Source organism: Bacillus sp. FSL L8-0199 (assembly GCF_038005705.1).
Classification (GTDB): domain Bacteria; phylum Bacillota; class Bacilli; order Bacillales; family Bacillaceae_G; genus Bacillus_A; species Bacillus_A cereus.
Genome location: NZ_JBBOTS010000001.1, coordinates 1,639,241 through 1,869,926 on the forward strand (window position 1 = coordinate 1,639,241; position 230,686 = coordinate 1,869,926).

Consider the following 230,686-nt stretch of genomic DNA (forward strand, 5'->3'; position numbering starts at 1 on the left):
ATCGCCTCTATGAAACTTAAATTCTTTCTCAACAAGGCAAATACGCAGGTGGAAGTTTTCATACCAGTGCTCACGACCTCTTTTTTTCGCTTCTTTATGTAAGGTGTTCTTTTTCCAATTTTCAATTGCATCAAGTGATTCCCAATAAGAAATTGTTATTCCGAGCCCAGAATTACCTCGTGCACTTTCTACACCTAAAAATCCAGGTTGTTGCTTTGCGAGTTTTTCCATTTCTTCGGCAACGGTATTATAGTCAGTTGTATCATTTGATAAATTAGAAGTGAATATAACTGCATAATAAGGCTTGTTTTTTTCTAAATTAGATGCCATTATTTTTCCCCCTTAATGTATAGTACGAATAATTAATCCATAGTTTGTATTTTAGCAGGTCACAAAAAGAAAAGAAGTAGAAAATTCTTATTTTTTCAGCTCATGTAAAATAAAGGATAGAAGAAATTTATAATAAGTAATCTGAAAGAAGAAAAATGCCACTTCAAAAGAGAAGTGGCATTTCTTATATTTCCTCTAAGCTATTAACTGGAACAGTTAATTCGCGTCCTGGGTTTTTTACTTCATATATGCGGGCGGTTTCATTGCTTTCATCGACGTGTTGAATCATAACAGGCATGCCTTGAAAATTGACATTGGCTTGTTCTGCTGACATAGAAAGCTCTATTGCACGTTGTATATTCATTTATATTCCTCCCATCATTATTATCTTTGCTAAAAAAGAGGAATAATATACCATTTAGAGACATTCTTAAAGTTTTTGTATTATTTGTAATGTTTCTTTAATAAATGCAGAGAAAATAGAATCTGGATAAGATTGTATCATTTCATTTGCTTTTGTTGCTTCTTCAAGAGCTCTTGTTTTATCATTTAGTTTGACGTAACAAAGTGCACGATATGCACCTGCTGTTGTAAGCCACGCTTGATCCAGTGGATGGTTCATATAATCCGGTATAATACCACGTTGCAATGCTTGTAAAGCTTCTTCGTAACGTTTTAATCCGTACAAAGCCTTTCCTTTTTCAAGATAGTACAGTCCATCGTCTTGAAAAATTGGCTCATCTTTTAGTTTTTCTCGAAATTGTTCTAGATGTTTTAATGCGATTGTATATTCATTAGTAATTGTGTTGTAATAGTAAGCTTTTAAAATATCAATAATTGCGATGGATAGAATATCTTCTGTAAAAATGGCAAATTGCTCAGATTTTTTTATGTAATATAAATATTGTTCTTTATCAGCTGTAATGACTTTTTGGTAAGATAAAATCCGGTAAAATTCATCTGTTTTATAATACACTTGATGCTTTTTTGAAAATGCGAGTGCTTCTAATATCGTTTCTTCACATTTTTCATAATCGCCACATGCTAGTAAGATGATGGCTTCATATAAACATAACTCGATATGTATAATGAGATCCATTTCTAAATGTTTTTCCTCATAATCATTTCTAATATAATATATAAGTTGTAAACATTCAGCATACTTTTTACGCGTGAATATCGCAAAAGATAATTTTAATTTTGTTTCTGTACTGTCGCGATATAACTTATATTTTTCAAAAATAGAAACAGCTTTTTCTACGTAAGATTCAATGTTGTAATCTTTCATAATCGTCGCAGCAGTTACAAATTGTTTGTATAAGCGAGCTGTATTTAAAGTAGAAGGTAGCTCTGTTTGAACGATAGGTAGTAAAGTCTTGTATACTTCATCGCATTTATTTGCTTTTATTAATGGCTCCATTTTTTGAATGAGTTCCACAATTTCTCCTTCATCTTCTTCTAATAAAAAGCTCATTTCACATTCAAGTTTTTCCGCAATATATTGTAATGTTTTCATAGAAGGTGTAGCTTTTCCATTTTCAATTTGACTAAGCATACTTTTTGTCAGTTCCAAACCTGCCAGCTCTGTTTGTGTAAGCTTTTTTTCTTTTCTTAATGCTTTAATTTTTTCGCCGAGAGTTGCCATATTATTGCTCCTTTATATTTAAAAAGTTAAATTATATTTAACTTTATGTTGTGAAAATCGGAAAGTTGATTATATAATAAGTTTAACACAATTTAACTTTTAAGGGGAGAGAGTCAAAAATGGGAGATATAAGTATAGGACAACATGATTCAAGAATGAAGATTGCAACGAGAAACATCATTTTAATGATGATTGGAAAAATGACGTCTTTATTAGGCGCAGGTATTTATACGTTCGCAATGGGGTTATACGTATTAAAGACTACTGGTTCAGGGATGGGGTTTGCAACTACGCTCGTTTGCGGATCACTTCCAAGGATGATCTGTGGTCCAATTGCTGGTGCTGTAGCAGATCGCGTCAATCGAAAATGGCTTGTCATTGGTACTGATTTATTAAGTAGTTTAACGATGCTTAGTATGTTTATTCTTGCTACTATATTTGGACCATCACTTCTTTTTATTTATATTTCAGCAGCATTATTATCAATTTGTGCAAGTTTTTATTCCGTTGCATTAACTTCGTCTATTCCGAGTTTAGTAGATGAAGGACGTATTCAAAAAGCGAGTGCTTTAAATCAAACGGCGGCTTCTTTATCAAATATTTTAGGGCCGATTATTGGCGGAGTTGTATTTGGTTTCTTTTCAATTCAGTCGTTCTTTTTGTTGAATAGCATTACATTCTTTTTAGCGGTTATTTTGCAATTATTTATTGTATTTGATTTATATAAAAAAGAAGTGGCTGAGAGTAAAGAGCATTTCTTGACGAGTATAAAAGAAGGTTTTTCATATATAAAACGAAAACATGAAATATATGGTTTAATGAAAATAGCATTGTGGGTAAACTTTTTTGCGTGTGGTCTAACCGTTGCACTTCCATACATTATCGTACATACATTGCATTTATCTTCAAAGCAACTTGGTACTGTAGAGGGAATGTTAGCAGTCGGGATGTTAATTGGTGCGATTGCTTTATCGGTGCGTAAAGAAGTGAATAATCCGTTTCGTTCAATTTATACTGGACTGTTTTTGTTTGCAGGTTTAAGTTTATGTACAGTCTTTCCGTTGTTAGTTATCATTCCAAAAGTAGCAAGTTTTATTTACTATATTGCTTTTATGATGTTAACTGGTATAGCAATTATGATTGTAAACATTCCAATGCAAGTACATATGCAAAAAACGACAGATCCGAGCTACCTAGGGCGTGTGTTTGGCCTACTTGAAACAATTGCGACTGCAATCGCACCACTTGGTATGATTGTATATGGACTACTATTAGATATGTTGCCAACTAGCATTGTTATGATGACAATAGGCGGGGGTTTATTGTTAGTTGTATTAGTTGGAGTAAAGCAACATATGGCGAAAAAACAACTAGATGTGTCCGCTTAAAAATAAGAAAATAATAAAAATTTGACTTATCATTATAAAAATGACTAAATTAGTATTTTAGTTTTTGAAACTCTTTTTCATGTGTGTTAAAGTAAAGTGAGCTTGCAAAGAAAAGGAGACAACAGCATGAAAAAATTAAGTTTTGTTATGCTTTTTCTATTAGTTGTAATGGTTGGATGTAGCAATTATGACACATATATTGAAACAGGTATGCAATCATTGAAAGATGAAAAGTATAGTGATGCAACAATGTGGTTCGAAAAAGCAGAAAAAGAGAAATCAGGAAATGAAGCCAAATCATATAAAGAAGTTGCTGAGAAAATGGATCACGGAGCAACAGCATTAAAAGACGGTAAGTATTTAGAAGCGAAAGACATTGCAAATGAAGTGTTACAAATGAAAAAAGACGATGCACTTGAAAAAGCTGTAACATCAAATGCAGAGAATATGCTTCAAAAAGCAAAAGATGTGGAAGAGAAAGTAAATGAAAGAGTGGCAAAGCGTAGAAAGGTAGAAGAAGAAGGAATCGATAAAATTATTAAAGCTGTCGATAGTATAGATGAAGTGAAAGAAAAAGAGAAGAAAGTATCAGAAGCATTAGATAAGGCTGAAGAGGCGCAAGCAAAAATTGAGGCAAAGAAAAATAAATAGATTTATAGTTTAAAAGGCTGTCGTGCATAACGACAGCCTTTTAATTTTTTGTTGCAAATGAAGTGATGCTCTGTAGTAAAAAAGAAATGATTTTAGAATTCCATCTGTCCTCATGATGAATCGTATAAATATTACGCTGAAATTCAAATTCAGGGATTGGTATATAGCATAGCTCATTTCGTTGTATTTCTTGTTCGATAGCAAGTTTAGAAATCAAGGCAATTCCATTACCATATTTTAAAATTTGTTTCATCGTTTCTAATGAGTCTAATTCAATTTCTGATTGGAATGTAATGTTATGCGCTAACGTCCATTGTGTAAGTAAATCTCTTGTTGTAGATGGGTTACGATGCAATAGTATGCGTTCCTTTTCTATATTTTGTAACGATACATTGTCTTTCTTTGAAAAATGATGTTCTTTGGAAAAGGCAAGAACAAGTGTATCGGGCATTATATTCGTTTGTTTTAAAAGTGGTTCATCAAATGGAGCAGCGGAAATTATCCCAAGATCGATTTCGTGATTTTGTAGCATCATTCGAATTTCAGGGGCTGTTTTCACTAGTAGCGTTATTTTTATATTGGGAAATTCACATTGAAATTGATGAACGACTGCTGGCAAAAGATAAGTCGCTGGTACATAACTAGCGCCGATTGTTATAGCACCTTTATGAAAATCTTTAAACTCTTGCGTGACACGTCTAGCTTCTTTCATAAGTGCATCTATTTTACAAGCATAATGGTGCAAAGCCTCACCAGCCTCTGTTAAGAAATACCTTCCAGAACGTAATTCAAATAAAGACACACCGAGTTCTTCTTCTAAGCTTTTTATATGAAAAGTAATAGTTGGTTGTTTAACGCCAAGTTTTTCTGCAACGATTGTAAGCTTTTTGTATTTCTTAATAAGTACTACAATTTCTAATTTTAAGAGATTCATTATGATGCCGCCTTTTTTATTTTAACTATAGAAAAAATCTATAGAAATAAATAGTTTATTAGAAGTTTTTTAATTTAATCTTTACAGTACATTAACATTCAGTATAAATCTTCCATATAGAATGAAAGCAGGTTAAGAATGAGGGGAGAGAGGTGAGACGATGGATATTAAAATTAATGGATTAGAAAAAACATTTGGTAAAACACAAGCGTTAAAGCCGTTGCAGATTGTAATGAAACAAGGGGAATTCACTACACTTTTAGGACCTTCGGGATGTGGGAAAACGACTTTACTTAGAATGATAGCAGGACTTGAAGAACCGGATAAGGGAGAAATATATTTTGGAGACCAGTGCATGTATTCTGCTACAAAAAAGATAAAGACATCTCCTCATGAACGGAATATCGGTATGGTATTTCAAGATTTTGCTTTATGGCCGCACATGACTGTTTTTGAAAATGTTGCATTTGGTTTAAGAGCTACAAAGCAAATGAATCATTTACGAGAAAAAGTAGAGGATGCGATAAAGCGAGTTCGTCTGCAAGGTATGGAGAAAAGGTATCCGCACGAACTTTCTGGTGGACAGCAACAACGTGTCGCATTCGCTAGAGCAATTGTAACAAAACCTCATTTTATTTTGTTTGATGAACCGCTAAGTGCACTCGATGCAATTTTGCGAGAAGAAATGAGAATAGAGCTTATGGATATTGTTCATTCCATTGGTTTAACTGCACTGTATGTTACTCACGATCAAACAGAAGCAATGTCAATGTCAGACCAAATTATTGTCATGAAACAAGGAGAAGTATTACAAAAAGGAACACCGGAAGATATTTATGTGAAACCGTCTCATGAATTTGTTGCCAAATTTGTTGGTAAGGCGAATTGGTTTGTAGAGGGGAAAAGAATGATTCGTCCAGAGCATGTGAGTTGGACAAAAAATGATGTGTGCGAAATGTATACAGGTGAAATTCAGCATGTTACATATGTAGGAGAACGTTATGAAGTGAAAGTAAATATGGGGACTTTAGGCATCTGGACAGCCTATCACAATAGTAAGCTAAGCATCGGGAAACCAGTATCGTTATATGTACCAAAAAAATGTATTCATCATATAGGGGGAGAATCGTATGAAGAAATTCAGTTCGCTTAAGTCTTTATTTGTATGTACTTTACTATTTTCTACTGTAGTAACAGGTTGTAGTTCAAAGACAGGTAATGCAGATGCAAAAAGTAAAAATATGAATGAAAAGAAAATTGTTGTATATAGTGCAGGGCCAAAAGGGTTAGCAGAAAAAATTCAAAAAGACTTTGAAAAGAAAACTGGTATAAAGGTGGAAATGTTTCAAGGGACAACTGGTAAAATTTTAGCGAGAATGGAAGCTGAAAAGAAAAATCCAGTCGTTGACGTTGTCGTACTCGCTTCCTTACCAGCGATGGAAGGATTAAAGAAAGAGGGTCAAACGTTAGCTTATAAAGAGGCGAAACAAGCTGATAAGCTGCGTTCTGAATGGTCAGATGATAAAGGCCATTATTTCGGGTATAGTGCTTCAGCATTAGGGATTGTGTACAATACAAAAAATGTGAAGACGGCGCCTGAAGATTGGAGCGATATAACGAAAGGAGAATGGAAAGGGAAAGTGAATCTTCCAGATCCAGCACTTTCAGGTTCAGCTTTAGACTTTGTAACAGGATACGTGAAAAAGAATGGACAAGATGGATGGAATTTATTTGAGCAGCTTAAGAAAAATGAAGTTACAGTAGCAGGAGCAAACCAGGAAGCGTTAGACCCAGTTGTAACAGGTGCGAAAGATATGGTCATTGCGGGTGTTGATTATATGACGTATAGCGCAAAAGCAAAGGGTGAACCTGTTGATATCGTATATCCAAAAAGCGGAACAGTTATTAGCCCACGTGCAGCGGGGATTATGAAGGATAGTAAAAATGTTGAAGGTGCAAAAGAGTTTATTGATTATTTATTATCCGATGATGTACAAAAACAAGTTTCTAAAGCGTATTTATTGCCTGGTAGAACAGATATAAAAGCTGAAAATAGACCAAATGTAGAAGAGATTCCAGTATTAAATATTGATTGGAAAACAGTTGAGAAAGAGCAAGATGAAATAGGGAAACAATTTAAGAAAGTATTTCAATAAGATGGTGATTCCATGGTAAATCGATTCGTATCAGTAAGACAAGTTGGAATGACGGTAGCGTTATTACTTGTGGGGATGTTAATCGTCATTCCACTTTTTCTTATTTTATTTTCTAGTGTATATGAAAATAGCAGTTGGAATTTTTTAAAGCCTTTTGAAGTGATGCAGAGTGGTGGATTAGCGGGGATTTTTCTAAATTCGATGCTTCTAGGTGTACTCGTTGTAATAGGTGCTACAATATTTGCATTTCCATTGGCATTTATTATGAGCAAAACAGATGTAGGAAAGTATAGTAAGTTAGATATTGTTTTTATGATTCCATTTATGACACCGCCGTATATTGGATCGATGGGCTGGATTTTGTTCATGCAACCTAACGGCTATTTTGAACAATTTTTCCCGATGCTAAAGACAGTTTCATCATCGTTTTTTAGTTTAGGAGGTATGGTATTAATTATGAGTCTGCATTTATTCCCATTTCTTTATTTCATGCTGAAAAACACGTTACTTCAGATTGGGAGTAGTAAAGAAGAAGCTGCAGCAGTTCATGGCGGAAGTTTTTTCTATCGCTTAAGAAAAATAATATTGCCGTTATTAGTATCAAGTTATGTAATGGGTGCTTTACTCATTTTCGTAAAGACGATTGCTGAATTTGGAACACCGGCTACATTCGGACGTAGAATAGGATTCCACGTGTTAACATCAGAAATTCATAAATTTATTTCGAGTTGGCCAATTGATTTCAGTAGTGCAACAGCATTATCTTCTTTATTACTTAGTGCTTGTATGCTCATTTGGTATATGCAAAATGTATTGAATCGAAAGTATTCATATGCAATGGTTAGTGGAAAAGGTGTGAAATCTAAAAGATATACTTTGTCTATATTTACGCGCGTTGTAGCATGGATGTATGTAATTGGTTTATTAATCGTATCAATTGGAATTCCATACTTTTCTATACTTATTGCTTCTTTTTCAAAATTAAGAGGCGGCGGTTTACATGTAAATAACTTTACAACAAGTCATTATGAGGCATTGTTTACAATAGGGTCTCCGGGATTAGAGGCTTTATGGAATAGTTTTCTTTTTTCACTCGTAACAGCGATTATTGCGGTAATTATTGGAGTCTTTTTGGCACTTATGATTCGAAAGGGGAAAAAAAACTCTGAAAAATGGCTTGATATGTGCGGTATGTTACCGAATATGGTACCAGGAATCGTTATGGTTGTAGGTCTTATTCTATTTTGGAATTCACCATATATGCCTATGTCAATTTATAATACACCAATTATGGTTATCATAACGTATGTTGTTCTGTTTTTACCTTACACGGTGCAATATGTAAAATCATCACTCGGACAAATTGATGATTCTCTCGTACAGGCAGGAAGTATTTTTTCGGGAAATTATATTTATATTTTTAGAAAAATAATATTGCCTCTTATTATCCCAGGCATTCTTGCCGGATGGGCGATGACATTTACAATTTCAATAAGAGAGTTAGTAGCATCACTTCTCGTATTACCTCCATCAGTAGAAACGTCAGCAACGTTTATTTTTGCTCAATTTGAACAGGGTGAAGTATCTATAGGAATGGCGATGGCCGTTGTTTCTGTTGGACTTACAACAATGTGCTTATTACTGCTGCAACATATGGAGCAAAAACGAAAAGGGGTAGCATGATGAGAATGGAAGTATGGGGAGGAGCAGGGGAGTACGGTCGCTCCTGCTATTTTGTAAAAAATAAAGAGACGAAAATATTATTTGATTGTGGTATTAATCGATCTTATGAGGATGGTTATCCAAAAATAGGGAGAGAAGCTGTTCCATTTTTAGATGCGGTATTTTTATCACATATTCATGAAGATCATACGATGGGTTTACCTTTATTGGCGAAGTATGGATATAAGAAAAAAATTTGGACGACTCGTTATACGAAGGAGCAACTGCCGTTATATTATGAAAAATGGAGAAACTATAATGTGATGCAAGGGTGGAAGTTACCTTATAGCGACCAACATATAAAAGATTTAAATTATGTATGTATTGATGAGATTAGTAATCCAAATGAATGGATACAAATTACTCCTACATTGCGGTTTCAGTGGGGGTATAGTGGGCATGTATTAGGAGCTGTTTGGTTTTTAGTTGATATGTGTAATACATACGTATTTTATTCAGGCGACTATTCAGCAGAGTCTAATATACTACGAGCTAATTTACCTGAGAAATTGGGCCACAATATAAAAGTTGCAATTGTAGATGCCGCTTATCACACAGATGATGTTTCGCAAAATGAAAGATTAGACGATCTATGTGCAGAAATTGAACGAGTTATGCAAAATAAAGGAATAGCATTATTACCGCTGCCACAACTTGGTAGGGCGCAAGATATAGTATTGTATTTATATGAACGATATAAAGAATTTCCGCTTATAGTAGATAAAGAAATTTTGGCTGGATTTGAAGAGATGTTCATATATAAAGATTGGATAAAAAATAATGAAGAACTTAAACGGATTATGGAGAGTTTAAAAAGAAGCATAATAGTGATGGATAATGACATTAGTATGCAAAATAGTTACGGAATAGTTGTAATGAGCGATGCGAATATGCAAACGAAACGAGCACAGTTATACTATGAACAGCTTCGGAATGAAAAACGGAATGCCATTATTTTTACTGGGCATATTGCGAAAGGGAGTTTTGCAGAAAGAGTTATGAAAGAACATGTAAGGAGTACATGTAGGGTGAAGCGAGTTCCGTATAAAGTTCACCAAAGTATAAGAGACGTTAAAGAGATGTTAAATACATTATTACCAGAACATACGGTGCTAGTGCACGCTTTGAAAGAGGATACGGATCGATTACAACAAAAGCTAAGTACAGCAGGATATGAAAATGTATATTCACTTGCAATGGAACGTATAGAAGTCATTTGAAATGTAAAGGGGATAGGTATATGAAAAAAGTATTTGTATTCGTAAGCATTTTCTTTTGTTGTTTCCTTTATAACGTTAAGGAAGGGTTTGCAGCTAGTCCAATGAAACCTAGTTTTGAAGTAAAGTTATTATTGAAGCCAGAACAAGTATTAGGTGATAACAAAGAGATGAAGCAAGAGGTGCTAGAACATTTCCAGGCTGGTACAAAATATGAAAGAATACAAGTGCAATTTTTAGATACTGCGAATAAAAGTTTAAGTGAGGAAGGTTGGTTTGCTAGAATTCGAAAGAAAGAATTTAGTAAAGATTTTGAACTAACATATAAAAAAAGATATCCTATTCCAAATGGTGTAATTCAAGATGCACTAGAAGTAGCTAAAAAAGAAGGATTCGATAGTAATACGGATAGTTATGAGGCGGAAATAGATTGGGGATTTGAGAAGAAAACATTAAGCATTTCAAATAAGAAAAGTTACAGCGCTAAAGGATATGGGATACTTGATTTACCAAATGAACAAGCTGCTCAAAACATGTTAATAGAAAAATTACCAGGGAAAATGAACAAATGGTTGTATACAAATTGGGGAGAGGAAATGTTAAAGAATTCCCGTATTTACGGTCCTGTATTAATGAAACGATATACAGGAGAGTTTGAAAACATAAAAGCAAATATTGAAATTTGGCCATTAAGTAATACCGGAAAATTAGAAGATGACTTCGTAATAGAAGTGTCATTTAAAACAAATGAAGAAAGTATTGCGACAAAACAAAGGGAATTATTAATGGCGAGTTTAGAGAAAAAAGGCTGGTTGTTACCGAAAGATAGTTTGAAGACAGAGCTTATTTTTCAGTAAATGAGAAAAAAGGAATCCATATTTCGTGGATTCCTTTTTCCAATATATGAGTATTAAGCTAAGTCAGCTGACACGAACATATCACTATTTTGAAGGTTTTTAGAGCGTAAACTATAAGCAACTACCTTCTTTTTATATTGTTTTACAACATCAACATGCTCTTCATGACTGTAAATATAAAATGTGAAATCTTTTTTACCCCGTTTTGCATTGATAATTAAAGGAGTGCCCTCATTATGGGGTGGTGCATAATAGCGATCTAAAAATAAACCTTCGTTAAAATCATGAATAATTTTTGATTTCTGTTCGCCTTCTACGTTATTTCCGTGAATTGTAATAGTCACATTCTCTTCTTCAAGTTGTGGATGTGTTTCGTACTTGCTAATAATGGATTCAATAACAGTGTTAGGAAGGCTAGAAACGATAATTTTAAATGCTCCAAATACAACTAACATTACAATAAACCAAGTCGTCATAGTATATCATCCCCTTTATTCTATTTAATAATATAACTCATATGGTAATAGTACATATGGTGAAGTTTTGTATAATTTGTGAAAAATATGCCATTTTCACGTACGAAATGTTAGAAAAAACAATTTTGTTACAAAAAGTTGAAATCGAAGTATTTTAAAAGAAAAAGGTTTATAATAAAAATATAACTAATAACCACATTACTAATTATAAGGAAGTGTAACTATGAGTACTGTAGCAATCGTATATGGTATTATTCTTTCCACAATTATTGTTTTGTTTTTCGTTGGGGTTTCACGTTATATTCATAAATGGAAAGAAGGCGTTGCGAAATTAAATCACATTGAAGAAGAACTTAGTGATTTAATGTTACATCATGGTAAGTAAACATTTATTTTTTAACTAAACAATGTGAAGAATATCACAAAACGTGCTTTCCTAATGAAGGCATGTTTTTTTGTTGTTTAAGAAAAGAAGTATTTTTGTATAAATAATCTAATTATTACTTAAAAAGGGAAATTTATTTAGTATAATATATAATATGTTTATTTTAGGGGGAGTATCATGAGGGGATTAAAAGTTGTTGGAATTATAGCTGGAATTACTATAGTAGGCTGTATAGCTTTCTTTTCAGTGAAGGAATATGTCAATTCCAAAGAAGACTCTAATTATGTGCTAAATTACATAAAAGAACATAAGGATGATAAAACAACTTCTTTAATTGTTAAAAGAAATGGTGAAACATTGACATCAATAAATGAAAAAGAAAAATTACCGCTAGCAAGTATGTCGAAAATCGTTATAGCAATTGAATATGCTAAGCAAGTAGCTGAAGGGAAAATAAGAAAAGACGAGAAAATTTCATTGAAAGAATTAGAAAAATACTATGTGAAAAATACTGATGGTGGTGCACACCCTGCATGGCTAAATGATGTAAAAGGTAAAGAGTTAGTGAAGGGTGGTCAAACTTCTTTAGAAGAAGTAGTGAAAGGAATGATCCATTATAGTTCGAATGCGAATGCATCATATTTATTGGACAAGCTTGGAGCAGCGCGGATAAATGAAAGTTTGAAAGAGTTAGGCTTAAATAGTCACGATGAATTTTATCCAACGTATACAGGGGCATTATATATGAGGGGCTATGTTGAAAAAGAACTGCATATTCCTCAAAATAAAGCATTGGACAAGCTACGTAATATGTCTAATGATGAATATGTTAAGCATGTATGGCAAATACATGAATGGATGAAAGACGAGAAAGAATGGACAAAACGCGAGATATCGTTAAAAGCCGATATGGATTTTCAGCGTATTTGGTCAGATCGGTTTATAGGTGCAAATGCGAAGGATTACATGAGTTTATTGGAAAAGATAAATAGCAGAAATTATTTTACACCACAAATGCAAGGTGAGGTTGAGAATATATTTAAAGGAACCGTAGGAGAGGGTATATTCGAATTTGCTGGACAGAAAGGTGGTTCTACGGCATTTGTATTAACAAATAGTTTCTATGGTACTGATAAAAAAGGGAATAAGATTGAGATTGTCTTTATGATGAACAATTTGAGTGAAAAAGCATTTGAAAAACTTCTAAGTAATATGGATTACTTTATTCGAGATATTGTCATAAGTGAGGAATTCAGAAATAAATTATAATGAAATAATTTTATTATGTAAACAAAGGGGCACTTATGAAAAGTGCTCTTTTGTAATACAGGATTTTCCAATCTTATTATTGAATATAGATGGAAAATAAGAAAGGAGGTTGAAAAATGACAACAATATATTTCGTTCGCCATGCCCATTCTACATATACAAAAGAAGAACGGGAACGACCTTTATCTGAAAAAGGGCACTGTGATGCAGAAAATGTAACGCATTTATTAAAAGATAAACATATTGATGTTGTTATTTCTAGTCCTTACAAAAGAGCAATCCAAACTGTACAAGGAATTGCGAATACATATAAATTATCAATACAAACTGAAGAAGATTTGCGTGAAAGATTATTGGGCACAGAGCCAGTATCAAATTTTAATGATGCTATGCAGAATGTGTGGAAAGATTGGAGTTTTGCATACGAAGGCGGAGAATCAAATACTGTAGCACAAAAGCGCGCTGTAATATGTATACAAAATATATTAAAAAAATATGAAGGTAAGAATATTGTAATAGGTACGCATGGGAATATTATGGTATTACTAATGAATTATTTTAATTCGAAATATGATTTGGAGTTTTGGAAAACACTTCATATGCCTGATGTGTATAAATTAAATTTTGATAAAAATCGTTTCATTTCTGCTGAAAGAATAGAGAAAACAGGTCATCGGTTAAATATTTTGTAAAAGTTTATCAAAAAAAGAGGAAAGAGAGAAGTTATTGTAGAAGTATGACTTTGTAACATAAAAAATATATGTTAAAGGAGGCTGTTTACATGTTTGAGAAAGAGAAAGAAGGGCTTATTGAAGTTCACAACGTATATGAAATTGCACCAGCAGATGGAACAATTATTGGTATGGCAACAGAAGAAGAAATGGAAATTGCTGCTGAACTAGAGCTGCAGTACTATGCCCATTCTCGTTTGCTAGAAGCAAATATTCAGTTAGACGGTTCCTCCTATAAAGAGTTACTTCAGGAGTTCCAGGAGTACGAAAGAAAATCAATGAGCTTTTGGCGAGCAATACATAAGCGTTTAGCTGTGCCATGGGCATGGGTATTACGTATTGATGTTGCGAATGGCCCTATTTATGTAAGTAATGGGAATGCGTATTACGAAGAAATCGATGATGAAGAAGATTATGAATAGATAAGTAAGGAAGCAACTTTAGTTGCTTCCTTTTTTTATTTATAGAGATTGAACAGCCTCAATAATAATATCAGGCCGATCAATTTCGATTCCGTGACCAGCATGTTTGGCAAGTATATATTGGCTATGTATGGAGAGTTGTAATTGTTCATGGATCAGTTCTTGCCACATTGATTCAAGTTGTGTCGCTTCCTCTTTTGGCATGCCACCCTCAGTCAACTGAGTAATAGAATAATGAGGATCTCTACCGATAACGATTAATGGTATTTCTAATGTTTTATATAGCTCTTTTATTGAGCGAGCACAATTTTTCCACTCATATAGTTCAGAAGCTGTTGCTTTATATAACAGAGGAGAGGTAGAAAATTCAATGTACTGTCTTGATTGGTTAGCGAGTATAGATTTTAGTTTATTAGAAAGCATGTCTACATCCATTTTGGAGTATGTATTATATTTTTCAAGCCACATATTATCCGAGTCAGTTTGATCAGAAATTGGTAAATGAAGTTCATCTAAACGGTGTAAGTTCATCGAAGTAGAATCAACTAAAATAAGTGCTTGCAGCTTATCTTCATGTAACATCGCAAAATGTTGTGCACATAATCCTCCATAGGAATGACCGATTAGAATAAATGGCTCTTGAATAGCTAGTTTGTTTAGTAACATATGTAGCTCTTTTGTAACTTGCCTTATTGTACGTGGCTGATTTCCTAGCTCACTTTTCCCGTAACCTGGGCGATGGTATGAAACGACTGTAAAGTGCTGTGAAAGCTTTTTTATAATAGGAAGCCAATCATAAAATGAGCAACTCATTCCGGTTTGAATGACTACAGTTTGTTTACCACCTCCTTTTATATGTACTTCTATATTTTGCCCCATTATTTCTACAAATTTATGAATGTTAATTCCCCCTAAGCTTGAAATAATTTTTGAAAAGCAAAAACGATACACCAAACACCTATACCGAGTAGGACAGATGTACTAAGTGTAAATGAATTTTTTAAACCAATATAGACAATAAATAATAGTAGTGCTGATGCGGGGAATCCATATAATACCCCTAAAGCAAATTGACTCAATTCTTGTTTATTCCCGCCTTCAAATGAAATCCAAAATAGACTAAGTAAACTTACGAGAGGAAGAGCAGCAATAAAGCCACCTATCGTACTATAATGTTTGGCGACTTCAGTGATAACGCCGATAATAAGTGCCGAAACGATTACTTTAACGAGGAAATGCATATTTTGCCTCCTTCGCTAATAACGAAAATGCTTTTTCAATTAATTGTAGTTCTTCTTTTGATAACTGTGATTCTAATATTTTTATCTTTTCTTTATCTAGTAAAGTATGTTTTTCTAATACTTCAATTCCTTCAATTGTTAATGTAAGGTTTACCACTCTTTCATCTTTTTTATTTCTCTCTTTAACGATGAAACCCTTTTGAATAAGGCGCTTTATATGTTCAGATGCTGTGTTATGAGAAAGGCTAAGCTCAGTAGCGACTTTTCCAATTGTTATATCTTTCTCACGAGAAACGATTTGTAAAATACGAATTGCTTGGTGGGAAAGATTGTCCTCGTATTCGTATCGTAAGTGATAATAAATGCTCTCCCAATGTTGATTAATGTTGTTCATAATAATAAATCCCCTTTTTTATATCGTATAGTAAGATATATTCGTTGTTTTAGAAATAAAATCCTTTTATTTGGATAAAAAATGTTGAAAAAGTTTATTTTTATTGAAATATAAGGTAATCTATGTGTAAAGGTATACATTTAGCAAGAGAGAGGATGATAGTTGTGAATACATTCAAATGGATGAGTCATGAACAGATGTATGTAGATGAAATACATGTTGAAAAATGTGGTCCTCTTTCAGTCGGCGTATATGGGGGAAATCAAGAAAGTGATGCATATGAACGAGGAGATGCGGTACTTGCTTGGTGGGACCCTGAATTACAATTTGAATTTGTTATGATTTTTGATACACACCACAAAACAAAAAATATTGATTATATAATAGAAGCGATTTCAGAAAGAAAAGAGAAATTAAAAGAGTTATTTTCCTATCCAATACATTTAGCTTTTCATCATACACATATGTACTTATTAGCGTTATTTACAGATGAGTTATTTATTAAAAAGTGTGATCAAGATGATGAGGAACTCGCTTGCTTAATTTGTTTACGAAAAGGCGAATTTTTATATTGGTTATCAGTTGGTGATTGTTTCGCGTATTTATTCCATTCTGAGAAAACGAAAAATGGAAAAGGACGATTAAATAAACGGAAAAATTACGAATATATTGGCAGGAAAAATATTTTTGCAGCAAATACACCTTGCTTTACGTCAGGTGTAAGAGGATTAGAAAAAGGAATGAATCACATTGTAATGGCAACGGACGGTATTTTAGAGTGTGACAAACGAAGGTTTGATGATGATCAATCTTTAGTAGAAATATTACACGACGGAAATAGCTTGCAGATTGAGCCCGTATTAACAAATGTACTACAGTGGAAAGGTAGAGACTGTGCCACGATTATTGGATGGTCTATTGATACTGATAATAAACAATGTGCTAATTAATATAAAAGGAGTTCAAGGTTTTTATCCTTGAACTCCTTTTTGTTAAGCAATATGGATGTGATATGTTTTCAACCATTCATTTACTTGTAGCATATACTCCATGGCACTTCTTGCTTCAAAATTGTTAATCACTTTATTACTTTGATCAGCAATTGAAAGTAAGATGGAATGGTTAATAAGTGAGAAAATAGGATTGTTTTTATTGTTACACATATCAAGTGTTAAATTACGGATTGTTTGTAAGTAGTGTGGATCTTGTGAAGTTGGATAAGCGCTTTTTCTTCTATTGCGTACATCGTCAGGTAAAGCTGGTTGTAGTGCTCTACGTAAAATGCCTTTTTCAATATTATCAATACTTTTTATGTTGAAAGGAACATTCCATAAATATTCAACTAATCTATAATCGCAAAACGGTACACGAACTTCAAATCCAACAGCCATACTCATACGATCTTTACGGTCAAGTAAGAAAGGAAGGAATCTTGTTAAAAATAAATAAAACATTTGACGTTGTTTCGCGGATTTTTTACTTTCGCCTTCAAGAGTAGGTACTTCAAGTATCGCTTCTTGGAATCGTGTATCAATATAGTCTTCTAGATTACATTGGTTACTTACTTCATTTAGTAGAAGAGGAGATGTGTTTTTCCAATTTGTTAGCCAAGGAAACTTATCTACATATAGTAGTTCTTCTTGATGAAACCAAGGATATCCACCGAATACTTCATCAGCCGATTCGCCGGATAAAGCTACGGTCGCATCTTTTTTCATTTCGCAAAATAGTAAATATAGTGAAGTTTCCATTTCACCAGCACTCGGTAAATCTTTTGCATGAAGGGGAACGAATAAGTGATTTGCTAATTCTTCAGCATTCACAATAATATCATGATGCGCTGTCCCGACATGTTCAGAAACGCGTTTTACCCAAGGAGCGTCTAAACCAGTGCGAGCAAATGTCAGTTCGAAATCTTTTGCGCTATTTACAAAGTCAACAGAATACGTATGAAGTGTTTTATTTTCAGCAGCAAATTCTTTACCCGCAAGTGCAGTAATACCGCTAGAGTCTAATCCGCCTGATAACATACAAACGAGAGGAACATCGGCAATTAATTGTCTTTTTACTGTATCTTGTAAAATAGACAAAATATGCGAAGATGTATCTTCTATAGAGTCTGTATGGAACTTACTTTCTAAATTCCAATACTTAGTAACTACTTTTTTATGACGTGTAAATGTTATAGAATGTCCAGCACGTACTTCTTGAATATGTTTAAAGACGCCACATCCTGGAGTGCGAAATATGCCTAATCCAAATATTTCATTTATTCCATTCGCATCAATTTCAGCAGGGACAGATGGATGCGCTAATAATGCTTTAATTTCAGAGCCGAAAATAATACTGCCATTTCTTTCTGTAAAAAAGAGTGGTTTTACACCTAAATGATCGCGTGCTAAAAACAATTGTTGCTTCTGATCATCCCATAAGGCAAAAGCGAAAATTCCGTTTAAATGTCGTACGCAGTCTTCTTTCCATTCTAAATAAGCATGTAGTAATACTTCTGTATCTGAATGGGTTTCAAATGCATGCCCACATTTTTGAAGCTGCTCTCTCAGTTCACGGAAATTATAAATTTCTCCATTATAAGTAAGAGCATACGTATAATCACCAGCACGAAATGTCTTAGGCTGTGTCCCGCCTTCTGGATCAATTACAATTAAACGCCGGTGTGCAAAGGCCGCATGAGGTGAAAACCAAAATCCTTCAGCATCCGGACCACGATGCTGAATACTATTTGCCATCTTTTTTAAAATAACATGTTGATTTGAAAGGTCTTCCTTCCAATCTACCCAACCTGTAATTCCACACATACACATCTCATCTCCTAATTTTTAAAATAGATTAATGAAATAAAATGTACACTAAATTAAAGAGTGACTATATAAATAGTGTACTACATGAATTAAATTACAGACTTGAGAAAGTTTTCTTTGAATGCATAGTTATGTGAGAAAATGGCTAAGGGAAAGTATTGCATTACATACAAAAAATAAAAAAGATGAGAGAAAAAATTTTCTCAGACGTTATATAGGGTGTAAAAGCTTTTACAAAACAATAAGGGGAATCGCTACATGAAATCAAATGAGAAAAATTTTATAAAAAGATTACAGCGGCAAAAAGAAGACGCGTTAGAATTCGTTGTCGATACATACTTACCACTCATAAAGGGGATCACGCATAAAGTTCTACTTCCCATTCAAAATGATGGACTCATAGAGGAATGTATAAACGATATATTTCTTTCCATTTGGAATAACGCAAATAAATTTCATGGAGAGCCGAGTGATTTTAAAAAGTGGATTGCAGCGATTGCGAAGTTTAAAGCAATTGATTATTACCGGAAATCGACTAAAACAGTAGAAATCATTTCAGATGAGTTTCATATCAGTACAGAAAAATCAGCAGAAGACGAATTAATCGTTATGGAAGATAGGGAAGAATTATTGAAGCTCATTAATCAATTAGAACCGCTAGATCAAAAGGTGTTCATTATGAAATATTTACTTGGTATGAAGACAGAGGAAATAGGTGACAAGTTAGGATTAACTCGGGCAGCAATTGATAATCGAGTGTACCGGGGGAAAAAGAAACTACAACAAAATGCTACGAATATTAGTTTTGGAGGTAGTGCAATATGAAAGACATTTATGAACTATTAAATGATATTGATATAGATGAAAAAGAACTAGAAGAAATTGAGGCTTCTGAAATTGAAAAGGAAAAAGTAAAACGAAATGTAAAACAATCGATACGTACGAAGAAAAAGATGAAAAGTTGGAAAAAAGGTGTCGCTGCTGCATCAATTTTAGTAGGGTTATCGGTTGCAACTCTTGGTATCGGTTTTCCTACATATGCTGGAGGATTGCCAATTGTAGGTGACATATTCCGATTTTTAGATAATGGTAGAACGGGGTTATATGAAAATTATAAGGAATTTTCGACTGAGTTGAATATGACAAAAGAGAGTAATGGGGTTAAGGTTACAATTAATGATGCTGTATTCGATGGTAGAACAATTACAATTACATATTCTATTGAGAGCGAAAAAGATTTAGGAGAGAAACCGTTCCCATTTGGAAGTCCGCAAGTTATGGGCTTTGATGGCGGAGGAGGTAGTTCGAACGTTACAAAAGTTGGAGAGGGAAAATATGTAGGTATGACTACGATGAGTGGTCATGGTAGTGAAAGGTTAGATGTCGCAAATGTTTGGTGGGATATAGAGGCAATTGAGTTGGATTATGAAGGTAATGTAATAAAGGGAAACTGGAATTTCGCACTTAGTTTAAAAGCAATGGATAGTAAGGAAGTAAAAGTTAATGGGGTTTCTGAAAATGAATTAATAAAAGTAAATATAGACAAAATGGAAGTAACCCCGATGTCATTTATCGTTTTTTTCAATCAGGAAGAATCTAAGGTATTAAGAAGTATATGGGATAGTGCGGATGTTGAGTTAGAAATAAAAGATGATTTAGGAAATCATTATGCTGGTGAAGGAAATGGCGGAAGTAGTACAGTAGCAGAGCCACATAAAAGTAGTTGGAGTGCCACCTTCCAAAAACTAAACGAAAATGCAACAAAGCTTATCGTTACACCTCGCGTGCACTTGCGAGTACATACACCTGAAAATCATGGTGGAGTAGAGTATGTGAATGGGAAAGAGAAGAAAATAGAAGTGCCGAAAAAAGAAGCGGAGAGTAAAGATATTGTGTTAGATGATATTGTCATTGATTTAAAGAAATAAAAGAGAGACTGCCTAAAATCATTTAGGCAGTCTTTTTTTTGTTAAGAACTAGTAACGAGCAATGCATGCGGATGCTGCGTTTTATATTCATCTTTCCACGAAATATTTAGTTGTTCCCACGATTCGCCGCTATCATTGGATTGAAAGACGCCATTGTTATTTAACGTGTAGAACGTATGTGGTTCGGCTTCGTTTGTCGCAAACATCGAAATGACTGTACCGATTGCAGATGGTAATCCTTGTTGTACTTGCTGGAACGGAGTATCTTTCGTTTTTCGATAAATATAAGATTCATAAGGGATACGATGATGAGCGAGATCAGCACTTGGCGCAGCAGAAACGAGAATCGTATCACAATCAGCTGGATCGATAGCCATGCTGTATAAATAATGATGTTCAAGTCCTGCACTACATGAGATCCAACTGTTTCCATTGTTATAACTCTCAAGATAAGCACGATCAGGTCCGCCCATAAATCCGTCACCACATGATGCATAAAGGCGATTTGGTGCTTCAGGGTGCATAAGTAATTGATGAGCATCGATAGGAGCACCGAACTTTTTATCAATCCATGTATGCCCTTTATCGTTACTTTGAATAACAGCACCAGCTTCGATTGAAACGTGTATTGTATTAGGGTTATTTGGGTCAACTGTAATCCAGCGTACGTGATGGGTAAAAGGTCTAGGCGGAAATGCCCACGTATAAGAAGATAATAATGATTTCATATTTTTAAGTTCAGTCCACGTTTCACCACCATTTTCAGAGCGAAATAAAGCGCTCGGTTCTGTGCCGACATAAACGACACCATATCCGTTAACTTGTTCATTTGAGCTTATTGTTATGGAAGTGATAGAGGAGTGCAAAATACCATCTTCTTTAGGGAAATCAAAGTAACGATAGGAATCCCCAATTGGTCGCCAAGAATCCCCACTATCGTCACTTAACCAGAGACCTCGTCCAAATGTTCCGCAATATACACGATTCTTTTGAAATGGATCAACAGCGATACAGGTAGGTTGCATATTTTGTAAGTGATAAGTCGTTTCATAGTTATCATTGTGTTCTTTCACTACAACAAGTTCACGTTCCATACAGAGAAATAAACGTTTCATTTAAGTAACCTCCTTAAAAATTCTTTCATTAGTAAACAATATGAAAATAAAAAAGAAGTAGTCTTGTTTTATTTGAGAAAAAGGGATTGTTTAAAAAATAGCGAAGTGTGTATACAGAGGAAGCGGGCGTTTACAATCAGTCAATTCGGGATAAACACGGGGAGTTTGTTTCATACTAACATACAGATATTGTACTTAAAGGAGTATTCGTATGGGACATTCACATGATCACGGTCATTCTAACAATAAAAAGGCGTTACTAATTGCCTTCCTACTAACAACAAGTTTTATGATTGCAGAAGTTGTTGGTGGATTTGTAACAAATAGCTTAGCACTACTATCTGACGCGGGGCATATGCTAAGTGATGCAGTATCTTTAGCTTTAAGTTTACTTGCGTTTAAGCTCGGAGAAAAAACAGCAACAACTGCGAAAACATACGGGTATAAGCGAGTCGAAATGTTAGCAGCATTATGTAACGGTGTCGTTCTTATTGTCATTTCGGTATATATTTTTATTGAAGCAATCCGTCGTTTTAAAGAACCAGTTGAGATTGCTAGTAATGGGATGCTCATTATTGCAGTCCTTGGTCTGCTTATTAATATTTTATCAGCTTGGATATTAATGAGAGGCGGAGATGTGAAAGGTAATTTGAATTTAAGAAGTGCTTTCCTGCACGTACTAGGCGATCTATTGGGTTCCGTCGGAGCGATTATTGCTGCGTTACTTATTAAATTTTTCGGATGGACTGCTGCAGATGCGATTGCTAGTATTCTTGTGTCTATTTTAGTCATTATTAGTGGATGGCGTGTAACACGTGATACGGTTCATATATTAATGGAAGGTGCACCACAGCACATAAATGTTGAAGAGGTAAAAAGTACGTTATTAAATATTCCGATTGTCAAAGAAGTTCATGATTTGCACATATGGTCTGTCACATCAGATTTTCAAGTATTAACATGTCATCTTATTATTAAAGGGAATGAAACGCAAAGTGTATTAAAAGAGGCTACGTATGTATTAAAGGAGAAATTTCATGTAGAACATGTCACCATTCAAGTAGAAATAGATGGTGAATTTAATCATGATGACACAACTTGCAAAGTATGAAAGAAAAAGGATAAGAAAAAGTGTCATAACATTTTTCGCACGGCATACATATATATAATGTGGCCACAAGTACTTTGCAAGGTAAATATTTCATGAAATTACTTTACTTATAAAGAGTCATCTTTTATAATCAAAAGTGGTAATTGATAGAGATTATCATTTTCAATGATTGTAGAAAGGAGTTTTTTAAAAGATGAGTAGTCAACTCCGTTTTGCTGTTGAAAATCGTAAGAGGCATTTAATTGATGAGTTAATTGGAGCAGGTGTGTTTAAGATTCGCGACCGACAATTATACGAGCTGTCTTTAGAGGAATTGGAAAAAGAGTACGAAGATATGGAAGATTATGCAAATATTCAGGCGTAGCTATATAGATTAGTAAAAGGAGAGCTGGTTACGATTTTGTGTAACCAGCTCTCTTTTTATTTCGTAGAAATTATTTTTTGTATTTCTTTCATGGGACGGAGCCAGTTTTGGGTCATTATTTGTTCTATTTGTTTTTCGTCCTGCTTCTGTAATGCTTGAATGATAGAGTGATGTTCTTCAATAGATTGACTTGCTGGAACAAAGTTTTGGAAAAACAAATATTCAAGACGTAAAACGTGAAGTTGCATATTTTCTAGAAAGGGTTCAATATATTGGTTTTTAGCAATAGAAGAAATTGTATTGTGGAATTGTATATCTAATTCTAAAGCTTGTTTTGCGTTTTTTTTCTCTATAGATTGCTGAAAATGCTCATTTATTTCAGAAAGTAGTTGAATATCAGCGTCTGTAATGTTTTGAAGAGCTTGCTTTCCTATAATAGAGTGAAGACCAGCCATCGTTTCATAAATGATAGATACGTCGTCTAACTTAATAGGAGCAATTTTCGTTTTTTGCCCTGGTACCATTTCCACTAATCCAGAAAGCTCTAATATTTGAAGTGCTTCTCTTACAGGTGTTCTGCTTACTCCTAGTGCCTCAGCCAATTCCCCATCATTAATTTTTTCATTGGGCTTCAGTACACCTTCAATAATCCAATTTTGTAGTTGATTTAAAACGAGTGATTTTGCTGAAACTCTTCCTGGTTTTTTATAATTTTGAGGGACAGGCATAGTGAATTCAATCCTTTCATTGTATATTTTCCTTTTTTGCATGAACAAGCTTTAATTTTTGTTTCCCTTCATCCGGCTTTTGGCTTAAGATGAGCACCATTACAATGACACAAAAAGCGCCTAATAACTGAAAAGATTGAAATGGCACTTGCAATATAAGTACAGAAGAAATAATAGCTGCGAGTGGTTCTGTGCAACCAAATAATGTTGTTTCTTTCGGAGTCAGGTATCGTATGCTGTCTAAGTATAAATAAAAGGCAATAAGTGTCCCGAAAATGACGACAAATGTGATGAGCGGTAGGGTACTTAGTTTTACATATTTCATAGTTGATAATAAAATGAATTCGTTTGTAGAAATAAAGTGTACAATCGTTACACCAATACCCCCAATAATCATGCCCCATCCAACGATAACGGAGGAAGACCATTTTTCTAACAATTCCTTTGAATATAAACTATAAAAAGCGAGAGATAATCCAGATAAAATCCCCCAAATAATAGCTGGTGTAGAAACAGCCAAGTTATGAACAGACCCGTTTGTTAGTAAGAGAAAAGTGCCTACTAATGAAAGGGTAATTGAAATGAAATCAATTTTTGATGGACGAACGTTCCATTTGAAAAGTAAGTATACAGTGATGAATATAGGAGCTAAATATTGTAATAATGTTGCCACGGCAGCATTTCCTTCTTTAATTGAAGCGAAATACGTATACTGTACAGCAAGCATACCGAATAGACCAAACAAAATCATTTTAATAGCATCAGATTTTTGTTTCCAAATGCTAAATATCTCTTTTTTTCTCGTTCCGAATGAGGAAATAATGAGCAAAATAATTCCAGATATAAGTAAACGGATCGTAACTAACCATTCGGTTGAAACATTGTCATATTGAAAAAGTTGTTGTGCAGCTGTACCAGACAAGCCCCATAAACAAGCACCGATTATGACCATTATAATTCCTTTTAATCGATTTGAATCCATATGATCTAAAATTCTCCTTTCTAAAAATACAAATTGAATACAATATGCAATATATCACAGAATGACGTGTTAATAAACTGAAATTTCTAATTTGTTTTTTATGTATAGTAAAATATTGTAGAGGAGGGGGAGTATATGTTAGCTGGGTTTTTAGTTTGTTTATTTGTTGGGTTACTTATCATTTTTTTAGGGTATCAAATACATGTGAAAAAGAGGTTGTTTTTGTTAGCAGGATATCAAGAAGAAACGTTTGTTGGAGATAAAAATAAATTAGCGAAGCTTTCAGGAGCATTTTCTTATATAGTTGGAGTTGCTACTATAATATTACCGCTTGGCTTAGAAAAAATAGGTAATGTAGTTGGTATCGTATATGCTATATTAATTGTTTTAGGTACAATTGTATTCATAATTAAAGCAAACCTATTAAATAAGAGTGCTATAAAGTAAAAAGGCTTCATTCTACTGAAGCCTTTTATTAATTGTTATGAAGTATAAGTAAAAGCCGGGATAGGATCAATAAATGTATTCCAGTTTTGTTGCATTTCTTTTTCTGTTAATAAACAATCATCTAATGATTGTTCAATTAAAGAACAGTTCATATCAATTCCGATAAATACGAGTTCGGTTATTCGATCTCCATATTGTTTATCCCAGTTTTTCAATACTTCTGGTTCTTCTGTAATCATTTGATTTTTTTCAGTTTCAGGTAATGCCGCTATCCATTCACCGGCTCCTTGAATTGTAATAGAGGAGCCTGCTTGAGATAGAAGCCCTATCATATTATTACGAGATGCCAACCAGAAGAATCCTTTCGCTCTTACAACATCTAAAGGCCATTTTTCTAGCCAATTCATAAGGCGCTCGGGATGGAAAGGATATTTGCGGCGGTAAACAAAAGAAGTGATACCATATTCTTCTGTTTCCGGTGTATGATGATCACTGTTTAATTCTTGTATCCAGCCGGCCGATTGACTAGCTTCTTCATAATTAAATAGATTTGTGTTTAAAATTTCTTGTAATGGTACTTTGCTAAACGAAGATTCAAGAACTTTTGCATTAGGATTTAATTTTTTTAGTAAATGATGAAGCTCTATCACATCTTCTTTTTCTAGCAAATCTATCTTATTAAGAATAATTACGTTTGCAAACTCAATTTGATCTATTAATAAATCAATAACTTCTCGGGTATCATTCTCATCGATTGCTTGTTTTCGGTCTAATAAACTTTCTCCATCTGCAAAATCATCCCAAAATCTATTTGCATCTACAACTGTAACCATCGTATCGAGGCGACAATTTTTCGTTAAATCAATGGTAAGAACTTCGTCTGTATAAGTAAACGTTTGAGCAACTGGAATAGGCTCACTTATACCAGAAGATTCAATAATAATATAGTCAATATCACCATTTTCCACAAGACGATTCACTTCTATCATTAAATCTTCTCGTAGTGTACAACAAATACAGCCATTTTGAATTTCTACTAGTTTTTCCTCCGTACGTGAAAAACCACCCTTTTTTATAAGAGATGCATCAATGTTTACTTCGCTCATATCATTAACGATAACAGCTACTTTTAAGTTATTCTTATTAGTCAAAATGTGATGTAGTAAGGTAGTTTTTCCAGATCCTAAAAAACCACTTAATACAGTGATAGGTACTTTTTTCATGAAATGATCTCTCCTTTAAATCGTAATGATTACGTTTTATATTAAACGATAGGAAAAGAAAAATCAATAATAAATCATAATGATTACGATTTAAGAATAGAAATAGACTATAAAATTTGTGCTGTAGTATGAAGGATTTGGACAAGCACATGTTTACATATAAATAAAATGGAGGCGAGAAGCTTGGTCTTTAATAGAGTTTCAAAAGAATTAGTAGGCATAGCTCTTATCGCTATGTTTCTCTTTTTATTATTTTTTGTAGATTTTACAAGTCTAGTAAATTTGCACAAAAATATACCGCAGGAATGGCTGAATGTGAATACGGTATTTTTAAGTATCATTTTTGAAGCAATACCTTTTATTTTATTAGGGGTAATTGTTTCTTCATTTATTCAAGTGTTTGTGACGGAAGATATGATTCAAAAAGTAATGCCGAAATCTCCAATTGTTGCAATGATTCCAGCAGTATTTGTGGGAGTTCTTTTTCCAATGTGTGAATGTGTCATTATACCAATTGTAAGAAGGCTCATTCAAAAGGGGTTACCACTTCATGTAGGCATTGTTATTTTACTGAGTGCACCCATTATGAATCCAGTCGTTTTTTTATCTACTGTATATGCGTTTCAAAAAAATGATTACGTTGTATATGCACGCTTTGGGATAACAATTCTAGTTGCTCTATTCATAGGTCTAATTGTGTATTATTGCTATCGCGAAAGAAATGTTTTAAAAGACGTAGAGGTTTCAGTTCAAACAAGCAAAAAAAAGAGTTGGAAAGATGTTATGAATCACACTGTAGATGAGTTTTTTGATACTGGTAAGTATTTATTGATTGGTGCTTTTTTAGCAAGTGTATTTCAAACGTTTTTTGATCGGAATGTACTGGATGCAGTAGCACATAACGAAGTAATTGCTCCCGTTATTATGATGGGGTTTGGTTATGTTTTATCAATTTGCTCTGCAGCCGATGCTTTTATAGCTGCGTCTTTTGGACATGTTTTCTCGATAAAGGCACTTCTCGCATTTCTTGTGTTTGGGCCTATGCTTGATATGAAAAATACGTTAATGCTATTTGCGTATTTTCAAAAGAGATTTGTATTCTTTTTGATGGGAATTGTCATTGTATCTGTGTATACCATCGTGCAAATCATAATGTTATAGGAGGTGAGAAAGAATGGAGAAAGAGGAGCAGAAGGCATATCATCGCTATATTCGTGGCATTATTTTAATTGGTTTAGCAATGCTCTTATTTAAACTACTTGTAACAGGGAATATTTATAATTTTATCGCTCCAAAAATGATCAAATTTACGTATATAGCTTTTGTAGTAATTTTAATTTTTGGTATTGTACAAGTTTGGGGGGATGGAAGAGAAAAACAGCATGATTATAATTGTTGTAAACATCATACAACATCAAAATCAGGGATAAAAAGTTTCTTTGTATATGTTTTATTTGTTGTTCCGATAGTTAGTGCTTTTCTCTTTGGAAGTGTAACAATTGATGGAAGTTTAGCAGGAAAAAGGGGTATGAATCAAAGTGTACAGGCGAGAAGTCTGGAAAGAAACGAAAAAGAGGGGAAACAGGTTAAGTTTGATGAGCGAGAAGTATTAGTTGATTCAGAAGAAACATCAAATTTAGCAACGACTTATAAAACGGAAGAGCAAGTAGTAAAAAGTATGTTAGGACAGCGTAAACTACAAGTAAAGGATAAGGATTATGTTCAAACAATGAATGTAATTGGTCAAAATGTTAATTGGTTTAAAGGGAAAGAAATTACATTCTTAGGGTTTATATATAAGGATAAAGATGTGACGGGTAATAAAGCAGTAGTGGCTCGATATGGCATAACTTGTTGTATTGCGGATGCATCAGTCTGGGGGATGATTGTTACCGGGAAAAATATTGAAAAAATTCCAGAAGAAACATGGGTGAAAATAACAGGATTATTAGATGAAACGACATATAAAGGAACAGTTTTTCCACTTGTAAAAGTAAACAAAATCGAGAAAATTAATAAGCCAACTGACCCATATGTATATGATGCTTTACCTCAATAGAAAAGAATAAATTCTTCATATTTTCATGAAATAGAATCATAATCAAGGCGATAAAAAAATAAAGATAAGAGTAATTTGGTTTGTTAAAAATATGTGCAGAAGGAGTTATGCGATGAACTGGGTTACTCATAAACCATCATTTGAATTTGAAACATTTAGTCCTATTATTCGGTCACAATCTGCGTGGAGTGGACATTTAGATTTTGCATATGACTTAGTACGATTTGAAAAACCAGAAACTTTAGTTGAGTTAGGTACACATTTAGGAGCTTCCTTTTTTAGTTTTTGTCAGGGAGTAAAAGATGGAGGGTTATCGACTAAATGCTTTGCAGTAGATACTTGGGCTGGAGATGGGCATACAGGTCCATATGGAGAAGGGGTTTTTCAAATAGTAGAAAAAGTAGTGAGCGATAACTACCTTAATATAGGAAATTTAATTCGATCTACTTTTGATGATGCTGTAGACCGGTTTCAAGATGAAACGATAAATCTTTTGCATATTGATGGCTATCATACGTATGAAGCTGTTTCTCACGATTATAATACATGGCTACCGAAAGTCGCGAAAAACGGTATTGTATTATTTCATGATATTGAAGTTAGAAGTAGTGATTTCGGCGTATATAAGTTTTGGGATGAGGTAAAAGCGAAGTACCCTCATTTTCAATTTGCGCATTCATATGGACTGGGAGTGTTATTTCCGAAGGGTTGTAGTGATAAGTTTGAGGAAATACTTAAAAATAAAGAAGAAATACAAAATATGTATAAATAAAGATAGGGCATGCATCATTTTAATGATGTGTGTCCTATTTTTGTGTGGAAAATAATAGTGTGAATTAAAAAGTGAAGATAGTTGTAAAAAGTTTTATTGCAGCAAATATTAAAAAAGTTAGTATGGGATTTTTCTTTGTAAATAAAGTGAAGCTTTAATACGTTCATATCAATTCGGAATTTTACAGTAGTTAATTTCTTACCTAAGTGCTTTGCACTTACTGAATTTTGAGACGGGGGTCTTATTGGCCGAAAATATCGGGATAAATAAAAATACAACATTTTTTATATTTTTCATTGCGAAAAACGTAATCTACTTTTACAATAGAAAGGGTTGTGAATATATTATACTGGAAAAATAAATCGAAATAATATGAAAATTTTGTTTTGTCTTCGCTAATTGTATATTACATACATGTAAGACGACATACGTCATGTTATCGACTTGTAAGGAGAGAAAAAAATGAAAAGTGTAAGATTACCATCGATGCTAGAAATCATAGTTCTTTTATTACTATTTCTTGCTGTTGTCTTTTCCTTCCAAACGATTTTTGATCTCCCAATTCAATTAGCGCTATTTATTTCATGGTTTTTAGTAATTGCGCTTGGATTAAGATTAGGATTTCGTTATCAAGAATTGCAAGATGCAATTACGAAAGGGATTTCTAACGGATTAGAAGCGATACTGATTTTAGTTGCAGTAGGTGCTTTAATTGGAACATGGATTGCTGGTGGGGTAGTACCAACATTAATCTATTATGGATTAGAATTTATTCACCCTAGCATATTCCTATTAGCAACATTAATTATTTGTTCTATAACTTCTATCGCAACAGGAACGTCTTGGGGAACAGTGGGAACAGCAGGTATTGCTATGATGGCGATTGGTGAAGGCCTTGGTTTACCACTTCCGCTTGTTGCTGGTGCAGTTCTTTCAGGAGCTTATTTCGGCGACAAATTATCACCACTTTCTGATAGCACAGTTCTTGCAGCTTCTATGGCGAAAGTAGATGTTATTGCTCACGTTCGAGCTATGCTCGTATTAGATGTTCCAGCTTATATTATTACTAGTATTATGTTTACTGTAGCTGGTTGGATGTATGGCGGCGATAATGTAGATTTGAATCGAGTAGAATTTTTAAAAGAAGCTTTATTAAAGCAATTTGATATTAAAATATGGATGCTTGTTCCGGCGGTCATTGTTATCGTTCTATTAGCGATGAAGAAACCGTCTATGCCAACAATTGCAATGGGAGCTTTAATTGGTGCAATTTGGGCAACCCTTTTCCAAGGGATGAACTTTGGAGAGGCGATTGGAACAGCTTATAACGGATTCTCAATTCAATCTGGTGTTGAGTTTGTTGACAAGTTATTAAACCGTGGTGGAATTAACGGCATGCTTGGCTCAGTAGCCGTTATTATTTTCGGTTTAGGATTTGGTGGATTACTTGAAAAACTAGGTGTTTTAAAAGTAATCGTATCAAAATTTGAGAAGAAATTAAATTCTGCAGGTAATGTAACATTGTCTACATTAATCGTGGCATTCTTAGCTAATATATTTGGTTGTGCGATGTATGTATCACTAATTTTAACACCAAAAATTATGGAAGATAGCTATGATAAATTAAAAATAGACCGTCGTGTATTAGCGCGTAACTCAGAAGTAGGTGGAACGTTAACTTCAGGTATGGTTCCATGGTCTGATAATGGTATTTTTATGGCTGGTATTTTAGGTGTAGCAACGTTCTCATACGTTCCGTTTATGTGGTTAAGCTTCGTATCGTTAATTTTAGCAGTTATTTACGGATATACAGGCAAATTCATCTGGTATGTGGATGATGCAGATAAAGGAAAGCAAGCATCATAAAATAAAAATCACCTTCTACAATATGTAGAAGGTGATTTTTTTATTTTTTAATAGCATTTGCTGAAGTTATTTCATTCTCATATTTAGCAATTTTTTGTTGTATCTTTTTTAAGTTTTTTTCAGTGTCTTGAATGAGCTGTAAGACATTGGTCTCCTGTTGTTTCATTAATTCTAACCTTTGAAGGATGGTAGATTCTCCTTCCATAGACCAGTCGATAAATTGTTTTATTTTTTGAATTGGCATACCAGTGTTTTTTAAACACAAAATCATCTCTAAATATTTCAGTGCTTCTTCATCAAAAACTCGATCTCCTTTTTCGTTTCTTTGCAGAAAAGGGAACAGTCCTTGTTTATCGTAATAACGTATTTGAGAAATTGTTAAGTGTTGCATCTTGGCGACTTGTCCAATTGTATAATACATATCATTCATCCTTTTATTACCAAGGTATAATGCCATCTTTATTTAGTATTTTGCCATTATAGTTTGTTTCACTTAATGCATATTTAATAATAATTTTAGCACTTTCAGTGGTTGTATGGCCACCGGGGGAATTTCCATTAAGATCCGTAGTTGTAAAACCAGGAGTTACCCCAAATACTTCTGGACCGTTAGTAGCAAATTCTTTACTAAAAGCTAATGTTAAAGCATTAATAGCTGTTTTTGAAGAATTATATCCTAGTGTATTAATTGGATGTGTTTCACCATTAGAAAACATTGTTAGTGAGGCCATATCAGTTGTTACATTTATTATTTTACTGTTGCTTGAATTCTTTAATAATGGTAAAAAGGCTTGCATCATTTGGAAAGTTCCAAAAAAATTAACTTCAAATCCTTGGCGTAAAGTTTCAATATTTAATTCACTAGGTAGCATATTGAAGTCTAGCGCTATGCCTGCATTATTAATTAATAAATGTAAGTGATCAGTCGTTTCGTAAATTTTCTTTGTTGCTTCTTGAATGGATTGTGAATTTGAAATATCTACTTGAATATAGGAAACGTTTGAAACATTTAAAGATTCTACGGCTTGTTGTCCAAGTTGTTCATTACGAGCACCTAAAAATACGTGATAATCTTTTTCTGCTAATTGACGAACAAGTTCATATCCAATTCCTTTATTCGCACCTGTTATAAAAGCATATTTTTTCATATTGAATTCCTCCAGTAATGTTATAGTAGGTTACAATGGAAAGGATACAGCCTAAACTTAAGTTTAGGTCAAGAGGAATTTTTTTAAATAAATATAGAATATCTATATTTAAGAGTGAGAATTCTTATCATTTAAGAGGAAGTCTGTTATTATAAGAGATGTAGGTATTATATTTTCAAGGGGATGAAAACATGGAGTACAGAATTGAAAGAGATACATTAGGAGAAATAAAAGTTCCAGCTGATAAATTATGGGCAGCACAAACACAACGTAGTAAAGAAAACTTTCCAATTGGAACAGAGCAAATGCCGCTTGAAATTGTAAAAGCATTTGCAATTTTAAAGAAGAGTGCAGCGCTTAGCAATCAAAAATTAGGAAAGCTATCAGAAGAAAAAGCAGAAGCAATTGTAGAAGCTGCTGACGAAGTGATTGCAGGGAAATGGAATGAACATTTTCCGCTTGTCGTATGGCAAACAGGTAGTGGTACACAGTCAAATATGAATGTGAATGAAGTAATTGCAAATCGTGGGAATCAAATTTTGAAAGAGAAGGGATCTGACGTACATATTCATCCGAATGATGATGTGAACATGTCACAAAGTTCAAATGATACATTTCCAACGGCGCTTCATGTAGCTTGTGTAATCGCAGTAGAAAATCGCGTATTACCAGCGATTACGAAATTAAAAGAAACTTTAGCAGAAAAAGTAACTGCATTTGAACATATTATAAAAATTGGTCGTACACATTTACAAGATGCAACGCCGTTAACTTTAGGGCAAGAAATTAGCGGATGGCACCGTATGCTTGAAAAAACAGAGCGTATGATTGCAGAGAGCAATACATATATGAAAGAGTTAGCAATTGGTGGAACTGCGGTTGGAACAGGTATTAATGCTCATCCTAAATTTGGTGAGATGGTATCAGAGGAAATTAGTCAATTTACAGGTAAACAATTTGTTTCTGCACCAAATAAGTTCCATGCATTAACGAGCCATGATGAAGTTGTATATACTCACGGTGCATTAAAAGCATTAGCTGCGGATCTAATGAAGATCGCTAACGATGTACGTTGGCTTGCAAGTGGTCCACGTAGTGGTCTTGGAGAAATTATTATTCCAGCAAATGAACCGGGAAGCTCTATTATGCCAGGTAAAGTAAATCCAACGCAAAGTGAAGCGTTAACGATGGTTGTAGCGCAAGTAATGGGGAATGATGCAACAATCGGATTTGCTGCGAGCCAAGGTAACTTTGAGTTAAATGTATTTAAACCTGTTATTGCTTATAACTTCTTACAATCAGCTCACTTATTAGCGGATGCAATTGTTTCGTTTAATGACAATTGTGCAGTTGGTATTGAAGCAGATGAAGAAGTAATTAATGAAAATGTGAATCGCTCACTAATGCTTGTAACAGCGCTAAACCCACATATCGGATATGAAAATGCAGCGAAAATTGCGAAGCATGCTCATAAAGAAGGATTAACTTTAAAAGAAGCAGCATTGCAATCTGGGCTACTAACAGAAGAGCAATTTGATGAAATTGTAGATCCAAAGAAAATGATTGCTCCAAAAGAGTAATAGAAAAAGCCAGGGTTCTGAGTATAGAATCTTGGCTTTTTTGATGTTCATTTTTAAGTTTCATCTACTTGCAATAATGCAAGCTTCAAAATATATTATTTGTTAGCAGGCGTATTCATTACTTTCATCTGTGGGCAGTTCTCTTTTAAGAGTGAAATGAATTTTTCTTCTTCTAGTGGTACGAAAGAGGTCACTGAGTCAAATAAATTGTAATGTATTTCTAATTGTTGCCTAGTCCATTTTTTTGAACGAAGTTTTTTGCCAGAGTGCTTAATATGGCGAATGTCTTTAAATGGGATTTCAGTACGAAGTATGAAACCGTGTTTTACAACAAGAGATGATTCCGTTACGTTGTAGTGAGAGAAATAGAATGAAGAAAGATTCACGATATTTAGCAGCATCATGAGAGTGAAAAAAATAGAATTTTCATTTTGAAAGAATAACGAAACGAAAAAAATAATTATAAATAATGTAATGAAAATGACGTGGAATGGATTTTTTTTCGCTTTAAATTTCAAGTTAGTCACCTCGGTATACTTGTTCTGTAACTAAATTAAATCATAACATTGTGATAAAACGTGTGAATATGCAGAATTGCATATTCACACGTTTTATTATTCATGTAAAATTTCTTGATGGGATAAATTCAAAAGAAGTTTTGTAATAGTGGAGTGGCATAAAGTGACTTACAAGAATAGAAAGATAGCGTTAGTCATAATTAGTTGTATGATGATTATGAGTAGTTGTGCTAATAAATTTGTTGAAGATAGAAATCGAAAGCATACATTTGTACAAGCAAGTAAGGTTTTAGTAGAGACTGTAAATAGAATATATAAAGTGAAACGTTAATTAGTGGGAGGCTTACTGCCCGGTAAATAGCGGGATAAAAAGTAAAAGGTGTTTTCTTATACGGAAACATCTTTTTTGTAGTTAAAATTGAATACTGAAGTTTTGGAATGAGTGAATACCGGTTCCATATTCACTAATCGCATATGGGTTCTGTGCAATTTGCTTAACGGTAAACCAAGGGTCTTGAAGAATATTCATGTTCTATTTCACATCCTATAAAATGAATTTGCATAAACATATTCGCTTTTCGTTGTATTAACCCCTTTTGATAGATGTTTTTATAAAAGTTTATAAAATGGGCAAACGAAACGTTGAAATGTTTGTTTGTGTTGTGATAAGATGATGAAGTGATAATAAACGATATAGTGATTTGTTTGGTTTTTAAATAAACATTTTGAAGGAGTGTTTAGTATGAGCGATATTTCAGAGAAGTTTTGGGATGCGTCAATAGAGGAATTAAAGAAAGGGTATGTGTTTGATGAAGAAAAAGAGGGGTACATATGCTTAGCTTGTGGTGAAACATTTATTAAAGGTGTTATTTATCAAGATAATCAAGTTTTGTATGAAGCAGAGAAGTTCGTCCAATTGCATATTCAAAATGAGCATACGTCTATGTTTGATTATTTGCTAAATATGGATAAGAAATTTACTGGATTAACAGATTTACAAAAGAAAATGGTTCAGTTTTTCTATATGGGACTGAATGATAAAGAAATTGTAAAAGAGTTGGATGGCGGAAGTACATCAACAATTCGTAATCATCGATTTACACTGCGAGAGAAAATGAAGCAAGCAAAAGTATTTTTAGCGCTAATGGAATTATCAGAAGAAAAATCAAAACTACAAACGAAATTTGTACCAATTCATAGAACAGCAACGATGGTGGATGAACGATACAATATTACGGAAGAAGAAAATAATGAAATATTAAAAGCTCACTTTACAGAAGGATTAGATGGACCTCTCTCCAAATTTCCGAAGAAACAAAAGCGTAAATTAATTATATTGCGTCATTTAGTGAAGAAGTTTGATAGTAATAAAAAGTATACTGAAAAAGAAGTAAATACAGTGATAGAAAATGTATACTCTGATTTCGTAACTTTAAGAAGATATTTAATTGAATATGGATTTTTAGATCGAACAGCCGATGGAAGTCAATATTGGGTGAAGTTATAATCATATGAAAAGAAAATGAATAGAAGCACAGTATTATAACAACTATACAAAGAGATAGAGATTGAAAATAGATGTTTAATAAAAGGAGAAATGAAATTTGAAACCACCTGCAGATAACAATAAAGAAGGTGCGGAGTCACATAAGTTGGAAAGTGAGAGTAAACCGATTTGGAAATCGATGTCGATGTTTTTAGTACCGTTATTATTAAGTAATGTACTACAATCAGTTGGACAATTATTTGGTATGGTAGTAGTAGGAAGATGGCTTGGAGTTAATGATTTAGCGGCTATATCAGCATTCTTCCCATTATTTTTCTTGCTCGTTTCATTTGTAATTGGTATCGGTTCAGGAAGCTCTATTTTAATTGGTCAGGCGTTTGGTGCTAAAAACGAAGATCGTTTAAAAGCTATCGTTGGTACGACGCTGACATTTACCTTTATTATTGGAGTTGTGTTGGCGATAATAGGAAGTATTTTTGCGATGGATATTATGCGTCTAATGGGAACGCCAGAAAATATTATTGAAATAAGTGTACATTATGCACGGATTTTATTTATATCGATGCCAGTATTATTTTTATATTTCGCATATACAACATTTATGAGAGGTACAGGAGATTCTAAAACGCCATTTTACTTTTTAATTGTAAGTACAGTACTAAATATGATTTTATTACCAGTTCTTATTTTTGGATGGTTAGGAGCTCCGAAATTAGATGTGTATGGAGCAGCCTATTCATCTGTTATATCTACAGTTATTACGTTTATTGTCATGCTTGTGTATTTAAAGAAGAAAAATCACCCATTACAACTAGATGGAACGGTTAGAAAATACCTTCGAATGGATGGGGAGTTATTAAAGCTATTGCTAAGGCTCGGTATACCGGCAAGTATAAATATGATATTAGTTTCATTATCTGAGATTGCCGTAATCGCATTTGTAAATCGTTACGGTTCGGATGCAACAGCTGCTTACGGCGTTGTGAATCAAGTTGCAAGTTATGTACAAATGCCAGCAGTTAGCCTTGGTATTACAGTTTCTATTTTTGCAGCACAATCAATTGGGGCGAATCAATTTGATCGATTGCAGAAAGTTGTGAAGGCCGGAATTATTATGAACTACGTCATCGGTGGTGTGTTAATATCTCTTATTTATTTATTCTCAAGAGACATTTTATCACTATTTTTAACGAGTCAAACTACAATTGAAATTGCTCATAGCTTAGTTATGATTACGTTATGGAGTTATTTAATTTTCGGTCATGCACAAATTATTAGTGCGACAATGCGAGCGAGCGGTACAGTACTTTGGCCAACTGTTATTGGAGTTGTTTCAATTTGGCTTGTAGAAGTACCCGTAGCATATTATCTTTCTTACCATACAAGTCTTGGAATAGAAGGTATCTGGATCGGGTATCCAGCAGCATTTATTGTCAGCTTAATATTGCAGTATGCATATTATAAGCTTTCATGGCAAAAGAAACGAATTACACGATTAGTTAGTTAAATAGAAAAAATGTCCCTAAGTTATTAGACTTAGGGACATTTTTTCTTAAGTGCAGGTTTACAAATAGCTTTTTAAAGTTATATCAAAATGTTGTCTAATGAGTGTTTTATCACTCATATAAAACTCCCATGCTTTTTCCGATTCACCGATAATCTCAAAGGATTCCTCTGTAATATATAAAGCGCAATTATCCTCCAGTGCAATTCCTTCTATATTCCCTTGATGATTTTGTAAAAAGGAATGGAAGGCGTTCATTCTGTTTAATTGATTATAATGTGGACAAAATCTTTTATTAACAATCCCCCATCCATTACTCTCTATATAACCAGAACCTTCATAATCTGATCGGATACTAGACGTGAACCAACACATAGCACCAGCGCTATAGCCAGCAATAAGTGTCCCTTGTTGCAGAGCCAATAATAATTTTTCATCAAGTCTATGTTCTTTCCATTGCGTAAGCATGTGAATATAGTTTCCGCCACCTAGATAAATTAAATCGGCTGAATGAATCATCTCGTCTATTTCATACTTAGAAGGTGAATCTGTTGTAATGCGTAAAATTTGTACTTCACAATGTAATTGTTTTTCAAACGTGTCTAAAAATAATTTTATATAGCTTTCATCATCATGACTAGCCGTTGGAATAAACAATACTTTTGGATACTGTTTATTTGTTAATTCTATAAGGCGTTCATTAATAGGCAAGTGATTTGAATCTTGTAAATCACCGCCACCAATGACAGCTAATTTCATAGTAAAGCACCACCTAATTATTTTTGTTATATAAAAATTCGATAGAAGAGAGTTACATTCCTTCTCTATATGTAATGAATAAGTAGAAAATGTAGTTTAAGTATATCGGGATAGTAAAGAAACTACTGACTATATATACCAATGAATTAGAAACCATTCATTGATATATAATATTTCATACTAATGTTTCAAAAAATGGAAAAAATATGTTTAAATAGATGTAATGAAGCATTCATTCATATTGAATTTATACTTATATTTTAAAAGGGTATCGGAAATAATAGCGATTTTCTAAAACAGTTTTTACTTTTAATAGGAAGTTGTATTACAATATGGTAAAATTATTTCAATATATTTATTTAATATGAAATACAAAGAAGGAGCGTGAAAAAAGTGGATTTTCGATTTGAATTTACAACGAAGCTGAAAGAATACTTAGACGATGAGAAGGATGAAAAAATAATAAAAGATGGACATAGAGATGTAATTTTTCACTATTTATATGCGTTAGAGACTGAAATTGGCGTTGTTAAAAATCCTAATTTTACTTTTTTTGCATCAGGAAGACGTTCACATATAGTGTTAGAAAACGTTGAATTTAAAACAGAAGTAAATGTAAAAAGTAATATAATTGAAATTACAAAAATAGTGGATAATGTAGTTATTCCGTTAGATACTATCGTAGCGAAGGATCGGGAATTATTTGCCCTTGGGCGTAATGAGAAGTTTAGTGTACAAATATTAGAGCAGTATCTCTTTGATACATTTGGAGATAAGTTAGGCTTATAATGAATAGAATGAGGTACGTATTTATAGGTAGTGAATTTTAGTTTGTATTACTTGCGTTTGACCTCTCATTTAATTTGTACTACAATTCGTAGTGTGAAAGGAGTCATACGATGTTTACGCAAAACTATAGGTTAAATGAGCAAGGATTAAATCATTTCTTTGGACCGCTTGAAGCGAAGATTATGGAGATTATTTGGTCTACTGAAGGTATTACTATTAAAGAAGTCCAGCGGAAATTAAGTGAAGAATCGCCTGTGAATTTTAATACTGTTATGACAGTTATGAACAGGTTAGTAGAGAAATTACACTTAGAAAAACAGACTGTGAAAAGAAGTGGCATATATCGTGCTATACAAACGAAAGAAGAATTCTTATCCAATCAAACGAAGAAAATGACACAGGAATTAGTGGGGGAATTTGGAGATTTAGTTATAACACATATGATAGATGAGTTAGAGCAGGCTGATCCGAATTTAATAAAAAAATTAGAAGACAAATTGAATCAGTTAAAAAAAGAGGATCGATGAAATGAAAGGGCAAATGCGTAAAATCGTATTGTTAGCGCTCATTGTTAGTACCCTCTTTTTCAGCTTGTTATTGTATTATGTTACATATCCATTTCTCTTTCAAAATAAGGCATTCTTCCTTTCAAAGTTTTGCTTGTTTCAGTTAGAAAAACATATGAAAGAACTATCAATGGTTCGTATTATAATAGCGGGGTTATTATTAATTACTGTATTGATTGTTTGTAAAAGAATTTGGCGGCAATTTTTCTATAGTAAAAAAGTACAAAAAGTACTTATCCCATTTATTAGAAAAGGGAAACAAATATATATACTGCCGACTGCGGAAGTTGCAGCGTTTACAATTGGATTATTCCGTCCGAAAGTTGTCATGTCGGAAGGTTTGCTTCAGACGTTTTCAGATGAAGAGATTGATGCGATTATTTTCCATGAAGAATATCATCAAAATAATTGGGATCCGCTAAAATTATTTTGTTTTACGTTATTAGCAGAAGGAATGATGTACATCCCGATATTAAAAGAATTGTTACAACGATATCATACGTATCAAGAGTTAGCAGCAGATAAATATGCGATGAAAAAAATGGAATCTTCATTTGAGTTAGGTAGCGCGTTATTAAAATTAATTAAAATAAAGACAATGGAAAATCGATGTGTTACAGCTTCATTTGCAAAAACAGCAATAAATTTACGAATCGAGCAAGTGTTAAATGAAAAGGTTGCTAAGCTTACTATTCCGTTACATACGAACTCGGTATATGTAACAGTAGGGTTATTCTGTGTGTCAATTGTACTTATTGTCGGAGAGTGCATATAGCCTCTTTTTTTAAGAATAAACACTACCATATGTAGTGTGGATAGAGGTGTTGTCATTTATATCATTATACTTTTTATCGCTATATATATCTTATTTATCATATATTACAGGTATTTTATTGTATACAAATCAAATGACGAAAATGACAGCATTCTTTATTCGTCTATTTGGTGGATTTACAGGTTTTTAAAAATGAGGAGGAAGAAAAGTGAAGAAACTAATTGCTATTATACTAGTAGGTGCTCTCGTTTGGGCGGGGGTTAACTTTTATAATTCAAAGAAAGAAGAAAAGGAAAGAAAAGCGAAACAAGCAGAGTTACAAGAGAAAGAAGTATTACCACAAGTAGGTTTTAAAGCACCTGGCATCACATTAAAAGGATTGGACGGAAAGTTGCAGTCGTTAAATGATGCCAAGGGAAAACCATATATTATTAATTTTTGGGCATCATGGTGTGGGCCGTGTGAAATGGAGGCACCTGACTTAGTTCATATGTATGATAAATATAAAAAGGATGTTGAAATTTTTGCGGTGAATGCAACTGTTAGTGACCCAGTACAAGAAGCAAGCGCATTTGCTAATCGCTATGGATTTGAGTTTCCGGTTCTACTAGATATGGACGGAGTAGCTGGACTAGATTATAAAGTATTCTCTTTACCGACGACATTTTTTGTTAATAAAGATGGAATTATAGTAGATCATGTACGAGGTGTATTACCACCAGATCAATTAGAAAAGAAATTTAAGAAATTGATTGAGAGCTAAAAGGGGATTTCGTGATGATGGAGTGGATCGTGAGATTACAACCCGTATCTCTTATAATTGGAAGTCTATTTGGATTTATGTTGATGAAACGAAAGATGAGGCATCAAAATGCATCATATGAAAAAATGATGGATGCCGTAACAAATGCGTTTCTTATCATCGTATTTGTATGGAAGTTTGCACCAGCAATTTTAAATCCTGTATGGGCTTTTGGGGCGCCAGTGCAAGCAATATTAGCTATTGGAAGTATGCAACATATTGTAGTAGGATGCGTAATTGCTAGTGTATACATTGTTTGGAAAAGTAAAAAGGAACAATTTTCGCTTCGTATTTTACTTGATGTACTCCCTTTTGGATTGTGTGTGTGCACTATCTTTTATTTTCTATTACATCATGAAGTAGGTGCACCAACGACACTACCATGGGGAATGAAAATATATGAATCTAAACTTTTATATCACCCTATATTCGTATACGAGATCATCCTTGCTCTTTGTATAATGGGCTTGTTATGGATGAAAAATGAAAGGCTCGGAAATGGAAAGAATATAAGTGTTTTTCTAATTATTGAGGGTTTTGCTCAAATCATTATTTCGCTTGTTAGTGAACAAAATTCGGTTCTGTTTGGTCTATCAGCACAGCAAATAATGAGCTCTTGTATTATTAGTTTAGGGATTTTGTTGGTGCCGAAAAAATAAAAGATAGCCATGTACAGAGAGTATCTGTGTATGGCTATCTTTTATAAGCGTATTATTATATTGTAGAAACCTAAAAACCCCTTTATTAGGGGTTTTTAGGTTTCTATAGGTCTGCATGTGTTTCTTGTTTATCTGTATCCCATTTTGGAAGTTGTTTTGCTTGTTGATTTTCAGTGAAATTATTAAAGCCAAAAGCAAGTATGCATGTAAAGGTTAAAATAGCTAAACTAATCTTTTTCATTATCTTAGTGCCTCCTTAGTTAATAATTTTTGTTTTGCTTCGTAAGTTTTGAAAAAATATTTTTGAGATTTCTCTATTTTATTCACTTTATGAAATTCTACTGCTAATAATTCGTAATATTCTTGTGCATAATCGTATAATTCTTTACTGTTAAAATATGTAGTGCCTGCAATGATTGCGTTTTCTAAGTCGTCTAGAATACCAGTGTGTTGTGTTTTTAAGATAGTGAAATGGTGTTTATATTCTTGATTATTTAATTCATTACAAATTTCTAAGCCTTTTTGAACCCAATCGTTTGCAAGTTCTTTTTCATTTAAACTAAAATGTTCTTTGGCTTGTAGAAAATTGGCTTTTAGGTGTTTAGGTAATTTGTTTGTAACTATTGTAAGATGTCTAATAGCAAGGGTTGATAGATTTTGAGAAGAGTAGAGCCAACCTAAGTTATTTCGAACTTTTAAGATTAGTGTATCGTCTTTCAGCTTTTGTAAAATATTGATTGCTGAATTATAGTTCTCTTCGGCTTGTTCGAATTGTTTTAAATAAACAGAACATGAGCCTAAAATGTTTTCGCATAGAGCTATTTTAATTTCATAACGTGGATATTTTGAGAAAATCTCTTTCGCTTGATTTGCATAATTGATTGCTGTAAGTGGTTTGTTTGTATGGTGATTAAATATAGCAAATCTATATTTATATTCAGCTTCTTCTAGTTCGCCTGGTACATGTTTTAAAAGGGATTCAGCTTTTTCGTATTCTTTTTTTGCTTCATCATAATTTCCAATAATGGTAGCATGTTCAGCTTTAAAAAAGTGATAATAATAAGTAATAAAGTCTTCAGTTATTGGATTGTCTAAACGAACAATTTGACTAAAAGTATCATACTTAATGTTTGTCCAATCGGTTAGGACCTTATATTTAAAGTTTAGTAGGGAGTAGTAAAGCGATAGATTTTGATCAGCTTCAATTTTATTAATCTGTTTCTCTATTTTTTCTTTTAATTGTTTCGCTTCAATTAATTGCTCCGCTACCATTACTTGATATAAAATGTTTAATTCGTTGACAATCTGTTCATGCCCTTTTAATAACACACTCATTATATATTCCCCCATCCGATAAAAGTATCCTAATTTAATTATTTCTATAATAGCAAAATAGAAGAAGTATAAGAGTAATTTTACCATATTTTTCAACAAAATTCTGAAAAAATAATTAATTTTTACGTATTTCTTATTTTTATGTGAATATTACAAGTGCCTCTGGTAGTGGTGGGATGAATCTGACTCATGATACGTTAGCATCAATGGGAGGGATAGCTTCACTTGTAAAAATGTTTTTAGGAGGATTGTTCGGATTGGGTCCAACTGTTAAGTTTTTAACAAAAATTTCACTTTCTTATTTAATAAAAACAGGATAATCCGCATTTTATAAGAATCATCCTGTTTTTATTGATACATTAAAAAATCGGCGGAGTAACAGAAAACAAAACAATGGCATTTTTTTCAAAATTATTCACCCATTTATGCTTTAAATAAGCAGGTATCTTTACACTGTCGCCAGTTTCTAATACGTATTCTTCCTCATTTAAATATAATGTGATTTTCCCATCTAAGACAAATGCTAATTCTTCTCCTTTATGTTCTAGCACATTTTCTGATGAAGCTGTATTAGGCGGGACGGTCATAATTGCTGTTGCTAAATTTCCAGTGAAATCAGGTGAAAGCATTTCATATGATAAATTATCAATAATCATTTTCTTTCGTTTATGGGAACGTACAATTAAATCGTCTGTATTTGTATCTTCAAGTAAAAAGCTAAATGTTGGCACATCAAGAGCTTTAGCAAGCACTTTTAATGTTTGAATAGAAGGGTTAGCAGACCCACGCTCAATTTGACTTAACATAGATGGTGTAATATCGGCCATCTTTGCTAGTTCTTTACTAGTTAAACCTTTTTCTTTTCTTTGTTTTTCAATTTTTTTACCAATATCTATATTTTCCATAATGAAAATCTCCTTAAGGGTTATTAAATTATATTTAAATAAATTAAATTAAAATTAACTAAAGTTAACGATTTGTGTTAAACTATATTAAAATTAATTTAATTATAATTTATTATATGGTGAGCTACAAGGATATAAGGAGGAAACAAAATGAAAGAAATAGGGGCATTACAAGCAGAATACCCATTAGTGAATAAACTTATTGCAACAGAAGAAGTATTTTGGATAAATCCAAACATAGAAAAGTATGAAAGGGCAATAAAAGATTCACCACTTAATGAAGAGAATGTAAAAGATGCGGAAGAGAGATTAAAGCGTTTTGCACCATATATTGCGAAAGTTTTTCCTGAAACGAAAGGGACGAATGGCATAATCGAATCACCTTTAGTGAAAATATCTTCTATGAAAGAAGCTTTAGAGACAAATTACAAGCAACCTATTTTAGGAGAATTATTATTAAAATGTGATAGTCATCTTCCGATATCAGGATCAATTAAAGCTAGGGGTGGCATTTATGAAGTGTTAAAATATGCTGAACAATTAGCTTTGCAACATGGTATGTTAACAGAAGAAGATGATTATTCCATTTTGGATAGTGATACATGTAGAGAGTTTTTTGCCAAATATTCAATTGCGGTCGGTTCAACAGGAAATTTAGGGCTAAGCATTGGGATTATGAGTGCCAAACTAGGTTTTAACGTAACGGTTCATATGTCAGCAGACGCAAAAGAATGGAAGAAAGATTTATTAAGAAGTAAAGGTGTAAACGTTATTGAGTATGAAGCTGATTATAGTAAAGCAGTAGAAGAGGGGCGTCAGCAAGCAGATGCCGATCCTAGCTGTTATTTTGTAGACGATGAAAACTCACATGATTTATTTTTAGGATACGCAGTAGCAGCATCACGATTACAAAAGCAATTAGAAGAGTTAGAGATTGTAGTAGATGAAGAGCATCCTTTATTCGTTTACCTTCCGTGCGGAGTAGGAGGCGGACCTGGCGGCGTCGCATTTGGTTTAAAGTTATTGTATAAAGACAACGTTCATTGTTTCTTTGCAGAGCCAACACATTCTCCTTGTATGTTACTCGGTTTAATGACAGGCCTTCATGATAAAATTGCTGTTCAAGATATCGGGATTGATAATGTAACAGACGCGGACGGACTAGCGGTAGGAAGACCGTCTGGATTTGTCGGTAAAACGATGGAACCATTTTTGAGTGGAAATTACACAGTAAGTGATGAAGAGTTATATAGATTGTTAAAAAAACTAGCTGATACGGAGAATATTTATTTAGAGCCTTCTGCACTAGCAGGTATGATTGGGCCAGTGAAAGTATGTAAAGAAGATGAGTATTTACAAAAGCAACAGTTAACAGAGAAGGTGAAAAAAGGTACTCATATTGTGTGGGGAACGGGTGGAAGTATGGTTCCAAAAGATGTAATGAATGAATATTATAGGAAAGGTTTGGAGTTAACGGTATAAGAAAAATGAGGCTAGTTGTAGCCTCATTTTTTCATGTACATAAAAATCTTTGTTATTTTCACAATAGTTCTTTATAGTATATATAAAGGATAACTAATATTGAATAAATACAACAAAAAAGCTTTATTTTACATAATAAGAGGATGTGTATACGATGTCATTACAGACTAAATATATAGCGGGTATTTCGCTTGGGGTTATGGGGATAGGCTTTGCGGCTTCTATCCCTTTTCAAGGAACGATAGCTGGAGAGATTATACAAGGGGGATTTGAAGCTGGGTTAGTTGGCGGGCTTGCAGATTGGTTCGCAGTTACAGCATTATTCCGTCACCCGATGGGAATTCCAATTCCGCATACAGCTTTGTTACCTAAAAACCGTAAACGAGTAACGAAAGGGCTCATCAATACGTTAGAAAATGAATGGCTAACGAAAGAAAGTATTACGAATAAAGTAAAAGAAATGCAGCTAGCACAAATGGTGCTACAAATTGCTGAGAGAGAAATGCAGTCTGATGCTGTGAAAAAGGGGATTGTAACGATTGCTGAGAAGGCGATTGTTTCAATCGATACAGAAAAATTAGCGGTTATTATTGAAAAAGAATTAAAGACGTATTTACATACAATTAATACAAATAACATTTTACAAGTGCTTGTTGATCAATTAGTTGTGCAAGAATATGATGAGAAGACACTTGATTACATATTAGTGAAGGTAAAAGATTGGACAGCGCAAGATGAAGCTCGTTACCAGCTCGGTAGCTTAGGTATGAAGGCGATGGAAAATATAAAAGTAGATGGATTCTTGCAGTTTACTTTGAAATCATTTATGAATATTGTAGATGAAGATAAAATTGGCGGCATTTTGCAGAAGTTTATCATTAGTAATATTAACAGCCTACAAGAGGCTGATAATAGCACAAGACAACTTATATTAGCGAAGATTCGTCAAGAAATTATCAATGTAAAAGAAAATGAAGCCTTATTAAAGGAATTAGAAAATTGGAAAGAAAAGTGGATTGCGAATTGGGATGCTACTGACAAAATAAAAGAGATGCTAGAGCAAGTACAACAAAGAGCAGTTGCTTTTGTAAATAATGAAGAATTTGCTGATAAATATGTTATTCCATTTTTACAAAAACAAATGAATAAAATAAAAGAAGATGAACAGACAGTTCAAAAAATAGAAGATTGGTTACAAAAACAAGTTGTAAGTCTTGTTGAGAAGAACCATTCGAAAATTGGTAAGCTTGTACAAGAAAACCTTGATAAGTTAGATGATAAAACGTTGATCGAAATGATTGAAAATAATGTCGGTAAAGATTTGCAGTGGATCCGAGTGAACGGGGCGGTTTGCGGATTTATGATTGGATTAGTGTTAGAAGGAATTAAAGCGATTATATGAGAAAAACCTTCCGCAATTGCGGAAGGTTTTTCTCATTTTTCGATAACGCTCATATTCAAATTATAAGTTTTCTCAATATTTAACTTGTACGTCCCATTTCCAGTTTTAATCGAATTTTTATACCAATGTTCTTGGTTGTTTAATTCTGGATGTTCTTCTGAAGAAGTATTTTCGTTTTTCGTTAAATCTTCTACTTGTTCCCAAGGTGTACTTCCATGTGTTTCTTTTTGATTCGTTACTGCTGTTAAAGATACATCACTTTCTTTTGCAAGATGGACAGACACTCTTGAGCTTTCCTGTACAAACCAATTATTTTGTAATTGACCTGGATAAAGAGATAGTTCGTTATTTGAAGCACGGATTTCCACATTTTTATTTTGCGGAAGAACAAGCGTTGGTTTCACCTGTGGTGCTGAATTAAATAACGTATGCTGAACAGGTAATGATTTTAAAGTGATATACATCGTTTCTCCAGCCGTTTGAACTGAAAGGAAATCATCTCGTTTTAAATTGAGTTTTTCATTTGCTTTCGTTGTCATTTCATAAGTTCCCAAAAGATGAATTTGATTTGTATTATTTCCCTCTATCGTTAGAGGTTGATGTCCTGCATCTACTACGATTTTTTTGATAGATTCAGGTATATCAAATTGTCCGTCTGGAATATTACTCGTTTGCCTCGTTGTGTTAATAGAGTGACGAACTTCTTCTAGTAATCCAGTTGATAATAAACAGTAGAAAGCAATTCCGACGCTTCCTAAAACGCCGATAAAGAAAATACTAAAAATATCATATTTAATAAATGATTGTTCCTTCTTAGAAAATAGAAGGTATAGTAAAACTTCGGCTCCAAGTATGATGAGTAAAACTGGCCACCATGCAGTTAGTGTATCTAATACTTGAATTCCTTTTACGACTGAAAATAGTAAAAAGCATCCTAACGATATAATAGAAAGCCCCATTGAGAATGTTCCAACACGCCAAGTCCTCATTCGCTTGTCCCACCTTTGTTTTCTTTATTTCCAAGTAACAATTTAAAGCCGCCGCCAATTAAAAGGAGCGCAACGATAGATGTTTGGAAATAGCGATAATATAGTTCACTAAGATGAATATTAAATATAGTTACAAAATAATCATTCAAAATAGGAAGGACTGTTTGATTTAATAAATAATAACCACCGAGTGTAATTAATCCGATACCGATCCATCTTTGATGATTTATAAAATAATCGATAATGGGTTCGTCTTGAACTCGTTCTTTTCCGTATTTTGCTGTTTGCTGTAACGCATCAAAAAAGCTATAGAACCAAATGATTGGTACTAAAAATAAAAACGCAGAAAGTCTTAATAAGTCGAGTAAATAAATAGATAGTAAGAAGGCTGCCATAAGCTGAAGACCACGGCGTTGTAAGCCTAAATACATATGACCTGCTCCAGGGAACATCGCTAAAATAGAAGCAAATGTTTTACTTTTCTTTCCCTGCTCGCGGTGCTCTTCAAAATCTTCGAAAATAGTACGGTCAATTAATTGCTCGCCACGTTCTTTTTTCTGTAGTTGCTGAACAACGTCAAAGAAATTATAAATCCATAAAACAGGTAACGTAATAAGGAAGATAAGAAAACTTTCTTGCGATGTTAAAAGTGCAACGAAAATGATCATACTTCCGATTCCTGTGCAAGCTACTAAAAATGTAAGTCCGCGTTGCATAAGTCCTAATTGGAAATGGCCAAGTCCAGGGATGATGGATAAGAGAATGATATAAAATCGTTCGCTCTCTTTAGAGGAATTTATCACTTCTCCAGCTTCTTGCTTTTTCGTTTGGTTTATAATGGTGATAACTAAATCTAGTAAGTTAATTACCCATAGAACAGCTAGTAAAAATAGAGAAAGAAAAGCAATATCACGTTCTCTTACTACTATGGTACAAAATACTGCAAAGGAGAATAGAAATAGTGATCCTCCGCTATATAAAATAAACCGTCCTAGCTTTTTTAAGTATAAATGTCCAAGCCCAGGAATTAGCCCTAATACAAGTGCTAAAAAGGGATTTTTATTCATGCTTTGAACCTCCGTCCTTTTTCGATGTGTCTACCGATTTGTTTACAATTTGTTGTGAAATAGAAGACTCGTTATGTTTTGAAGATTTCTCTAAATTTGATGTCGCTGTAAAAATATACTGAAATAAACCACTTACCATAAAAATAATTGTAGCCGCAGTCGCAATTATGTAATGAATGATCGTGCGCTTTAGTGAGGTTGTTTTTATATTTTCATTAGACTGTAGTGTTTCAAAATTAATTTGCGTCATAACTTCGTTCGTAAATGAATCATCATTTATCATTGGAAGGTTTTCATGTTGTTCATCAATACTTTCCATATAAAGTGCTAAACAATGATCACATTCATAAAGATGTTCTTCCATAGATTCACGTTCATTGCTTTCTATAAAATCTAATGTATAATTGCGCCAATCTTCTTTTGAATAATGCATCATAGAAACTCTTCCTCCTTCCAATGTTTTTTAATCCATTTTCGTGCTCGATACAGTTTCATTTCGACTGTTTTTACTTCGATGTTTTCCTGTAAAGCAATTTCTTGATAGCTCTTTTCTTCTAAGTAATGTGCGAGAACGACGTCACGGTAATTTTCGGGAAGTTCTCTCAGTTTTTGAGCAATGAGTAATTTTTGCTCTTTCGTCAATAATAAAGCCTCAATATTATGAGAGGACTGTATATTTTCCTCAGCTTCTTTACATAAGGAGAGTTCTTCACTTTCTCTAGCTTTCTTTCTCTTATAATCAATAGCGTGATTGGTGGCAATACGTGCCATCCACGTTTTTAATCCGCGAAATTGATAATTTGGGAGAGAGGTGTGAATTTTTACGAATACTTCTTGTGTAACATCTTTCGCATCTTCTTCATGTCTTAAAATAGAAAAGATAACTTGAAAAATATAATGACGATATGTTTGTACAAGGATACGAAAAGCATGCTCGCTTCCTTGCTGTGCTTTTTCAATTAATTGTTTTTCCTCAATCGGTCTCTCCCTCCTTTTTGACGCATTCTATTATATAGACGTAAAGAATGATAAGTCACCCTACACATTTTGTAAAAAAAGAATAATATATTTTTTGCGGGAGAGCTAGATGAAAAAAGGTGTGAAAAAATGGTAAAGAGAAGTATATAATGAGCAAGTAGGAAATGTTATACGGAGAAAGGATGTGAATGTTAGTAGGGAAAGGTTCATACTAACAAACATGAAAATTAAAATATTAATAGCAGATGATAACTCTTTTATTAGAGAGGGCATGAAAATTATTTTAAATACATACGAAGAGTTTGAAGTAGTAGATACTGTAAATGATGGGGAAGATGCTGTAGCGTATTGTAAAAAGCATGAAGTTGATATTGCTCTTTTAGATGTTCGTATGCCAAATATGAACGGTGTAGAGGCGACGAAGTTCATTTGTGAAGAGACGAAAACAAAACCGCTTATTTTAACGACGTTTGATGATGATGAGTATATTTTGGATGCAGTAAAAAACGGAGCGAAAGGTTATTTATTAAAAAATAACGATCCGGAGCGTATTCGTGATGCGATAAAAGGAGTATATAACGGTCAAACTGTTATGCAAGATGTTGTCCTCGATAAAATTAAGTCTAATTTAATGGAAAGTAAAGAGGAAGAATGTAAAATTGATAAGAGCCTTTTCACAGAAAGGGAGCTTAGTATTATCGCATTAATTGCAAAAGGTTTCTCAAATAAAGAAATTTCGAAACAGCTTTTTATATCTGAGGGAACAATTGCAAATTATATTACATCAGTTTTAGGGAAAACTGGACTTGAACATCGCACACAAATTGCGATTTATTACTTAACAGGGAAAGTAGATTAATGATATGGAATTTTGGTTAACTGTAAGTAAATTAATTGTCTTTTTATATATTGTGTTCAGTTATATTTACGCAAATGTAGCAAATTTACCGTGGGTTATATTTACTTTACTTATTTACCTTTCTGTAAACGTAATGATTTCTATATTTAAAAAAGATACGTATAAAAAAATATTAATCTGTATATCCATTGGCGTAGTTATGTTATTTACATGGAGGGTTCATCCATTTTTTATTTTGTTTTTACCTTTGAACTTATACGAAATTACATTCTATTACATAGAAAAGAATTGGCCACGCTTTGTCGTTATGATGCTCCCAATTACGATTGCAGATGAAAGTATTCGAATGACTTATGGATTAATTGTTGCATTTTCTTTTCTCGTTTTAACTATTGCAGATCGATATATATCGCGTGTAGTAAAGCTTGAATCGCAAAATGATAAGATGCGAAAAGATATGCAACGACTTACGAAAAGCTTACATGAAAATAAAGAGTACATAAGACAATCTGAATACACATTTAAGCTAGAAGAGAGAAATCGGTTATCGCAAGAAATTCATGATAAAATTGGTCACTCGATGACGGGTGCGCTTATTCAAATGGAAGCAGCAAAAAGGTTAATGGAAATAGATAAAGAAAAATCTGCGGAGTTATTACAAAATGCAATTCACATTTCAAAAGATGGAATTGAAAGTATTCGCATTACATTGAAAAATATGAAGCCACCAACTGAGCAAATTGGTATTCATCGTATGAAATTATTCATAGAGGAATTTGCCGGTAAGAATGATGTGAATATTCCTTTTGTATATAAAGGGAACTTAGATATGATTTCTCCCATTCAGTGGAAAATTATCGGTGAGAATGTTACAGAAGCACTAACAAATGCAATGAAATATGCTGATGCTACAGTTATTTCTATAGATATTCATGTGCTTAACAAGATGGTTAAGGTGCAAGTGAAGGATAACGGAAAAGGGGCAGCTCTTGTTAAAAAAGGTCTCGGTATTATGGGGATGGAGGAGCGAACAGCTTCAGTAAACGGAAAAATTATTGTAGATGGAACAAGTGGCTTTTCAGTGACGATGTTGTTGCCGATATAAGAGAATGGGACGAAGATGAACCATCTCATATGAAAAAAGTGAATATTCTCATGTGAAAAGAATGAACTTCTGCACTGAGCAGGTTCATTCTTTTTGTTTATACTAAAAGCAGAGAAACCGAAATAGGGGTGAAAATGATGAATACATTAGAAATTAAAAATTTAACGAAAAAATTTGGTGATTTCATCGCAGTTGATAATATGTCTTTATCTATTAAAGAAGGAGAAATATTTGGCTTTTTAGGATCAAATGGTGCTGGTAAGAGTACAACGATAAATATGATTGCTGGCTTGTTAAGAAGTAATGAAGGTGAAATTAGCATACTAGGAAAAAATATAAAGAAACATAATCGATTTGCAAAGATGAATATTGGTATTGTTCCGCAAGATATTGCGATTTATGAAGAGTTAACTGCCTATGAAAATGTGAAATTCTTTGCTGGGTTGTACGGATTACGAGGAGCCGAATTAAAAGCTAGGGTAGAGGAAGCTCTTCAATTTGTAGGACTTAGCGATAAACATAAAAGTTATCCGAAAAACTTTTCTGGCGGGATGAAACGAAGACTGAATATCGCTTGTGCAATTGCTCATAGACCGAAGTTAATTATTATGGATGAGCCGACAGTTGGAATTGATCCACAGTCAAGAAACTACATTTTGCAGTCAGTACGTAAATTAAATGAAATGGGAAGTACGATTATTTACACGAGCCACTACATGGAAGAAGTAGAAGAGATTTGTACGAAAATCGCAATTGTCGACCACGGTAAAGTGATTGCAGAAGGTACGAAAGAACAGTTAAAAGCGATTATTACAGATACGAAAGATATTTGGATTGAAGTGAAGTCAGTAGAAAATTTAGATGTAGAAAAGTTAAAAGAGATAAACGGTGTGAAAGCTGTTCAAATTGAAGAGAACGTAATCAAGGTAAACTCGGATGCAGGATTAAATAATTTAAATCAAATTATTCAGCATTTCATTAATCATGACATTGAAATTCGTTCATTAGAGGAGCAGGCTCCAAACTTAGAAACAGTATTTCTTACGTTAACCGGAAGAAACTTACGAGATAAATAAAAGGTAAATGAAGAAAAGGTAAAGGGAGGTTCATCAATTGAACATCTTCAATATTGCAATTATGCATATTAAAAGAGATTTCAGAGACGTAAGAACTTTAGTTTTTATGTTAGCATTTCCGATTGTACTTATGCTTGTGTTAGGAACAGCGTTAACCAACGCATTTAATAGTGATAGTCATTCGATTAAAGATATACAAGTGCTATATAAAGATGAAGCGAGTAGCACGTTTTCTCAATCATTTGCAGCATTTACGAAAGAAGTGGATAAATCAGGTATTCATTTTAAAAAAGCTTCCGGCAGTATAGATGGGAAAGAAGAAGTGAAGAAAAATAAATATGCTGCTTATGTAGAGTTAAATAAAGATGGTGCAAAATTTTACGGAAGTGACAAAAGTAGTATTGAGGGGAGTATTGTGGAAGGAATGCTTACAACATTTGTTGATAAGTACAATGTAGCGGTCGAAGTTGCAAAAGTAGATCCTACTAAGGTGAGCACAGTTATTTCAAACGGAAATCATAATGATTATATAAAAGAAACATCCTTACAAGCTGCGAAAAAACCAGGTTCTATGGATTACTATGCGGTTGTAATGACAACGATGATTGCACTATATGCTGCGATGGGAGCGAGTTCTTTAATTCGAGGAGAACGAATACGTAAAACAGGAGATCGTCTCATTGCTGCACCTATAAGTAAAGCTGAAATATTCATTGGAAAAGTACTTGGTAGCCTAGTAGCAAATGCCCTGTGCATATTACTCGTCATGTTATTTAGTAAATTTGTTTTTCAAGCGAATTGGGGCGACCATCTTGGAATCATATTTCTTATTTTATTAACACAAGTCTTTCTAGCAATTAGCTTCGGTTTAGGAATCGGATATATCACGAAAACAGCTGAAGCGTCTAGGGCAATTATTATGGTTGTTGTGCAATTAGCTTCTATTTTTGGAGGTGCATATTTCGTAGTAGAAGAAAATTTCGTTACGAATTTATCGCCATTAACTTGGGCAAATACAGCTGTTATGAAAATTATTTATGCAAATGATGTAGGGGCAGCACTACCAGTCATTTCTTTAAACCTTGGAATATCAGCACTCTTTTTATTAATTGCAATTATTGCATTACGTAGACGGGAGGGGCTATAGTATGAAGGATATTTTATGGCTCATACAAAAAACGTTATCTGTACTTTTGAAAAATAAAAAAGGGTTATTCATTATTATTAGTTTGCCGATAATAGGGACGCTCATTTCCTTCTCGATATACGGAAATGCAGGGCAAGGAACGTTAAATATCGGGATTGTAAATAAAGAAAATGAGCCGATAGCAAATGATACGATAAAGTTTTTAGAAGGATTAAATCATGTGAATGTGAGTAAGGTTAAGGAGTCTCAAATAGAAGATAAACTCACTTCCAAAAAACTTGATGGAGTTATTACATTAGATTCTGGTTTTTCAAAAAGTGTTCGAGAAGGGAAACCAGAGCATATTGAAATTTCATCGATTAAAGGTGATCAAGTAACAGGATTTATAAAATCATATTTATATAATTATATTGATAATATAGCAGCTATTAGTAAAGTGGCAGGAACAGATCAAAGTGCGTTTGATAATATGTACGCAGGGTATCAAAAAGGTTCATTTAAAATGAAAACTGAGACGCTAGAAGATACTTCGAAAAATAAAGATATGACAAATCAAACGATGGGTTACCTTATTATGTTTATGCTGTTTTCAGCAGCGAACTTATCAGGTCATATTTTAAAAGAAAAAGAGAATAGAACGTACTTTAGACTATTATCAACGCCGATAGATGGGAAGAAGTTTATATTATCTAATGTCGGAGTAAATATGATAATACTAACAGTACAAATTTTGATTACAATCCTATTCCTAACGAATGTTTTTCATACGAATATCAATATGCCTTTCATAGTGATGATGGGCGTACTAATGCTATTTGCATTAATCGCAATTGGAATATCATTAGTCCTTGTAGCTTTTTCGAAAAACTCAGCATCGGCAAATGCGATGCAAAATATGATCATTGTACCAACATGCTTACTTGCTGGATGTTATTTCCCATATGACATTATGCCAAGTGCAGTACAAAAAGTAGCTAATTTTCTTCCGCAGCGCTGGTTGTTAGATACGATATCAAAACTACAGCAGGGAATACCATTCTCGGAGTTGTATTTAAACATTTTAATTTTATTAGCTTTCGCAATTGCATTCTTCTTAATTGCTATTTATAAGTTTGGAAGAAATAATGATGCGAGAAATTTTGTTTAATGTGAAAAGGTGTGGCTTAATGCCATACCTTTTTTGTTTGAAATTTAGAGTATCTTTTGTAGTATAGGAATGCTTTTGTAGAGCACTTCGTTATGTGAAGCATGCAAAACATATTTATGTCCCTTTAGAAGAAAAACGCTATGTAGAACAGCGTTACCGTCACCATGTTTTGTAAGTAAATCACTGACGACTTTGCCGTCTGTCCATTTCAGTTTGGAATGTGAAGGGACGACTTGTAAATATTGAGTTGTTTCCTCTCCATCTCCGGCAATGAGTGTCGTTTCAATATTTCTTTTTTGTATAATAAATCTATTTTTATTTAATGTATCGAGGAAAGGGTTTTTCGTTTCCATCTTACTATAAGGAAGAAATGTAATAGAAGAGTTGGATTTTATAAATAAATAATTTCCGTAATCTTTACAAGGAATAACATCTTGTAATCCTGGAAAGTAAATGTGTATCGCCTCAACTTTATTCATTTTATGTAAGATGCTTAAGTAACAAATATATTGTTCCATATAAAAATGAACGATATTTATTTTAGAAGAGGCATGGATAGGGAGACTGCCTCCAGTCCAATAACTATAATTTGGTGGAGATCCAGCGTTTGGTGTGCAGAGTATTATAAGTTGATTCACATCATTTTTATATTCGTCACTTTGAACGTAAGAACGTCCAAGAAGGCCGCCCATACTATGACAAATTAAATTTAGTTTATCGCAACCTGTAATCTTTTTAGCATAAGCAATCGTTTGTAATAAATATTTTTGTGTAGAAAAAACAATACGCTGCCGCCAGTCATAAAAACAGATGAACAAGTCTTTATTTCGTTCGTACCCCATACTTTCTAGCATCATGATGAATGGTTCGTAAACAAATGCAGAAAGTCCAAAACTCCAATTACCAGTGCCGGGAATAATAATATTGCTCATTGAACCGAAAAGACCTGGGATAAAAACAATAGGAGTTTTTCCTTTTCTCATATTCGTATCTCCTTTAACTGTTTAGTATCAATAAAAATAAGAAATACATTTCGTATGAAAACATATTTAAATGAAACACTACGAAATAGTAAGGAATATGATTGGAAGGAAACCAAAATGATTAAAAAAATATTAAGAGTTACTTCTATTATTATTGCTATTTTCGTTTTTATTGTAATTTGTATGCATATCGATGTTACCTTAGGTAGGAAAATGGAAGCTGGAAAAAACATGCCGACAGAGTATGCGCCTCATTATAGTGACTTTCAATTATATGTAGAAGGGAAGTCTTTTTATAAACAATTATTTACTGATATAAGAGAAGCCAAAAGCTCCATCTACACTTATTTCTTCATTTTGTCGGATGATAAAAGTAGTCATACTTTTTTAAACTTATTAAAAGAGAAGGCAAAAGAAGGAGTAAACGTCTATTTATCAGTTGATCGCATTAATGATTTATCATTTGAAAGAAAGATGATAAATGAATTGCGGGAAAGTGGTGTGCATTTTACATATAGTAGAAAACCTGCATTGCCATTCGGATTTTATTCACTTCACCATCGTAATCATCGCCGTATTACGACGATTGATGGGGATATTGGCTATACAGGCGGATTTAATATAGGAGATGAGTACTTAGGGAAAGATAAGCGATTTGGATATTGGCGTGATTATCATGTACGGCTTAAAGGAGAAGGAGCAAAAGATTTAGAAGAGCAGTTTGCTTTAGATTGGAAACGAGATACGAAAGAAGAGATAAAGAGGAGTACGAATAAAGCTAGTAAAGGGAATACATTACATACTATGACTAGTTACAATGGGCATTACGTTGCTGAAAAATATATAGAGCTCATAAAACAAGCTCAGCACTCCATTGTAATTGCAACGCCGTATTTTATAGCAAAAAATAAAGAATCCATGAATGCTTTAATCGCAGCACAAAAGCGTGGTGTTACAGTAAAAATACTTTGGTCATATAAACCAGATCTACCTCTTATAAAAGAAGCGGCGTATCCATACATACGTCAAGCTGTTAATAATGGGATTACTGTATATGGGTATAAAAAAGGAATGTTCCATGGCAAATTAATGCTTATTGATAATGAATTAACTGTTATTGGTACAACAAACTTTACTTCGCGTAGCTTCAATATAAATGATGAAATGAATTTTTATATTTATGGCGGTCCTATTGTAGGACAAGTTAATAAGGCGTTAACAGAGGATTTTCATGATTCGAAAGAAATGACGAAAGAGTTTTTTGAGAAGTTATCTTTTTGGGAGCGTTGTAAGGAGAAAGTGGCGGGATTGGTTGAGTTCTATTTGTGATGATGGATTAGGAAAGGGTGCCTACAAAAGGCACCCTTTTTGGTGGGAAATCATTATTTTTCATGCACCAGCATCGTAACATCATCATTAATCAACGTCCCCACATGTTCACCTAAACATATTTTTTTCATGACTCCAGGCTCATCAAAGTTAAAGACATGCGTTGGTAAATTGTAGTCCCGGGCAAGCAGTAATGCCGCTTGATCCATGACTTGTATATTTTGTCTAACGACATCATTATAGTTTAGTTTGCTGTACATTTTTGCTGATTTGTTATGCTTCGGATCACTTGTAAAAACGCCATCGACACCCTGTTTTGCGACTAATATGGCATCGCTATTCATTTCAATAGCTCTTTGTACGCTTGGATAATCTGTCGTCACGAACGGTTGCCCGTTTCCGCCTCCAAAGATAACGATATAGCCGTTATCTAAATGGTGGACTGCACGCAAGCGAATGTATGGTTCAGCTACTGCATTAAATGGAATGGAAGTCATAACGCGTACTTCTCTATTTGTTTTACTTGTTAAAACACCGCGAAGCATTAAGCTGTTAATGATTGTACCTAACGTACCGATATTATCAGCTTCTACGCGATCGATTCCCCATTCTTCAGCTAGATGCCCCCTAAAAATGTTACCGCCACCGATGACGATGGATACTTCGATACCTAAATCAACAATGGATAAAATTTCGTTTGCGATATGTTCTAATCGTTTGGAGTTAAAGCTATTTCCAGTTTGATCGGCAAGTGCACCGCCGCTTAATTTAATTAAGACACGTTTATATGGTCTCATAACAATTCCCCCTATATAGATCGCAATAAAAAAGGAACAAAGGCGAATGCCTTTGTTCCCTTTTAAGAAAATGAAAAAGAAAAGAAGAAGATAGGACGAATTGCTTTGTATAGTTTTTCATAACATCCACTCCTTTTCATTTTGATTTGTTTTAAGTATATATCTTTTTGATTATACGAAACAATCTGATTACTTATCAAGTTTATTTTATCGTTTTTTAACAAAATGGTGTCAATGAAAAAAAGAAGAAAAATATTTGAATTTTTTGTGACGAACTTGTAGGTTTTTGTATGATTTTGTAGGTTCGCTTATAAGATGTGTGAGTAGCTTTTATAAATTCAAATTGAAAGCGTTCGCATGAAGGGGATGAACATAAATGAAAAAATTCGGATTGGCAACACAAATTTTTGTCGCGCTTGTTTTAGGGATTGTAGTAGGGGCAGTCTTTTATGGCAATAAAACGGCGATTTCTTATATCACACCAATTGGGGATATATTTATTCACTTAATTAAGATGATTGTAGTACCAATTGTTATTTCAGCATTAATTGTTGCAGTAGCTGGTGTAGGAGATATGAAGAAGCTTGGGAAACTGGGTGGTAAGACAATTCTTTATTTCGAAATTATTACGACGATTGCTATTTTAATGGGATTACTTGCAGCGAATATATTCCAACCAGGTACTGGTGTTGATATGAGTAATTTACAGCAAAGTGATATTTCTTCTTATAAACAAACTGCAGATGCAACAGAGAAGAAAGGTTTTGCTGAGACAATTGTTCACATTGTACCGAAAAACGTATTTGAATCGATTGCACAAGGTGACCTATTACCGATTATATTCTTCTCAGTATTATTCGGCTTAGGAGTTGCGGCAATTGGGGAAAAAGGAAAGCCTGTCTTTAACTTTTTTGAAGGCGTACTCGAAGCCATGTTTTGGGTTACAAATCAAGTTATGAAATTTGCACCATTTGGTGTATTCGCATTAATTGCCGTTACGGTTGCAAAATTTGGTGTAGCAACACTACTTCCGCTAGGAAAACTAGTGCTAGCTGTATACGTAACTGTTATACTATTCGTTGTGATTGTATTAGGTATTAATGCACGAATGGTTGGAGTAAACATTTTTACATTAATAAAAATTTTAAAAGAAGAATTGATTCTTTCATTTACGACAGCAAGTTCAGAAGCTGTTTTACCTAATATAATGAGAAAAATGGAAGAGTTCGGTTGTCCAAAGGCAGTTGCCTCTTTCGTAATTCCGACAGGTTATACATTTAACTTGACTGGATCGGCTATTTATCAAGCGTTAGCGGCATTGTTTGTTGCACAAATGTACGGTGTGCACATGTCACTAACGGAGCAAATAACGTTATTATTCGTTCTCATGTTAACATCCAAAGGTATGGCGGGAGTTCCAGGTGCATCGTTCGTTGTTGTATTAGCAACGTTAGGTTCAATGGGGTTACCACTAGAAGGTATCGCATTAATTGCGGGAATTGACCGCATTTTAGATATGATTCGCTCATCTGTCAATGTATTAGGAAATGCATTAGCGGCCATTGTTATGTCGAAGTGGGAAGGCGAATTCGATAATGAGAAAGCAAAACAATATGTAGAAACAGTCAAAGAAACAAAAGCAGCATAAGAAATCGTTAAGGAGTGAATAATCATGGCAACATTAACTGAAGTTAAAAATGGTGTTCGAATTGAAAAAGATTTTTTAGGTGAAAAAGAAGTACCAAACTATGCATACTACGGCGTACAAACAATGCGTGCAGTTGAAAACTTCCCAATTACAGGATACAAAATCCATGAAGGTTTAATTAAAGCGTTCGCAGTTGTAAAAAAAGCTGCAGCGCTTGCGAATACAGATGTAGGAAGATTGGAATTAAACAAGGGCGGTGCGATCGCAGAAGCTGCTCAAGAAATTCTTGATGGAAAATGGCATGATCATTTCATCGTAGATCCAATCCAAGGCGGAGCGGGTACTTCAATGAACATGAATGCAAATGAAGTCATTGCCAATCGTGCTCTTGAATTATTAGGAATGGAAAAGGGAGACTATCATTATATTAGTCCAAATAGTCATGTAAATATGGCCCAATCAACAAATGATGCATTCCCAACGGCGATTCATATCGCAACGTTAAATGCATTAGAAGGCTTATTACAAACGATGGGTTATATGCATGATGTATTTGAATTAAAAGCAGAACAGTTCGATCATGTGATTAAAATGGGACGTACACACTTACAAGACGCTGTGCCAATTCGCCTTGGACAAGAATTTAAAGCGTACTCTCGTGTACTTGAACGTGATATGAAACGCATTCAGCAATCACGTCAACACTTATATGAAGTGAACATGGGAGCAACTGCAGTTGGTACAGGCTTAAATGCAGATCCAGAATATATTGAAGCAGTTGTAAAACATTTAGCTGCAATTAGTGAACTGCCACTTGTCGGTGCAGAAGATTTAGTAGATGCGACGCAAAATACAGATGCTTATACTGAAGTATCTGCAGCACTTAAAGTATGTATGATGAATATGTCTAAAATCGCGAATGACCTTCGCTTAATGGCATCAGGTCCACGGGTTGGCTTAGCGGAAATTATGCTGCCTGCTCGTCAACCAGGTTCATCTATTATGCCAGGGAAAGTAAACCCTGTTATGCCAGAAGTAATTAATCAAATTGCGTTCCAAGTAATTGGTAATGACCATACAATTTGCCTTGCTTCAGAAGCAGGACAGTTAGAATTAAACGTTATGGAACCAGTACTTGTTTTCAACTTACTTCAATCGATTAGCATTATGAATAACGGTTTCCGTGCCTTTACAGATAATTGCTTAAAAGGAATTGAAGCGAATGAAGATCGCTTAAAAGAGTATGTTGAGAAAAGTGTAGGAATTATTACAGCCGTGAACCCTCATATCGGTTATGAAGCAGCAGCTCGCGTTGCGAAAGAAGCAATTGCAACAGGCCAATCCGTTCGAGAACTTTGTGTGAAAAATGGTGTATTGTCACAAGAAGACTTAGAGTTAATTCTAGATCCATTCGAAATGACACACCCAGGGATTGCAGGAGCAACTCTTTTAAAGAAAAATTAAAAGAAGAGGGGGACAATCCCCTCTTTTTTGTTTACAATATAGAAATGCTATATATGAATAGAGGTAGGGATGTTATGAGCAAGTTTACAGTAGCTTCTAATGGTGCATTAGAAACAACATTAAGAGGAGCAGAAGTATTATCAACACCACTTTTAAATAAAGGGGTAGCTTTCACACAAAATGAAAGAGAAGAGTTAGGTTTAAAAGGGTTATTACCGCCAGCGGTTTTAACGTTAGAAGAACAGGCACGCCGAGCATACGAACAATTTAGTTCTCAGCCGGATGATTTATTAAAGAATGTATACTTAACTGCGTTACATGATCGAAATGAAGTATTATTTTATCGTATATTAACAGATCATTTACGTGAAATGTTACCGATTGTATATACACCAACTGTCGGTGTAGCAATTCAAAGATATAGTCATGAATATCGTAAACCACGTGGTGTTTATTTATCAATTAACGATCCATCAGGTATCGAAGAAGCATTCACGAATATCGGTGCAACAGCTGAGAACATTGATTTAGTCGTTGTAACAGATGGAGAAGGCATATTAGGAATTGGTGACTGGGGCGTTGGTGGTATTAACATCGCAATCGGAAAATTAGCTGTTTACACTGCTGCAGTTGGAATCGATCCTAGTCGTGTATTACCGGTAATTTTAGATGTAGGTACAAACCGTGAGGAGCTATTAAACAATCCATTTTATATTGGAAATCGTCACCCTCGTATAACAGGTGAAGCTTACGATGAATTTATTGATACGTTTGTACAAGCGGTAAACAAACAATTCCCGAAAGCACTTTTACATTGGGAAGACTTTAGCTCTCGTAATGCACGAAAAATTTTAGATAAATATCGTCATGATGTTTGTACGTTTAATGATGATATTCAAGGTACAGGTGCAGTTTCACTTGCGGCAGTATTATCGGCAGTGAAAGCTTCTGGTGTACCGCTAAGTGAACACCGCGTTGTTGTATTTGGTGCTGGTACGGCTGGAATCGGTATCGCAGATCAAGTTAGAGATGCGATGGTCCGCGTAGGCGTATCTGAAGAAGAATCATATAAGCGTTTCTGGTGTATTGATCGTAACGGGTTAGTTACAGATAATATGGAAGATCTTCTTGATTTCCAAATTCCGTACGCAAGAAAAGAAGCAGAAGTAAGTGAGTGGAAGCAAAATGATGTGATCGGACTTGCTGAAGTTGTGAAACATGTAAAACCGACAATTTTAATTGGTACATCTACTGTTGCAGGTGCATTTAAAGAAGAGATTATTAAAGAAATGGCTTCTCACGTAGAAAGACCAATTATTTTACCAATGTCGAATCCGACGCCACTTGCTGAAGCAAAACCAGCAGATTTAATCGAGTGGACAGAAGGAAGAGCGTTAGTTGCAACAGGAAGTCCATTTGAACCAGTTACATATAACGGTGTAACGTATGTGATTGGACAATCAAATAATGCACTTATTTTCCCAGGTCTTGGTCTTGGAACAATTGTAGTACGAGCAAGTGTCATGACGGATGGAATGTTCGCAGCAGCTGCTGAAGCAGTTGCAAGTATGGTAGATACAAGTCAGCCAGGAGCACCTATTTTACCAGAGGTCGAAGAATTACGTAATATCTCAGAAATGGTTGCAATTGAAGTAGCTAAAGTTGCAGTTGCAGAAGGTGTTGCAAGAGTGAACTTAAGTGATAACGATATCAAGATGGCAGTGAAAGAAGCAATGTGGAAGCCAGAGTATCGCCAAATAAAAGCGGTAGAAAAGGTTAGAATATAGAAAAAAAGCCCGTTTATAACAATAAGCGGGCTTTCGCTTTTACTACTGAAAAAAAGTATAGGAAGTGTCACCTTTGAATTGGAATCAATTATGGAAGAAAGATATGTCCCTTTTAATTATATTAATGGTCGTTGTTCCGATTGCTGGGGAGCTGAACTTTCATCCCTTTAATGATACGTTTCGAGTTAGCTTCGGTACACCGCTATTCTTCTTTTTATTATTATTTTTAAGAAGAGTACCAGCAGGAGTTGCAGGTATTCTTGTTGGTATATCTGTAGTCTTATTCCGAGTATGTCTTGACTGGATCATGCAAGGTTCATTTCATATGACAGAATCATTTTATTTGCGTTATCCTGTGTTCTTCTATTATTTTATTTATGGCAGTTTTTTTTCGCTTTGCAGGGTAAATAAGTTCCATCAGAAACCAATCATTATTGGATGCCTTGGAATTTCAATTGAAATTGTTGCAAGTATGTCAGAACTTGCGTTTTATCATATGTTAGTACTAGGTACAACAATAACGATTTCTGAAGTAAATAAACTCATCATTATTGCTATTTTTCGTAGTTTCTTTGCACTTGGTTTTTTAAATATGATGAATTTATATGAAACGAAATTAAAAGAATCGCAAGTTCGAAAAGAAAATGAAAATATGTTAATGCATCTTTCTAATTTATATGTGGAATCTGTTCATTTGAAAAAGACGTTACAAAATGCGGAGTTAATTACACAAGAAGCATATCAACTATATCGAAATTTACAAGTAAGCGCTGATTCAAGTAGTAAAACAGCATTGAAAATAGCGGGGGAAGTGCATGAAATAAAAAAGGATAATCAAAGGATATTTGCAGGATTATCTAAACTGTTATTAGATAAAAATGTGGCTGAATATGTAGAAGGACATGAGTTAGCAGAAATGATTGTTAGAATAAACGAGAAGTATGCTGAAATGCTAGAAAAGGATATACGTTTTTCTAAACATATAGAAGGTGAGCATGCTGCATACCACGTGTATACAGTTCTATCAATTTTTAATAACCTCGCTGCAAATGCAGTTGAAGCAATTGAAGATAAAGGTGTCGTTATTATTAAGCTATATAAAAGAGATCAACATATATTTTTTGAAGTAATTGACGATGGACCTGGTATTGCACAAAAGTATAAGAAATTAGTATTTAAGCCAGGGTTTACTTCCAAGTATGATCAAACGGGAACACCGTCAACTGGTATTGGGCTTTCTTACATAAATGAAATGGTAACAGAGCTAGGCGGAGAAGTGAGATTAGAAGGCCGAGAAAATAAAAGAGGATGTAAGTTTATCGTTTGTTTACCAGAGGGTAGTTTAAAGCGGGAAGGGGAATAGATTTGTTTTATTATATCGTAGACGATGATGAAGTTTTCCGTTCGATGCTTTCGCAAATTATTGAAGATGGAGATCTTGGAGAAGTAATTGGTGAGGCGGATGACGGAGCTTTTATTGAGGCGGATCAACTAAATTTTAAAAAAGTAGATATTTTATTTATTGATTTGTTGATGCCGATGAGGGACGGAATTGAAACAGTTCGTCACATTGCGTCAACTTTCACGGGGAAAATCATTATGATTTCTCAAGTGGAATCGAAGCAGCTTATAGGTGAGGCATATACACTTGGTGTAGAATATTATATTACAAAACCATTAAATAAAATCGAAGTTGTATCTGTTGTACGCAAAGTGATGGAGCGTATTAGATTGGAGCGTTCTATACACGATATTCAAAAATCATTGAATAACGTGTTTCAGTGGGAAAAACCGCAATTGCGTACTGAACCAGTGCAAGAAGGAAAAAAGATAGGGGATTTAGGGCGCTTTTTACTATCAGAACTCGGTATTGCGGGAGAGAATGGAAGTAAAGATTTACTTAGTATGCTGGAATATTTATATGGTCAAGAAAAGGCACAGACATTTGAGTTTGGCTTTCCTGCGTTAAAAGAAATTTTCCATCATATTACGATAAGAAAATTAGGGGATTTAGCTTTAGAGGCGGATATTGATAAAGAGAAAAAAGCTTCTGAACAAAGAGTACGTCGAGCTATTTATCAGTCGTTAAATCATTTGGCTTCTTTAGGATTAACAGACTTTTCAAATCCAAAATTTGAAAGCTATGCTCCAAAATTTTTCGATTTTACCGTAGTTAGAAAACGGATGACAGAAATGACGAAAGATGAACTCGCATCTTCTGGTCATACGCGAATTAATACGAAAAAGTTTATTCAAGTGTTGTATTTTGAGGCGAAGAGGTTGATGGAGATAGAGTGAAGAAGATGCTTATAAATAAGCATCTTCTTTTGTTAAATCAACATTTTATATTTTCTCGTGGAGCATGTAAAATGTTAAGTAAGAGAAAATGGTTTTATATTAAGGAAGTGTCAAAGCAATGAGTTTCACATTGAATAAATCGATTATTAAAGAAGTGTGCGGAGAGACCTCATATAAAAGAGGTGAAGCCTATTATAAATCAAATAAAGTGATAATAGATCAGTACGATGAAAATAAAGAAATTTGTGAGGCGACAGTAAAAGGGAACGAGGATTTCCATGTTACAGTAGCAAAAGCCAAAAAGGGTGATGTTGTTGCAAAATGTAGTTGTCCTTCATTAGCGTCTTTTCAAACGTACTGTCAACATGTTGCAGCAGTATTAATACAAATAAACTATAATCAACAAACAGGTGGAATGAGCTCCACTAGTAGCAGAAATGATCAATTGACAAGTGGTATGTTTCAGCTGTTTGCAGATAAACCACTGAGGCCAAAAAGTAAACAACACCGTTTTGATACACGTGAAATATTAGATATTGAGTTTATATGTACACCAGTTGCTACGAGAAGTGGTGGGGCTCTTCTTGGAATTCAATTGAAACTTGCCAAAGTGTATGTCATAAATCATATTAGAGAATTTCTTTCTAAGGTGGAGAAAAGAGAGTCTTTTCATTGTTCAAATGAATTTACATATACACCAGATGTACATAGTTTTAAACAAGAAACGGATGCAATTATTCAGCAGCTCATTAAAATGTATCATAACGAAAAAATGTATGAAGATACGCTAGAAGTACATGCGAAACAAGATGAAAGTATGATATTTATACCACCAGCTTCATGGAAAGATATGCTCTTTTCGCTTTCTAAAGTTGAATATGTACAGCTGAAACAAAATGAACAACTGTTTCAGAGATTACAAGTTTCAAAAGGGTTGTTGCCGTTACACTTTGAATTTACGAAGGGAAATAATGGCGGATTTACACTTCATATAGATGGTTTAAATCGTGTACAAGTTATGGATATGTATAACAATGCACTTTACGATGGGAAATTATATCACTTACACATTGAAGATTGTATGCGACTTATTGAATTACAAAAGATGATGAGTCGCTCAAATAGTAATCAGTTTTATATTCCAGAAAGTAAGATGGAACATTTCGTCACGAAAGTTGTACCAGGATTAATGAAGCTCGGAACTGTACACATTGATGAAGTAATATCGGATCGTGTTGAAACACCTTCGCTAAAAGCGAAATTGTATTTAGACCGCGTGAAAAATCGCTTATTAGCAGGTCTTGAATTTCACTATGGGAACGTCATGATTAATCCGCTAGAAGAGGATGGACAGCCGTCTGTTTTTAATCGTGATGAGAAAAAGGAAAAAGAGATTTTAGACATTATGAGTGAAAGTGCTTTTGCAAAAACAGAAGGCGGTTACTTTATGCATAATGAAGAAGCTGAGTATAATTTTTTATATCACGTCGTGCCAACATTAAAAGGTTTAGTTGATATTTATGCGACGACAGCAATCAAATTGCGAATTAGTAAAGGGGATGCAGTTCCTCTTATTAGAGTGAGAAGAAAAGAAAGAATTGATTGGTTGTCATTTCGTTTTGATATAAAAGGAATACCAGAAGCAGAAATTAAAGGTGTATTAGCGGCCCTTGAAGAGAAACGTAAATATTATCGATTGGCGAATGGTTCGTTTTTATCGCTAGAGAGTAAAGAGTTTAATGAAATTAATCAGTTTATAAAAGAATCAGGTATTCGGAAAGAATTTTTACATGGAGAAGAGGTAAATGTTCCACTTATTCGGAGTGTAAAATGGATGAACGGACTTCATGAAGGCAATGTTTTAAGTTTAGATGATTCTGTTCAAGAGTTAGTAGAAAACATTCAAAACCCGAAAAAATTAAAGTTTGCTGTGCCAAATACTTTAAATGCAGAAATGAGAAAGTATCAAGTATATGGGTTCGAATGGATGAAAACACTTGCTCATTACCGTTTTGGCGGTATTTTAGCAGATGATATGGGACTTGGAAAAACGTTGCAAAGCATTGCTTTTATAGATTCTGTTTTGCCTGAGATTCGAGAAAAGAAACTACCTATATTAGTCGTTTCACCATCATCTCTTGTTTATAATTGGTTTAGTGAATTGAAAAAATTCGCCCCGCATATTAGAGCAGTTATTGCAGATGGAAACCAAGCAGAGCGCCGGAAAATTTTGAAAGATATAACGGAATTTGATGTCGTAATTACGTCATATCCATTACTGAGAAGAGATATAAGATTGTATGCAAGACCATTTCATACACTATTCCTTGATGAAGCGCAGGCGTTTAAAAACCCTACAACGCAAACGGCAAGAGCTGTGAAAACAATTCAAGCTGAATACCGTTTTGGGCTAACGGGTACACCTGTAGAAAATTCATTAGAAGAGCTATGGTCTATCTTCCATGTCGTCTTCCCAGAATTATTACCAGGAAGAAAAGAGTTCGGTGATTTAAGGCGTGAAGATATAGCGAAGCGAGTGAAACCATTCGTATTAAGACGATTAAAAGGGGACGTATTAAATGAGTTGCCAGAGAAAATAGAGCATTTACAATCATCGGAGTTATTACCCGATCAAAAGAGTCTCTATGCTGCTTATTTAGCGAAGCTAAGGGAAGAAACGTTAAAGCATTTAGACAAAGATACGTTACGTAAAAATAAAATTAGAATTTTAGCTGGTTTAACGAGATTGCGACAAATTTGTTGTCATCCTGCTTTATTTGTTGATGATTACAAAGGAAGTTCAGCTAAATTTGAACAACTGTTAGAGATTTTAGAGGAATGTAGAAGTACAGGGAAGAGAATATTAATTTTTTCTCAATTTACGAAGATGCTTTCCATTATTGGTCGTGAGTTAAATCGACAAGCAATTCCATACTTTTATTTAGACGGAAGTACACCAGCGCAGGAACGTGTAGAGCTGTGCGATCGGTTTAACGAAGGAGAAGGAGATCTATTTCTCATTTCTTTAAAAGCTGGTGGTACCGGACTTAATTTAACTGGTGCAGATACAGTAATATTATACGATTTATGGTGGAATCCAGCTGTTGAACAACAAGCGGCCGATAGAGCGTATCGAATGGGACAAAAAAATACAGTGCAAGTTATAAAGCTAGTAGCCCACGGAACAATTGAGGAGAAAATGCATGAACTGCAAGAAAGTAAGAAAAATTTAATTGCTGAAGTGATTGAGCCGGGAGAAGGGAAATTGTCCTCAATCACAGAGGAAGAAATTCGAGATATTTTAATGATTTAATATAAAAAAGCTATGCCTTCAAATTTATGAGGGCATAGCTTTTTTGTTGTAATAATTATATTTTGTTTTGTACAAAGTAAAGAAATCAAATGTTATTTAAATTACTTCTTTGTACCTTTACTTTTGTATGGTTTGGCAGCTGCCTTTTTCTTTGCACTTGATTGCCAACGGTTCCATCCTTTACTTCCTGTACCTTGTCCTACACCTTTTTTCGGTTTTGCTTTCGTTTTACTCATATGATCACTCCGTTATATAAAAATCTTATTTGATAATAGTCAATGATTTAGAAAATACTCTTTATAAATGACTATGATTGCTTTAAGTAAAAATAAACTGCTTGAATGCTATAGTATATCATGAAATTGGAAGTAAACTGAAAGGAATTATAAAGAAAATGAAAATAATAAGAAATACTGCGGATTCTATATTCCGAACGATCACATTAATTATTGTGTATACGTTAGTTTCGGTCAGTGAAACATTTTTTGGATTGACGAGGCAGAAAAAGTAAAGATGTTAAATTAACAACAATCAATAAAGCCGTAAAATAAAGAATTGAAAAATATTTTAAAACTTTTTGTTGACTTTCTTTATTTTTTGTATAGAATAATCATTAATAAAATGTTTCAGAGATGTGACAACAAAACGACTATGAAAGGACGAGTAGTAGTAGGACGTAGTTTAAGCGAGTCAGGGGTGGTGTGAGCCTGATACGAAGCCTATTATGAAGAACCTCCTGGAGTTGCTAACCGAAATCCTTTATAGGAAAGTAGACTTAGCCGGGAACTTCGCCGTTACAAGAAGAACAGTATCGAGATATTTCATCTCCGTATTGTATAAGTGAGCAACCTCTGTTGCTAATTTGGGTGGTACCGCGGAACCAAAGCCTTTCGTCCCAGTTTTTTGGGAAAGAAGGGCTTTTTTTGTTGGCTTCTTTTCACAACATCCAAACATTTTAGGAGGAAACCACCATGTATCAATCATTAATGACAGTAAGAGAGACTCAAATTGCAATTAAGGAAGTTAAAACATTTTTCGAGGACCAATTAGCAAAACGCCTTGAACTATTCCGCGTATCTGCACCATTATTCGTAACGAAAAAATCAGGATTAAACGATCACCTAAACGGTGTAGAACGTCCAATTGAATTTGATATGTTACATTCAGGAGAAGAATTAGAAATTGTTCATTCACTAGCGAAATGGAAACGATTTGCATTACATGAATATGGATATGAAGCTGGTGAAGGTTTATATACAAACATGAACGCGATTCGTCGTGATGAAGAACTTGATGCAACGCATTCCATTTACGTTGACCAATGGGATTGGGAAAAAATCGTTCAAAAAGAATGGCGTACTGTCGATTACTTACAAAAAACAGTACAAACAATTTATGGAATATTCAAAGATTTAGAAGATCACTTATTTGAAAAATATCCGTTCCTTGGAAAGTATTTACCGGAAGAAATTGTTTTCGTTACTTCTCAAGAATTAGAAGATAAATATCCAGAATTAACACCGAAAGATCGTGAACATGCAATTGCGAAAGAACATGGTGCAGTCTTCATTATCGGAATTGGTGATGCACTTCGTTCAGGTGAAAAGCACGACGGACGCGCAGCTGATTATGACGATTGGAAATTAAACGGTGACATTTTATTCTGGCACCCAGTACTACAATCTTCATTTGAATTATCATCAATGGGAATTCGTGTTGATAGTAAATCACTTGATGAGCAGTTAACGAAAACTGGTGAAGACTTCAAACGTGAGTATGATTTCCATAAAGGTATACTAGAAGACGTACTACCATTAACAATCGGCGGTGGCATTGGACAATCAAGAATGTGCATGTACTTCTTACGTAAAGCTCATATCGGTGAAGTTCAATCTTCTGTATGGCCTGACGATTTACGTGCAGCTTGTAAAAAAGAAAACATTCATCTGTTTTAATAGAAGTGAGGGAATAGCTTAAATATAGAGCTATTCCCTCTTTTTTTATAAAACATTACTTATTTATTACCGAGTTCTTCCGCTAAACCGATTAAAATTCCTTCGACTCCACGAATGTAGCAGAGACGATACGAGTTCTCGTACTGAACTACTTCGCCAACGAGCTCTGCACCATGCTTAGTGAGTCTCGATACCATTTCGTCAATGTCTTCAACGGTGAACATGACGCGTAGATAACCGAGGGCGTTTACAGGAGCTGTTCGGTGATCTGCTATAGTAGGAGGGGTGAGAAATCGCGAAAGTTCAATTCGGCTGTGGCCATCTGGAGTGGCCATCATAGCGATCTCTACGCACTGAGAACCGAGTCCAGTTACGCGACCAGCCCATTCACCTTCGACATTGGCTCGACCTTCGAGATTCAAGCCAATCTCCTCAAAGAAAGAGATTGCGTTATCAAGGGATTCTACAACGATGCTGACATTGTCCATTCGTAGTAATTTGTTTTTTGCCATAGTCTTATCTCCTTATGTATAAAAGTCTATTATTTAATTATCCCCGTAATTATACTACTAAGTAGTTACAAATTCCTTTCAGTCAAAAACACCTTGTCACAGTATAGGAAAATGTGACAAGGTGTTTTTTAATATGTCATATAGCATCGTGTTAACGAACAGCTTTTTATTTAATAGGAATGTAATACATTAATCAGATTTTTTTAGTATTACTAAATATATCAGATTAGCTCATTTGCACGAAAGGCTCAATTTTCGCCATAAATGATTGATGCAGCGCCTCAACGCCTGTTACTAAATGAAGGCGGTCAATAACGACAGACACTTTAATTTCTGATGTACTTACCATTTTAATATGAATATCTTCTTCTTTTAAAGTAGTGAACATATTTGCAGCGACACCTGGGTTAGATACCATGCCAGATCCTACGATTGATACTTTTGCTAAGTGATTTTCATGTTCTACAGATTCATAGTGAAGAGTTTCTTGATTTTGTTCCAAAACTTCTAAAGTTTCTCTTAAATCATTCGAATGAATGGAGAAGGAGAGGTGTACAGTTCCTTCATTTGTAATACTTTGAATGATGATATCTACATTAATGTGTGCTGCTGCTAATGTAGAGAAAACTGTTGAAAGCGAGCCTTGTTCTAATCCTTTAATTGTGACACGTGTAATGTTATCCTCAAATGCAATACCTTTAACGATTGATTGTTGTTCCATGTTACATTCTCCTTTTACAATTGTTCCGTTTTCTTGTTCCATACTTGAGCGAACTTCTAAAACTACGTTATGATTTTTAGCAAACTCAACAGCGCGCGGGTGTAATACGCCGGCACCGAGATTAGCAAGCTCTAACATTTCGTCATAAGAAATTTCGTCTAATTTGTAAGCATCTTTTACAACTCGTGGGTCCGTCGTATATACACCTGTCACATCCGTATAAATATCACATTTTTTTGCTTTAAGTGCAGCGGCTAGTGCGACAGCAGTTGTATCAGAACCACCACGGCCAAGCGTGGTAATTTCATTTTCTACACTTATACCTTGGAAACCAGCTACGATAACAATCGTGCCTTCAGCAAGATAAGATTGAATACGATCTGTATGAATGTCAGTAATCCGTGCACTACTATGTACAGATTCTGTCGTAATACCTGCTTGCCACCCTGTTAATGAAATTGCATGATAGCCTTTTGCTTGCAGTGCCATTGTTAATAATGAAATAGTTACTTGTTCTCCTGTAGATAGAAGCATATCCATTTCACGTTTACTTGGATTTTCTGTGATAGCGTTAGCGAGTGCGACAAGTTCATCTGTGCTTTTTCCCATTGCTGAAACGACAGAGACAATGCTATGACCTCGTTCATATTCTTCAATAATTAAATTTGCTACATGTTGAATGCGTTCGACGCTTCCGACAGAAGTGCCACCAAATTTTTGAACAATTGTTTCCATTACAAATTCCTTCTTTCGTCTATTTTTAAGAATAGATTAGGAAATATATAAATCCCAATACTCCTGTAGTTACCAGAAAGACAAACAAAAAACACCATCTCAAATAAGTGAGGATGGTGCTGTTACAGGAAAAGGGAAACAGAAAACGGAGCTAATAAAAAAACCGCCAAAAAAGGAATATCATAAAAAAATGATATCTCTTTTTTGTAGATAGCTCTTCATACGTACACGTCTGTACATATGACAGTTCTGTTTCTATTCGAAAACAGCCCCAATTGATAAATGCAGAGAAATTTATCAATTTCGGCAATACTTCCTTTCATCTAAGTTCATAGACATCTCTGTGTCTCCATTAGAATACTCATAAGTATCGCAACCTCTATCTCACGTTTTAGGCGAGAGTGTTTGATTTATGAAGTTGTTGGTAACATTTGTTTTATAATAATTTAAATTTTTCGGGGAATCAAGTGTTTTATATATATTTTAAAAATTCTTTCTTTTTTGAGGAAGTTTGTGAAAAATGTAGCAAAATAAATTCATTGCATGTACATTAAACTTATAGTGCATAGGAGGTGGGGAGAATGAAAAGGAAACAGTCTATTTATGTTGCGACAAAAATGAACACGACGATGGAAAAATTATGGGAATATACGCAAGAACCAGATATACATACAGAGTGGGATGCTCGCTTTACTGAAATTTCTTATTTAGAGAAAAAAGAAGGAGAACCACAGAAGTTTTTGTATAAAACAAAGATTGGATTTGGGCTTGAAATAGTTGGAGAAGGGGAATCAATAGGTGAAATAAGAAAAGAAACTGGTGAAAGAATTTCTTCTTTAAAATTTTGGACGGATAATACATTATCTCTTATTCAAATAGGACGTGGTTATTGGAAGTATACGCCCAATAAAGAATACATCCATTTTGAGACACAATATGATTATGATACAAGATTTGGTCGTATAGGAAATGTGATAGATTTCTATATTTTTCGTCCGTTATTAGGTTGGGCGACTGCTTGGAGTTTTGATGCCTTAAAATTATGGTTAGAAAAGGGGCTTCATCCTAGGTTACTAATTAGAAGAACAATGACGTATTGGCTCGTATGTTCTTTATTTGCTTTTGTATGGATATATCAAGGGATAGTGCCAAAACTACTGTTTACTCATTCAGAAGAAGTAAAGATGCTTTCTTTATTAATCGGTTCAAATGAAAGTAGTGTATGTATACTTAAAATAATTGGGGGGTTAGAAATAATTTTCGGTGTCGTATGGCTGTTGCCACTAACAAAACGAAAATTATTTATACTGCATATTATTGTATTACTAGTTTTAACGTTAGCGGCAGGATTTACGAATATCGCAAGCTTTACAGGACCGTTTAATCCGATTACATTAAATGTTCTTTTAATGGGGTTATCAATTGTCGGTTATATAAATAGTTTCGATTTACCAAGCGCGAAAAATTGCAAGAGGGCGAGAAAGGGATAAGTATATGGCTAATATGTATGAACGATTATTAGGGGATACCTATAAAAATCTTCATCCTGAATTGCAGAAGCGTTATGCGATTACAGAAGAGAATAGTTTTACAGGGGAAGGAAAGATGGATGAAATTTACGGTGGCTCTTTTTTCGTGAAATTTATATTGAAAATTGCATCGAAGTTTCGAATGTTTTTCTCGGAACGAGGAGAGGAAATTCCATTTACGATACAAAACATAGCTGAGCGAGATGAATATGGACAAGAATTAGTAAGGTGGAACCGTACTTTTTATTTTCATAATAAGAAAAGATATTTTAATGCAGTTATGCAATTGGATGAAAACGAAAATGAAATTGTAGATTATTTTGGTGAACCACATTTACTCGTTTCTACACTGCATTTTCATATCGATGAGTTAGGGGCAATGCATATTTCTTCAAAGAAACAATGGTTTTATATGTTTGGAAGAAAAATGCCGTTACCAAAATTTTTGTATGGTGAGGCAAAAATTGTTGAAAGTTATGATGAAACACTTCAGTGTTTTCGAATTCATGTACAAGTACGAAACCCGTTAATTGGTTCACTTTTTTCATATAAGGGAACATTTGGGGAAAGGGAATAAACGATATGAAAAATATAATATTTGGGCTTGCTTGCTATGTTGTTTTTCTAATATGTGAGTGGTCGAATATAAATCCTGTTGAAGCAATTATATTATTATCTGTTTTATTATTTATACCAATGTCATTTTGTATTATTGATAAAAGAACAAGAGATGGATCGCAATTATTATTTTATAAATCCGTATCATTTTTATATCCAATCGCAGCAATTTGCGCAATGCTAGCTTTCGTCACAAATCACTATTTATTTGCGCTAGTTTGGTTTGTATATACAGGAATTGTTGCATTATTTGGTGTAAGTAGATTGCTAGAAAGAGGATGGAAGCCGTTAGAAGAGATCGCCATAGATAGTGCGTTTATTTATTTGTTTTTAGGTGGTTTTTGGTTTTCTGCTTCAGTAGCAAAACTTTCAATTATGCATTTTAGCTCTGACATTGTTTTACTCACAGCTGCACATTTTCATTATTCGGCGTTTCTATTGCCATTATCAGCTGGTTTAATAGGGAGAAAAAGAGAAAAGAGAAGTAAAGTGTATGATGCTATTATGTTTATCATCATGATTTCACCTATGACAGTTGCAATAGGAATTACATACTCAAGAATATTTGAATTTTTTGCAGTGTTCCTATATTTATGTGCAATTTATGGGTATGGATTTTACGTTTGGAGAGCAAAATTTAATGCTATCAGTGCAAAGATTCTTCTAATCGTTTCGTCTAGTACACTCATGGTTACAATTATGTTCTCACTCATATATTCATACGGAAATTTGAAGCATGTCTTGACGATTACAATTGCTCAAATGGTTTGGATTCATGGTGTTGTCAATGGAATTGGAGTAGCGTTACCGGCATTTATCGGCTGGGTGATTGAAAAGAGTGTTCCGAATTATAAATACTATGGGAAACCAATGAGTAAGTTAAGAGGAAATGTGGCAATTGGTGAGGCTTATTTATATAGCAGCAATTTAGTAGACAGTAAGGAATACAACGGTTTAGTTGATAAAGTAAATGACTTTCATAGTGAGGCATTTGATGTGACGAAGGTTCCTTTAAGTATTATTCATTTTTATGAAAATACAGCAGAGTATGAATTGCAATCGAATATTAAATGGGCTCGTTGGTTCCGTCCGTTCGCACTTTGCTATGAGAAAATGAGTAAGCGTGTAGAACAAATACATTTAGGAATGGGCGGCAATTGGGAAACGATGCATGGCTCTATCATTAGTGTCATAGATGAGAAAGATGGAAGAGAGAATGTAAGGGCTTGGCTAAGAAAAAATGAAGCAGGTGAATCTATTTTTGTAGCTCTTTATTCAAAGCATACAAATAAGAATGAGACATATATGAATATCGCCTTACCTTTACCTTATTCGAATATGACTGGTATTTTGAAACTATATAATGATAGTCATGATTTAATTATTACTAGTAAGTTAAGAGAAAATGGTCAGGGAGATGAGGGGATTTATTTACATACTCGGTTCTTGACAATCCGTTTACCGTTAGCAGAGACTTTTATTATAAAAGAGCGCACGGATTACATACTAGAAGCTAATCATAGAATGTGGATATTTGGAGTTAAGTTTTTAGAAATTGATTATAAGATTAAGAAAGTAGAGGAGAAGTAAGAAAAGCTTGGAGAGATTCCAAGCTTTTTTACGTATGTGTAATTGTTATAGCAACTTGTTTATCTAGCTCATTATCCCAAACACGTTGAATTTCAAAGGTGCCTTTTTCAAAAAATAATGGGAATCTTTCTTTAAACCAATCTTGCATAGGAAGCTTTAGTGCTGTATCGATTGGTATCCATAATAATTTGCCCTCAGGTGGGTTTAAAAGAAGTTCACCTTCAAATGAGTCTGTCCAGTAGTTAAATACCATGTACCGAACATTCCCTTTCGGATTTACATATTCATCTAATCCCTTAAAATTTAAATCCGAAACAAGTAATCCGGTTTCTTCTTTTACTTCCCTTATAGCGGCTTGAACGATACTTTCGGGAAAATCTACTTTGCCGCCAGGAGCTATGTAGCCAGGGAAACCTCGATGATTGGGTCGTTTTACGAGTAAAACTTCATTGTTGCGCTGGATCATACACATTGTATAGATTTGGTGTTCGATATTATGTGAATTTGGAGGCATAATGATGCATTCTCCTTTATATTTTTTTGATAATTTTACCATAACATAATGGTTTCTTATATAATTAGAAATATAATATTATAAATTTTCAGTCATATATTATGTATTCTATAGTCATTTGAAAAGAGGGGAGAGACATGCAAGGGGAAATACAAAAGGAGAAAAGTTTAGGTTATATTGGAAAATTATTATTACCAGTTAAAGTATCGACGCACTTTAAGTTTTTATGGATTGGACAATTACTCTCGGCCTTAGGTAGTTCGATAACTATGGTCATACTTCCAGTTGTTGTGTATTCATTAACTGGTTCAACAGTTGTAATGGGGATGACGATGGCAATGTGCATGCTACCTAATATTCTTGCTTTACCATTTGCAGGTTTAGTTGTAGACCGAATTGATCGGGTTAAATTAATGTTATTTACGGATATAATCCGCTGTATAGTAATGCTATTACTTGCATCGCTTATATTTATGGATTTATTAACAATTACGATTTTATATATTCTCGTTGCCATATATGGACTTATGGAAGGGATATTCCAACCAGCATATTCTGCTGTAAGGGCAAAAGTATTCGTCCCTGAAATTCGTAATGCAGCTAACGCACTCACTCAAATGAGTAATCAAGGTATACGATTAATTGGGCCAGCACTTGGTGGGTTAATCGTATCGGTTGCATCTGCAGGGATAGGTTTCGGACTAGATGCAGCAACGTACTTATTATCATTTTTATGTTTATTATTTTTAAAAGAAATTAAGTTTAAAAAAGTAAAGCCCATTGAAAAGAGTAAGCTTACTTACAAACAAGAGTTTATGGAAGGTGTTTTAGTTTTAAAAAGTCATCCGTGGCTGTGGATTACAATTTTAGTTTTTTCTTTTATAAATATTTGTTATGCCGGCATTATCGTCGTATTAATTCCATGGTTATTTAATGTTCATCATCATTTTGAAGCTTACGTGTATGGACTTGGCATGGCCTTTTCTGGTGGTGGGGCTGTAATTGCCGCATTAATATTTGGTGGGAAAGAGCGGTGGCATAAGAGAGGATTACTGGCTTATGGAGGTGTTTTAATGAGTGGCATTGCTTTATTAATTATGCCATTCATTTCTTGGGCACCCGCTTTAATATTCTTAATGGCAATTGAAGGATTTGGCATGATGATATTTGGACTCATTTGGGAAACGAGTTTACAGGAGCTTGTACCAGAAGAAGCATTCGGAAGAGTGGCAAGCCTTGATATGTTGGGTTCTTTTGCTTTATTGCCATTAGGGTATGTAGTTGTAGGCTGGTTAGCTACTGTCATAGGTGGCGAAATAACTATTATAACACTAGCTAGTTTAGTAATTTTAACAATTGGAATAGCATTGTCTGTACCGAGTATTCGTCGATTTAATTGATTATATGGGAAAAGAGGGCTAGACCTATATAGAAAATAACTTAGCATATAATCAACTAGTATTAATAAAACACCTTTGTAATGAAAAACTGTCCGTACATATTTGGCACAACAAAATTAGAAATCACAAAAGAAGTGACGGAAGCGATACAAGCAGGTTTCAAAAAAGAAGACTAAGCCCTAAAGAAATTAGGACTTAGTCTTCATTAAATACAAATGTTTGTTTCATTTTTTTACCTTCATTTACCGGATGGCCATTGTAAGAGAAATTCTTTTCTTCCCAAGTGATTACAACTTTAAAATTATGACTATTAAAGTCTAATGGGAATACCATGTAGTCAAAGCTTGTATGACTTTTAGAAATGTTTCCATTAGGTGTAGTAGGTTTAAAGGTAGCTTTAGAGGTAGGGTTGTTATCAAGTATTTCCACAGATACGTTTGATACATCATGACCGATGTTTTTTACGAGTAAACTATACGTATCAAATACACCTTGCTTTGGCTGGATTGCTTGCTTGTTTGAGTTATGAGATTTATCGATTTCGACATACCATTGTTTAGACTTTGACGCAATCGGTAGTGACTGAAATGTGTAAGCACTAGCTTGTATTGGTAGTGCTAAGCATAAAAGTGTAAAGAGAGTTAATATTTTTCGTTTCATTTTTTGAGTGCTCCCATTCTTTAATGGATTTACTTGTTATTATCTTCTTTTCACGAGTAAATATACCATATAATGTAAAGAGGCTATTGTGAGTAGTGGATCAATATCTTATTCACTACTCTTATAGCCGGCATAATTAAGTATGTAGTAAAAAAGAATAAATTTGTTTTTCTATACTTAGATTGCTGCCCTTTTTAAAAGGGCTATTTTTACGTTTTAATAAAAAGAATATACTAAGAGTTCAGTATAAATTATTTATTTTAATGTAGTTAAATGTGCTTGTATATGTGAAATTAGAGAAGGAAGCTGTGTAGAGGTGTTTCTACACAGTTTTTTAGGATATGAAAAAATTACCAAAAATATGTTAAAATAACATTGTCATACAACAAGGGGGATTTGTTTTATGGAAAATGGACATCTTGCTAAAGTAGACTTAACGAAAAAAATTGAATCAAAATCTAAGTACAATAAGAAATTAGAAAAATATCAAAGGCGCTTATTAGCATTACAGCAAATTTTGAAAGAAGAAAAAATCGCGGTTATGCTTGTTATGGAAGGATGGGATGCGGCTGGTAAAGGTGGGGCAATTAAGCGGGTGACGGAACACCTTGACCCGCGTGGGTTCCAAGTAAATCCAATTGGAGCGCCTGCACCTCATGAAAAACGTTACCATTATTTGCAACGTTTCTGGCGCAAAATTCCACAGTACGGGCAAATCACCATTTTTGATCGCTCATGGTACGGTCGTGTGTTAGTTGAGCGTGTTGAAGGATTTGCTACAAAGGAAGAGTGGATGAGAGCATATGATGAGATTAATGATTTTGAAAAACTACTAACAGATGACCATTACATAATAGGGAAGTTCTTCTACCATATAAGTAAAGAGGAACAGTTAAAGAGATTTAAAGATAGAGAGAAAAATCCTTTGAAAAGATGGAAAATTACAGACGAAGATTGGCGTAATCGTGAAAAATGGGATGAGTATGTTGAAGTAATGGAAGACATGTTTGAAAAAACAAGTAAGCCAAATGCAAAGTGGCATATTATTGAAAGTAACGATAAATTGTATGCTCGTGTGAAAACGTTAAAAATCATTATTTCATTCATTGAGGATTATTTCTTAGAACATGGTATAGAATTTCCTTCTTATTATTATGAAATGAAAGAGGATATTGAAGGTTTGCAAGATGTAGGTGTGAAAGAGTAAATAAGAAAATGGCCCTGTGAATTGGTGAAACCAAATTATGGGGCTTTTTTATTTAGAAATATTTTACAATTAACAGAATAAGGTATATAATCAATAATCATATTAATATTGTTAATATGATTATTGATTATATACTATGTGGGGGTTTTACTTTGAAGGGAAGAGATGTTGTTTTAGGTTTATTAATGGAAAAGGAATTGTCTGGTTACGATATTAAAATTGTGTTTGAAGACGTATTTACTCATTTTTTTGATGGAAGTTTTGGAATGATTTATCCAACGTTACGGCAATTGGAGAATGAAGGGAAAATAAAAAAAGAGGTTGTCATGCAAGAGGGAAAACCGAATAAGAAAATGTACTTTATTACAGGTGAGGGGCGTGAAGAATTTTATCAATACATGCAGACGCCTGTAGAGAAGGATGTTTTACGTTCGGATTTTTTAATGAGAATGTATTTTGGCAACTATAGTGATGATGTAACAATAAAAAAATGGATTAAAGATGAAATTGAAAGAAAAGAAGCGTACATTGCAGATCTTCGATTGAAATATGAAAAGTGGAGAGTAGGTATTACTTTCGTCGAAGAAATTTCACTAGATGTAGGTATTGCATCGTATAGTGCACAAGTGGAGACTTTGAAGAAAAAATTAGAAGAGTTAGAGGCGAAAGAAAACAATAAAACAGAAGAATGAAAAACGCATTCACAATAAATAAAGGGGTATATAAAGATGGAGCAATCAAAGGGTATTAAGATTGTCTTTTTAATGTGTCTAGGTATCTTTCTTTGTATGATTGATACGACAATTATGAATATAGCTTTACCGGCAATACAATCGAGTGTAAATACTTCATTAGAAAAGATGTCTTGGGTATTAAATGTTTATACAATGACGATTGCAGTACTTGCCATTCCGTTAGGGCGGATAGCTGATATCTTTGGAAAAGCAAAGATGTATATTCTTGGTCTGGTGATTTTTGGTGGTGGATCGGTACTTTGCGCTTTTGCTAATACAGGTGATTTTCTTATTTTTTCTCGTTTTATACAAAGTATTGGGGCAGCAATTTTATTTCCAACAAGTATGGTAATTGGTGTATCAGCTATGCCGTTAGCTAAAAGGCATGTTGCACTTGCAATTTTAGGAGTAACACAAGGATTGTCAGCTGCTATGGGGCCAGTAATAGGTGGAATTATTACGCAAAATTTAGGATGGAGATGGGTGTTCTTCGTTAATGTTCCGGTTTGTATAATAGGAATCGTGTTATGTTGCATCATGCTACAAATAAAAAATGAAGAACGTATTATCTCAAAAATAGATTGGATAGGACTACTATTAAGTAGCACAGCAATTTTTTCATTTACTCTCATATTAGTAAAAGGTAATACATGGGGATGGCAAAGTAATATTGCTTTGTCTTGTTATGCAATTAGCACTATTTCTCTTATTCTATTTATTTTAGTAGAACGAAAGATTCATAACCCAATGGTGAATTTAAAGTTATTTCAAGATCGAATGTTTGTCGGAGCGTCGATCGTTGTTATATTAAGTAATTTATTTTTAATTGGAGTTACTGTATTGCTTCCAACGTTCTTGACGAAACTACAAGGTCGAACGGAAATTGAAGCGGCTTTTTTAGTGACACCTATTTCAGCAATGATATTTTTTGTCTCACCAGTAGCAGCAACTTTAATTAAAAAACTCGGAAAAGTAACTATTATTTTGTCAGGATTTCTTGTTATGGGGCTTTCCTACTATTGGTTGCAAATGATTGATGTTCATTCAACAAATATAGAAATTATTATTCCATGTATGATATTAGGTGTCGGATATGGCTTAGTAGTGGGGCCAATTACAGTTTTAAGTGCGTCTTCGTTTGAAGGAGAATTATTAACTGCTTCTCAAAGTGTTGTATCAATGTTACGACAGGTTGGAATTGTATTGGCGGTCGCAATATTTGTCTCTAACTTAACTCATAATTTAAATGTAAATAAAGAAAAAGTATATCGTTATGCAGAAGAAAAGGTGCGGAATATTCATGTGAATAGTACTGAGCAAACTGAAATTTTACAAATGACTAAAGAAAAAATAGAGAATCAAAGTTTAGAGTCGAATATAAATAAGAAACAAAATACAATGACAATGGGATTAAGTAAAGAGAAAAAGGAAGAATTGATTCGCGACAAGACGGATGAAATATTAAGAAAAGTTCCAGTAGAATATAGGGATGTAAAAAGAGAAGAAGTTATGAGGCAAGTAACAAAAGAAGTTGAAAAACAAGAGGAAAGTATAAAGAAAGAGGTACTCACATTCTCGAATGATGTGAATCATTATGCCAAGAATCAGATGGCAATGAGTTTTACAGATTTATATAAAGCAAGTGTGCCAATTATTTTAATTTGTGCTTTCGTAAGTTTGTTGTTTTGGGAAGGAAGAGCTTTGAGTAAAAAGAGAAGGGGAAGGATAGTAGAAGAAGTGTAAAGGGAAACAGGCTGCTATTAGCCTGTTTTTTCATTGTTTTCTCCTTGCATATTGTGAATAGTAGTATTTTTAATATAGCATGGGATAAGTCGAGTATGATTAGAAAGTTTTTTAGAATGAAAGGGATGAATGGAAAATGCCATTGAATATGTAACGTTATACATAGTACATTAACAAGAGGGATTAATTTTAAAAGGAGGATGGGGAATTGCTAGATAAGGCAGGGGCTTTAATAGATAATCATGTGTACACAGACGAAGAGCAACAAAAACTATACAAACGAACGTTAATAATCGTCAGCATTTCACAAATGTTTGGCGGTGCAGGACTAGCTGCTGGTATTACAGTGGGAGCACTTCTTGCGCAGCAAATGCTTGGAACAGATGCATTTGCAGGATTACCAACTGCTATGTTTACATTGGGATCAGCATTAGCAGCTTTCATAGTAGGGAAGCTTTCGCAACGATATGGACGCCGGATAGGTCTTGCAACAGGGTTTATAGTAGGTGGATTTGGAGCAATTGGTGTTGTAATGGCAGCTTTAACGAATAGCATTATTCTTTTACTTATTTCTTTACTCATATATGGTGCCGGTACAGCCACGAATCTACAAGCTCGTTATGCAGGTACAGATTTAGCAGATAAGAAGCAGAGAGCAACGGCTGTTAGTATTACGATGGTAATGACGACTTTCGGTGCAGTTGCAGGACCAAATTTAGTAGGAGTAATGGGTAGTTTTGCGCATTCAATTGGAGTTCCTAAACTTGCAGGTCCGTTCATACTATCGGCAGCAGCATTTATACTGGCGGGTCTAGTTCTTTTTGTTATGCTTCGTCCAGATCCGTTAATTATTGCTAACATAATAGAAAGATATAAACAGGAACATACATATAAAGGGCAACCAATAACAGAAGAAGTGAAAGAAAATAAACGAGGTATTACAGTTGGAGCAATCGTAATGATACTTACGCAAATCGTGATGGTTGCGATTATGACGATGACGCCAGTTCATATGGGACACCACGGTCACGGTTTAAGTGCAGTAGGACTTGTGATAGGTTTTCATGTAGGTGCAATGTATCTTCCATCTCTCGTTACAGGAATGTTAATTGATAAAATTGGCCGAACTACAATGAGCATAGCTGGTGGAGTGATTTTACTTGCAGCGGGTGTCATAGCTGCGATAGCGCCAAGTGATTCTTTATTACTATTAATCGTTGCTCTGTCTTTACTTGGGCTAGGATGGAACCTCGGATTGATTAGTGGTACAGCACAAATCGTTGATTCCACAACACCGTCTACACGTGCTAAAACACAAGGAAAAATAGATGTTTTTATTGCGCTAGCTGGAGCTTCTGGTGGAGCGATGTCAGGTATGGTAGTAGCGAATTCAAGTTATGCGGCATTGTCATTGGCTGGAGGCGTGTTAGCGTTATTACTTATTCCTGTTGTGATATGGTCTCGAAAAGGGGCAAGAAATTAAATGAAAAAGAGGTTCTAGTTACTGACTAGAGCCTCTTTTTATACACTTAAATTAAATTCCACTCTACAATAAGTCCTAAATGTGTAAGACCACCACCGAATCCGTATAGTAAAAGTGTGTCTCCATTATTTAACTTCCCTTCTTTTATAGCTAAATCTAGAGCGAGTGGAATGGTGACTGAAGAGGTATTCCCCATATATTCCACGCTCGTTAATGTTTTTTGTATTGGAATTTGAGATTTTTCGCAAATAGATTCAATCATTCGTAAGTTAGCGCTGTGGGGTATGAACCAGTCTATATCATCTACTTGCATATTTGCGGTATGTATTAAATCTTTTATGCCTTTTGGCACTGTACGTGTTGCCCATTTATATACTTCTCTTCCATTTTGAACGATTTTTTCATTTGTTTGCAGTGGTGTGCCATTCATAGTAGTAGATAAGTTTGTTCTATATAGATGAATGCCGCCATCACCGTTTGTTCCCATGTGAGAAGCGATAAAGCTTGGGGTGTCTTCATCTCTTTCTAATAAAATAGCTCCAGCACCATCACCGAATAAAATACAGGTCGTTCTATCGGTATAATCAGTAACTTTAGATAATGTCTCTGTCGCTACGACAAGTATTTTTTCATGTGATCCAGAAGTGATTAAGCTATTACCGACGTGTAGTCCATATGTAAAACCAGCACAAGTTGCATTTAAATCAAAAGCTAGTGTATGAGGTATGTTGAAGTATTGTTGTATTTGGCAAGCAACACTAGGGAAAACGTAATCAGCAGTAGTAGTAGCGACAATGATACAGTCGACATCTTCTAAGTTTTTCTTATATGTTGTACATAAATTTTTAATTGCTTTAATGGCTAAGTTTGAGGAATATTCTTCTTCGCTAGCGATTCTTCTTTCCTTCATTCCTGTTCTTTGTACAATCCATTCATCATTCGTATGGACCATCTTTTCTAAATCGTTATTAGACAATATTTGATCTGGAACATAAGTACCAATTGCAGTAATACGAGATTTAGAATGCATAGGAACATCTCCTAATTTTTATTTTTACAACCTGATACTGATATCAGACTATGAAAATGTCAATATAGATTTTTGTTGTATTAAAACGATAATACTTAACTTACTATGAAGGAATTTGGCGAGTGCTGTAAAAATAATATACGAGAAGTTTCTAAAATTGATAATTGCTTTTGTTATTTTTATTGTGAGAAAAACTCGCAAAAAATGACGATTTTCTTTAGTGTGATATAGGTTGTTAAACCTTGTGAAAGCGAATTACTTATGCTACACTTTATGTAACTTAAAATGAACGGAGGGGCTTCCTTTGATCTTAATCAGATTACGTCTCAATACTTTGTGCCAATAATTGAATAGCGCTCAAAGGCTCTGTCTGTGTACAGAGTGAACGGGATTGGTCTGCCTATTTTAAAGGAACCCTTTATTAAGCTTATATGTGACAAAGAGGGAGGGACGAATACGCCCTCTTTTTGTTTTGCCTTTATAAATAGAATGGGATTGTATAGGTGAACGCTTATTGTGGATACGTATATGATCTTGGGACTTTTTGACTATAAAATAGGATGAAAGCATAGCTTTCTTCTATTTCTTTGGTGAACCCTTATCCGTTTACGAAAACACAGGCAGCGACCTGTGTTTTTTATTTTACGTAATCGAAATGGAGGAATAAATATATGGAAGAAGTATTACAAAGAGCAGTTTTAGTTGGAGTAAATGTAGGTAATGAAGATGATTTTGCATATTCGATGGAAGAGTTAACAAATCTTGCGGAAGCCTGTGATGTAGAGGTAATTGGGCAAGTAACGCAAAATTTACAACGAGTAAATCCATCGCATTATATCGGAAAAGGAAAGATTGAAGAAGTAGCAGCGTATGTACAAGAAATAGATGCGAATATGGTCATCTTTAATGATGAATTATCTCCTTCACAAATTCGAAATTTAGAAGAGGATTTAGATTGTAAGGTAATTGATCGTACCATTTTAATTTTAGATATTTTTGCGCAACGTGCGAAAACGAAAGAAGCACAGCTACAAGTAGAAGTAGCACACCTTCAGTACATGATGCCTCGTTTAATCGGTCTTCGTGAATCGTTAGGGAGACAGAGTGGCGGCGTTGGTACGAAAAATAAAGGTGTCGGTGAGAAGAAGTTAGAGTTAGACCGTCGTAAAATTGAAGAACAAATTTCAGTTTTGAATAAAGATTTAGAAGCGCTCGTTGCCCAGCGTCAAACGCAGCGAAAGCAACGTAAGAAAAATGAAATACCTGTTGTAGCATTAGTAGGTTATACGAATGCAGGAAAGTCAACGACGATGAATGCAATGCTTGAAATTTATAATGGTACAGAAGAAAAACAAGTATTTGAAAAAGATATGTTATTTGCGACGTTAGAAACATCTGTACGAAATATTGATTTGCCAGATAATAAATCATTTTTATTAACAGATACAGTTGGATTTGTAAGTAAATTACCACATCATCTTGTGAAGGCGTTCCGTTCAACGTTAGAAGAAGTAGCGGAAGCAGATTTACTTATTCACGTCGTAGATTACGCAAATCCAAATTATGAACAATTAATTGATATTACAAATGAAACGTTAAAGAAAATTGGAGTAGAAAATATTCCAACGATTTATGCTTATAACAAATCAGATATGGTGGATGTTGAAATTCCGAAAGTACAAGAAGACCGCGTGTATTTATCTGCGAAGAAACATGTTGGAATTGAAGAGCTTGTAGAAATGATTCGTTCCCATATTTATAAAGAATATACGAAATGTGAAATGTTAATTCCGTATGATCAAGGACAGGTAGTTTCGTATTTCAATAATCATGCGCACGTTTTATCAACGAGTTATGAAAATGAAGGTACGAAACTAGAAGTGGAATGTAAGACGAGCGATTACGAGAAGTATAAGCGTTTTGCAATTTAATGTAAGAGGCAACCCAGTTTGTGATTGGGTTGCCTTTTTCTATAATGTTTTACTGCTGAAAGTTACAAGGATGCAAGTCAATGATGGGAGTTAAGTTATATTTCTGGAAAAAGAAATGAAAGCAGTATAGAATAGAAATGTTTCAAAAGTCAGAATTTATTACACCTACTGTAATAAATATATATTTTGTACAGAAAGGAGCGATTCACATATGCAGGCAGTTTCACAAAAAAACACAGTAGAAACACCGACAATATATCGAATATTATTTGCGATTAGTTTCGGACATTTTTTAAATGATTCGATGCAAGCAGTTGTGCCGGCGTTGTTTCCTATTTTGGAAAAAACGATGAATTTATCCTATATGCAAGTAGGGTGGATTGCGTTTGCGTTAAATATGACGTCATCGATTATGCAACCGGTGTTTGGTATGTATTCAGATAAGAAGCCGTCACCATTTTTATTACCACTCGGTATGTTTTCAAGTATGCTTGGAATGATTGGACTCGCGTTTGCACCAAACTTTATTATTGTTATTATTTCTGTTTTATTTATTGGCTTAGGTTCCGCAGTCTTTCATCCAGAAGGCGCTCGTGTTGCGTATATGGCGGCAGGTGCAAAACGAGGGTTAGCGCAAGCGATTTATCAAGTTGGGGGAAACACGGGGAATTCTTTAGCTCCTATTTTTACAGCGCTAATTTTCGTTCCACTCGGTCAAATTGGTTCATTAGGTTTTACAGCATTTGCAGCAGTAGGAATTGCATTATTAATTTTCGTATCGAATTGGTACAAAAATGAATTAGCAACCGGCGCTGTAAGAAGGAAGAAGAGAGCTGCGCTTGAGGCGGAAAATGCAATTGTAAGTACACACATTAAATTTGTTATTATACTTCTTGTTTTTCTTACTTTTGTGCGCTCTTGGTACGGTGCCGGTATCGGGAATTTCTATCAATTTTACTTAATTGAGCATTATGGTTTATCTATAAAAAATGCCCAGTATTTCGTATTCGCATTTATGATTGCTGGTGTGTTAGGCACTTTCTTCGGGGGACCGTTAGCAGATCGATTTGGTAAGAAAAACATCATCGTATTTTCAATGTTAGGTTCAGCGCCACTTGCGCTGTTATTACCACATGTCTCACTTGTGTGGGTCGTACCTTTATTTTTATGTATCGGTTTTATTAGTTCAAGTAGTTTTAGTGTAATTGTTGTATACGCGCAAGAGCTTGTTCCGGGAAAAGTAGGGATGGTATCAGGTCTAATTGTAGGTCTTGCGTTCGGCCTTGGTGCTCTAGGCGCTGTAGTACTAGGAAAGTTAGCTGATATATATAGCCTTCAGTTCATTATGATATTATGTAGTTGTTTACCGTTAATTGGACTTACTTCATGGTTATTACCAAGTGATAAGAAAACGATAGAATAGGGGATGCACTATGAAATTATGTGAAAACGTAACAGAATTAATAGGAGATACACCTGTCGTCCGATTATCTAAATTTATTCCGGAAGACGCAGCGGACGTGTATGTGAAACTAGAAATGTTTAATCCATCACGTAGTGTGAAAGACCGTGCTGCTTATAATTTACTTCACGTTGCAGAAGAAAATGGTCTCATTAAACCAGGGGATACAATTATTGAACCGACAAGTGGGAATACAGGAATTGGTTTAGCGATGAACGCAGCAGCTAAAGGGTATAAAGCGATTTTAATTATGCCAGACAATATGTCAAAAGAGCGTATTAATTTATTGAAAGCATACGGGGCAGAAGTAGTTTTAACACCAGCAGAACAAAGAATGCCAGGAGCAATTGCGAAGGCATTAGAACTGCAAAAACAAATACCGAATAGTTTTATCCCGCAACAATTTGAAAATCCAGCTAATCCGAATATTCACCGTTATACGACTGCACTTGAAATTTACGAACAAATGGATGGAGAGCTTGATGCTTTTGTTGCAACGGCAGGAACAGGCGGAACGATTACAGGGACTGGTGAAACGTTAAAAGAGAAATTACCAAACTTATATATTGCAGTAGTGGAACCGAAAGGATCTCCCGTTTTATCAGGTGGTGTACCAGGTCCTCATAAACTAGTAGGAACAAGCCCAGGATTTATTCCGAAAAACTTAAATACAGAAGTGTATAACGAAATTATTCAAATTGCAGACGAAGAGGCTTTAACGACAATGAGAAATTTAGCTAGACAAGAAGGATTATTAGTTGGGCCATCTTCTGGAGCATCTGTTTACGCTGCAATTATGATAGCGAAACGTCTAGGCGTTGGTAAAAAAGTTTTATGTATTGCGCCTGATACAGGTGAACGTTATTTGAGTATGGGGTTATTTGAATAAAAAGGATAGAAACACCTTAATAGTGAATAGCTGCTATTAAGGTGTTTGTTTTATGGAATGAAGAGGGGGAGAAGAACAATGAAACTATTAAAACCAATACATGAATATAGTGAGCATATTACGGCGTATAGACAAGCGTTTTTACACTCAGGGGAACAACCACATGGAAGTAGTTCTTTACAAAACTTTGATTCTCTTGATAAATGGTTTGAAAAAGTGAGTAAACAAGAACTAGGAGAAAATTTACTAGCTAATCGAGTGCCATCTAGTCAGTTTTTAAGTTTTGAAAAAGGAGAACTTATAGGTTTTGTGAATATTAGACATAGATTAAATCCAGAATTATTACGGGAAAGCGGTCATATTGGATATAGTGTCCATCCAAATAAACGTCGCCACGGTTACGCTACGAAACAACTAAAGCTTGCATTAGCTGAAGCGCAAAAGTTAGGATTGCAGAAAGTATTAATAACTTGCGATAAATCCAATGTTGGTTCCGCTAAAACGATTCAAAAGGTTGGAGGTATGTTAGAAAATGAAGTAGTTTCTTCTCGTACTGGTGAAGTTATTCAGCGCTATTGGATAGAAATATGATTAAGTAGGAATTTGAAAAGGTAATGCAAGCTGTAATATCGAAATAGATAAATGAAATATAGGGGATTACTGCAATTTTAGGGGGAAATGAAATGGGATTAAAAGAGAAAGCGATAGAGATGTCAGAGATTTATAGGCAAAATCCAAAAGTAGAAGCCATTATTTTAGCGGGTTCAGTAGCTAGAAAGCTTGAAGATGAACATTCAGATATAGAATTACATATTTTATGGTCAACACCGCCGGAAGATGAGGATCGTAGGGCCCCTATTTATCATATTGATGGGAAAATATTATCGTATCATCCGTATGAGGAAGAAGAATGGTCGGAAACGTATTTAACGAAAGAGGGAATTAAATTAGAGATTAGTAACTTTTTAACAGAGACAGTAGAGAAAGTGATTTCGGATGTGGTGAATCAATATGATATAAGTTATGAAAAACAATGTATTGTATCATCCGTTCATGATGGTGTTAGTTTGTATGGAGAAGGGAAAGTGAATGAATTAAAAGAAAAAGTAGCGGCATATCCAGATGAACTAGTAAAACGGATGATTTCAGAAAATCTATGGTTAAGTAATCGTTGGCACAATCGAAAGGCGCTTTTAAAACGGAAAGATTGGCTTATGCTTTATGACGTTATTTGCGAAGTACAAAGGAACGTATTCGGTGTTTTATTTGGTTTGAATAAAATGTACGTACATCATCCAGCGTTTAAATGGATGCCTAATAATGTGGAACGAATGACTATTAAACCTGAAAAATTATATGAACGTATGGCGGACACATTAATAGGGAATCCAGAAAAAAGTGTGCAGGAGTTAGAGTTGCTAATAGAAGAAGTGTTGCAACAAGTTCATACATACGCGCCAGGAGTAAATGTGGATGAGCAAGAAAAATCTATTTTTTGTTTTGTGAAATAGAAAATAGTGATAAGGGGGAAGTTATGGGTTTTTTTAATAGGTTTTTTAAAAAAGTTGAAAAAGTAAATGAGCAAGAAGCTACTCTTCATGAATTAAGTGAAGAATTGTATGTTGAATCACCGGTAGAGGAAGCGACTAGTTACTGGGTATCAATGGCACAAAATATAATTGTTAATGCTGTAAAGGCGGCTGACAATGATGTGGAACGTGCCTTCGTATTATTGAACTTGAAGAAAGGTGAGGCCTCATTTGATATTTTTTATCAAATAAATGGGCAATTGTATTTCTGGGATCAGCTCGAAAATGAGACGATAAGAAATACAATTCAGAACGAGTTGTTACCGCAAGCTCCAGAAGTTTCAAATGCAGTAAATGAGCAATTTCGTGAAGCTGATCACCCTATAATTTCGTTCGCACAATTGCAGTTTGAATGGGAAACGAAAGCCTGGTTCTCACATATAATTTGGGAAGATAACCTTGCTGCTCAATTGCCCAAAACTCAAATTCTAAATGAATGGTTTCGTGTAATTAAAGAAGAAACGAAAAATAGACCACTGGATAGTGATGTGAAATTTTCTTGGTATCCATCAAACTCTTAAAAAATGAATACAGAGAGACAGGTTATGTTTCTAGATGATTTGTATTATTGAATAAGTATCAATAATACGTAATTCTTTTTCTATTGCCTATTAGAATTCGTTATGTACTAATCCACCTGTTTTCTAAACTAAAACTTACATTTTGAATTTTTAAATAGATTGTAATACATAAAAATTCAAAATATAAGTTGACACTATTTTTAATGTGTGATAAAAATGATAGTAATCAATTCGGAAAATAATATTTGGGCAATGAAAGGGTATAGTAGTGAATATCTCCCTATTTCAGAGAGCTGATGGTTGGTGTGAATCAGTATATAGATTATTCATGAAGTTCGTCCTGGAGCATCTTTCATAAATCTCACATTATGAGGAAATGAAAGACGGTAGTTTATACCGTTATCAAATAAAGTGGTGAAGATTTTTCACAACTAGGGTGGTACCGCGATATTTATCGTCCCTACGTATTTACGTAGGGACGTTTTTTATTTAGGGCCTAACTTTGGTGTGGCTTCATAACTAGGGTGGTACCGCGATATTTTATCGTCCCTACGTTTTTGCGTAGGGGCGTTTTTATTTAGGTGGTTTCTTAGTATTCTTCACAACTAGGGTGGTACCGCGATATTTTTGTCGTCCCTACGTATATTACGTAGGGACGTTTTTTATTATTAGGGAGGAAGTGAACGTATTAGAAAAGAGTATTGATAGAACAATATAAATACCGAATTGTAACAAAGAAAAAGAGACAGAGAGGAGATTAACAAATGAATTCACAGCAATGGACATCGAAATTAGGTTTCGTATTAGCTGCAGCAGGTTCAGCGATTGGTCTAGGGGCGATTTGGAAGTTCCCGTACATGGCCGGAATTGGAGGGGGCGGCGCGTTCTTCCTTATTTTCATCGGTTTCACATTATTAATTGGTTTACCACTATTATTAGCTGAATTCGTTATCGGAAGAAGTACACAAAAAGAGGCCGTTGATGCATATAGAGAAATCGCACCAAAAACATTATGGCCATGGTTAGGGAAATTAGGAATTGTAACTTGTTTCATACTACTTTCTTTCTACAGTGTTGTAGGAGGCTGGATTTTATTATACTTATGGAATGCAATTACAGGTAGACTATGGGAAGGAAATGGGGCATACGAAGCTACGTTTGGTGAAATCATTTCCAATCCATATTTAGCAGTTGGGTCACAGCTATTATTCATCCTAATTACTATTTTCATCGTAAGTAAAGGTGTACAAAATGGTGTTGAAAAAGTAAATAAATATTTCATGCCAGCATTATTCGTTTTATTCTTTGTTTTAATCGTTCGTGCACTTACGTTAGATGGTGCTGGAGAAGGAGTTCGTTTCTTCTTACAACCTGACTTCTCACATGTAACATCAGAAGTTATATTATACGCAATGGGGCAATCGTTCTTCTCATTATCTGTCGGGGTAGCCGTTATGGTAACGTATAGCTCATACTTACCGAAAGAAGAAAGCTTACCACGTTCAGCATTTTCTATCGTAGCCTTAACTCTTGTTATTACATTACTTGCAGGACTTGCAATTTTCCCAGTAGTGTTCGCATTTGGAATGGAACCATCTCAAGGACCTGGGCTATTATTTATCGTACTGCCAGCTATTTTCAGTAAAATGGCATTCGGAAAATTATTCTTCATCGTTTTCTTATTACTATTCTTCTTTGCTACTATTACATCAGCAATTTCGATGTTAGAAATTAGTGTTGCATCGTTAACATCAAAAGGTAAAGGGAAACGTGAAAAAATGGCCTTAATCGTAGGGTTATTAATCTTCGTTGTTGGGGTACCATCAGCATTATCATTCGGTATATTAAGTGATCTGAAGATTTTCGGGAAGACAGTCTTTGATTTAGCGGACTATGCAGTAAGTAACGTATTAATGCCACTTGGTGTATTATTAGTTTCTATCTTTGTTCCTTTAAAAATGAAGAAAGATGTATTAATGAAAGAGCTAGGTGTAAGTAAAAATAAAGGATACAAACTATTTGTGTTATGGTTATTCTTACTTCGCTTTATCGCACCAATTGCGATTATTATCGTATTCTTAAATGTACTTGGCATTATATAAATAGAAAGGTAGCGTATCATACAAAGATACGCTACCTTTTTATTTTGCTCTTTTTTGCAGTTCGTTTACCGTTACGAACTGATATCCCTTCTTAGATAAAGAATCTAAAATACCTTCAATCGTTTGTAAATTTTCATTAGACTCATCATACATAGAATGCAATAAAATGATAGAACCTGGTTTTACATTTTTATTAACATATTTAATTTTATCAGCCGCAGATTTATAAAAAGTATCGGGCTCAAGATCCCATATAATCGTTTCGATATTATTTTTATTTAAATAATAGGGTAGTCCAATTAATTTTTTTCCGTTAGGGGGCCTAAAATCAATTGCGTCTGTAAATCCTGTTTGGCGGATTAATGAATTCGTTTTTTCTATTTCATCTTTAATAAAAGAAGGTGTTTTGAAAACCATTCTATTATGAGAATATGTATGGTTTCCAAGTTGGTGCCCAGATTGCGCGATAGCTTCTCCTAACGATAGATTTTTCTCTAATTCATTTCCAATTAAAAAGAAAGTAGCTTTAGCGTTGTATTTATCTAGTAGCGGTAATATTTGTTTTACATTGTTAGTAGGGCCATCATCAAAAGTTAAAGCGATCACTTTTTCATTTGTTTCTACGCGTTGTGTTAAATCTCCAAATAATTGAAAGCTTCTTGCGTTCATCAATTTGTATGTTCCGAATAATGCCGTGATAATAAAGAATAGTGTAACGATCGTAATGATAATTTTTTTCTTCATAACGTAACCTCACAATGATTTTTGATTCAATTAAAAAGTATTATATCAAACTAAGTAATTTCGTGCTTTAAGAAGGGTGTGGATGCAAGGAGAAGGAATTTATCATATAATAAAATGCAAAAGGTATATTAGGAGGTGTTTATATGGCGATTATAATTCAATTGCCAGACACTGCAACGTCTCATGCAAAGCCAAGTATGGAAATGGCGATACTTTGCGTGAGGTAGACAAGTAATATACAATCGCCTATATGAGCTCGTATCATTTTTTATATTTGGCTTTGCACCTTATTGAAATGAATCATAAAAAATAAGGGGCGAGCAGAAATGAAATACGTAAAAGCTAATGCTGTTTTACCAGAGAGTTTAATTACTGAAATTCAAAAGTATATACAAGGTGAAACAATTTATATTCCGAAACAAGAAACGAAACATTATAAATGGGGTACACGATCTGGCGGAAGAAAACAATTAGATGAAAGAAATAAAGCAATTAAAAAAGCGTTTAAAAGTGGGATTGCTATTCATCAACTTGCAGAAGAATATTTTCTTTCTGGGGAAACGATTAAAAAGATTGTGTATTCTAAATAAGAGGAAAAGAGTCTGATTCATATATTACTTTGAATCAGACTCTTTTTGTTTTATATGTATTGGATATATGAAGTGTGAACGGGCATGATAATAGAAAAAATGTGCCGTTTTTTATTAAATGCTATACAGAACATTTGAAGAGTAGAAAGGTGAACATATATGAATCATATTGGACAAATAACGATAGAGCTTTTAATTGGTTTTTTTGTTCTATTAATTGCTACAAAAATATTAGGGAAAACACAAATATCTCAGCTAACGCCCTTTGATTTTATTTCTGCAATCGTCCTAGGTGAGCTCGTTGGAAATTCAATATATGATCCTAAAATTAAAGTATGGTCTATTTTATATTCAGTATTTGTTTGGGTAATTTTAATTTATACTATTGAAGTGATAACACAAAAAGTAAGAGGGACAAGAAGGTTTTTTGAAGGATATCCTTCAATTATTATTCGTAATGGAAAGATTGATCGTGAACAATTAAGCGTAAATCATTTGGATATAAACCAATTACAACAAATGCTTAGGCAACAAAAAGATATATTTTCAATCCGAGAAGTTGAATATATGATATTGGAACCTAACGGAAACATAAGCGTTTTGAAAAAAAGTAAATACGAATCTCCTACTGTAAATGATTTAAGTTTAAAACATAAGCCTGTATACTTACCAATTTCATTAATTAGTGATGGAAAAGTAGTTAAGGATAATTTGAGGGAAGCGGGATTTGATGAAGGGTGGCTTTATAAACAAATAAAGCAAAAAGGAATTACTAAATTTGAAGACGTATTATATGCGGAATGGAAAACAGATGATGGCTTCTTTTGTCAGGAAATGCAGCGGTAGAGAATAAGTGATATATGTAATGTTTGTTTCTAAGTTATCTTTTACATATCAAAAAACGTAATCATTGTATACAATAAAACTAGATCAACAATTTGTATGGAGTGATAAAGATGGAAGCGTTTATTAGAAGTGATCAATATAATTTTATAAAATCACAAGCTTATATTTTAGCAAACGGGCATGCAACGGCAAATGATAGAGGTGTAATTCAAGCGTTAAAATCGCTTGCGATTGAAAAGATAATACATGTATTTGAGAATTTAACGGATGAACAGAAAGAGTTAATTGATACGGTATTAACAGTTCAAAATAGAGAAGATGCAGAATCATTTTTAATGAAAATAAATCCGTATGTAATTCCGTTTCAAGAAGTTACAGCACAAACATTAAAAAAGTTATTTCCTAAGGCGAAAAAGTTAAAACTTCCTGATATGGAAGAAATGGATATGAAAGAAATATCTTATTTAAGCTGGATTGATAAGGGATCAAGCAGGAAATTTATTATAGCGAAAAATGATAAAAATAAATTTGTTGGTCTGCAAGGAACGTTCCAAAGTTTAAATAAAAAAAGCATTTGTTCATTATGTCATGGGCATGAAGAAGTAGGAATGTTTTTAGTTGAAATTAAAGGCGATGTACCAGGAACTTTCGTTAAAAAGGGAAACTACATTTGCAAAGATGGTGTAGCTTGCAATCAGAATATGAAATCGCTAGATAAATTGAACGATTTTATTGACCGCTTGAAGAAATAAAGAGAAAACCTCTAGTATTTAAACTGGAGGTTTTTATTTTTTGAAGAAGTAAAATAAGCTTTCTTTGTAAATGTAGATTTATAATGAAATTTGATAAAAATATCTATTATGATACAGTTGCTTATATGCAAGGAGGTAAAACATGGATTACCTTTTATCGAAAGAAAAAGTGAAGCGATGGCCCAAAGATATGATAGCGGCGGGGCGTTGTCATACTGTTGGCCTTAAATCGGATGGCACGGTAGTAGCGGTGGGCCGGAATAAAGAAGGGGCATGTAATGTAAGTGGCTGGCGAGATATTGAAGCAGTCGCAGTGGGCAATGTTCATATGGCAACGAACACGGGTAATGCTCATACAATCGGTCTTACATGTGACAGTACTACGGTAGCAGTGGGTTGGAATAAGCATGAACAATGTGATGTAAACGATTGGCATAATATTGTAGCGGTTGCGGCGGGGCGTTGTCATACTGTTGGCCTTAAATCGGATGGCACGGTAGTAGCGGTGGGCCGGAATAAAGAAGGGGCATGTAATGTAAGTGGCTGGCGAGATATTGAAGCAGTCGCAGTGGGCAATGTTCATATGGCAACGAACACGGGTAATGCTCATACAATCGGTCTTACATGTGACAGTACTACGGTAGCAGTGGGTTGGAATAAGCATGAACAATGTGATGTAAACGATTGGCATAATATTGTAGCGGTTGCGGCAGGGTGGCGTCGTACTATTGGCCTTAAATCGGATGGCACGGTAGTAGCGGTGGGCCGAAATAAAGAAGGAGAATGCAATGTAAGCAGTTGGCAAGGTATTGTGGCAGTCACAGCGGGTGACTGGCATACAGTCGGTCTCAAATTGGACGGAACATTGACGACTGTGGGGAATAATCGATATGGTCAATGCAATGTAAGTAGCTGGCGAGGTATTGTAGCGGTCAAGGCTGGGTATCTTCATACTGTTGGTCTTAAACGAGACGGTACGGTGACAGCAGTGGGGAATGATAAACATAACCAGTGTGATGTAAGTGGCTGGATAGATATTGTAGCAATAGCGGCTGGTACGAATCATACAATCGGACTAAAATCAGACGGTACCGTGCTGGCAGTGGGCTGGAATGAGTATGGTCAATGTAACGTAAGCGATTGGCGCGATATTGTAGCGATAGCGGCTGGTTGTGCACATACAGTCGGACTAAAATCAGACGGCACGGTGGTCGCGGTAGGTAATAATGAATTTGGCCAATGCGATGTAGGTAGCTGGCGCGACATTCGGTTGCCTGGCAAATAGTCAATTTACAATCAATGATTAGTAATATTATTCTATTTTAGGAGTAATTATGGAATAGGATATGTAGAAAATAATTAAACTTAAATCTACTGAATAAGAATCTCTTTTGAAAAGGGATTCTTATTATTTTTCATAAAATGAGGGTCTAAATGGAATTTTTGAACAAACTATATTTCAAAATTACAGTAGAAGATATAAATAAAGTATAGAGGAGATAAAGGAATGCTTAAAAGGTTTTTACTTTCTTTACCGGATGTTTTACTTATATGTATCGTTCTTTACATAACGTACACAAATTCTTTTAGCTTTGGACAAATGTTAGTAATTTCGATTGCAATCGGAATCATTGGTGGTCTTGTTATAAGGATTGGTAAGGATGTATTTATGTATATAAGGTGGACAATGAAACAGAGGAAATCTTGAATACGTTGTATTGCTGTTAGGAGGAGATGAAATGACTAAGAAAAAGAGTAGAGTGAAAAATGAAGTAGCGCTTTGGGCATTAACAGCGGTTGTTCTCATCATTGTATGGTACTTTTATCAAAAATAAAAACGCATCGTATTAAAAAAGCACGATGCGTTTTTATTATTTTTTTTGCCAATTTTTTTTAATAAAGTCTTCACGACCAGATTCCTTTTGCTCAATAGCATATTTCTCTGGATTCTTTTTATAGAAATGTTGGTGGTATTCCTCTGCTGCGTAAAAAGGTGCAGCAGGACGAATTTCAGTCACGATTGGATCTTTAAACATACCGCTTTCTGTAAGAGCTTGTTTTGATTTTTCGGCAAGCCCTTTTTGTGTTTCGTTATGATAAAAAATAGCGGTACGATAAGATGGACCACGGTCAAAAAATTGTCCGCCATCATCAGTTGGATCGATTTGTGGCCAATATAAGTCTAGTAATTTCTGATAAGGAAAAATAGAAGGATCGAATGTAATTTGAACAACTTCTAAATGTCCAGATGTTCCAGCTTTTACTTGTTCATATGTTGGGTTTTCTACATGACCTCCTGCATAGCCAGAAAGTACTTTATGAATACCAGGAAGTTCATCAAATGGTTTTACCATGCACCAAAAGCAACCGCCTGCGAAGGTTGCGAGTTCGTATGTTTTTTCGGACATTGCTGTAATCCTCCTAAATGTATATGTTTTATATAGTATTATATAAATTGTTTTATTGCGCAATAAAAAAGATTTGAAAATATATGTTTTTTATAAACAAGATCCTCCGCTCACATCAATTAATTGTCCAGTTACCCAGCGGCTGTCTGGAGAAGCAAGGAATGCAGCAGTATCGGCAATGTCTTCTACTTCACCTAAGCGATTGAAAGCGGAAATAGTAGTAGCGTACTGCTTCATCATCGGGTCACTCAAGAGTTCTGCATTCATATCTGTTTTAATAAATCCTGGAAGTATTGCATTCACCGTTATTCCTCGTGCTCCAAGCTGTTTTGCTAGCGTAAAAGTCATTGTATTAATAGCGCCTTTCGTCATACTATATGCAACAAAATCAGGTAAAGAAATGCGGGTGGCAGCGGATGAAATATTAATAATTCGGCTATTGTCACGTAAACGTGGCAGTGCTTGTTGAATGATAAAGAATGGTGCTTTTGCATTTACTGAAAACATTCTATCAAAAAATTGTTCAGTCGTTTCTTCAATAAAAGCACCAGGACCAATGCCAGCATTGTTTATTAAAATATCAAATTGTGTTTCACCAGTGCGCTTTTGTAATTCAGTATCTAAAGCTTTATAAAGGTTTTCTACACCGTGTAAGGATTCTAAATTTGCGCCGATAGAAAAAGCTTGGCCACCATCTGATCGAATTTCCTGAACAGTTTCTTCAGCGTCATCTTTTCGATTACCGTAATGAACAGCAACCAATGCACCGTCATTTGCTAAACGTTTAGCGATCGCTCGTCCAATTCCTCGGCTTGCTCCTGTAACTAACGCTACTTTCCCTTTTAACATAGTTTCCTCATCTCCTCATAAACTTTATAAGTGTTTCTTTATGTAGTAATACAAACATACTTAAGTAATATATGAGTGTATGTAAGTAATGCATTCCAATTTTGATTTGAGAAAAAATAAATAGAATGAATTTTGATTTTTTTTTGAAAAAACATGTTGACAACAAAAAGAACAACGTCCTATAATACGTGTAACAAATAAAAGTTAATTAAGAATTTTCTAACTTTATATGTTGTATATGCAAAGAAGAGGAAAGTAGATGATTATGATCGTTTCAGAGAGCTACTCCAAGGCTGTGAGGGTAGTAACAATCGAATCATTGAAGATCACCTCGGAGCATCGCTTGCGAAAGGGAAACTGAGTAGAGGGCGGCGGCATCGTCTCCGGTAAAAGGACGGAGGTCTGATTGGACCTACAAAGCTTATATTTCGTGAGAAGTATAAGGAAGCTGAGTGGTAACGCGAAACTCTCGCCTCAGCAATCAAAGCTACTAAATTGTAGTAGTTGATTGCTGAGGCGAGAGTTTTTATTTTTAAAAATAGAAGAAGAGAATGCGTAGAAGAGGAGAGTAAATGATAAAGATTGTTTCAGAGAGCTGCCCCGAGGCTGTGAGGGTGGTAACAATTCAATCATTGAAAATCACCTTGGAGCACTACTTTTGAAAACTAGTAAAAAGTAGCGGGGTTGTTCCCGATAGAAAAACAAAAGTCTAATTGGACTTGCAGAGCTTATGTTTCGTGAGAAGTATAAGGAAGCTGAGTGGTACCACGATTCCCTCGTCTCAGCAATGGATTGCTACAAGTATGTAAGTAATCGATTGTTGAGACGAGTATATTTTTAAGGGTTATATACTGAATATTCTGTTAAAAATACTCATCTCAGCAATCGATGTAGAAATAGATTGCAAAAATAGAGAAAAAAGAGGAGCGATGTGAGATGGGAAACCAGTACATTTACATGAATGGGGAATTTGTAGAAAAAGAAAAGGCAGTTGTTTCAGTGTATGATCACGGTTTTTTATACGGAGACGGTGTATTTGAAGGGATTCGTAGTTACGGAGGAAATGTATTTTGTTTAAAAGAACATGTGAAACGATTGTATGAATCAGCGAAATCTATTTTACTAACAATTCCAATGACGGTAGAAGAAATGGAAGAAGCAGTTTTACATACACTCCAAAAAAATGAATACGCTGATGCTTATATTCGCTTAATTGTCTCAAGAGGAAAAGGTGACTTAGGACTTGATCCGAGAAGTTGTGTGAAGCCGAGCGTAATTATCATTGCAGAACAATTAAAGTTATTCCCACAAGAATTTTATGATAATGGGCTAAGCGTTGTATCTGTTGCATCAAGACGTAATACGCCAGACGCGTTAGATCCACGTATTAAGTCAATGAATTATTTAAATAACGTACTTGTAAAAATTGAGGCGGCACAAGCAGGAGTGTTAGAGGCTCTTATGTTAAATCAACAAGGATATGTTTGTGAAGGTTCTGGCGATAATGTTTTCGTTGTGAAAGATGGAAAAGTATTAACCCCGCCATCCTATTTAGGGGCATTAGAAGGTATTACGAGAAATAGTGTTATCGAGCTATGTGAACGACTGAGTATTCCGTGTGAGGAAAGACCATTCACTCGCCATGACGTATATGTAGCGGATGAAGTATTTTTAACAGGAACAGCAGCGGAGTTAATTCCAGTTGTAAAAGTTGATTCGAGAGAAATTGGAGATGGGAAACCAGGAAGTGTAACGAAACAATTGACCGAAGAATTTAAAAAATTAACGAGAGAAAGAGGAGTACGTGTTCCCGGGCTGACGGAAAGCTTAGCATAAATAAGGAGAGGAGTTAATTGAAATGAAGCAGCAGTATACAGCGTATGAGAAGTTACAGTGTGAAGAAATGACAGGCGCTGGGCACGTGATTCAAGGTTTGAAGAAATTGGGTGTAACGACCGTTTTCGGCTATCCAGGCGGAGCGATTTTACCAGTATACGATGCGTTATACGAAAGTGGTTTGAAACATGTTTTAACTCGTCATGAACAAGCTGCCATTCATGCGGCTGAAGGATATGCGAGAGCTTCTGGGAAGGTCGGAGTAGTCTTTGCTACCTCTGGCCCAGGGGCGACAAATTTAGTTACGGGCTTAGCAGACGCTTATATGGATTCGATTCCTTTAGTTGTCATTACCGGCCAAGTTGCAACGCCTTTAATTGGTAAAGATGGATTTCAAGAAGCGGATGTTGTCGGAATTACAGTACCTGTTACGAAGCATAATTACCAAGTTCGTGATGTAAATCATGTATCACGAATTGTGCAAGAAGCTTTTTACATCGCCAAAAGCGGACGACCGGGACCAGTATTAATCGATATTCCAAAAGATGTTCAAAATGCAAAAGTCACCAGTTTCTTTAATGAAGAAGTTGATATTCCGGGGTACAAACCAGAACTTGTACCAGACAGCATGAAACTTAGAGAGGTGGCTAAAGCAATTTCAAAATCAAAGCGTCCACTTCTTTATATTGGAGGAGGTGTCATTCATTCAGGTGGATCCGATGAACTCTTCGAATTCGCAAGGGAGAACCGTATTCCAGTCGTTTCAACTTTAATGGGACTTGGTGCATATCCACCAGGAGATCCATTGTTTCTAGGGATGCTTGGTATGCATGGGACATACGCTGCTAATATGGCGGTAACAGCATGTGATTTACTACTTGCATTAGGTGTTCGCTTCGATGATCGTGTAACAGGAAAATTAGAACTTTTTTCTCCGCACTCGAAAAAAGTACATATTGATATTGATCCTTCTGAGTTTCATAAAAATGTAACTGTAGAGCATCCGATTGTTGGTGATGTAAAAAAAGCGTTACACATGTTGTTACATATGTCTATTTATACACAAACAGATGAATGGCTTCAGAAAGTAAAGGCATGGAAAGAAGAATATCCACTTTCTTATAAGCAAAAAGAATCTGAGTTAAAACCACAGCATGTGATCAACTTAGTAAGTGAATTAACGAATGGTGAAGCGATTGTCACAACAGAAGTAGGACAGCATCAAATGTGGGCTGCTCACTTCTATAAAGCAAGAAAACCTCGGACGTTCCTTACCTCTGGAGGATTAGGAACAATGGGGTTTGGGTTCCCAGCGGCAATTGGTGCTCAGCTTGCAAAAGAAGAAGAACTTGTCATTTGTATTGCAGGTGATGCTTCTTTTCAAATGAACATTCAAGAACTACAAACAATTGCTGAAAATAATATCCCTGTAAAAGTATTTATTATAAATAACAAATTTTTAGGGATGGTAAGGCAATGGCAAGAAATGTTTTATGAAAATCGTTTATCAGAGTCAAAAATTGGCTCACCAGATTTTGTGAAAGTGGCAGAAGCTTATGGAGTGAAGGGATTAAGGGCGACAAATTCAACAGAGGCGAAACAAGTGGTGTTAGAAGCATTTGCTCACGAAGGTCCTGTCGTAGTTGATTTTTGTGTAGAAGAAGGTGAAAACGTATTTCCGATGGTTCCGCCAAACAAAGGGAATAACGAAATGATTATGAAGAGGTGGGAAGAATGAGTCATACTTTTTCACTCGTTATTCATAACGAGCCAAGTGTCTTATTACGTATAAGTGGAATTTTTGCTCGGCGTGGCTATTATATTTCTTCTTTACATTTAAACGAAAGAGATACGAGTGGCGTTTCTGAAATGAAACTCACAGCAGTTTGTACTGAAAATGAAGCGACATTACTTGTTAGTCAGTTGAAAAAATTAATTGATGTACTGCAAGTAAATAAATTATAAGGGGTGTATGGAGTATGAAAACGTATTATGAGAAAGATGCAAATGTAGAGTTATTACAAGGGAAAACAGTTGCGGTAATTGGTTATGGATCTCAAGGGCATGCGCAGGCACAAAATTTACGTGATTCAGGTGTGGAAGTTGTAGTTGGTGTTAGACCTGGTAAATCGTATGAAGTAGCAAAAGCAGATGGATTTGAAGTAATGTCTGTTTCAGAAGCGGTTCGAACCGCACAAGTTGTACAAATATTATTGCCAGATGAACAGCAAGCACATGTATATAAAACAGAAGTAGAAGAGAATCTCCGTGAAGGACAAATGTTACTTTTCTCACATGGATTTAACATTCACTTCGGCCAAATTAATCCGCCAAGTTACGTAGATGTAGCAATGGTTGCGCCAAAAAGTCCAGGTCATCTCGTTCGCCGTGTATATCAAGAAGGAAATGGTGTTCCGGCATTAGTCGCAGTGCATCAAGATGCGACGGGAACAGCGCTACATGTAGCATTAGCGTATGCAAAAGGTGTAGGTTGTACACGGGCGGGTGTAATTGAAACGACATTCCAAGAAGAAACCGAAACGGATTTATTCGGTGAGCAAGCTGTACTTTGCGGCGGGGTAACTGCACTTGTGAAGGCCGGGTTCGAAACGTTAACGGAAGGTGGATATCGTCCTGAAATTGCATACTTTGAATGTTTGCATGAATTAAAGCTAATTGTTGACTTAATGTACGAAGGTGGATTAACGAATATGCGCCATTCTATTTCAGATACGGCAGAGTTTGGAGATTATGTAACAGGATCGAGAATTGTTACAGATGAAACGAAGAAGGAAATGAAGCGTGTTCTGACAGAAATTCAGCAAGGTGAATTTGCGAAGAAATGGATTTTAGAAAATCAAGCAGGGCGTCCGACGTATAACGCAATGAAAAAAGCAGAACAAAATCATCAATTAGAAAAAGTGGGAGCAGAGCTTCGTGAAATGATGAGTTGGATTCATGCACCGAAAGAATTAGTAAAGAAATAGAGTAAGAGAGTATAAATGAAAAATATGTAAGAGGGGATTTGACAAGATGAGAAGTGACATGATTAAAAAAGGTTTTGATAAAGCGCCGCACCGTAGTTTATTAAAAGCAACTGGTTTGAAAGATGAAGATTTTGATAAACCTTTCATAGCGATTTGTAATTCTTTTATTGAAATTATTCCAGGGCATAAACACTTGAACGAGTTTGGGAAACTTGTAAAAGAGGCAGTTCGTGCGGCAGGTATGGTACCATTCGAATTCAATACAATTGGAGTTGACGATGGTATTGCGATGGGACATATCGGTATGCGTTATTCTCTTCCGAGTCGTGAAATAATTGCAGATTCAGTAGAAACGGTTGTAAATGCACACTGGTTTGACGGCATGATTTGTATCCCAAACTGTGACAAAATTACACCAGGTATGATGATGGCTGCACTACGTATTAATATTCCGACTGTGTTTGTTTCAGGCGGCCCGATGGCAGCAGGAAAAACATCTAAAGGAGAAGTTGTTGATCTGAGTTCCGTTTTTGAAGGAGTAGGAGCTTATCAATCTGGGAAAATTTCAGAAGAAGAATTAAAAGATATTGAAGATCATGGCTGTCCATCTTGTGGCTCTTGTTCGGGTATGTTTACCGCGAACTCTATGAATTGTTTATGTGAAGTGTTAGGTTTAGCTCTTCCTGGTAACGGGAGTATTTTAGCAATTGATCCAAGACGTGAAGAGTTAATTAAACAAGCAGCAGAGAAATTGAAAATTTTAATTGAAAGAGATATTAAACCAAGAGACATTGTAACGGAAGAAGCAATTGATGATGCGTTTGCGCTTGATATGGCGATGGGCGGTTCAACAAATACAGTGTTGCATACATTGGCGCTCGCGCAAGAGGCTGGATTAGATTACGATATGAACCGTATTGATGCCGTTTCAAGACGTGTACCACATTTATGTAAAGTAAGCCCTGCTTCCAATTGGCATATGGAAGATATTGATCGTGCGGGCGGGATTAGTGCAATTTTGAAAGAGATGAGCCGGAAAGAAGGAGTACTTCATCTTGATCGAATAACTGCTACGGGGCAAACATTAAGAGAAAATATTGCTGAGGCAGAGATTAAAGATAAGGAAGTTATTCACTCTCTTGAAAACCCTCATAGTGAGGAAGGAGGATTGCGTATATTAAAAGGCAACCTTGCGAAAGATGGAGCGGTTATTAAAAGCGGTGCAACAGAGGTAAAGCGTTTTGAAGGACCTTGCGTTATTTTTAATTCACAAGATGAGGCACTTGCTGGCATTATGCTTGGGAAAGTGAAAAAAGGAGATGTAGTTGTCATTCGTTATGAAGGACCAAGAGGTGGCCCTGGTATGCCAGAAATGTTAGCACCAACATCAGCAATTGCTGGAATGGGATTAGGTGCTGAGGTTGCATTATTAACGGATGGACGTTTCTCTGGAGCTTCACGTGGAATTTCAGTAGGACATATTTCACCAGAAGCAGCAGCTGGTGGAACAATCGCACTTCTTGAACAAGGGGATATTGTATGTATTGATGTTGAAGAACGCTTGCTAGAAGTAAGAGTGAGTAATGAAGAATTAGATAAGCGTAAAAAAGAATGGAAACGACCAGAACCGAAAGTGAAAACTGGCTGGCTTGGACGTTATGCACAAATGGTAACATCGGCGAATACAGGGGCTGTTCTGAAAATCCCACATTTTGATTGAGCCAATTTAAAAGAGATAAGGATGATATATAATGGTGCAAAAGGTAAAGGAGAGAGTGAAAATTGAAGATATCTTAATGGCTCATAATTGCATGAAAGATATCGTTATTAAAACACCGTTACAACGTGATACAGTTTTATCTGAGAAATATGATTGTGACGTTTATGTAAAACGAGAAGATTTACAATTAATTCGCTCTTTCAAAATTCGTGGTGCATACAATTTGATTCAAAGTTTACCGAAAGAAAAGTTACAAAACGGTGTTGTTTGTGCAAGTGCTGGTAATCATGCGCAAGGAGTTGCTTATACATGTAATTTATTGAAGATTCCGTCGAAAATATTTATGCCCACAACAACACCGAAACAAAAAGTATCACAAGTACAATTTTTCGGTGGTGATTTCGCAGAGATTGTATTAGTTGGTGATACATTCGATAGCTCTTTCCAAGAAGCACAGTGTTATTGTGAAGAAAATAGAATGACATTTGTTCATCCGTTTGATGATCCGTATGTAGTTGCTGGTCAAGGGACAGTGGCAGTTGAAATTATGCATGATATGGAGAAACCGGTTGATTATATCTTTGCGGCAATCGGCGGTGGTGGATTAGCATCAGGTGTTGGTACATATGTAAAAGGTGTTAGTCCTACTACAAAGGTTATTGGTGTAGAACCGATGGGAGCTGCATCTATGAAAGAGGCTTTTCTTCAAAATGATAATGTCGCATTAGAGAAAATAGATAGTTTTGTTGATGGGGCAGCTGTTAAAAAGGTAGGAAAGTTAACTTTTGAAACTTGTAAAGATGTAATTGATGACATCGTTTTAGTACCAGAGGGGAAAGTTTGTACGACGATTTTAGAACTGTATAAGAAAAATGCGATTGTAGCTGAACCGGCTGGTGCACTCTCTATTGCAGCACTTGATTTATACAGAGATGAAATTAAAGATAAAACAGTTGTATGTACGCTAAGTGGTGGAAATAATGACATTGATAGAATGCAAGAAATGAAAGAACGATCTCTCATTTATGAAGGGTTAAAGCATTATTTCATCATTGAATTCCCGCAGCGTTCAGGCGCGTTAAGAGAATTTCTTGATAAAGGATTGGGGCCAGAAGATGATATTACTCGTTTTGAGTATATTAAGAAACATAATAAGGAAAATGGTCCAGCATTAGTCGGAGTAGAGTTAAAACATAAAGAAGATTATGAGCAATTAATTACTCGCTTTAAAGAAAATAATATTCAATTTATGGAGCTTAATAAAAACCCTGTTTTGTTTGATTTGCTTATTTAATAGAAGGGAAGAGTAAGCATCTAAATAAAAAAGATAGATACAAGCGAGGAAATATAGTGCTTGTTCTATCTTTTTTATAGTTAAACTAGATACTCATTAAATTCAAGAAGAATAAAGCTAGTTAACCAAAAAAATATCGCAATGCGAATAATTACATACATAGTAAATTCAAAGGTAGTAAGTTTTCGTTCACGTTTTATTTTTTTAGAAATCTAACAGAAAAAACTGAACATAAAAGTAGAACGGCTATAGACATTTTATAAATATTTTCTAACAAACTTATATTTTCTAATAAGTTTTTCAGCATGTTTATCACCTATTCTGTAAAGTAGATTACAGAGAAATAGATCTTGAGCTGTCTAGTTTCGTTTATTTTTTATTTTCCCTGTATCATCAATTTCTACATCAGTTGAAATTGTTTGTAAATATTGAAGAGCTTTTTTCTTTTCTTCCTCATTTACAGGGGAAACTTGGTTGTTGCGAATGATATAAGGATTGAATGACATTTGGACATCCTTTCCTTTAAAAGTTAAAGTTAATACGCCAGTTTCGGCGCTTTTTCCATTCACATAACTTGGGAATAAAAAGTTACCTAATGAGTAAGCGATAGGAACTTTATTATAATACTCAAACCCTTGTAACCAATGTGGATGGCTTCCGACAATCGCGTTAGCTCCTGCTTCAACCATTTTAGGTACATATTGCTTTTGGTATTCTACCGGACGGTTTGATTTTTCAACGCCCCAATGCATATAGACGATTAAATAGTCTGCATCTTGTTTTTGTTCTTTAATTGTTTTTGTTACAAGATTTAAATCATAGCCATTCGCAACGCCAGGTTTATTCTCACCAGCTACCCAATTAGAATCAGGCATAAATCGAACGAAGGAAAGAAATTTAAACTTTTTCCCTTTTACGGTCATTTCTCGTGCTGTATATGCGTCTTTCGCATTTTTTCCGGCTCCAATGTAAGGGAACTTTAATTTTTCTACGTGAGAAATCGTATCCAATAATCCATCTTGCCCATAATCAAGTGTGTGGTTATTCCCAATGTTTACGATGTCATATCCAGTGTTTTTAATAGCTTGTAGTGTAGATGGATCACTTTTAATCCAAAACAATTGCCCAGGTGCTTTCTTTTCTTTCGTTGTAAATGCCGATTCTAAATTCACAAAAGAAATATCAGCTTTTTTTATTTCTTCTTTTACATGTTGGAATGGGTAATCAGCCCCATTCTTTTCAATTATAGGACGTAATTGCCAATCAAACATTGTATCACCAGAGAAGGTGAGTGTGATTTCTTGGTCTTCTATTTTCTTTTCGCTTTTTGAAGCGGTTTTACTAGATTTGTTTTGCAAATCGGGTTTGTCTTTTGCTTTTGAAATAAAAGAGTAATTGATTAATAAAACAATCGGTGTAATGAAAAAGGCTATTAACAAAAATCGTTTTAGTAAAGTTTTCATATATACCTTCCCTTTTAATATTATCCCGCATTTAAATTAACACTGAATCTATTAAAGGTAATTAAAGTTACAAAAAAACAGCGGGTTATGTAGTGGAAAACATTTGTTAATATTCTCAATATTAAGTTAACATATAGATAACCTGTAAATCAATGTATAAACCAAAATATAGAAATAAAGAATTCGAAGGGTGAAGAATGAGAAATGGTTATATTAGGAGCAGTTGTAAATGGGATTTGTATTATATTTGGTACTTTACTTGGTAAATTATTTAGTAGGATTCCAGAAAGTATGAAAGGGACGATAATGCACGCAATCGGTTTAGCGGTTACTGTGCTTGGGCTTCAAATGGCATTAAAAAGTGAAAACTTTCTTGTTGTCATACTGAGTTTAGTGATTGGTACGGTAATTGGAGAATGGTTACAATTAGAAGAAAAGTTAAAACATTTAGGGGATTGGCTAGAAAATAAAGTTGGATCGAAGGGGAAAGGAAGCATATCAGAAGGTTTTGTAACAGCTACTTTAATTTTTGCAATTGGTGCGATGGGGATACTTGGTGCACTTGACAGTGGGATTCGCGGAAATCATAATATTTTATTTACCAAGGCAATTATCGATGGATTTATTTCTATTATATTAACGACAACTCTAGGAATTGGCGTAGTATTTTCGGCGATTCCAGTTGTTTTATATGAAGGTGGTATTGCAGTTTTTGCAACACAAATTAATAGTTTTGTCCCGGAAGAATTAATGAACCAATTTATAGTGGAGATGACGGCTGCGGGCGGCATTATGATATCTGCTATTGGATTGAACTTGCTTAGTATTATTAAAATCAAGGTGGCAAATTTACTTCCAGGTATATTGGTAGTGGGTGTAATTGTTTCAATTATTTATGGTTACGGTTTTTTAGTAAATTAGTAGAGGATGGAAACACATATGGAGGAATTTCAATTTACAAAACGTGTGCATAAAATATTGGAGATTGCAGCAGAAGAGAGTGAGTGTAGCATAATTCACCCGGTCCATCTGTTTATAGGTATGTGTAAAGAAGGTACAGGAGTTTGCGCTGAGTTATTTATGTATTTGTTTCATAAAGTCGGTCCAGATTTTTTAGAAAAACTTTCGTTACGAAAACGATTCGATTTACATAATCAAGAGTATAAAAAAATAGAGCAATATAAACTATCTTATAATGCGATAGAAATTTTACAAATAGCGAAGAAACGTATGGAACGCTTTCAGCAAGTAGTAATCAATGAAGGACATATTATGTATGCATTATTTCGTGTAGATACAGATATTGGTGAATTTATACATACACAAATGCAAGAAGATATATTACGTATTACAGCTGCACCGAGAGACTTAGCGGTTGATTTAAATAGTTTTAAATCTATTTATAATACATTATTTTGTCATGTAAGAAGAGCTAGTCCTTCTGATTTTGATAAGTTATCACGATTTGTGGCGGATGAATTTGGTGAACGGTGGTTACAGTCGGTTGATTATGGATTTCGGACATATAATGAAAAGTTACCTATCTATATTGCACAGCAGGAGGAAGTGATAATTGGTTTCGCCTGTTACGATGTAGTGAGAGGAAAGAAAGGATTGTTTGGTCCAATGGGCATAGCGAAACAAAATCGTGTGAAAGGTGTAGGAAAAGAATTATTGCATCATTGTTTATATAATATGAAGCAAGATGGATATGAATATGCGATTATTGGACAAGCAGGTCCCATTGAGTTTTACGAGAGAAATTGTAATGCTCGTTTAATATCGATAGATAATAAGTAACCAACTTCATCTAAAGGAGTTGGTTTTATTATGAAAATGATGTAGAGATGTAGTGGTTTTTACTAGAAAATAGCGGGTTTTGTAGTAAATCTTGCATATAAAGCAAATTACTAAACTTTTTACAAGAAAGGGTGTAGAATGGGTATCTAAAGAAAGAAGGTGTGAAAATGGCCAGCTGGAAACGAAATTTAATGATTTGTTGGCTAGGTTGTTTTACCACTGCAGCCGGTATGAGTTTAGTAATTCCTTTCTTATCTTTTTATATTGAGGAATTGGGAGTAACTGGCACTTCAAGCATTGCACAGTGGTCGGGACTTGCATTTGGTGTAACATTTTTAATGGGTGCGATCGTATCACCAATATGGGGAAAGCTTGGTGATATACATGGACGGAAATTGATGCTAATTCGTGCTAGCCTCGGTATGGCGATTATTATGACGCTTATGGGGTTTGTAACGGATGTATATCAATTAGTCGCACTAAGATTTTTAATGGGAGCAGTATCTGGTTTCCTTTCAACCGCAATGACATTTATTGCAGCAGAAACTCCGAAAGAACATTCAGGTTGGGCAATTTCCACAATTTCAACTGGTGGTGTAAGCGGTTCGTTACTTGGCCCGTTACTTGGAGGTTATTTATCTGAATTAATTGGAATGCGTCATGTCTTTCTTGTTACAGGAGCTTTTTTATTCCTTTCCTTTCTCATCGTTTTTTTCTTCTTGCATGAAGAAAATCACTCTGCTCAAGCAAAAAAAACACAGCCGAAAAAAGTATGGACGATGGTCCCAGCGAAGCATTTAATTATTAGTTTGTTTGTTACAACATTTATTATTCAACTTGCTAATATGTCAGTTCAACCAATTGTTACATTGTACGTGAAAAATTTAGTAGGCCCTCATACTGCACATATTGAAACAATTGCGGGAGCAGTTATGTCAGCGACAGGATTAGCCGTTATTTTGGCAGCACCAAGACTAGGAAGATTATCAGATCATATCGGTCCTCAAAAAACGTTAGTTGTAGCGTTATTTGCTGCAGGAATTATTTTTATCCCGCAAGCATTTGTAACCTCAGCTTGGCAACTATTAATTCTTCGATTTTTATTAGGTATCGCACAAGCAGGATTATTACCTTCCGTACAAACTCTACTAAAACAACATACACCAACCCATGTTACGGGAAGAATATTTGGATATAATCAATCATTTCAGTTTTTAGGAAATATGATTGGTCCAGTACTCGGGGGACAAATTGCAGCGCATGCAGGTTTCCAATATGTTTTCCTCTCTACATCATCACTATTATTTATTGCGTGTATCTGGGTTTATTTTCATAATAAGAACGAAGAGGTATCAGAGAAACGACATTTGGAAGTTAGTTAACTAAGTGAATAAAAAAAGGATGAAGCAATCATTGCTTCATCCTTTTCTTTAAAATTTAAGACATAGATAGCTTAATGTGCCAAGCTCATAACTACGGTGAATGACTTCACCGCTATTTTCACCACTTCCCATAGCGATAAATAAAGGAACAAAATGTTCTGCTCTTGGTACTGCTAATTGTGCATGAGGAGCATTTTTTTCCCAATTAAACAATGCATCTTTATCGTTATTCTGCATATGTTTAATAATCCAATCATCAAATTCAATTGCCCATTTTTCAGGTGTAGTTTGATTCCATTTCAGTGCTCGTAAGTTATGGACGGTAACACCACTCCCGATTACTAAAATATCTTCTTGTCCGAGTCCTTTAAGTGCTTCTCCAATTTTAAATTGTTCTTTTGCAGAAAGGAATGGATTTACTGATATTTGCACGACAGGAATATTTGCTTCTGGATACATGCGGTGCAGGAGTGTCCATGAACCATGATCTAAACCTCTCGTCATATTATGATGGACTGAAATACCTTTGTTCTTAAATTTTGTTTCTAACATAGATGCAATGCTAGAAGAGCCTTTCGCACGATATTTGATTTCGTATAACTCAGGGGGAAAACCTCCAAAATCATAAATTGTTTCATACTCGTTATCTGATGAGGAAATCGTTAATACTTCACTTTCCCAGTGAGCAGTGAAAATAACAATTGCTTTCGGTTTATATGTTTCTCCAAGTGTTTTTAAAAATCGTGTATAGTCTGTATCTTGAATAGCGAGCATAGGCGAACCATGTGCTAAAAATAATGATGGCATCATAATAGTAGAAACCTCCTAAAAATTATATAGTTACTTTATGTAAGTAACTATATAATTTTATTTCAGGTTCGTCAAGAGATCAGTTTGAAAGCAAGTCTGAAAAATACATCATTTGTCATAATGAAAGCAATTACATATAATATAAAATAAGAAAAGTGAATGGATATTCATTTCTCTTAAAGGTATACATAATAGAGTTGGGAGCTGACGAAATGAATGTACAGGAAAGTTTCGTTACGGCATTGGATGGATCGGAAATTTATTTGCGTAAGTGGTTACCAGAAGGAGATCCGAGAGGAATTATTCAAATTGCACATGGCATGACAGAGCATGCAGGGGTGTATACAGAATTTGTGGATGCTTTATTGGAAGCAGGGTATGGTGTTTATGCGCATGATCATAAAGGACATGGGAAAACAGTAAAAAAAGAAGAAGATTATGGTCATTTTGAACCAAATATAGGGTGGAATCAAGTTGTATCGGATGTTATCTTTGTTTCAGAAAGGATAAAAGAAGAGCAGTCAAGTCCTTTGTTTTTACTTGGACATAGTATGGGTTCTTTTTTATCAAGACGTGCTGTACAACTTAGGGGTGAACTATATGATGGATTTCTGATTTCAGGAACAGGTGGAAATCCAGGGCTTTTAGGAGTTATTGGTCATAAAGTAGCAACAATCGAAATGAAGTTGCGCGGGGCAAAAACGAAAAGTCCAATGTTAAACTTTTTATCTTTCGGAAACTTCAATTCGAACTTTAAGCCAAATCGTACAAAATTTGATTGGTTATCTTCAGATAATAATCAAGTTGATAAATATATTGCGGATCCGTTATGTGGTTTCATTTGTACGACGAGTTTTTACCGAGAATTATTTTCTGGTGTATTAGAAGTAAATAAACTAGAAGAATACAAGAAGACGCCAAAGAATCTTCCAATACATATATTCTCTGGTGATCGTGATCCTGTTGGCGATATGGGGAAAGGTGTAAAAGAAGTATATGAAAACTATAAAAAATGTGGTGTGAAAGACGTGACACTACGTTTATATGAAAATGGTAGACATGAAATGTTTCATGAAGTAAATAAGGATGAAGTATTTAAAGATTTAATTTCGTGGTTAGATGCGCATAATAAATGAGAAAGATAATCCCAAACTGTTTGTAGTTTGGGATTATTTATTTTACAGAAATACGGGCAATAAATTCTTAAATTTACTTTACTTAATAAAAAATAAATCTTATTCTAGAGTCGTTAAAAAAATAAAGAAATATTGTATGAGAGGAAACCTCACTTTTCTGAAGTGAGGTTTTTTGTAGTAACGAAGTAATAGTGAATAAAACTAATTTTAAAAATAATTTAAAATCAAACTATTTATAAAGAAACAGATGCCTGTTCATAATAGTAGTATAATAGTGAATGAGGTGTTAATAGAATGGAAGATAGAACATTAGGTTTATTACTAGATGTTGTTGGTGAATTATTTTCAGATGAAATATCAATCGCCGTTTCGAATACGAAAGAATATATTTACTATCGGCCAAGTAAACGAATTGATTTAAAGATTAGCGCCGGGAATCCTATTAAGGAAGGAACGATTGCACATAAAGCAATGGTAACGAAGCAAAAAGCCTCTGAGTTTATTAACCGAGATGTTTTCGGTATTCCTTATCATGGAATGGCCGTACCATTTTCAAATAATGGAAAGATTGAAGGTTGCGTGACGGCAATTTATCCCGCTTTAACGGATGGTAAGTCAGTCGTTACTTTAAAAACAACAGACGGATGGGTTCCAGTTCCTTTTGCAAAGGTCATGTATTTAGAGGCTAAAGATAAAAAGACATATGTGAATTCAGAAGAGTTAACAGGAACACATAAATACTCTCTACAAGAATTCGAATACTTGCTTCCGAAAGATTCGTTTATTAGATGCCACCGTTCCTTTATTGTAAATGTTAATCATATTAAAGCAATTTATCCTGATACCCATTCTACTTTTTTACTTTCGATGGATAACGGAGAGAGGGTACCAGTAAGTCAATCATACGCCAGTTATTTTCGTAAGCTTCTAGGATTCTAAAATTTTCTGCTTTAGAACCTAGATTCGCTGTTTTGTCTGAATTTTCGGCATTGTGTAAGAAAATCCCTATTTTGATGGTGTTAATGTGTAAAATAATTATGAATATTCATTGGGAGAGGGATTACATATGGAGAATAATTTAGATAGAATTAGGGATCAACGATTAAAAGATCGAGTAGTTACACCTGAAGAAGCAGCTTCATGGATTGAAAGTGGAATGACTTTAGGATTAAGTGGATTTACACGTGCTGGTGATGTAAAAGCAGTCCCATTTGCACTTGTAAACCGAGTTAAGAATGATAAATCTTTTAAAGTAAATGTTTATACAGGGGCTTCCTTAGGTTCGGATGTAGATAAATTATTTGCTGAGGCAGGAATTTTAGGGAAAAGATTGCCTTTCCAAGCAGATGCAACTATGCGAAAAGGAATTAATAACGGGGACTTTTTATTTGTGGATCAGCACTTATCTCATACAGCAGAGTTACTTCGTGCTGACGTTATGGATATAGATTTCGCTATCTTGGAAGCGGTTGCGATTACTGAAGATGGAATGATTATTCCAACCACTTCAATTGGAAATTCTTTAGCATTCTCCTTAAATGCTAAGTCCATTATTATTGAAATGAATATGGCTCAATCTACGCAATTAGAGGGGCTGCATGATTTATATGAACCAGGTAAACAAGGGGAAAGACTCCCAATTCCGCTCGTAAAAACGGATGATCGAATTGGAACAATCGGTATCCCAATTGATGCTGAAAAAGTGAAGGGAATTGTGTTTACGAATCAACTGGATTCGCCATCGACAATTGTTCCTCCAGATGAAGAAACTGTTATTATGGCACAGCATTTAATAGAGTTCCTTCGAGAAGAGGTTAAAGTAGGTCGATTAACAAATCGTTTAGCACCGTTACAATCGGGAATTGGTTCAGTTGCTAATGCAGTATTGCACGGCATGCTAGATTCGGAGTTTGAAGATTTAGAAGTATATTCTGAAGTTTTACAAGATGCGGTCTTTGATCTAATGGATGCTGGGAAAGTCAATTTTGCTTCCTGCTGCTCCATCACGCTTTCTGAAGAGAAAATGCAACAAGTATTTTCTAACTTTGAAAAATATCGTGACAAATTAATGATGCGCCCGCAAGAGATTTCCAATCATCCTGAAATCATTCGTCGTCTTGGATTAATCTCAATTAATACTGCATTAGAATTAGATATATACGGAAATGTTAACTCTACTCACGTTTTAGGTACAAAAATGATGAATGGAATTGGTGGGTCTGGTGATTTTGCAAGAAATGCACGCCTAGCTATTTTTGTTACTAAATCGATTGCGAAAGGTGGTAACATTTCAAGTATTGTTCCTTTCGTTTCTCATGTAGACCATACTGAACATGATGTAGATGTTATCGTCACTGAACAGGGGTATGCCGACTTAAGGGGACTTGCGCCAAGAGAAAGAGTGGAACTTATTATTGAGAATTGCGCACATCCAATGTATCGTGAACAGCTACGAGCTTATTACGAAGAAGCAAAAACAAGAGGTGGACAAACTCCTCATATTTTAGAAAAAGCTTTTTCTTGGCATACGAATTATGCTAAAAATGGAACAATGCTTGAAGCGATAGTAGAAACTGTATAGGTTTGTATCGTACGAAATAGTAAAATGAATGAGTGAGTTTGAAGATTAAATTTTAGAAAAAGAGAACGCCAACTTTTAGGGATGGCGTTCTTTTTCTTTAAAAAAATTGTTAAAAATTGTACTGGTTATAATAAAGATTTATAAAAATAATCTCTAATTTATGAAAAAAAGGTTTTTTGAAGTGCTTTCCGAATCAATTTAGTAGTTTACATATCGAAGGTGAGGAAAAAGAATCATGAAGATAAGAGAAGCGTTACTAAGTGAAGCAAATGAATTAAGTGAATTCGCACTACAATCAAAAGCAACGTGGGATTATAGTGAAGAATTCATACTTGCTTGTAAGGAAGATTTAACAATTACAGAAGAATACATAAAAAATAATTTTGTATATGTTTTAGAAAACGATAATGCGAAGGTTGGTTTTTTCTCATTTTTACGTAATGATAAAGCTCTTGATTTCTTGTACATTCATCCTGATTACAAAGGAAAAGGTTACGGGAAAATACTTTGGGAGTATGTAATAGAAAAAGCCAATGAACTAGGATTAAAAAGTTTTACAATTGATAGTGATCCGAATGCAAAAGGATATTACTTGAAAATGGGAGCACAGTTAATAGGAGAGACACCATCAACTGTCTTTAAGGGGCGTTTACTGCCTCTTTTGAAATATGATGTGTAAAACTATTAATAGTAGGGGAAGGTTAGAATGGATGATGTAAAGGAAAAAAGAATATATGGAGCACTAATAAAATCGTGGTCGATTGAAACAAGTTCAAAGTGGACAATTGAAAATCCAGCAAAGGGACAGTGTGGTGTAACGGCTCTAGTCGTTCAAGATATATGTGGAGGGAAAATTATAAAGACAAAAATAGGGGGCGTGTGGCATTTTTATAACTTTATAGATGGGCAGAGGTTTGATTTTACAGAGTCTCAATTCAATGAAAACCTGAATTACTTGGGTGTGGAATCAAATCGGGAAGAAGCATTTGCAGATACAAATGAAAAGCAATATAGCATTTTGAAGGGAAAAATAACGAAAGAATTAAAATTATCTTTTGACTCTTAATCTTTAATAAGTTACTATAATGGTGGTAACTTATTAAAGGGAACTTCATAGAGTTGAAAGGGGAAATACTTTTGAAAACAACTTATGTAAACGCTACAATTGTAACGATGAATGAACAAAACGAAGTGATAGAAAATGGATATATCATTGTAGAAAATGATCAAATTATAGATGTAAAGAGCGGAGAATTCGCTAATGATTTTGAAGTAGATGAAGTAATTGACATGAAAGGAAAGTGGGTTTTACCAGGGCTTGTAAATACACATACACATGTTGTAATGAGTCTTTTAAGAGGTATTGGAGATGATATGTTATTACAGCCATGGCTTGAGACGAGAATTTGGCCACTGGAAAGTCAATTTACTCCCCAAATTGCGGTCGCTAGTACGGAATTAGGATTACTTGAGATGGTGAAAAGTGGTACAACATCATTCTCTGACATGTTTAATCCAATTGGAGTAGATCAAGACGCAATTATGGAAACGGTATCAAGGAGCGGGATGCGAGCTGCTGTTTCAAGGACTTTATTTAGCTTCGGAACGAAAGACGATGAAAAGAAAGCGATTGAAGAAGCTGAGAAATATGTGAAGCGTTACTATAACGAAAGTGGCATGTTAACTACGATGGTTGCACCACATAGTCCATATACATGTAGTACAGAATTGTTAGAAGAGTGCGCACGGATTGCAGTAGAGAATCAAACGATGGTTCATATCCACCTTTCTGAAACAGAGCGTGAAGTACGTGATATTGAAGCACAATATGGAAAACGTCCAGTAGAATATGCAGCGAGCTGCGGATTGTTTAAACGCCCAACAGTTATTGCACACGGTGTAGTATTAAATGACGATGAGCGTGCATTTTTAGCAGAACATGACGTTCGAGTAGCTCATAATCCGAATAGTAATTTAAAACTAGGTTCTGGTATAGCGAATGTAAAAGCGATGCTAGAAGCAGGAATAAAAGTAGGAATTGCAACAGATAGTGTTGCATCTAACAATAATTTAGACATGTTTGAAGAAATGCGCATAGCGACTTTACTACAAAAAGGTATTCACCAAGATGCAACAGCTTTACCAGTTGAAACAGCTCTTACACTTGCGACTAAAGGGGCTGCTGAAGTAATCGGGATGAAACAAACAGGATCACTTGAGGTTGGAAAATGTGCTGATTTTATTACGATTGATCCATCTAATAAGCCGCATTTACAACCAGCAGATGAAGTGTTATCACATCTTGTGTATGCTGCTAGTGGAAAAGATATAAGCGATGTAATTATTAACGGAAAACGTGTCGTTTGGAATGGCGAATGTAAAATGTTAGATGAAGAGCGTATTATATTTGAAGCAAGTCGTTATAAACGAGGTTTGCAAAGATAACTAATTATGTGGCAGTTGAAAAAGCTATCCTTTTAAAAGGATAGCTTTTTTCTTGAACGAATAAATATTCAAAAGAATGTCGCATCTTTCTGTTCATATTTCTGCTATAATATATAACGCTTTATAATATTTTATACTTAAGGAGAACAACTCATGAAGCGAAAAAAGAGCCATTTAATGGTAATGGCACTTGTTACATCTTTATTATTAACAGCTTGTAATAATAAAGCGAATAAAAGTGATACAGAGGTTAAAAAACAAGTGTTAAATGTAACAGTATCAGAAGAAATTCCTTCTCTGGACACTGTGAAAACGATGGATGGTACATCAGCACACGTTATGCAAAACATATTTGAAGGGTTATATGTATTAAATGATCAAGATCAGCCTACTCCAGCAGTAGCAAAATCGTTTAAAAGAAGTGAAGATGGTAAGAAATATACATTTAACTTGCGTAAAGATGCAAAATGGTCAAATGGAGATAATGTAACAGCAAATGATTTTATATTTGCGTGGAAACGTGCAATTAACCCTGAAACGGCATCTCAATATGCATACATGCTCTTTTATGTGAAAAATGCGAAAGAGATTAATAAGGGAACAATGCCTCTTGATGCACTTGGGGTTAAAGCAATAAATAATTATACGTTAGAAGTTGAACTCGAACAGCCGGTTCCGTATTTTTTACAGTTGTTAGCACTACCTATATACTTACCACAGCATGAATCATTTTTGAAAGAACAAGGAAACAATTATGCATTGGAACCTAGTAATCTCATATATAACGGGCCATTTGTATTAGAAAAATGGAAGCATGAACAAGAGTTTCAATTAAAGAAGAATGCTGCATATTGGGATCGAAAGAAAGTGAAATTAGACGAAATAAACTTTCATATCGTAAAGGATACAATGACAGCTGTAAATTTATATGAAGCCGGAGATTTGGATCGAGTACCTATTAATTCGCAAGTTGTAGACAAGTATAAAGGGAATAAGGAATTACATATGTCGAGTGATCCTGGAATTGCTATGCTTCGTTTTAATGAAAAAAATACCGCGTTAGCAAATAAAAAGGTGCGTCAATCTATTTCATTAGCGTTAAATAAGGATGATTTCGTTGCTCACTTTATTAATAACGGAGCAAAACCTGCAAGCGGGCTTGTACCAGTTGGTCATGTAAATGAAGTGACCGGTAAAGATTTTAGAAAAGAAAACGGAGATCTTTCTTCATATGATTTGCAAAATGCGCAAAAGATTTGGAAAGAAGCGAAAAAAGAGCTTGAAGTAGAGCAAGTAAACCTCGAGTTTTTAACGTTTGAACAAGATAATGCAAAACGGATGGCAGAATATATAAAAGGTGATTTAGAAAAGAATTTGCAAGGAATCGCGATACAAATTAAACAACAGCCATTTAAGCAAAAATTACAGTTAGAACAAGCAGGTGATTACGATATAACTATGGCAAACTGGGGACCTGACTATAAAGACCCAATTAGTTATTTAGAGTTATTTACGACAGGGAATCCGAATAATAAAATGAATTATTCTAATGTTCATTACGATGAATTAATAAAGAAAGCGAAAACGGATTTTGTACTAGATACGGAAAACCGATGGGAAGCGTTGCGAGAAGCCGAGCAGGTATTATTAGAAGATGCTGCGGTAGCGCCGCTTTATCATATTGGCTCAGCATATGTACAAAAGGATTATGTAAAAGGAATTGAAAAGCATCAATTTGGTGGTATTTATACTTATAAGAATGCTTATATTGCTAATGAATAAATACAAAAAACCTTACTTTTTAAAAGTAAGGTTTTTTACACATGAATTCTATTAAATCGATTTTAATAAAGCGTAAAAATTCGTATCATATGGGACATCATCTTGATACATATAATTTTTTAGAACGCCTTCTTTTTCAAAGCCTAATTTTAATAGTACTTTATTGGAAGCTTCATTTTCAAGAAATACAATTGCTCCAATCCGCTTTAAATGAATCGTATGGAAACCGTATGATATAACCTCAGAAACAGCTTCAGTCGCATATCCTTTTCCCCAGTGTTCAGGCAAAAAGGCATAACTTATATTGGCTCGTTTATGCTCAGAAGACCAATCATGAAAACCAATGGTACCGATGAGTTCTTTCGTGTCTTTTAATTCGATTCCCCATTTTATACCGCTTCTTGCATTGTAACTCAACTTAAAGTTATGAATGATTTGTTTCACTTGATCAACATCTTGTAACGGTTTTTGGCCATAATAGCGCAGTACATTAGTATTAGAAAAGCATTGTAGTATACGCGGTGCATCTTCTTCGGTAAGTTCTCTTAAAATGAGTCGGTCTGTTTTCAATATAGGAAACATGCTTTCACTCCATTTCTTTTGAAACTAGAATGTGTTGTTATTATATAATCTAGTCTGAAAATAAAGATTATTCAAGAGGGGAGTATGGTTTTAATTTATGATAAAATTGATTGTGGAATATATTTCAAAAAGAGGTTTGTATATGGAGAAAAATTCAATTTTAATTGTAGATGATGATCAAGATATTGTTCAATTTATAAAAGTGAATCTAATGCAAGAAGGTTTTAAAGTTTTTAGTGCTCATAACGGAGAAGAGGCTTTAGAAATAATAAATAATAACAGTATTCAACTTGCTATTTTGGATATTATGATGCCACAAATGGATGGGATAGAATTGTGTAGAAGGATTAGAGAGAAACATAGTTTACCAATTATGTTTTTAAGCGCAAAATCATCGGATGTCGATAAGGTAATTGGATTTAGTACTGGGGCAGATGATTATATTGTGAAGCCGTTCAGTACAATTGAATTTATCGCAAGAGTGAAAGCTCAATTAAGAAGGTATACATATTTCAACCAAAATGCTGTCCAAGTAATGGAAAAGAAAATAAATATTAGAGGTTTAGAAATAGATGAAGTGTCGAGAACTGTAATGTTATATGGAGAAACAATGAATCTTACGAAAACTGAATATGATATTTTACACTTAATGGCAGCCGCAAGGAATCGTGTGTTTACAATTGAAGAAATATATGAGAGCGTTTGGAACGAAAGAGCCTATGAAAGTAATAATACAGTAATGGTTCATATTGCAAGATTGAGAAATAAAATTGAAGAGAATCCAAAAGAACCGAAGTTTATACAAAATGTTTGGGGAGTCGGATATAAAATTGAAGATTAGATCTTTACAGGGTATTAGGGCGAAATTTTTTTTAGCTTTCATATGTAGCATCTTGTTAGCGACTGTAAGTATAATAGTGCTTCAAATTTTAGTTGGAAATATATATAGTCATGTTAATGCGTTAGAGGAAAAATATTCATTTTTATACTTTATAGTTTTTTTGATTTTTACTACGACATACTTTGCATGTATGACAAAAACAATGATGAAAAGATTGTCTGAAATTAATAAGAACGTGAAGGAAATAAGTAATGGTAATTTTGAAGTACATATACCTATTTCAAAAAATGACGAGATTGGTGAATTAGCGACGAATGTAAATAGAATGGTCAAAAGTTTAAAAGAGTCTATCGAGAATGAAAAAAAATCACAGGAAATGAAAAATGAAATGATTAGTAATATTTCTCATGATTTACGAACGCCAGTAACATCTTTAATCGGTTATGCGGACCTGTTAGGAAATAAACTCCATTCGAATGGAGAAGAATGTGAACAGTATGTAAGTATATTAAAGCGAAAAAGTTATGAATTAAAACATCAAGTAGATGATTTATTAGAATACTGTCAAATAAATTATAGAGAGATTGAATTACATAAAGATGAAGTAGATATGAAAGCATTAATTGAACAAATCATGATTGGCTTTGTACCACAATTAGATGATGCTAATATGAGCTTTTATATTAAAAGTGATGAAGTGCTGTATGTAGAAGTTGATGTGGCACTTATAGTGAGACTATTTGAAAATATAATAGGTAATAGTATTATGTATGGAAAAGATGGAAAGGAAATTGCAATTGGAATTTCCAATAAAACAATGAATGTTGAAGTAGAAATTAAAAATTTTGGACAATGTATTCCGGAAGAGGACCTTCCTTACGTTTTTGAGAAATTTTATCGTAGTGAAAAATCACGTAGTTCTTATACTGGTGGGAAAGGAATGGGGCTTGCAATTTCAAAAAGTATAGCCGAGCTCCATCAAGGGGATCTAACTGTACGTAGTAACGATAAAGAAACAGTTTTCACTGTGAAATTACCGCAGTATAAAAAAGTAAGAAAGTCGTAAGTATTTCTTTTATATGTCGTAATTTTTACTTTATATCATTGAGAAAAAGGATATGAGAGTAGGGATGCGACATGTGGAAGAAATTTTTATTAGTGATTATAGTTTCTTTTTTAATTATAAGTTGGATCTTAGTTTATGTAGCTAATGGTGTTACATCAGTTTTTGTTTGGTGGAGTATTCAGGCTTTTAGTTTTATTTCAGTTTTCCTCTTGATAGGATCAGTAATAATATTTTTTTGGAAAGGCATTTTTAGAAAGCGGATAGATAGAACGCTATTTTTAATCATTCTGTTTTCTATCATTGGAGCTTGGCCTGTCGGTTGGTTTGCTAATATAGGTAGAATTGCTTACCCAGCAGATATACAATCTATGAGTCCTAAAGCAGTAGTTCGTGTTCCTTTGAATGAACGAGCATTAATAGGCTGGGGCGGTGATCAGTTAGAAACGAACTATCATGTTATAAAGCCAAATGAAAGGTGGGCATATGATATCCTCATTCCACCTGCTGAAGTGAAAAGTAGTAAGTTAGAGGATTACGGAATATATGGAGCGAAAGTAATGGCACCAGCTTCTGGGACGGTTGTATCAATCAATAATGATGAAAAAGATTTAATTCCCGGATTGGATGATTTTCAGTCAATGGCAGGGAATTACATATATTTACGGATAGATGAAACAGAGACATTTTTGATTCTTGCCCACTTAAAGAAAGGGTCCATTAAAGTTAGAGAAGGACAACGTGTAAATGAAGGAGAATTTCTTGCTCAAGTCGGTAACTCAGGAAGTTCAAGTGAGCCACATTTACATATTCATCATCAAAGGCAAGATCCGTCCAAGGTAAGTATGTTTTTTGCGGAAGGATTGCCACTTTACTTTCGAACTGAAAATGGTGTCATGATGCCGGAAAGAGGGACATACATAAGTGGTAACTAGAAGAAAATCATTTCATCCAAAAAGGGTATTCCAAATTAAAATTGGAATACCCTTTTTCATTATCCTACAAATGTTTGATACAGTAAGAAGATATTTAAAATGATAACGAGTGCTGCAATTATCCAAGCGATAAATGTTGTTATACGGTGGTTAACGAGTGCACCCATAATCTTTTTGTTACTTGTAAACATAATAAGTGGTACTAGCGCAAATGCAATACCGAATGATAAGACGACTTGGCTCATGACTAGAGCGTAAGTTGGATTTACACCTAAAGCGATAATAACTAATGGTGGAATCATTGTAATAAATCGGCGTAAGTATAACGGAATATGCATGCGAATGAAACCTTGCATAATAATATCACCCGACATTGTACCGACAGAAGAGCTAGATAGTCCTGCTGATAAAAGTCCAATCCCAAATAATGCAGCCGATACAGGACCTACTAAATTGGTAAATTGAGTGTAAGCAACATCTAAATCTTCAACGTGCAAGCCGTTTTTAAAGAATAGTGCAGCAGCAACAATTAACATACTTGCATTAATTGCTCCAGCAATAACCATTGCAATAATAATATCGATAAATTCGAAACGAAAAATCTTTTTCTTTTGTTCGTCAGTTGTTCCGACCACGCGGCGTTGTGTTAATGCAGAATGCAAGTATATTGCATGTGGCATAACTGTTGCACCTAAAATCCCTGCTGCAAGTAATATACTGTCTACACCTTGGAATTTTGGAATAAATAGTCCTGAAAGAAGGGGACTTAATTCTGGTTTTGCATAAAAAACTTGAATCCCAAAAGCAATTACTACAATGAAAATCATTCCTGTAATAATAGCTTCTAGTGGACGAAATCCTCTACGTTGAAACTCAAGAATAATAAATGATCCGGCTGCAGTAATTAAAGCGGCAGGTAGCATCGGGATTCCAAATAGTAAGTAAAGCCCCAAAGCAGCTCCAATAAATTCCGCTAAATCTGTAGCCATAATAACTAGTTCACCTTGTATCCATAAGCCGATAGACACAGGCTTTGGAAAGTTTTCACGAGCTATTTCGGGTAAATTGTTTCCTGTAGCAATTCCTAATTTAGCTGATAACGTTTGGATTAATACAGCCATTAAGTTAGAAGCGAGTATAACCCATAATAGTAAATATCCATATTGTGAACCAGCTGCGATATTTGTGGCAAAGTTGCCAGGATCAATATAAGCAACGGACGCGATAAAAGCGGGTCCTAAAAATGGTAACAGTCTTTTCCAGCCTTTTGTTTCTCCACTTAAAGCTAAATGAGCTGATTGTACAGTTGTACTTTCAGAAGGGAGATGTTCATCTTTTGTTATATCTTTATTCATAGTAGTTTTCCCCTTTAAAATGTTAACTTGATGAAATTATTGTATTTATTCTTACTCATTATTTCAATACATTTAAATATGTTATGTGATAATTTCATTTGAACACGAAAGTTTCCTTAATGCAAATTATATGCCTTTACGCAATGGATGGTGTGATAACGTAAAATAAATTGGGAGTTTATGGTGTGATGACGTGGGGAAACATAATAAATTAAAGGGTCAATTTTGAAATTTATGTGAACATAAAGCCGATAATCCAGCATATTAATTGATGGAATTGCATTTGTATGATATATAATATATTGGGATTACAACATAACCATAGTGTTTTGATGTGTAATCTTGTTTTTTATTTTTGTTAACTGATAGAAAATAGTATAAAGAAAAGAAAATGGGATTCATTTTCTTATTATATATGTTTTGATATGAACGTTAACTTATACATGATTTAAAAAATTAGATAGGTGGTAGAAATACATTGGCAACTACAAAAACATACAGAGTATTACTATATTACATGTACACAACAATTGAAAACCCAGAAGAATTCGCGGCAGAGCATTTAGCATTTTGTAATTCACTTGAATTAAAAGGAAGAATTCTTGTAGCAAAAGAAGGTATTAACGGAACTTGTTCTGGAACTGTAGAACAAACAGAGAAATACATGGAAGCAATGAACAATGATCCACGTTTTGATGGCATCGTATTTAAAATAGATGAAGCTGATGGTCATGCATTCAAGAAGATGCACGTGCGTCCTCGTCCAGAGTTAGTTACACTTCGTCTAGAAGATGACATTAACCCACACGAAATAACTGGGAAGTATTTAGAGCCAAAAGATTTTTATGAAGCAATGAAACAAGAAGATACAGTTATCATTGATGCACGAAATGATTATGAATTTGATTTAGGTCACTTCAAAGGTGCGATTAAACCTGATATCGAATCATTCCGTGAATTACCAGATTGGATTCGTGAAAATAAAGAAGTACTTGAAGGTAAAAAGATTTTAACGTATTGTACAGGCGGAATTCGTTGTGAGAAGTTTTCTGGTTGGTTAGTTCGTGAAGGCTATGAAGATGTAAGTCAGCTTCACGGCGGAATTGTAACGTACGGAAAAGACCCAGAAGTACAAGGTGAGCTTTGGGATGGACAATGTTACGTGTTCGATGAGCGTATCGCTGTACCAGTAAACCAAAAAGAACATGTTATTGTTGGTAAAGACCACTTTACAGGTGAACCTTGTGAGCGCTATGTAAACTGTTCAAATCCAGAATGTAATAAGAAAATTTTATGTTCTGAAGAAAACGAAGCGAAATATTTACGTGCATGTTCTCATGAATGTCGTGTAAGTCCACGTAACCGCTACGTAATACAACATGAATTAACGGAAGAGCAAGTAGCTGCTGCATTAGAGCAAATCGAAGCAGGGAAGTAAACAGAATTCGTATAATAAAAGGGGTACTCCAAGTTTAATTTTGGAGCACCCTTTTTTTATTATCCGGTTCTGTCATTTGTCGGCAAGTCGATATATTAAAAAAATCGCTGATATATTTCGAGTTGCGCCGATATAATCGGAAAATCGCTGATGAAAATTTCACTTACTGCAGCGCGCCAAGAATTTGAAAATAACCTTCTTTAATTTTTATCTTCTTTCTCTTTAACGGCAGAAAGTACAGTTTGTTTTACCCAAGCTTTTCTTCGTTTATGTTGTAGACCCCATTGGTATAAACTTTGGGCTCCTAAAATAAGTGAAATGACAATGCCGCTAATTGCAATTAATAGAGCGAAAAATTCAAGAGGTGACGATATTTTGTTTGAATCGGTGTTTCTTAAAAGGTCAATCATAGTAAACCCTAACATTTGGCCCACTACAGAGTAGAGCGTTAAAATTAATAATAAAAGGCTATCTTTTTTAGAGGCGACATTTTCTTGATATTTAAACAAACTATCAAGATTTTGTTTCGCGTTCGAGTATAGAACCTCAATATTAAAAAGTTTTCTTAAGCGGAAGAAAATATCTTCACTTTGTGATTGGGATACTAATTCTAAAGAAAAATAATTAGCAGTGAACGAATTGATCGAATAAATTAATTTCTCTATTTCATTAGTATCTTGTTCAATGTTTAGCTCAGCATAGGCGTTTGCCATTTTTAATAAAACAATTTTATGGAATAGGTTTAATAATAAAGCGTAATAAAATTCCCCGTACATTTGACTAGCAAGTTTAGCGATTTCGCGTTCTCCTTCATTTGTTACACATGTAAAAATATGTTCTTCCATTATGAAATAACGATTTGGAGCCCATCTCTGGTAAGCGTGTTTTTTTAAATAGTCATGAATGTAAGGAAGGTTATTTGCACTCACATATGGCTTACCATCACTTGTTAATCCGGAAAGACTAGAAGTACGATAAACATCCACTTCATTAAGTTCCAAACTTTCTTTTAGTGACAATAAAGTTTGGACGTACATTCTTTGGTCTTCGAAGAAAGGGAAGGTTTGAAAGTATGAACTTCTTAATCTCTTCTTTTCAAAGAAATCAGTTACGCCATGAAATAAATAACCAAAAATGAATTTTTCAACTTGGGAATACTTTTTTCCGTTACATTCAATACAAATAGTCTCATTTGTATCATTTTTAGTTTCAAGTACACGGAAGCGAGCAGCAAATTCGATTGCTTCAGATAAAGTCATGTTTAGAGTAGTGTTTACTTCTGTTCGAATTGTTAAGAAGCCAAGTTCATAAGGACAAAGTGTTACATCAATAGAGTGTATCTTGAATGGAATTGAAATAAGGTTTGTTGTTAAATGTCCAGTTAAGTTAAGGTCCTTTGAATAACGTTGCAAGCCCTTTTGATGCTCTGAGTGAGGAAAGAGAATTTTATTTGTAAATGAAAGATAGTATGCTTCCATATTTTGATGTGAAACTTTAAACTCCCCATAATATGTATTTTCATCATCGAGATGATCGAGCCGAAAAGGACGGAAATCGTTTTTTTGTAAGAATGGGAACATATTTTGTTCATATCCAGCTTTAAACGAAAACGGGAATATAAATTGAAATATAGCTGTTGCTACATCTTTTTCCTCAATTGCTTGTATTGCCTCCATCTACATTGTTTCCTTTCCATATATGCTATAGAAACAACATGCCCAAATTTATTTGAAAATAACCACTGTTTTATACTCGATTGAGAGTGAAAATTCAGCTTATTTAGCAGAGGACATGTATAATGTTATGTATACTAAAAGTTATGAAATTGTATTTTGAAAAGGGGGATGCTGTATGCGGATTTTAGTATTAGGCGCTGGTGGAGTCGGAGGATTTTTTGGTGGCAGATTAGTCGAAAAGGGAGAAGATGTTACATTTCTTGTTCGTAGTAAACGGAAAAAACAATTAGAGGAAAGAGGACTTGTAATCCGAAGTGTTAACGGGGATTTTTCCTTTCAACCGAAATTAATAACGAAGGAAGAGAGAACTTCTCCATTTGATGTCATTTTATTTTCAACAAAAGCGTATCACTTAAACGAGGCAATTCAAGATTTGAAGCCGTTTGTTGGCGAAGGTACTGTAATCATTCCATTGTTAAATGGTATCGCTCATTTATCACTATTACAAAAAGAATTCGGCGAAGAAAAAGTAATTGGCGGTTTATGCTTTATCGAGACGACGTTAAACGATCAAGGAGAAATTGTACAAACTAGTGCTGCCAACAGACTTGTGTTTGGAGAAATTAAGTCTCAAAATTCAGAGAGAGTAAAGCATATTTCTAAAGCATTTGCAGGTACGAAATCTAGTTTTGTTTTAAGTGAAAATATTACGCAAGATATGTGGCATAAATATTTATTTATTACTGTAATGTCCGGTGTGACAACGTTAATGCGTGCACCAATTGGACCAATCCGTGAAAGTGAAGGCGGCCGTGATTTTATCCGTAATGTGTTTGAGGAATCTGTACAAATCATGAGAGTATTAGGAGCTCCAATAAAGCTTAATATTGCCCAGGAACATATGAAAACGATTGATAAAATTTCGTATGATATGAAGTCATCGATGCAACGTGATATGGAGAAGGGTTCGTTTATTGAAGGGAAGCACTTGCAAGGATATTTACTGGATGTAGCAGAGCAATTTTCTATAACGGCACCATTATTAAGCACTATATATCAAAATTTAAAGGTGTATGAAGAGATGACCTTTAACAGATCTGTAATAGAATTAGATGTATGAAAAAATAAAAAAGATAGCAATATATAAGTGTATTGCTATCTTTTTTATTTTTTTGTATGACAAATTATTTATTTCTTTTCGTTCTATCTGTCAAATTTATTTCCTGTTCACGTTTACCATATAACTGATTAATTTCATTTGCTACTGCATCTAAATATGAATCGGAAAAAATAGGCTTCTTTTCTTTAGACATATGGGTCTCCTTTGTGGATTTTTTAGTATTCATTATGTATATTTCTCAGTGGATTATGCACAATCATTTTAATTTTTTTCTTATTAAAAATTTTTGTTTACTTTTTGAAAATAAAGGAGTATTATAATCCACAGTTTCAATTTTCTAAATCGCTGAAACCGCATGGTACGGGGGACCCGTTTTTACGGATTAGTACATAATCCGATGGGGTGAATCCTTGAAAAAGGTAGGGCTACTCATAGGCCCGAATCCGACAGCTAACCTCGTAAGCGTTATATTGAGAAGGAAGGTGGAGCTTGTGCGACAAAAAAAATAATGTCTACAAGTCTATTTCGCTATGGCTTGTAGACATTTTTTGTTTTCTGAAGAAATAGTTTACTGGCTGTAACAAGCAGAAAAGTTCGTACAAAATTATTGGAGAGTGGACAGCATTGGTTTCATCTATTAAAAGATTTTTAATTGGAAGACCGTTAAAATCAACAGAGCTTGGAGAACAAAAGCTTAATAAAACGAAAGCTTTAGCTATTTTATCTTCTGACGCATTATCATCAGTTGCTTACGGTCCAGAGCAAATTTTAATTGCTTTAGCAGGTGTTGGAGCGATCGCTTATTGGTATTCCATTCCGATCGCTGTTGGAGTATTAGTATTATTGACAGCCCTTATTTTATCTTATCGACAAATTATTTTTGCTTATCCGCATGGCGGGGGAGCGTATGTTGTATCAAAAGAAAATTTAGGGATGAATCCAGGCTTAATTGCTGGAGGATCTTTATTAGTTGACTATATTTTAACTGTAGCCGTTAGTGTGTCCGCTGGTACAGATGCAATTACGTCTGCGTTTCCTAGCTTACATGCACATAACGTAATTATTGCGGTTATATTTGTTATATTAATTACGATATTAAATTTAAGAGGAGTAACGGAATCAGCTTCCGTTTTAGCATATCCTGTTTATTTATTCGTTTTAGCACTATTTATATTAATTGGTGTGGGTATATATAATATTTTAACTGGTCATGTTTCACCTACTTTACATGCGCCGATTGGTACACCAGTTGCAGGGATTAGTTTATTTTTATTACTAAGAGCATTTGCATCAGGTAGTTCTGCTTTAACAGGTGTTGAAGCAATTTCAAATGCAATTCCGAACTTTAAAGATCCTGCGCCAAACAATGCTGCAAAAACATTGCTTGCAATGGGTGCATTACTTGCTGTGTTATTTTCAGGAATTGTATTTTTAGCTTATTATTACGGAGTGACTCCGAGTAAAGAAGTAACAGTTGTTTCTCAAATTGCTGAACAAACATTTGGACGTAATTTCATGTACTATTTCATACAAGGTACAACAGCTTTAATATTAATTCTCGCTGCTAATACAGGTTATTCTGCATTTCCTTTATTAGCGGTTAACCTTGCAAAAGATAAATTCATACCGAGAATGTTTACGATTAGAGGAGACCGTCTAGGTTACTCAAACGGTATTATTATACTTGGAGTTGCTTCGATTATTTTAATTGTAGCTTTCCAAGGACAAACAGAACATTTAATTCCACTATATGCAGTAGGTGTATTTATTCCATTTACACTTTCTCAAACAGGGATGGTATTAAAATGGCTTCGCGAAAAGCCTGAAGGATGGGCTTTAAGATTAACGATTAATTTAATTGGTGCAGTTATTAGTTTTATCGTAATGAGCATGTTCTTCTTAACTAAATTTGCACAAGTTTGGTCGATTCTTATTTTCTTACCAGTTATTATCTTCTTATTCCATCGAATTAAGAAGCATTATGATGCAGTGGGTGATCAATTAAGTTTAAAAACTTGCGAACCTCTTATTCCAATTGAGGGGAATGTAATTGTCGTTCCTGTAGCAGGTATGACGCATGTAGTAGAAAATTCGTTGAACTATGCAAAATCTCTTTCAGCAGATCAAGTTATCGCAGTATATGTTGCTTTTGACAGAGAAGAGGAAAAGAAATTTGAAGAGAAATGGAAGAAGTGGCAACCTGAAGTAAGGCTTGTTACATTACATTCTCATTATAGAAGTATTATTCAGCCGCTAACAAAGTTTATTGATACAGTGCAATATAAGGCAAGTGAATTGAATTACCGCGTTACGGTCGTTATACCACAGTTCATTCCGAAAAAAGGTTGGCATAACATTCTTCATAATCAATCCAGTTTACTCATACGTGCGTATTTACTTTATAAAAGAAATGTTGTTATTACGACAGTTCCATATCATTTGAAAAAATAAGAAGATTTTTTAAGGATAGTTTCGTGAAAATGAAGCTATCCTTTTTGTGTATATGCTATGCATAATTGCATACGGGGTTAAAAATTATATCAATATAATTTTATCAGTTATTTGCAAGTGGTGTTTTCTGTTGTGATATGTAGATATTTCAATCGATAAAGTGAATCGGATTATATTTTGAAATAAGGACATGAAAGCTTGAAAATAAAGGGAATGAAAATACTTCTTTACGTTATATAAACAGCTGTGTTTAAATGACCTTACAGTACAAAACTTATATGAAAACAAAACGAAATTTCATATTTATGTATGTTGTTTAGTTTAAAATGAATAATATTTTTAAGTAATATATTCACTGTGTGAATGTGAGAATTTCGATGGAATAGAAAATTTATACAATATTATTCATACTAAACACATATGAAAAATAATAAAATGTTTTGTGACGATAAGTAAGTGCTGTAGCAATACGAGAGAGGTGGTTCATACATGGATCACGGTGAGAACGTTCTCTATTTTAACCATCTCAAATTATGGGCAAGAAAATAGAATAATAAAATGCGATAGTAATAGTTGCTAATACATAGGAGGAGTTAAAGTGAAAAAGACTTTAATTACAGGGTTATTGGTTACAGCAGTATCTACGAGTTGCTTCATTCCTGTAAGCGCTTACGCTAAGGAGGGGCAAACAGAAGTGAAAACAGTATATGCGCAAAATGTAATTGCTCCAAATACATTATCCAACTCAATTAGAATGTTAGGATCACAATCACCGCTTATTCAAGCATACGGATTAATTATTTTGCAACAGCCAGACATTAAGGTAAATGCGATGAGTAGCTTAACGAATCATCAAAAGTTTGCAAAGGCGAATGTACGAGAGTGGATTGATGAATATAATCCGAAGCTAATTGACTTAAATCAAGAGATGATGAGATACAGCAATAGATTTAATAGCTATTATAGTAAGCTCTATGAACTAGCAGGAAACGTAAATGAAGATCAGCAAGCAAAAGCAGATTTTATGAGTGCATATGGAAAATTACAATTGCAAGTACAGAGCATCCAAGAGAGTATGGAGCAAGATTTATTAGAGTTAAATCGATTTAAAACAGTATTAGACAAAGATAGTAACAACTTATCAATTAAAGCCGATGAAGCAATAAAAACACTGCAAGGATCAAGTGGAGATATTGTGAAATTAAGAGAAGATATTAAAAGAATTCAAGGGGAAATTCAAGCTGAACTAACTACTATTTTGAATAGACCTCAAGAAATCATTAAAGGTTCTATTAATATCGGTAAACAAGTATTTACAATCACAAATCAAACTGCACAAACGAAAACAATCGATTTTGTTTCTATCGGTACTTTAAGTAATGAAATTGTAAATGCTGCAGATAGTCAAACGAGAGAAGCAGCTCTTCGCATTCAGCAAAAGCAAAAAGAGTTATTGCCACTTATTCAAAAGTTATCACAAACTGAAGCAGAGGCGACTCAAATTACATTCGTTGAAGATCAAGTAAATAGCTTTACAGAATTAATTGATCGTCAAATTACAACTTTAGAAACGTTATTAACCGATTGGAAAGTTTTAAATAATAATATGATTCAAATTCAAACAAATGTTGAAGAAGGCACGTATACAGACAGTAGTTTACTTCAAAAACATTTTAATCAAATTAAAAAAGTAAGTGATGAAATGAATAAGCAAACAAATCAATTTGAAGATTACGTTACAAACGTTGAAGTACATTAAATAGAAAAATAATTAGCGATATAGGGAGAGAAGAAAAATGACAAAAAAACCATATAAAGTAATGGCTCTATCAGCACTTATGGCAGTATTTGCAGCAGGAAATATTATGCCGGCTCATACGTATGCAGCTGAAAGTACAGTGAAACAAGCTCCAGTTCATGCGGTAGCAAAAGCTTATAATGACTATGAAGAATATTCATTAGGACCAGAAGGCTTGAAAGATGCAATGGAAAGAACAGGTTCAAATGCTTTAGTAATGGATCTGTATGCTTTAACAATTATTAAACAAGGTAATGTTAACTTTGGAAATGTATCGACTGTTGATGCAGCTTTAAAAGGAAAAGTGATTCAGCACCAAGATACAGCTAGAGGAAATGCGAAGCAATGGTTAGATGTATTAAAGCCACAGCTTATTTCAACGAATCAAAACATCATTAACTACAATACTAAATTCCAAAACTATTATGATACTTTAGTTGCTGCGGTAGATGCAAAAGATAAAACGACTCTTACGAAAGGCCTAACTAGATTATCAAGTAGTATTAATGAAAATAAAGCGCAAGTGGATCAGTTAGTAGAAGACTTGAAAAAATTCCGAAATAAAATGACGTCGGATACGCAAAACTTCAAGGGTGATGCAAATCAAATTACATCTATATTAGCTAGTCAAGATGCAGGAATTCCGCTTCTGCAAAATCAAATTACAACGTACAATGAGGCAATTAGTAAATATAATGCAATTATTATCGGTTCATCTGTTGCGACAGCTCTAGGACCAATTGCAATTATTGGTGGTGCAGTAGTTATTGCTACGGGCGCAGGAACACCGCTAGGAGTCGCATTAATTGCAGGTGGTGCAGCAGCTGTAGGCGGTGGTACAGCTGGTATCGTATTAGCGAAGAAAGAACTTGACAATGCACAAGCTGAAATTCAAAAAATAACTGGACAAATTACAACTGCTCAATTAGAAGTAGCTGGGTTAACGAACATTAAAACACAAACTGAGTATTTAACAAATACGATTGATACTGCAATTACAGCGTTGCAAAACATTTCAAACCAATGGTATACAATGGGATCAAAATACAATTCTTTACTTCAAAATGTGGATTCAATTAGTCCAAACGATCTTGTTTTCATTAAAGAAGATTTAAACATTGCGAAAGATAGCTGGAAAAACATTAAAGACTATGCAGAAAAGATTTATGCTGAAGATATTAAAGTAGTAGACACGAAAAAAGCATAATTGAATACGAATCGTTAGAGCGTTAAGTGTTGATGAATGATTTGAAGCTCCTGTTCAGTTGTGAGCAGGAGCTTTTGATATCCTTATAAAGAGAATAGGTGAAAAATATGCAGAAACGATTTTATAAAAAATGTCTTTTAGCGGTAATGATTGCTGGGGTGGCAACGAGTAACGCATTTCCTTTACATCCTTTTGCAGCAGAACAAAATGCAAAGGTGCTACAAGAAAATGTGAAAAACTATTCTCTTGGACCAGCAGGATTCCAAGATGTAATGGCACAAACGACATCAAGCATATTTGCAATGGATTCATATGCAAAATTAATTCAAAATCAACAAGAGACGGATTTAAGTAAAATAAGTTCGATTAATAGTGAATTTAAAGGGAATATGATTCAGCATCAAAGAGATGCAAAAATTAATGCAGCATATTGGTTAAATAATATGAAGCCTCAAATTATGAAAACGGATCAAAATATTATAAATTACAATAATACTTTTCAATCGTATTATAATGACATGTTAATAGCGATTGATCAAAAGGATAGCGGAAAATTAAAAGCGGATTTAGAAAAGTTGTATGCGGATATTGTAAAGAATCAAAATGAGGTAGATGGATTATTAGGAAATTTGAAAGCTTTTCGCGATAGAATGGCGAAAGATACAAATAGTTTCAAAGAGGATACAAATCAGTTAACAGCGATATTGGCAAGTACGAATGCTGGTATTCCAGCTCTAGAGCAACAAATAAATACATATAACGATTCGATTAAAAAGAGTAATGATATGGTCATTGCTGGTGGCGTACTTTGCGTAGCTCTAATAACATGTCTTGCTGGCGGGCCGATGATTGCGGTTGCGAAAAAAGATATCGCAAATGCAGAAAGAGAAATCGCCAATTTAAAAGATAGAATTTCAGGAGCACAAGCAGAAGTCGTAATTTTGACTGATGTAAAAAATAAAACAACAAACATGACAGAAACAATCGATGCAGCAATTACAGCACTACAAAACATATCAAATCAATGGTATACAGTAGGTGCAAAATATAATAATTTACTACAAAACGTAAAAGGGATTAGTCCGGAAGAGTTTACGTTTATAAAAGAAGATTTACATACAGCGAAAGATAGCTGGAAAGATGTAAAGGATTATACAGAAAAATTACATGAAGGTGTGGCAAAGTAAACAGTGGACTAGTTCTGCTGTTTATTTTTTTATCCTGTTTTTTTGTGAGAGTTGAACTTGTAATTATATATAAGTTTGTCATATGTTTTATCAATGTGGCTATTGGGTAATATTTAATCAAATTGATACGAATAACCTAAATAAATTTCTGATCAAGTCTTTTATATGTAATGTTTTAATGAAAAAAGCTATACTGTAAGCAAAACTAAAAATTGGAGAGGAAATACTACAACATGGAAAATTATCTATTATTTATCCTTACAGCAATGCTAATCATAATGATGCCTGGTCCTGGTTTTGCACTAGTTACAAAAAATACTATCTCGCATGGTAAAAATGGCGGGATAAAGACTGTTTTAGGAACGATATCTGGAATGATGATTCATACAATAATGGCTACGTTAGGACTTTCTGCTATCTTAATGAAATTTGCTATCTTAATGAAATTTGCTATCTTAATGAAATTTGCTATGTTATTTACATTTATAAAATATGCTGGGGCTGTTTATTTAATTTATTTAGCTGTAAAGTCAATTAAAAGTGCCTTACATAAAAAAGAAGATATGTCAGGTTCAGCAGAAATGGACTCTAAGGATATTGGGGCAATTAAAAGCTTTAGACAAGGATTTACTACGGCAATTTTAAATCCAAAAACCGCTGTATTTTTCCTTAGTTTTTTACCCCAATTTATTGTGAGTAATCAAAATCATTTCCTCCAATTTCTTTTATTAGGAGTCACATTTACGACTTTGACAGCAATATGGTATTTACTTTACATCTCACTCATACGTCAATTAAGAACTTTTTTAAGAAAAGAAAGAGTGAACCGTACAATGGAGGGTATTACGGGCATAGTATTGTTAGTATTTGGAGTTAGGTTATTTTTCCAAAAATAAATATGTAGATAAAACGAGAAATAAAAAAGTTGATTATTTCTCGTTTTATTCTTTAAAATCTGCAACAGAACCAGGATCTCCCATCAAAGTATAAATTCCAAGGGAGGAACCGTTTTTTTATTTACTTATATACGCACAGCTGTACCACTGACAGCAACCATTAACATTCCATCACGAACAACTTCGTAATCTACGTCAATACCAACGATAGCGTTCGCACCTTTTTCTTTTGCAAGTTCTTTCATTTCGCCCATTGCAATATCACGAGCGTCTTTTAGTTTACTTTCATAAGCACCAACACGGCCACCGACAACATCACGAACGGAAGCGAATACATCGCGGACAATATTTGCACCCATAATAGCTTCACCATTTACAATATCAATATACTCAATAATCTCTTTACCTTGAATTCCAGAAGTTGTTGTTACAATCATGACTGACACTCTCCTAATATTTTATAATTTTTGATTAGCTTTCTTATGTCATAGAAAAAGTATTTTTGGCACCAGAAACAAGTCTAGTTTCTTACAGAATGAAACCAAGACAATTGTTTAACATATGTATCGCTATAACATATGCAATGGATCTTTTAGAAATAAGATAAGCCGCAGTAAGTATCAACGATCCAGGTAAATAAATAGCAATATCCGAAAGTTGGTTCGTATGAAGAAGTGTAAAAATCATAATCGAAATGATAGATGCAATAGCGGTACCAATATGGTAAGAAAAACGATTTATTAATATGTGGCGAAACACAATTTCTTCAAGTATTGGACCCAGAATACCAAATACAAGCAATGTAAATACAAGAGGTACCTCTGCACCCGTTTCAAGGAGCTGCTCTTGGTTCTCTGGTTGACCAGTTGCTAGAAAATACATAACACACTGTTCCACAATTAACGTAAATAAAACTACCATAGGAATACTTACTATTTTCAAAATTGTCTTCTCTTTAAAATAAGTAAAACTTTCAATAATTTCTTTCCTAAAGCAAATGATTCCTACAATAGCAGGTACAGTAAAACCGATGGCACTCAGAACAAATTCTGATTCAACTAAATTGACATTAGCTAAAAGTGATATGCCAAATAGTATGTACAAGCCAATTTGAAATGGTACAAACAGTGTAAAGATTATTAGCATAATGATTTCTTTTTTATTCATTTTTATAAAGTTCACTGTATTGCCCCCATAATTAAATTACCTATAATTTTTGATTTTTCTTTCTGCATAACGCTCTCCTTCTAAATATATTTATATAGGATTCTAAACCGGACGGTTCGGTCCGAATCGAAATCTAATGATACTACAAGTTTCTAGTTTTTTAAACCCTTTTTATAAAGTATTAACAAAATCAAAATGGAAAAAAGCAAATATATTTATATTTCAGTTGCTTTGTTACAATTTAATTCCAGTAATCATTAATGGTTAATCTTTTATAGAATGAAGTGAAAGTGGGAGTAGTTCAAACACTTTAGCTAAACATATTGATAAAAATTATATATAATAATCATATGTCTATACGTTAAAATTAACTATATATTTTTACACCTCTACGATTTTAGATGAAATTAGTTGTATAATATGACTGAATTAAACAATTGGTCATGTTGTTTTGACAGAAAATTCACTTAAGTTATGTAGGTAATACAATTTGATTAACTTCTTTTCAAACTGTATTGTTTGAGGTTTCCATAAGATAGGGATTGATAAGATATTTCTGTTCCAAACTTATTTATACTTACAAAAAAATTAAGAAAATAGAGGGTAAACATTACCTAGAATATTAGGATCGTTTTCATTAGGAGGATTACAAAGCATGACTAAAGTTGATAAGGTTAAAGAAAAAATTATTGAAACATCTTTATATTTATTTAATACTAATGGGATAACTCGCACATCCATCCAGGATATAATGACAGCTACTGAACTACCTAAAGGATCTATTTATCGTAGATTCAAAAGTAAAGAAGAAATTGTCCTTGCTGCCTACGACAAAAGTGGTGAGATTATGTGGAGTCATTTTCATAAAGCAATGGAAAATAAAAAGACAGCAATTGATAAAATCCTTGCAATTTTCCTTGTATATCAAGATGCAGCTAATAATCCTCCTATTGCTGGAGGCTGTCCATTACTTAATAGTGCCATTGAAAGTACTGGAGTATTTCCAGAATTACAAAAAGCAGCAGCAAAAGGTTATGATGATACAGTAATGTTAATGGCTTCTCTCATAAAAGAAGGAATAGAGAAACAAGAATTTAAAGAAGATATAGAGGTTATATCACTCGCTTCCTTTCTTGCCTCTTCAATGGAGGGGGCTATTATGGCAAGTCGAGTATCTAACGATAATATACACCATCATTATTTTATTGAACAAATAAAACATCATCTTTTCACTTATTCTAAATAAGTGAGAACTTGCATTGTTTCCATCCAATTTTTATAAAATTAAATTGAATAAATACCCCTTATAAATAGTATCTTCTGTTTATAAGGGGTATTTGAATAGTTTTTAGATGATGTTTCATGTTTCTTATTGAACGGCTTTGTTATCGTTACTACAGAAAAAATGTGAATTAAATGTTAATCGATTTACATGTTTCAAGCGTATCTATATTGAGTTTGTAAATCTACACAATAAGTTTTCATTATATATTAAGTGTAGTAGAAGTTCAGATAGATAAAATTCGGTAGTCGAATTTTTTTGCATAAAGCTGTATAATGCTTGTAACGAAAGGGAAATACAGGAAGGGATTTGTAATGAGTTACTATGGAAAAAGATAAACAACAATTAAGCGTTGAAGTTGCAAGATTATATTATCAATCAGATTATAGTCAGCAAGAAATTGCTAACAAATTAAATATTTCAAGACCAACAATTTCTAGATTGTTAAAGTATGCGAAAGAAAAAGGGTTTGTTCAAATTAGCATCGCTGATCCATTTGCGGATTTAGATAACGTTGGGAATTTACTGAAAGAAAAATACAACTTGTTAGAGGCACATGTTGTATTTTCTCCAGTACCGGAATATGCAACGATTACAGAGTATATAAGTAAATATGCAGCTGAGTATATGGAAAAGACAGTTAAAAACGGTGATATTGTTGGTGTAAGCTGGGGAATGACGATGTATGAAATCGCTAGAAAAATCGTACCGCAACATGTAAAAGGGGTAGAGGTTGTCCAGCTAAAAGGTGGTATTAGTCATTCAAGTGTAAATACATATGCGAATGAAACGATAGCTTTATTTGCAGATGCTTTTCAAACGACGCCAAGAAATCTACCTCTTCCAGTTATATTTGATAATGCAGTGACAAAAGAATTAGTAGAGCAGGATCGACATATTCATCATATTATCGAAATGGGGAAGCAAGCGAATATTGCAATTTTCACTGTAGGAACAGTGCGAGACGAAGCGCTATTATTCCGATTAGGTTATTTCGATAAGGGTGAAACGAGTTTACTCAAAAAACAATCGGTCGGTGACATTTGTTCACGATTCTTTGATGGGGACGGAAATATTAGTAGTGAAGAAATTAATAAGCGGACCATTGGAATTGAGTTAGAAGAACTGAAATTAAAGAAACGTTCTATTTTAGTTGCAGGTGGTAATAGAAAAATCAAAGCAATTGATGGTGCGTTACGTGGCGGGTATGCAAATGTATTAATTATCGATCAGCATACAGCAAAAGAATTGTTACATTATCAAAAAGATTAGAAATAAAAGGCGTTCTCAAGATGTTAATTTTGAGAACGCCTTTTATTTTGTTATGTATGAATGATAGGAGTTTTTTGAACACAAGTTGCCTTTTTAAAAATAATTATGGATATGGAGATACATACTACCATTGTTAACATAAAAATTTTGATTATATATTTGAAATGTTCTTTGTTAGAATGCGCTTTATTTACTACAAGAAAATTCCTTTTTAAAAATAATGAACAAAATTTCAAAAGTGTATTTACATTTGTTCAACTAAGAGTTAGAATGAAGTTGTTAAAAGATATGAGGAGTGAAGATAATGAACATTGCAAAGTTAATTGACCATACAATTTTAAAAGCTAATACTACTAAAGAAGATGTTATGAAAGTAATTGAAGAAGCAAAGGAATATAAATTCGCTTCTGTTTGTATTAACCCAACATGGGTAAAATTAGCGGCTGATGAACTAGCTGGACATGATGTAGACGTTTGTACTGTAATCGGTTTCCCATTAGGAGCAAGCACTACTGAAACAAAAGCATTTGAAACAAAAGATGCTATCGCAAAAGGTGCAACTGAAGTTGATATGGTAATCAACGTAGGCGCTTTAAAAGATGGCGACAACGAACTTGTTGAAAAAGATATTTATGAAGTAGTACAAGCAGCAAAAGGAAAAGCTCTTGTAAAAGTAATCATTGAAACTTGCCTATTAACAGATGAAGAAAAAGTACGCGCTTGTGAATTATCAGTAAAAGCTGGTGCTGACTTCGTAAAAACTTCAACTGGATTCTCAACTGGCGGAGCAACTGCTGAAGATATCGCATTAATGCGTAAAACAGTAGGACCAAACGTTGGTGTAAAAGCATCTGGTGGCGTTCGTACACGTGAAGATGCAGACAAAATGGTAGCTGCTGGAGCTTCTCGCGTTGGAGCAAGTGCTAGTGTTGCAATCGTATTAAATGATGCAAAAGGTGCTACAGATAACTACTAATCATTAATGAAGTCAAAAGCGATAGATACACAAAGTAAAGTGTATCTATTGCTTTAATAATTGAAAAAAATGTAAGCGGATACGAATGGGAGGAGACGGCTTATGAAATACTTAATCGGTGTTTTAGGCCTCGTATTGATTTTAGGTATCGCTTGGCTTGCTAGTAATGATAGAAAAAAAGTCAAATATCGCCCAATCATAACGATGGTTATATTACAATTCATTTTGGGATTTTTATTATTAAATACAAGTGTAGGGAATATATTAATTAGCGGAATAGCAGATGGTTTTGGAGAGTTATTAAAATATGCTGCTGACGGTGTGAATTTTGTATTTGGTGGACTAGTAAATCAAAAAGAGTTTTCGTTCTTTTTAAGTGTATTAATGCCAATCGTATTTATATCAGCCTTAATAGGTATTTTGCAACATATTAAAGTATTACCTATTATTGTGAAATCTATCGGTCTAGCATTAAGTAAAGTAAATGGAATGGGGAAACTAGAATCATATAATGCTGTTGCTTCTGCGATTTTAGGACAATCTGAAGTATTTATATCAGTTAAGAAACAACTAGGGTTATTGCCAGAGAAAAGAATGTATACATTATGTGCATCAGCAATGTCTACAGTTTCTATGTCTATCGTTGGATCATATATGGTGTTATTAAAACCACAATATGTTGTAACCGCTTTAGTGCTTAACTTATTCGGTGGCTTCATCATCGCTTCTATCATTAACCCGTATGAAGTTACTGAGGAAGAAGATATGTTAGAAGTACAAGAAGAAGAGAAAAAGACCTTCTTTGAAGTATTAGGGGAATATATTATTGATGGATTTAAAGTTGCGATTACAGTAGCAGCTATGTTAGTCGGTTTCGTTGCTCTTATCGCATTCATTAATGCAGTATTTAAAGGTGTAATCGGTATTTCATTCCAAGAAATTCTTGGTTATGCATTTGCACCATTTGCATTTATTATGGGTGTACCTTGGCATGAAGCAGTTAATGCCGGAAATATTATGGCAACAAAATTAGTATCGAATGAATTTGTCGCTATGACAGATTTAGCACAAGGAAACTTTAATTTCTCAGATAGAACGACAGCGATTATATCTGTATTCTTAGTTTCATTTGCAAACTTCTCTTCAATTGGGATTATTGCAGGGGCGGTTAAGAGCTTAAATGAAAAGCAAGGGAATGTAGTCGCAAGATTTGGTTTGAAATTACTATTCGGTGCAACATTAGTAAGTTTCTTATCAGCAACAATCGTTGGCTTATTATTTTAATAGATTCGTATCATATAAAAAGGAATGGTGATTGTAATGAGAATGGTAGATATTATTGCAAAAAAACGTGACGGCAAAGAATTAACGACTGAAGAAATCAAATTCTTTATTAATGGATATACAGACGGAAGTATTCCTGATTATCAAGTGAGTGCGCTTGCAATGGCAATCTTCTTTAAAGATATGACAGATCGCGAACGTGCAGATTTAACAATGGCGATGGTTGAGTCTGGAGAAACGATCGACTTATCAGCAATTGAAGGAATTAAAGTAGACAAACATTCAACTGGCGGTGTTGGTGATACAACAACTTTAGTATTAGGACCATTAGTTGCTGCTTTAGATGTACCAGTAGCAAAAATGTCTGGTCGTGGTTTAGGACATACAGGCGGAACAATTGATAAATTAGAAGCGGTAGAAGGATTCCACGTTGAAATTACAAAAGAACAATTTATTGATATTGTAAACCGTGACAAAGTAGCTGTTATTGGACAAACAGGAAACTTAACACCTGCAGATAAAAAGATTTATGCATTGCGCGACGTAACAGGAACTGTTAACTCAATTCCTTTAATCGCAAGTTCAATTATGAGTAAAAAAATTGCAGCTGGTGCTGACGCAATCGTACTTGATGTAAAAACAGGTGCTGGTGCATTTATGAAAACAGAAGAAGATGCAAAAGAATTAGCACATGCAATGGTACGTATCGGAAATAATGTAGGACGTCAAACTATGGCTGTTATTTCGGACATGTCACAACCGCTTGGTTTTGCGATTGGTAACGCTCTAGAAGTAAAAGAAGCGATTGATACGTTAAAAGGTGAAGGTCCAGAAGATTTAACAGAATTAGTACTTGTATTAGGTAGCCAAATGGTCGTACTTGCGAAAAAAGCAAATACGTTAGAAGAAGCTCGTGAAATGCTAATTGAAGTGATGAAAAACGGAAAAGCAACTGAGAAATTTAAAGAGTTCTTAAGCAATCAAGGCGGAGATAGCTCAATTGTAGACAATCCAGAAAAAATGCCACAAGCTAAGTATGTAATTGATGTACCTGCAAAAACTTCAGGTGTTATTTCTAACATTGTTGCAGATGAGATTGGTATTGCAGCTATGTTACTTGGTGCAGGTCGTGCAACGAAGGAAGATGAAATCGATTTAGCAGTAGGATTAATGTTACGTAAAAAAGTTGGCGATGCAGTAAAAGAAGGCGAGCCATTCGTAACAATCTACGCAAATCGTGAAAATGTAGAAGATGTAAAAGCAAAAATTTATGAGAACATCTCTATCGCTGAAACAGCAATGGCTCCTAAATTAGTTCATACAGTTATTACTGACTAATCATCATTTCATTTACTTTGAGGGGGAAATAATATGGATAAGAAAAAATATATTGAAGAAGCAAACAAGATGTTATCGAAAGCGTATATTCCGTATTCTAAATTTCCTGTTGGCGCAGCGTTAGTTACGAAAGAAGGGAAAATCTATACTGGTTGTAATATAGAAAATGCTTCTTACGGTTTATGTAACTGTGCAGAAAGAACAGCAATATTTAAAGCAGTATCAGAAGGTGAGCGCGATTTTAGTTACTTAGTTATTACAGGAGAAACTGATGGACCGATTTCACCATGTGGTGCGTGTAGACAAGTAATTGCTGAATTCTGTGATCCGAAAATGCCTGTATTATTAACGAATGTAAAAGGTGATGAAAAAGAAGTGACTGTTGAGCAATTACTTCCAGGTGCTTTCACAATAGACGATTTAAAATAAGTTAAAAAGCCATTCTGCAATTATTAATTGCAGAATGGCTTTTTTGTTCATATTCCGTTCATAAACTTTGCGTAAAATGATTGCAGCAAATATGGAAAGTTTACAGCAGGAGGAATATAATGAAGAAATCCTATAATGCGGCATGTAGTTACTTATTGGTTTATGATTTTGCTAAAAAAGTCATTTAAATAGATAGGAGTGGAAAGTATGATAGCACTTTTATCAAGTGTCGTAGCAGTTTGTATGGCTGTTGGAGTAATGTTTCTACGTTTTAAAGCAGCGAAAAAGCCGGTAACGAAAAAGAAAATTATATTACCACCAATTTTTATGAGTACAGGCGCGATGATGTACTTTTTACCAGAGTTTCGATTAACATCGTTAGAAATAGTCGAGGCAATTAGTATAGGGCTTATTTTCTCTATTTTTCTTATTAAAACAACTAAGTTCGAAATAAAAGGCGAACATATATTTATGAAACCGTCAAAAGCATTCATATTTATTTTAGTAGGCTTATTAGCTGTACGCGTGGCATTAAAGTCATATTTAAGCCAATCAATTGATTTGGCAGAGTTAAGCGGAATGTTTTTCTTACTTGCATTTGCGATGATTGTGTCGTGGAGAATTGCGATGTATCGCTCGTTTACTAAATTAGAAAAGGCAATAAACAGAGCGGGAATTTCTATATAGGAAATCCAGCTCTGTTTATGTTTTATTGAAATTCTTTAGCGCGGAACTCATTTGCTTAATTTTAAACGTATTTGAGCATCTTGTAATGCAACTGGTGTAACGTTAAGACCATTAGGATCAACAATTTTTGTATTTAATAAAATGGAATCTAGGCTTCCACGAAATGTTTCTGTATAGTTTTGACGCAACATTTGTTGTTCTTGTTTTTCATCAACTGTTAATCCAGACGTTCTTTCTTTTTTTGATAATTCATTAATACGGAATAAAATGTTTTGCATTTTGTTCACCTCTTATTTAAATTCAAATTAGTAACTTACTAATTTATAGTTATTTTAACTTGTTTAGTTGTCTGTGTCAATACTATCTAAAATTTAGTTAAAAATTGACGAAAAATTATAACAATAATAGAATGAAGTGTATTGAATAATTAGTTTCACAATTATACATAAAACGCTAGGGGGATTATTATGAAATCAACATTTTTTGCTCAAAATAGAGAACGATTAGCAAACACATTACCAGAGGGATCTATTACGATTTTATTTGCGGGACAAGCACCGCATATGTCAGCTGATGCACATTATAAATTTGTACCGAATCGTAATTTTTACTACTTAACGGGAATCGATGAACCAAATGTTATTTTTATGCTGAAAAAGGTTGGGAATAGTGTAGAAGAGACACTTTTCATTGAAAAGTCAGATCCAGTAATGGAAAAATGGGTTGGGAAAACAGTTTCTAGCGAAGAAGCAGAGGGAATTTCAGGTATAAAGAAAGTTGTATATTTAGATAGCTTTGAAAAGACAATGTCAAATATACTCTTTACAGAAAATGCGAAGCATTTATATTTAGATATAGAAAGTCGTGAGTGGAATGGTACGGAGACAAAAACATTAGCATTTGCTAAACATGTAAGAGAAAAATACCCACACGTAACAATTGGTAATGTATATCCGAACATTTGTGAATTACGAGTATTTAAAACAGAAGAAGAAATTGAAATTATTAAAGAAGCGATTGCTATAACGAAAGACGGTATTTACAACGTACTTAAGCATGCAAAAGCAGGCATGATGGAGTATGAATTAGAAGCCCAATTTGATTTTACACTGAAATCATCTGGCATTAAGTACCATGCGTTCAATACAATTTTGGCGAGTGGAAAAAATGCTACAGTTCTTCATTATGAAGATAATGATGCACAAATTCAAAATGGTGACTTAGTATTACTAGATTTAGGTGCTCAAAAAGACTACTATAACGCTGATATTAGTTATACATTCCCGGCAAATGGAACATTCTCTAGTCGCCAAAAACAAATTTATAATATTGTATTAAAAGCATTAAAAGAAACAACAGAGATTATTAAGCCAGGATTAAAGTTCGCTACATTAAATGAGCATACAAAAAAGGTACTGGCAGAAGAGTGTAAAGCAATTGGCTTAATTCAAGAAGATGAAGAGTTATCAAAATACTATTATCATGGTGTCAGCCATTTCCTTGGTTTAGATACACATGATGTAGGAACATATAAAGATAGAGTGTTAGAAGAAGGTATGGTTATAACAATTGAACCTGGTCTTTATATTGAAGGAGAATCAATTGGAATTCGTATTGAAGATGACATTCTTGTAACGAAAGACGGGTATGAAAACTTGTCAAAAGATATCATTAGGGAAGTTGAAGAAATTGAAGAATTTATGAGTGTAAATAATGAACATGTAAAAGGAAACCAAGCTGTAGTTAAATAATAAAAGAGTCATCACTAATTTATTTGAACTTTATCTCGAATCGTGGACAATTAAAAAATCCATGATTCGGGATAGGGTTCTTTTCTTCGAAATACTAATCTTTAATTATTAATCCTAATAAAGTAGCAAACTGAACAGCTTGATATGTCGATACTTTACATCCTCTTAAATCGTTCACTGAAACTGTAAGTGTATCAAAGGTAGAAGAACTAATATCTATCCCCTTCAGTGATGTCTGATCAAAATTAGCTTCATCAAGACTACATAATTGGAATTCAACTTTTTTAAGTTTACAGTCAAAAAAATCTGCATTATTTAATGAAATTTCATTGAAGATGATTTTTTCTAGTTTAGAATTTCCAAATGCCGCTAAATTCAAAATTGAATTCTCAAATTTAACATTTCCTAAGCTAGATCCTGTGAAATTTACTCCGATTAATTTACTGTTTTTAAATTCGACTCTGTGAACAGAAGAATTGCTTAAATTAGCATTTGATAAATCACAGTTTTCAAAACAAACATCTGTAATATCAATATTGCTAAAGTCTGTATTAGTAAACTTACAGTTTTTTATCACCGCATCATATAACCGCACTCTATCTACAGATTCATTTTCGAAAGTGGAGTCTATAATTTCACACACTTCCAATGTTGGATCTTCTTCATAAAAAATATCTTGAAAATTCTTTGAAGATAACTCTGGTGAAATTTTTGGTCTATCAATTTTCATCGTATATCAATCCTCTTCTATTTGATATATTTGTGTAATTTGAGTCCATTGTCTGTGAGGAACATTAGTTCTTATTATACAAAAATCTAAGTTCTTTTGTGAAGAGCATTTTAGCTACATTTTTCTTATTTAATAATAGTAGTGTTATTGTTTCTTAAGAAATAACGTCAAAACAAATACGAGAACGGCTAATATAGTCGCTACAAGGAAAGCATTTTGTATTACTAAAATATTCGTCTCTTGTAATGTCTCCGCTTTTAGTAATTTTCCAATTAGCTTACGTAAGATCTAATTACATCTCCTTATTTTCTTGAAAATCAACTTCTATAATGATTTTGAAAAAGAAAAAGGAGGGATTTTCCATGAAGCGATTTGTATTAGCAGCCGTTACAGTCTCTGTAATATTTTTAATTGCTGCATGTTCTTTGGCCACAAATACAACAAATGATCATAAAAATATGAAAGATAAAAAAACAATACAGACTGAAACAGCTACAAAACCATTGAAGGTTGAAAAAGGACCAGAAGTTACTTTAATAGCGAAAGAAGAAAAGCAAAGGTTAAGTAACGGTGTTATTGTTCCAGTCTGGACATTTAATGGCTCATCTCCTGGTCCAGAAATTCGGGTGAAAAAAGGTGAAAAGGTGAAAGTGACATTAAAAAATGAATTATCTGCACCAGTATCTATTCATTGGCATGGATATCCTGTCCCAAATAACATGGATGGAATTCCGGGCGTGACACAAGATGCAGTTGAACCAGGAAAAAGTTTCACTTACGAATTTGAAGCGAACGTACCAGGAACGTACTGGTATCACTCGCATCAAGATTCTGTAAATCAATTAGATAGAGGTTTGTATGGAGCGCTCATTGTAGAGGATACAAAAGAAAAATATGATAAAGATTACACATTAATGTTGGATGAATGGGTTACAGATAAAGAAGAAATGAATAAGCAGTTAAAAGAAATGACAAAAGGGCAAATAGGTAATAAATCTAAAGGTAATGAAAATGAGGAAAAGAATGATGATAAGAACGGCATGGATCATTCTGGTATGGACATGGGCAGTGATCAAAAAGACTCTGGCAATATGGCAGGAATGGACCATGGAAATATGAAGATGGAAGGTCATGATATGAGTATGTATGATTTATTCACAATCAATGGAAAAAGCGGTGATTTAGTAGTGCCATTGAAAGTGAATAAGGGAGATAAAGTTCGTTTTCGACTCGTTAATGCTGGTTATCTATCACATGATATACATGTTCACGGTCATGATATAAAAGTAATTGCGACAGATGGTCAACCAATAAACGATCCAAAAGTTATAAAGGATAAAGTAATTTCAATCGCACCGGGCGAACGTTATGATATTGAATTTACTGCTAATAAAACTGGGAAATGGTATGTTGAAGACCATTCGAAAAATAAAGGTGCAAAAGGAATGAAAGCTGTTATTGAATATGATGGCAGTAAAGAGATGAAAGATAAAGCAGACGAAAAAGAAAAATTACCGAAAGTAGATATAATGAAATATAGTACTAAAAAATTAGGTAGTTTCACGTTAAATCAAGAGTATACTGCCACATATAATATGGACTTAAATACGCAAATGAATGGAAATGAAATGGTATATACAATTAACGGAAAGGTATTTCCGGATATTGACCCAATTCAAGTAAAAAAGGGTGATTTAGTAAAAGTGAAGTTGGTAAATCGTTCTAAAATGGATGATCACCCAATGCATTTACACGGGCACTTCTTTCAGGTGTTGAGTAAAGATGGAAAACCGATAGAAGGTTCTCCAATTGTAAAAGATACATTGAACTTAAAACCAGGAGAAGAATATGAAGTAGCCTTTGTAGCAGACAATCCCGGTGAGTGGATGCTCCACTGTCACGACCTACATCATGCTTCAGCAGGGATGGTAACGGAAGTGAACTATACAGATTATAAATCTGACTATGTTCCAAACCAAAATATTCCTAATAAGCCAGAATAATAGGAAGCAGTTATCCTATGGATAGCTGCTTATTCATTTTTGTTGCAAGTACTAATGTATATGTTGATTATGCCCAGGTGAAGGTGCAGGAGTATGATCTGGGAATGTCGCGAATACGGCAACGATAATTACTACACTAATTGAAAGGAATAACAAAAAACGCTGTTGGATAAAAGTAGAAAAGTTCTCCGATAACAATTGAATCACACAGGACATAGTAATCGTTATAGTAAGTAAAAGGCTAATGAACAATATACTATGAGCTTGTTGAGCGTTTAACATTTCTGTAATCATTGCTCCCATCATACTTGCCATTAATCCAGAGAACATTCCTTCTAAAGCAGTATATAGGTGAAAACGTAGACCCACTAAAAAACCGATAAAACCACTAATTAAAATAGCAAGTAAAGTAGAATATAGTAATTCCCCCTTAAAGAGAATGAATGCCTAAGTAAAAACCAATACTTAAACCGATACTCATACTAAAAGACATAATAAATACCATATACTCCATTAGGGTACCCTTACGTTTAGAAATATTGGATGCAATAAGAATTGAGGTACAGCAAAGTGTTAGGGCAGTTAACGTATAAGCAAACATTATGATACCTCCTTGTCCTATCGTTCATTTCATCATATGTGTACTTATGATAATTTATATCTGCACAATTTCATAGATGTAAGCAAAGGAACGCTTGATTTTTTAGGGCGTCTTTTTTAATTGTAAGCATGTGAAAGAAATTTTTATATTATGAGTTTCTATTGTGAAGCCATAAAGAATAAGCGTATAATATTATAGGTCTCCCATTTGCGAGACAAACCGCGAATGATAAATAAGATTGTTGTTTTATCATCGCTTCTAAACATATAGACAATGAAAGTAACACTGGAATACAGATAGGGAGTTATAAAATGAAATTAATTATTGCCGAGAAACCAGATCAAGGGTTGGCTCTTGTTTCACAGTTTAAATATCGCCGGAAAGATGGATATTTAGAGGTAGAAGCGAATGAGTTATTTCCAAATGGAGCGTACTGTACATGGGCAATTGGTCATTTGACGCAGTTATGTAATCCAGAGCATTATCACGCAGAGTGGAAAAAATGGTCACTTAATACATTACCGATGATTCCAGAGCGTTTTCAATTTGAAGTAACAAAGTCAAAGTATAAGCAATTTAACGTTGTGAAACAGCTGTTACATAATCCACAGGTAACAGAAATTATTCACGCAGGCGATGCTGGGCGTGAAGGGGAACTAATCGTACGAAATATTATTAATCTTTGTAACGTGCAAAAGCCGATGAAGCGTCTATGGATTTCGTCTTTAACGAAGCAAGCTATTTATCAAGGGTTTAAAAATTTACTTGACGAATCAGATACAATTAATACGTATTACGAAGCATACACAAGATCTTGTGCTGACTGGGTTGTTGGTATGAATGCATCACGTGTGTTTAGTATTTTGCTAAAGAAAAAAGGAATGAATGATGTATTTTCTGCTGGTCGTGTCCAAACACCAACGTTAGCATTGATTGTAAAGCGTGAGAAAGAAATTGAAAACTTTAAGTCAGAGCCTTTCTGGGAAGTGTTTGCAACCTTTAATATAGAAGGAAAGAAATATGACGGGAAATGGGAGAAGGATAATGAATCCCGCTTAAAAGACCCTGATATGGCGAATAAAATTGCGGCATTTTGCCAAGGGAAACCGGCTGTTGTGAAGGAAATGAAAACGGAGCGTAAAGAGTTTCAGCCGCCGCTTTTATTCAACTTATCATCACTGCAAGCAACGGCAAATAAAGCCTTTAAGTTTTCACCGAAAAAGACGCTTGATATAACGCAAGCACTCTATCAAAAAGGGATTGTTTCTTATCCACGTTCAGATTCTAACTATGTTACTCAAGGAGAAGCAGCGACGTTCCCTGATATTTTACAGAAGTTAAGTCAGTTTGATGAATATAAAGGTTTATTACCGGCTCCGGTTGAATCCATTATGAACAATAAGCGTTATGTAAATGAAAAGAAAGTAACAGATCACTACGCGATTATTCCGACAGAGCAAGTTACAAACCCAAGCAGACTATCAGGTGATGAAAAGAAAATATACGATATGATCGTAAGAAGGCTTATTGCAGCTCATTATGAAGTTGCAATCTTTGACTATACAACGATTGTAACGCTTGTAGATGAACGTGCTGAATTCATTTCAAAAGGAAAACAGCAAATTCAAGAAGGTTGGCGTAAAGTTATTTTCCAAGACGATAAAGATGACGAAACCATTCTTCCAATTGTAGCTGAAGGTGAAGAAGGAAAAGTTGTAAAGGTGAAAGTGAAAGAAGGAAAAACACAGCCACCGAAGCGTTATACAGAAGGACAACTTATTACGTTAATGAAAACAGCTGGTAAGTATTTAGAGAATGAAGAGCTAGAGAAGGTATTGAAGAAAACAGAAGGTTTAGGTACGGAAGCGACCCGCGCAGGGATTATTACGATGCTGAAAGACCGTAAATATATAGATGTAAAGAAAAACCAAGTGTATGCGACTGATAAAGGAAAAGTATTAATTACCGCAATTGGTGACAAAATACTAGCTTCACCGGAAATGACTGCGAAATGGGAACAACGTCTTGCGGAAATTGGTGAAGGTACAGCTTCACCAGCAACTTTTATGGAACAGACGAAAAAGCTATCAGCTAAAATTATTGAAGACGCAGTGGAAATGTCTGAGAAGTGGGATTTCACGGGACTACATGTTGAATCGATTGAACGAAAAGGATCGAAATTTACAACGGGTAAAAAGGTTGGTAGCTGTAAAAAATGTGATGGCGATGTAATTGATAAGTCAACGTTTTACGGTTGTTCTAACTATAATACAACGCAATGTGATTTCACCATTTCAAAGAAGATATTAAGTAAAACAATTTCGCAAAAGAATATGACAAAGCTCTTAAAAGGTGAAAAGACTGATTTAATTAAAGGCTTTAAAAAGGGCGAGAAAACGTTTGATGCGAAATTAGAGTGGAAAGATAATAAGATTAATTTTGTATTTGAGAATTAATTTGTTAAAAGAGCATGACATAAAATTGTCATGCTCTTTTGTTTTTCTTTGATATAAAATTTAACGATAAAAAAAATCCTTTAAATAATAATTTTTTATTGTAAAACGATAAATTTTGTATTAAAATCAAAATCATAATAAATGAGTGAGGTGCTTTTGTTAAAAGGTAACAACCTTATTTTAAAATTAGAGGAGGTATAACTATGAACAGTAACAATTTGATTGTTAAAAATATGGATAACCCCCATGAGTTGGAGAAGATGTATAGAAAAGATCCGAAAGCTTTTAAAAAAGCATTCTCACAAGCATGGGACCAAAACCCTGATTCTCAAATTCTAGGTGCTTGGTATGAAAGGTTGCATTTCAAGGAGAAAGTAAATAAAGAAAAAACATCTTTGTTTCAAAAAGGTTTCTTATTCATGGGCCTTTTAGCTATTCTGGCCGGCATAAGCACCAGGATCATTTTCCACTTTGTTGAGCAGGAAGCAATTGCTCCAATAAACTTGGCTTTTGGTGTAATTCCCTTTATTGCTGCTTATTTTGTTTACAATAATAAGCCGAAAAAAAGTATTATTTATTCCCTTATAGCGTTATTCCTAGTTTCCGGGGTGTATCTTAATACGTTGCCAATAAATTATAAAGACAGTACCATACTTGCTTATTTACATCTTCCTATATTTTTATGGGTCTTAGTAGGGCTTGCGTTTACAGGAAATGAATATTCAAAAGGCAGTACAAGATTAGCCTATATTAAATTTAATTTAGAATATTGTCTTCTCTACGGGAGCATGGCAGTGAGCGGAATGATACTAGCGGTATTCACCATGCGTTTATTTAGCTTTGTTGACTTAGATATAGGAGAGTTCTATTTTAGTAATGTTGTTTTATTTGGAGCAGCCGCTCTCGCTATTGTGACTGCATACTTAGTATCAATGAATCTTAAGCTTGCTAAAAATATTACACCATACATATCTAAAATTTTTAGTCCTCTCGTCCTGATCACCTTGCTTATCTATCTTATAACGGTAATTTGGGTCGGGAAAAATCCATTCTTGGATCGCAATTTCCTAATGGCCTTCAACGGAATACTGCTTGGTGTATTGGCTGTTACTATATTTTCTATCGTTGAGAGTGACTCGGACGAGAAAAAGAACATTTCAGATTATATAAATTTTTCCTTAATTGTTTTGGCACTTATTATTGATACTGTTGCATTGTCAGCCATCGTATTTAGACTTTCTTCTTACGGGATTACACCTAATAGACTAGCTGTTTTAGGTGTAAACATACTGATCTGGGCAAATCTAATTTGGATTATGTTTTCCTATATGCGTTTCTTGCAAAATAAATCAGGACCAAAAGCTATCCAAGATGCCGTTACGAAGTATTTGCCAATATACGGACTTTGGGCAGCTTTCGTTATATTTACGTTTCCTATCATTTTTAATTAGAAAGGATCTGTTAATGTAACGAAAAGTTAATTCTCTATAACATATAACATTTTTAGAGCCCATCGATTTATAATGGATATTATTACGTTTGTAGTTTCGGTAATTTCATTTGTATTGATAAATAAGAAGTAAGTGTTGTATGTAATCTTTCCATAATAAAAAACGTCCCAAAATGGGACGTTTTTTATTATGCATATTGCCGTTTTTTCTTAATAAGCAACAAGACTTGTGACACACAAGCTAGTACCGGTAACTCAATCAATGGTCCAATAACGAGTGCAAGTGCGATAAGAGGTTCGTCTGGAAAAGCGGTCACAGCGATAGCGAGTGCAACAGGTGAGTTTCTTGCTAACGTTGTTAAGCTTAGACTTACTGTATCTTTGTAAGATAAATGCATCATGCGCCCGATAAATTGTCCTAGTAAAAAATTAATGATGAAGAACAATAGAACAGGAACGAGTAATAATAAAACAACATTCATATTTTGTAGTAAATATTTACCTTGTGATGCAAACATCGCTACTATTGCTAAACTTAAAAATACAATTTGAGCAGAGCTAAAAAACGGAATGAGTTTATTCTCGAGAGGTTCAGCTTTTTTCATTTTATTCATAATGAATTTTGTAGCGTGTGCAAGTATAAATGGTAAGACGATTACGATAACAATACTTTCTACTAAAACAGAAACCGCTACAGTTTTGATGACACCAGCAAATAAAAATAAATAAATGGGAAGGAGCAGTACTTGCAAAATTAAATTTACAGGTAAAATTGCAGTAGAAAGTGCTACATTACCTTTCGCTATTTCAGTAAAGATTAAGTACCAATCTGTACATGGAGTAACCATTAACATTATAAATCCAACCCAAAGTGCTGGATGATCGGAAAGAAATAGTGCCCCTAACCCCCAAGCGAGTAAAGGTGTCCATAAGAAGTTAATAGTAAGACTTGTTCCAGCAAATTTTAAATTGCGAAATCCTTTTTTTATTTCTTTTAATGGGATGCTGAGGAATAATCCATATAGCATGAAGAATAAGAAGGGGACAATAAATTTGTCTGAATACGTATGTATCATATTAAATTGTCCGAGTACGATGCCGCATGTAACAGCAAAAAGAATAATAAAAGTTTGAATCTTTTCTATAGTGCTCATGAATAAATCCTTTCTATATATGAATTTTCCTCTCTAAGTTTATTATACAAGTAATAAAGATGTATTTGGTGTTCAATTGTATCTCGCTTAATATTTTTAAGTCGAGATTTTATTTTTCATTAAAAGTTACTTGACTAAAGTAAGTGGCTATATTACAATCACTTACATAAGGTAATTAAATAACAAAAAGTTGCAATGGCGTAACTTAAGGTATCTATTGGAACTTTTTCTTAGAATAAGAATTTTTATGATGATGAATAATGAATATGAAAAGAAAGATTAGGTGAAGAAAATGGGACTATTTAGCTCATTATTTGGTAAAAAAGAAGAAAATACGACTGTAGAGGGGAATAAAAAAATGTCGAAAGTATTATTTGTAAAAGCAAACGATCGTCCAGCGGAGCAAGCAGTTAGTTCAAAAATGTATGAAACATTTGTAAGTACTTATAAAGAAGCAAATCCAAATACAGAAATTACGGAATTAGATTTATTTGCATTAGATCTTCCTTATTACGGAAATATTGCGATTTCAGGTGGATATAAACGTAGCCAAGGTATGGAGTTAACAGCTGAAGAAGAGAAGGCAGTTGCTACAGTAGATCAATATTTAAATCAATTTTTAGAAGCTGATAAGGTTGTATTTGCATTCCCATTATGGAACTTTACAGTACCAGCACCATTAATCACATATATTTCATACTTATCTCAAGCTGGAAAAACGTTTAAATATACAGCAAATGGCCCAGAAGGTTTAGTTGGTGGTAAGAAAGTCGTTGTGTTAGGTGCTCGTGGTTCAGATTACTCTTCAGAGCAAATGGCTCCTATGGAAATGGCAGTTAATTACGTAACAACTGTACTTGGATTCTGGGGAATTACAAATCCAGAGACAGTTGTAATTGAAGGACACAATCAATATCCAGATCGTTCACAACAAATTGTTGAAGAAGGTCTAGAAAACGTTAAAAAAGTAGCAGCAAAATTTTAATTCATGATAGTAAATGGAAAAACCAACATGGATGACTATGTTGGTTTTTTAGTCTATTTTTCATGTTAAAAAATGTATATTTATAAAATAAAAGAAAAGTTCGAAAATAGTATTGCAAAATATTATATAGCAAACTATAATGAATTCAAGAATAGTTGATACTTAAATTAAATATTCAGAAAATTCAATTAGTTAAAATTGGAAAATGAGATAAGGAAACTTGAATGGGGGTTATATTATGGCGAATAAAGTACCGTTTTCGTTCATAGTAGTTATTGGATTAATGTTATTTGCACTATTTTTTGGAGCGGGAAATTTAATTTTTCCAGCGATGCTTGGTCAATCAGCTGGAGAGAATGTATGGATTGCTAACGCTGGATTTTTAGTAACTGGTGTTGGATTACCATTACTAGGTGTACTAGCATTTGGTTTTTCAGGTAAAGATGATTTGCAGTCGTTAGCTAGTCGTGCTCACCCAGTGTTTGGGATTGTGTTTACAACAGTTTTATACTTAGCGATTGGTCCGTTATTTGCAATACCAAGAACAGGAAATGTTTCTTATGAAATTGGTCTTAAGCCGTTTATGCCAGAAGGAGTAGGTTCTACACCTTTAATTCTTTTCACAATTATATTCTTTAGTATCACTTGTTTTTTTTCGCTAAATCCCGCGAAAATTGTCGATATTGTTGGAAAAATCTTAACGCCAATTAAGTTGACTTTCATCGGTATTTTAGTAATCGTTGCTTTTATACATCCGATTGGAGATATGCAAGCACCAGTGGAAGCTTATACATCACATGCATTCTTTAAAGGATTCCAAGAAGGATACTTAACGATGGATACGCTAGCATCATTTGTATTCGGGATTATCATTATCAATGCTATTAAAGAAAAAGGTGCGAAAACGAAAACACAAATTATGGTCGTTTGTGCAAAAGCGACAATTATTGCAGCATCTATTTTAGCAATTATCTATACAGCACTTTCTTATATGGGTGCTTCAAGTGTTGCAAAGCTTGGACATTTAGAGAACGGCGGAGAAGTATTAGCGAAAGTTTCTAACTACTATTTCGGATCATATGGCGGAGTATTATTAGGATTAATGATTACAGTAGCTTGTTTAACAACTAGTGTGGGACTTGTATCAGCATGTTCTTCATTCTTCCATAAGTTATTCCCAAATGTTCCTTACAAAGCAATTGCAATTACGCTATGTGTATTTAGTGCAATTGTTGCAAACGTAGGATTAACACAATTGATCGCAGTTTCTGTTCCAGTATTAACAGCAATTTATCCACTAGCAATCGTATTGATTTTCTTAACATTCTTCCATTCATTATTTAAAGGAAGAGCTGAAGTTTATCAAGTAAGCTTAATCGTAACATTTATCATCAGCTTATTTGATGGATTAAGTGCAGCTGGAGTTAACATTGAAGTAGTAAGCCAAGTGTTCACTAAATTCCTTCCGATGCAGGAAGTAGGATTAGGCTGGATCTTCCCAGCGATTATCGGTGGATTTATCGGATATGGCATTAGCATTTTAAAAGTGAAAAACCAAGTTCAACCAGCAACTAGAGCGGATAAGAAAATAGGTTAAATAAAAAAAGTTATAGACTTGTTTCTATAGCTTTTTTTGTTACTATTAATAATGAGAAAAAATAAAGTAGTAGGGGAAATAAAATGAAAAAAACAATTGATCATATCGGAATCGCAGTTCGAGATATAGATAGTACGATACGTTTTTATGAAAATGTGTTAATAGGAACTTTAATAGATCGTTACGTAAGTGAAGCTCCTGGTGTGGAAAGTGAAGTAGCCATTCTTGAAGTGGCTGGAGATAGAATTGAATTACTTGCACCGACAAATAATACAACATCTCCAATTGCCCGTTTTATTAAACAAAAAGGTAAAGGTGTTCATCACGTTGCGTATCGTGTCGATGATTTAGATGTGGCTCTAGAAGAGTTAAAAGAACAAGGTATTCGGACATTAGAGCATACACTACGCATTAATAAGCACGGTAGAAGATTAATATATCTTAACCCAGCGGATACAGAAGGAACGATTATCGAGTATTGTGATTATCCGGAAGAGCAATAGAAGAAGGATATTTTTAAAAAGGTGTTACGTTATTACGTAACACCTTTTTATTTATGCATTTCACATTTTCTTCACAAATGATTCACGATAACTTTTCTTCTTTGATAACTTACATAAATATATTTTATGATATAATAACAATCGACTTTAAAAATGTAAGTTGTATCTATAGTGATAGTTACTATTATATTAGAAGTTTAGAGGTGGAAGAGAAATAAGAGTTATACTTTATAGAAGTTTATATTTAATCAGGTTAATATTTCGCCCGAGAATCAAACTTCGGAAGTTAAAGTAATGAAAATAGAGCGATGAGGAAGAAAGAAGTGAAATGAGTGTGAAAGTAATGAGAAGATTAGGGACATGGTTATTACTTGTGTGTGTGCTTATCATATTGATACCGCAAAGTGCATCTGCTCATGCGTACGTTGTGAAATCAAACCCTACTGAAAATGAAACATTGAAGAAAGCACCATCTGTTGTAAAAATCGAATTCGATGAGGACATACAAGTTTCAAGTTTTAATACATTGTACGTGAGAGATACATCAGGTAAAAGGGTCGATTTAAAGGATGCTCATATTGATAAAAAAAATAAAAAGCTATTAGAAGCTGGATTAAAAGACAATCTCAAAAATGGTCTTTACTCTATTCAGTGGAAAGCTATTTCAGCTGATGGACATCCAATTCAAGGAGTTATCCCGTTCCGGGTTGGATTAGCGGAAGCGGAAACAGACGATATACAAGTGGAAGAGATGGGTTACGTCCCACAAATCGATATGATTATGGAACGTGGAATTTTATATACAAGTTTCTCACTATTTATAGGAGTGCTATTCTTTAATCTTATTATGTATAAAGGCAATGCAACCTCGGTTCGATCAAGGAGTAAGAACATAATATGGATCTCTTTATTTGGGATATTGATTAGCTTGTTATTCAATCTACCACTGCAAGCGAAAATAAATGCTGATGTTTCATGGATAGAAGCATTCAATCCTTTACTATTAAAAGAAACATTACAGCTTTCTGTTTTTGGTTATGTATGGATTACTCAAATGGTTCTCATTAGTACGCTTATAATTGTTACGTATTTTGCGGTGAAGCATGAGAAGTTTTCGTCGTTTAAAGTATGGAGTATTCCAATACTATTGTTTATAGGGTTACTTGTTATGAAGGCCTTTAATAGTCACGCATACGGTTTAAAGTTTAAAGACATTGCTGTCGTTATGGATTTTCTACATTTATTAGCAGCTTCATTATGGGTTGGTGGTTTATCATCTATTATTCTTCTTTTACGTAAAGAGGATAACAAGTGGCATATGTATTGGGATATGATTAAGCGTTTTTCACCGTGGGCAACAGGTGCTGTCATCGTGATTTTAATAACAGGCCTTTTTAACAGTACATTTTTTATTCCAACAATCCACTCGTTATTTGATACGAAGTATGGATTGGTTTTATTAACAAAGATACTTTTATTCATTTTCATGGGGATATTGGGAATTATTCATTATATGAAAGGGAGAATGCGAGCGCAGCAAGGATTAGGAGCTACGGTGAAAGTAGAGTTTGTCATTGGAATTATCATTTTCGTAATCGTAGCTTTTATGACAAACGTACAAACACCACCGATGCCTCCTACTGGACCTTTTACAGAGAGTAAGCAATTAGATAATGGATATGAACTTACGCTAAATGTAAGTCCGAATAAGGTAGGACAAAATAAATTCCATATTACACTAAAGGATGAAAAGGGACAGCCTGTTACTGATATGGAACAAATGATATTGACGACTCAATCATTAGATATGAACATGGGAAAAGGTTCATTTAAAGTTTCAGTAGTTTCACCAGGAGAATATGAAGCAGAAGGTATGTATATTAATATGACAGGAAACTGGAATATACATGTTCATGGATTAACAAAATCTCTTGATAGTTTCGATACAGATTTTAAATTTATTGTCGGTGGCAGATAAAAAGAAGCTATGTATGAAAAGGAGCTAATAGAAAATGAAACGTATAAAAAAATTAGGAACAACAATGATCGCAACAATTATTGCAATGGGAATGTTTTCGTTACCTGTTAGTGCGCACGTCACTGTAAAACCAGCAACTTCTGACGTTGGTTCTTGGGAGACATATACGATAAAAGTACCAGTTGAAAAAAATGTAGCAACAACAAAAGTTACACTGAAAATACCGTCTGGAGTAGAGTTCCAGCAGTATGAACCAGTGCCAGGATGGAAAGTTGAGGAGCAAAAAGATACAGCTGGAAAAGTTAAAACTGTAGTATGGGAAGCAACAGGAGAAGGGATTTTACCCGGTCAGTTCCAACGATTTACTTTCGTCGCTAAAAATCCGGATAAAGAGCAAAAAATAGCTTGGGACGCATATCAACAATATAAAGATGGAGAAATTGTTGAATGGACAGGCGATGAAAAAGCTGAAAAACCGCATTCACTTACTATAATTGCAAAAGGTACGTCATTAACAGGAGAACATGGTGAAGTGTCTAGTGTAGAAAAGAATGAAGGTACTAGTAATATGCAATTGATAGCAATTGTCTTATCTATTTTTGCGATAGTATCGTCGGTAAGTGCGTGTGTTTTTGTAGTACGTCGTAAAAAGTAAGACGTAAGAAAGAGCCTGCAAACAGTAGGCTCTTTCTTACGTTTATTTCAATTCAACTTGCTGCCTTACAGCAAGTGTTTTCGGTTTTATATTTACAAAACAAATACTCACAACAATAAATAATAGTCCGATGAATAAGCTAATGGTAATGGCCTCATGTAAGAAAATTGAACTTACAATAATAGCAATTAGTGGAATGAGGAATGTATAAGCCCCAACTTTACTTGCTTCACCAGCTCCAACAAGTGTGAAGTATGCAAGCCACCCCATTGCAATAACAAAGAATGAAATAAAGAGAAGTACGCTAACAAATGGTATACTCCAAGCGATACTAGACCAGCTTTCAAATTCTGAACCAAATCCAATTAAGCAAAGTCCACCAATAATAAGCTGAAGTGTTACCATCCAAATGGCATTAACACGGTGACCAGTCTTCTTAATAAATACTGTGCCAAGTGCCCAGCCGATAGCGCATCCTAACGCGAGAAGGATTCCAATAATAGAAATATGTCCTGTTAAACTGCTTGAGCTAATAACACCTACACCAATAAATCCGAGAACAAGCCCAAAAATTTTCAAGCCGTACATTGATTCTTCAAGCCATATCCACGAGAAAATACCGAGTAAAACTGGTTGTAGAAATACAATGGCGGAAAATAACCCAGCAGGCATATATTGAAGGCCGACAGTTTGTAACCCGTAAAATATAATGATGTTAAGTAAAGAAGAAATAACGTATAAATGCCACGTTTCTTTTAAATGTAACTCTTTGTATTTCGGTAATGCGAACAGGAGTAAAATGAATCCTCCAATTAAAGTTCGAACGCCTGCAAATAAAACAGGTGGTGTATAATGCAGGGCAAACTTTGATAAAGGCCAATTGATTCCCCACATGAAAACGAGAAAGGTAAGGATTATGGCCGTCTTAGTTCGAGAAAGCTGTGTCACTGAAAGACCTCCTTGTTGTTATTCATTTCACTATGATATGATATCGACTGTAATAAATAAAATGAATCTTTTTTATAAGGAGTATAAGTGATTAGTTATGACCATTACACAACTGCAAGTATTAATAAAAACTGTTGAGTTAGGTAGTTTTACGAAGGCCGCCAGGGTATTAAATATGACGCAGCCAGCTGTTAGTCATGCGATTTCAAGTATTGAGTCAGAGTTAGGCGTTACTATTCTTATACGTGATAAACGAAAAGGGCTCCTCGTTACGGATGTAGGAAACAGGATTCTTGTACATATTAGAGAGATTTTGAACGGTGTAGAGAAGATTGAACAAGAAGTTGCGATGGAGAAAGGACACGAAGTTGGGACGATTCGAATTGGTAGTTTTCCGAGTGCTTCTGCACATTTCTTACCCAAAATGATAAACCTTTTTAAGGAGAAGTATCCGAGCTTAGAAGTAGTTCTTTGTGAAGGAACGATTAAAGAAGTTGAAGATTGGTTAGTATCGAGGGTTATTGATATAGGAATTGTTATTTTGCCTAATAAAGATATGGAGATTGTTCCATTAACGAAGGGGAAAATGGTTGCTATCTTAAGAGAGGATCATCCTCTCTGTAAGAAGGACGCTATTACAATTAGTGATTTAGAGAATGAACCGATCATATTATGTAAGGGCGGATACGAACCACCTATTATTGATATGTTTAAACAAGCAAACGTACCACTTCGGGCTGAGTATGTAATTTCGACAGTTACTACAGCTTTAAATATGATTCAAGAAGGATTAGGCATTGCAATATTAGCTGAATTATCTTTAACGAATTTACCAAAAAATGTGCAAACGAGAGAATTGGAACCACAAGTATGGAGAGAAATTGCTTTAGCTGTTCCTTCATTAAAGGATTCTTCAATCGCTGTACAGCTATTTATTGAAGAATTTCAAGCGCTATTTGCAGAATAAAAAGAGGTGTCTCATATATCATAATGGGACACTTTTTAATTTACTTATAAAAAATCTATGAAAAGGATTGACTTATTTTTTAGTTGTAACTATAATGATTACATCGAGGTGGTGATTACGATGAAAATTAGTAGCCGCTTTTCCATAGCTGTTCATATTTTATCTATTTTGAAAAACAATCCATCTTCACTTTGTACTTCAGACTATATGGCTGAGAGTGTTAATACAAATCCAGTAGTCATTCGTAAAATCATGTCGTACTTGAAACAAGCTGGCTTTGTTTACGTAAATCGTGGACCGGGTGGCGCGGGATTACTAAAGGATTTACATGAAATCACATTGTTAGATGTGTATCATGCAGTAAATGTAGTAGAAGAAGACAAGCTATTTCATATTCACGAGCAACCGAATCCAGATTGTCCAATTGGGGCGAATATTCAAGCGGTGTTAGAAATCATTTTAATTCAAGCACAATCCGCGATGGAAGAAGTTTTGAGAAATATTACGATGGGGCAGTTGTTTGAAACTTTGCAAGAAAAAATGAATGCTTAAATCATATTTATATTTTTTTATCATTAATGTAACTGATTCGATTACAACTGTAAAGGTAAGGTGTAAAAGTTATGACTGTAAAAATGAAAGTATACTCAGATTTTATATGTCCGTTTTGTTTTTTAGCAAAAGGTCCATTAGATGAGGTAGCGAAAGAGAAAGATGTAGAGATTGAATGGATGCCATTTGAATTACGTCCAAGTCCATATGCAAAAATAGATCCATGGAATGAGCCAGAAAAATTAGGTTCATGGGATGCTTTCATTCTTCCGACAGCGAAGAAGTTAGGAATTGATATGCGCTTGCCACGTGTTTCACCACATCCATATACACATTTAGCTTTCGAAGGATGTCAATTTGCGAAAGAACGTGGACTAGGTAATGAGTATCATCACCGCGTATTCACAGCATTTTTCCAAGAAGAGCAAAACATTGAAGATATTGATGTGTTAACAAAATTAGCGGTAGAAGTAGGACTTCCTGAGGCGGAATTTAAAGATGCTTTAGTAACTCGTAAATATAAAGAAAAGCATCAAGAAGCAATTCAACACGCATATGATGAAGCGAATATTATGGCTGTTCCAACTGTCATGATTGGAGATGAAGTCATTCAAGGGCTTGCTAGTAAAGAAACACTAGAAAGGGTCATTGATAAAGAAATTGAAAAGGATAAAACAAATTCATTTGAAGGTATGCAATGTAATACCGATGGATATTGCTAATTCGCTTGTTATGAAATAACAAAATAAATTATAAAACAAACATTTGGAGGAATTAAAATGTCAGCAACTACAACAAACTTAAAAGAAGCAATCGTGAACCGTCGTTCAATTCGTAAAGTAGCAAAAAACGATGCAATTACGAAAGAAAGAATTGAAGAAGTGTTAAAAACAGCTTTACACGCACCAACATCTTTCAATATGCAAAGTGGTCGTATGGTTGTATTAATGGATGGAGAGCATGAAAAGTTTTGGGATATCGTTAAAGAAACACTAAGAGCCCGTGTACCAGCAGAAAACTTTGAAGCGACTGTAGAAAGACTAAAAGGTTTTCATGCAGGTGTAGGAACAGTTCTATTCTTTGAAGATCAAGCAACTGTAGAAAAAATGCAAGAAAATGCACCATTATATAAAGATCAGTTCCCATTCTGGTCTCATCAAGGAAATGCGATGTTACAACATACTGTGTGGATGCTATTATCTGCTGAAGGAATTGGGGCGTCATTACAACATTACAACCCAATCGTAGATGCTGAAGTGAAAGAAACTTGGAACATTCCGGCAGAGTGGAGCTTAGTAGGTCAAATGCCATTTGGTGAACCAAACGAACAACCAGCAGAAAGAACGTTCTTGCCTACTGAAGATGTAGTGAAATTTTATTAAGAAATACAATATGTAACGAGAAGGAAGCTGTGCTTAAAAACAGCTTCCTTTTTTGTAGTGGTGTTAATTTATGCGCATTTAGGGAAGAAATATAAGAAATAATACGGTGAGAAGGGAATTAGAAAAATGAATGATGAGAAAAAATATACAGTGGTAGGTACTGATGTTGAGGAAGTAAAGCGTTTAAATAAAAATTCAGGATTAACGTATAATCAAGTGAAAGAAATGTTAGCAAAGCAAATGCAAAAAAAGAAGTAATTAGATTGAAATCTTTCATTTTTTCATTTAGCATTTTGATTGGAGAGAGTTAAGTAAAAGGTAACTCTCTTTTTTGTATAGCTAAGCATCTTATAGAGTGGAGGAAGCAACATGAAGAAATGGGTAAAGGTAACGCTGTCTATCACTGGAGGCATTGTCTTATTAGCGTGTGCCGGTGGATATTACGTGTATAAAAATTATTTTCCAAAGGAACCTGAGCGTATTGTATATGATAAAGAAAGAGTGCTACAACCGATACATAATCAGCTTAAAGGAATCAATATAGAAAATGTAAAGATAAAAGAAAAAGAAGTCGTAAATGCGACTGTAGATGAGCTTCAAAAAATGATTGATAATGGAAAGTTGTCATATGAAGAATTAACGAGTATTTATCTCTTTAGAATACAAGAACATGATCAAAATGGAATAACATTAAATTCTGTTACAGAGATAAATCCTAATGCGATGGAAGAAGCAAGAAAGTTAGATCAAGAGCGGGATAGAAACAAAAATTCGAATTTATATGGTATTCCTGTCGTTGTAAAAGATAATGTACAGACGGAAAAAGTGATGCCGACTAGTGCAGGAACTTATGTATTAAAAGATTGGATTGCAGATCAAGACGCAACAATTGTGAAGCAGTTGAAAGAAGAAGGAGCATTTGTTTTAGGAAAAGCGAATATGTCTGAGTGGGCGAACTATTTATCTTTTACAATGCCAAGCGGGTATAGCGGGAAGAAAGGACAAAATTTAAACCCGTACGGTCCGATTACATTCGATACTTCAGGATCAAGTTCAGGATCTGCTACAGTAGTTGCAGCAGATTTTGCGCCGCTTGCAATTGGAACAGAAACGACGGGATCGATTGTTGCACCAGCGGCGCAGCAATCAGTAGTTGGGTTACGTCCATCTTTAGGTATGGTAAGTAGAACAGGAATTATTCCATTAGCTGAAACTCTTGATACAGCAGGACCTATAGCAAGAACAGTAAAAGATGCAGCAACGTTATTTAATGCAATGATAGGTTATGACGAAAAAGATGTTATGACAGAAAAAATGAAAGATAAAGAAAGAATTGATTATACAAAGGATTTATCAATAGATGGATTAAAAGGGAAAAAGATAGGGCTTCTTTTTTCCGTAGACCAACAAGATGAAAATAGAAAAGTAGTAGCAGAAAAAATTAGAAAAGACCTTCAAGATACAGGTGCGATATTAACGGATAATATCCAGTTAAGTACTGAGGGTGTAGATAATTTGCAAACATTAGAATATGAGTTCAAGCATAATGTAAACGACTATCTTTCACAGCAAAAGAATGTACCGGTAAAATCGTTAGAAGAGATTATAGCGTTTAATAAAAAGGATAGTAAAAGACGAATAAAATACGGACAAACATTAATTGAAGGGTCTGAAAAATCTGTTATAACGAAAGAAGAGTTTGAAAACGTAGTGCAAACGAGTCAAGAAAATGCAAGAAAAGAGCTAGATAGGTATTTAGTAGAAAAAGGTTTGGATGCTCTAGTTATGATTAATAACGATGAAGTTCTTCTATCAGCTGTAGCTGGTTATCCGGAATTAGCGGTTCCTGCTGGATATGATAAAAATGGAGAACCAATCGGTGTAGTGCTTGTAGGGAAACAGTTTGGTGAAAAAGAGCTTTTCAATATTGGATATGCGTATGAACAGCAGTCTAAAAATAGAAAATTACCTAGTTTATAAAAGATTATATGAAAAATAACTGGAATCCACCGAAATATGTTGGTGGATTCTAGTTAAACGAATCTAACAATATGAAAAGAAAAAAAGGATTCTTCTCAATTAGTAAGAAAGATTGTCTATAGGAGTTCATAAAATGTAATATATTCAATTTCCATCCATTGAAGGGGGAGGTTAATTCTTAATGAATGAAGTAAAGAGTTTTTTTCGAAGTAGAGGGTTTCAACGGTTTCTCGTTTTAATAATAGTAGCGCTTGTATTATACGCATTAAAAAGTATGATTAATTTAATATTAATTACGTTTATACTGACGTTTTTAATGGATCGATTTCAACGTTTTATTTCAAGAAAATTGAAAGTAAACCGGAAAATTGTTATTGCATGTTTATATATAATACTAGTTTCCTTTATAGGCACAACGTTATATAAATATTTACCTGTGCTGACGATACAAATTTCACAATTAATTTATCAATTTAAACTATTTTTTCAAAATCCACCTGATAATGAAATCGTTAAATATGCACTTTCGACAATTAATGGGATGGAAGTATCAAAATATATAGAACAAGGTGTAGACGTCATATATCAATCAATAGCAAATATAGGGAAGGTAAGTTTACAAATATTATTATCTCTAATTTTAAGCTTATTTTTCTTATTAGAAAAAGAGCGTATTATTACATTTACATCAAAGTTTAAAGATAGTAAGTTAAAAATCTTTTATGAAGAAATTGCATATTTTGGTGAAAGATTTGCAAGATCGTTCGGCAAAGTAATTGAAGCTCAGTTTTTAATTGCCGTTGTAAATTGTATTCTTACTGTCATTGCATTAATCGTTTTAGGATTTCCACAGCTACTTGTATTAGCTGTTATGATTTTCTTACTAGGGTTGATTCCTGTTGCAGGTGTGATTATTTCTTTGTTTCCACTTTGTATCATTGCTTACAACGTAGGCGGAGTTATGTACGTAGTATACATACTCGTATTCATAACAGTAATCCATGCTCTTGAAAGTTATTTTTTAAATCCGAAGTTTATGTCTGCAAAAACAAATTTACCAATATTCTACACATTTATGATTCTTATCTTCTCAGAGCATTTCCTCGGAATATGGGGGCTTATTATCGGGATACCAATCTTTATCTTTTTATTAGATGTACTTGATATAAATAATGAGGATGAGACTAAAAAATAAGAAATGATAGAAAATCACTAAAAAGTCATAGGAGATAATGAAAATAAAAAAGCAATCCAAAATAAATTGGATTGCTTTTTTATTTTCATTAAAGAACCGGAGCCATTGTTTCTTTCAATACTTGAACAGAGTGGTCGAATTTTAATTCTTCATCTTCACTTAATTCAACCTCTAAAATTTCACGAACACCGCCGCGATTTAAAACAGCAGGTACCCCGATATAAACATCTTTTTGACCGTATTGACCTTCTAAGTAAGCTGATACAGTTAATACACTATTTTCGTCGTTTAAAATTGCTTTTGTAACACGTAGAAGTGACATACCGATACCATAATAAGTTGCGCCTTTACGCTCAATAATATGGTAAGCTGCATCACGGACGTTTATGAAAATTTTGTCTAAATCTTCTTGATTATACGTGTTGTCTTTTTCAAGCAATGTTTGTAGTTTTTGGATACCAACGGAAACATGGCTCCAAACTGGAAGTTCAGTATCGCCGTGTTCTCCGATAATATAAGCGTGAATGTTGTGTGGACCAATATTGAAGTACTCACCTAACATATAGCGGAAACGAGCAGAATCAAGCGTTGTACCAGAACCGATTACACGTTCTTTCGGTAAACCAGATTCTTTCCAAGTTACGTAAGTTAAAATATCTACAGGGTTTGTTGCGATTAAGAAGATGCCATCAAATCCGCTATCCATAATACTGCGAACGATTTGTTTAAAGATTTTGGCGTTTTTCTCAACTAAATCTAAACGTGTTTCGCCTGGCTTTTGTGGTAATCCAGCTGTAATAACTACAAGGTCAGCATCTTTACAATCTTCGTAGCTGCCTTTCCATACTCTAGTTGGAGCTGGTGCGAATGGAACAGCATGACTTAAATCCATTGCTTCTCCTTCAGCTTTTGCCTCATTTACATCGACTAAAACAAATTCTTCAGCTACGGCTTGGTTAATCATGCAGTAAGCATAACTACATCCAACTGCTCCTGTTCCTACTAATACAACACGGTTAATACCTTTTTTCATTTCAAAATTCCTCGCAATTTCATTGGTTTTGTTATGTAAGATAATACGTCTTACTTCTATAGAGTCATATCTAGTTTATTACATTTTATAAAAGATATTCAAGTATTTGAAAATGTATCCGTGCAAATCCGCGAACAAAACATAGGAATTCAGTGAACCGAATATAATTCAGTAAAATCCTTTGTAAAAGGGGAAATGGCATGGGGAACCCATTAGCAATGGAAGAAATGCTTCATATTATTCATGCAGGGCTTGTTAAAAAGAATAACTCAAAACGGATTACGATTGCAGGTGCAGGGATTTCTGGATTAGTTGCAGGTTCTTTATTAAAAGAGGCTGGGCACGAAGTAACGATTATAGAAGCAAATAACAGAATAGGTGGCAGGGTGTATACGATTCGGGAACCATTTAGTGTGGGTTTATATTTTAATGCGGGACCGATGAGAATCCCTGACACCCATAAGTTAACCTTAGCGTATATTCATAAATTTAAACTACCTTTAAACCTTTTTATAAATAAAACTTTTGCAGATATCATTTATACGAATAACATTCAAACGAGATTGAATGTGTTTGAAAATGATCCAAGTGTACTTGAATATCCGGTTTTGGATAAAGAAAGAGGAAAAACGGCAGAAGAGCTAATGATTGAAGTATTAGAACCAATACTAAATTATATTAAGAAGGATCCTGATAAAAACTGGCTTATCGTTGAAAAAAAGTATAAAACGTATTCGCTTGGTTCATTTTTAATGGAGTATTATTCAGATGGTGCAATAGATATGATTGGGGTACTTCTTGATATGGAAGCTTATATGGGAATGTCCTTAATTGAAGTATTACGTGAAATGATTTTCTTTACTTCAACAACGAAATATTATGAAATAACTGGTGGAATGGATAAGTTATCGAATGCATTCTTACCACAATTAAGGGAACATATTTTAATGCAGTATAAGGTTGATAAAATTATACAAGAAGATAATAAAGTAATGTTACAAGGAAATCATGAACAAACGTTAGAGCAATTTACAATAACAAGTGATTTTGCTATTATTACAATTCCATTTTCAGCGTTAAGATTTGTAGAAGTTCAGCCATACTATTTATTCTCTTATTTTAAAAAAAGAGCAATTCGTGAATTAAATTATATTGCTGCAACTAAAATTGCAATAGAGTTTAAAAGTAGATTTTGGGAGAAAGCGGGACAGTGTGGCGGTAAATCTATTACTGATTTACCGATACGGTTTACATACTATCCGAGTTATGGCATTCATACTCCAGGACCAGCTATCGTTATAGCAAGTTATACGTGGGCAGATGAGGCGTTAACATGGGATAGTCTCCCGCAAAGAGATCGTATTCGTTACGCATTAAAAAATTTAGCGGAAATATACGGTGACATCGTCTATAGTGAGTTTGTCACTGGAACATCTTTTAGCTGGAGTAAAAATCCGTATTCTTGCGGTGCATTTACAGCTTTCGAACCAGGCCAAGAGCTCGAGTTATTTCCGTATATTACACCACCATCTGGAAAAGTACACTTTGCAGGAGAGCATACGACATTAACACATGGGTGGATGCAAGGGGCAATTGAGTCTGGAGTTAGAGTTGCATATGAAGTAAATGAACAGTGAATCTCTTATATTTACAAATGGTCATTCTTTTAATAAAATAATAAGTATAAATCGTAATTATTACGCTTTGAATACATTTGAAGTAAAGAAATGGATGGTCGGTTGAATGAATAAAGTGGAGATTCATATATTAGGTGGTTTTTTAGGTAGTGGAAAATCAACATTATTACAAAATTTATTGTTAGCAGAGAAAAAGAAGAATAGAAAAGTTGCAGTATTAATGAATGAAATTGGTGAATACTCAGTAGATACAGATATTATTGGAAAAGAGAATGTTTTAAGAGAACTTCTTAAAGGATGTATTTGTTGTACGTTAAAAGAAGAGCTTGAAATACAATTACATTCGTTATACCAACAAGAAAGACCAGATGTAATTTATATAGAAACGACAGGTGTTGCGCATCCAATTGAAGTGTTAGACGCGTGTGTCTCGCCAATTTTAGCTCCTTTTCTGGAAGTGAAATCAATTGTAGTCGTTTTAGATGCAGTAAGGTGGTTAAATCGAAGTATATTAAGTGCAAATGTACAACAGCTATTGCATGAGCAACTGAAATTTGGTAGTCACATTCTTGTTAATAAAGCAGATTTACTAAAAGATGAAGATAAGAATACAGTATTTGAAGAAGTAAAGGCAATAAATGATCATGCGAAAATGTATGAGACAAAGTATTGTAATATATCTTTAAAAGATATAGAAGAAGCAGAATTTCCAAATGATGAGGAACACGAGACACTACATGTCAAACAGCATTTACATATACAAACGATGACATATCAATTTACGAAACCGATTGATCAAGACAAATTATATGAATGGCTTTCGAATTTACCAGATAGTATTTATCGAGTGAAAGGTTTTGTGAAATTCCATGGAGATAAATACCCTCACCTATTCCAATATTCGTTCGGAGTACCAACTTTATTAGAACAAGACTTCGGTTTCCCGACAAACTTAGTAGTAATAGGAGAAGGACTAGATAAGAAACAATTGGCTGAAGGGTTAGAGAAAGTAGAACTTAACTCTAATTAAGGGGAAAAGACTAACTTAAAAATAAGTTAGTCTTTTTGTATGGTCATTACTGAAATGAAACAGTATTTTCAATTGGATTGCAGAATATATATTGATTGTATGTCCGTTTCCATTACATAGGAAGGTGATTATATATTTGTGCCGAATGTAGAGGGTACTACAAGAGTTTTCCATTATCTATCGAATTAGTTAGTCATGATTACGGACAGGGGATTTTGGCGTGTTTGATTCTATCAGAAAGTAAAGTATGGGGAGGATCACAATGTCGATGAAAAAACGTAAGTGGCTAAAGACAATGTTTACTGGTTGTGTTTTAGGTTCGTTATTAATAACGGCAGCTTGTTCAGGAAAGAAAACAAGTACAGAGGATGAAAAAACGATTAAGGTAGGAGTCCTTGCTTCTTTAACAGGACCGCTAGAATCGTATGGAAAACAAACAGTGAACGGATTTGAATTAGGGTTAGATTATGCAACTGGTGGAACTGGGAAAGTAGATGGGAAAAAGATTAAGTTTGTTGTAGAAGATACAGAAACGAAAGCGGATGTAGCAGTTAAAAAAGCTACGAAGTTATTAGAAGAAGAGAAAGTTGATTTTTTAGTTGGATCGTCTAGTTCAAGTGATACGTTAGCGGTTTTACCACTGGCCGGGGAATATGAAAAGATTATGGTTGTAGAACCGGCAGTTGCGGATAGTATTACCGGGAAGAACTGGAATAAATATATTTTTAGAACTGGAAGAAGTTCCTCACAAGATGCGATTGCAGGAGCAGCAGCAATTGCGAAAAAAGATGTAAAGATTGCGACATTTGCCCCAGATAACGCTTTTGGTCGTGAAGGGATTGCTGCATTTAAAGCGGGTGCGAAAAAATTAGGTGCGAGCATTGTGAATGAGCAATACGCGGATACAAATTCAACAGATTTTACAGCGAATATTCAAAATATCATTAGTTCAAAACCAGATTATTTATTTATCGTTTGGGCAGGGGCAAATTCACCTTGGAAACAGTTGAAAGATATGAATGTGGAAGCGCAAGGTATTAAAATTTCTACAGGTGCGCCAGATATACCAGCATTAAAAACAATGGATGCATTAGTAGGTATGCAAGGTTTTTCTGTATATTATCACACACTTCCAAAAAATAAAGTGAATGATTGGCTAGTTGAAGAGCATAAAAAACGTTTTAATGGTGCAGTGCCAGATTTGTTTACAGCAGGAGGAATGTCAGCTGCAATTTCTATTGTAGAAGCTTTAAAGAAAACAAAAGGTGATACAGATGTAGATACCTTGATTAAGAAAATGGAAGGAATGGAATTCGATACACCGAAAGGAAAGATGAAGTTTAGAGAGAAGGACCACCAAGCGATGCAGACACTGTATTCTATCACATTGAAAAAGCAAGATGGTGTTGATTATCCGGTGCCAGTGTTAGAGCGAGAATTAACGATGCAAGAGACAGAACCACCAGTTCAAAATAAATAGACTGAATTTTCTGTTGTTTTTGTATAAAGAGGGGGGACCCTCTTTATACATATTTCTTTCATACTCACGGCTTTAAAGGGAGGGATTTCGTGACACATTTGCTAGAGACGAAAAATCTTAGTGTATCTTTTGGTGAACATCAAGTTATTAAAGATGTAAATTTAACTGTCCAAAAAGGAAAGCTCATTTCTATTATCGGGCCAAATGGTGCGGGAAAGACAACGTTATTTAATTTACTAAGTGGACAGATTTCACCCACAACAGGTGAAGTGTATTTTAAAGGGCAAGATATTACAAAACTATCGATTTCAGATCGAACACGCTTAGGAATCGGTCGCTCTTTTCAGCTTACAAACATATTCCCGGAATTAACGGTACTTGAAAATGTCCGTTTAAGTGTTCAATCATTCGTACAAGATTACTATAGTTTTTTCCCGAGTCCAGCAAAATTAAAGCAACAAGTTGGAGAGGCGAGACGTTTCTTAAAAACAGTATTACTTCACGAGAAAGAGAACGTATTAGCGAAAGATTTGGCACATGGAGAGAAAAGAAAGCTAGAACTTGCGATGTTATTAGCTTTAAAAACGGATGTGTTATTACTTGATGAGCCTACGGCAGGTATTTCGGTTGAGGAAGTCCCTGCTATATTACAAGTGATTGAAAATATTAAGAAACATCCAGAGAGTACAATTGTACTTATCGAACACAAAATGGATATGATATTAGGTTTGTCAGATCATCTTATCGTTTTATTTCATGGAGAGTTATTGGCTGAAGGATTGCCAGAAGAAATTATGAAAGATGAGCGTGTACAAAGTGCTTATTTAGGGGGATTATATAGTGGCACTATTACAAGTGAATAGTATAGAAACGTATTTAGATCAGTTTCATATTTTGCAAGGAGTATCTCTTACTGTTGAGAAAGGGACGATTACTGTACTGTTTGGTAGAAACGGGGCAGGGAAAACAACGACATTACGTTCAGTTATGGGGTTTCACCGGATTGCAGATGGTGAAATTTATTATGATAGTGCAAAAGTAAGTGGATTACCTACACATTTAATTTCAAGGAAAGGAATAGGGTATGTACCAGAAAATCAAGGTATTTTTCATGATTTGACAGTAGAAGAAACATTCGCTCTTGCTAGGGGAAAAGGTGAGGAAGTAGAAGGGAAAATAGAGTGGATGCTGGAACTATTTCCGGATTTAAAGCAGTTTTGGAATAAGAAAAGTGGGCTCTTGAGCGGAGGGCAAAAGCAAATGTTGGCTATTTCAAGAGCGTTTATTAATAGTGATGGATTATTACTTATTGATGAGCCGAGCAAAGGGCTATCCCCGATAATGGTGGAGAAATTAATGGTAGCTATTTTGAAGATGAAAGAGAAAACAACAGTTTTACTTGTTGAGCAAAATTTTATGATGGCTAGTCAAATTGGTGATTATTTTTACATTATGGATAACGGACGAATTGTTCATAACGGTTTTATGAATGAATTAAAAAAGGATAAGGAAATGTGTCATAAATATTTAGGAATCTCTTAACATGAATCCGAGGTGAAAAGGATGGATGTGTTAATCAATTTATTTGTAAATGGGATTTCAACAGGGATGCTCATTTTTTTGTTAGCATCAGGTCTTTCACTTATTTTCGGTCTAATGAGCGTTTTAAACTTTGCACACGGTGGTTTATTTGCATGGGGAGCATTTACAGGTGTTTGGTTATTTAATATGACAGGAAGTTATATATTAGCTTTAGTTGGAGCAGTAGCCATGGGAATGTTCCTAGGATTTATTTTAGAAAGGTTTCTTATTAGACCGGTATATGGAAATCATGTTCGACAGCTGCTCGTTACGCTTGGAGGAATGCTCGTTCTTAGTGAGTGTATTAAAATATTTTGGGGGCCAAACCCTATTAGTGCAAAATTACCGTTATGGTTACAAGGAAGTTTTACATTCGGAGGTATTATATTAATTAAATATCGTCTATTTGTTATTTTGATTGGGATAATTATTTACATTGCACTACTACTATTACTCAAAAAGACGAAGATAGGTCTTATGATCCGTGCAGGTGTAATGGATAAAGAAATGGTTCAAGCGCTTGGTATTAATGTAAAAGCGATATTTTCTTTCGTCTTTTTATTAGGAGCAGGGATGGCAGCTTTGGGAGGATTCTTATTAGCGCCGTATTCGGGCGTTATTTTCGCCGAGATGGGCATGCAGTATGCAATTTTAGCTTTTATAGTAGTAATTATCGGTGGATTAGGAAGCGTACAAGGTTCAGCTATTGCTTCTTTAATTGTTGGATTAGCTGGTGCTTTTACAGCGTATTTTATACCAGATTTATCACTTGCAATTAATATGTTAATGTTACTATTTTTCTTAATAGTGAAGCCAACTGGACTTGTTGGTGAAAAGGGGTGAAATGGTGAACAACACATCGGACCGAATTAAAGTATACTTTGGAGTATGTATGCTCATTTGTTTAAGTGTATTTCCGTTCGTAAATGATTCAAGGAGCTTGTTAATTTTGTTCACTCAAATCTTCATCTTTGCTATTTTTGCAATGAGTTTTGATGTATTGCTTGGGTATACAGGAATTGTATCGTTCGGTCATTGTATGTTCTTTGGGATAGGAGCATATGGGGTAGCGCTTTTATTTGATCGACAAGGCGTATCAATAACGAACTTTTTAATTGGAATAGTAGCTGCAATTATCATTTCAGCAATCGTTAGTTATATAATTGGTTTACTTTCTTTACGGCTGAAAAGTCATTTTTATGCAATGTTAACACTTGCTATTTCACAGTTGTTTTTCGTCCTTGCTGAAAAATGGCGTGGGCTCACTCACGGAGGAGATGGTTTTACATTTGGTGTACCAGACGTATTCCGTGATCGTTTTACGTTTTATTATGTAACACTTATATGTTTACTTATCATTTTTGTTCTCTTACGTCTTTTCACCAAATCTTCTATTGGAAAAGTATTAAAAGCAATTTCACAAAATGAGCAACGTGTTGAAGCACTAGGATATAAAGTGCTTCATTATAAAATTATTGCTAGCATTGTTGCAGGAGTAGTAGCTGCGATTAGCGGTGGTTTATTTGTTATTACATTACGTTTTGTTAATACGACTGTATTTTCAATTGAAATGACACTAAATGCACTCTTGATGACAATGATTGGAGGAATCGGAACATTAATTGGAGCTATTGCTGGATCTGGGATTATTGAATCCCTAAAATATTATTTATCAGAACTAGCTACAGAGTATCCGATCTTTGAACGATGGACGATTATTCTTGGTTTATTGTACATTATCGTATTGCTAGTTTTCCCGAAAGGATTAGTTGGTACAGTTAAGGGACTGAAGAATATGAAACGGAATAAGAAGGAGAAAAGTGCAGAAGTGGAGCAAAATGTGTGAAAAATCAATTGTATACAAAATAAAAATCCCTCTTTTATATTCGTTAAAGAGGGATTTTTATTTTGAAAAAAGTTTGTAATCAAAGTCATTTTATTAATCAAATAGTTCATCAGGGATATGCTTTATAAAGGTTTGATTCGTAAAAAAATGAACAGCTAAATTCTCAAGGGGAACATCTTCAATTATTACTAATGTATCATTTTTAATCGGTAAAAAAGCTATTCCTTTTCCATCAGCAATAAACTCTTCCATAAGCGAATAAGAATCCAACTGTTGAAGTTGTCGCTGAGATAGATTGTTTTCTTTTAGAAATTGTATTGTCTTATTCCTAAAAGGGCACTTTTTGTCATTGCTAACGAAGAAAATTTCTTTTGAATAATCAATGGTACATTTTTCTTTCGCTTTTAATAAGCCTACAGAAATTGAGGTTGTGAACACTTTTTTAAACGATGCGTCAGGATAATCCTCATAAGTTATGACCATATCAACTTTTTGTTGCTGCAGTAATTTTTGCAAATGACTACTACTTTCTACATATATTTGATAATTTCTGAAATTTACTTTAATACGCTTACTTAAATAATTTGTCAAAATAGATTGTGACGTCGCTATTATATAAGAAGAACCACTCGTTTTAATTTCATCTTTTACTTCTTCTAATAGAGTTAATATTTTATTCGTGTAATCTAATAAAATGTCACCAGCAGGTAACAAGGAAACGCCTTTGTTATCTCTATGTAGTAAAGGCGTTTCTAATTCTTGTTCTAATTTTTTGATTCGCTCAGTTACGTTCGGTTGAACATATCCTAACTCTTTAGCAGCTTTACTAATAGAACCCTCACTGGCCACAGTTTTGAATATAATAAGATCATTTATTTCCATGTATCTCAGCCCCTTATGCACTATCATTATAAATGATACCAAACATAATTTATACCTATTTTACGTTAGCCGCTTATCGATTTATCATAATGTATATAAGATTGAAAGCGAGTGATAAACATGATTGGAATGCAATATAAGGTCATTCTTCCAAAGGATTATGACATGGAAATTATTAAGAAAAGGGTAAAGGATAATGGCTATAAAACTGATGGTTTCCAAGAACTAAATTTTAAAGCTTATTTAATTACGGAAACGGAGAAAGACGGGAATTTTTATAACTGCTATGCACCTTTATATATTTGGAATGGTCATGAAGGGATGAATAAATTTATCTTTGAAGGGTATTACGATAACATTTTACAATCTTTTGGATGGCAACAAATACATATAGGTGTTCCATTAGTGGTTAATCTAAGTGATGGATTTAAGAAAAGTAGATATGTTGTTGAATATGCAGGAAGTATTTCTCAAAGTAAAACACTGATTGGGACTCAATTAAGCACTATGAATGAAGATGTACAAAACAACGAAAAGTGTTTAGGGAATGTAATTGTTTATAATCCGGATAAATGGGGGTATAGTAGGTTTGAGTTTTATGAAGAGAAGCCTGATATTGTAGTGAATAAAGGTGTTACAGTATATGAGATTTTACACATTTCACGATGAAATTTTGTTGTATATTAAAAATAAGAAAAGGAATGAAAGTCTATGCCTTTTGTGAAGATTTATTATTCTGAAAACATATTAAATGAAGAAGAGCTGGAAAAAATGGGTGAATGTATTCATCTTTCATTAATTGAACATTTTAACATCCCTGAAAATGATTATTTTCAAATGTTCTTACCTTACCAACAAAACAAATTTTTATATAATCCATATTATTTGTTGGAAAGAGGAGAAAAGAGAACAGAGAATATGATTTATGTTTCTATTACATGTGGACCGGGAAGAACGGTGCAACAGAAAAAAGATTTGTATCAATCGGTATCCTTAAAAATTACGGAATATTCCAACGTTAAAACTTCGGATATTTTTATTACACTAAATGAGACAGCTGCTGAAAACTGGTCATTTGGTCAAGGAATAGCACAAATGGTGAAAATAAAGGGAGAAAAAAATGAAAAATGAACTTATTGAAGTACATATTAAAAAGAAAATGAGAGAAATGTCACCTGCATTTGCTCATTATAGTGAAAAGATATTATTTGAGGAAGTGTGGCGGGATGCCACTTTAACATTAAGAGAAAGAAGTTTGTGTACTGTGTCAGCACTAATCAGTCTCGGCAATACAGAACAATTACAATTTCATCTGAAGCTAGCTAAACAAAATGGGGTTATGGAGAATGAATTGGTTGCATTAATAACACATATGGCTTTTTACGTTGGTTGGCCAAAAGCTATGGCAGCTTTAAATATAGTAATGAATGAAAGGAAAAGTTAAGAATAATGATAAGTAAGAATTCATGTTTATATGAATTCTTACTTATCATTATTTATGCAATACTCTATCGATATATTTATTACATTTTTTCTTGCTTTTTTATCACTTGCGTAGTAAAGTGATAGTAAGATGAACGCTAGGAAGTGACAAAAAATGCGTGATAATACGATAGGATCATTAATATGGTTACGTTTAATACGATTTACGAACCAAAGTAATCAAATGTCAAATGAGTTTTTAAAACGTTTTGATTTAACGACAGCTCAATTTGATGTGCTTTTGCAAATACGTACGTATCAACCACTAACACAAATGGAGTTAGCTGAAAAGGTAACTGTTACACAAGGTGGCATTTCTCGAATGTTAACTCGTCTTGAAAAAGAAGGATATATTGTACGAAAACAAGATTGGAAAACGAAAACAATTAGTCTTACAGAGCAAGGGGAATCGGCCTTAGAGAAAGCATTGCCAGAGCAACTTGCATTTCAATCTTCGTTTTTTGATGATGTATTAAATGAAGAAGAGCAGAAAATATTATATGAGCTGATGACGAAAGTTCATAAGCATAGCGAAAAAAAAGAATTACCGCAAGAGTAATTTTTTTTACACCATCAATTGACTAATCAAGTGATGAGATAGGTAATACAGAGATATACTTGACTTACCAACGTTTTTAGAAGAAAAACTAATACTACATTATTAAAGGGGAGAGCAACAATGGAAAAATACCGTATCGATACAAAAAAAGGAATTGAGTTTGGGTTATATTCAATTGGCGATCATGTTTTAAATCCACATAATGGGGAGAAAATTACGCCAGAAAAAAGAATTCACGAACTAATTGAAACAGCTAAGTTAGCAGATGAGGCAGGGCTTGATGTGTTTGCTGTAGGTGAAAGTCATCAAACGCATTTTACAACGCAAGCTCATACAGTTATTTTAGGTGCGGTCGCGCAAGCTACGAAAAATATAAAAATTGCAAGTTCAGCAACGATATTAAGTACATCTGACCCAGTTCGAGTATATGAGGATTTCGCTACAATTGACTTGATTTCTAATGGACGTGCAGAAATTGTGGCTGGTCGTGGATCTCGTATTGGAGGATATAGTTTACTTGGTTATGACGTGAATGATTATGAAGAATTATTCGAAGAGAAGATGGATCTTTTATTAAAAATTAATAACGAGGAACATGTCACATGGAATGGACAGTTCAGAGCACCGCTCGCACATGCATCGGTTATTCCGAGAGCGAAAAATAATAACTTACCAATTTGGCGTGCGGTTGGAGGTCCACCAGCTAGTGCAATTAAAGCAGGACGCGCGGGTGTACCAATGATGATAACAACACTTGGTGGTCCAGCAATTAACTTTAAAGTGTCAGTAGATGCTTACCGCGAGGCGGCTGTACAAAGTGGATTTGATTCAGCTAGTTTACCAGTTGCGACAACGAGTTTATTTTATACGACAAAAAATTCACAAGATGCACTTAGTGAATATTACCCTCACATTAATGCTGGTATGCTTACACTGCGCGGTGGTGGGTATCCGAAACAGCAATTTACAAATGCAATAGATTACCGTGATGCTTTAATGGTTGGTAGCCCACAACAAATCATTGAGAAAATGCTGTACCAATATGAATTATTTGGCCAACAACGCTTTATGGCACAAATTGATTTTGGCGGTGTACCATTTGATAAAATTGAGAAAAATATTGAATTAATTGCTACTGAAATTTTACCAGCCGTTAGAAAACATACAGCAAAATAAATAAAAAAACTGAGAGTCTAATCGACTTTCAGTTTTTTTTATTTGTTCTGGAAAAATGACAAAAAAATGAACTTTTAGTCGAGGAAGAGGGAAGTTATTTTCTATTTTTGAATAACATTATTTCGAGTTTGAATTTTAAAAATACATTTTTCTCTTGACAAAAAACAAGCGTTTATCGAGGGTAGTTTCGAGGACATTTTTTCGGGTGAAAGTCAAGTGTATGAAGAGAAAAACGATTGTTTTATAGATATAAAAGTAAGAAGTATATTGAAAAAACACATTTTGCTAATGAGAAAAATCTGATTCAAAAAAATGACAAAAGACATATTTCAGACAAAATGATGTCAATAATACGTCAAAAATAACCTGAATTTACTATGCAGGTATATTATACAATTCGATTAACGAATAAAACACTACAGAAATAGTGAAAAGGTAAAAAATAGCATTACAATAGTTTGAAAAACTGAAACTTCATATTTTTCGACAATACATACAAAATGTTTTTGTCTTTTCGTATTTCTTAATAATTGAGTTTGATAAGATTGCTCAATTAACTTTTATTATAAAAACTATGAAGGAAGTGATTTTAGTATGGAAACGCTCGAATTGGCACGAATACAGTTCGCATCAACAACGATTTTCCATTACTTTTTTGTTCCGCTGTCAATTGGTTTAGCTTTTATTATTGCGATCATGCAAACGTTGTATGTGGTAAAAGGGCAAGAAGTATATAAGAAGATGGCAAAGTTTTGGACGCAATTATTCCTTATTAACTTTGCAGTAGGTGTAGTAACAGGTATTTTACAAGAATTCCAGTTTGGTATGAACTGGTCAACGTATTCACGTTTTGTAGGTGATGTATTTGGTCCATCACTTGCGATTGAAGGATTACTGGCATTTTTCATTGAGTCTACATTCCTGGGTTTATGGGTATTCGGTGAGGATAAATTACCGAAGCGAATTCACTTAATGTGTATTTGGCTCCTTTCAATTGGAACGATGTTATCAGCATTCTGGATTTTAACTGCAAGTGCATTTATGCAGTCACCTGTCGGGTATGAAATGGCAGCTGATGGTCGTGCGCAAATGAATGATTTCTTAGCCATTATTCAAAACCCACAACTATGGGTACAATTCCCGCATACAATTACAGCGGCAATTGCAACAGGTGCATTCTTTATTGCTGGTGTAAGTGCATGGAAAATTACAAAAGGACAAGAAACTGTAGTATTTAAAAAATCTTTCCGAATTTCTATCATTGTTGGAACAATTACAACGGCGCTTGTATTATTCTTCGGTCATGCACAAGCGCAACAATTAATTAAGACACATCCAATGAAGATGGCGGCAGCTGAAGCACTATGGAATACAAGTGAGGATCCAGCACCATTTACAGTATTTTCGAAAATTGATACAGAGAAGAAAGAAAATTCGTTTGAAATTCAAATCCCTTATATGCTAAGTCTATTATCGTATGATAAGTTTAGCGGTCAAGTTGAAGGGATGAATCAAATTCAAAAACAATATGAGGAAAAATATGGACCTGGAGATTATATTCCTCCAGTGCATACAATGTTTTGGAGTTTTAGAGCGATGGTAATGAGTGGAACATTCATGCTTCTTCTAGGAGCTTACGGATGGTTCTTATCAAGAAAAGATCGTTTAGCGGAAAAAACGTGGTATTTAAAATTAATGGTGTATGCAATTTCTCTTCCATTCATCGGTAATACAGTAGGGTGGATTATGACTGAAATGGGTCGTCAACCTTGGGTTGTATTTGGTGTAATGAAAACAGAAGATGCTGTATCACCAAATGTAACATTCGGTGAAGTATTATTCTCACTTATTTCATTCACATCAATGTATTTAATTATGGGTGGAATTTGTGTGTACTTATTTGTTCGTACCATTAAGGGCCACAAGAATAAGGAAACGAAAAAGGATTATCAAAGCCATGATCCATTTGATAAGGAGGAAGAGTATGTTATCTCTTAATGAGTTATGGTTTTTAGTTATTGCAATCTTGTTTGTTGGATTCTTCGTACTGGAAGGTTTCGACTTTGGGGTAGGAATGGTTTCGAGGTTTTTAGGAAAGAATGATTTTGAAAAACGAGTTTACTTAAATACAATAGGACCGTTCTGGCACGCGAATGAAGTATGGCTTGTTTGTGCTGGTGGAGCCATGTTTGCGGCATTTCCGCACTGGTATGCAACTTTATTTAGTGGTTTTTATATTCCATTTGTATTTATGCTTCTTGCTTTAATTTTAAGAGGTGTTTCCTTTAAATTTCGTGCGAAAATAGATAATCATAAATGGAAGAGTGCATGGGATTGGGGGATGTTTATTGGAAGTATGTTACCTCCTATCCTTTGGGGAGTTGCGATTGCAAACTTTATGGTAGGTGTACCTATTGATGAGAGTAAAAATGTTGTAGGTGGATTCTTGCAATTACTTCATCCATTTGCGTTACTTGGAGGAGTAATGTTTCTCCTACTATGTATTGTTCACGGATTACAATTTCTTACGATACGTACAACTGGTAAATTGAGAGAACGTGCACGAATTGCTGCAATAAAAATTGCACCATTTTCATTAATTACACTTCTTGTTTTTGCTGGTGTGGGGTTATGGAAAACCGACATTTTCACTGCTCATGGAACAGAATGGATTATGGTACCAATCGGAGCTTTTGTAGCACTATTAGTGTCCACTTTATTAAATAAAAGAAGAAGAGATGGTTGGGCTTTCTTTATGACGAGTTTAACAATCATTTTACTAAGTGCGAGTGTATTTATCGGTATGTTCCCACGTGTTATGATTAGCTCTTTAGGAGCAATGAATGATTTGACAATTTACAACGCAGCATCAGGAGCTTATGCATTAAAACTTATGACTTACTTTGCGATTGCTATTTTGCCTTTCGTTATCGGAAGTCAAATATGGAGTTATTATGTATTTAGACAACCTGTTAAGTCAGACAACGATTTGGAGTACTAATGAAAAGAAAAAGAGGACTTCCGTCTTATCCCGGTAGCCGTATTTTATATGTAGCGTTAACGATTATTAGTATTTTAGAAGCTTTTAGTATTATTGCGCAAACAATCTTTTTAGCACGAGCTATTACGTTTTTATTTCATGGAGAGACAGTACAAACAATATTAAGTGAAATTGTTTATTTTGGTATCGCGTTTGCAGCGCGTCACATAGTAGTTCGAACATCACAAATATTAGTGGAACGTTTTGCTGAAAAAACAGGGTCGTTACTAAGAAAACAACTAGTAGAGGCATATTTCACATTAGGTCCAAGGTATGTTCAAACTGTTGGGACTGGTCATCTGGTTACCTTATCAATTGAAGGGATTGAGAAATTTAAAACATATATTGAATTAACGATTCCTAAAATGATTAGAAGTAGCATCGTTCCAGGTCTAATTGTACTATATGTTTTTACACTAGATATTGAGTCTGGAATCATTTTAGTTGTAACGATTCCTATCGTGATCATATTTATGATTCTTCTCGGATTAGCAGCGCAAAAAATGGCAGATAGTCAGTACGAGATATATCGTGTACTTTCGAACCATTTTGTAGATACGTTAAAAGGTTTAGAAACATTAAAGTATTTAGGGAAAAGTGAACAGCACGAAGGAAAGATTGAAAAAGTAAGTAAAAGGTATAGAAAAGCAACGATGCGTACTTTGCGAGTTGCTTTTCTTTCTTCTTTTGCATTAGATTTCTTTACGAGTTTATCAATTGCGTTTGTGGCAGTTGGATTAGGGATACGTTTAATAGATGGAACGATTATACTATTACCAGCCCTTACAATTTTGATTTTAGCTCCGGAATATTTTCTGCCGATTAAACAAGTGGGAGCAAATTATCATGCGACATTAGATGGACAAATTGCGATGGAGCAAATAGAAGAGATTTTGCAACAACAAAAAGGAATACAAAAGAAAGATTTAAATGAAGATATAGTATGGAATGCCTCTAGTAGCTTGAAATTACAAGACATCAAAGTTAATAATACTGAATCTGAAAAGGCTATATTAGAAGGAATTAATTTTACTTGGGAAGGTAACGGTGCTATTGGTGTTATTGGTGAAAGTGGTGCAGGCAAATCGACGTTAATCGACGTATTAGCAGGTTTTTTATCTCCTTCGAGTGGAAAGATGTTAGTAAATGGTGTAGAAGTTGATGGATCTACTCGTGAAGATTGGCAAAAAAATATCGCTTATATTCCCCAGCAACCTTATATTTTTCCGCTTTCATTAAAGGATAACATTCGTTTTTATGAAACAAATGCAACAGATGAAGAAGTTGAAAGAGTTATTAATGAAGTCGGCCTTCGTTCACTCGTTACATCACTTCCAAATGGGATGCACGAAAGAATTGGAGAAGGTGGACGTATGCTAAGTGGCGGACAAGAACAGCGTGTTGCTATGGCGCGTGCGCTTTTAAGTAAAAAACCAATCATTTTATTAGATGAGCCTACGGCACATCTTGATATTGAAACCGAATTTGAAATAAAGCAAGCGATGTTACGTCTATTTAATGGAAAGTTAGTATTTTTAGCAACCCACCGTCTACATTGGATGAAACAAATGGACTATATTCTTATTTTAAATAAAGGGGAAATGAAAGAAAGTGGGACGTATGAAGAACTTTTAGAGAATGAGACATTACATTTTCATAGGGAAGAGAGGGGAGAGAAATGAGTAACTGGGTTAAACCTTATATAAAACAAAATAAAGGTAGAATGACTTTAACTATTTTCCTTGGTCTTCTTGGAGTTAGTTCAGGAGCGATGTTACTTTTTATTTCAGGTTATTTGATCTCAAAATCTGCCCTTAGACCAGAAAATGTAATGGCTGTATATGTTCCTATTGTTGCAACAAGAGCGTTTAGTATAGGGCAAGCTGTATTTCATTATATAGAGCGCTTAGTCGGACATGATGTCGTACTACGTATATTAGAAAAAATGAGAACGAGGCTATATAGAATAGTAGAACCACAGGCGTTATTTTTCCGTTCTCGATTTCAAACGGGTGATATGTTAGGAGTGTTATCCGAAGATATAGAGCATTTGCAAAACCTATATTTACGTACAATATTTCCTAGCATATTAGCGCTAGTTGTTTATAGTATCTTCGTACTTGTTATCGGTGCATTTGATTTTGTTTTTGCACTTATTGTAGGTTGTATGTTAGCTATTATCGTTTTTCTTCTTCCGTTTGTATCATTACTTTTGATGAAGAAACATCATGTTACTTTAAAGCAAGGAAGAAACCGTTTGTATCAACAACTGACAGATGCTGTTTTTGGATTATCTGATTGGCAAGCAAGTGGTCGTAAAGATGAATTTATTAATGAGTATGTAAAACAAAATGATCAGTTGTTAAAAATCGAAAAGAGAGTGAAACGCTGGTATCATATTCGGGACAGTATCATTCAATTAGTAGTAGGTATTGTAGTTATTTCGATGATCATATGGACTGGGAATGAAGCGGCAAGTGAACAAATTTCTCCTACAGTTATCGCAGCTTTCGTATTAATGACTTTATCTGTAATGAACGCGCTTATTCCTATTGCAGATGCCATCGATCGAATACCGTCGTATGTAGAATCTACCCATCGTCTTAATGGCGTAGAAAGTGATAGTGTTTTACATGATGAAACGGATTTGCATGGAGAGAAAGATTATATTGAACCAAAACATGTAGATATTGAACTGAATCACGTATCGTATAGTTATCCAGATAGTAATGAGATTGTATTAAAAGATGTATCATTACAAATAAAAGCAGGGAAGAAAATTGCTATTTTAGGGAGAAGTGGGACAGGGAAATCTACTTTACTAAAATTGTTAACAGGGGCGTTAAGCCCAGTAAATGGCCAAGTTGTACTAAATGGTGAACGAGCTAATACGAATCTTTTATCTAAATATATTTCTGTATTAAATCAAAAGCCGCATTTGTTTGATACGACAATTGGAAATAATGTACGAATTGGCAAACCAGAGGCGACGGATGAAGAGATATGGAAAGCTTTAGAGAAAGCACAATTAGCTTCACATGTTACTTCTCTTCCAGACGGATTACAAACAAAAATGCATGAAATGGGAAAGCGGTTTTCTGGTGGGGAAAGACAAAGGGTTGCTTTTGCTAGAACTCTTATGCAAGAAACACCAATTATTGTACTTGATGAACCGACTATCGGTTTAGATCCAAAAACAGAATTGTCTTTAATTGAAACAATGTTTTCTGCAACGGAAGAAAAGACGGTTATTTGGATTACGCACCATCTTGTAGGAATAGAACATGTAGACGAAGTTATATTCCTTGATCGTGGCCAGATTGTCATGCAAGGTAGTCATAAACAACTTCTGAAAGAAAATGAAAAGTATCGTAAACTTTATGAGTTAGATAAAGGAATATAATTTGAATAAGCAATAATTGTAAAAATAGCTACGCCTAATGGTGGAGCTATTTTTTTGTTAGATTGCAGGTGTATATGATTGTTGCGAATTAAAAATGAATTTCATATTATACATATAATGGAGGGGATGTACATGAAGGAGCAATATAAAATCATTGTTTTAAGTGATGAATTATCAGGGGATAGGATTCGAAATACGTTAGACAAAAATAAATGTAAAACAATAGTTCATGTTGTGGACGTTTCAGATGTTGTTCGTATAGAAAGTTCTTTTCAATATATAGTCATTTGGAGAGGGGACGCAGAAAAACTTACAAATGACTTGATAAATAGGGGCGTGCAAAGTTCAAAAATTATTAATTTAACAAAATACATGTATGAATGGAAGGATAAATTAATTTCTATCTATCAAATAAATCCGGATCTTATGTCTTTATACATTTCTATGAAAAAAGCAAAGAGTGATCCGACGTATGAATTGTTTGCTACCGGTTTGTCTTATCCGCATTGTGGCATAAGTACGGAGCTTCTCTCAAAAAAGTCAATAAAATTAACACTTCCATCGCAAGATCTATACTATGATTATTTAATAGCGTCACAACTTTTATCAAACAATCATTCATTTCAATATTGTTTAATAGGAATAGCCTATTTCTCGTTTTACTTTGATATGTCGTTATCCTCCGAATCATATAGAATTCACAAAGTATATTATCCATTGTTTCAAGATGGTCATCATACTGTAGTTCACTCTCCTCTACCCACTGATGGATTCTCCCATCTAAATACTCCGAAACCACTTCTTTCTATTTTTAATTTGCATTTTGAATATATTTTATTAGACGAACTAAAAGATGAATCATTGATACTGCCTTGGATAAATGCTGAGTGGAATACCACTCCTCTTCACATTCCTTTTGAAGAACACGGGAAAATAAGAGCAGCTTCACATGCTAAATTGTCGTACCCTCATACTTTAGTTGAAAATAAAATGATTTTTAAAAAATATTTAGATTTACTGTTAAAAAACGATATAAAACCACTAATTGTTGTGTTCCCTGTTACTTCACATTATTTCAATTGTAGTAGTAAAAAATTAAAAGAAGATTTTTATAAAGTTATAAATGATTTTCAAACTCAATATTCTTTTCAAATCATAGATCTATTTGATTCGCCATTATTTTGTGACGATGATTTTTATGATAGTGATCATATGAATAAAAAAGGTGCAAATAAAATGTCCGCATTATTAAATATGTTTATTCAGGAACGAAAAGTATGATAATTTGTTTCATGTTTGCATAAAAGTATATAGGCTCCATACAGTTAAAGTAATGTGATTTTTGTGTCGCGTATATAAATAATATGCGAAGAGGTGAGAGAGTTAAAATGAGAACTCGTATTGAAAGAACTGAAGAGGTGGTAGAGCAACTTCCGTTGGTAAGTGTATTAATTCCTACGTATAATCGTCCTCGTTACTTTGAAAAGGCGCTATGTAGTGTGTTAGAACAAACGTACCCTAATATAGAAATTATAGTTGGAGATGACAGCACGAATGATGAAACAGAAAAAGTGTTACAAAAATACTTATGTGATCATTCAAATATTATTTATATAAAAAATAGATCAACTCTCGGACAATTTGAAAATGCGCTAATGTTATTTAATGAAGCGAACGGTGAATATATAAATTTTTTAATGGATGATGATGTATTTCATGTGAATAAAATTGAAAAAATGATGAAGTATTTTTTCGATGATTTAGATAATGAAATTAAGCTTGTAACATCTCATCGTCAAGTCATTGATGATAAAGGGAAAGAGCTACGACATATTTATTCGACTGTCCGTTTATTTGAAGAGGATACCATTATAGCGGGAACAGAATTAGGAAATAAGGTAATTGTGGATCAAAAAAATTATATTGGAGAACCGACAACAGTTTTATTTCGTAAAAATGATTTACAAGAACCGTTTGGGATTTTTGATAAGAGGCGGTATTTATGTAACGTAGATATAGCTTCATGGTTATCTTTATTAAGTAAAGGAAAAGCTGTATATATAGCAGAGACACTTAGTTACTTTCGATTACATCCAGATCAACAGTTAAATGAATCTAATAAAATGATGGATGGATTAGAAGATTTTTCACACAGTATTATAGCAGGAGAACAATATGGTTTCTTATCCACTGAAAAAGAGTTAGACAAAGCGATAACTAATTTTCTAGATTATGCAAGAAGGATAGTTCCATCATCAATATTATATACATTAGACTATTACCAAAAAATTAGAGCGAAGAAAATAAACATAGAAAAGAAAAAACAACATATAAATAATAATTCTTCTTTACCGAAAGTAAGTATACTTATTCCTGCATACAATAGACCTTATTACTTAGAATTAGCACTCAACAGCGCTTTGAATCAAACATATGAAAATATTGAAATTATTATTTCTGACGACAGTACAAATAATGAAGTCAATGCTATGATTCAACCGTACTTACGTGAATATGAGTGTATTACATATGTAAAAAATGAAACGCCGTTAGTTGCCGAAAACTTTAATAAGTGTGTAGAACTTGCGAATGGGGACTATATAAACTTTTTATTAGATGATGATTTATTTCATCATGAAAAGATCGAGAGAATGATGCAATACTTTTTGGCGTTAGAAAATATTTCATTTGTGACGTCATATCGTGAACTGATTGATGAGAATGGAGAGATATTACCACCTTCAACATTAAATATGAAAATCGCGAAAGAAACTACACTTTTTGAAGGAAAAGAATTAGGGAATTATATGTTAAAAAACTTGAAAAATGTAGTTGGTGAGCCGACAACTGTTTTGTTTAATCGGAATTTGTTTGACGGGAAGTTTGGATATTTTAAAGGAAAGGCTTATTCTGCTATTAATGACATTGCAACTTGGCTAGATATGATGAGGAAAGGAAAAGTAGTTTATATACAAGAACCTCTTAGTTATTTTAGACAACATAGTGGACAAAATCAAAAACAAATGCATTTTATTTTAATGACAATTGAAGAGTGGATTGAATTAATTATAGATGCATATAATAGTGGATTTTTAAGCTCCGAAAGTGAGTATAAAGAGAGTTTATCTTATTGTTTAGAAAATGCGGGATTTATAGTTAAGGATGCAGTAAGAAATGGCGAACTAGATCAAATTTATAATGAAAAGATAAAAAAAGGGTTAAACAAGTTAGTTGCTCATATGTTCGAGAAAGAATGTTGTTATTGTCAATATTGCAATCAACAATTTGAAAAATTTTCACCTTGGCCAGCACATTATGATTTTCCGAAATATAAATTTGAGATGTGGAATAAAGATACAGGGATATGTCCAGTTTGTAATTCGATGGATCGTGAAAGATTGTATCGTGCGTACATTGAAACGGAAACGGACTTGTTAAATAGAAACTATACTATGCTTCATATTGCACCTGAAGCGAAGTTAAGAGATTGGTTTAACGAGTATAAAAATATTACGTATGTATGTGGTGACTTAGAACCAAAGGATCCATTAATGAAGGAAATTGATGTTACAAGGATTACATATGATAGTAATACTTTTGATGTAATATTATGTAGTCATGTGTTAGAACACGTTCCTGATGATGACAAAGCAATGCGAGAGTTATATAGAGTGTTAAAGCCAAATGGATGGGGAATTATTCAAGTACCAATCGTAATGAATGTAGATTTTATTGTAGAGAATGAATTAATTGTAACACCACAATTGAGGAAATTAGCTTTTGGTCAAGAAGATCATGTGAGAATTTATAATCAATCGGGATTTATTCAACGATTAATGAATGCAGGATTTAAGGTGGAATTATATAACATAGCGGAAAAACAAGGAATGAAAAGTGCTAGGAAATTTGGATTATCTGAAACAGATATGCTCTATATTGTCCGAAAATGATAGGAAGGAATAGATAGATATGGAGAGTATTCCTTTTTTACGTGCTTCAACTGTACCTGTAAGTGAGTATTTGGATGAATTGAAGGAAATTGATACATCTCACATATATACGAATTATGGACCTATAAATCAACGTTTTGAGGAAACAATTATGTCGTCATTTTTTCAAAACAGGGGAGCTGTTACAACAGTAGCAAACGCAACGTTAGGGTTAATGGCGGCTATTCAACTAAAGAAAAGAAGAAAGGGAAAGTATGCTCTCATGCCTAGCTTTACATTCCCTGCGACTGCCTTAGCCGCTATTTGGTGTGGATTGGAACCTTACTTTATTGATATTTCAATAGATGATTGGTATATGGATAAAACCGTACTTTTGCATAAGATAGAAGAATTAAAAGAAGAGGTTGCGATTGTTGTCCCGTACGCCACTTTTGGATCATGGATGAACTTAGAAGAATATGAAGAATTAGAGAAGAAGGGGATTCCGGTTGTCGTAGATGCGGCGCCGGGATTTGGTTTAATGAATGGAGGAATGCATTACGGTCAAGATTTTAGTGGAATGATCGTATATAGCTTTCATGCAACAAAGCCTTTCGGAATTGGTGAAGGAGGGCTCATATATAGTAAAAACGAAGAAGATATACAACGTATTAAAAGAATGGGGAATTTCGGATTTGATAAAAATCGTGAATGTACGATGATGGGGTTTAATTGTAAAATGTCTGAATACGCAGCAGCTATTGGGATTGCGACTATAAAAAAGTGGGATCAAAAATTAAAAGAACGCACTCGTATTTCTGAATGGTATAAACAGTTGTTACAAAATACTGGGTTAATGAAAAAAGGGTGGAAAGTCCAAAAGACAGAAGCAGTTATTCACCAATTTATGCCTATCATTTGTCCAGAAGAAGTTCGCAACATACAAGTAATAGAAGAATTGAAAAAACAGAAAATAGAAGCTAGATTATACTTTTCACCATCTTGCCACCAACAAGTTCTTTTTAAAAACTATAAGTCTACAGATTTAACAAAGACGAATAAAATAGCAAAACGAATCGTAAGTTTACCTTTATGGGAAGGAATGACGAAAGAACTAGTAGAGCAAATTGTAATCTGTTTAGAGCAGAAGGTGGTGTCGGTAGATGAATAGTTTTTATAGTCAAGAAGAACTAAAGGGAATTGGATTTTTATCTGTTGGGAAAAATGTATTGGTTAGTAAAAAAGCAAGTATATATAATCCGAGTGCTATATCAGTTGGCAATCATGTAAGAATTGATGATTTTTGCATTTTAAGTGGTAAAATCACAATTGGAAGTTATTCGCACATATCAGCGTATACAGCGTTATATGGAGGGGAAGTTGGGATTGAAATGCATGATTTTGCAAACATCTCAGCTAAAACAATCGTATATGCAGTACTTGATGATTTCAGTGGAAATACATTAATGGGGCCAACCGTCCCGAATCAATATAGGAATGTGAAAGCAGAAAAAGTTATTTTAAAAAAACATGTGATTATTGGTGCTAATTCTATTATTTTTCCAAATGTAACGGTAGGAGAAGGTACAGCAGTCGGTGCGATGAGTATGGTAAAAGAGAGTTTAGATGATTGGTATATTTACGCTGGAGTTCCCGTAAGGAAAGTAAAACCTCGTCAAAAAAAGATGCTAGAGTTAGAAATTGATTTTTTAAAAAGCATCCATTCTTAACAAAAAAGAATGAATGCTTTTTATTTTTATCCTGCTATTTGCCGATAAAGATTCGACTGGTGAGGGTTAATTAAAGTTTCACTTTATGATAGAGCGGAGTGTATCTTAACTTATTATGTTTTAAATTTTGCTGACCAAGGCAATACTGAGCCATAGTGAATGTAAAGTTGGAGGGCGAGCGTATATGTTTGATGAGGATGGGATTGTTTTAATTATGGAACCAGCTGATGAAAGAAACTTGAGGAGATTTATTTTTTCAGTGCCAAAGTCAGTGTATGAAAAGAAGGGGCTTACATTACACTATGGAACAGCTATAGGACAAGGATATATGGATATAATTGAAGATATTATAAGCGTACATATAGAAATAGATGTTGTAACGATAATAGGGCATGTAAGAGGGTAAATAGCTATTTGAAAAAGGTTATAAACAATTTAGCTAGAAGTTATGTATAGAGAAAATTACAGACAATTATAAGGACGAAGGGGGTCTAAAATGAAAATAAAATCAATTGTATTAGTATTCATAGTTTCAATTGGTTTAATGGGATGTTCAATAGTGGAAGAAGGAAAGAACTCCATAGATTATGCTCAAAAGGCGACAGACTATGTAAATGAAATAAGTGCATTTGCAAATGATGCACCAGCATTAGCAGAAAAGGCCGTTAATGATAGCGAGGCTCGAAAAGAATTAGAAACGAAGCTTAGTGAAATTAAACAAGATATACCCGCATTCAATGAATTAACGCCACCTGATGTAGCAAAGGATCTTCATCAACAAATCGTCGGATATAACGAAAAGTTAAATACGTTAATTGATACGGCGAAGACAAAGATAGAAGAAGGCAAAGTGGATGTAGAGCAATTTAAAAACTCTGAGCTTATGCAGACGGTAGATCAAGTTCGAGATTTGAAAGATAAAGTGCAAAATTTAGGTCAATAGTAAAAAGCTCCGTTTGTGATAAACGGAGCTTTTTGTATAAGTGATTACTTAATAAAATACACCACAACACCCATTAAAATGATAGTATTCCCAATTACTTTTCTTTTCGTTACTTTTTCACCTAAAAAATACCAACCGAAAATTAATATGATGATATAACTTAATGATTCTAATGCAGAGACTTGATTTATTGTCAGTCCCTTTAAGGCGATAATATTGAATCCTGCGTTAAGTACAAATAAAGAGTAACCGATGATTACATATGGATTTACATATTCTTTTAATTTAGAATCATATTGCTGTAAAGTAGCCTTTTTTAATAAAATTTGTGAGTAATTGGCCAATACGATTCCAAAGATCAATAACAACATATAACTATTCATCTTTTGTCACCACCACAATTCCGACGATAATAATAGCCGCACCAAGTAAATGATTCCACTGTATCGTATCTCCAAATAGAACTACTGACCAAAGCATTGACCACAGTATAATAATTCCGCGATGTGAATATGCTTTTGATATTTCGAAATGCTTAATTACTTGTTGCCATAAAATTGCATATCCGAATAAAAGTACAACTAGTCCGAAATAAGCAATAAAAAATGAGATGGAAGCAATGGGAAACTTAGCTGCCCATTTCATGTAAACCACAATGATAGAATATATCAAAAAAGCTACATGTAAAAATACGTAATTTTTAATAGTTGGTTTCATTTATTCACTCTCTTTTACATATAAATATATATTTATATCTATCTTTTCCTAATAATAGATATTGGAACGTATTTTGTTTAATCTTTCACATTCCAAATTATATAGTATCATGGCTTTTATTGTAAAACAATAGAAGCTATGCATTCATTTTTTCCAAGGTTCTACAATATGTATCGTTTTATTTGTTGCATCCAACTTTACTTGAATACCGATAGGCATGGTAATCATTGGATGTGTATGACAACAATCGAAGTCAGCTAGAAAAGGAATTCTTTGATTTTGAAGTACTTCTAATAGTATTTCAAAAGGCTTTCGATTTGTACCACAATCATCAAATTGCTCATGTTTTCCAAGAATGATACCTGAAATTTTATCGAATACACCGTTAATTTTAAGTAATGAAAAGCTTCTTTCAATAGTAGCTGCATCTTTTGAACTGTCCTCAATGAAGAGAATGTCGCCCTCTTGAATATGTGGCATATAGGGGCTACCCAAAATTCCTTGTATCGTGTTTAAATTCCCGCCAATAATACGCCCAGTAGCTTTTCCATCAATTACTGAAATCCAATCGTTTGGTCGAAGTTCTTTCTCCTTCGTCTTTTCTTCCCAATTAATAAATTCATCTGACCAAAATAATGGTTGTTTTATATGATAAGGAAGAGAATGATCATGTAGTAAAGTTTCAGCAAAATATTTGTATGTGCAATCAACAAAAGGTTCAAATTCGCCAAAGGAAGGGACGAGAGCTGGTCCATAAAATGTAGGGATTCCTGTTTTGGCGTAAATTGCTAGTAATAAAGCAGTTGCATCTGAATACCCAATCATTATTTTAGGGTTCTTTAGAAAAGCATCATAATCAATATAAGGTAATATTGAATTTGAATTCATCCCACCAATTGTTGACATAATACAAGAAATATTAGGATTTCTTATTAAGACATTTAGCTCCTCAGCACGCTCTTGTATACTACCAGAACGATAAAAATCATATCGACCTGTTAATGAACCTTCTAATATATGAAACCCTTTCTGTTGTAAGTAAGATTTTGCTCGTTCAAATCTTTTTGGAGAAGTGTAGGTTACTGGTGAAGAAGGGGAGTAGATCCCAATTGTGTCTCCGTATTTTAATGATTTTGGAAGTAGCATTTGTATGAATCCCTTCTATTAAATAGTTTATCTCGCTATTTGACGGGTAGCCCGATTGGGGGGCTGATTAAAGTTTCGCTTTATTTACGAGATTTTATTATTGAATATTCTTACGTTTCAATATTGTAAGTTTAACATAAATAAATTAAAATAATCATTGCTGTACTATGAATAAATATACCTTTTACCTTGACTGTATAAAGGAATTGTTGTTAAGGTTAAATGTGAGCGTATAAAAGGTTTGCTAAAGGAGTTTTGAAATGAATCGGTTAAAATGGGGAAGGATGACAGTCCTATTAGTTATTATTTTAGGGATATGTTGGTTCTTATTCCAAGGAAATCAAAAGAGCATAGCGAATGTAGAGGGACAACCTTTGCAAGTGGCAGAACTACCTAAAGCAGGATTTACTGAAAAAGTAGTCCCGCCAAAGTACATCCCACCAGAAATTAACGCAAAAGCAGCTATGATTATCGATGCGAGTGATGGAGATATTATTTATCAATATAATGAAAATGAAGCTTTTGCACCGGCTAGTATGTCTAAGATGATGACAGCGTATCTCTTACTAGAGAGTATACATAACGGGAAAGTTCGCTGGGAAGATTCAGTAAAAATGAGTGCGAAGGCGGCACAAACAGAGGGAGCGAGAATCCCAGTACAAGTTAATGATACATTAACTGTTAAAGATTTATATCATGCATTAATGATTGAGTCAGCTAATAATTCAGCTGTGGCTTTAGCAGAACATATGGCAAAATCGGAGAAAGATTTCGTTCAGCTTATGGATGCAAAAGCGAAACAGTTAAAAATGTCGGAACATGCTAAATTTGCAAATGCTTCTGGATTACAAGAGCCGGATGGAAGTGAAACAAAAATGACGGCTGCTGATGTAGCGCAATTGGCGTATCATCTTATAAAAGATTATCCGGAAATATTAGAAGTGACTCACTTACGCCAAAGTCAGCTAGCATTTAATAATATTAATGTTATAAGCACAAACGACATGTTAAATAAAAATAATAAAAGTTTATATATAGAAGGAATGGACGGACTAAAGACTGGATTTACAGATAGTGCAGGATACTGTTTTACTGGGACTGCAAAGCAAGGTGATAATCGAATTATTACAGTGGTCATGGGGACATCAAATAAAACAAAACGTTTTACAGAGACAAATAAGTTAATGTCGTATGCATTTGGATTAGTTAATTAAGTAAGTAAAATACGAATCTAGATCGCTACATAAGTAAGACTGTTTGTTGTTACTAATTTTAGATAACAACAAACAGTCTTTTTATTTTTATTTTAAAAAGGAAAAAGCTTCTAAATATAAGTGGTATTATTTGAGTTTGTTTGTTGCTGTGATATTATAAAGTTATAAGCTTATTAATAATAAGTTTGAGGGGCGTAATATGATATATACATATGAAATAGCCTCAATTGAAAATTGGAGGGAATTATGATGGCAAAAGATTTTTACTCAGCAATTGAAGACAGAAGATCTATTTATGCAATTAGTAAAGAGCAAGTAGTTTCTGATGAGAAAATTCAAGAAGTGATTTATCATGCTGTAAAACATACACCTTCAGCTTTTAATTCTCAAAGTGCTCGCGTTGTTGTTTTATTAGGAGAACAACATGATAAATTATGGGATATTACGAAAGAAACGTTACGAAAAATTGTACCTGAAAATAACTTTGCACCTACTGAAGAAAAAATGAATGCATTTAAAAGTGGTTATGGAACGGTTTTATATTTTGAAGACAGTGAAGTAGTGGAAAGCCTTCAAGCTAACTTTGCATTATATAAAGATAATTTCCCAACTTGGTCTCAGCAATCATCAGGAATGTTACAATTTGCAATTTGGACAGCTTTAGAAATTGAAGGGTTTGGTGCTACGTTACAGCATTACAATCCGCTAATTGATGAAGAAGTGAGAAAAGAGTGGGATGTTCCAGAGAATTGGAAACTTATTGCACAAATGCCATTTGGTAAACCGGTAGTACATGCTGGTGAAAAAGAATTCCAACCGCTAGAGGGCCGTGTGAAAATTTATAAATAATTTAAAAAGGTGAACAGGAATATAACCTGTTCACCTTTTTTTATACGTAATAAGGTTTTTTTTGTCTGGCATTTTTCATCTGATTTTTTAATTCATTTTTACGTGTTTCAATAGCTGATACTTTTTGTAATGTTATCATTGAAACGAATTGAATAAAAGCATAGTATAGCTCTATGTTTTTTTGTATTGGATCATCTATTATATTTCTCACAAATATGCCTCCTCTTTTTATTCCAATAAAACTCCGTATTAATGGGCAGCCCGAGTGGTGAGGGTTAATAATTAGCGGAGGATGTATAAAACCCTTACTGATTAAAGTTTCATTTTATAAGGGAATGAAACTTTAATCAATTCGCTAAAATTCTTTTTTATTAAGATATGTATATAATACTATAAATATCCTATAAATTCCATTATGGGAAAAAGAGAACAGTTGATATAGTGTGTGTTTTCTTTAAAGGAGAAATGGCTTTTTTGAAATAAATCTTACAATTCGTCAAATTATTTCAAAATTGTAGATAGTATAGAAATTTAGTTTTCTAAAAATATTATACTATTGATAAATAGAGTGATTTTTGTCATGATGAAAGTATACTTCATGTAAGGAGCTTTATAAGGAAATACATAATGTGGTTTGTATTAGGTTAATAGAATTTTTTATAGAAGATAGAAAAGGGATGTTTTATATTGAGATATTAAATGAAATGTCGAATTTACATGCGATATATGAGAAATTTGAAAAAATCATTGCAAAAACACTATAATTAATGATAAAGTTCACATGAAGTTCACACGTATTTCACTTTGTTCATTTAAAATGAACTCTGTGTGAAAAATAAAACTCTTGCTAAAAAATGGAACTGGATGAATATTTTACTTTGATAATATTGTAAAGTATTAAAGTTTTAAGTTTTTTTTAAGAGGATAGTAGGGAAAGGAAGTAAAGACAACTTATGAAAAAAGTAATTGCAGGTTTAGCAGCAGCTTCTGTAGCTGGCGTTGCAGTTCCAGGAATGGATTCTGCTCATGCACAAGTTTCAAATGAAGCGCTAAAAGAAATTAATGGACAAACTCAAACTCAAACGACTGTAACTGAAACAAAAACTGTAGAAACAACTTCTGAATTAAAATACACAGTAACTGCTGATGTATTAAATGTTCGTTCAGGTGCTGGTACAGGACATAACGTTATTTCTAAAGTGAAATCAGGTCAAGTGCTACAAGTAGTTGGACAAGAAAACGGTTGGTTCAAAGTAAACGTAAATGGTCAAACAGGTTATGTAAGTGGTGACTTCGTAACGACTGGTGGCAAAACAGGAACGACTGTTCAACAAGGAACAGGTACTTACACAGTAAACGTTTCTTCACTTAACGTACGTACAGGCCCAAGTACATCTCATACAGTATTAGGTTCTGTAAACAAAGGTAAAACAGTACAAGTTGTAGGTGAAGTACAAGATTGGTTTAAAATCAACTTCAATGGTGGAACTGGATACGTAAGCAAAGACTTCGTAACAAAAGGTGGTTCTACTGTATCTAACGAAACACAACAACCAACTACAAACAACAATACTACAACAGTTCAAACTGGTGGTTCTTATGTTGTTAACACTGGTGCTTTAAAAGTACGTACAGGCCCAGCTACATACAACGCTGTAATCGGTGGAGTAACAAATGGTAAAGTATTAAACGTTACTGGTGCTGAAAATGGTTGGTACAAAATTAACCATAACGGCCGCACAGGTTACGTAAGTGCAGACTTCGTTAAGTTTGTAAAAGGCGGAGTAAACAACGTTACAAATAACAATAATGTTACAAATAACGTTCAACAACCAGGTAAAGACGTACAAAAACCAACAACAGGTGGAGATACATCTTCAATCGCTGGATTCGCTAGATCTTTAAATGGTTCACCATACAGAACTGCTGGTACAACACCTGCTGGTTTTGACTGCAGTGGATTCATTCACTACGTATTAAATCAAACTGGTCATAAAGGCGCTCGTCAAACAGTTGCTGGATACTGGAGCTCTAAAACAAAAACTAGCAATCCACAACCAGGTGATTTAGTATACTTCCAAAATACTTATAAATCAGGTCCTTCTCACATGGGTGTTTACTTAGGAAACGGTCAGTTCATTAGTGCAGAAACAGATGCAACTGGTGTACGTATTAGTTCTGTAAGTAACTCTTACTGGAGCAAGCACCTATTAGGTTACACAAAAGCATACTAAGAAAAAGTAGTTTTATATACTTTTCGTATAGAGAAAAGGCTTTCCAAGGAAACTTGGGAAGCCTTTTTATAGTTGAATAAATTGGAAGTTTAATAGTTTTTATTTTAACTTTCCATTTAAAAATCGATCATATAAGTCATGGAAATAGTTAGGACGAAATAAGTTCGCTGCATGTCCCGCTAAAGGTATTTCCTTATATAAAACGTTAGGCAAAATAGATTTCAAATCAAATAGACAAGATTTATAGAGATGATCATGCTCTCCCATTACCCATAGTATAGGGTGAGGAAGTGATTTTAATTTAGATTTTAAATCGAATTCTAACCGATGTCGTAATGACTGGGCAATTATGGATGAATGTAATTGTAATCCGAAACGGTAGTAAATATTTCTTGAAATGACTGCGAACGGATTTGCTTTTAATATACCGCTTGGAAAAATAGTATTTGCGTATTGAGAGAGCCATTTAGAGTATTCATCTCCTCGCTTCTCCCAAAAATTTTGAAATACATTATATAAACGAGAAGGGTTATTGTAATGTCCTCCAATATGACAAATACTTAATACTTTTTCTGGATGCATTTGCGCAAAAATTGTAGAGATGTAACAGCCGTAACTTAGCGCACAAATATGAGCTTTTTTAATACCTTCTTGTTCGTATAAGTTTAATAATTGATCTACGAGGCGCTGTAATGAAAAGTCGATTGCTTCACCTTTATCATCACCGTGACCTAATAAGTCATAAGTTATAATGTTGTAGGAGGCGGAAAATCGTTTTTGCTCTTTTTTGAAGGCGCGACGATTGCCAACTAATCCATGAATAAAAATAATTGTTTCCTTTTCAGAATGTATATTTGTTTGCAAAAAGGATACTCCTTTCACTAACTGGAGATTTATATCGTGTTTTAAATTATTTATCTATAATTTACATAGAATAATATTAAGTACCAGGTAATAATATCAGATGTTTATATCTGTTGTAAAGATGAGTTTTTATGTATATTTTGTAAAAATAGAAAAAGTGTGTTTACATTCAGTTTACATTTGTATCGTATTCTAATTTTAGAAAGAACAGTTTTGTTTAACATGAGGAGATGAACAGGAATGGAAGTTAGAAATGAAATAAAGAAAAAAGGGAGTTGGAGGCAGTTTTTACGCCTTATTCAAGATACAAATCCTCCGAAAGGAATTTTAGTATTTGCGTTGTTAATGAGTTTGCTTTCTACGGGAGCGAGTTTATTTATTCCTATGCTGACAAAAGGATTAGTAGATAATTTTTCGCTTTCTTCAATTAGTGCAGGACAAATTGTTGGGTTAGTTGCTTTCTTTGTAATGCAAACTATTGCGGCAGGGTTGTCTATATATTTACTAAATTATATTGGGCAGAAGATTGTAGCGGGACTAAGAGAACGTTTGTGGAAAAAGGTACTTATCTTGCCGGTATCTTATTACGATCAAAATAGAACAGGTGATACTATTAGCCGTATGACGAATGATACAGGTGTTGTGAAAACGTTAATTTCTGAGCATTTGTCAAACTTATTAACAGGTGGTATTTCAATTGTTGGATCGTTAATTGTATTATTTGTTTTAGATTGGAAAATGACTGCGTTACTTTTAACGGTTATTCCGTTGTCTGTGTTAATTTTAGTTCCACTTGGAAGAAAAATGTATAAGATTTCAAAAGCGCTTCAAGATGAAACTGCATCTTTTACAAGTGTGTTAACGCAAGTGTTATCAGAAATTCGTTTAGTGAAATCTTCAAATACAGAAAAGAGAGAATATGAAACGGGTAATACAGGCATACAAAAGTTATTACAATTTGGTTTGAAAGAAGGAAAAGTGCAAGCATTAATTTCGCCAGTTATGTCGTTTGTTTTAATGGCACTACTTGTTATTATCGTAGGATATGGCGGGATGCGAGTTTCTAGCGGTGCATTAACAACCGGTGAACTTGTAGCGTTTATTTTGTATTTAGTTCAAATTGTAATGCCAATGAGTCAATTATCTATGTTCTTTACACAATTCCAAAAGGCAATTGGTGCAACGGAAAGAATTAGTACGATTTTAGAATATGAAGTAGAAGATCATGAAACTGGTGTGAAAGTGACAAATGCTAAGCAACCGATTGTTCTTGAAAATGTACATTTTGAGTATAACGAAAAAGAGCAAGTTTTGAAAAATATTGATTTCACAATTGAATCTGGAAAAGTGACAGCGATTGTAGGACCGAGTGGTAGTGGGAAAACAACGTTATTCTCATTACTGGAACGTTTTTATGAGCCAACTAGTGGTGCCATTAAATTAGGGGAAGAATCAATTACGAGTTATTCATTACAGTCATGGCGACGTCAAATCGGTTACGTATCACAAGATAGTCCGTTAATTGATGGAACGATTCGTGATAATATTTGTTATGGTGTCGAGGGCGAAGTAACGGATGAAGAAATTGAAAAAGTAGCAGCAATGGCATATGTTGATGCATTTATTCATGACTTACCAAAAGGTTATGCAACAGAAGTTGGAGAACGCGGTGTGAAGCTTTCTGGGGGACAAAGACAGCGAATTGCCATTGCCCGAGCGTTACTTCGAAATCCGCAAATTCTTATGCTAGATGAGGCGACTTCAAGCTTAGATAGTAAATCTGAGTCTGTCGTTCAAAAAGCGTTAAATAACTTAATGAAAGGCAGAACAACGTTAGTGATTGCGCATAGACTTTCTACTGTTGTAGATGCAGATAAAATTATCTTTATTGAAAAAGGGAATCTTACAGGTAGTGGTACGCATGATGAATTATTACAGACGCATGATATGTATCGTGAGTTTGCAACGCAGCAATTGAAAATTAAAGAGGGTGCATTATAAAATGAATCATCAGTGGGATTTTACTCCACTGATGATTCATTTTTAAACAATATATTAGATGCTAAGTAGAAAGGAAATGGTTCCTTTGATACCTAAAATTTTAATAGTAGATGACGATCCACACATTAGAGAACTCGTTTCTGTATTTTTAGAACGAGAAGGTTTTCAAACATATGAGGCAATTGATGGAGTAGATGCACTTCAGAAAATGGATGACGTAAAAGTCGATATGGTTATTCTTGATATCATGATGCCAAATATGGATGGATTTGATGTATGTTTTGAATTAAGAAAATACTATGATATCCCGGTTCTGATGCTAACTGCCAAAGGGGAAACATCACAAAAAGTAAAAGGATTTCACCTTGGGACAGATGATTATCTTGTAAAACCATTTGACCCTATAGAATTAGTAGTGAGAGTAAAGGCATTATTGAAACGTTACCAAATTACAGTTTCCCAATCGATTCAAGTTGGAAATGTATTATTAAATCGTAAAACATTCGAAGTTACATCTGGAGAACAAACGGTTACATTACCGTTAAAAGAATTTGAGCTGCTCTTTACTTTAGGGTCTAAATCGGGAAGAACTTGTTCGAGAGAGCAATTAATTGAAGAAATATGGGGATATGATTTTGAAGGGAATGAACGTACACTAGACGTTCATATTAATCGGTTACGTGAGAAGTTTCAAGAAGAGCAGTCGAAATTTAGTATTAAAACAATAAGAGGATTAGGGTATCGCTTAGAGGTAAGTAAATGAGAAAAAGAAAACGAATGAGTAAGTTGAAGATGCTGAAAGTATTTGGAGCGGTATTAGCGCTCTTTTCTTTTCTTACTATAATTTGGTCTATCGCATTTTATGTAGCAACTAGTATATTGAATGCTTTTGACGTAAACGTATCGCCGTTTGTTGCCTTTCTAATTAGTGATATGGTCGGTTTTGTATTTATTATTCTTATTTGGACATTGATTGGAATATTAATGAGGCCAAAACGAGAGGCAATGATTTGGACTATTATTGAACCGATACAAAAAATTGCAAAAGGAGACTTCTCCGTAAAAATACGAAATGAAGAAAAGTATGATGGCGAAATTGGCGTGCTCGTAAAAAGTATAAATGATATGACAGATGAACTGAATGCGATGGAGAAAATGAGACAAGAGTTTGTATCAAATGTTTCTCATGAAATACAGTCACCATTAACTTCTATAAAAGGATTTGCTAGAGCACTACAAGACGATAATCTTTCTGAGGAAAAAAGAAAGCATTATCTTACCATTATTGAAACTGAAACAACGAGATTATCTAAACTAAGTCAAAATTTACTAAAGCTAACTCTTTTAGAATCAGAAGAATATATACCAGAAAGAGTGAGCTATCGATTAGATCAACAATTAAAGCAAATTGTGTTAAATAGTGAACCACTCTGGGCTGAAAAAGAAATTGAGTTAGAACTAGATTTAGAAAAAGTACATGTTATTGCTGACCAAGAAAGTATGAGTCAAGTGTGGATTAATTTAATTCATAATAGTATTAAATTTACTCCAAGCGGTGGTACGATTACTATTCAGTTAAAGGAACATGAGACAGTAGTGGAAGTGCGTATCCGTGATTCAGGAATTGGTATATCAGAAGAACAGAAACAACATATTTTTGAGCGTTTTTATAAAGCGGATTCTTCACGAAATCGTGCCTATGGAGGAAGTGGCTTAGGTTTAGCTATTGTAAAGAAAGTACTCGACCTTCATCATGGGGAAATAAAAGTTGAGAGTGAGGAAGGAAAAGGTACTGAATTTATTGTGCGTATGCCAAATCATGAAGAGAAATAGTGTTAGAAGGAGAACCTTCTAACACTATTTCTCTTTAAAAATGCATTTACCGTTACTGCAATTATATTGATAAGCTTTTCCTTCGCTATTCATACTCATACACGCCCCTATGCTGGATTTGTTTTTATTTTACATGAATAATGGTAAAAAAATGAAACTTATAAATAAAAACTTTCTATAGTTACCTACAAGTAACCTACGCACATGAAAGTGCATCATTGCCTTTTTACATAAACATAGATACAATTTTAATATAATACATAACTGAGATGATTAAGGAGTGTTATACTTGGCAGAATTATTACAAGGTAAAAATGCTTTAATTACAGGAGCAGGTAGAGGGATTGGTCGCGCTGTAGCAATCGCATTAGCGAAAGAAGGCGTAAATGTAGGCTTATTAGCTCGTTCAGAAGAAAACTTAAAAGCTGTAGCGAAAGAAGTAGAAGCAGAAGGTGTAAAAGCTGTTATTGCAACTGCTGATGTTTCTTCATACGAAGAAGTAACAACTGCGATTGAAATGTTAAAAAATGGTTTAGGATCTATCGATATTTTAATTAATAACGCTGGTATTTCTAAATTCGGTAAGTTTTTAGAACTAGACGTTGCTGATTGGGAAAAAATCATTCAAGTAAACTTAATGGGTGTATACTATGCAACTCGTGCAGCTTTACCGAGCATGATTGAACAACAATCTGGTGATATCATTAACATTTCATCTACAGCAGGACAAAAAGGTGCACCTGTAACAAGTGCATATAGTGCTTCTAAATTTGGTGTCCTTGGCTTAACAGAATCGTTAGCGATGGAAGTTCGCAAACATAACATTCGGGTAACAGCTTTAACTCCAAGTACAGTAGCAACTGATATGGCTGTAGATTTAGGATTAACTGATGGAAACCCTGATAAAGTAATGCAAGCAGAAGATATTGCAGAATTTATCGTAGCGCAGCTGAAATTAAATAAACGTATATTTATTAAATCTGCTGGGCTTTGGTCTACTAATCCATAGGAATTAAATTTAACTTTAAAAGAAGGGATATCTATTCTGTAAGGGGTAGATGTCCCTTCTTTATTTTTTGTATTCGAGACAGAATTTTCGGTATAATTAAAAGCGAATGGTAGAAAGCATTGGTAAATTGAAAGGAATGGCAGTTGTAAAAGAGTGATATAAGGAGGGAAAAGGGATGAAAAAGAAGTTTCAAAAATTATAACATGTATCGTGTATAACGAGATTAGCTCGTGGACCTCCAGTATACATAGCATTATATTATATATTAAAAAATTGGAGGATATAAGTAGATGAGAACTGAAAAAGAAATGTTAGACGTAATTATAAATATAGCAAAAGAGGATGAAAGAATTCGAGCAGTTATCATGAATGGATCGCGTGTAAATCCAAATGTGAAAAGAGATTGTTTTCAAGACTATGATATTATGTATGTTGTAAATGATATACAATCTTTTACGTCTAATCATAATTGGATTCATAGATTTGGAGAAATAATGATTGTACAAATGCCAGAAGAAATGTCGTTAGTTCCACCAGATGAAGACGGGAAGTTTCCATATTTAATGCAGTTCATGGATGGGAATCGGATTGATTTAACGCTAGTTCCAGTTGAGTTAATAAAAAATTTCGTTGGACAAGATAGTTTAAGTAAACTGCTTCTTGATAAAGATAATTGTCTGGAAGAATTCCCGCCAGCAAGCGATAAAGATTACTTAGTAAAAAAGCCTACAGAAAAAGAGTTTTTAGATTGCTGTAATGAATTTTGGTGGTGTAGTACGAATATCGCAAAAGGGTTATGGAGAGAGGAGCTTTCTTATGCAAAAGGAATGCTTGAAGGACCAGTGCGAGATATGTTCATCGTAATGCTAGAATGGTATATTGGTATGAAAACAGGCTTTACAGTTAATACAGGGAAGTTTGGAAAGCATTTTGAGCAATATATTGAAGAAGATATGTGGGAGCAATTTAAAAGAACATTTTCTAATGCAGAATATGAAAACATATGGGATTCATTCTTTGTCATGGGTGATTTATTTAGGGAAGTGGCGAACGAAATTGCTAACACGTATGAATATCAATATCCGCAAGATGATGATGATAAAGTGACGAACTATTTAAAACATGTGAAAGCTTTGTCGAAAGATAGTACATCGATTTATTAATAATAGTAAGCAGCAAGACTGTCCTAATGAAGGACAGTCTTATTTTTTGTTTATGAATAACAATTTCTCTAACAAAGTGCAGAGGAATCACATATGAAACTTTAGGGAGGTTTTTATTATGTATTATTTTTATTCGCCACAAATGTTTGCCCCATATCATTGGGGACTAGAACGAGACGTTTCATACGCCTATATGCCATATGACTCATTTTATTATGGAGACTATATAAGTTCATTGCCATACGTATATATCCCTCAAAACTATGAAGTACAAATGAAAGCATATGAGCGTGGATCGTGGACACCATTTTCGTGGGTCGAAAAATATGCGTACGCATTTTCCGGACCGTACAATAAAGCGGAAGTCGCTCTTACATTTGATGATGGACCAGATTTAGAATTCACGCCAAAAATATTAGATAAGTTAAAACAACATAATGTAAAAGCTACTTTTTTCTTACTTGGTGAAAACGCAGAAAAATTTCCGAACGTAGTAAAGCGTATTGCAAATGAAGGGCATGTAATTGGTAATCATACGTATAGTCATCCGAACTTAGCGAAAGTAAATGAGGATGAGTACCGTAATCAAATTATAAAAACGGAAGAAATATTAAATCGTTTAGCTGGTTATGCACCGAAGTTTATACGTCCGCCATACGGTGAAATACTTGAAAATCAATTAAAATGGTCCACAGAGCAAAATTTTATGATTGTACAGTGGAGTGTTGATACGGTTGATTGGAAAGGTGTGAGTGCTGATACGATTACAAATAATGTGTTAGGGAATTCATTTCCTGGAAGTGTCATCCTCCAACATTCAACACCAGGTGGGCATTTACAAGGATCTGTAGATGCACTAGACAAAATCATTCCGCAGTTAAAAACGAAAGGGGCACGTTTTGTAACACTTCCAAGTATGTTCCAGACATCAAAAGAAAGAAAGTGAATGTGTTATAAATTGGGAAAATAAGGTTTATGTCGTATAATGAAAGTGTAAGTTAGGGGGGATATAATTGATTTATGCACTAGTAAACATAGGAATAAGCATATTGATTGGTATTATTTTTGTACTTGCGGCAATTATTCTTCAAAAGAATCCACCGACCGATATTAATGCGGCATATGGTTATCGTACGAAACGATCTATGAAAAATAAGGAATTATGGGGTGCGGGTAACAGGTATAGTGCAGAAGTGATGAAGCAAAATGGATTCATCATGATGTTAATTGGAAGTGTTATTAGTATACTGTTTAGATATCCACATACAATAATAGCGATTATGGTGGTTATGCTGTTATTAATTATTCGTTTATTTATACAAGTAGAGAATAAATTAAAGATACTTGAACAATAATAAAAAAAAGGACTCTACGCAATATTATGCTAAGAGTCCTATTTTATTTATAAACTATTATTTTTTAATAATTCTTTTCCTTTCTCTATAACAAATTCATAGTATGCAAGATCATACGGGTAAATATCTTCAAATGTTATTGTAATTGGTTTATTGTTTAAAACAGAAATAGCTGTAAAAGATGAAATTTCTCCATTTAATAGTTGTAGAAAAGAAGTTGCATGTACTTTCATCACATCGTCTACTTCTTCACCTGGTGCGAATGGAAGTGGATTGATGACATTGTGGAAATACATATGACAAAACTCGCGATCCGTAAGATTTGAAATTTCATAATCTATTTTAAAAATGCCCTTGTATGCTAAATCAGTCGTTTGGAAAGAAAGCCCTAATTCCTCTTCAATTTCACGAAGACCACCACTTTGTACATCTTCATCATGCATAATATGTCCGGCTGAAGTAATATCCCAAATGTTTGGAGCTTCTTTTTTATTTTTAGAGCGTAATTGGAAATATAAGAATATATCTTTAGCATCTTTTTCTACAAACCAACAATGAAATGTTTCGTGCCAATCACCGTCACGATGCACTTCATCGCGTAATTTCTTCCCAAGTGTATTTCTTTCAGAATCAAATATTGTTAACCACTCTGTCATTTTAATTCCCCTTTCTGCAAATTTTATTATACAATATTCGTATTGAATTTTGGGAAAATAAAGAAAAAGGGGAGATTATAAGTGGAGATAGAGCGTATGGAAATAAAATCGATTATTTCAACAGAGGAAGAGTTACGGAAAATATTGGGGAAACCAAGTGAGCGAGCATTGAAAAAAGTTATTTCATCATTAGACCACCATGGTGTAGATTTCCTTTCTAAATCTCCTTTTCTAGTATTATCTACTGCAAATAAGTTGGGGGAGTGTGACGCCTCGCCGAGAGGAGACGCACCTGGATTTGTATACGTACTCAATAATAATAAAATTATCATTCCAGAAAGGCCAGGAAATCGTCGTATAGACTCCATTTTGAATATTATTTCAAATCCACGTGTAGGACTAATCTTTTTTATTCCAGGTCTTGGGGAGACACTTAGAATAAATGGCCGAGCGTATATTACAAACGACGAAGAAATTTTGAAAGAAATGCAGGCGAATGGACGTAATCCGTTGCTTGGAATTGTTGTTGAAATAGAAGAGTGTTACATTCATTGTGCAAAAGCGTTTATTCGTTCGAAGATATGGGATCCAGAATCTTGGTTAAATAAAAAAGAGTTACCTTCAGCAGCAAAAATGTTGTTAGAGCATGCGAAAGTGAATGCTTCAGAAGAAGATGTTGCACGTTCTTTAGAAGAAAGTTATACAAAAAGATTGTATTAAAAATTTTATTGATATAATTTTGTAAGGTGAGTATGTACGGGTTTTAGAATGGGGATTTATCCCGCATTAACGGGCAGTAACACCCCTACCTCAAAATTCAGCGAAAGCAAAGAAGTTAGGTGGGGATCAACTGCCCGTAAAAGCCCGATTGGTGAAGGCTAATAATCAGTGGGGATGAACAAAATCCTCACTGATTAAAGTTTCACTTTATATATGAACCGTTGATTTATAAACTGGAGAAATGACAAAATAGGTAAATTGAGTGGCAGTTGCATAATGCTATTGTGAAATATAATAAAAAATTATTTTGAAAATAGTTAGTAAAAATAGGCTTGCTTTTTAAAAATTTGATAACTATAATAAGTTAACAAATAGACATGAACGAAAAAGTAATGATAAGGACACGAAATCATTTTTACGGTTTACAGAGAGGGAAGCCAAGGGTGTGAGCTTCCTAACACGAGAAATGATTTTACCACCTTTGAACTTCAATAGTGAACGAGTAATCTAGTAATTATTGGCGGTATCAGCCGTTATCTGAACTTGAGCAATCTAGAAGGAGATACGTCTAGATTGGAACAAGGGTGGAACCACGAAAACACATTCGTCCCTTTCCTAGGGATGAGTGTGTTTTTTATGGTATAAGAGATTGAAAATTTAAAATAATTAAAAAATAGTATTGATTTTGTTTTTTATGCGAGTATAATGAGTTAACAAATAAACATGAACGAAAAAGTAACGATAAGGACACGAAATCATTTTTACGGTTTACAGAGAGGGAAGCCAAGGGTGTGAGCTTCCTAACACGAGAAATGATTTTACCACCTTTGAACTTCAATAGTGAACGAGTAATCTAGTAATTATTGGCGGTATCAGCCGTTATCTGAACTTGAGCAATCTAGGAGGAAATACGTCTAGATTGGAACAAGGGTGGAACCACGAAAACACATTCGTCCCTTTCCTAGGGATGGGTGTGTTTTTTTACTTTGAAAGGAGGTGCGGTAATATGAAACGATTTATAAGTACGGAAATAACCACCACCTGCATGACAAAAAAGCAGAGTAAGGTGATTTATAGATGTAACAATTAAACTTTTAGGAGGAGATTAGAAGATGAATAACGTTATAAATGTTGGGGTATTAGGTTTAGGTACGGTCGGAAGTGGTGTTGTTCATATTTTGAAAGAACATTATAAAAAAATCGCACTTGATACAGGATACGAAGTGAAAGTGAAAACAGTCGTTGTACGTGATTTGGAAAAAGAACGCGATGTTTGTATTGATGGAATTGCAGTAACAAGTCATGCAGATGAAGTTCTAAATGATTCAAATATTGATATTGTAGTAGAGGTAATGGGCGGAATTGAAGAAGCAAAACAGCATATTGTTAAGGCTTTACGAAATAAAAAACATGTCGTAACAGCAAATAAAGATTTAATGGCTGTATATGGTGCAGAGCTTCTTCAACTGGCGAACGATAATGATTGTGATTTATGTTACGAAGCGAGTGTAGCGGGCGGTATTCCAGTGTTAAGAGGACTAACTGATGGGTTAGCATCAGATCAAATTGAAAAAATAATGGGAATTGTAAATGGTACAACAAATTATATGTTAACAAAAATGAGTCAAAATGGATGGTCTTATGAAGAGGCTTTACAGGAAGCACAAAAATTAGGCTTTGCAGAATCGGATCCGACAGCAGATGTAGATGGACTAGATGCGGCGAGAAAAGTAGCAATTCTTGCAAACTTAGGTTTTTCGATGAATGTTTCATTAGATGATGTGCAAGTAAGAGGGATTCGAAAGGTCGAAAAAGAAGATTTACAAATGGCTGAAAAGTTAGGATTTACTATGAAGTTAATTGGTAAAGCTGAAAAACAAGGACCAGCCATTCATTTAAGTGTAGAACCGACGCTTTTACCGAGCCAGCATCCATTATCAAATGTGAATAATGAATTTAATGCGGTGTATGTCCATGGCCAAGCGGTAGGAGAAGTGATGTTTTATGGACCCGGAGCTGGGAAGTTACCGACTGGTTCTGCTGTAGTAAGTGATATTATTTCAATCGTTAAAAATATGAATCAAGTTCCGAAAAATAAAAGTGCGTTAAAAGAACCAGTTCCTTATGAATTACAAGGTGATGAAGAAGTAGTTTCGAAATATTTCTTACGTATTTCATTACAAGATGAGCCTGGGATGTTACAAAAAATAACAGAATGTTTCGTTAATTATTCTGTAAGTTTAAAAGAGGTTATTCAATTACCTTTAAACCGTGAACTGGCAGAAGTCGTTGTTGTGACACATCGAACTTCCAAGTATCAATTTGAACGAGTTTTAGAAGCGATAGAAGCTGTCGCAAGTGAAATAAACAGTTACTACATTATTGAGGAGGAAAAACAATATGTATAAAGGACTATTAAAACAGTATGCGTCTTATTTACCGGTGAATGAAAATACACCTAATGTCAGCTTAATGGAAGGAAACACACCACTTATTCCATTATTAAATATATCAAAACAATTAGGGATTCAGCTATATGGTAAGTACGAAGGAGCGAATCCGACAGGTTCTTTTAAAGATCGTGGTATGGTTATGGCAGTTGCTAAGGCGAAAGAAGAAGGTTCAGAAGCAATCATTTGTGCATCAACAGGTAATACATCAGCGTCAGCTGCAGCATATGCGGCACGTCTTGGGATGAAATGCATTATCGTAATACCAGAAGGAAAGATTGCACATGGAAAATTAGCGCAAGCGGTCGCTTATGGAGCTGAAATTATTTCAATAGAAGGGAATTTCGATGATGCGCTTAAGGCTGTAAGAAATATTGCTGCAGAAGAGCCGATTACGTTAGTAAACTCAGTAAATCCTTATCGAATTGAAGGGCAAAAAACAGCAGCGTTTGAAATTTGTGACCAATTGCAAAATGCACCAGATGTTCTAGCTATCCCTGTTGGGAATGCAGGGAATATTACAGCGTATTGGAAAGGCTTCTGTGAATATGAGAAAGAAAAAGGTTATAAAAAGCCAAGAATTCATGGCTTTGAAGCGGAAGGAGCAGCTGCAATTGTAAAAGGGCATGTAATTGAAGAGCCTGAAACAATTGCAACAGCGATTCGCATCGGTAACCCAGCAAGTTGGTCGTATGCAGTAGAGGCTGCCGAGCAGTCTCGTGGTGAAATAGATATGGTATCAGATGAAGAAATTTTACATGCGTATAGGTTATTGGCAAAAACTGAAGGAGTTTTCGCTGAACCAGGATCAAATGCTTCATTAGCCGGCGTAATTAAACATGTTCAATCTGGGAAAATCAAAAAGGGAGAAACAGTTGTTGCGGTATTAACTGGAAATGGTTTGAAGGATCCTGATATCGCTATTTCTTCAAATCAACTAGACATCGCAAGTGTGTCAAATGATATAGAACAAATTAAAGATCATATTAAAGGGGTGATTATGTCGTGATACCATTTAGCGTTCGTGTCCCTGCTAGTACGGCGAATGTTGGTCCTGGATTTGATTCAGTTGGAATAGCTTTGTCATTGTATTTAGGTGTGGTGGTTAAAGAAAAAGCTGATAAATGGCAAGTAATCCATTCCTTTGAAGAATCAATTCCGACAGACGATAAAAATTTAATCGTTAGCACGGCATGTAAAGTATGTCCTTCTATATCACCCCATATAATAGAAGTTACTAGTAATATCCCATTAACGAGAGGGCTAGGAAGTAGTGCATCAGCGATTGTAGCTGGGATAGAGCTTGCGAATCAACTAGGCAATTTGAACTTAACTGCTGATCAAAAAGTTCAAATTGCTACAAATTTTGAAGGACATCCTGATAATGTTGCTGCTTCTATATTAGGTGGAACTGTAATTGGAGCACTTGATGGAAAGGATGTTTCCGTCGTAAGAATTGAGAGCAAGGAATTGGGTGTAATTTCTCTCATTCCGAATGCAGAATTAAATACAGATGAAAGTCGATCTGTATTACCAAAGATGTTTCCGTTTCATGAGGCAGTTAAAGCTAGTGCGATAAGTAACGTATTAGTAGCTGCATTATGTCAAAAGCGGTGGGAAGTTGTAGGTGAAATGATGGAGAGAGACCATTTTCACGAACCATATCGTTTAGAACTCGTACCATTATTACCATCTATTCGTAAATGCGCAAAAGAATTTGGTGCGTACGGCACAGCACTTAGCGGTGCGGGGCCATCTATTTTTATATTAACGCCATATGAGAAGCGTCAAGAAATCGCTGAGCAATTAGCGAGAGTATTTACAGATATGAAAGTATGTGAGCTTGAAATCGACCATAAAGGTATTATTGTAAATAAGGAAGAGCATATTGGATCGTAAAGAAAGCTGGCATGGCTAGCTTTCTTTACGTTGCAAACCTATTTTAAATTAGGTTTTTTCGGAAAAATATAAAACAAATGTTGATTTTGAATAATGTAAGTAAAGAGTGCATTCATTTTGGAGGTGATTAAATGAATAAAGAGTCACCAGAAGAAAAAAGAGAGCGTATGAGACAAAGTGAATTAAAAAGTAATCCTACGGGTTCTTTACGTGACGGACTCAATAGAGCGGAAACGGGTAGTCCAGTTGATATAGCAGGCGGTATGAATTGGAAAGGTACAGGAATAATCATTTTAGTACTACTTTTAGGATACATTGTATACACTTATTTTTTCAGTTGAAGAATGCTTGTTAAAATTTTGATTTGTTTAGTTTCATAATTGTTGAGAAAAAATGTAGTTACTGTATTACATATCTTCTAAGCGAATTATAGTTGTTCATATCAACTTTTAATACTCCAAACAGAGCTAGCAAAATGCTAGCTCTATTATTTTTTGCCACATTCCTGTAACAAAGCATCTGTATATTCATTGGTGGAGGTGCAGAGGATGAAAAAAATGATAGCGATATGTCTTCTTACAACTATGTCGTTTTCGACTTTAGTCGGTTGTGACGTAAAAGGTAGTAATGCTGTACAAGAGTCTAAAATAAAGAAAGCGACGTATAAAGATTTTACTTATGATGTAAATCCAGAAACATTCACATTAACTGTAGAACATGAGGGGGCAAAGGAACAGGCATCACAACCCCTACCGAAAATGAAGGTATCGAATGTAAAAAAAGAAAAGGATCGTACATCGTGGGAATATCCAGATCAAAAAGTAAAAATAAAATTAGAAAAGAAAAAAGACCACTTAAACATTGAAGTGGAATCGACTGGTGCAGAAAGCTTTACATGGCCGAAAGTAGAAGCTGAGAATTATACACTTCCGTTATGGGAGGGTAAGCAAATTCCGAGCAATGATGAGAATTGGAAGAAGTTTTTAAAGGATGATGCATATTCATTTGCTGAATCATTTTCTATGAAGTTTTTCGCATTAAATGGTTCGAAATATTCAATTGTATATATTGCAAAGAATATGTTTAATAATGAATTGAAATTTCATTCGGATCCGAAAATAGGGTTTGATTTTACACATGAATTTCCGAGCATAAATAAAAATAAAACATATGGATTTCAATTATATGTGACAAATAATGATGCGGTAAGTATTGCTAAACTATATAAGGATGATATTGTTCGAAAAGGTGAATTTAAAACATTACAAGAAAAGGCTAGAAAAAATAAAGAAATCGAAAAGTTATATGGAGCGGCGCATTTTTATTTTTGGAATCAAAATGGTTTATCAGAAAATAATATAAATTGGCCAAAACTAAGGGAGCAAATAAATAGCCCGCTGTTTAGTCATATAAAAGAACTTATTCAAAAGAATAGTTCAGAGCCTGGGGAACTGAATGTATTAGATCAAGTAAGTAAACAAGATTTCATTGATAAGTATCAAAAAAATGTCATTTTACGTTATATAAACGAAGTATTATCGATGAAGGAATTTTATAAAGAGGATATTTTCCAAAACGTTGATCAGGAAGCTGGTGCGCTAATAAAGAAAGGTGTAGGTCACTTAACGAAGACAGAATTGTATAGCTTAAATAAGCATTTATTAAAGTCGCTACTTGGTGATGCGGTTGAAGAGGTAAGTAAATGGGGTAATGCAGATGGAACGGACATATTAAAGGAAATGAAAGAGACAGGAATAGAAAAAGCGTGGATTGGTCTGCCGAACTGGGAACAAGGATTTATGCAACCTAATTTTGTGACAAAAGCTAAGGAAATGGGATATTTAGTTGGTCCGTATGACTCATATCATTCCATTCACGAAAAAAGTGATAAAAATTGGAACACAGCATTCTTTAATGACCCATCATTATACGAAGAGGCTACTGTAACGAAGAAAAACGGAGAAAAGGTGCAAGGCTTTTTAGGTAGAGGTCGCAAGTTAAACCCGACTTTATCGCTACCTAGTGTAAAGGAACGCATGAATGATATATTACAAAATGGCCCTAAATATAATTCATGGTTTATTGATTGTGATGCGACAGGTGAAATTTACGATGACTATTCAGCGAAACATATAACGACACAAGAGCAAGATTTAAAAGCACGTTTAAAACGAATGGACTACATTGCGCAAGAAAAGGGTATGGTCGTTGGTTCTGAAGGCGGAAATGATTTTGCTAGTAGTACGATTGCATTTGCACATGGAATTGAAACACCTGTTATTAAATGGGACGATGAAGATATGCGGAAAAATAAAACAAGTCCGTATTATGTCGGTGGATATTGGTCACCAAATCAAAATGTGCCTGAAAAATATGCAAAACAAGTACCATTGAAAGAAGAATATAAACAAGTATATTTAAACCCAGTATATTCGGTACCATTATATAAATTAGTATACAATGATTCCGTTATTACAACGCATCATTGGGAATGGGGAAGTTTAAAGGTAAAAGATGAAGTTGGAAATCGAATGCTGTCTGAATTATTGTATAATGTTCCTCCGTTGTACCATTTAGATGAAGTAGAGTGGAATAAGCATAAAAAAGAAATTACAGAGCATCTAAAAGTTTGGAATGAAGTTCATGAAAAAGCAGTAAAAGAAGAGATGACGAATTTTGCGTATTTGTCAGAAGATAAGCTAGTACAATCTGTTTCTTATGGAAAAGATATTAAAATCATTGTGAACTTCTCAAATGAAGACATGGAAGTAGAAAAAACGAAAATAAAAGCAAAGTCGGCTTACATTGATAATCAGGGGAAGAAAAGCGTGTATACGCCGTTTGAGAAATAATAACGTCAAATATACTGTATTCATAGAGATTTTATAATTAGCTGGATTCTTTATTCATATCGTTTGTTAAGAAAAAGACATCCTAATTTAAAATGAAAGAGTTAATAAATTTGTAAATTCATATGTTGCGAAGTGCTAAATTTTTGAAATTGGTAAATAGTGACTTGCCAAAAATAAGTACGAGAGTATAATGTGAAATGGAATACGTATTGGGTTTAAGTAGTAACCTTACAAAATTGTAAGGTTAGTGAAAGGAAATTCAATATGAAGATAAATAGACTTACATTATACTTGGTAAAGAGAAAGAGAGGCGAATGGGTATGAGCTCTGAATTAGAACAAAATACGAGAAGTAATAAAAAGCGTTCTAAAAGAAAGTCAATAAAATGGTTCATATTAATTCCATTTTTCCTACTTATTTTTGGAGGAGTAGGATATGGTTCGTTTATATATAATAAAGCAAAAGCTGTTGTAAATGATGCGTATGCAAAAATTGATAAGTCATCAAAGCGTGATAAAGAAGTCGAACCTTTAAAGGATAATATTTCAATATTAATTATGGGTGTAGATGGAAGTGAAATGAGAAAAAGCCAATATGGCGAAGCAGTTCGAACAGATGCACTTTTATTAGCAACAATTAATAAAGATGATAAGTCTGTTAAGCTAGTAAGTATTCCACGTGATTCACGTGTTTACATTCCAACTAGAAAAAAATTAGATAAAATTACTCATGCTCACGTATTTGGTGGCGTAGAAAGCACACGCGATACGGTGGAAAGATTTTTGAATGTACCTGTTGATTATTATGTGAAGTTTAACTTTGAATCATTCGTACAAATTGTCGATTCAATTGGTGGTATTGATATTGATGTACCAGTTACTTTCACTGAACAAGATAGTAAAGACCAAGCTGGTATGATCCATTTAGAAAAAGGTTACCAACATTTAAATGGAGAACAAGCTCTTGCACTTGCAAGAACGCGTAAAATTGATAGTGACGCAATGCGTGGACAGAGACAGCAACTTGTAATAGAAGCAATTGCTAAAAAAGCGATGTCTGTTCAATCAATTAGCAAAATGGGCTCTTTACTAGATGCGGTTGATAAAAATATGAAAACGAACTTAACATTTGACGATATGCTTGCCATTACAAAAAATATGGCAGGATCTAATTTGGAAATGGAAAAATTGCAAATAGAAGGTACAGATAAACGTATCGGTGGTATTTATTATTACATTCCAAATGAAAAAAATGTAAAAGATATTTCAAAAAAATTAAATGATCATTTAGGTGTAACGCCAAAATCAGTCCGAAACGAATAATAAAAAAAGATTGGCTTTTGCCAATCTTTTTTTTTGGAATGTATTTGTAACTTTTCTGTAACGATTTTTTAGTTTAGAAAAATTATACTCATATGTATGAGTATAATGGATAGGTAAAAAAGTAAAAGGACATATTCAAAATTTGTGGTAAGGAAAGATATCATATGCAGAAATGGTTAAGCATGATGGGAATTATCTTTATATTGACTGGATGTAAAATGTCTGAAGCTCCAACAAGTCTAATGGAAGCTCCTACAAATGAAAAATGGATTAATGAATTAAAGGAACAAATTGATAAAGATTTACCTGTTAATTATCGCTTACTTACTCCAATGTCTAATAGAGATAAACAGACGACATGGTCAATGAATTTCGAACGAGATAATAAAAAAGAAGCTGTCATCGTATATAAAATACCTAATGAAGATTATCATATATATTTAGCCGTATATGAGAAGAAAAATAATGGATGGAATATGAAGTCAACCTATACATTTGATGGGGAAGAAGTAGATATTGTTGAGGTAGGAGATTTCACAGGGAGTGGGAAAAGGGAACTATTGATAGGAATAACTACCAATCGTGATTTGTTAGAAAACACAATGTATGTTTTTTCCGATGAGAGTGACGATATAAAGGAATTTTATAGACAGAAGTATACAAAGTTATTTATAGATGATTTAAACAAAAATGGTTTTAAAGACATAAGCCTTGTTTCGTATATGAAAGATGAACAGTTGAAGGTTCAGTTCATTGAAAAGTTTAAGGTATTGTCAGAGGTTACATTTGATCCGTATATAAATAGTATTCAAAGAATACAAATGGGCCGTATTTCTAAATCATTAAAGGCAGTTGTAATCGATGCGGGAACAGGGGCTCATTCAGGTATAACTTATGTAGCAAAATTTGATCAGGATCATTATGAAGTATTACCTATAGGTGGGAAAGAAGATTTATTTAATGAATATGTTGTAGAAAGTAAAGATGTTAATGAAGACGGCATTATTGAATTTGTTCGTACTGTACGTCCAAAAGGTTGGGAGGATAAATCACATGGTGATAGTCCACTTTTTGAACGTTACATACAGTGGAGTGAATCTGGAATTAAACCAATTGAAGAACGATATATAGATATAGAAAAAGGGTATTATGTGAAAATTCCTAAAGAGTTAATAGGGAAAATTACAATACCAGATCAGCAAAAAGAATCAAATTCTCAAAAGTTTTTGGATACAAGAACAAATAAAATATGGCTTGAAGTTCATATTTTTAAGCGGAAAGAATGGTTCAATATAAAAGGCTACAGCGCAGCAATTAAAACGGCTTCTCACGTATATGCAGTACCGAAGCAATCGGAATTTGAAAAAGTGAAAGCATATATAAAACCGCTAGCGGATTATCAACAAGAGTAGGAGGTGGGAATTATGTCAAAAATTTTAGTTTTAGAAGATGAATTAACGATCCGTAGCTTTATTGTTTTAAATTTAAAACGTGCTGGATTTTATGTAATAGAAGCTACTACTGGAGAAGAAGCGTTACAGATTTTGAGTGAACAAACTGTTGATATAGCACTGCTGGATGTAATGTTACCGGGGATTGATGGTTTAGAAGTTTGTAAGGCTATCAGGAAAGAAAATAAAAAAATGGGTATTATTATGTTAACCGCACGTGTACAAGATGAAGATAAGGTGCAAGGACTAGGAATAGGTGCAGATGATTATATTGCAAAACCGTTTAGTCCAGTAGTATTAACTGCACGTATACAGTCTTTATTAAGAAGAATAGAAGTACATGAAGAAAAAACGAATATTGTTACGTCAGGTCCATTTTCGTTAAATATTATAGAAGAAAGATTGTATAAAGATGGACAATTAGTCGATTTAACACCTACAGAGTATATGATATTACAGTATTTAATGAATCAGGCTTCAAAGCCAGTTTCGCGTGATGAAATTTTAAATATGATTTGGGGAACCAATTACGTAGGTGAGACGAAAGTAGTAGATGTAAATATGAGACGGTTACGTCAAAAGATAGAATGTAATCCATCAGAACCTGAATTTATTCTTACGGTGTGGGGAAAAGGATATGTGTGGAAGGAAAGTATGAGATGAAACGGAAAGTGACTTTATATTTTATGACGGTCATTACACTTATGCTTGTATTATTTGAAGTTGTATTTTCAGTCTCAATTTATCGATACTATTATAATGGTATTGTGCAATATATAGAGTCTCATGCGAAAACGAGTACACGTTTTTTTTCAGAATACAATTCACTATACTTTATTCGATTACAAGAATATAGTGGTGACATAATTAGTAGCTTTCAATTAGAAGGAACAGAATTACAGTTAATTGATCGTCACGGCTCGGTTATACAATCTTCAAGTGGTGAAAAGGTAGAAGGTAAAGTGAATATTCCACAATCATTATTAGAAGGTGAAATGTATAATCAAGTTACTACGAAAGGTAATAAAAAACAACTAGAGGTGCTAAGCCCACTTATACATCAAGGACAAACTATTGGTGTTTTAAAATATACGACTGTTTTAACAAATGTAAATAAAAAGATTATTGAAATTATTATGTTTACTATTTCTGTAGGTATTGTTATTTCGGGAGTCGCCTTCTTAATTAGTAGACGTTTGGCAAATTCATTTGTTGAGCCAATTGAATCCATTATTCAAGCCTCTTCACAAATTGCAGAAGGCACATTAAAGCAAAAAATTAAAGAAGATTATCCTGGAGAATTAGGTGAATTGGCACATAGTTTAAATTATATGGCCTATAAAATAGATAAGGCTGAGCAGATGAAAAATGAATTCATTGCTTCTATTTCGCACGAAATACGAACGCCTTTAACAGGAATTAAAGGTTGGAGTGAGACGTTAAAAACAGTAGATCATTTAACAGAAGAAGAAATAAAGCAAGGTATGGGCATTATTTCAGGTGAGACAGATAGATTGATTCATTTAGTAGAAGAATTGCTAGATTTTTCAAGATTACAATCAAATCATTTTAATTTATATAAACAAAAGGTGCAATTGTACGATATACTAGAGGAGACGATTTGGCAATTAACTCCTAAATCGGAAGAGAAGGAAATTCAATTTATTACTACTATAGAACGAATTGAATTGATGGGAGATCGAAATAGGCTAAAGCAAGTTTTCTTGAATATTGTTCAAAATGCAATTAAGTATTCACATAAAAAAAGTACAATACACATTGAAGCGACTAAAATAGAAGGACAAGCAGTGATTAAGGTAAGAGACGAAGGGATTGGAATTGCTAAAGAACATTTACCATATATTGAGCAATCATTTTACCAAATTAATAATCATGCTGCAGGGGCAGGTATTGGTTTAGCTATCGTTAAAAAAATGGTAGAGCTTCATGGTGGTGTGCTTAGTGTTACAAGCAAAGAAGGAATAGGAACAACAATTTTGATAAAACTCCCATTATAATACAAATAAAATCTATTTATATGGTGAAATAAAAATAAATAGATGTATAATTATATTGGGCGATTTATATATAAGATTAATAGGGAGAGGAATTCGATAGAATGGAAAAAGCTTTAAAAATTAAACAAATAGTAGTCGTTTTAATAGCGATTGCCGCAGTAGCTATTGGGTATTACATGTTTCAATCAATTACTTCACCAGCAAAAGCTGTTGCGAAACAAGAAAATGTAGTGCAGCTTGCAAGTGAACAGCCGAAAGTTGAAATGAATAAAACGGCACCAAGTCGTTTTAATGGAAAAGAAAGAAAAGTTGCTTATCTTACATTTGACGATGGGCCAGGGAAATATACGGCTGAATTATTAAATACGCTAAAACAACATGATGCGAAGGCGACGTTCTTTTTAATTGGAGCGAATGTAAAAGAATTTCCTGATTTAGTGAAACGTGAAAATGCTGAGGGTCATTATGTAGGCATGCATAGTATGACACATAATTTCGCAAAGTTATATAAAAATGGCGAGTATGTAAATGAGATGAAAGAAGATCAAGGTTTAATCGCTAATATTATTGGGAAATCACCTAAATTAACACGTCCTCCATATGGTTCGATGCCTGGATTAAATGAAGGTCTTCGAAATAAAGTGGTAGAAGGCGGATTTAAAGTATGGGATTGGACAATTGATTCATTAGATTGGAGATACAATAAAATGCCAGTTGATGCAGCTGCAGCACAAATTGCTCAAAATGTATTAACAAACGCAACAAAACCACAAGAAGTAATTTTAATGCATGATATTCACCCGCAATCAGTTGCTGCTGTGCCAGCAATTTTAAAAGGGCTAAAAGAAAAAGGTTATGAGTTCGAAGCTTATCATGAAGAAAGTCACTTCCCAGTGAACTTCTGGCATGATAACCGTATGTAATGGAGGAATGAACGTTGAAGTATGGAAAAGTAGCAGTAGTTGGAGCATTATCAGTAGGACTTTTAACAGGTTGTTTCGGTGAAAAGCCAGAAGAAAATCTATATACAGCTTTTGAAACAGCAGCAACACAAGAAAAATCTTTAGTGGATGAAGCAAAAAAATTAGAGCAGTTAGAGAAACAAGGCCAAGAATTATATTCTCAAATTTTGCAAGAAGGCAAAGATCATAATGAAGCAGTTGTGAAGAAACTAGAGCAAGCTACTGCAAATGTAGATGATCGTGAAAAAGTATTGAAAAATGAAAAAGAAATGCTAGAAAAAGCTCAGAAAGAAACAAAATCTGTACAAGGAAATATAGAGAAGCTTGAAGATAAAAAGTTACAAAAACAAGCAAAAGCAGTAGAAGAGTCGTATAAGAATCGTTATGATGCATTCCAAAAGATGAATGAAAATTACACGAAAGTGTTAGCGACTGAAAAAGAACTGTATGAAAAATTAAAAGTAAAAGAAACGAAATTAAAAGAAATCGGTGAAAAAGTTAAAACTGTTAATGAATTAAATGTGGAAGCACAAAAGTCGAAAGAGCAGTTTAACAAATTTACAAAAGAGTATAATGACAGTAAATTAGCATTCTACAAAGATGCAGAAATTAAGATTAAAGATCAGAAATAAAGAAGAATCTAAAGTGTAATAAAAAGCCGGAGAAACATCGTTATAAATGTTTTTTCGGTTTTTTACGTTAAATGAATAGAAAAGACTGGAATTGATATCATAAAAGAGTTATAGTGAGTTATTCTAAGGGAAACATTGTAAAGTAAGGAGAATGGGAATATGTCATATGAATTTTTACTCAAATTAGGTTTAGCACTCTTTTTAGGATTATTCATCGGGATAGATAGGCAGCTAAAGAATAAACCACTTGGTGTGAAAACAAGTATGGTTATTTCTGTAGCAAGTTGTTTAATTACGATGGTTTCAATTGAATCTGTGCATGTATATTCTGTTCCAGGACATACAAATATGGATCCGATGCGACTGGCCGCTCAAATTGTTAGTGGAATTGGTTTTCTTGGCGCAGGTGTCATTTTACGAAGAAGTAATGACGTTATTTCTGGATTAACAACAGCTTCTATGGTGTGGGCTGCTTCAGCTTTAGGAATCGCAATTGGTGCAGGATTTTATTTACAAGCGACAGTTGCTATGGTTTTAATTATTTTAGCGATTAATGTACTTCCACAACTTGTGAAAATTGCAGGACCGTATTCATTAAGACAAAAGGATTTATCTATAAAAATTACTGTTAAAGAGCATCATGAGTTAGATGGTATATTTAAGCAAATTAAAAATTTAGGCATGCATGTGAAACGCGTGAAAATTAAAGATATAGATAGTGGAGCATTTCAGCAACTGGAGATGGTTATTTTAGCTCCAGAAGATTTATATACAACAGAGTTATATAGTTCCCTGAAAGAGATTGATCGAGTAGTTTCAGTTGAAGTGGAAAGTAGATAATTGTGATAAAAAAGAGTGAAGTGAATTCACTCTTTTTTATTTGGATTTTTAAGGAATGAAATTGATATAATGATGAGTAACGAGGGGGAGAAATGATGGGAATACATATTAGAAGAGCAATAAAGGATGATATACAAGGTATAGCAAAGGTGCATGTCGATAGTTGGAAAACAGCGTATAAAGGGATATTTGCTGACGAAATTCTAGATAATATAGCATATGAGAAACGAGAAAAACAATGGGAAGATATTTTTCAAAAAGAAGGTAATTATCAATTTAGATTTGTAGCAGAGAATTTAAATGGAGAAATAGTTGGATTCATCGATGGGGGAGTAGAAAGAACTGGTACATATAATTGTGATGGAGAATTATATGCAATCTACCTTTTACAACAGTATCAAGGAATGAAAATAGGACAAAAGTTATTTCAAGCGTTACTATCAGAATGTGTAAAGAATGATATGCAATCACTTTTAGTTTGGGTTGTTACGAATAATCCTTCTAAAAAGTTTTATGAAAAATTTAACCCAGAAAAAATTGATACAAAATTTTTAGAGCGATTACAGGTAGAAGAGACAGCATATTGCTGGAGAGATATAAATAATATTATTATGTAAACTTTATGTTTGAAAGAGGTATACCAATTAAGGTATACCTCTTTTGTTTAACCATTTTGGATAGATTACTAATGAAAAATAGTAAGTATGTAGTTTGAAGCTGAGTATTTTTTTTGTGTATTTTTAACTAGATTAAAGAAAAGGGGGAAAACAAGGAAAATTAAATCAGATAAAAAAATTCTGAAATATACTCTTGAATTGAATATTATTATCAATTAGAATCATAATTGATAACGACATTCAATTATCGTTTATTATATAAAATTTCGATAGCTTTAATATAAAGAGGAGGACCAACATGCAGCTTGCGAAACAAATCGCAGAACATGCAACATTACAAAGCTTTTTAAACTGTTATTTAAGAGAAACAGGGAGTGGAGAATGGATTACAGAGGATGAAAGAATGAAAAGTATCTTCAGTAATACGTTGAATAGAGATACAGTCCCCACATATTTATGTTGTCGGCTATCGGCACAGAACGTTACTTTGTATGGAGAAGTTATATATAAATCACCAACAGATCGCCATTTGTTTGGAGAACAATTTTATTATCAAATTGGAGATAGTAATTCTGTTATTACAGCAGATTACGTTACAGTTATTACGTTTTTAATAAAAGAGATGTCGATCAACTACGGAGAAGGAACGAATCCTGCGGAACTTATGCTTCGAGTTATCCGTAGTTGTCAAAATATTGAGGAATTTACAAAAGAGAGAATAGAAGATACATCCGCATTATACGGTTTCCATACAACTTTTATAGAAGCGGAGCAGTCTTTATTATTTGGGCATTTAACTCATCCTACACCAAAGAGTAGACAGGGGATATTGGATTGGAAAAGTGCAATGTATTCTCCAGAATTAAAAGGGGAATGTCAGCTTCATTATTTTCGGGCACATAAAAGTATAGTAAATGAAAAATCATTATTATCAGATTCTACAACAACGATTATAAAAGAAGAATTAAGTAATGATGAGATGGTTAGTAAGGAATTTATAGCGAAGTACTGTAAGGAAGATCAATATGCATTAATTCCAATTCATCCGCTTCAGGCAGAATGGCTCTTGCATCAAGCTTACGTACAAGATTGGATAATTCAAGAATTGCTTGAGTATATTGGTCCTGTAGGTAAGTATTATATGGCAACATCATCACTAAGGACGCTATATCATCCCAATTCGAAGTATATGCTTAAGTTTTCATTTCCGGTGAAAGTAACGAATTCAATGCGTATTAATAAACTGAAAGAACTTGAGAGTGGTCTTGAAGGGAAGGAAATGTTAAATACGGCTATTGGTGAAGTACGAGAAAGATTTCCAGGATTTGATTTTATTTGTGATCCAGCCTTTATTACATTAAATTATGGAACACAAGAATCTGGATTTGAAGTGATTATTCGTGAGAATCCTTTTTATAGCGAACATGCAAACGACGCAACATTAATTGCTGGGCTAGTTCAAGACGCTATACCTGGGGAGCGTACGCGGTTATCGAATATTATTCATCGCCTAGCAGATTTAGAAAGTAAAAGCTGTGAAGAAGTAAGCTTAGAGTGGTTTAGACGATATATGAATATTTCTTTAAAGCCAATGGTATGGATGTATTTACAGTATGGTGTTGCATTAGAAGCTCATCAGCAAAATAGCGTTGTTCAGCTAAAAGATGGTTATCCGGTCAAATATTATTTCCGTGATAATCAAGGATTTTATTTCTGTAATTCAATGAAAGAGATGCTTAATAATGAATTAGCTGGTATTGGAGAACGTACTGGAAATTTATATGACGACTATATTGTGGATGAGAGATTTCGTTACTACTTAATTTTCAATCATATGTTTGGCCTCATTAATGGTTTTGGCACAGCAGGATTAATTAAGGAGGAAATTCTTCTCTCGGAATTAAGGTCTGTACTTGAATCATTCCTTCCATATAACCGGGAACCTTCTACATTTTTAAGAGAATTATTGGACGAAGATAAGTTAGCGTGTAAAGCAAATTTACTAACGAGATTTTTCGATGTCGATGAGTTAAGTAATCCATTGGAGCAAGCTATTTATGTGCAAGTACATAATCCACTCGTTAGAGAAGTGGCTGTTCGTTCATAAATAACGTTAAAATTTCACGTAATACAAATAATGGTATTTTGTCATAAGGTGGAGGGTTTTATGAGAGTGGACATGTATCATACGAAAGTATTGAAGGCGCTCGAATCAGAAGATTACATTTCAGTACGAAGAAGAGTGCTACGTCAATTAGTAGAATCGTTAATTTATGAGGGGATTATTACACCGGTTCGCATAGAAAAAGAAGAACAACTTCTTTTTCTAATACAAGGACTTGATGAAGAAGGCAAAAGTGTCACGTACAAATGCTATGGCAGGGAACGGATGACATTTGGACGTATTTCGTTAGACTCATTAATAGTAAGAGTTCAAGATGAACAGCAAGAAATACAATCTGTCTCGCAATTTCTAGAAGAAGTTTTTCGGGTTACTAGTGTAGAACAAGCTAAATTAGATTCTTTTATACACGAATTAGAACAAACAATATTTAAAGACACGATTGCACAATATGAAAGAAATAATAAGAGAGAATATACTCAAAAATCTTACGATGAGTTTGAAAGCCATTTAATAGACGGCCATCCATATCATCCTAGTTATAAAGCACGTGTTGGATTTCAATATCGTGACAATTTTCAATATGGTTATGAATTTATGCAGCCAATAAAACTCATATGGATTGCAGCGCATAAGAATTATGCGACTGTAGGTTATGAGAATGAAGTGATGTATAACAACCTTTTAAAAGAGGAGATTGGCGATCGTAAATTAGAAGAGTTTATGGAACGAATTCGTAATAAGGGATGTAATCCAAAACAGTACGTGTTTATACCTGTTCACCCATGGCAGTGGGTGAATTTCATCATTTCAAATTATGCGGATCATATACAGGGGAAATTTATTATTTATTTAGGAACATCTGAGGACGATTATTGCGCGCAACAGTCAATGAGAACATTAAGAAATATTACGAGTCCAAAGAAACCGTACGTTAAATTATCGATGAATTTACTCAACACTTCAACACTTCGTACGCTGAAACCATACTCTGTTGTGAGTGCACCAGCAATATCAAATTGGTTAAATGATGTTGTAAGTAATGACGCCTATTTAATGGATGAAGCACGTTTAATCTTGTTAAATGAGTTTTCCAGTGTAACGTATGACACGAATAAGAAAGCTATATATGGTTCATTAGGATGTATTTGGCGCGAAAGCATTCATAAGTATTTAGATGCACAAGAAGATGCAATTCCTTTTAATGGTTTATACGCTAAAGAGAAAAATGGTACACCAATTATTGATGCGTGGTTGAATAAATATGGAATGAAGGATTGGCTACAATTACTTATTCAAAAAGCGATAATACCAGTTATACATCTTGTTGTAGAGCATGGCATCGCACTGGAATCACATGGACAAAATATGATTCTAGTCCATAAAGAAGGGGTGCCTGTTCGTATTGCGTTAAAGGATTTTCATGAAGGGCTTGAGTTTTATCGTCCATATTTGAAAACGGTTGACAAATGTCCCGACTTTACTAAAATGCATAAAACATATGCGAATGGAAAAATGAATGATTTCTTTGAAATGGATCGCATTGAATGTTTGCAAGAGATGGTGTTAGATGCACTATTCCTGTTTAATTTAGGAGAATTAGCATTCGTACTTGCGGATGAATATGGATTGAAAGAAGAACATTTTTGGATGATGGTTGTTGAAGAAATTGAAAATCATTTAAGAATATATCCACATTTGAAAGGTAGATTTGAAAATATTCAATTATATGCACCTACATTCTATGCTGAACAATTAACGAAACGTCGATTATATATGGATCTGGAATCGCTTGTTCATGAAGTTCCAAATCCATTGTATAGAGTAAGACAACTTATGAAACAAAAATCAGCTGTTACAGGGGGAAATTATGCTAATCGTTAATAAACAAGAGTATAGCAAAAGTGATTTTGAATCGAGATTACAAGTTTATGAGGAAATGGAACAATTTAAAGAAGCAGAAGGAAATAGATTTGCACTTTGTCTGAAAGATCCATTCGATATTATTACGATTGTGTTTTTCTTAAAAGAAAAGAAATCATCAGTATTACTTATACATGAAGATACACCAAAAGAAACAGCTATTGAAATGGCAAAGCGTGCAAATTGTGTAGGAATTTTATATGGAGAATATGGCGATTGTACAAAATTAGAAGTAGGGAACTTTTTACTAGAAGAGCCTTCTTTACTGCAATATAGTTCTGGAACTACAGGGGAACCGAAACTAATTCGTAGAGCATGGACGGAAGTTGATACGGAAATTACCGCTTATAATGAAGCTTTAAACTGTGAAGTAGATGAAGTGCCAATCGTTATGGCTCCTGTTTCACATTCATACGGACTAATATGTGGTACTTTATCAGCAATTACGAGGGGGAGCCAGCCTGTAATCATTACGAATAAAAATCCTAAATTCGCATTAAATATAGTTCGCAATACAGAAAAACATATTATGTATGCAGTACCACTTATGTTACACATTATGGGGAGTTTTCCATTAGGAACGTTCCAGTTTCATAAAATTATGACATCAGGATCGCCTTTGCCAGAAGCACTATTTTATAAACTAAAAGAAATGACAACATATATGATGCAGCAATACGGTTGTTCTGAAGCAGGTTGTATTAGTATATGTCATGATATGAAGAGCCATTTAGATTTAGGAAACCCTCTACCTCATGCGAGTATAAGCATAGGTTCAGATGAAAATGCACCGGAAGAAATCGTCGTGAAAATGAATGATAAGGAAATCTTCACGAAAGATTTAGGGTATAAATCTGAGCGTGGCATTCATTTTATGGGGCGTATGGACGATGTAATTAATGTTTCGGGATTAAA

General features: G+C 34.2%; 220 protein-coding genes, 3 pseudogenes, 2 riboswitches and 5 other annotated features (2 of these 230 cut by a window edge). Of the genes and pseudogenes, 165 read left to right on the forward strand and 58 right to left on the reverse strand.

Annotated elements, in window-relative coordinates:
• The 3 genes from NST86_RS08600 to NST86_RS08610 all read right to left on the reverse strand — a co-directional run.
• A protein-coding gene (locus NST86_RS08600; protein ID WP_000157878.1) for an antibiotic biosynthesis monooxygenase family protein crosses the window boundary here: on the reverse strand, positions 1-330 show its 5' portion. The gene continues 6 nt to the left of window position 1, outside the view; 330 of the gene's 336 nt are visible here — the first part of the coding sequence; the start codon lies at positions 328-330; its stop codon lies off the left edge, out of view.
• A gap of 184 nt (positions 331-514) precedes the next feature.
• Positions 515-694 carry an H-type small acid-soluble spore protein gene (locus NST86_RS08605; RefSeq protein ID WP_001025731.1) on the reverse strand — a complete coding sequence of 60 codons (180 nt, stop codon included), beginning with the start codon at positions 692-694 and terminating at the stop codon, positions 515-517.
• Between the two features lie 66 nt (positions 695-760).
• Positions 761-1,975 carry a helix-turn-helix domain-containing protein gene (locus tag NST86_RS08610; RefSeq protein WP_016117527.1) on the reverse strand — a complete coding sequence of 405 codons (1,215 nt, stop codon included), beginning with the start codon at positions 1,973-1,975 and terminating at the stop codon, positions 761-763.
• 119 nt (positions 1,976-2,094) lie between these two features.
• Here NST86_RS08610 and NST86_RS08615 point away from each other — a divergent pair, with 119 nt between their 5' ends.
• Complete coding sequence (locus NST86_RS08615; RefSeq protein WP_000502481.1) at positions 2,095-3,363, forward strand: MFS transporter; 1,269 nt, start codon at positions 2,095-2,097, stop codon at positions 3,361-3,363.
• A 126-nt stretch (positions 3,364-3,489) separates the two neighbouring features.
• On the forward strand, positions 3,490-4,014 hold the full coding sequence (locus NST86_RS08620) for a DUF4398 domain-containing protein (RefSeq protein ID WP_016117528.1): 525 nt from the start codon (positions 3,490-3,492) through the stop codon (positions 4,012-4,014).
• Positions 4,015-4,054: 40 nt separating this feature from the next.
• Here NST86_RS08620 and NST86_RS08625 read toward each other — a convergent pair whose 3' ends face one another.
• The gene (locus tag NST86_RS08625) at positions 4,055-4,948 is read right to left on the reverse strand and encodes a LysR family transcriptional regulator (protein ID WP_001050594.1); all 894 of its coding nucleotides are present in this window, start codon (positions 4,946-4,948) and stop codon (positions 4,055-4,057) included.
• A gap of 160 nt (positions 4,949-5,108) precedes the next feature.
• Between NST86_RS08625 and NST86_RS08630 the strand changes: the two genes are divergently transcribed.
• The 5 genes from NST86_RS08630 to NST86_RS08650 are packed head-to-tail and all read left to right on the forward strand — an operon-like array spanning position 5,109 to position 10,900.
• Positions 5,109-6,101, forward strand: coding sequence for an ABC transporter ATP-binding protein (locus NST86_RS08630; RefSeq protein ID WP_016117529.1), 993 nt, complete (start codon positions 5,109-5,111; stop codon positions 6,099-6,101).
• Positions 6,079-7,104, forward strand: a complete 1,026-nt coding sequence (locus NST86_RS08635) for an ABC transporter substrate-binding protein (protein WP_000714717.1) — start codon at positions 6,079-6,081, stop codon at positions 7,102-7,104. Before NST86_RS08630 ends, NST86_RS08635 begins: the two co-directional genes overlap by 23 nt.
• Before the next feature lie 12 nt (positions 7,105-7,116).
• Entirely contained in the window at positions 7,117-8,787 is a 1,671-nt protein-coding gene (locus NST86_RS08640; RefSeq protein ID WP_086423767.1) for an ABC transporter permease, read from the forward strand.
• On the forward strand, positions 8,784-10,046 hold the full coding sequence (locus NST86_RS08645; protein ID WP_033693830.1) for an MBL fold metallo-hydrolase: 1,263 nt from the start codon (positions 8,784-8,786) through the stop codon (positions 10,044-10,046). Before NST86_RS08640 ends, NST86_RS08645 begins: the two co-directional genes overlap by 4 nt.
• A 20-nt stretch (positions 10,047-10,066) precedes the next feature.
• The gene (locus tag NST86_RS08650) at positions 10,067-10,900 is read left to right on the forward strand and encodes a hypothetical protein (protein WP_000755309.1); all 834 of its coding nucleotides are present in this window, start codon (positions 10,067-10,069) and stop codon (positions 10,898-10,900) included.
• 53 nt (positions 10,901-10,953) lie between these two features.
• Here NST86_RS08650 and NST86_RS08655 read toward each other — a convergent pair whose 3' ends face one another.
• Positions 10,954-11,376, reverse strand: a complete 423-nt coding sequence (locus tag NST86_RS08655) for a YfmQ family protein (RefSeq protein ID WP_000214603.1) — start codon at positions 11,374-11,376, stop codon at positions 10,954-10,956.
• A gap of 41 nt (positions 11,377-11,417) precedes the next feature.
• Here NST86_RS08655 and NST86_RS08660 point away from each other — a divergent pair, with 41 nt between their 5' ends.
• The 5 genes from NST86_RS08660 (at position 11,418) to NST86_RS08680 (ending at position 14,183) form a co-directional block, all read left to right on the forward strand.
• The gene (locus NST86_RS08660) at positions 11,418-11,534 is read left to right on the forward strand and encodes a multidrug transporter MatE (protein ID WP_080119190.1); all 117 of its coding nucleotides are present in this window, start codon (positions 11,418-11,420) and stop codon (positions 11,532-11,534) included.
• 65 nt (positions 11,535-11,599) lie between these two features.
• Positions 11,600-11,761 carry a hypothetical protein gene (locus NST86_RS08665; protein WP_000108701.1) on the forward strand — a complete coding sequence of 54 codons (162 nt, stop codon included), beginning with the start codon at positions 11,600-11,602 and terminating at the stop codon, positions 11,759-11,761.
• A gap of 177 nt (positions 11,762-11,938) precedes the next feature.
• Positions 11,939-13,030 (forward strand): serine hydrolase, encoded by a 1,092-nt coding sequence (locus NST86_RS08670; protein WP_016117533.1) that lies wholly within the window; start codon positions 11,939-11,941, stop codon positions 13,028-13,030.
• A 116-nt stretch (positions 13,031-13,146) separates the two neighbouring features.
• The gene (locus NST86_RS08675) at positions 13,147-13,722 is read left to right on the forward strand and encodes a histidine phosphatase family protein (RefSeq protein ID WP_016117534.1); all 576 of its coding nucleotides are present in this window, start codon (positions 13,147-13,149) and stop codon (positions 13,720-13,722) included.
• A gap of 89 nt (positions 13,723-13,811) precedes the next feature.
• Positions 13,812-14,183 carry a hypothetical protein gene (locus tag NST86_RS08680; protein ID WP_000461766.1) on the forward strand — a complete coding sequence of 124 codons (372 nt, stop codon included), beginning with the start codon at positions 13,812-13,814 and terminating at the stop codon, positions 14,181-14,183.
• A gap of 39 nt (positions 14,184-14,222) precedes the next feature.
• Here the strand turns inward: NST86_RS08680 and NST86_RS08685 are convergent, their stop codons facing one another.
• Genes NST86_RS08685 through NST86_RS08695 form a run of 3 tightly spaced genes read right to left on the reverse strand, consistent with a single transcriptional unit; the run spans position 14,223 to position 15,818 of the window.
• The gene (locus tag NST86_RS08685) at positions 14,223-15,134 is read right to left on the reverse strand and encodes an alpha/beta hydrolase (protein WP_016117535.1); all 912 of its coding nucleotides are present in this window, start codon (positions 15,132-15,134) and stop codon (positions 14,223-14,225) included.
• Positions 15,095-15,424: a DUF3147 family protein gene (locus NST86_RS08690; protein WP_000545641.1), complete on the reverse strand. Its 330-nt coding sequence runs from the start codon at positions 15,422-15,424 to the stop codon at positions 15,095-15,097. Before NST86_RS08690 ends, NST86_RS08685 begins: the two co-directional genes overlap by 40 nt.
• A complete protein-coding gene (locus NST86_RS08695; protein ID WP_001059784.1) occupies positions 15,408-15,818 on the reverse strand; it encodes a MarR family winged helix-turn-helix transcriptional regulator in 411 nt (136 codons plus the stop codon). Before NST86_RS08695 ends, NST86_RS08690 begins: the two co-directional genes overlap by 17 nt.
• Before the next feature lie 122 nt (positions 15,819-15,940).
• On the opposite strand from NST86_RS08695, the gene NST86_RS08700 reads away from it, so the two are divergent.
• Positions 15,941-16,768 (forward strand): protein phosphatase 2C domain-containing protein, encoded by an 828-nt coding sequence (locus tag NST86_RS08700; protein ID WP_001999549.1) that lies wholly within the window; start codon positions 15,941-15,943, stop codon positions 16,766-16,768.
• 42 nt (positions 16,769-16,810) lie between these two features.
• Here the strand turns inward: NST86_RS08700 and asnB are convergent, their stop codons facing one another.
• Complete coding sequence (asnB, locus tag NST86_RS08705) at positions 16,811-18,634, reverse strand: asparagine synthase (glutamine-hydrolyzing) (RefSeq protein ID WP_033693832.1); 1,824 nt, start codon at positions 18,632-18,634, stop codon at positions 16,811-16,813.
• A 261-nt stretch (positions 18,635-18,895) separates the two neighbouring features.
• Here asnB and NST86_RS08710 point away from each other — a divergent pair, with 261 nt between their 5' ends.
• Positions 18,896-19,462: a sigma-70 family RNA polymerase sigma factor gene (locus NST86_RS08710; RefSeq protein WP_000840007.1), complete on the forward strand. Its 567-nt coding sequence runs from the start codon at positions 18,896-18,898 to the stop codon at positions 19,460-19,462.
• Positions 19,459-20,565 (forward strand): DUF4179 domain-containing protein, encoded by a 1,107-nt coding sequence (locus NST86_RS08715; protein ID WP_016117537.1) that lies wholly within the window; start codon positions 19,459-19,461, stop codon positions 20,563-20,565. The genes NST86_RS08710 and NST86_RS08715 overlap by 4 nt, the downstream gene beginning before the upstream one ends.
• Before the next feature lie 41 nt (positions 20,566-20,606).
• Here the strand turns inward: NST86_RS08715 and NST86_RS08720 are convergent, their stop codons facing one another.
• Complete coding sequence (locus NST86_RS08720; protein WP_000825300.1) at positions 20,607-21,680, reverse strand: WD40/YVTN/BNR-like repeat-containing protein; 1,074 nt, start codon at positions 21,678-21,680, stop codon at positions 20,607-20,609.
• A gap of 211 nt (positions 21,681-21,891) precedes the next feature.
• Here NST86_RS08720 and NST86_RS08725 point away from each other — a divergent pair, with 211 nt between their 5' ends.
• Positions 21,892-22,791: a cation diffusion facilitator family transporter gene (locus NST86_RS08725; protein WP_016117538.1), complete on the forward strand. Its 900-nt coding sequence runs from the start codon at positions 21,892-21,894 to the stop codon at positions 22,789-22,791.
• Positions 22,792-22,984: 193 nt separating this feature from the next.
• Complete coding sequence (fbpA, locus tag NST86_RS08730) at positions 22,985-23,155, forward strand: Fur-regulated basic protein FbpA (protein ID WP_000098302.1); 171 nt, start codon at positions 22,985-22,987, stop codon at positions 23,153-23,155.
• A 56-nt stretch (positions 23,156-23,211) separates the two neighbouring features.
• Here the strand turns inward: fbpA and NST86_RS08735 are convergent, their stop codons facing one another.
• Both NST86_RS08735 and NST86_RS08740 read right to left on the reverse strand, forming a co-directional pair.
• A complete protein-coding gene (locus tag NST86_RS08735) occupies positions 23,212-23,883 on the reverse strand; it encodes a GntR family transcriptional regulator (RefSeq protein WP_086423785.1) in 672 nt (223 codons plus the stop codon).
• A 16-nt stretch (positions 23,884-23,899) separates the two neighbouring features.
• Positions 23,900-24,865 carry a DMT family transporter gene (locus NST86_RS08740; RefSeq protein WP_000378087.1) on the reverse strand — a complete coding sequence of 322 codons (966 nt, stop codon included), beginning with the start codon at positions 24,863-24,865 and terminating at the stop codon, positions 23,900-23,902.
• 135 nt (positions 24,866-25,000) lie between these two features.
• On the opposite strand from NST86_RS08740, the gene NST86_RS08745 reads away from it, so the two are divergent.
• Complete coding sequence (locus NST86_RS08745) at positions 25,001-25,312, forward strand: DUF3784 domain-containing protein (protein WP_000879375.1); 312 nt, start codon at positions 25,001-25,003, stop codon at positions 25,310-25,312.
• A gap of 35 nt (positions 25,313-25,347) precedes the next feature.
• Here the strand turns inward: NST86_RS08745 and NST86_RS08750 are convergent, their stop codons facing one another.
• On the reverse strand, positions 25,348-26,535 hold the full coding sequence (locus NST86_RS08750; protein WP_000757681.1) for a GTP-binding protein: 1,188 nt from the start codon (positions 26,533-26,535) through the stop codon (positions 25,348-25,350).
• Between the two features lie 168 nt (positions 26,536-26,703).
• Here NST86_RS08750 and NST86_RS08755 point away from each other — a divergent pair, with 168 nt between their 5' ends.
• From NST86_RS08755 to nhaC, 4 genes are all read left to right on the forward strand, one after another.
• Entirely contained in the window at positions 26,704-27,696 is a 993-nt protein-coding gene (locus tag NST86_RS08755) for a permease (protein ID WP_170968601.1), read from the forward strand.
• A gap of 13 nt (positions 27,697-27,709) precedes the next feature.
• Positions 27,710-28,594, forward strand: coding sequence for a TIGR03943 family putative permease subunit (locus NST86_RS08760; RefSeq protein ID WP_000409938.1), 885 nt, complete (start codon positions 27,710-27,712; stop codon positions 28,592-28,594).
• A 112-nt stretch (positions 28,595-28,706) separates the two neighbouring features.
• Complete coding sequence (locus tag NST86_RS08765) at positions 28,707-29,366, forward strand: class I SAM-dependent methyltransferase (RefSeq protein ID WP_001104673.1); 660 nt, start codon at positions 28,707-28,709, stop codon at positions 29,364-29,366.
• Positions 29,367-29,828: 462 nt separating this feature from the next.
• Positions 29,829-31,232, forward strand: coding sequence for a Na+/H+ antiporter NhaC (gene nhaC, locus NST86_RS08770; protein WP_000843992.1), 1,404 nt, complete (start codon positions 29,829-29,831; stop codon positions 31,230-31,232).
• 40 nt (positions 31,233-31,272) lie between these two features.
• Here nhaC and NST86_RS08775 read toward each other — a convergent pair whose 3' ends face one another.
• Together NST86_RS08775 and NST86_RS08780 are read right to left on the reverse strand one after the other, a co-directional pair.
• The gene (locus NST86_RS08775) at positions 31,273-31,653 is read right to left on the reverse strand and encodes a MerR family transcriptional regulator (protein ID WP_000291861.1); all 381 of its coding nucleotides are present in this window, start codon (positions 31,651-31,653) and stop codon (positions 31,273-31,275) included.
• Between the two features lie 16 nt (positions 31,654-31,669).
• A complete protein-coding gene (locus NST86_RS08780; protein ID WP_016117541.1) occupies positions 31,670-32,380 on the reverse strand; it encodes an SDR family NAD(P)-dependent oxidoreductase in 711 nt (236 codons plus the stop codon).
• Positions 32,381-32,571: 191 nt separating this feature from the next.
• Here NST86_RS08780 and fumC point away from each other — a divergent pair, with 191 nt between their 5' ends.
• Positions 32,572-33,960: a class II fumarate hydratase gene (gene fumC / locus NST86_RS08785; RefSeq protein ID WP_061664437.1), complete on the forward strand. Its 1,389-nt coding sequence runs from the start codon at positions 32,572-32,574 to the stop codon at positions 33,958-33,960.
• A gap of 95 nt (positions 33,961-34,055) precedes the next feature.
• Here the strand turns inward: fumC and NST86_RS08790 are convergent, their stop codons facing one another.
• Positions 34,056-34,478, reverse strand: a complete 423-nt coding sequence (locus tag NST86_RS08790) for a PH domain-containing protein (protein WP_044796727.1) — start codon at positions 34,476-34,478, stop codon at positions 34,056-34,058.
• 163 nt (positions 34,479-34,641) lie between these two features.
• On the opposite strand from NST86_RS08790, the gene NST86_RS08795 reads away from it, so the two are divergent.
• The 3 genes from NST86_RS08795 (at position 34,642) to NST86_RS08805 (ending at position 37,492) form a co-directional block, all read left to right on the forward strand.
• Complete coding sequence (locus tag NST86_RS08795; RefSeq protein ID WP_000221433.1) at positions 34,642-34,809, forward strand: hypothetical protein; 168 nt, start codon at positions 34,642-34,644, stop codon at positions 34,807-34,809.
• A gap of 411 nt (positions 34,810-35,220) precedes the next feature.
• Positions 35,221-35,985, forward strand: a complete 765-nt coding sequence (locus NST86_RS08800) for a DUF2087 domain-containing protein (protein ID WP_086423770.1) — start codon at positions 35,221-35,223, stop codon at positions 35,983-35,985.
• 97 nt (positions 35,986-36,082) lie between these two features.
• Positions 36,083-37,492, forward strand: coding sequence for an MATE family efflux transporter (locus NST86_RS08805; protein ID WP_086423771.1), 1,410 nt, complete (start codon positions 36,083-36,085; stop codon positions 37,490-37,492).
• Positions 37,493-37,549: 57 nt separating this feature from the next.
• Here NST86_RS08805 and NST86_RS08810 read toward each other — a convergent pair whose 3' ends face one another.
• Positions 37,550-38,248 carry a peptidase E gene (locus NST86_RS08810; protein ID WP_016117545.1) on the reverse strand — a complete coding sequence of 233 codons (699 nt, stop codon included), beginning with the start codon at positions 38,246-38,248 and terminating at the stop codon, positions 37,550-37,552.
• 393 nt (positions 38,249-38,641) lie between these two features.
• On the opposite strand from NST86_RS08810, the gene NST86_RS08815 reads away from it, so the two are divergent.
• The 5 genes from NST86_RS08815 (at position 38,642) to NST86_RS08835 (ending at position 41,839) form a co-directional block, all read left to right on the forward strand.
• Positions 38,642-39,037 (forward strand): DUF3942 family protein, encoded by a 396-nt coding sequence (locus NST86_RS08815; RefSeq protein WP_000347526.1) that lies wholly within the window; start codon positions 38,642-38,644, stop codon positions 39,035-39,037.
• 110 nt (positions 39,038-39,147) lie between these two features.
• Positions 39,148-39,564, forward strand: coding sequence for a BlaI/MecI/CopY family transcriptional regulator (locus tag NST86_RS08820; protein ID WP_016117546.1), 417 nt, complete (start codon positions 39,148-39,150; stop codon positions 39,562-39,564).
• A gap of 1 nt (position 39,565) precedes the next feature.
• On the forward strand, positions 39,566-40,378 hold the full coding sequence (locus NST86_RS08825; protein WP_016117547.1) for a M56 family metallopeptidase: 813 nt from the start codon (positions 39,566-39,568) through the stop codon (positions 40,376-40,378).
• Positions 40,379-40,586: 208 nt separating this feature from the next.
• Positions 40,587-41,141, forward strand: a complete 555-nt coding sequence (locus NST86_RS08830; protein WP_000733185.1) for a TlpA family protein disulfide reductase — start codon at positions 40,587-40,589, stop codon at positions 41,139-41,141.
• 17 nt (positions 41,142-41,158) lie between these two features.
• Positions 41,159-41,839 (forward strand): prolipoprotein diacylglyceryl transferase family protein, encoded by a 681-nt coding sequence (locus NST86_RS08835; protein WP_140159077.1) that lies wholly within the window; start codon positions 41,159-41,161, stop codon positions 41,837-41,839.
• A gap of 103 nt (positions 41,840-41,942) precedes the next feature.
• Here NST86_RS08835 and NST86_RS08840 read toward each other — a convergent pair whose 3' ends face one another.
• On the reverse strand, positions 41,943-42,080 hold the full coding sequence (locus NST86_RS08840) for a hypothetical protein (protein WP_000724010.1): 138 nt from the start codon (positions 42,078-42,080) through the stop codon (positions 41,943-41,945).
• A complete protein-coding gene (locus NST86_RS08845; RefSeq protein ID WP_168409312.1) occupies positions 42,080-43,174 on the reverse strand; it encodes a response regulator aspartate phosphatase in 1,095 nt (364 codons plus the stop codon). The genes NST86_RS08840 and NST86_RS08845 overlap by 1 nt, the downstream gene beginning before the upstream one ends.
• 143 nt (positions 43,175-43,317) lie before the next feature.
• On the opposite strand from NST86_RS08845, the gene NST86_RS08850 reads away from it, so the two are divergent.
• Entirely contained in the window at positions 43,318-43,494 is a 177-nt protein-coding gene (locus tag NST86_RS08850) for a hypothetical protein (protein WP_001999537.1), read from the forward strand.
• Positions 43,495-43,533: 39 nt separating this feature from the next.
• On the opposite strand, the gene NST86_RS08855 is transcribed toward NST86_RS08850, so the two are convergent.
• Complete coding sequence (locus NST86_RS08855) at positions 43,534-44,079, reverse strand: helix-turn-helix domain-containing protein (RefSeq protein WP_086423774.1); 546 nt, start codon at positions 44,077-44,079, stop codon at positions 43,534-43,536.
• A 150-nt stretch (positions 44,080-44,229) separates the two neighbouring features.
• Between NST86_RS08855 and NST86_RS08860 the strand changes: the two genes are divergently transcribed.
• Positions 44,230-45,561 (forward strand): D-serine ammonia-lyase, encoded by a 1,332-nt coding sequence (locus NST86_RS08860; RefSeq protein ID WP_086423775.1) that lies wholly within the window; start codon positions 44,230-44,232, stop codon positions 45,559-45,561.
• Positions 45,562-45,715: 154 nt separating this feature from the next.
• Positions 45,716-46,963 carry a DUF445 domain-containing protein gene (locus NST86_RS08865; protein ID WP_086423776.1) on the forward strand — a complete coding sequence of 416 codons (1,248 nt, stop codon included), beginning with the start codon at positions 45,716-45,718 and terminating at the stop codon, positions 46,961-46,963.
• 32 nt (positions 46,964-46,995) lie between these two features.
• Here NST86_RS08865 and exsE read toward each other — a convergent pair whose 3' ends face one another.
• Genes exsE through NST86_RS08885 form a run of 4 tightly spaced genes read right to left on the reverse strand, consistent with a single transcriptional unit; the run spans position 46,996 to position 49,997 of the window.
• Complete coding sequence (gene exsE / locus NST86_RS08870; RefSeq protein WP_086392037.1) at positions 46,996-47,952, reverse strand: exosporium protein ExsE; 957 nt, start codon at positions 47,950-47,952, stop codon at positions 46,996-46,998.
• Complete coding sequence (locus tag NST86_RS08875) at positions 47,949-49,019, reverse strand: hypothetical protein (RefSeq protein WP_001039124.1); 1,071 nt, start codon at positions 49,017-49,019, stop codon at positions 47,949-47,951. Before NST86_RS08875 ends, exsE begins: the two co-directional genes overlap by 4 nt.
• A complete protein-coding gene (locus NST86_RS08880; protein WP_000972351.1) occupies positions 49,012-49,455 on the reverse strand; it encodes a hypothetical protein in 444 nt (147 codons plus the stop codon). The genes NST86_RS08875 and NST86_RS08880 overlap by 8 nt, the downstream gene beginning before the upstream one ends.
• A complete protein-coding gene (locus tag NST86_RS08885; RefSeq protein ID WP_306461541.1) occupies positions 49,452-49,997 on the reverse strand; it encodes an RNA polymerase sigma factor in 546 nt (181 codons plus the stop codon). Before NST86_RS08885 ends, NST86_RS08880 begins: the two co-directional genes overlap by 4 nt.
• Before the next feature lie 220 nt (positions 49,998-50,217).
• On the opposite strand from NST86_RS08885, the gene NST86_RS08890 reads away from it, so the two are divergent.
• The 5 genes from NST86_RS08890 (at position 50,218) to NST86_RS08910 (ending at position 55,331) form a co-directional block, all read left to right on the forward strand.
• Positions 50,218-50,856: a response regulator transcription factor gene (locus NST86_RS08890; protein ID WP_050569649.1), complete on the forward strand. Its 639-nt coding sequence runs from the start codon at positions 50,218-50,220 to the stop codon at positions 50,854-50,856.
• A 4-nt stretch (positions 50,857-50,860) separates the two neighbouring features.
• Positions 50,861-51,961: a sensor histidine kinase gene (locus NST86_RS08895; RefSeq protein WP_016117554.1), complete on the forward strand. Its 1,101-nt coding sequence runs from the start codon at positions 50,861-50,863 to the stop codon at positions 51,959-51,961.
• Between the two features lie 137 nt (positions 51,962-52,098).
• Positions 52,099-53,037, forward strand: coding sequence for an ABC transporter ATP-binding protein (locus NST86_RS08900; protein ID WP_001093811.1), 939 nt, complete (start codon positions 52,099-52,101; stop codon positions 53,035-53,037).
• A gap of 37 nt (positions 53,038-53,074) precedes the next feature.
• Positions 53,075-54,184 (forward strand): ABC transporter permease, encoded by a 1,110-nt coding sequence (locus tag NST86_RS08905; protein ID WP_001020152.1) that lies wholly within the window; start codon positions 53,075-53,077, stop codon positions 54,182-54,184.
• A gap of 1 nt (position 54,185) precedes the next feature.
• A complete protein-coding gene (locus tag NST86_RS08910) occupies positions 54,186-55,331 on the forward strand; it encodes an ABC transporter permease (protein ID WP_063264000.1) in 1,146 nt (381 codons plus the stop codon).
• Between the two features lie 44 nt (positions 55,332-55,375).
• Here NST86_RS08910 and NST86_RS08915 read toward each other — a convergent pair whose 3' ends face one another.
• Complete coding sequence (locus NST86_RS08915) at positions 55,376-56,314, reverse strand: esterase/lipase family protein (RefSeq protein WP_016117556.1); 939 nt, start codon at positions 56,312-56,314, stop codon at positions 55,376-55,378.
• Between the two features lie 117 nt (positions 56,315-56,431).
• Here NST86_RS08915 and cls point away from each other — a divergent pair, with 117 nt between their 5' ends.
• Positions 56,432-57,643, forward strand: a complete 1,212-nt coding sequence (gene cls, locus NST86_RS08920) for a cardiolipin synthase (protein ID WP_000591931.1) — start codon at positions 56,432-56,434, stop codon at positions 57,641-57,643.
• A 53-nt stretch (positions 57,644-57,696) separates the two neighbouring features.
• On the opposite strand, the gene pyrH is transcribed toward cls, so the two are convergent.
• A complete protein-coding gene (gene pyrH / locus NST86_RS08925) occupies positions 57,697-58,440 on the reverse strand; it encodes a UMP kinase (protein WP_001248061.1) in 744 nt (247 codons plus the stop codon).
• A gap of 376 nt (positions 58,441-58,816) precedes the next feature.
• On the opposite strand from pyrH, the gene NST86_RS08930 reads away from it, so the two are divergent.
• From NST86_RS08930 to NST86_RS08955, 6 genes are all read left to right on the forward strand, one after another.
• On the forward strand, positions 58,817-60,088 hold the full coding sequence (locus NST86_RS08930) for a cation:dicarboxylate symporter family transporter (RefSeq protein WP_000713291.1): 1,272 nt from the start codon (positions 58,817-58,819) through the stop codon (positions 60,086-60,088).
• A gap of 24 nt (positions 60,089-60,112) precedes the next feature.
• Complete coding sequence (gene aspA, locus NST86_RS08935) at positions 60,113-61,552, forward strand: aspartate ammonia-lyase (protein ID WP_000224190.1); 1,440 nt, start codon at positions 60,113-60,115, stop codon at positions 61,550-61,552.
• Positions 61,553-61,626: 74 nt separating this feature from the next.
• Entirely contained in the window at positions 61,627-63,339 is a 1,713-nt protein-coding gene (gene malS / locus NST86_RS08940; RefSeq protein ID WP_016117558.1) for an oxaloacetate-decarboxylating malate dehydrogenase, read from the forward strand.
• A 64-nt stretch (positions 63,340-63,403) separates the two neighbouring features.
• A complete protein-coding gene (locus NST86_RS08945; RefSeq protein ID WP_002195356.1) occupies positions 63,404-64,702 on the forward strand; it encodes a sensor histidine kinase in 1,299 nt (432 codons plus the stop codon).
• Positions 64,703-64,704: 2 nt separating this feature from the next.
• On the forward strand, positions 64,705-65,637 hold the full coding sequence (locus tag NST86_RS08950) for a response regulator (RefSeq protein ID WP_000500302.1): 933 nt from the start codon (positions 64,705-64,707) through the stop codon (positions 65,635-65,637).
• Between the two features lie 118 nt (positions 65,638-65,755).
• Positions 65,756-68,950, forward strand: coding sequence for a DEAD/DEAH box helicase (locus NST86_RS08955; RefSeq protein ID WP_086424380.1), 3,195 nt, complete (start codon positions 65,756-65,758; stop codon positions 68,948-68,950).
• A gap of 101 nt (positions 68,951-69,051) precedes the next feature.
• On the opposite strand, the gene NST86_RS08960 is transcribed toward NST86_RS08955, so the two are convergent.
• Positions 69,052-69,186 (reverse strand): DUF3934 domain-containing protein, encoded by a 135-nt coding sequence (locus tag NST86_RS08960; protein ID WP_000047588.1) that lies wholly within the window; start codon positions 69,184-69,186, stop codon positions 69,052-69,054.
• A gap of 406 nt (positions 69,187-69,592) precedes the next feature.
• Positions 69,593-69,851 (forward strand) — a binding site (T-box leader).
• Positions 69,852-69,921: 70 nt separating this feature from the next.
• On the opposite strand from NST86_RS08960, the gene asnA reads away from it, so the two are divergent.
• Complete coding sequence (gene asnA / locus NST86_RS08965) at positions 69,922-70,905, forward strand: aspartate--ammonia ligase (protein ID WP_000284914.1); 984 nt, start codon at positions 69,922-69,924, stop codon at positions 70,903-70,905.
• A gap of 59 nt (positions 70,906-70,964) precedes the next feature.
• On the opposite strand, the gene NST86_RS08970 is transcribed toward asnA, so the two are convergent.
• Together NST86_RS08970 and NST86_RS08975 are read right to left on the reverse strand one after the other, a co-directional pair.
• Positions 70,965-71,417 carry a VOC family protein gene (locus NST86_RS08970; RefSeq protein WP_001107256.1) on the reverse strand — a complete coding sequence of 151 codons (453 nt, stop codon included), beginning with the start codon at positions 71,415-71,417 and terminating at the stop codon, positions 70,965-70,967.
• A gap of 226 nt (positions 71,418-71,643) precedes the next feature.
• Positions 71,644-72,873, reverse strand: coding sequence for an aspartate kinase (locus tag NST86_RS08975; protein WP_000448031.1), 1,230 nt, complete (start codon positions 72,871-72,873; stop codon positions 71,644-71,646).
• 203 nt (positions 72,874-73,076) lie between these two features.
• Positions 73,077-73,263, reverse strand: a riboswitch (Lysine riboswitch).
• 191 nt (positions 73,264-73,454) lie between these two features.
• Here NST86_RS08975 and NST86_RS08980 point away from each other — a divergent pair.
• The 3 genes from NST86_RS08980 to NST86_RS08990 are packed head-to-tail and all read left to right on the forward strand — an operon-like array spanning position 73,455 to position 76,610.
• Complete coding sequence (locus tag NST86_RS08980; RefSeq protein ID WP_340933547.1) at positions 73,455-74,363, forward strand: DoxX-like family protein; 909 nt, start codon at positions 73,455-73,457, stop codon at positions 74,361-74,363.
• Positions 74,364-74,367: 4 nt separating this feature from the next.
• Positions 74,368-74,979 carry a DUF4166 domain-containing protein gene (locus NST86_RS08985; protein WP_061664457.1) on the forward strand — a complete coding sequence of 204 codons (612 nt, stop codon included), beginning with the start codon at positions 74,368-74,370 and terminating at the stop codon, positions 74,977-74,979.
• A gap of 5 nt (positions 74,980-74,984) precedes the next feature.
• Positions 74,985-76,610, forward strand: coding sequence for a YndJ family protein (locus tag NST86_RS08990; protein WP_086424378.1), 1,626 nt, complete (start codon positions 74,985-74,987; stop codon positions 76,608-76,610).
• Between the two features lie 28 nt (positions 76,611-76,638).
• Here the strand turns inward: NST86_RS08990 and NST86_RS08995 are convergent, their stop codons facing one another.
• The gene (locus NST86_RS08995; protein ID WP_001134949.1) at positions 76,639-77,124 is read right to left on the reverse strand and encodes an 8-oxo-dGTP diphosphatase; all 486 of its coding nucleotides are present in this window, start codon (positions 77,122-77,124) and stop codon (positions 76,639-76,641) included.
• 137 nt (positions 77,125-77,261) lie between these two features.
• Here NST86_RS08995 and NST86_RS09000 point away from each other — a divergent pair, with 137 nt between their 5' ends.
• The gene (locus tag NST86_RS09000) at positions 77,262-78,524 is read left to right on the forward strand and encodes an MFS transporter (protein ID WP_086424377.1); all 1,263 of its coding nucleotides are present in this window, start codon (positions 77,262-77,264) and stop codon (positions 78,522-78,524) included.
• A 195-nt stretch (positions 78,525-78,719) separates the two neighbouring features.
• On the opposite strand, the gene NST86_RS09005 is transcribed toward NST86_RS09000, so the two are convergent.
• Complete coding sequence (locus NST86_RS09005) at positions 78,720-79,184, reverse strand: hypothetical protein (protein ID WP_016117566.1); 465 nt, start codon at positions 79,182-79,184, stop codon at positions 78,720-78,722.
• A gap of 403 nt (positions 79,185-79,587) precedes the next feature.
• On the opposite strand from NST86_RS09005, the gene NST86_RS09010 reads away from it, so the two are divergent.
• From NST86_RS09010 to NST86_RS09025, 4 genes are all read left to right on the forward strand, one after another.
• Positions 79,588-80,391 (forward strand): polyphosphate kinase 2 family protein, encoded by an 804-nt coding sequence (locus NST86_RS09010; RefSeq protein WP_000427322.1) that lies wholly within the window; start codon positions 79,588-79,590, stop codon positions 80,389-80,391.
• Between the two features lie 152 nt (positions 80,392-80,543).
• Positions 80,544-81,083: a PadR family transcriptional regulator gene (locus NST86_RS09015; protein ID WP_086424376.1), complete on the forward strand. Its 540-nt coding sequence runs from the start codon at positions 80,544-80,546 to the stop codon at positions 81,081-81,083.
• Positions 81,084-81,119: 36 nt separating this feature from the next.
• Positions 81,120-82,868 (forward strand): MDR family MFS transporter, encoded by a 1,749-nt coding sequence (locus NST86_RS09020; protein WP_061664455.1) that lies wholly within the window; start codon positions 81,120-81,122, stop codon positions 82,866-82,868.
• Between the two features lie 208 nt (positions 82,869-83,076).
• Complete coding sequence (locus NST86_RS09025; RefSeq protein ID WP_016117568.1) at positions 83,077-84,351, forward strand: MFS transporter; 1,275 nt, start codon at positions 83,077-83,079, stop codon at positions 84,349-84,351.
• A 46-nt stretch (positions 84,352-84,397) separates the two neighbouring features.
• Here NST86_RS09025 and NST86_RS09030 read toward each other — a convergent pair whose 3' ends face one another.
• Positions 84,398-85,381 carry a ketoacyl-ACP synthase III gene (locus NST86_RS09030; protein ID WP_016117569.1) on the reverse strand — a complete coding sequence of 328 codons (984 nt, stop codon included), beginning with the start codon at positions 85,379-85,381 and terminating at the stop codon, positions 84,398-84,400.
• A gap of 671 nt (positions 85,382-86,052) precedes the next feature.
• On the opposite strand from NST86_RS09030, the gene hflX reads away from it, so the two are divergent.
• The 7 genes from hflX to NST86_RS09065 all read left to right on the forward strand — a co-directional run bounded on the left by hflX (position 86,053) and on the right by NST86_RS09065 (position 93,875).
• Positions 86,053-87,312, forward strand: a complete 1,260-nt coding sequence (gene hflX / locus NST86_RS09035; protein WP_000393282.1) for a GTPase HflX — start codon at positions 86,053-86,055, stop codon at positions 87,310-87,312.
• A 211-nt stretch (positions 87,313-87,523) separates the two neighbouring features.
• Positions 87,524-88,735, forward strand: coding sequence for an MFS transporter (locus NST86_RS09040; protein WP_001149411.1), 1,212 nt, complete (start codon positions 87,524-87,526; stop codon positions 88,733-88,735).
• Between the two features lie 10 nt (positions 88,736-88,745).
• Positions 88,746-89,663, forward strand: a complete 918-nt coding sequence (cysK, locus tag NST86_RS09045; RefSeq protein ID WP_000762273.1) for a cysteine synthase A — start codon at positions 88,746-88,748, stop codon at positions 89,661-89,663.
• A gap of 78 nt (positions 89,664-89,741) precedes the next feature.
• A complete protein-coding gene (locus NST86_RS09050) occupies positions 89,742-90,254 on the forward strand; it encodes a GNAT family N-acetyltransferase (protein ID WP_016117570.1) in 513 nt (170 codons plus the stop codon).
• A gap of 92 nt (positions 90,255-90,346) precedes the next feature.
• Complete coding sequence (locus tag NST86_RS09055) at positions 90,347-91,174, forward strand: DUF4037 domain-containing protein (RefSeq protein WP_016117571.1); 828 nt, start codon at positions 90,347-90,349, stop codon at positions 91,172-91,174.
• 23 nt (positions 91,175-91,197) lie between these two features.
• Positions 91,198-91,773: a hypothetical protein gene (locus NST86_RS09060; protein WP_000505548.1), complete on the forward strand. Its 576-nt coding sequence runs from the start codon at positions 91,198-91,200 to the stop codon at positions 91,771-91,773.
• Between the two features lie 243 nt (positions 91,774-92,016).
• Positions 92,017-92,238: a binding site (T-box leader), on the forward strand.
• 299 nt (positions 92,239-92,537) lie between these two features.
• Positions 92,538-93,875, forward strand: a complete 1,338-nt coding sequence (locus tag NST86_RS09065) for a sodium-dependent transporter (protein ID WP_001088185.1) — start codon at positions 92,538-92,540, stop codon at positions 93,873-93,875.
• A gap of 39 nt (positions 93,876-93,914) precedes the next feature.
• Here NST86_RS09065 and NST86_RS09070 read toward each other — a convergent pair whose 3' ends face one another.
• Positions 93,915-94,619 carry a polysaccharide deacetylase family protein gene (locus tag NST86_RS09070; RefSeq protein WP_000726856.1) on the reverse strand — a complete coding sequence of 235 codons (705 nt, stop codon included), beginning with the start codon at positions 94,617-94,619 and terminating at the stop codon, positions 93,915-93,917.
• Between the two features lie 326 nt (positions 94,620-94,945).
• Here NST86_RS09070 and NST86_RS09075 point away from each other — a divergent pair, with 326 nt between their 5' ends.
• The 5 genes from NST86_RS09075 (at position 94,946) to NST86_RS09095 (ending at position 98,515) form a co-directional block, all read left to right on the forward strand.
• Positions 94,946-95,209 (forward strand): CD3324 family protein, encoded by a 264-nt coding sequence (locus NST86_RS09075; protein ID WP_000878327.1) that lies wholly within the window; start codon positions 94,946-94,948, stop codon positions 95,207-95,209.
• Positions 95,210-95,368: 159 nt separating this feature from the next.
• Positions 95,369-96,055 carry a DUF421 domain-containing protein gene (locus NST86_RS09080; RefSeq protein WP_001015535.1) on the forward strand — a complete coding sequence of 229 codons (687 nt, stop codon included), beginning with the start codon at positions 95,369-95,371 and terminating at the stop codon, positions 96,053-96,055.
• Positions 96,056-96,165: 110 nt separating this feature from the next.
• Positions 96,166-96,807, forward strand: a complete 642-nt coding sequence (locus tag NST86_RS09085) for a FusB/FusC family EF-G-binding protein (RefSeq protein ID WP_000387073.1) — start codon at positions 96,166-96,168, stop codon at positions 96,805-96,807.
• A gap of 169 nt (positions 96,808-96,976) precedes the next feature.
• Positions 96,977-98,092, forward strand: coding sequence for an RCC1 domain-containing protein (locus NST86_RS09090; protein WP_445661327.1), 1,116 nt, complete (start codon positions 96,977-96,979; stop codon positions 98,090-98,092).
• Between the two features lie 222 nt (positions 98,093-98,314).
• On the forward strand, positions 98,315-98,515 hold the full coding sequence (locus NST86_RS09095) for a hypothetical protein (RefSeq protein ID WP_000919320.1): 201 nt from the start codon (positions 98,315-98,317) through the stop codon (positions 98,513-98,515).
• A gap of 163 nt (positions 98,516-98,678) precedes the next feature.
• On the opposite strand, the gene msrA is transcribed toward NST86_RS09095, so the two are convergent.
• Positions 98,679-99,215, reverse strand: a complete 537-nt coding sequence (gene msrA, locus NST86_RS09100; RefSeq protein ID WP_016117574.1) for a peptide-methionine (S)-S-oxide reductase MsrA — start codon at positions 99,213-99,215, stop codon at positions 98,679-98,681.
• Between the two features lie 90 nt (positions 99,216-99,305).
• Positions 99,306-100,064 (reverse strand): SDR family oxidoreductase, encoded by a 759-nt coding sequence (locus NST86_RS09105; protein ID WP_000911815.1) that lies wholly within the window; start codon positions 100,062-100,064, stop codon positions 99,306-99,308.
• Between the two features lie 547 nt (positions 100,065-100,611).
• Positions 100,612-100,851: a binding site (T-box leader), on the forward strand.
• Positions 100,852-101,000: 149 nt separating this feature from the next.
• On the opposite strand from NST86_RS09105, the gene ilvE reads away from it, so the two are divergent.
• From ilvE to ilvA, 6 genes are read left to right on the forward strand one after another with little or no spacing between them, the layout of a single operon-like run.
• Complete coding sequence (ilvE, locus tag NST86_RS09110; protein WP_000528156.1) at positions 101,001-101,900, forward strand: branched-chain-amino-acid transaminase; 900 nt, start codon at positions 101,001-101,003, stop codon at positions 101,898-101,900.
• Positions 101,901-101,922: 22 nt separating this feature from the next.
• Entirely contained in the window at positions 101,923-103,638 is a 1,716-nt protein-coding gene (ilvB, locus tag NST86_RS09115; protein WP_086424374.1) for an acetolactate synthase large subunit, read from the forward strand.
• Positions 103,635-103,865, forward strand: a complete 231-nt coding sequence (locus NST86_RS09120) for an ACT domain-containing protein (protein WP_000019916.1) — start codon at positions 103,635-103,637, stop codon at positions 103,863-103,865. The genes ilvB and NST86_RS09120 overlap by 4 nt, the downstream gene beginning before the upstream one ends.
• Positions 103,866-103,879: 14 nt before the next feature.
• Positions 103,880-104,887, forward strand: coding sequence for a ketol-acid reductoisomerase (ilvC, locus tag NST86_RS09125; RefSeq protein ID WP_016117576.1), 1,008 nt, complete (start codon positions 103,880-103,882; stop codon positions 104,885-104,887).
• 46 nt (positions 104,888-104,933) lie between these two features.
• Positions 104,934-106,607, forward strand: a complete 1,674-nt coding sequence (ilvD, locus tag NST86_RS09130) for a dihydroxy-acid dehydratase (protein WP_001255818.1) — start codon at positions 104,934-104,936, stop codon at positions 106,605-106,607.
• Positions 106,608-106,638: 31 nt separating this feature from the next.
• On the forward strand, positions 106,639-107,901 hold the full coding sequence (ilvA, locus tag NST86_RS09135; RefSeq protein WP_000250321.1) for a threonine ammonia-lyase IlvA: 1,263 nt from the start codon (positions 106,639-106,641) through the stop codon (positions 107,899-107,901).
• An 80-nt stretch (positions 107,902-107,981) separates the two neighbouring features.
• Here ilvA and NST86_RS09140 read toward each other — a convergent pair.
• Together NST86_RS09140 and NST86_RS09145 are read right to left on the reverse strand one after the other, a co-directional pair.
• A pseudogene (locus tag NST86_RS09140) lies at positions 107,982-108,208 on the reverse strand (hypothetical protein).
• Positions 108,209-108,260: 52 nt separating this feature from the next.
• The gene (locus NST86_RS09145; RefSeq protein WP_000854538.1) at positions 108,261-109,364 is read right to left on the reverse strand and encodes a CapA family protein; all 1,104 of its coding nucleotides are present in this window, start codon (positions 109,362-109,364) and stop codon (positions 108,261-108,263) included.
• Positions 109,365-109,568: 204 nt separating this feature from the next.
• On the opposite strand from NST86_RS09145, the gene NST86_RS09150 reads away from it, so the two are divergent.
• From NST86_RS09150 to NST86_RS09160, 3 genes are all read left to right on the forward strand, one after another.
• Entirely contained in the window at positions 109,569-110,285 is a 717-nt protein-coding gene (locus tag NST86_RS09150) for a DUF554 domain-containing protein (RefSeq protein ID WP_086424373.1), read from the forward strand.
• 18 nt (positions 110,286-110,303) lie between these two features.
• Positions 110,304-111,164, forward strand: a complete 861-nt coding sequence (locus NST86_RS09155) for a GNAT family N-acetyltransferase (RefSeq protein ID WP_000390845.1) — start codon at positions 110,304-110,306, stop codon at positions 111,162-111,164.
• A gap of 167 nt (positions 111,165-111,331) precedes the next feature.
• Complete coding sequence (locus tag NST86_RS09160; RefSeq protein WP_000179303.1) at positions 111,332-112,546, forward strand: multidrug efflux MFS transporter; 1,215 nt, start codon at positions 111,332-111,334, stop codon at positions 112,544-112,546.
• A gap of 48 nt (positions 112,547-112,594) precedes the next feature.
• Here the strand turns inward: NST86_RS09160 and NST86_RS09165 are convergent, their stop codons facing one another.
• Positions 112,595-113,356 (reverse strand): DODA-type extradiol aromatic ring-opening family dioxygenase, encoded by a 762-nt coding sequence (locus NST86_RS09165; protein ID WP_016117578.1) that lies wholly within the window; start codon positions 113,354-113,356, stop codon positions 112,595-112,597.
• 212 nt (positions 113,357-113,568) lie between these two features.
• Between NST86_RS09165 and NST86_RS09170 the strand changes: the two genes are divergently transcribed.
• The 7 genes from NST86_RS09170 (at position 113,569) to NST86_RS09200 (ending at position 121,300) form a co-directional block, all read left to right on the forward strand.
• A complete protein-coding gene (locus tag NST86_RS09170) occupies positions 113,569-114,492 on the forward strand; it encodes an alpha/beta hydrolase (protein ID WP_001102587.1) in 924 nt (307 codons plus the stop codon).
• A gap of 294 nt (positions 114,493-114,786) precedes the next feature.
• Positions 114,787-115,431: a LytTR family DNA-binding domain-containing protein gene (locus tag NST86_RS09175; RefSeq protein ID WP_086424372.1), complete on the forward strand. Its 645-nt coding sequence runs from the start codon at positions 114,787-114,789 to the stop codon at positions 115,429-115,431.
• A 127-nt stretch (positions 115,432-115,558) separates the two neighbouring features.
• Positions 115,559-117,073 (forward strand): acetyl-CoA hydrolase/transferase family protein, encoded by a 1,515-nt coding sequence (locus NST86_RS09180; protein ID WP_086424371.1) that lies wholly within the window; start codon positions 115,559-115,561, stop codon positions 117,071-117,073.
• A gap of 235 nt (positions 117,074-117,308) precedes the next feature.
• Complete coding sequence (locus NST86_RS09185) at positions 117,309-117,752, forward strand: GNAT family N-acetyltransferase (RefSeq protein WP_061663938.1); 444 nt, start codon at positions 117,309-117,311, stop codon at positions 117,750-117,752.
• 27 nt (positions 117,753-117,779) lie between these two features.
• Positions 117,780-118,139 carry a YunG family protein gene (locus NST86_RS09190; protein ID WP_000342921.1) on the forward strand — a complete coding sequence of 120 codons (360 nt, stop codon included), beginning with the start codon at positions 117,780-117,782 and terminating at the stop codon, positions 118,137-118,139.
• 53 nt (positions 118,140-118,192) lie between these two features.
• Positions 118,193-119,518 (forward strand): bifunctional S-methyl-5'-thioadenosine deaminase/S-adenosylhomocysteine deaminase, encoded by a 1,326-nt coding sequence (locus NST86_RS09195; RefSeq protein WP_016117582.1) that lies wholly within the window; start codon positions 118,193-118,195, stop codon positions 119,516-119,518.
• 153 nt (positions 119,519-119,671) lie between these two features.
• Positions 119,672-121,300, forward strand: coding sequence for a peptide ABC transporter substrate-binding protein (locus NST86_RS09200; RefSeq protein ID WP_227593133.1), 1,629 nt, complete (start codon positions 119,672-119,674; stop codon positions 121,298-121,300).
• A gap of 51 nt (positions 121,301-121,351) precedes the next feature.
• Here NST86_RS09200 and NST86_RS09205 read toward each other — a convergent pair whose 3' ends face one another.
• Positions 121,352-121,882: a GNAT family N-acetyltransferase gene (locus tag NST86_RS09205; RefSeq protein WP_016117584.1), complete on the reverse strand. Its 531-nt coding sequence runs from the start codon at positions 121,880-121,882 to the stop codon at positions 121,352-121,354.
• Positions 121,883-122,024: 142 nt separating this feature from the next.
• On the opposite strand from NST86_RS09205, the gene NST86_RS09210 reads away from it, so the two are divergent.
• From NST86_RS09210 to NST86_RS09220, 3 genes are all read left to right on the forward strand, one after another.
• Positions 122,025-122,723, forward strand: coding sequence for a response regulator transcription factor (locus NST86_RS09210; RefSeq protein WP_000414526.1), 699 nt, complete (start codon positions 122,025-122,027; stop codon positions 122,721-122,723).
• Positions 122,689-123,789 (forward strand): HAMP domain-containing sensor histidine kinase, encoded by a 1,101-nt coding sequence (locus NST86_RS09215; RefSeq protein ID WP_116777434.1) that lies wholly within the window; start codon positions 122,689-122,691, stop codon positions 123,787-123,789. Before NST86_RS09210 ends, NST86_RS09215 begins: the two co-directional genes overlap by 35 nt.
• Positions 123,790-123,860: 71 nt before the next feature.
• Entirely contained in the window at positions 123,861-124,721 is an 861-nt protein-coding gene (locus NST86_RS09220) for a M23 family metallopeptidase (protein WP_044795715.1), read from the forward strand.
• Positions 124,722-124,780: 59 nt separating this feature from the next.
• Here NST86_RS09220 and NST86_RS09225 read toward each other — a convergent pair whose 3' ends face one another.
• Complete coding sequence (locus tag NST86_RS09225) at positions 124,781-126,076, reverse strand: Nramp family divalent metal transporter (protein ID WP_001030677.1); 1,296 nt, start codon at positions 126,074-126,076, stop codon at positions 124,781-124,783.
• Between the two features lie 478 nt (positions 126,077-126,554).
• Between NST86_RS09225 and trhO the strand changes: the two genes are divergently transcribed.
• Positions 126,555-127,514, forward strand: a complete 960-nt coding sequence (gene trhO, locus NST86_RS09230) for an oxygen-dependent tRNA uridine(34) hydroxylase TrhO (protein WP_206904512.1) — start codon at positions 126,555-126,557, stop codon at positions 127,512-127,514.
• Between the two features lie 200 nt (positions 127,515-127,714).
• On the opposite strand, the gene NST86_RS09235 is transcribed toward trhO, so the two are convergent.
• Positions 127,715-129,190 (reverse strand): hypothetical protein, encoded by a 1,476-nt coding sequence (locus NST86_RS09235; protein ID WP_000387420.1) that lies wholly within the window; start codon positions 129,188-129,190, stop codon positions 127,715-127,717.
• A 175-nt stretch (positions 129,191-129,365) separates the two neighbouring features.
• On the opposite strand from NST86_RS09235, the gene panE reads away from it, so the two are divergent.
• Positions 129,366-130,310 (forward strand): 2-dehydropantoate 2-reductase, encoded by a 945-nt coding sequence (panE, locus tag NST86_RS09240; protein WP_086424370.1) that lies wholly within the window; start codon positions 129,366-129,368, stop codon positions 130,308-130,310.
• A 64-nt stretch (positions 130,311-130,374) separates the two neighbouring features.
• Here the strand turns inward: panE and NST86_RS09245 are convergent, their stop codons facing one another.
• A complete protein-coding gene (locus tag NST86_RS09245) occupies positions 130,375-130,503 on the reverse strand; it encodes a hypothetical protein (protein WP_000031873.1) in 129 nt (42 codons plus the stop codon).
• Positions 130,504-130,643: 140 nt separating this feature from the next.
• Positions 130,644-130,790: riboswitch (cyclic di-AMP (ydaO/yuaA leader) on the forward strand.
• 144 nt (positions 130,791-130,934) lie between these two features.
• Between NST86_RS09245 and NST86_RS09250 the strand changes: the two genes are divergently transcribed.
• From NST86_RS09250 to NST86_RS09270, 5 genes are all read left to right on the forward strand, one after another.
• Complete coding sequence (locus NST86_RS09250) at positions 130,935-132,761, forward strand: APC family permease (protein ID WP_340933568.1); 1,827 nt, start codon at positions 130,935-130,937, stop codon at positions 132,759-132,761.
• 598 nt (positions 132,762-133,359) lie between these two features.
• Positions 133,360-134,520: a non-hemolytic enterotoxin NHE subunit A gene (gene nheA, locus NST86_RS09255; RefSeq protein ID WP_000751823.1), complete on the forward strand. Its 1,161-nt coding sequence runs from the start codon at positions 133,360-133,362 to the stop codon at positions 134,518-134,520.
• 37 nt (positions 134,521-134,557) lie between these two features.
• Positions 134,558-135,766, forward strand: a complete 1,209-nt coding sequence (gene nheB, locus NST86_RS09260) for a non-hemolytic enterotoxin NHE subunit B (RefSeq protein WP_000162981.1) — start codon at positions 134,558-134,560, stop codon at positions 135,764-135,766.
• 107 nt (positions 135,767-135,873) lie between these two features.
• Positions 135,874-136,953 (forward strand): non-hemolytic enterotoxin NHE subunit C, encoded by a 1,080-nt coding sequence (gene nheC, locus NST86_RS09265; protein WP_001171981.1) that lies wholly within the window; start codon positions 135,874-135,876, stop codon positions 136,951-136,953.
• 233 nt (positions 136,954-137,186) lie between these two features.
• Complete coding sequence (locus NST86_RS09270; protein WP_340933573.1) at positions 137,187-137,849, forward strand: LysE family translocator; 663 nt, start codon at positions 137,187-137,189, stop codon at positions 137,847-137,849.
• A 125-nt stretch (positions 137,850-137,974) separates the two neighbouring features.
• On the opposite strand, the gene NST86_RS09275 is transcribed toward NST86_RS09270, so the two are convergent.
• Complete coding sequence (locus NST86_RS09275; protein ID WP_000637518.1) at positions 137,975-138,286, reverse strand: heavy metal-binding domain-containing protein; 312 nt, start codon at positions 138,284-138,286, stop codon at positions 137,975-137,977.
• Between the two features lie 91 nt (positions 138,287-138,377).
• Entirely contained in the window at positions 138,378-139,031 is a 654-nt protein-coding gene (locus NST86_RS09280) for a CPBP family intramembrane glutamic endopeptidase (RefSeq protein WP_001009301.1), read from the reverse strand.
• A 640-nt stretch (positions 139,032-139,671) separates the two neighbouring features.
• Here NST86_RS09280 and NST86_RS09285 point away from each other — a divergent pair.
• The 7 genes from NST86_RS09285 to NST86_RS09315 all read left to right on the forward strand — a co-directional run bounded on the left by NST86_RS09285 (position 139,672) and on the right by NST86_RS09315 (position 146,284).
• A complete protein-coding gene (locus tag NST86_RS09285) occupies positions 139,672-140,262 on the forward strand; it encodes a TetR/AcrR family transcriptional regulator (protein ID WP_000169648.1) in 591 nt (196 codons plus the stop codon).
• Between the two features lie 360 nt (positions 140,263-140,622).
• On the forward strand, positions 140,623-141,570 hold the full coding sequence (locus tag NST86_RS09290) for a sugar-binding transcriptional regulator (protein ID WP_000409785.1): 948 nt from the start codon (positions 140,623-140,625) through the stop codon (positions 141,568-141,570).
• A 304-nt stretch (positions 141,571-141,874) separates the two neighbouring features.
• On the forward strand, positions 141,875-142,546 hold the full coding sequence (gene deoC / locus NST86_RS09295; protein WP_001017441.1) for a deoxyribose-phosphate aldolase: 672 nt from the start codon (positions 141,875-141,877) through the stop codon (positions 142,544-142,546).
• A gap of 102 nt (positions 142,547-142,648) precedes the next feature.
• Complete coding sequence (locus tag NST86_RS09300) at positions 142,649-143,830, forward strand: NupC/NupG family nucleoside CNT transporter (RefSeq protein ID WP_044795723.1); 1,182 nt, start codon at positions 142,649-142,651, stop codon at positions 143,828-143,830.
• 36 nt (positions 143,831-143,866) lie between these two features.
• Positions 143,867-145,168: a pyrimidine-nucleoside phosphorylase gene (locus NST86_RS09305; protein ID WP_061664479.1), complete on the forward strand. Its 1,302-nt coding sequence runs from the start codon at positions 143,867-143,869 to the stop codon at positions 145,166-145,168.
• Between the two features lie 33 nt (positions 145,169-145,201).
• Positions 145,202-145,597: a cytidine deaminase gene (locus NST86_RS09310; RefSeq protein WP_000358533.1), complete on the forward strand. Its 396-nt coding sequence runs from the start codon at positions 145,202-145,204 to the stop codon at positions 145,595-145,597.
• Positions 145,598-145,804: 207 nt separating this feature from the next.
• Positions 145,805-146,284, forward strand: coding sequence for a CcdC family protein (locus NST86_RS09315; protein WP_016117591.1), 480 nt, complete (start codon positions 145,805-145,807; stop codon positions 146,282-146,284).
• Between the two features lie 47 nt (positions 146,285-146,331).
• Here the strand turns inward: NST86_RS09315 and NST86_RS09320 are convergent, their stop codons facing one another.
• Complete coding sequence (locus NST86_RS09320) at positions 146,332-146,562, reverse strand: DUF896 domain-containing protein (protein ID WP_001179616.1); 231 nt, start codon at positions 146,560-146,562, stop codon at positions 146,332-146,334.
• Positions 146,563-146,751: 189 nt separating this feature from the next.
• On the opposite strand from NST86_RS09320, the gene NST86_RS09325 reads away from it, so the two are divergent.
• Positions 146,752-148,035 carry an aminopeptidase P family protein gene (locus tag NST86_RS09325; protein ID WP_061664478.1) on the forward strand — a complete coding sequence of 428 codons (1,284 nt, stop codon included), beginning with the start codon at positions 146,752-146,754 and terminating at the stop codon, positions 148,033-148,035.
• A 94-nt stretch (positions 148,036-148,129) separates the two neighbouring features.
• Here the strand turns inward: NST86_RS09325 and NST86_RS09330 are convergent, their stop codons facing one another.
• Complete coding sequence (locus NST86_RS09330) at positions 148,130-148,765, reverse strand: pentapeptide repeat-containing protein (RefSeq protein ID WP_061664477.1); 636 nt, start codon at positions 148,763-148,765, stop codon at positions 148,130-148,132.
• A 362-nt stretch (positions 148,766-149,127) separates the two neighbouring features.
• On the opposite strand from NST86_RS09330, the gene NST86_RS09335 reads away from it, so the two are divergent.
• Positions 149,128-150,768 (forward strand): multicopper oxidase family protein, encoded by a 1,641-nt coding sequence (locus NST86_RS09335; protein WP_061664476.1) that lies wholly within the window; start codon positions 149,128-149,130, stop codon positions 150,766-150,768.
• Between the two features lie 51 nt (positions 150,769-150,819).
• Here the strand turns inward: NST86_RS09335 and NST86_RS09340 are convergent.
• A pseudogene (locus NST86_RS09340) lies at positions 150,820-151,369 on the reverse strand (hypothetical protein).
• 311 nt (positions 151,370-151,680) lie between these two features.
• Here NST86_RS09340 and topB point away from each other — a divergent pair.
• Together topB and NST86_RS09350 are read left to right on the forward strand one after the other, a co-directional pair.
• Entirely contained in the window at positions 151,681-153,825 is a 2,145-nt protein-coding gene (gene topB, locus NST86_RS09345; RefSeq protein ID WP_000766771.1) for a DNA topoisomerase III, read from the forward strand.
• A 203-nt stretch (positions 153,826-154,028) separates the two neighbouring features.
• Complete coding sequence (locus NST86_RS09350) at positions 154,029-155,276, forward strand: DUF4153 domain-containing protein (RefSeq protein ID WP_001087658.1); 1,248 nt, start codon at positions 154,029-154,031, stop codon at positions 155,274-155,276.
• Between the two features lie 187 nt (positions 155,277-155,463).
• Here NST86_RS09350 and NST86_RS09355 read toward each other — a convergent pair whose 3' ends face one another.
• The gene (locus tag NST86_RS09355; protein ID WP_086424369.1) at positions 155,464-156,429 is read right to left on the reverse strand and encodes an arsenic resistance protein; all 966 of its coding nucleotides are present in this window, start codon (positions 156,427-156,429) and stop codon (positions 155,464-155,466) included.
• A 292-nt stretch (positions 156,430-156,721) separates the two neighbouring features.
• On the opposite strand from NST86_RS09355, the gene NST86_RS09360 reads away from it, so the two are divergent.
• From NST86_RS09360 to NST86_RS09380, 5 genes are all read left to right on the forward strand, one after another.
• Positions 156,722-157,414: an FMN-dependent NADH-azoreductase gene (locus tag NST86_RS09360; protein ID WP_000522529.1), complete on the forward strand. Its 693-nt coding sequence runs from the start codon at positions 156,722-156,724 to the stop codon at positions 157,412-157,414.
• A 238-nt stretch (positions 157,415-157,652) separates the two neighbouring features.
• On the forward strand, positions 157,653-159,011 hold the full coding sequence (brnQ, locus tag NST86_RS09365) for a branched-chain amino acid transport system II carrier protein (RefSeq protein WP_001284783.1): 1,359 nt from the start codon (positions 157,653-157,655) through the stop codon (positions 159,009-159,011).
• An 83-nt stretch (positions 159,012-159,094) separates the two neighbouring features.
• Positions 159,095-159,514 (forward strand): VOC family protein, encoded by a 420-nt coding sequence (locus NST86_RS09370; protein WP_086424368.1) that lies wholly within the window; start codon positions 159,095-159,097, stop codon positions 159,512-159,514.
• 328 nt (positions 159,515-159,842) lie between these two features.
• Positions 159,843-161,492 carry a copper resistance CopC/CopD family protein gene (locus NST86_RS09375; RefSeq protein ID WP_140159135.1) on the forward strand — a complete coding sequence of 550 codons (1,650 nt, stop codon included), beginning with the start codon at positions 159,843-159,845 and terminating at the stop codon, positions 161,490-161,492.
• Between the two features lie 34 nt (positions 161,493-161,526).
• Positions 161,527-162,147 (forward strand): YcnI family copper-binding membrane protein, encoded by a 621-nt coding sequence (locus NST86_RS09380; protein WP_074624961.1) that lies wholly within the window; start codon positions 161,527-161,529, stop codon positions 162,145-162,147.
• A gap of 42 nt (positions 162,148-162,189) precedes the next feature.
• Here NST86_RS09380 and NST86_RS09385 read toward each other — a convergent pair whose 3' ends face one another.
• Positions 162,190-163,095: a DMT family transporter gene (locus NST86_RS09385; protein WP_016117597.1), complete on the reverse strand. Its 906-nt coding sequence runs from the start codon at positions 163,093-163,095 to the stop codon at positions 162,190-162,192.
• Positions 163,096-163,192: 97 nt separating this feature from the next.
• Between NST86_RS09385 and NST86_RS09390 the strand changes: the two genes are divergently transcribed.
• From NST86_RS09390 to NST86_RS09420, 7 genes are all read left to right on the forward strand, one after another.
• Positions 163,193-164,062, forward strand: coding sequence for a LysR family transcriptional regulator (locus tag NST86_RS09390; protein WP_086424367.1), 870 nt, complete (start codon positions 163,193-163,195; stop codon positions 164,060-164,062).
• A gap of 120 nt (positions 164,063-164,182) precedes the next feature.
• Positions 164,183-164,614: an Rrf2 family transcriptional regulator gene (locus NST86_RS09395; RefSeq protein ID WP_000704073.1), complete on the forward strand. Its 432-nt coding sequence runs from the start codon at positions 164,183-164,185 to the stop codon at positions 164,612-164,614.
• A gap of 71 nt (positions 164,615-164,685) precedes the next feature.
• A complete protein-coding gene (locus tag NST86_RS09400) occupies positions 164,686-165,336 on the forward strand; it encodes a DsbA family oxidoreductase (protein WP_016117599.1) in 651 nt (216 codons plus the stop codon).
• A gap of 57 nt (positions 165,337-165,393) precedes the next feature.
• Positions 165,394-165,996 (forward strand): nitroreductase family protein, encoded by a 603-nt coding sequence (locus NST86_RS09405; protein ID WP_001277011.1) that lies wholly within the window; start codon positions 165,394-165,396, stop codon positions 165,994-165,996.
• 126 nt (positions 165,997-166,122) lie between these two features.
• The gene (locus NST86_RS09410; protein ID WP_000997344.1) at positions 166,123-166,254 is read left to right on the forward strand and encodes a hypothetical protein; all 132 of its coding nucleotides are present in this window, start codon (positions 166,123-166,125) and stop codon (positions 166,252-166,254) included.
• 111 nt (positions 166,255-166,365) lie between these two features.
• On the forward strand, positions 166,366-167,976 hold the full coding sequence (locus NST86_RS09415; protein WP_086424366.1) for an amidase family protein: 1,611 nt from the start codon (positions 166,366-166,368) through the stop codon (positions 167,974-167,976).
• A 181-nt stretch (positions 167,977-168,157) separates the two neighbouring features.
• Complete coding sequence (locus NST86_RS09420; RefSeq protein ID WP_001006598.1) at positions 168,158-169,171, forward strand: AI-2E family transporter; 1,014 nt, start codon at positions 168,158-168,160, stop codon at positions 169,169-169,171.
• Positions 169,172-169,259: 88 nt separating this feature from the next.
• Here NST86_RS09420 and NST86_RS09425 read toward each other — a convergent pair whose 3' ends face one another.
• Positions 169,260-170,204, reverse strand: coding sequence for an L-lactate dehydrogenase (locus tag NST86_RS09425; RefSeq protein ID WP_000715326.1), 945 nt, complete (start codon positions 170,202-170,204; stop codon positions 169,260-169,262).
• A 200-nt stretch (positions 170,205-170,404) separates the two neighbouring features.
• Here NST86_RS09425 and NST86_RS09430 point away from each other — a divergent pair, with 200 nt between their 5' ends.
• The 7 genes from NST86_RS09430 (at position 170,405) to NST86_RS09460 (ending at position 177,778) form a co-directional block, all read left to right on the forward strand.
• On the forward strand, positions 170,405-171,841 hold the full coding sequence (locus NST86_RS09430) for a flavin monoamine oxidase family protein (RefSeq protein WP_016117602.1): 1,437 nt from the start codon (positions 170,405-170,407) through the stop codon (positions 171,839-171,841).
• A gap of 106 nt (positions 171,842-171,947) precedes the next feature.
• The gene (locus tag NST86_RS09435; protein ID WP_016117603.1) at positions 171,948-172,871 is read left to right on the forward strand and encodes a CobW family GTP-binding protein; all 924 of its coding nucleotides are present in this window, start codon (positions 171,948-171,950) and stop codon (positions 172,869-172,871) included.
• A 262-nt stretch (positions 172,872-173,133) separates the two neighbouring features.
• On the forward strand, positions 173,134-174,351 hold the full coding sequence (locus NST86_RS09440; RefSeq protein ID WP_016117604.1) for a substrate-binding domain-containing protein: 1,218 nt from the start codon (positions 173,134-173,136) through the stop codon (positions 174,349-174,351).
• Between the two features lie 89 nt (positions 174,352-174,440).
• Entirely contained in the window at positions 174,441-175,214 is a 774-nt protein-coding gene (locus tag NST86_RS09445; RefSeq protein WP_061664145.1) for an ABC transporter ATP-binding protein, read from the forward strand.
• Positions 175,192-175,893 (forward strand): ABC transporter ATP-binding protein, encoded by a 702-nt coding sequence (locus NST86_RS09450; protein WP_001196718.1) that lies wholly within the window; start codon positions 175,192-175,194, stop codon positions 175,891-175,893. The genes NST86_RS09445 and NST86_RS09450 overlap by 23 nt, the downstream gene beginning before the upstream one ends.
• 21 nt (positions 175,894-175,914) lie before the next feature.
• Positions 175,915-176,775: a branched-chain amino acid ABC transporter permease gene (locus tag NST86_RS09455; protein WP_000382787.1), complete on the forward strand. Its 861-nt coding sequence runs from the start codon at positions 175,915-175,917 to the stop codon at positions 176,773-176,775.
• Between the two features lie 49 nt (positions 176,776-176,824).
• Positions 176,825-177,778 (forward strand): branched-chain amino acid ABC transporter permease, encoded by a 954-nt coding sequence (locus NST86_RS09460; protein WP_016117608.1) that lies wholly within the window; start codon positions 176,825-176,827, stop codon positions 177,776-177,778.
• Positions 177,779-177,871: 93 nt separating this feature from the next.
• Here NST86_RS09460 and NST86_RS09465 read toward each other — a convergent pair whose 3' ends face one another.
• The gene (locus NST86_RS09465) at positions 177,872-178,660 is read right to left on the reverse strand and encodes a LysR family transcriptional regulator (RefSeq protein ID WP_000404994.1); all 789 of its coding nucleotides are present in this window, start codon (positions 178,658-178,660) and stop codon (positions 177,872-177,874) included.
• Positions 178,661-178,780: 120 nt separating this feature from the next.
• Here NST86_RS09465 and NST86_RS09470 point away from each other — a divergent pair, with 120 nt between their 5' ends.
• From NST86_RS09470 to NST86_RS09540, 15 genes are all read left to right on the forward strand, one after another.
• Entirely contained in the window at positions 178,781-179,329 is a 549-nt protein-coding gene (locus tag NST86_RS09470) for a DUF4865 family protein (RefSeq protein WP_000579908.1), read from the forward strand.
• A 42-nt stretch (positions 179,330-179,371) separates the two neighbouring features.
• On the forward strand, positions 179,372-179,791 hold the full coding sequence (locus NST86_RS09475) for a tautomerase family protein (RefSeq protein ID WP_016117609.1): 420 nt from the start codon (positions 179,372-179,374) through the stop codon (positions 179,789-179,791).
• Entirely contained in the window at positions 179,781-180,104 is a 324-nt protein-coding gene (locus NST86_RS09480; RefSeq protein ID WP_016117610.1) for a carboxymuconolactone decarboxylase family protein, read from the forward strand. The genes NST86_RS09475 and NST86_RS09480 overlap by 11 nt, the downstream gene beginning before the upstream one ends.
• A gap of 153 nt (positions 180,105-180,257) precedes the next feature.
• A complete protein-coding gene (locus NST86_RS09485; RefSeq protein ID WP_001205528.1) occupies positions 180,258-180,701 on the forward strand; it encodes a MarR family winged helix-turn-helix transcriptional regulator in 444 nt (147 codons plus the stop codon).
• A 120-nt stretch (positions 180,702-180,821) separates the two neighbouring features.
• The gene (locus NST86_RS09490; RefSeq protein ID WP_016117611.1) at positions 180,822-181,877 is read left to right on the forward strand and encodes an LLM class flavin-dependent oxidoreductase; all 1,056 of its coding nucleotides are present in this window, start codon (positions 180,822-180,824) and stop codon (positions 181,875-181,877) included.
• 594 nt (positions 181,878-182,471) lie between these two features.
• Complete coding sequence (gene cydA, locus NST86_RS09495) at positions 182,472-183,875, forward strand: cytochrome ubiquinol oxidase subunit I (RefSeq protein ID WP_086424364.1); 1,404 nt, start codon at positions 182,472-182,474, stop codon at positions 183,873-183,875.
• A complete protein-coding gene (gene cydB / locus NST86_RS09500; protein ID WP_000950083.1) occupies positions 183,862-184,878 on the forward strand; it encodes a cytochrome d ubiquinol oxidase subunit II in 1,017 nt (338 codons plus the stop codon). Before cydA ends, cydB begins: the two co-directional genes overlap by 14 nt.
• Positions 184,878-186,599, forward strand: a complete 1,722-nt coding sequence (gene cydD, locus NST86_RS09505; protein WP_086424362.1) for a thiol reductant ABC exporter subunit CydD — start codon at positions 184,878-184,880, stop codon at positions 186,597-186,599. The genes cydB and cydD overlap by 1 nt, the downstream gene beginning before the upstream one ends.
• Complete coding sequence (gene cydC / locus NST86_RS09510) at positions 186,596-188,320, forward strand: thiol reductant ABC exporter subunit CydC (protein WP_227593132.1); 1,725 nt, start codon at positions 186,596-186,598, stop codon at positions 188,318-188,320. The genes cydD and cydC overlap by 4 nt, the downstream gene beginning before the upstream one ends.
• Positions 188,321-188,452: 132 nt before the next feature.
• On the forward strand, positions 188,453-189,601 hold the full coding sequence (locus tag NST86_RS09515) for a hypothetical protein (protein WP_000664248.1): 1,149 nt from the start codon (positions 188,453-188,455) through the stop codon (positions 189,599-189,601).
• Between the two features lie 107 nt (positions 189,602-189,708).
• Positions 189,709-192,270, forward strand: a complete 2,562-nt coding sequence (locus tag NST86_RS09520; RefSeq protein ID WP_016117613.1) for a glycosyltransferase — start codon at positions 189,709-189,711, stop codon at positions 192,268-192,270.
• Positions 192,271-192,289: 19 nt separating this feature from the next.
• A complete protein-coding gene (locus NST86_RS09525) occupies positions 192,290-193,420 on the forward strand; it encodes a DegT/DnrJ/EryC1/StrS aminotransferase family protein (protein WP_000443945.1) in 1,131 nt (376 codons plus the stop codon).
• Entirely contained in the window at positions 193,413-193,979 is a 567-nt protein-coding gene (locus NST86_RS09530) for an acyltransferase (protein WP_001084167.1), read from the forward strand. Before NST86_RS09525 ends, NST86_RS09530 begins: the two co-directional genes overlap by 8 nt.
• A 184-nt stretch (positions 193,980-194,163) precedes the next feature.
• Positions 194,164-194,385, forward strand: coding sequence for a hypothetical protein (locus tag NST86_RS09535; protein WP_000459099.1), 222 nt, complete (start codon positions 194,164-194,166; stop codon positions 194,383-194,385).
• A 90-nt stretch (positions 194,386-194,475) separates the two neighbouring features.
• Positions 194,476-194,922 (forward strand): DUF6376 family protein, encoded by a 447-nt coding sequence (locus NST86_RS09540; RefSeq protein ID WP_000695229.1) that lies wholly within the window; start codon positions 194,476-194,478, stop codon positions 194,920-194,922.
• A 44-nt stretch (positions 194,923-194,966) separates the two neighbouring features.
• On the opposite strand, the gene NST86_RS09545 is transcribed toward NST86_RS09540, so the two are convergent.
• The 3 genes from NST86_RS09545 to NST86_RS09555 form a co-directional block, all read right to left on the reverse strand.
• A complete protein-coding gene (locus tag NST86_RS09545) occupies positions 194,967-195,305 on the reverse strand; it encodes an EamA family transporter (RefSeq protein ID WP_001089876.1) in 339 nt (112 codons plus the stop codon).
• Positions 195,298-195,639, reverse strand: a complete 342-nt coding sequence (locus NST86_RS09550; RefSeq protein WP_000805132.1) for an EamA family transporter — start codon at positions 195,637-195,639, stop codon at positions 195,298-195,300. The genes NST86_RS09545 and NST86_RS09550 overlap by 8 nt, the downstream gene beginning before the upstream one ends.
• 144 nt (positions 195,640-195,783) lie before the next feature.
• Complete coding sequence (locus NST86_RS09555; RefSeq protein WP_000926316.1) at positions 195,784-196,785, reverse strand: S66 family peptidase; 1,002 nt, start codon at positions 196,783-196,785, stop codon at positions 195,784-195,786.
• A 260-nt stretch (positions 196,786-197,045) separates the two neighbouring features.
• On the opposite strand from NST86_RS09555, the gene NST86_RS09560 reads away from it, so the two are divergent.
• Both NST86_RS09560 and NST86_RS09565 read left to right on the forward strand, forming a co-directional pair.
• Positions 197,046-197,999 (forward strand): D-alanyl-D-alanine carboxypeptidase family protein, encoded by a 954-nt coding sequence (locus NST86_RS09560; protein WP_001080873.1) that lies wholly within the window; start codon positions 197,046-197,048, stop codon positions 197,997-197,999.
• A gap of 246 nt (positions 198,000-198,245) precedes the next feature.
• Positions 198,246-198,848 (forward strand): nitroreductase family protein, encoded by a 603-nt coding sequence (locus tag NST86_RS09565; protein WP_172797035.1) that lies wholly within the window; start codon positions 198,246-198,248, stop codon positions 198,846-198,848.
• Positions 198,849-198,888: 40 nt separating this feature from the next.
• Here NST86_RS09565 and NST86_RS09570 read toward each other — a convergent pair whose 3' ends face one another.
• Positions 198,889-199,059 carry a DNA mismatch repair protein MutT gene (locus NST86_RS09570; protein WP_227593131.1) on the reverse strand — a complete coding sequence of 57 codons (171 nt, stop codon included), beginning with the start codon at positions 199,057-199,059 and terminating at the stop codon, positions 198,889-198,891.
• A gap of 742 nt (positions 199,060-199,801) precedes the next feature.
• Here NST86_RS09570 and entFM point away from each other — a divergent pair.
• Positions 199,802-201,082 (forward strand): enterotoxin EntFM, encoded by a 1,281-nt coding sequence (gene entFM, locus NST86_RS09575; protein ID WP_061664154.1) that lies wholly within the window; start codon positions 199,802-199,804, stop codon positions 201,080-201,082.
• 99 nt (positions 201,083-201,181) lie between these two features.
• Here entFM and NST86_RS09580 read toward each other — a convergent pair whose 3' ends face one another.
• Positions 201,182-201,946 carry an alpha/beta fold hydrolase gene (locus NST86_RS09580; RefSeq protein ID WP_001194306.1) on the reverse strand — a complete coding sequence of 255 codons (765 nt, stop codon included), beginning with the start codon at positions 201,944-201,946 and terminating at the stop codon, positions 201,182-201,184.
• 240 nt (positions 201,947-202,186) lie between these two features.
• Between NST86_RS09580 and NST86_RS09585 the strand changes: the two genes are divergently transcribed.
• The 3 genes from NST86_RS09585 (at position 202,187) to hitS (ending at position 205,780) form a co-directional block, all read left to right on the forward strand.
• Positions 202,187-203,947 (forward strand): ABC transporter transmembrane domain-containing protein, encoded by a 1,761-nt coding sequence (locus NST86_RS09585; RefSeq protein ID WP_193533238.1) that lies wholly within the window; start codon positions 202,187-202,189, stop codon positions 203,945-203,947.
• Positions 203,948-204,032: 85 nt separating this feature from the next.
• Positions 204,033-204,710, forward strand: a complete 678-nt coding sequence (hitR, locus tag NST86_RS09590) for an envelope stress response regulator transcription factor HitR (RefSeq protein ID WP_000612414.1) — start codon at positions 204,033-204,035, stop codon at positions 204,708-204,710.
• Complete coding sequence (hitS, locus tag NST86_RS09595; protein WP_001231615.1) at positions 204,707-205,780, forward strand: envelope stress sensor histidine kinase HitS; 1,074 nt, start codon at positions 204,707-204,709, stop codon at positions 205,778-205,780. Before hitR ends, hitS begins: the two co-directional genes overlap by 4 nt.
• Positions 205,781-205,804: 24 nt before the next feature.
• Here the strand turns inward: hitS and NST86_RS34835 are convergent.
• A pseudogene (locus tag NST86_RS34835) lies at positions 205,805-205,873 on the reverse strand (DUF3139 domain-containing protein); the annotation flags it as partial.
• A gap of 196 nt (positions 205,874-206,069) precedes the next feature.
• Between NST86_RS34835 and NST86_RS09600 the strand changes: the two are divergent.
• The 4 genes from NST86_RS09600 (at position 206,070) to NST86_RS09615 (ending at position 209,307) form a co-directional block, all read left to right on the forward strand.
• A complete protein-coding gene (locus NST86_RS09600) occupies positions 206,070-206,789 on the forward strand; it encodes a 3-ketoacyl-ACP reductase (RefSeq protein WP_193533237.1) in 720 nt (239 codons plus the stop codon).
• A gap of 290 nt (positions 206,790-207,079) precedes the next feature.
• Positions 207,080-207,952, forward strand: a complete 873-nt coding sequence (locus NST86_RS09605; RefSeq protein WP_340933599.1) for an aminoglycoside 6-adenylyltransferase — start codon at positions 207,080-207,082, stop codon at positions 207,950-207,952.
• A gap of 118 nt (positions 207,953-208,070) precedes the next feature.
• Positions 208,071-208,898 carry a peptidoglycan-N-acetylglucosamine deacetylase gene (locus tag NST86_RS09610; protein ID WP_193533235.1) on the forward strand — a complete coding sequence of 276 codons (828 nt, stop codon included), beginning with the start codon at positions 208,071-208,073 and terminating at the stop codon, positions 208,896-208,898.
• Between the two features lie 67 nt (positions 208,899-208,965).
• A complete protein-coding gene (locus NST86_RS09615; RefSeq protein ID WP_227593129.1) occupies positions 208,966-209,307 on the forward strand; it encodes an SdpI family protein in 342 nt (113 codons plus the stop codon).
• 47 nt (positions 209,308-209,354) lie between these two features.
• Here the strand turns inward: NST86_RS09615 and NST86_RS09620 are convergent, their stop codons facing one another.
• On the reverse strand, positions 209,355-209,963 hold the full coding sequence (locus NST86_RS09620; RefSeq protein ID WP_000141385.1) for an NUDIX hydrolase: 609 nt from the start codon (positions 209,961-209,963) through the stop codon (positions 209,355-209,357).
• Positions 209,964-210,044: 81 nt separating this feature from the next.
• On the opposite strand from NST86_RS09620, the gene NST86_RS09625 reads away from it, so the two are divergent.
• The 17 genes from NST86_RS09625 to NST86_RS09705 all read left to right on the forward strand — a co-directional run.
• Positions 210,045-210,683, forward strand: coding sequence for a pyridoxamine 5'-phosphate oxidase family protein (locus NST86_RS09625; RefSeq protein WP_000402139.1), 639 nt, complete (start codon positions 210,045-210,047; stop codon positions 210,681-210,683).
• 383 nt (positions 210,684-211,066) lie between these two features.
• Positions 211,067-211,298 (forward strand) — a binding site (T-box leader).
• A gap of 114 nt (positions 211,299-211,412) precedes the next feature.
• Positions 211,413-211,644: a binding site (T-box leader), on the forward strand.
• Positions 211,645-211,795: 151 nt separating this feature from the next.
• Entirely contained in the window at positions 211,796-213,091 is a 1,296-nt protein-coding gene (locus NST86_RS09630; protein ID WP_001066899.1) for a homoserine dehydrogenase, read from the forward strand.
• Positions 213,084-214,142, forward strand: a complete 1,059-nt coding sequence (thrC, locus tag NST86_RS09635; protein WP_227593128.1) for a threonine synthase — start codon at positions 213,084-213,086, stop codon at positions 214,140-214,142. Before NST86_RS09630 ends, thrC begins: the two co-directional genes overlap by 8 nt.
• Entirely contained in the window at positions 214,139-215,032 is an 894-nt protein-coding gene (gene thrB, locus NST86_RS09640; RefSeq protein WP_000612105.1) for a homoserine kinase, read from the forward strand. Before thrC ends, thrB begins: the two co-directional genes overlap by 4 nt.
• A 131-nt stretch (positions 215,033-215,163) precedes the next feature.
• On the forward strand, positions 215,164-215,373 hold the full coding sequence (locus tag NST86_RS09645; protein ID WP_001031483.1) for a DUF6366 family protein: 210 nt from the start codon (positions 215,164-215,166) through the stop codon (positions 215,371-215,373).
• Between the two features lie 207 nt (positions 215,374-215,580).
• Positions 215,581-217,884: a glycoside hydrolase gene (locus NST86_RS09650; RefSeq protein ID WP_044795760.1), complete on the forward strand. Its 2,304-nt coding sequence runs from the start codon at positions 215,581-215,583 to the stop codon at positions 217,882-217,884.
• Positions 217,885-218,204: 320 nt separating this feature from the next.
• On the forward strand, positions 218,205-219,206 hold the full coding sequence (locus tag NST86_RS09655) for an LCP family protein (RefSeq protein ID WP_002163948.1): 1,002 nt from the start codon (positions 218,205-218,207) through the stop codon (positions 219,204-219,206).
• A 164-nt stretch (positions 219,207-219,370) separates the two neighbouring features.
• Complete coding sequence (locus tag NST86_RS09660; protein WP_001174876.1) at positions 219,371-220,618, forward strand: hypothetical protein; 1,248 nt, start codon at positions 219,371-219,373, stop codon at positions 220,616-220,618.
• 12 nt (positions 220,619-220,630) lie between these two features.
• Complete coding sequence (locus tag NST86_RS09665) at positions 220,631-221,320, forward strand: response regulator transcription factor (RefSeq protein ID WP_000036071.1); 690 nt, start codon at positions 220,631-220,633, stop codon at positions 221,318-221,320.
• Positions 221,317-222,675 (forward strand): sensor histidine kinase, encoded by a 1,359-nt coding sequence (locus NST86_RS09670; protein ID WP_033693845.1) that lies wholly within the window; start codon positions 221,317-221,319, stop codon positions 222,673-222,675. The genes NST86_RS09665 and NST86_RS09670 overlap by 4 nt, the downstream gene beginning before the upstream one ends.
• A 101-nt stretch (positions 222,676-222,776) precedes the next feature.
• The gene (locus NST86_RS09675; protein ID WP_000409484.1) at positions 222,777-223,598 is read left to right on the forward strand and encodes a peptidoglycan-N-acetylglucosamine deacetylase; all 822 of its coding nucleotides are present in this window, start codon (positions 222,777-222,779) and stop codon (positions 223,596-223,598) included.
• A gap of 14 nt (positions 223,599-223,612) precedes the next feature.
• Entirely contained in the window at positions 223,613-224,269 is a 657-nt protein-coding gene (locus NST86_RS09680; protein ID WP_000873574.1) for a YkyA family protein, read from the forward strand.
• A gap of 159 nt (positions 224,270-224,428) precedes the next feature.
• Complete coding sequence (locus NST86_RS09685; RefSeq protein ID WP_000119510.1) at positions 224,429-225,109, forward strand: MgtC/SapB family protein; 681 nt, start codon at positions 224,429-224,431, stop codon at positions 225,107-225,109.
• A gap of 92 nt (positions 225,110-225,201) precedes the next feature.
• Entirely contained in the window at positions 225,202-225,726 is a 525-nt protein-coding gene (locus NST86_RS09690; protein ID WP_033693846.1) for a GNAT family N-acetyltransferase, read from the forward strand.
• A 298-nt stretch (positions 225,727-226,024) separates the two neighbouring features.
• Positions 226,025-227,833, forward strand: coding sequence for an IucA/IucC family protein (locus tag NST86_RS09695; protein WP_044584366.1), 1,809 nt, complete (start codon positions 226,025-226,027; stop codon positions 227,831-227,833).
• A gap of 60 nt (positions 227,834-227,893) precedes the next feature.
• Positions 227,894-229,732, forward strand: coding sequence for an IucA/IucC family protein (locus tag NST86_RS09700; RefSeq protein ID WP_001261836.1), 1,839 nt, complete (start codon positions 227,894-227,896; stop codon positions 229,730-229,732).
• Positions 229,719-230,686, forward strand: the 5' portion of a protein-coding gene (locus tag NST86_RS09705; protein ID WP_227593127.1) for an AMP-binding protein. Its footprint extends 271 nt past the window's final position; 968 of the gene's 1,239 nt are visible here — the first part of the coding sequence; it begins with the start codon at positions 229,719-229,721; its stop codon lies beyond the right edge, outside the window. The genes NST86_RS09700 and NST86_RS09705 overlap by 14 nt, the downstream gene beginning before the upstream one ends.

Bases quoted from the DNA above. Each gene is read 5' to 3' on its own strand.
- NST86_RS09155 (WP_000390845.1), top strand. From the start codon at position 110,304: ATGGAGGAATTTCAATTTACAAAACGTGTGCATAAAATATTGGAGATT.
- NST86_RS09070 (WP_000726856.1), bottom strand. From the start codon at position 94,619: ATGAAGAAAAAAATTATCATTACGATCGTTACACTATTCTTTATTATC.
- NST86_RS08780 (WP_016117541.1), bottom strand. From the start codon at position 32,380: ATGAAAAAATATGCTTTTATAACAGGTGCGAATAAAGGAATTGGATAT.
- NST86_RS09695 (WP_044584366.1), top strand. From the start codon at position 226,025: ATGCAGCTTGCGAAACAAATCGCAGAACATGCAACATTACAAAGCTTT.
- hitS (WP_001231615.1), top strand. From the start codon at position 204,707: ATGAGAAAAAGAAAACGAATGAGTAAGTTGAAGATGCTGAAAGTATTT.
- NST86_RS09275 (WP_000637518.1), bottom strand. From the start codon at position 138,286: ATGATTGTAACAACAACTTCTGGAATTCAAGGTAAAGAGATTATTGAG.
- NST86_RS08960 (WP_000047588.1), bottom strand. From the start codon at position 69,186: ATGAGTAAAACGAAAGCAAAACCGAAAAAAGGTGTAGGACAAGGTACA.
- NST86_RS08840 (WP_000724010.1), bottom strand. From the start codon at position 42,080: ATGAAAAAGATTAGTTTAGCTATTTTAACCTTTACATGCATACTTGCT.
- NST86_RS09150 (WP_086424373.1), top strand. From the start codon at position 109,569: ATGGTTATATTAGGAGCAGTTGTAAATGGGATTTGTATTATATTTGGT.
- NST86_RS09530 (WP_001084167.1), top strand. From the start codon at position 193,413: ATGAATAGTTTTTATAGTCAAGAAGAACTAAAGGGAATTGGATTTTTA.
- ilvC (WP_016117576.1), top strand. From the start codon at position 103,880: ATGAAAACGTATTATGAGAAAGATGCAAATGTAGAGTTATTACAAGGG.
- NST86_RS09685 (WP_000119510.1), top strand. From the start codon at position 224,429: ATGTCATATGAATTTTTACTCAAATTAGGTTTAGCACTCTTTTTAGGA.
- cydC (WP_227593132.1), top strand. From the start codon at position 186,596: ATGAGTAACTGGGTTAAACCTTATATAAAACAAAATAAAGGTAGAATG.
- NST86_RS08995 (WP_001134949.1), bottom strand. From the start codon at position 77,124: ATGCCTCCAAATTCACATAATATCGAACACCAAATCTATACAATGTGT.
- NST86_RS09465 (WP_000404994.1), bottom strand. From the start codon at position 178,660: ATGGAAATAAATGATCTTATTATATTCAAAACTGTGGCCAGTGAGGGT.
- NST86_RS09480 (WP_016117610.1), top strand. From the start codon at position 179,781: ATGAAAAATGAACTTATTGAAGTACATATTAAAAAGAAAATGAGAGAA.
- NST86_RS08970 (WP_001107256.1), bottom strand. From the start codon at position 71,417: ATGGCAAAAAACAAATTACTACGAATGGACAATGTCAGCATCGTTGTA.
- ilvE (WP_000528156.1), top strand. From the start codon at position 101,001: ATGGGAAACCAGTACATTTACATGAATGGGGAATTTGTAGAAAAAGAA.
- deoC (WP_001017441.1), top strand. From the start codon at position 141,875: ATGAACATTGCAAAGTTAATTGACCATACAATTTTAAAAGCTAATACT.
- NST86_RS09180 (WP_086424371.1), top strand. From the start codon at position 115,559: ATGGAGAATAATTTAGATAGAATTAGGGATCAACGATTAAAAGATCGA.
- NST86_RS09335 (WP_061664476.1), top strand. From the start codon at position 149,128: ATGAAGCGATTTGTATTAGCAGCCGTTACAGTCTCTGTAATATTTTTA.
- NST86_RS09165 (WP_016117578.1), bottom strand. From the start codon at position 113,356: ATGATGCCATCATTATTTTTAGCACATGGTTCGCCTATGCTCGCTATT.
- NST86_RS09415 (WP_086424366.1), top strand. From the start codon at position 166,366: ATGAAGAAATGGGTAAAGGTAACGCTGTCTATCACTGGAGGCATTGTC.
- NST86_RS09390 (WP_086424367.1), top strand. From the start codon at position 163,193: ATGACCATTACACAACTGCAAGTATTAATAAAAACTGTTGAGTTAGGT.
- NST86_RS09325 (WP_061664478.1), top strand. From the start codon at position 146,752: ATGAAATCAACATTTTTTGCTCAAAATAGAGAACGATTAGCAAACACA.
- NST86_RS09170 (WP_001102587.1), top strand. From the start codon at position 113,569: ATGAATGTACAGGAAAGTTTCGTTACGGCATTGGATGGATCGGAAATT.
- NST86_RS08700 (WP_001999549.1), top strand. From the start codon at position 15,941: ATGTGTAAAGGTATACATTTAGCAAGAGAGAGGATGATAGTTGTGAAT.
- NST86_RS08915 (WP_016117556.1), bottom strand. From the start codon at position 56,314: ATGAGAAAAGGAAAAACTCCTATTGTTTTTATCCCAGGTCTTTTCGGT.
- NST86_RS08615 (WP_000502481.1), top strand. From the start codon at position 2,095: ATGGGAGATATAAGTATAGGACAACATGATTCAAGAATGAAGATTGCA.
- NST86_RS09030 (WP_016117569.1), bottom strand. From the start codon at position 85,381: ATGCATTCTAAATCTCGTATTACTGCAATTGGTACTTATGTTCCAGAT.
- NST86_RS08750 (WP_000757681.1), bottom strand. From the start codon at position 26,535: ATGAAAAAAGTACCTATCACTGTATTAAGTGGTTTTTTAGGATCTGGA.
- NST86_RS08715 (WP_016117537.1), top strand. From the start codon at position 19,459: ATGAAAGACATTTATGAACTATTAAATGATATTGATATAGATGAAAAA.
- NST86_RS08745 (WP_000879375.1), top strand. From the start codon at position 25,001: ATGTTAGCTGGGTTTTTAGTTTGTTTATTTGTTGGGTTACTTATCATT.
- NST86_RS09080 (WP_001015535.1), top strand. From the start codon at position 95,369: ATGAATCATATTGGACAAATAACGATAGAGCTTTTAATTGGTTTTTTT.
- NST86_RS08680 (WP_000461766.1), top strand. From the start codon at position 13,812: ATGTTTGAGAAAGAGAAAGAAGGGCTTATTGAAGTTCACAACGTATAT.
- NST86_RS08875 (WP_001039124.1), bottom strand. From the start codon at position 49,019: ATGAATAAAAATCCCTTTTTAGCACTTGTATTAGGGCTAATTCCTGGG.
- cysK (WP_000762273.1), top strand. From the start codon at position 88,746: ATGAAATTATGTGAAAACGTAACAGAATTAATAGGAGATACACCTGTC.
- NST86_RS09650 (WP_044795760.1), top strand. From the start codon at position 215,581: ATGAAAAAAATGATAGCGATATGTCTTCTTACAACTATGTCGTTTTCG.
- NST86_RS09000 (WP_086424377.1), top strand. From the start codon at position 77,262: ATGCAAGGGGAAATACAAAAGGAGAAAAGTTTAGGTTATATTGGAAAA.
- NST86_RS09525 (WP_000443945.1), top strand. From the start codon at position 192,290: ATGGAGAGTATTCCTTTTTTACGTGCTTCAACTGTACCTGTAAGTGAG.
- NST86_RS09405 (WP_001277011.1), top strand. From the start codon at position 165,394: ATGTCAGCAACTACAACAAACTTAAAAGAAGCAATCGTGAACCGTCGT.
- NST86_RS09270 (WP_340933573.1), top strand. From the start codon at position 137,187: ATGGAAAATTATCTATTATTTATCCTTACAGCAATGCTAATCATAATG.
- NST86_RS09540 (WP_000695229.1), top strand. From the start codon at position 194,476: ATGAAAATAAAATCAATTGTATTAGTATTCATAGTTTCAATTGGTTTA.
- NST86_RS09550 (WP_000805132.1), bottom strand. From the start codon at position 195,639: ATGAAACCAACTATTAAAAATTACGTATTTTTACATGTAGCTTTTTTG.
- NST86_RS09305 (WP_061664479.1), top strand. From the start codon at position 143,867: ATGAGAATGGTAGATATTATTGCAAAAAAACGTGACGGCAAAGAATTA.
- NST86_RS09675 (WP_000409484.1), top strand. From the start codon at position 222,777: ATGGAAAAAGCTTTAAAAATTAAACAAATAGTAGTCGTTTTAATAGCG.
- NST86_RS09370 (WP_086424368.1), top strand. From the start codon at position 159,095: ATGAAAAAAACAATTGATCATATCGGAATCGCAGTTCGAGATATAGAT.
- brnQ (WP_001284783.1), top strand. From the start codon at position 157,653: ATGGCGAATAAAGTACCGTTTTCGTTCATAGTAGTTATTGGATTAATG.
- pyrH (WP_001248061.1), bottom strand. From the start codon at position 58,440: ATGAGACCATATAAACGTGTCTTAATTAAATTAAGCGGCGGTGCACTT.
- NST86_RS09310 (WP_000358533.1), top strand. From the start codon at position 145,202: ATGGATAAGAAAAAATATATTGAAGAAGCAAACAAGATGTTATCGAAA.
- NST86_RS08740 (WP_000378087.1), bottom strand. From the start codon at position 24,865: ATGGATTCAAATCGATTAAAAGGAATTATAATGGTCATAATCGGTGCT.
- hflX (WP_000393282.1), top strand. From the start codon at position 86,053: ATGGAAGAAGTATTACAAAGAGCAGTTTTAGTTGGAGTAAATGTAGGT.
- NST86_RS08695 (WP_001059784.1), bottom strand. From the start codon at position 15,818: ATGAACAACATTAATCAACATTGGGAGAGCATTTATTATCACTTACGA.
- NST86_RS09205 (WP_016117584.1), bottom strand. From the start codon at position 121,882: ATGTTTCCTATATTGAAAACAGACCGACTCATTTTAAGAGAACTTACC.
- NST86_RS09360 (WP_000522529.1), top strand. From the start codon at position 156,722: ATGGGACTATTTAGCTCATTATTTGGTAAAAAAGAAGAAAATACGACT.
- NST86_RS09470 (WP_000579908.1), top strand. From the start codon at position 178,781: ATGATTGGAATGCAATATAAGGTCATTCTTCCAAAGGATTATGACATG.
- topB (WP_000766771.1), top strand. From the start codon at position 151,681: ATGAAATTAATTATTGCCGAGAAACCAGATCAAGGGTTGGCTCTTGTT.
- NST86_RS09225 (WP_001030677.1), bottom strand. From the start codon at position 126,076: ATGAATAAAGATATAACAAAAGATGAACATCTCCCTTCTGAAAGTACA.
- NST86_RS08660 (WP_080119190.1), top strand. From the start codon at position 11,418: ATGGTAATAGTACATATGGTGAAGTTTTGTATAATTTGTGAAAAATAT.
- NST86_RS08900 (WP_001093811.1), top strand. From the start codon at position 52,099: ATGAATACATTAGAAATTAAAAATTTAACGAAAAAATTTGGTGATTTC.
- nhaC (WP_000843992.1), top strand. From the start codon at position 29,829: ATGAAAAGTGTAAGATTACCATCGATGCTAGAAATCATAGTTCTTTTA.
- NST86_RS09655 (WP_002163948.1), top strand. From the start codon at position 218,205: ATGAGCTCTGAATTAGAACAAAATACGAGAAGTAATAAAAAGCGTTCT.
- NST86_RS09585 (WP_193533238.1), top strand. From the start codon at position 202,187: ATGGAAGTTAGAAATGAAATAAAGAAAAAAGGGAGTTGGAGGCAGTTT.
- NST86_RS08675 (WP_016117534.1), top strand. From the start codon at position 13,147: ATGACAACAATATATTTCGTTCGCCATGCCCATTCTACATATACAAAA.
- NST86_RS09515 (WP_000664248.1), top strand. From the start codon at position 188,453: ATGAAGGAGCAATATAAAATCATTGTTTTAAGTGATGAATTATCAGGG.
- NST86_RS08760 (WP_000409938.1), top strand. From the start codon at position 27,710: ATGGAGAAAGAGGAGCAGAAGGCATATCATCGCTATATTCGTGGCATT.
- NST86_RS09435 (WP_016117603.1), top strand. From the start codon at position 171,948: ATGAATAAAGTGGAGATTCATATATTAGGTGGTTTTTTAGGTAGTGGA.
- NST86_RS08930 (WP_000713291.1), top strand. From the start codon at position 58,817: ATGAAAAAATTCGGATTGGCAACACAAATTTTTGTCGCGCTTGTTTTA.
- NST86_RS09050 (WP_016117570.1), top strand. From the start codon at position 89,742: ATGAAACTATTAAAACCAATACATGAATATAGTGAGCATATTACGGCG.
- NST86_RS09005 (WP_016117566.1), bottom strand. From the start codon at position 79,184: ATGAAACGAAAAATATTAACTCTCTTTACACTTTTATGCTTAGCACTA.
- NST86_RS09645 (WP_001031483.1), top strand. From the start codon at position 215,164: ATGAATAAAGAGTCACCAGAAGAAAAAAGAGAGCGTATGAGACAAAGT.
- NST86_RS08710 (WP_000840007.1), top strand. From the start codon at position 18,896: ATGAAATCAAATGAGAAAAATTTTATAAAAAGATTACAGCGGCAAAAA.
- NST86_RS08975 (WP_000448031.1), bottom strand. From the start codon at position 72,873: ATGGAAACAATTGTTCAAAAATTTGGTGGCACTTCTGTCGGAAGCGTC.
- NST86_RS09545 (WP_001089876.1), bottom strand. From the start codon at position 195,305: ATGAATAGTTATATGTTGTTATTGATCTTTGGAATCGTATTGGCCAAT.
- ilvA (WP_000250321.1), top strand. From the start codon at position 106,639: ATGGTGCAAAAGGTAAAGGAGAGAGTGAAAATTGAAGATATCTTAATG.
- NST86_RS09040 (WP_001149411.1), top strand. From the start codon at position 87,524: ATGCAGGCAGTTTCACAAAAAAACACAGTAGAAACACCGACAATATAT.
- NST86_RS09665 (WP_000036071.1), top strand. From the start codon at position 220,631: ATGTCAAAAATTTTAGTTTTAGAAGATGAATTAACGATCCGTAGCTTT.
- NST86_RS09620 (WP_000141385.1), bottom strand. From the start codon at position 209,963: ATGACAGAGTGGTTAACAATATTTGATTCTGAAAGAAATACACTTGGG.
- NST86_RS08735 (WP_086423785.1), bottom strand. From the start codon at position 23,883: ATGCCTGTCCCTCAAAATTATAAAAAACCAGGAAGAGTTTCAGCAAAA.
- NST86_RS09215 (WP_116777434.1), top strand. From the start codon at position 122,689: ATGTTTGGGGAGTCGGATATAAAATTGAAGATTAGATCTTTACAGGGT.
- NST86_RS09175 (WP_086424372.1), top strand. From the start codon at position 114,787: ATGGAAGATAGAACATTAGGTTTATTACTAGATGTTGTTGGTGAATTA.
- NST86_RS09455 (WP_000382787.1), top strand. From the start codon at position 175,915: ATGGATGTGTTAATCAATTTATTTGTAAATGGGATTTCAACAGGGATG.
- NST86_RS08855 (WP_086423774.1), bottom strand. From the start codon at position 44,079: ATGGAAAATATAGATATTGGTAAAAAAATTGAAAAACAAAGAAAAGAA.
- ilvB (WP_086424374.1), top strand. From the start codon at position 101,923: ATGAAGCAGCAGTATACAGCGTATGAGAAGTTACAGTGTGAAGAAATG.
- NST86_RS08630 (WP_016117529.1), top strand. From the start codon at position 5,109: ATGGATATTAAAATTAATGGATTAGAAAAAACATTTGGTAAAACACAA.
- NST86_RS08990 (WP_086424378.1), top strand. From the start codon at position 74,985: ATGAAAAATATAATATTTGGGCTTGCTTGCTATGTTGTTTTTCTAATA.
- NST86_RS09105 (WP_000911815.1), bottom strand. From the start codon at position 100,064: ATGTTAAAAGGGAAAGTAGCGTTAGTTACAGGAGCAAGCCGAGGAATT.
- nheB (WP_000162981.1), top strand. From the start codon at position 134,558: ATGACAAAAAAACCATATAAAGTAATGGCTCTATCAGCACTTATGGCA.
- NST86_RS09160 (WP_000179303.1), top strand. From the start codon at position 111,332: ATGGCCAGCTGGAAACGAAATTTAATGATTTGTTGGCTAGGTTGTTTT.
- NST86_RS08635 (WP_000714717.1), top strand. From the start codon at position 6,079: ATGAAGAAATTCAGTTCGCTTAAGTCTTTATTTGTATGTACTTTACTA.
- cydD (WP_086424362.1), top strand. From the start codon at position 184,878: ATGAAAAGAAAAAGAGGACTTCCGTCTTATCCCGGTAGCCGTATTTTA.
- NST86_RS09700 (WP_001261836.1), top strand. From the start codon at position 227,894: ATGAGAGTGGACATGTATCATACGAAAGTATTGAAGGCGCTCGAATCA.
- NST86_RS09400 (WP_016117599.1), top strand. From the start codon at position 164,686: ATGACTGTAAAAATGAAAGTATACTCAGATTTTATATGTCCGTTTTGT.
- NST86_RS09610 (WP_193533235.1), top strand. From the start codon at position 208,071: ATGTATTATTTTTATTCGCCACAAATGTTTGCCCCATATCATTGGGGA.
- NST86_RS08860 (WP_086423775.1), top strand. From the start codon at position 44,230: ATGAAAGAAATAGGGGCATTACAAGCAGAATACCCATTAGTGAATAAA.
- NST86_RS09300 (WP_044795723.1), top strand. From the start codon at position 142,649: ATGAAATACTTAATCGGTGTTTTAGGCCTCGTATTGATTTTAGGTATC.
- NST86_RS08605 (WP_001025731.1), bottom strand. From the start codon at position 694: ATGAATATACAACGTGCAATAGAGCTTTCTATGTCAGCAGAACAAGCC.
- NST86_RS08640 (WP_086423767.1), top strand. From the start codon at position 7,117: ATGGTAAATCGATTCGTATCAGTAAGACAAGTTGGAATGACGGTAGCG.
- NST86_RS09410 (WP_000997344.1), top strand. From the start codon at position 166,123: ATGAATGATGAGAAAAAATATACAGTGGTAGGTACTGATGTTGAGGAA.
- panE (WP_086424370.1), top strand. From the start codon at position 129,366: ATGCGGATTTTAGTATTAGGCGCTGGTGGAGTCGGAGGATTTTTTGGT.
- NST86_RS08755 (WP_170968601.1), top strand. From the start codon at position 26,704: ATGGAGGCGAGAAGCTTGGTCTTTAATAGAGTTTCAAAAGAATTAGTA.
- NST86_RS08880 (WP_000972351.1), bottom strand. From the start codon at position 49,455: ATGATGCATTATTCAAAAGAAGATTGGCGCAATTATACATTAGATTTT.
- NST86_RS09285 (WP_000169648.1), top strand. From the start codon at position 139,672: ATGACTAAAGTTGATAAGGTTAAAGAAAAAATTATTGAAACATCTTTA.
- NST86_RS08825 (WP_016117547.1), top strand. From the start codon at position 39,566: ATGAAAGGGCAAATGCGTAAAATCGTATTGTTAGCGCTCATTGTTAGT.
- asnA (WP_000284914.1), top strand. From the start codon at position 69,922: ATGTATCAATCATTAATGACAGTAAGAGAGACTCAAATTGCAATTAAG.
- NST86_RS09535 (WP_000459099.1), top strand. From the start codon at position 194,164: ATGTTTGATGAGGATGGGATTGTTTTAATTATGGAACCAGCTGATGAA.
- cydB (WP_000950083.1), top strand. From the start codon at position 183,862: ATGTTATCTCTTAATGAGTTATGGTTTTTAGTTATTGCAATCTTGTTT.
- cls (WP_000591931.1), top strand. From the start codon at position 56,432: ATGATTAAAAAAATATTAAGAGTTACTTCTATTATTATTGCTATTTTC.
- NST86_RS09565 (WP_172797035.1), top strand. From the start codon at position 198,246: ATGATGGCAAAAGATTTTTACTCAGCAATTGAAGACAGAAGATCTATT.
- NST86_RS08620 (WP_016117528.1), top strand. From the start codon at position 3,490: ATGAAAAAATTAAGTTTTGTTATGCTTTTTCTATTAGTTGTAATGGTT.
- NST86_RS08625 (WP_001050594.1), bottom strand. From the start codon at position 4,948: ATGAATCTCTTAAAATTAGAAATTGTAGTACTTATTAAGAAATACAAA.
- NST86_RS08890 (WP_050569649.1), top strand. From the start codon at position 50,218: ATGAAAATTAAAATATTAATAGCAGATGATAACTCTTTTATTAGAGAG.
- asnB (WP_033693832.1), bottom strand. From the start codon at position 18,634: ATGTGTGGAATTACAGGTTGGGTAGATTGGAAGGAAGACCTTTCAAAT.
- NST86_RS09320 (WP_001179616.1), bottom strand. From the start codon at position 146,562: ATGCAAAACATTTTATTCCGTATTAATGAATTATCAAAAAAAGAAAGA.
- NST86_RS09145 (WP_000854538.1), bottom strand. From the start codon at position 109,364: ATGAAAACTTTACTAAAACGATTTTTGTTAATAGCCTTTTTCATTACA.
- NST86_RS08800 (WP_086423770.1), top strand. From the start codon at position 35,221: ATGAGCGATATTTCAGAGAAGTTTTGGGATGCGTCAATAGAGGAATTA.
- NST86_RS09290 (WP_000409785.1), top strand. From the start codon at position 140,623: ATGGAAAAAGATAAACAACAATTAAGCGTTGAAGTTGCAAGATTATAT.
- NST86_RS09430 (WP_016117602.1), top strand. From the start codon at position 170,405: ATGGGGAACCCATTAGCAATGGAAGAAATGCTTCATATTATTCATGCA.
- fumC (WP_061664437.1), top strand. From the start codon at position 32,572: ATGGAGTACAGAATTGAAAGAGATACATTAGGAGAAATAAAAGTTCCA.
- NST86_RS09670 (WP_033693845.1), top strand. From the start codon at position 221,317: ATGAAACGGAAAGTGACTTTATATTTTATGACGGTCATTACACTTATG.
- NST86_RS08775 (WP_000291861.1), bottom strand. From the start codon at position 31,653: ATGTATTATACAATTGGACAAGTCGCCAAGATGCAACACTTAACAATT.
- malS (WP_016117558.1), top strand. From the start codon at position 61,627: ATGAGCAAGTTTACAGTAGCTTCTAATGGTGCATTAGAAACAACATTA.
- NST86_RS09395 (WP_000704073.1), top strand. From the start codon at position 164,183: ATGAAAATTAGTAGCCGCTTTTCCATAGCTGTTCATATTTTATCTATT.
- NST86_RS08810 (WP_016117545.1), bottom strand. From the start codon at position 38,248: ATGAAATTAGCTGTCATTGGTGGCGGTGATTTACAAGATTCAAATCAC.
- NST86_RS09605 (WP_340933599.1), top strand. From the start codon at position 207,080: ATGAGAACTGAAAAAGAAATGTTAGACGTAATTATAAATATAGCAAAA.
- NST86_RS08610 (WP_016117527.1), bottom strand. From the start codon at position 1,975: ATGGCAACTCTCGGCGAAAAAATTAAAGCATTAAGAAAAGAAAAAAAG.
- NST86_RS08690 (WP_000545641.1), bottom strand. From the start codon at position 15,424: ATGCATTTCCTCGTTAAAGTAATCGTTTCGGCACTTATTATCGGCGTT.
- ilvD (WP_001255818.1), top strand. From the start codon at position 104,934: ATGAGAAGTGACATGATTAAAAAAGGTTTTGATAAAGCGCCGCACCGT.
- NST86_RS08665 (WP_000108701.1), top strand. From the start codon at position 11,600: ATGAGTACTGTAGCAATCGTATATGGTATTATTCTTTCCACAATTATT.
- NST86_RS09440 (WP_016117604.1), top strand. From the start codon at position 173,134: ATGTCGATGAAAAAACGTAAGTGGCTAAAGACAATGTTTACTGGTTGT.
- NST86_RS08670 (WP_016117533.1), top strand. From the start codon at position 11,939: ATGAGGGGATTAAAAGTTGTTGGAATTATAGCTGGAATTACTATAGTA.
- NST86_RS09060 (WP_000505548.1), top strand. From the start codon at position 91,198: ATGGGTTTTTTTAATAGGTTTTTTAAAAAAGTTGAAAAAGTAAATGAG.
- NST86_RS08980 (WP_340933547.1), top strand. From the start codon at position 73,455: ATGAAAAGGAAACAGTCTATTTATGTTGCGACAAAAATGAACACGACG.
- NST86_RS09120 (WP_000019916.1), top strand. From the start codon at position 103,635: ATGAGTCATACTTTTTCACTCGTTATTCATAACGAGCCAAGTGTCTTA.
- msrA (WP_016117574.1), bottom strand. From the start codon at position 99,215: ATGTCCGAAAAAACATACGAACTCGCAACCTTCGCAGGCGGTTGCTTT.
- NST86_RS09055 (WP_016117571.1), top strand. From the start codon at position 90,347: ATGGGATTAAAAGAGAAAGCGATAGAGATGTCAGAGATTTATAGGCAA.
- NST86_RS08650 (WP_000755309.1), top strand. From the start codon at position 10,067: ATGAAAAAAGTATTTGTATTCGTAAGCATTTTCTTTTGTTGTTTCCTT.
- NST86_RS08820 (WP_016117546.1), top strand. From the start codon at position 39,148: ATGTTTACGCAAAACTATAGGTTAAATGAGCAAGGATTAAATCATTTC.
- NST86_RS09690 (WP_033693846.1), top strand. From the start codon at position 225,202: ATGATGGGAATACATATTAGAAGAGCAATAAAGGATGATATACAAGGT.
- NST86_RS09020 (WP_061664455.1), top strand. From the start codon at position 81,120: ATGGAGCAATCAAAGGGTATTAAGATTGTCTTTTTAATGTGTCTAGGT.
- NST86_RS09075 (WP_000878327.1), top strand. From the start codon at position 94,946: ATGAAATACGTAAAAGCTAATGCTGTTTTACCAGAGAGTTTAATTACT.
- NST86_RS08985 (WP_061664457.1), top strand. From the start codon at position 74,368: ATGGCTAATATGTATGAACGATTATTAGGGGATACCTATAAAAATCTT.
- NST86_RS08765 (WP_001104673.1), top strand. From the start codon at position 28,707: ATGAACTGGGTTACTCATAAACCATCATTTGAATTTGAAACATTTAGT.
- NST86_RS09355 (WP_086424369.1), bottom strand. From the start codon at position 156,429: ATGAGCACTATAGAAAAGATTCAAACTTTTATTATTCTTTTTGCTGTT.
- NST86_RS09490 (WP_016117611.1), top strand. From the start codon at position 180,822: ATGGAAAAATACCGTATCGATACAAAAAAAGGAATTGAGTTTGGGTTA.
- NST86_RS09190 (WP_000342921.1), top strand. From the start codon at position 117,780: ATGGATGATGTAAAGGAAAAAAGAATATATGGAGCACTAATAAAATCG.
- NST86_RS09330 (WP_061664477.1), bottom strand. From the start codon at position 148,765: ATGAAAATTGATAGACCAAAAATTTCACCAGAGTTATCTTCAAAGAAT.
- NST86_RS08910 (WP_063264000.1), top strand. From the start codon at position 54,186: ATGAAGGATATTTTATGGCTCATACAAAAAACGTTATCTGTACTTTTG.
- fbpA (WP_000098302.1), top strand. From the start codon at position 22,985: ATGAGTAGTCAACTCCGTTTTGCTGTTGAAAATCGTAAGAGGCATTTA.
- NST86_RS09375 (WP_140159135.1), top strand. From the start codon at position 159,843: ATGAGTGTGAAAGTAATGAGAAGATTAGGGACATGGTTATTACTTGTG.
- NST86_RS09220 (WP_044795715.1), top strand. From the start codon at position 123,861: ATGTGGAAGAAATTTTTATTAGTGATTATAGTTTCTTTTTTAATTATA.
- NST86_RS09420 (WP_001006598.1), top strand. From the start codon at position 168,158: ATGAATGAAGTAAAGAGTTTTTTTCGAAGTAGAGGGTTTCAACGGTTT.
- cydA (WP_086424364.1), top strand. From the start codon at position 182,472: ATGGAAACGCTCGAATTGGCACGAATACAGTTCGCATCAACAACGATT.
- thrC (WP_227593128.1), top strand. From the start codon at position 213,084: ATGTATAAAGGACTATTAAAACAGTATGCGTCTTATTTACCGGTGAAT.
- NST86_RS09185 (WP_061663938.1), top strand. From the start codon at position 117,309: ATGAAGATAAGAGAAGCGTTACTAAGTGAAGCAAATGAATTAAGTGAA.
- NST86_RS09235 (WP_000387420.1), bottom strand. From the start codon at position 129,190: ATGGAGGCAATACAAGCAATTGAGGAAAAAGATGTAGCAACAGCTATA.
- entFM (WP_061664154.1), top strand. From the start codon at position 199,802: ATGAAAAAAGTAATTGCAGGTTTAGCAGCAGCTTCTGTAGCTGGCGTT.
- NST86_RS08955 (WP_086424380.1), top strand. From the start codon at position 65,756: ATGAGTTTCACATTGAATAAATCGATTATTAAAGAAGTGTGCGGAGAG.
- NST86_RS09065 (WP_001088185.1), top strand. From the start codon at position 92,538: ATGAATTCACAGCAATGGACATCGAAATTAGGTTTCGTATTAGCTGCA.
- NST86_RS08865 (WP_086423776.1), top strand. From the start codon at position 45,716: ATGTCATTACAGACTAAATATATAGCGGGTATTTCGCTTGGGGTTATG.
- NST86_RS08720 (WP_000825300.1), bottom strand. From the start codon at position 21,680: ATGAAACGTTTATTTCTCTGTATGGAACGTGAACTTGTTGTAGTGAAA.
- NST86_RS09475 (WP_016117609.1), top strand. From the start codon at position 179,372: ATGCCTTTTGTGAAGATTTATTATTCTGAAAACATATTAAATGAAGAA.
- NST86_RS09200 (WP_227593133.1), top strand. From the start codon at position 119,672: ATGAAGCGAAAAAAGAGCCATTTAATGGTAATGGCACTTGTTACATCT.
- NST86_RS09210 (WP_000414526.1), top strand. From the start codon at position 122,025: ATGGAGAAAAATTCAATTTTAATTGTAGATGATGATCAAGATATTGTT.
- NST86_RS08895 (WP_016117554.1), top strand. From the start codon at position 50,861: ATGGAATTTTGGTTAACTGTAAGTAAATTAATTGTCTTTTTATATATT.
- NST86_RS09520 (WP_016117613.1), top strand. From the start codon at position 189,709: ATGAGAACTCGTATTGAAAGAACTGAAGAGGTGGTAGAGCAACTTCCG.
- NST86_RS09425 (WP_000715326.1), bottom strand. From the start codon at position 170,204: ATGAAAAAAGGTATTAACCGTGTTGTATTAGTAGGAACAGGAGCAGTT.
- NST86_RS09460 (WP_016117608.1), top strand. From the start codon at position 176,825: ATGCTCATTTGTTTAAGTGTATTTCCGTTCGTAAATGATTCAAGGAGC.
- NST86_RS09315 (WP_016117591.1), top strand. From the start codon at position 145,805: ATGATAGCACTTTTATCAAGTGTCGTAGCAGTTTGTATGGCTGTTGGA.
- NST86_RS09485 (WP_001205528.1), top strand. From the start codon at position 180,258: ATGCGTGATAATACGATAGGATCATTAATATGGTTACGTTTAATACGA.
- NST86_RS09085 (WP_000387073.1), top strand. From the start codon at position 96,166: ATGGAAGCGTTTATTAGAAGTGATCAATATAATTTTATAAAATCACAA.
- aspA (WP_000224190.1), top strand. From the start codon at position 60,113: ATGGCAACATTAACTGAAGTTAAAAATGGTGTTCGAATTGAAAAAGAT.
- NST86_RS09555 (WP_000926316.1), bottom strand. From the start codon at position 196,785: ATGCTACTTCCAAAATCATTAAAATACGGAGACACAATTGGGATCTAC.
- NST86_RS08655 (WP_000214603.1), bottom strand. From the start codon at position 11,376: ATGACGACTTGGTTTATTGTAATGTTAGTTGTATTTGGAGCATTTAAA.
- NST86_RS08645 (WP_033693830.1), top strand. From the start codon at position 8,784: ATGATGAGAATGGAAGTATGGGGAGGAGCAGGGGAGTACGGTCGCTCC.
- NST86_RS09630 (WP_001066899.1), top strand. From the start codon at position 211,796: ATGAATAACGTTATAAATGTTGGGGTATTAGGTTTAGGTACGGTCGGA.
- NST86_RS09245 (WP_000031873.1), bottom strand. From the start codon at position 130,503: ATGTCTAAAGAAAAGAAGCCTATTTTTTCCGATTCATATTTAGATGCA.
- NST86_RS09095 (WP_000919320.1), top strand. From the start codon at position 98,315: ATGCTTAAAAGGTTTTTACTTTCTTTACCGGATGTTTTACTTATATGT.
- NST86_RS09380 (WP_074624961.1), top strand. From the start codon at position 161,527: ATGAAACGTATAAAAAAATTAGGAACAACAATGATCGCAACAATTATT.
- exsE (WP_086392037.1), bottom strand. From the start codon at position 47,952: ATGAGGACTTGGCGTGTTGGAACATTCTCAATGGGGCTTTCTATTATA.
- NST86_RS09010 (WP_000427322.1), top strand. From the start codon at position 79,588: ATGGAAAATGGACATCTTGCTAAAGTAGACTTAACGAAAAAAATTGAA.
- NST86_RS09660 (WP_001174876.1), top strand. From the start codon at position 219,371: ATGCAGAAATGGTTAAGCATGATGGGAATTATCTTTATATTGACTGGA.
- NST86_RS08835 (WP_140159077.1), top strand. From the start codon at position 41,159: ATGGAGTGGATCGTGAGATTACAACCCGTATCTCTTATAATTGGAAGT.
- NST86_RS09350 (WP_001087658.1), top strand. From the start codon at position 154,029: ATGAACAGTAACAATTTGATTGTTAAAAATATGGATAACCCCCATGAG.
- NST86_RS08845 (WP_168409312.1), bottom strand. From the start codon at position 43,174: ATGAGTGTGTTATTAAAAGGGCATGAACAGATTGTCAACGAATTAAAC.
- nheC (WP_001171981.1), top strand. From the start codon at position 135,874: ATGCAGAAACGATTTTATAAAAAATGTCTTTTAGCGGTAATGATTGCT.
- NST86_RS09560 (WP_001080873.1), top strand. From the start codon at position 197,046: ATGAATCGGTTAAAATGGGGAAGGATGACAGTCCTATTAGTTATTATT.
- NST86_RS08725 (WP_016117538.1), top strand. From the start codon at position 21,892: ATGGGACATTCACATGATCACGGTCATTCTAACAATAAAAAGGCGTTA.